Source organism: Thermosynechococcus sp. TG215, assembly GCF_031583455.1.
In the GTDB taxonomy this organism is placed as follows: Bacteria; Cyanobacteriota; Cyanobacteriia; order Thermosynechococcales; family Thermosynechococcaceae; genus Thermosynechococcus.
The window spans coordinates 2442452-2668121 of sequence record NZ_CP134178.1 but is presented as its reverse complement, the minus strand read 5'-3'; the positions used below and the strand labels follow the sequence as shown (position 1 = coordinate 2668121).

General features: G+C 53.9%; 216 protein-coding genes, 2 tRNA genes and 2 pseudogenes (1 of these 220 only partly in view). 110 read left to right on the top strand and 110 right to left on the bottom strand.

Annotated features, from left to right (window positions below; translation table 11 throughout):
- Window positions 1–179: 179 nt before the first annotated feature.
- From rpmH to RHJ02_RS13005, 5 genes and pseudogenes are all read left to right on the top strand, one after another.
- Window positions 180–317, top strand: coding sequence for a 50S ribosomal protein L34 (rpmH, locus tag RHJ02_RS13025; protein ID WP_099799755.1), 138 nt, complete (start codon window positions 180–182; stop codon window positions 315–317).
- Window positions 317–586: pseudogene (gene rnpA / locus RHJ02_RS13020) on the top strand (ribonuclease P protein component); the annotation flags it as partial. The gene rpmH and the pseudogene rnpA, both read left to right, overlap by 1 nt.
- A gap of 72 nt (window positions 587–658) precedes the next feature.
- Window positions 659–1054: a PH domain-containing protein gene (locus RHJ02_RS13015; RefSeq protein ID WP_225901724.1), complete on the top strand. Its 396-nt coding sequence runs from the start codon at window positions 659–661 to the stop codon at window positions 1052–1054.
- 47 nt (window positions 1055–1101) lie between these two features.
- Complete coding sequence (gene yidC / locus RHJ02_RS13010; protein ID WP_206200527.1) at window positions 1102–2307, top strand: membrane protein insertase YidC; 1206 nt, start codon at window positions 1102–1104, stop codon at window positions 2305–2307.
- 8 nt (window positions 2308–2315) lie between these two features.
- A complete protein-coding gene (locus RHJ02_RS13005; RefSeq protein ID WP_310800304.1) occupies window positions 2316–2852 on the top strand; it encodes a R3H domain-containing nucleic acid-binding protein in 537 nt (178 codons plus the stop codon).
- Here the strand turns inward: RHJ02_RS13005 and RHJ02_RS13000 are convergent.
- Entirely contained in the window at window positions 2799–3683 is an 885-nt protein-coding gene (locus RHJ02_RS13000; protein WP_302678506.1) for a glutaminase, read from the bottom strand. The two genes, RHJ02_RS13005 and RHJ02_RS13000, sit on opposite strands and share 54 nt — an antisense overlap.
- A gap of 8 nt (window positions 3684–3691) precedes the next feature.
- Window positions 3692–5680, bottom strand: a complete 1989-nt coding sequence (locus RHJ02_RS12995) for an Rne/Rng family ribonuclease (protein ID WP_302678505.1) — start codon at window positions 5678–5680, stop codon at window positions 3692–3694.
- A gap of 532 nt (window positions 5681–6212) precedes the next feature.
- Between RHJ02_RS12995 and hpnH the strand changes: the two genes are divergently transcribed.
- On the top strand, window positions 6213–7223 hold the full coding sequence (gene hpnH / locus RHJ02_RS12990) for an adenosyl-hopene transferase HpnH (RefSeq protein ID WP_206200523.1): 1011 nt from the start codon (window positions 6213–6215) through the stop codon (window positions 7221–7223).
- Here hpnH and RHJ02_RS12985 read toward each other — a convergent pair.
- The 4 genes from RHJ02_RS12985 to rph form a co-directional block, all read right to left on the bottom strand.
- Window positions 7220–8530, bottom strand: a complete 1311-nt coding sequence (locus RHJ02_RS12985) for an ABC transporter substrate-binding protein (RefSeq protein ID WP_310800303.1) — start codon at window positions 8528–8530, stop codon at window positions 7220–7222. The genes hpnH and RHJ02_RS12985 overlap by 4 nt on opposite strands.
- Window positions 8463–9992, bottom strand: a complete 1530-nt coding sequence (locus tag RHJ02_RS12980; RefSeq protein ID WP_310800302.1) for a YifB family Mg chelatase-like AAA ATPase — start codon at window positions 9990–9992, stop codon at window positions 8463–8465. The genes RHJ02_RS12985 and RHJ02_RS12980 overlap by 68 nt, the downstream gene beginning before the upstream one ends.
- 172 nt (window positions 9993–10164) lie before the next feature.
- Window positions 10165–10776, bottom strand: coding sequence for a hypothetical protein (locus RHJ02_RS12975; protein ID WP_206200520.1), 612 nt, complete (start codon window positions 10774–10776; stop codon window positions 10165–10167).
- Window positions 10769–11497 carry a ribonuclease PH gene (rph, locus tag RHJ02_RS12970; RefSeq protein WP_206200519.1) on the bottom strand — a complete coding sequence of 243 codons (729 nt, stop codon included), beginning with the start codon at window positions 11495–11497 and terminating at the stop codon, window positions 10769–10771. The genes RHJ02_RS12975 and rph overlap by 8 nt, the downstream gene beginning before the upstream one ends.
- 177 nt (window positions 11498–11674) lie before the next feature.
- Here rph and RHJ02_RS12965 point away from each other — a divergent pair, with 177 nt between their 5' ends.
- The 3 genes from RHJ02_RS12965 to RHJ02_RS12955 are packed head-to-tail and all read left to right on the top strand — an operon-like array spanning window position 11675 to window position 13091.
- Entirely contained in the window at window positions 11675–12013 is a 339-nt protein-coding gene (locus tag RHJ02_RS12965) for a P-II family nitrogen regulator (protein ID WP_206200518.1), read from the top strand.
- A gap of 6 nt (window positions 12014–12019) precedes the next feature.
- Entirely contained in the window at window positions 12020–12880 is an 861-nt protein-coding gene (locus tag RHJ02_RS12960) for a shikimate dehydrogenase (protein WP_206200517.1), read from the top strand.
- A gap of 1 nt (window position 12881) precedes the next feature.
- Window positions 12882–13091: a hypothetical protein gene (locus RHJ02_RS12955; RefSeq protein WP_206200516.1), complete on the top strand. Its 210-nt coding sequence runs from the start codon at window positions 12882–12884 to the stop codon at window positions 13089–13091.
- Here RHJ02_RS12955 and RHJ02_RS12950 read toward each other — a convergent pair.
- Genes RHJ02_RS12950 through queG form a run of 3 tightly spaced genes read right to left on the bottom strand, consistent with a single transcriptional unit; the run spans window position 13057 to window position 15747 of the window.
- Window positions 13057–13827 (bottom strand): winged helix-turn-helix domain-containing protein, encoded by a 771-nt coding sequence (locus tag RHJ02_RS12950; protein ID WP_206200515.1) that lies wholly within the window; start codon window positions 13825–13827, stop codon window positions 13057–13059. The genes RHJ02_RS12955 and RHJ02_RS12950 overlap by 35 nt on opposite strands.
- Window positions 13828–13882: 55 nt before the next feature.
- Entirely contained in the window at window positions 13883–14782 is a 900-nt protein-coding gene (locus tag RHJ02_RS12945) for a vitamin K epoxide reductase family protein (protein ID WP_225901597.1), read from the bottom strand.
- 20 nt (window positions 14783–14802) lie between these two features.
- Window positions 14803–15747 carry a tRNA epoxyqueuosine(34) reductase QueG gene (gene queG, locus RHJ02_RS12940; protein ID WP_206200513.1) on the bottom strand — a complete coding sequence of 315 codons (945 nt, stop codon included), beginning with the start codon at window positions 15745–15747 and terminating at the stop codon, window positions 14803–14805.
- Between the two features lie 78 nt (window positions 15748–15825).
- Here queG and purE point away from each other — a divergent pair, with 78 nt between their 5' ends.
- On the top strand, window positions 15826–16347 hold the full coding sequence (gene purE, locus RHJ02_RS12935) for a 5-(carboxyamino)imidazole ribonucleotide mutase (protein ID WP_206200512.1): 522 nt from the start codon (window positions 15826–15828) through the stop codon (window positions 16345–16347).
- On the opposite strand, the gene RHJ02_RS12930 is transcribed toward purE, so the two are convergent.
- Window positions 16322–17029 carry a hypothetical protein gene (locus tag RHJ02_RS12930; protein WP_302678502.1) on the bottom strand — a complete coding sequence of 236 codons (708 nt, stop codon included), beginning with the start codon at window positions 17027–17029 and terminating at the stop codon, window positions 16322–16324. The genes purE and RHJ02_RS12930 overlap by 26 nt on opposite strands.
- Window positions 17030–17244: 215 nt before the next feature.
- On the opposite strand from RHJ02_RS12930, the gene RHJ02_RS12925 reads away from it, so the two are divergent.
- The 4 genes from RHJ02_RS12925 to RHJ02_RS12910 are packed head-to-tail and all read left to right on the top strand — an operon-like array spanning window position 17245 to window position 23847.
- Window positions 17245–19515: a bifunctional (p)ppGpp synthetase/guanosine-3',5'-bis(diphosphate) 3'-pyrophosphohydrolase gene (locus RHJ02_RS12925; protein ID WP_310800301.1), complete on the top strand. Its 2271-nt coding sequence runs from the start codon at window positions 17245–17247 to the stop codon at window positions 19513–19515.
- Between the two features lie 12 nt (window positions 19516–19527).
- Window positions 19528–21567, top strand: coding sequence for a putative PEP-binding protein (locus tag RHJ02_RS12920; protein ID WP_310800300.1), 2040 nt, complete (start codon window positions 19528–19530; stop codon window positions 21565–21567).
- 34 nt (window positions 21568–21601) lie between these two features.
- Window positions 21602–23668, top strand: coding sequence for a protein kinase domain-containing protein (locus tag RHJ02_RS12915; protein ID WP_310800299.1), 2067 nt, complete (start codon window positions 21602–21604; stop codon window positions 23666–23668).
- Between the two features lie 26 nt (window positions 23669–23694).
- Window positions 23695–23847, top strand: coding sequence for a hypothetical protein (locus RHJ02_RS12910; RefSeq protein WP_302678499.1), 153 nt, complete (start codon window positions 23695–23697; stop codon window positions 23845–23847).
- Here the strand turns inward: RHJ02_RS12910 and RHJ02_RS12905 are convergent.
- Window positions 23844–25994 (bottom strand): HAD-IIB family hydrolase, encoded by a 2151-nt coding sequence (locus RHJ02_RS12905; RefSeq protein ID WP_310800298.1) that lies wholly within the window; start codon window positions 25992–25994, stop codon window positions 23844–23846. The genes RHJ02_RS12910 and RHJ02_RS12905 overlap by 4 nt on opposite strands.
- A 63-nt stretch (window positions 25995–26057) precedes the next feature.
- Here RHJ02_RS12905 and RHJ02_RS12900 point away from each other — a divergent pair, with 63 nt between their 5' ends.
- The 4 genes from RHJ02_RS12900 to glgB all read left to right on the top strand — a co-directional run bounded on the left by RHJ02_RS12900 (window position 26058) and on the right by glgB (window position 30962).
- Window positions 26058–26744 carry an energy-coupling factor ABC transporter ATP-binding protein gene (locus RHJ02_RS12900; protein ID WP_302679172.1) on the top strand — a complete coding sequence of 229 codons (687 nt, stop codon included), beginning with the start codon at window positions 26058–26060 and terminating at the stop codon, window positions 26742–26744.
- 143 nt (window positions 26745–26887) lie between these two features.
- Window positions 26888–27430 carry a hypothetical protein gene (locus RHJ02_RS12895; protein WP_310438666.1) on the top strand — a complete coding sequence of 181 codons (543 nt, stop codon included), beginning with the start codon at window positions 26888–26890 and terminating at the stop codon, window positions 27428–27430.
- A 56-nt stretch (window positions 27431–27486) separates the two neighbouring features.
- The gene (locus tag RHJ02_RS12890; RefSeq protein ID WP_315863485.1) at window positions 27487–28578 is read left to right on the top strand and encodes a quinone-dependent dihydroorotate dehydrogenase; all 1092 of its coding nucleotides are present in this window, start codon (window positions 27487–27489) and stop codon (window positions 28576–28578) included.
- An 83-nt stretch (window positions 28579–28661) separates the two neighbouring features.
- Window positions 28662–30962 carry a 1,4-alpha-glucan branching enzyme gene (gene glgB / locus RHJ02_RS12885; RefSeq protein WP_302676882.1) on the top strand — a complete coding sequence of 767 codons (2301 nt, stop codon included), beginning with the start codon at window positions 28662–28664 and terminating at the stop codon, window positions 30960–30962.
- On the opposite strand, the gene RHJ02_RS12880 is transcribed toward glgB, so the two are convergent.
- The 4 genes from RHJ02_RS12880 to RHJ02_RS12865 form a co-directional block, all read right to left on the bottom strand.
- The gene (locus RHJ02_RS12880; RefSeq protein ID WP_310800297.1) at window positions 30959–32773 is read right to left on the bottom strand and encodes an ABC transporter ATP-binding protein; all 1815 of its coding nucleotides are present in this window, start codon (window positions 32771–32773) and stop codon (window positions 30959–30961) included. The genes glgB and RHJ02_RS12880 overlap by 4 nt on opposite strands.
- A gap of 78 nt (window positions 32774–32851) precedes the next feature.
- A complete protein-coding gene (gndA, locus tag RHJ02_RS12875; protein ID WP_206200502.1) occupies window positions 32852–34294 on the bottom strand; it encodes an NADP-dependent phosphogluconate dehydrogenase in 1443 nt (480 codons plus the stop codon).
- A gap of 82 nt (window positions 34295–34376) precedes the next feature.
- A complete protein-coding gene (locus tag RHJ02_RS12870) occupies window positions 34377–34859 on the bottom strand; it encodes a DUF3828 domain-containing protein (RefSeq protein WP_206200501.1) in 483 nt (160 codons plus the stop codon).
- A 3-nt stretch (window positions 34860–34862) separates the two neighbouring features.
- Complete coding sequence (locus RHJ02_RS12865) at window positions 34863–35831, bottom strand: protochlorophyllide reductase (RefSeq protein ID WP_206200500.1); 969 nt, start codon at window positions 35829–35831, stop codon at window positions 34863–34865.
- 172 nt (window positions 35832–36003) lie between these two features.
- On the opposite strand from RHJ02_RS12865, the gene lipA reads away from it, so the two are divergent.
- On the top strand, window positions 36004–36891 hold the full coding sequence (gene lipA / locus RHJ02_RS12860; protein ID WP_206200499.1) for a lipoyl synthase: 888 nt from the start codon (window positions 36004–36006) through the stop codon (window positions 36889–36891).
- Between the two features lie 12 nt (window positions 36892–36903).
- Here lipA and RHJ02_RS12855 read toward each other — a convergent pair whose 3' ends face one another.
- Window positions 36904–37587, bottom strand: coding sequence for a hypothetical protein (locus tag RHJ02_RS12855; protein WP_310800296.1), 684 nt, complete (start codon window positions 37585–37587; stop codon window positions 36904–36906).
- A 313-nt stretch (window positions 37588–37900) separates the two neighbouring features.
- Here RHJ02_RS12855 and RHJ02_RS12850 point away from each other — a divergent pair, with 313 nt between their 5' ends.
- The gene (locus RHJ02_RS12850; protein WP_310800295.1) at window positions 37901–39721 is read left to right on the top strand and encodes an iron uptake porin; all 1821 of its coding nucleotides are present in this window, start codon (window positions 37901–37903) and stop codon (window positions 39719–39721) included.
- Window positions 39722–39776: 55 nt separating this feature from the next.
- Here RHJ02_RS12850 and RHJ02_RS12845 read toward each other — a convergent pair whose 3' ends face one another.
- From RHJ02_RS12845 to RHJ02_RS12835, 3 genes are read right to left on the bottom strand one after another with little or no spacing between them, the layout of a single operon-like run.
- Window positions 39777–40499 (bottom strand): hypothetical protein, encoded by a 723-nt coding sequence (locus RHJ02_RS12845; protein WP_310800294.1) that lies wholly within the window; start codon window positions 40497–40499, stop codon window positions 39777–39779.
- A 29-nt stretch (window positions 40500–40528) separates the two neighbouring features.
- Window positions 40529–41293: a hypothetical protein gene (locus tag RHJ02_RS12840; protein WP_310800293.1), complete on the bottom strand. Its 765-nt coding sequence runs from the start codon at window positions 41291–41293 to the stop codon at window positions 40529–40531.
- Between the two features lie 29 nt (window positions 41294–41322).
- Window positions 41323–42087 carry a hypothetical protein gene (locus RHJ02_RS12835; RefSeq protein WP_310800292.1) on the bottom strand — a complete coding sequence of 255 codons (765 nt, stop codon included), beginning with the start codon at window positions 42085–42087 and terminating at the stop codon, window positions 41323–41325.
- Window positions 42088–42355: 268 nt separating this feature from the next.
- Between RHJ02_RS12835 and RHJ02_RS12830 the strand changes: the two genes are divergently transcribed.
- From RHJ02_RS12830 to RHJ02_RS12805, 6 genes are all read left to right on the top strand, one after another.
- Window positions 42356–43591: a response regulator gene (locus tag RHJ02_RS12830; protein ID WP_310743142.1), complete on the top strand. Its 1236-nt coding sequence runs from the start codon at window positions 42356–42358 to the stop codon at window positions 43589–43591.
- A 66-nt stretch (window positions 43592–43657) separates the two neighbouring features.
- On the top strand, window positions 43658–44020 hold the full coding sequence (locus RHJ02_RS12825) for a PleD family two-component system response regulator (RefSeq protein WP_206200491.1): 363 nt from the start codon (window positions 43658–43660) through the stop codon (window positions 44018–44020).
- Window positions 44021–44022: 2 nt separating this feature from the next.
- Entirely contained in the window at window positions 44023–44565 is a 543-nt protein-coding gene (locus tag RHJ02_RS12820) for a chemotaxis protein CheW (RefSeq protein ID WP_310800291.1), read from the top strand.
- Between the two features lie 33 nt (window positions 44566–44598).
- Window positions 44599–47421, top strand: coding sequence for a methyl-accepting chemotaxis protein (locus tag RHJ02_RS12815; RefSeq protein ID WP_310800290.1), 2823 nt, complete (start codon window positions 44599–44601; stop codon window positions 47419–47421).
- Window positions 47422–47423: 2 nt separating this feature from the next.
- Window positions 47424–50213: a hybrid sensor histidine kinase/response regulator gene (locus RHJ02_RS12810; RefSeq protein ID WP_310800289.1), complete on the top strand. Its 2790-nt coding sequence runs from the start codon at window positions 47424–47426 to the stop codon at window positions 50211–50213.
- Window positions 50206–50703, top strand: a complete 498-nt coding sequence (locus RHJ02_RS12805; protein ID WP_206200487.1) for a chemotaxis protein CheW — start codon at window positions 50206–50208, stop codon at window positions 50701–50703. The genes RHJ02_RS12810 and RHJ02_RS12805 overlap by 8 nt, the downstream gene beginning before the upstream one ends.
- A 193-nt stretch (window positions 50704–50896) precedes the next feature.
- Here RHJ02_RS12805 and RHJ02_RS12800 read toward each other — a convergent pair whose 3' ends face one another.
- From RHJ02_RS12800 to RHJ02_RS12790, 3 genes are all read right to left on the bottom strand, one after another.
- Window positions 50897–51679, bottom strand: coding sequence for a hypothetical protein (locus tag RHJ02_RS12800; protein ID WP_206200486.1), 783 nt, complete (start codon window positions 51677–51679; stop codon window positions 50897–50899).
- Between the two features lie 3 nt (window positions 51680–51682).
- On the bottom strand, window positions 51683–53029 hold the full coding sequence (locus RHJ02_RS12795) for an AAA family ATPase (protein ID WP_206200485.1): 1347 nt from the start codon (window positions 53027–53029) through the stop codon (window positions 51683–51685).
- A 133-nt stretch (window positions 53030–53162) separates the two neighbouring features.
- The gene (locus RHJ02_RS12790; RefSeq protein WP_310822129.1) at window positions 53163–53669 is read right to left on the bottom strand and encodes an SMI1/KNR4 family protein; all 507 of its coding nucleotides are present in this window, start codon (window positions 53667–53669) and stop codon (window positions 53163–53165) included.
- Window positions 53670–53696: 27 nt separating this feature from the next.
- On the opposite strand from RHJ02_RS12790, the gene RHJ02_RS12785 reads away from it, so the two are divergent.
- The 4 genes from RHJ02_RS12785 (at window position 53697) to RHJ02_RS12770 (ending at window position 56384) form a co-directional block, all read left to right on the top strand.
- A complete protein-coding gene (locus RHJ02_RS12785) occupies window positions 53697–54335 on the top strand; it encodes an HD domain-containing protein (RefSeq protein WP_225901593.1) in 639 nt (212 codons plus the stop codon).
- Between the two features lie 94 nt (window positions 54336–54429).
- Window positions 54430–54633 carry a DUF751 family protein gene (locus RHJ02_RS12780; RefSeq protein ID WP_149821311.1) on the top strand — a complete coding sequence of 68 codons (204 nt, stop codon included), beginning with the start codon at window positions 54430–54432 and terminating at the stop codon, window positions 54631–54633.
- Between the two features lie 9 nt (window positions 54634–54642).
- Window positions 54643–55245 (top strand): DUF3038 domain-containing protein, encoded by a 603-nt coding sequence (locus tag RHJ02_RS12775; protein WP_149821313.1) that lies wholly within the window; start codon window positions 54643–54645, stop codon window positions 55243–55245.
- Window positions 55245–56384 (top strand): DUF4335 domain-containing protein, encoded by a 1140-nt coding sequence (locus tag RHJ02_RS12770; RefSeq protein WP_310744635.1) that lies wholly within the window; start codon window positions 55245–55247, stop codon window positions 56382–56384. The genes RHJ02_RS12775 and RHJ02_RS12770 overlap by 1 nt, the downstream gene beginning before the upstream one ends.
- A gap of 4 nt (window positions 56385–56388) precedes the next feature.
- Here the strand turns inward: RHJ02_RS12770 and RHJ02_RS12765 are convergent, their stop codons facing one another.
- The 7 genes from RHJ02_RS12765 to RHJ02_RS12735 all read right to left on the bottom strand — a co-directional run bounded on the left by RHJ02_RS12765 (window position 56389) and on the right by RHJ02_RS12735 (window position 65767).
- The gene (locus RHJ02_RS12765) at window positions 56389–57807 is read right to left on the bottom strand and encodes a protein kinase domain-containing protein (RefSeq protein ID WP_302678477.1); all 1419 of its coding nucleotides are present in this window, start codon (window positions 57805–57807) and stop codon (window positions 56389–56391) included.
- Between the two features lie 42 nt (window positions 57808–57849).
- The gene (locus tag RHJ02_RS12760; protein ID WP_206200481.1) at window positions 57850–58494 is read right to left on the bottom strand and encodes an FHA domain-containing protein; all 645 of its coding nucleotides are present in this window, start codon (window positions 58492–58494) and stop codon (window positions 57850–57852) included.
- A gap of 174 nt (window positions 58495–58668) precedes the next feature.
- The gene (locus RHJ02_RS12755; protein ID WP_206200480.1) at window positions 58669–59466 is read right to left on the bottom strand and encodes a phosphate ABC transporter ATP-binding protein; all 798 of its coding nucleotides are present in this window, start codon (window positions 59464–59466) and stop codon (window positions 58669–58671) included.
- 58 nt (window positions 59467–59524) lie between these two features.
- Complete coding sequence (locus RHJ02_RS12750; protein ID WP_310743138.1) at window positions 59525–62716, bottom strand: efflux RND transporter permease subunit; 3192 nt, start codon at window positions 62714–62716, stop codon at window positions 59525–59527.
- 91 nt (window positions 62717–62807) lie between these two features.
- Window positions 62808–64142, bottom strand: coding sequence for a GGDEF domain-containing protein (locus RHJ02_RS12745; protein ID WP_206200478.1), 1335 nt, complete (start codon window positions 64140–64142; stop codon window positions 62808–62810).
- Window positions 64143–64145: 3 nt separating this feature from the next.
- Window positions 64146–64976, bottom strand: coding sequence for an alpha/beta fold hydrolase (locus RHJ02_RS12740; protein ID WP_206200477.1), 831 nt, complete (start codon window positions 64974–64976; stop codon window positions 64146–64148).
- 155 nt (window positions 64977–65131) lie between these two features.
- Window positions 65132–65767 (bottom strand): Uma2 family endonuclease, encoded by a 636-nt coding sequence (locus RHJ02_RS12735; RefSeq protein ID WP_310744634.1) that lies wholly within the window; start codon window positions 65765–65767, stop codon window positions 65132–65134.
- Window positions 65768–65912: 145 nt separating this feature from the next.
- Here RHJ02_RS12735 and RHJ02_RS12730 point away from each other — a divergent pair, with 145 nt between their 5' ends.
- From RHJ02_RS12730 to RHJ02_RS12720, 3 genes are all read left to right on the top strand, one after another.
- Window positions 65913–66728, top strand: coding sequence for an FAD-dependent thymidylate synthase (locus tag RHJ02_RS12730; protein WP_302677336.1), 816 nt, complete (start codon window positions 65913–65915; stop codon window positions 66726–66728).
- 64 nt (window positions 66729–66792) lie between these two features.
- Window positions 66793–66927, top strand: coding sequence for a hypothetical protein (locus tag RHJ02_RS12725; RefSeq protein WP_255451743.1), 135 nt, complete (start codon window positions 66793–66795; stop codon window positions 66925–66927).
- Window positions 66928–66959: 32 nt separating this feature from the next.
- Entirely contained in the window at window positions 66960–68582 is a 1623-nt protein-coding gene (locus tag RHJ02_RS12720; protein WP_310800287.1) for an MBL fold metallo-hydrolase, read from the top strand.
- Here the strand turns inward: RHJ02_RS12720 and RHJ02_RS12715 are convergent.
- The 3 genes from RHJ02_RS12715 to RHJ02_RS12705 all read right to left on the bottom strand — a co-directional run bounded on the left by RHJ02_RS12715 (window position 68579) and on the right by RHJ02_RS12705 (window position 72430).
- The gene (locus RHJ02_RS12715) at window positions 68579–69997 is read right to left on the bottom strand and encodes a hypothetical protein (protein WP_206200473.1); all 1419 of its coding nucleotides are present in this window, start codon (window positions 69995–69997) and stop codon (window positions 68579–68581) included. The genes RHJ02_RS12720 and RHJ02_RS12715 overlap by 4 nt on opposite strands.
- 73 nt (window positions 69998–70070) lie before the next feature.
- Entirely contained in the window at window positions 70071–71246 is a 1176-nt protein-coding gene (locus RHJ02_RS12710) for a PP2C family protein-serine/threonine phosphatase (protein WP_206201710.1), read from the bottom strand.
- A 47-nt stretch (window positions 71247–71293) separates the two neighbouring features.
- On the bottom strand, window positions 71294–72430 hold the full coding sequence (locus RHJ02_RS12705) for an ABC transporter permease (RefSeq protein ID WP_302677340.1): 1137 nt from the start codon (window positions 72428–72430) through the stop codon (window positions 71294–71296).
- 421 nt (window positions 72431–72851) lie between these two features.
- Here RHJ02_RS12705 and RHJ02_RS12700 point away from each other — a divergent pair, with 421 nt between their 5' ends.
- From RHJ02_RS12700 to RHJ02_RS12690, 3 genes are read left to right on the top strand one after another with little or no spacing between them, the layout of a single operon-like run.
- On the top strand, window positions 72852–73253 hold the full coding sequence (locus RHJ02_RS12700; RefSeq protein ID WP_302677341.1) for an AbrB family transcriptional regulator: 402 nt from the start codon (window positions 72852–72854) through the stop codon (window positions 73251–73253).
- The gene (locus RHJ02_RS12695) at window positions 73234–73998 is read left to right on the top strand and encodes a pantothenate kinase (RefSeq protein ID WP_206200470.1); all 765 of its coding nucleotides are present in this window, start codon (window positions 73234–73236) and stop codon (window positions 73996–73998) included. Before RHJ02_RS12700 ends, RHJ02_RS12695 begins: the two co-directional genes overlap by 20 nt.
- Window positions 73998–74759 carry a BMC domain-containing protein gene (locus RHJ02_RS12690; protein WP_310800286.1) on the top strand — a complete coding sequence of 254 codons (762 nt, stop codon included), beginning with the start codon at window positions 73998–74000 and terminating at the stop codon, window positions 74757–74759. Before RHJ02_RS12695 ends, RHJ02_RS12690 begins: the two co-directional genes overlap by 1 nt.
- Here RHJ02_RS12690 and RHJ02_RS12685 read toward each other — a convergent pair.
- From RHJ02_RS12685 to RHJ02_RS12675, 3 genes are all read right to left on the bottom strand, one after another.
- Window positions 74693–75970 (bottom strand): NAD(P)/FAD-dependent oxidoreductase, encoded by a 1278-nt coding sequence (locus RHJ02_RS12685; RefSeq protein ID WP_310438640.1) that lies wholly within the window; start codon window positions 75968–75970, stop codon window positions 74693–74695. The two genes, RHJ02_RS12690 and RHJ02_RS12685, sit on opposite strands and share 67 nt — an antisense overlap.
- Window positions 75970–77718, bottom strand: a complete 1749-nt coding sequence (locus RHJ02_RS12680) for a mechanosensitive ion channel family protein (protein WP_310743879.1) — start codon at window positions 77716–77718, stop codon at window positions 75970–75972. Before RHJ02_RS12680 ends, RHJ02_RS12685 begins: the two co-directional genes overlap by 1 nt.
- Window positions 77719–77801: 83 nt before the next feature.
- Window positions 77802–78038 (bottom strand): hypothetical protein, encoded by a 237-nt coding sequence (locus RHJ02_RS12675; protein WP_206200467.1) that lies wholly within the window; start codon window positions 78036–78038, stop codon window positions 77802–77804.
- A 260-nt stretch (window positions 78039–78298) separates the two neighbouring features.
- Here RHJ02_RS12675 and aspS point away from each other — a divergent pair, with 260 nt between their 5' ends.
- Window positions 78299–80104, top strand: a complete 1806-nt coding sequence (gene aspS / locus RHJ02_RS12670) for an aspartate--tRNA ligase (protein WP_206200466.1) — start codon at window positions 78299–78301, stop codon at window positions 80102–80104.
- On the opposite strand, the gene RHJ02_RS12665 is transcribed toward aspS, so the two are convergent.
- The 4 genes from RHJ02_RS12665 to RHJ02_RS12650 are packed head-to-tail and all read right to left on the bottom strand — an operon-like array spanning window position 80101 to window position 83729.
- On the bottom strand, window positions 80101–80523 hold the full coding sequence (locus RHJ02_RS12665; RefSeq protein WP_206200465.1) for a gamma-glutamylcyclotransferase: 423 nt from the start codon (window positions 80521–80523) through the stop codon (window positions 80101–80103). The genes aspS and RHJ02_RS12665 overlap by 4 nt on opposite strands.
- Window positions 80524–80562: 39 nt before the next feature.
- The gene (locus RHJ02_RS12660) at window positions 80563–81204 is read right to left on the bottom strand and encodes a MarC family protein (RefSeq protein ID WP_206200464.1); all 642 of its coding nucleotides are present in this window, start codon (window positions 81202–81204) and stop codon (window positions 80563–80565) included.
- Window positions 81205–81229: 25 nt separating this feature from the next.
- Window positions 81230–81649: a hypothetical protein gene (locus RHJ02_RS12655; RefSeq protein ID WP_206201709.1), complete on the bottom strand. Its 420-nt coding sequence runs from the start codon at window positions 81647–81649 to the stop codon at window positions 81230–81232.
- Window positions 81650–81683: 34 nt separating this feature from the next.
- Window positions 81684–83729, bottom strand: coding sequence for a flavin-dependent dehydrogenase (locus RHJ02_RS12650; protein ID WP_310438638.1), 2046 nt, complete (start codon window positions 83727–83729; stop codon window positions 81684–81686).
- Window positions 83730–83841: 112 nt separating this feature from the next.
- Between RHJ02_RS12650 and RHJ02_RS12645 the strand changes: the two genes are divergently transcribed.
- Window positions 83842–84111: a hypothetical protein gene (locus tag RHJ02_RS12645; RefSeq protein WP_206200462.1), complete on the top strand. Its 270-nt coding sequence runs from the start codon at window positions 83842–83844 to the stop codon at window positions 84109–84111.
- Here the strand turns inward: RHJ02_RS12645 and ruvC are convergent.
- From ruvC to psb29, 4 genes are read right to left on the bottom strand one after another with little or no spacing between them, the layout of a single operon-like run.
- Complete coding sequence (gene ruvC / locus RHJ02_RS12640; RefSeq protein ID WP_206200461.1) at window positions 84061–84540, bottom strand: crossover junction endodeoxyribonuclease RuvC; 480 nt, start codon at window positions 84538–84540, stop codon at window positions 84061–84063. The genes RHJ02_RS12645 and ruvC overlap by 51 nt on opposite strands.
- 5 nt (window positions 84541–84545) lie before the next feature.
- Window positions 84546–85733 (bottom strand): NAD(P)/FAD-dependent oxidoreductase, encoded by a 1188-nt coding sequence (locus RHJ02_RS12635; protein ID WP_310744630.1) that lies wholly within the window; start codon window positions 85731–85733, stop codon window positions 84546–84548.
- A gap of 11 nt (window positions 85734–85744) precedes the next feature.
- Window positions 85745–86491, bottom strand: coding sequence for an HAD family hydrolase (locus tag RHJ02_RS12630; protein WP_206201708.1), 747 nt, complete (start codon window positions 86489–86491; stop codon window positions 85745–85747).
- Window positions 86478–87146 (bottom strand): photosystem II biogenesis protein Psp29, encoded by a 669-nt coding sequence (gene psb29 / locus RHJ02_RS12625; RefSeq protein WP_302677349.1) that lies wholly within the window; start codon window positions 87144–87146, stop codon window positions 86478–86480. The genes RHJ02_RS12630 and psb29 overlap by 14 nt, the downstream gene beginning before the upstream one ends.
- A gap of 71 nt (window positions 87147–87217) precedes the next feature.
- Between psb29 and RHJ02_RS12620 the strand changes: the two genes are divergently transcribed.
- Window positions 87218–87583, top strand: a complete 366-nt coding sequence (locus RHJ02_RS12620) for a DUF309 domain-containing protein (RefSeq protein WP_310800285.1) — start codon at window positions 87218–87220, stop codon at window positions 87581–87583.
- A 13-nt stretch (window positions 87584–87596) separates the two neighbouring features.
- Here RHJ02_RS12620 and RHJ02_RS12615 read toward each other — a convergent pair whose 3' ends face one another.
- The 5 genes from RHJ02_RS12615 to RHJ02_RS12595 all read right to left on the bottom strand — a co-directional run bounded on the left by RHJ02_RS12615 (window position 87597) and on the right by RHJ02_RS12595 (window position 92389).
- Window positions 87597–89402, bottom strand: a complete 1806-nt coding sequence (locus RHJ02_RS12615; RefSeq protein ID WP_310800284.1) for a DNA polymerase III subunit gamma/tau — start codon at window positions 89400–89402, stop codon at window positions 87597–87599.
- Between the two features lie 125 nt (window positions 89403–89527).
- Window positions 89528–89788, bottom strand: a complete 261-nt coding sequence (locus tag RHJ02_RS12610) for a TM2 domain-containing protein (protein ID WP_206200456.1) — start codon at window positions 89786–89788, stop codon at window positions 89528–89530.
- A 130-nt stretch (window positions 89789–89918) separates the two neighbouring features.
- A complete protein-coding gene (gene ndhN / locus RHJ02_RS12605) occupies window positions 89919–90371 on the bottom strand; it encodes a photosynthetic/respiratory NAD(P)H-quinone oxidoreductase subunit N (protein ID WP_149821379.1) in 453 nt (150 codons plus the stop codon).
- A gap of 69 nt (window positions 90372–90440) precedes the next feature.
- On the bottom strand, window positions 90441–91112 hold the full coding sequence (locus RHJ02_RS12600; RefSeq protein WP_206200455.1) for a DUF1614 domain-containing protein: 672 nt from the start codon (window positions 91110–91112) through the stop codon (window positions 90441–90443).
- Between the two features lie 32 nt (window positions 91113–91144).
- The gene (locus RHJ02_RS12595) at window positions 91145–92389 is read right to left on the bottom strand and encodes a protein kinase domain-containing protein (protein ID WP_302678468.1); all 1245 of its coding nucleotides are present in this window, start codon (window positions 92387–92389) and stop codon (window positions 91145–91147) included.
- Between the two features lie 241 nt (window positions 92390–92630).
- On the opposite strand from RHJ02_RS12595, the gene RHJ02_RS12590 reads away from it, so the two are divergent.
- From RHJ02_RS12590 to RHJ02_RS12575, 4 genes are all read left to right on the top strand, one after another.
- Window positions 92631–92703 (top strand) — tRNA-Thr (locus tag RHJ02_RS12590).
- 99 nt (window positions 92704–92802) lie between these two features.
- A complete protein-coding gene (locus tag RHJ02_RS12585; protein WP_206200453.1) occupies window positions 92803–94299 on the top strand; it encodes a serine/threonine-protein kinase in 1497 nt (498 codons plus the stop codon).
- A 10-nt stretch (window positions 94300–94309) separates the two neighbouring features.
- Window positions 94310–95065 (top strand): MBL fold metallo-hydrolase, encoded by a 756-nt coding sequence (locus RHJ02_RS12580; RefSeq protein WP_206200452.1) that lies wholly within the window; start codon window positions 94310–94312, stop codon window positions 95063–95065.
- Between the two features lie 2 nt (window positions 95066–95067).
- A complete protein-coding gene (locus RHJ02_RS12575; protein ID WP_302677354.1) occupies window positions 95068–95559 on the top strand; it encodes a phosphate-starvation-inducible PsiE family protein in 492 nt (163 codons plus the stop codon).
- On the opposite strand, the gene RHJ02_RS12570 is transcribed toward RHJ02_RS12575, so the two are convergent.
- Entirely contained in the window at window positions 95536–96396 is an 861-nt protein-coding gene (locus RHJ02_RS12570) for a prephenate/arogenate dehydrogenase (RefSeq protein ID WP_225901722.1), read from the bottom strand. The genes RHJ02_RS12575 and RHJ02_RS12570 overlap by 24 nt on opposite strands.
- A gap of 128 nt (window positions 96397–96524) precedes the next feature.
- On the opposite strand from RHJ02_RS12570, the gene RHJ02_RS12565 reads away from it, so the two are divergent.
- Window positions 96525–97679: an HhoA/HhoB/HtrA family serine endopeptidase gene (locus RHJ02_RS12565; RefSeq protein ID WP_302678466.1), complete on the top strand. Its 1155-nt coding sequence runs from the start codon at window positions 96525–96527 to the stop codon at window positions 97677–97679.
- 1 nt (window position 97680) lies between these two features.
- Window positions 97681–98943, top strand: coding sequence for a phospholipid carrier-dependent glycosyltransferase (locus RHJ02_RS12560; protein WP_310800283.1), 1263 nt, complete (start codon window positions 97681–97683; stop codon window positions 98941–98943).
- A 2-nt stretch (window positions 98944–98945) separates the two neighbouring features.
- On the opposite strand, the gene RHJ02_RS12555 is transcribed toward RHJ02_RS12560, so the two are convergent.
- From RHJ02_RS12555 to RHJ02_RS12535, 5 genes are all read right to left on the bottom strand, one after another.
- Window positions 98946–99308, bottom strand: a complete 363-nt coding sequence (locus tag RHJ02_RS12555; protein WP_206200447.1) for a response regulator transcription factor — start codon at window positions 99306–99308, stop codon at window positions 98946–98948.
- A 116-nt stretch (window positions 99309–99424) separates the two neighbouring features.
- Entirely contained in the window at window positions 99425–100285 is an 861-nt protein-coding gene (locus RHJ02_RS12550) for an ABC transporter ATP-binding protein (protein WP_310743128.1), read from the bottom strand.
- A gap of 1 nt (window position 100286) precedes the next feature.
- Window positions 100287–101075 carry a cobalt ECF transporter T component CbiQ gene (cbiQ, locus tag RHJ02_RS12545; RefSeq protein ID WP_310743127.1) on the bottom strand — a complete coding sequence of 263 codons (789 nt, stop codon included), beginning with the start codon at window positions 101073–101075 and terminating at the stop codon, window positions 100287–100289.
- A 7-nt stretch (window positions 101076–101082) separates the two neighbouring features.
- The gene (locus RHJ02_RS12540; RefSeq protein WP_206200444.1) at window positions 101083–101388 is read right to left on the bottom strand and encodes an energy-coupling factor ABC transporter substrate-binding protein; all 306 of its coding nucleotides are present in this window, start codon (window positions 101386–101388) and stop codon (window positions 101083–101085) included.
- Window positions 101381–102157 (bottom strand): energy-coupling factor ABC transporter permease, encoded by a 777-nt coding sequence (locus RHJ02_RS12535; protein WP_225901591.1) that lies wholly within the window; start codon window positions 102155–102157, stop codon window positions 101381–101383. The genes RHJ02_RS12540 and RHJ02_RS12535 overlap by 8 nt, the downstream gene beginning before the upstream one ends.
- 237 nt (window positions 102158–102394) lie before the next feature.
- Between RHJ02_RS12535 and RHJ02_RS12530 the strand changes: the two genes are divergently transcribed.
- Together RHJ02_RS12530 and RHJ02_RS12525 are read left to right on the top strand one after the other, a co-directional pair.
- Window positions 102395–102700: a cell division protein SepF gene (locus RHJ02_RS12530; protein WP_149821405.1), complete on the top strand. Its 306-nt coding sequence runs from the start codon at window positions 102395–102397 to the stop codon at window positions 102698–102700.
- A gap of 7 nt (window positions 102701–102707) precedes the next feature.
- Window positions 102708–103094: a hypothetical protein gene (locus tag RHJ02_RS12525; RefSeq protein ID WP_206200443.1), complete on the top strand. Its 387-nt coding sequence runs from the start codon at window positions 102708–102710 to the stop codon at window positions 103092–103094.
- Here the strand turns inward: RHJ02_RS12525 and recF are convergent.
- Genes recF through RHJ02_RS12505 form a run of 4 tightly spaced genes read right to left on the bottom strand, consistent with a single transcriptional unit; the run spans window position 103033 to window position 106588 of the window.
- Complete coding sequence (gene recF / locus RHJ02_RS12520) at window positions 103033–104172, bottom strand: DNA replication/repair protein RecF (RefSeq protein WP_302677360.1); 1140 nt, start codon at window positions 104170–104172, stop codon at window positions 103033–103035. The two genes, RHJ02_RS12525 and recF, sit on opposite strands and share 62 nt — an antisense overlap.
- A gap of 10 nt (window positions 104173–104182) precedes the next feature.
- On the bottom strand, window positions 104183–104671 hold the full coding sequence (locus tag RHJ02_RS12515) for a DUF427 domain-containing protein (RefSeq protein WP_302677361.1): 489 nt from the start codon (window positions 104669–104671) through the stop codon (window positions 104183–104185).
- 47 nt (window positions 104672–104718) lie between these two features.
- Window positions 104719–105372, bottom strand: coding sequence for a response regulator transcription factor (locus RHJ02_RS12510; protein ID WP_302677362.1), 654 nt, complete (start codon window positions 105370–105372; stop codon window positions 104719–104721).
- A gap of 7 nt (window positions 105373–105379) precedes the next feature.
- Window positions 105380–106588, bottom strand: coding sequence for a M20 family metallopeptidase (locus RHJ02_RS12505; RefSeq protein ID WP_302677363.1), 1209 nt, complete (start codon window positions 106586–106588; stop codon window positions 105380–105382).
- 268 nt (window positions 106589–106856) lie between these two features.
- On the opposite strand from RHJ02_RS12505, the gene RHJ02_RS12500 reads away from it, so the two are divergent.
- Window positions 106857–107078, top strand: a complete 222-nt coding sequence (locus RHJ02_RS12500; protein WP_024123956.1) for a DUF4327 family protein — start codon at window positions 106857–106859, stop codon at window positions 107076–107078.
- Window positions 107079–107122: 44 nt separating this feature from the next.
- On the opposite strand, the gene RHJ02_RS12495 is transcribed toward RHJ02_RS12500, so the two are convergent.
- Window positions 107123–107476: a hypothetical protein gene (locus tag RHJ02_RS12495; protein WP_302677364.1), complete on the bottom strand. Its 354-nt coding sequence runs from the start codon at window positions 107474–107476 to the stop codon at window positions 107123–107125.
- Between the two features lie 58 nt (window positions 107477–107534).
- A complete protein-coding gene (locus tag RHJ02_RS12490) occupies window positions 107535–109076 on the bottom strand; it encodes a bifunctional pantoate--beta-alanine ligase/(d)CMP kinase (protein WP_302677365.1) in 1542 nt (513 codons plus the stop codon).
- A gap of 349 nt (window positions 109077–109425) precedes the next feature.
- Between RHJ02_RS12490 and RHJ02_RS12485 the strand changes: the two genes are divergently transcribed.
- The 4 genes from RHJ02_RS12485 (at window position 109426) to cobO (ending at window position 113562) form a co-directional block, all read left to right on the top strand.
- The gene (locus tag RHJ02_RS12485; protein WP_206200436.1) at window positions 109426–109746 is read left to right on the top strand and encodes a hypothetical protein; all 321 of its coding nucleotides are present in this window, start codon (window positions 109426–109428) and stop codon (window positions 109744–109746) included.
- A 71-nt stretch (window positions 109747–109817) separates the two neighbouring features.
- Complete coding sequence (locus tag RHJ02_RS12480; protein WP_310800282.1) at window positions 109818–111653, top strand: SPFH domain-containing protein; 1836 nt, start codon at window positions 109818–109820, stop codon at window positions 111651–111653.
- 355 nt (window positions 111654–112008) lie between these two features.
- Window positions 112009–112956 carry an RNA polymerase sigma factor, RpoD/SigA family gene (locus RHJ02_RS12475; protein ID WP_302677368.1) on the top strand — a complete coding sequence of 316 codons (948 nt, stop codon included), beginning with the start codon at window positions 112009–112011 and terminating at the stop codon, window positions 112954–112956.
- Window positions 112957–112959: 3 nt separating this feature from the next.
- The gene (cobO, locus tag RHJ02_RS12470) at window positions 112960–113562 is read left to right on the top strand and encodes a cob(I)yrinic acid a,c-diamide adenosyltransferase (protein ID WP_206200433.1); all 603 of its coding nucleotides are present in this window, start codon (window positions 112960–112962) and stop codon (window positions 113560–113562) included.
- Here cobO and RHJ02_RS12465 read toward each other — a convergent pair.
- A complete protein-coding gene (locus tag RHJ02_RS12465; RefSeq protein WP_225901590.1) occupies window positions 113559–114356 on the bottom strand; it encodes a PhzF family phenazine biosynthesis protein in 798 nt (265 codons plus the stop codon). The two genes, cobO and RHJ02_RS12465, sit on opposite strands and share 4 nt — an antisense overlap.
- A gap of 55 nt (window positions 114357–114411) precedes the next feature.
- Here RHJ02_RS12465 and ndk point away from each other — a divergent pair, with 55 nt between their 5' ends.
- Entirely contained in the window at window positions 114412–114864 is a 453-nt protein-coding gene (gene ndk, locus RHJ02_RS12460; RefSeq protein WP_206200431.1) for a nucleoside-diphosphate kinase, read from the top strand.
- On the opposite strand, the gene RHJ02_RS12455 is transcribed toward ndk, so the two are convergent.
- On the bottom strand, window positions 114839–115579 hold the full coding sequence (locus RHJ02_RS12455; protein ID WP_206200430.1) for a TerC family protein: 741 nt from the start codon (window positions 115577–115579) through the stop codon (window positions 114839–114841). The two genes, ndk and RHJ02_RS12455, sit on opposite strands and share 26 nt — an antisense overlap.
- A 389-nt stretch (window positions 115580–115968) precedes the next feature.
- Between RHJ02_RS12455 and RHJ02_RS12450 the strand changes: the two genes are divergently transcribed.
- Window positions 115969–116958: an FkbM family methyltransferase gene (locus tag RHJ02_RS12450; protein ID WP_302678455.1), complete on the top strand. Its 990-nt coding sequence runs from the start codon at window positions 115969–115971 to the stop codon at window positions 116956–116958.
- Here RHJ02_RS12450 and RHJ02_RS12445 read toward each other — a convergent pair.
- Window positions 116955–117842 carry a Sll0314/Alr1548 family TPR repeat-containing protein gene (locus tag RHJ02_RS12445; RefSeq protein ID WP_225901589.1) on the bottom strand — a complete coding sequence of 296 codons (888 nt, stop codon included), beginning with the start codon at window positions 117840–117842 and terminating at the stop codon, window positions 116955–116957. The two genes, RHJ02_RS12450 and RHJ02_RS12445, sit on opposite strands and share 4 nt — an antisense overlap.
- Before the next feature lie 25 nt (window positions 117843–117867).
- On the opposite strand from RHJ02_RS12445, the gene RHJ02_RS12440 reads away from it, so the two are divergent.
- The 6 genes from RHJ02_RS12440 (at window position 117868) to cysW (ending at window position 125901) form a co-directional block, all read left to right on the top strand.
- The gene (locus RHJ02_RS12440) at window positions 117868–118533 is read left to right on the top strand and encodes an ABC transporter ATP-binding protein (protein WP_206200427.1); all 666 of its coding nucleotides are present in this window, start codon (window positions 117868–117870) and stop codon (window positions 118531–118533) included.
- A 128-nt stretch (window positions 118534–118661) separates the two neighbouring features.
- Window positions 118662–122642: a magnesium chelatase subunit H gene (locus tag RHJ02_RS12435; protein ID WP_310800281.1), complete on the top strand. Its 3981-nt coding sequence runs from the start codon at window positions 118662–118664 to the stop codon at window positions 122640–122642.
- Window positions 122643–122765: 123 nt separating this feature from the next.
- Window positions 122766–123092: a hypothetical protein gene (locus tag RHJ02_RS12430; protein WP_190278112.1), complete on the top strand. Its 327-nt coding sequence runs from the start codon at window positions 122766–122768 to the stop codon at window positions 123090–123092.
- Window positions 123093–123207: 115 nt separating this feature from the next.
- A complete protein-coding gene (locus RHJ02_RS12425) occupies window positions 123208–124224 on the top strand; it encodes a sulfate ABC transporter substrate-binding protein (RefSeq protein WP_255521469.1) in 1017 nt (338 codons plus the stop codon).
- A complete protein-coding gene (gene cysT, locus RHJ02_RS12420) occupies window positions 124224–125075 on the top strand; it encodes a sulfate ABC transporter permease subunit CysT (protein WP_206200424.1) in 852 nt (283 codons plus the stop codon). The genes RHJ02_RS12425 and cysT overlap by 1 nt, the downstream gene beginning before the upstream one ends.
- Complete coding sequence (gene cysW / locus RHJ02_RS12415; RefSeq protein WP_302678453.1) at window positions 125062–125901, top strand: sulfate ABC transporter permease subunit CysW; 840 nt, start codon at window positions 125062–125064, stop codon at window positions 125899–125901. The genes cysT and cysW overlap by 14 nt, the downstream gene beginning before the upstream one ends.
- Here cysW and RHJ02_RS12410 read toward each other — a convergent pair.
- Together RHJ02_RS12410 and RHJ02_RS12405 are read right to left on the bottom strand one after the other, a co-directional pair.
- Window positions 125898–127184 (bottom strand): homoserine dehydrogenase, encoded by a 1287-nt coding sequence (locus tag RHJ02_RS12410; RefSeq protein WP_255521468.1) that lies wholly within the window; start codon window positions 127182–127184, stop codon window positions 125898–125900. The genes cysW and RHJ02_RS12410 overlap by 4 nt on opposite strands.
- A 45-nt stretch (window positions 127185–127229) precedes the next feature.
- Entirely contained in the window at window positions 127230–128753 is a 1524-nt protein-coding gene (locus RHJ02_RS12405; protein ID WP_206200422.1) for a bifunctional aminoglycoside phosphotransferase/ATP-binding protein, read from the bottom strand.
- 116 nt (window positions 128754–128869) lie between these two features.
- Here RHJ02_RS12405 and panB point away from each other — a divergent pair, with 116 nt between their 5' ends.
- Complete coding sequence (panB, locus tag RHJ02_RS12400; RefSeq protein WP_206200421.1) at window positions 128870–129655, top strand: 3-methyl-2-oxobutanoate hydroxymethyltransferase; 786 nt, start codon at window positions 128870–128872, stop codon at window positions 129653–129655.
- Window position 129656: 1 nt separating this feature from the next.
- Here panB and RHJ02_RS12395 read toward each other — a convergent pair whose 3' ends face one another.
- Entirely contained in the window at window positions 129657–130598 is a 942-nt protein-coding gene (locus RHJ02_RS12395) for a DnaJ C-terminal domain-containing protein (protein WP_206200420.1), read from the bottom strand.
- 114 nt (window positions 130599–130712) lie between these two features.
- Between RHJ02_RS12395 and RHJ02_RS12390 the strand changes: the two genes are divergently transcribed.
- Window positions 130713–131813: a histidinol-phosphate transaminase gene (locus RHJ02_RS12390; RefSeq protein WP_310800280.1), complete on the top strand. Its 1101-nt coding sequence runs from the start codon at window positions 130713–130715 to the stop codon at window positions 131811–131813.
- On the opposite strand, the gene RHJ02_RS12385 is transcribed toward RHJ02_RS12390, so the two are convergent.
- On the bottom strand, window positions 131814–132128 hold the full coding sequence (locus tag RHJ02_RS12385; RefSeq protein WP_310438619.1) for a pentapeptide repeat-containing protein: 315 nt from the start codon (window positions 132126–132128) through the stop codon (window positions 131814–131816).
- 238 nt (window positions 132129–132366) lie between these two features.
- Between RHJ02_RS12385 and RHJ02_RS12380 the strand changes: the two genes are divergently transcribed.
- Genes RHJ02_RS12380 through RHJ02_RS12370 form a run of 3 tightly spaced genes read left to right on the top strand, consistent with a single transcriptional unit; the run spans window position 132367 to window position 135383 of the window.
- Entirely contained in the window at window positions 132367–133098 is a 732-nt protein-coding gene (locus RHJ02_RS12380; protein ID WP_302678449.1) for a PspA/IM30 family protein, read from the top strand.
- 9 nt (window positions 133099–133107) lie between these two features.
- The gene (locus RHJ02_RS12375) at window positions 133108–134010 is read left to right on the top strand and encodes a CbiQ family ECF transporter T component (protein WP_310800279.1); all 903 of its coding nucleotides are present in this window, start codon (window positions 133108–133110) and stop codon (window positions 134008–134010) included.
- On the top strand, window positions 133908–135383 hold the full coding sequence (locus RHJ02_RS12370) for an anthranilate synthase component I (protein ID WP_399379850.1): 1476 nt from the start codon (window positions 133908–133910) through the stop codon (window positions 135381–135383). Before RHJ02_RS12375 ends, RHJ02_RS12370 begins: the two co-directional genes overlap by 103 nt.
- On the opposite strand, the gene RHJ02_RS12365 is transcribed toward RHJ02_RS12370, so the two are convergent.
- Genes RHJ02_RS12365 through RHJ02_RS12355 form a run of 3 tightly spaced genes read right to left on the bottom strand, consistent with a single transcriptional unit; the run spans window position 135380 to window position 137781 of the window.
- A complete protein-coding gene (locus RHJ02_RS12365; RefSeq protein ID WP_310438617.1) occupies window positions 135380–135856 on the bottom strand; it encodes a DUF3122 domain-containing protein in 477 nt (158 codons plus the stop codon). The genes RHJ02_RS12370 and RHJ02_RS12365 overlap by 4 nt on opposite strands.
- A 12-nt stretch (window positions 135857–135868) precedes the next feature.
- Window positions 135869–136444, bottom strand: a complete 576-nt coding sequence (locus RHJ02_RS12360) for a DUF3365 domain-containing protein (protein ID WP_310743121.1) — start codon at window positions 136442–136444, stop codon at window positions 135869–135871.
- A 38-nt stretch (window positions 136445–136482) separates the two neighbouring features.
- Window positions 136483–137781 carry an FAD-dependent oxidoreductase gene (locus RHJ02_RS12355; protein ID WP_310800277.1) on the bottom strand — a complete coding sequence of 433 codons (1299 nt, stop codon included), beginning with the start codon at window positions 137779–137781 and terminating at the stop codon, window positions 136483–136485.
- Between the two features lie 178 nt (window positions 137782–137959).
- Between RHJ02_RS12355 and RHJ02_RS12350 the strand changes: the two genes are divergently transcribed.
- On the top strand, window positions 137960–138397 hold the full coding sequence (locus tag RHJ02_RS12350; protein ID WP_206200411.1) for a single-stranded DNA-binding protein: 438 nt from the start codon (window positions 137960–137962) through the stop codon (window positions 138395–138397).
- A gap of 530 nt (window positions 138398–138927) precedes the next feature.
- Window positions 138928–139732, top strand: a pseudogene (locus tag RHJ02_RS12345) (IS630 family transposase).
- Here RHJ02_RS12345 and RHJ02_RS12340 read toward each other — a convergent pair.
- Window positions 139685–140071 (bottom strand): HEAT repeat domain-containing protein, encoded by a 387-nt coding sequence (locus RHJ02_RS12340; protein WP_302678443.1) that lies wholly within the window; start codon window positions 140069–140071, stop codon window positions 139685–139687. The pseudogene RHJ02_RS12345 and the gene RHJ02_RS12340 overlap by 48 nt on opposite strands.
- A gap of 63 nt (window positions 140072–140134) precedes the next feature.
- Between RHJ02_RS12340 and RHJ02_RS12335 the strand changes: the two genes are divergently transcribed.
- Window positions 140135–140208, top strand: a tRNA-Asp gene (locus RHJ02_RS12335).
- 19 nt (window positions 140209–140227) lie between these two features.
- Here the strand turns inward: RHJ02_RS12335 and RHJ02_RS12330 are convergent.
- Complete coding sequence (locus RHJ02_RS12330) at window positions 140228–140806, bottom strand: M23 family metallopeptidase (RefSeq protein ID WP_206200409.1); 579 nt, start codon at window positions 140804–140806, stop codon at window positions 140228–140230.
- Between the two features lie 107 nt (window positions 140807–140913).
- On the opposite strand from RHJ02_RS12330, the gene RHJ02_RS12325 reads away from it, so the two are divergent.
- Complete coding sequence (locus RHJ02_RS12325; protein ID WP_149819902.1) at window positions 140914–141177, top strand: DUF3493 domain-containing protein; 264 nt, start codon at window positions 140914–140916, stop codon at window positions 141175–141177.
- On the opposite strand, the gene prmC is transcribed toward RHJ02_RS12325, so the two are convergent.
- Window positions 141174–142049, bottom strand: coding sequence for a peptide chain release factor N(5)-glutamine methyltransferase (prmC, locus tag RHJ02_RS12320; protein ID WP_302678440.1), 876 nt, complete (start codon window positions 142047–142049; stop codon window positions 141174–141176). The two genes, RHJ02_RS12325 and prmC, sit on opposite strands and share 4 nt — an antisense overlap.
- Window positions 142050–142127: 78 nt before the next feature.
- On the opposite strand from prmC, the gene RHJ02_RS12315 reads away from it, so the two are divergent.
- Entirely contained in the window at window positions 142128–142487 is a 360-nt protein-coding gene (locus RHJ02_RS12315) for a hypothetical protein (protein ID WP_206200407.1), read from the top strand.
- Here RHJ02_RS12315 and RHJ02_RS12310 read toward each other — a convergent pair.
- Both RHJ02_RS12310 and RHJ02_RS12305 read right to left on the bottom strand, forming a co-directional pair.
- On the bottom strand, window positions 142477–143391 hold the full coding sequence (locus RHJ02_RS12310; protein WP_310743863.1) for a DMT family transporter: 915 nt from the start codon (window positions 143389–143391) through the stop codon (window positions 142477–142479). The two genes, RHJ02_RS12315 and RHJ02_RS12310, sit on opposite strands and share 11 nt — an antisense overlap.
- Window positions 143378–145177 carry an aspartate kinase gene (locus tag RHJ02_RS12305; protein ID WP_206200405.1) on the bottom strand — a complete coding sequence of 600 codons (1800 nt, stop codon included), beginning with the start codon at window positions 145175–145177 and terminating at the stop codon, window positions 143378–143380. The genes RHJ02_RS12310 and RHJ02_RS12305 overlap by 14 nt, the downstream gene beginning before the upstream one ends.
- 136 nt (window positions 145178–145313) lie before the next feature.
- On the opposite strand from RHJ02_RS12305, the gene ftsH reads away from it, so the two are divergent.
- Genes ftsH through purB form a run of 4 tightly spaced genes read left to right on the top strand, consistent with a single transcriptional unit; the run spans window position 145314 to window position 151869 of the window.
- On the top strand, window positions 145314–147242 hold the full coding sequence (gene ftsH / locus RHJ02_RS12300; RefSeq protein WP_310743119.1) for an ATP-dependent zinc metalloprotease FtsH: 1929 nt from the start codon (window positions 145314–145316) through the stop codon (window positions 147240–147242).
- 14 nt (window positions 147243–147256) lie between these two features.
- Window positions 147257–149401: an ATP-binding protein gene (locus RHJ02_RS12295; protein ID WP_310800276.1), complete on the top strand. Its 2145-nt coding sequence runs from the start codon at window positions 147257–147259 to the stop codon at window positions 149399–149401.
- A gap of 31 nt (window positions 149402–149432) precedes the next feature.
- Window positions 149433–150521 carry an LOG family protein gene (locus tag RHJ02_RS12290; RefSeq protein WP_206200402.1) on the top strand — a complete coding sequence of 363 codons (1089 nt, stop codon included), beginning with the start codon at window positions 149433–149435 and terminating at the stop codon, window positions 150519–150521.
- 52 nt (window positions 150522–150573) lie between these two features.
- Window positions 150574–151869 (top strand): adenylosuccinate lyase, encoded by a 1296-nt coding sequence (purB, locus tag RHJ02_RS12285; protein ID WP_206200401.1) that lies wholly within the window; start codon window positions 150574–150576, stop codon window positions 151867–151869.
- On the opposite strand, the gene pyrE is transcribed toward purB, so the two are convergent.
- Window positions 151866–152435, bottom strand: a complete 570-nt coding sequence (gene pyrE / locus RHJ02_RS12280; protein WP_302677386.1) for an orotate phosphoribosyltransferase — start codon at window positions 152433–152435, stop codon at window positions 151866–151868. The genes purB and pyrE overlap by 4 nt on opposite strands.
- Window positions 152436–152449: 14 nt before the next feature.
- Entirely contained in the window at window positions 152450–153916 is a 1467-nt protein-coding gene (gene cysS, locus RHJ02_RS12275) for a cysteine--tRNA ligase (protein ID WP_310800275.1), read from the bottom strand.
- Window positions 153917–154014: 98 nt separating this feature from the next.
- On the opposite strand from cysS, the gene rpsN reads away from it, so the two are divergent.
- The 3 genes from rpsN (at window position 154015) to RHJ02_RS12260 (ending at window position 156372) form a co-directional block, all read left to right on the top strand.
- The gene (gene rpsN / locus RHJ02_RS12270; protein ID WP_011057663.1) at window positions 154015–154317 is read left to right on the top strand and encodes a 30S ribosomal protein S14; all 303 of its coding nucleotides are present in this window, start codon (window positions 154015–154017) and stop codon (window positions 154315–154317) included.
- Window positions 154318–154360: 43 nt separating this feature from the next.
- Window positions 154361–154648 carry a 4a-hydroxytetrahydrobiopterin dehydratase gene (locus tag RHJ02_RS12265; protein ID WP_206200398.1) on the top strand — a complete coding sequence of 96 codons (288 nt, stop codon included), beginning with the start codon at window positions 154361–154363 and terminating at the stop codon, window positions 154646–154648.
- An 86-nt stretch (window positions 154649–154734) separates the two neighbouring features.
- On the top strand, window positions 154735–156372 hold the full coding sequence (locus RHJ02_RS12260; protein WP_206200397.1) for an acetolactate synthase large subunit: 1638 nt from the start codon (window positions 154735–154737) through the stop codon (window positions 156370–156372).
- On the opposite strand, the gene RHJ02_RS12255 is transcribed toward RHJ02_RS12260, so the two are convergent.
- The 5 genes from RHJ02_RS12255 to RHJ02_RS12235 form a co-directional block, all read right to left on the bottom strand.
- Entirely contained in the window at window positions 156369–158108 is a 1740-nt protein-coding gene (locus tag RHJ02_RS12255) for an FAD-dependent oxidoreductase (RefSeq protein WP_310743117.1), read from the bottom strand. The genes RHJ02_RS12260 and RHJ02_RS12255 overlap by 4 nt on opposite strands.
- Window positions 158105–158752, bottom strand: coding sequence for a signal peptidase I (lepB, locus tag RHJ02_RS12250; protein WP_225901585.1), 648 nt, complete (start codon window positions 158750–158752; stop codon window positions 158105–158107). The genes RHJ02_RS12255 and lepB overlap by 4 nt, the downstream gene beginning before the upstream one ends.
- Before the next feature lie 132 nt (window positions 158753–158884).
- Window positions 158885–159742, bottom strand: coding sequence for a fructosamine kinase family protein (locus tag RHJ02_RS12245; protein ID WP_310743116.1), 858 nt, complete (start codon window positions 159740–159742; stop codon window positions 158885–158887).
- 11 nt (window positions 159743–159753) lie between these two features.
- Window positions 159754–159981, bottom strand: coding sequence for a Calvin cycle protein CP12 (locus tag RHJ02_RS12240; protein WP_011057657.1), 228 nt, complete (start codon window positions 159979–159981; stop codon window positions 159754–159756).
- A gap of 127 nt (window positions 159982–160108) precedes the next feature.
- Window positions 160109–161710 carry an NAD(P)H-quinone oxidoreductase subunit 4 gene (locus RHJ02_RS12235; RefSeq protein ID WP_310744618.1) on the bottom strand — a complete coding sequence of 534 codons (1602 nt, stop codon included), beginning with the start codon at window positions 161708–161710 and terminating at the stop codon, window positions 160109–160111.
- Window positions 161711–162021: 311 nt separating this feature from the next.
- On the opposite strand from RHJ02_RS12235, the gene RHJ02_RS12230 reads away from it, so the two are divergent.
- From RHJ02_RS12230 to RHJ02_RS13170, 9 genes are all read left to right on the top strand, one after another.
- Window positions 162022–162363 carry a cation:proton antiporter subunit C gene (locus RHJ02_RS12230; RefSeq protein WP_149819866.1) on the top strand — a complete coding sequence of 114 codons (342 nt, stop codon included), beginning with the start codon at window positions 162022–162024 and terminating at the stop codon, window positions 162361–162363.
- 9 nt (window positions 162364–162372) lie between these two features.
- Window positions 162373–163797 carry a cation:proton antiporter gene (locus tag RHJ02_RS12225; RefSeq protein ID WP_310800274.1) on the top strand — a complete coding sequence of 475 codons (1425 nt, stop codon included), beginning with the start codon at window positions 162373–162375 and terminating at the stop codon, window positions 163795–163797.
- Window positions 163794–164183: a Na+/H+ antiporter subunit E gene (locus tag RHJ02_RS12220; RefSeq protein ID WP_302678427.1), complete on the top strand. Its 390-nt coding sequence runs from the start codon at window positions 163794–163796 to the stop codon at window positions 164181–164183. Before RHJ02_RS12225 ends, RHJ02_RS12220 begins: the two co-directional genes overlap by 4 nt.
- Window positions 164180–164440, top strand: coding sequence for a hypothetical protein (locus RHJ02_RS12215; RefSeq protein ID WP_181495024.1), 261 nt, complete (start codon window positions 164180–164182; stop codon window positions 164438–164440). Before RHJ02_RS12220 ends, RHJ02_RS12215 begins: the two co-directional genes overlap by 4 nt.
- A 14-nt stretch (window positions 164441–164454) precedes the next feature.
- Window positions 164455–164733, top strand: coding sequence for a monovalent cation/H(+) antiporter subunit G (locus tag RHJ02_RS12210; RefSeq protein ID WP_181496944.1), 279 nt, complete (start codon window positions 164455–164457; stop codon window positions 164731–164733).
- On the top strand, window positions 164726–165256 hold the full coding sequence (locus RHJ02_RS12205) for a DUF4040 domain-containing protein (protein WP_302678426.1): 531 nt from the start codon (window positions 164726–164728) through the stop codon (window positions 165254–165256). Before RHJ02_RS12210 ends, RHJ02_RS12205 begins: the two co-directional genes overlap by 8 nt.
- Entirely contained in the window at window positions 165253–165912 is a 660-nt protein-coding gene (locus RHJ02_RS12200; RefSeq protein WP_302678425.1) for a Na(+)/H(+) antiporter subunit B, read from the top strand. The genes RHJ02_RS12205 and RHJ02_RS12200 overlap by 4 nt, the downstream gene beginning before the upstream one ends.
- Window positions 165825–166415, top strand: coding sequence for a DUF2887 domain-containing protein (locus tag RHJ02_RS12195; protein ID WP_310800273.1), 591 nt, complete (start codon window positions 165825–165827; stop codon window positions 166413–166415). The genes RHJ02_RS12200 and RHJ02_RS12195 overlap by 88 nt, the downstream gene beginning before the upstream one ends.
- Before the next feature lie 160 nt (window positions 166416–166575).
- Entirely contained in the window at window positions 166576–166668 is a 93-nt protein-coding gene (locus RHJ02_RS13170) for an IS630 transposase-related protein (protein WP_399373406.1), read from the top strand.
- A gap of 49 nt (window positions 166669–166717) precedes the next feature.
- Here the strand turns inward: RHJ02_RS13170 and hisH are convergent, their stop codons facing one another.
- Both hisH and RHJ02_RS12185 read right to left on the bottom strand, forming a co-directional pair.
- Window positions 166718–167335, bottom strand: coding sequence for an imidazole glycerol phosphate synthase subunit HisH (hisH, locus tag RHJ02_RS12190; protein WP_399379848.1), 618 nt, complete (start codon window positions 167333–167335; stop codon window positions 166718–166720).
- Between the two features lie 65 nt (window positions 167336–167400).
- A complete protein-coding gene (locus tag RHJ02_RS12185; protein ID WP_302678423.1) occupies window positions 167401–168012 on the bottom strand; it encodes a cation diffusion facilitator family transporter in 612 nt (203 codons plus the stop codon).
- Window positions 168013–168161: 149 nt separating this feature from the next.
- On the opposite strand from RHJ02_RS12185, the gene RHJ02_RS12180 reads away from it, so the two are divergent.
- The 5 genes from RHJ02_RS12180 to fumC all read left to right on the top strand — a co-directional run bounded on the left by RHJ02_RS12180 (window position 168162) and on the right by fumC (window position 180400).
- Entirely contained in the window at window positions 168162–171800 is a 3639-nt protein-coding gene (locus RHJ02_RS12180; RefSeq protein ID WP_302677398.1) for a helicase-related protein, read from the top strand.
- A 143-nt stretch (window positions 171801–171943) separates the two neighbouring features.
- On the top strand, window positions 171944–175195 hold the full coding sequence (locus tag RHJ02_RS12175; RefSeq protein ID WP_310800272.1) for a DUF1156 domain-containing protein: 3252 nt from the start codon (window positions 171944–171946) through the stop codon (window positions 175193–175195).
- Between the two features lie 71 nt (window positions 175196–175266).
- Complete coding sequence (locus RHJ02_RS12170; RefSeq protein ID WP_302677400.1) at window positions 175267–175518, top strand: Uma2 family endonuclease; 252 nt, start codon at window positions 175267–175269, stop codon at window positions 175516–175518.
- Between the two features lie 53 nt (window positions 175519–175571).
- A complete protein-coding gene (locus tag RHJ02_RS12165) occupies window positions 175572–178889 on the top strand; it encodes a Swt1 family HEPN domain-containing protein (RefSeq protein ID WP_302677401.1) in 3318 nt (1105 codons plus the stop codon).
- A gap of 107 nt (window positions 178890–178996) precedes the next feature.
- Window positions 178997–180400, top strand: coding sequence for a class II fumarate hydratase (gene fumC / locus RHJ02_RS12160; protein ID WP_206200384.1), 1404 nt, complete (start codon window positions 178997–178999; stop codon window positions 180398–180400).
- Here fumC and RHJ02_RS12155 read toward each other — a convergent pair.
- The 4 genes from RHJ02_RS12155 to psbB form a co-directional block, all read right to left on the bottom strand.
- On the bottom strand, window positions 180352–181617 hold the full coding sequence (locus tag RHJ02_RS12155; RefSeq protein WP_206200383.1) for a dihydroorotase: 1266 nt from the start codon (window positions 181615–181617) through the stop codon (window positions 180352–180354). The genes fumC and RHJ02_RS12155 overlap by 49 nt on opposite strands.
- 3 nt (window positions 181618–181620) lie before the next feature.
- Window positions 181621–182913 (bottom strand): histidine phosphatase family protein, encoded by a 1293-nt coding sequence (locus tag RHJ02_RS12150; RefSeq protein ID WP_310744614.1) that lies wholly within the window; start codon window positions 182911–182913, stop codon window positions 181621–181623.
- Between the two features lie 260 nt (window positions 182914–183173).
- Window positions 183174–183272, bottom strand: coding sequence for a photosystem II reaction center protein T (locus RHJ02_RS12145; protein ID WP_011057371.1), 99 nt, complete (start codon window positions 183270–183272; stop codon window positions 183174–183176).
- A gap of 19 nt (window positions 183273–183291) precedes the next feature.
- Complete coding sequence (psbB, locus tag RHJ02_RS12140; RefSeq protein ID WP_206200382.1) at window positions 183292–184824, bottom strand: photosystem II chlorophyll-binding protein CP47; 1533 nt, start codon at window positions 184822–184824, stop codon at window positions 183292–183294.
- Window positions 184825–185013: 189 nt separating this feature from the next.
- On the opposite strand from psbB, the gene RHJ02_RS12135 reads away from it, so the two are divergent.
- Window positions 185014–185340 carry a 2Fe-2S iron-sulfur cluster-binding protein gene (locus RHJ02_RS12135; protein ID WP_302677405.1) on the top strand — a complete coding sequence of 109 codons (327 nt, stop codon included), beginning with the start codon at window positions 185014–185016 and terminating at the stop codon, window positions 185338–185340.
- A 28-nt stretch (window positions 185341–185368) separates the two neighbouring features.
- Here RHJ02_RS12135 and RHJ02_RS12130 read toward each other — a convergent pair whose 3' ends face one another.
- Genes RHJ02_RS12130 through RHJ02_RS12120 form a run of 3 tightly spaced genes read right to left on the bottom strand, consistent with a single transcriptional unit; the run spans window position 185369 to window position 187986 of the window.
- Window positions 185369–186496 carry a DUF4350 domain-containing protein gene (locus tag RHJ02_RS12130; protein ID WP_310800271.1) on the bottom strand — a complete coding sequence of 376 codons (1128 nt, stop codon included), beginning with the start codon at window positions 186494–186496 and terminating at the stop codon, window positions 185369–185371.
- Window positions 186493–187116, bottom strand: a complete 624-nt coding sequence (locus RHJ02_RS12125; RefSeq protein ID WP_310743108.1) for a DUF4129 domain-containing protein — start codon at window positions 187114–187116, stop codon at window positions 186493–186495. The genes RHJ02_RS12130 and RHJ02_RS12125 overlap by 4 nt, the downstream gene beginning before the upstream one ends.
- 15 nt (window positions 187117–187131) lie before the next feature.
- On the bottom strand, window positions 187132–187986 hold the full coding sequence (locus RHJ02_RS12120) for a universal stress protein (RefSeq protein WP_310743107.1): 855 nt from the start codon (window positions 187984–187986) through the stop codon (window positions 187132–187134).
- Between the two features lie 278 nt (window positions 187987–188264).
- On the opposite strand from RHJ02_RS12120, the gene RHJ02_RS12115 reads away from it, so the two are divergent.
- From RHJ02_RS12115 to RHJ02_RS12105, 3 genes are read left to right on the top strand one after another with little or no spacing between them, the layout of a single operon-like run.
- Complete coding sequence (locus RHJ02_RS12115) at window positions 188265–188786, top strand: photosystem I assembly protein Ycf3 (protein ID WP_149819824.1); 522 nt, start codon at window positions 188265–188267, stop codon at window positions 188784–188786.
- A 10-nt stretch (window positions 188787–188796) separates the two neighbouring features.
- Complete coding sequence (gene gatC, locus RHJ02_RS12110) at window positions 188797–189090, top strand: Asp-tRNA(Asn)/Glu-tRNA(Gln) amidotransferase subunit GatC (RefSeq protein ID WP_206200377.1); 294 nt, start codon at window positions 188797–188799, stop codon at window positions 189088–189090.
- Between the two features lie 11 nt (window positions 189091–189101).
- Complete coding sequence (locus RHJ02_RS12105) at window positions 189102–189572, top strand: hypothetical protein (RefSeq protein ID WP_206200376.1); 471 nt, start codon at window positions 189102–189104, stop codon at window positions 189570–189572.
- Window positions 189573–189575: 3 nt separating this feature from the next.
- On the opposite strand, the gene RHJ02_RS12100 is transcribed toward RHJ02_RS12105, so the two are convergent.
- The gene (locus RHJ02_RS12100) at window positions 189576–190535 is read right to left on the bottom strand and encodes an ARPP-1 family domain-containing protein (protein WP_206200375.1); all 960 of its coding nucleotides are present in this window, start codon (window positions 190533–190535) and stop codon (window positions 189576–189578) included.
- A 162-nt stretch (window positions 190536–190697) separates the two neighbouring features.
- Between RHJ02_RS12100 and RHJ02_RS12095 the strand changes: the two genes are divergently transcribed.
- A complete protein-coding gene (locus tag RHJ02_RS12095; protein ID WP_206200374.1) occupies window positions 190698–191297 on the top strand; it encodes a hypothetical protein in 600 nt (199 codons plus the stop codon).
- Here RHJ02_RS12095 and folP read toward each other — a convergent pair.
- The 3 genes from folP to RHJ02_RS12080 are packed head-to-tail and all read right to left on the bottom strand — an operon-like array spanning window position 191294 to window position 195082.
- On the bottom strand, window positions 191294–192136 hold the full coding sequence (folP, locus tag RHJ02_RS12090) for a dihydropteroate synthase (protein ID WP_206200373.1): 843 nt from the start codon (window positions 192134–192136) through the stop codon (window positions 191294–191296). The genes RHJ02_RS12095 and folP overlap by 4 nt on opposite strands.
- Window positions 192133–193566: an MFS transporter gene (locus RHJ02_RS12085; protein ID WP_310744609.1), complete on the bottom strand. Its 1434-nt coding sequence runs from the start codon at window positions 193564–193566 to the stop codon at window positions 192133–192135. Before RHJ02_RS12085 ends, folP begins: the two co-directional genes overlap by 4 nt.
- A gap of 37 nt (window positions 193567–193603) precedes the next feature.
- The gene (locus RHJ02_RS12080; RefSeq protein ID WP_206200372.1) at window positions 193604–195082 is read right to left on the bottom strand and encodes a phosphoglucomutase/phosphomannomutase family protein; all 1479 of its coding nucleotides are present in this window, start codon (window positions 195080–195082) and stop codon (window positions 193604–193606) included.
- A gap of 192 nt (window positions 195083–195274) precedes the next feature.
- Between RHJ02_RS12080 and RHJ02_RS12075 the strand changes: the two genes are divergently transcribed.
- The 5 genes from RHJ02_RS12075 to cofG all read left to right on the top strand — a co-directional run bounded on the left by RHJ02_RS12075 (window position 195275) and on the right by cofG (window position 198689).
- Window positions 195275–195877: a superoxide dismutase gene (locus RHJ02_RS12075; protein ID WP_149819807.1), complete on the top strand. Its 603-nt coding sequence runs from the start codon at window positions 195275–195277 to the stop codon at window positions 195875–195877.
- 203 nt (window positions 195878–196080) lie between these two features.
- Window positions 196081–197073 carry a CHAD domain-containing protein gene (locus tag RHJ02_RS12070; RefSeq protein ID WP_206200371.1) on the top strand — a complete coding sequence of 331 codons (993 nt, stop codon included), beginning with the start codon at window positions 196081–196083 and terminating at the stop codon, window positions 197071–197073.
- A 119-nt stretch (window positions 197074–197192) separates the two neighbouring features.
- Window positions 197193–197438 carry a ferredoxin-thioredoxin reductase variable chain gene (locus RHJ02_RS12065; protein ID WP_206200370.1) on the top strand — a complete coding sequence of 82 codons (246 nt, stop codon included), beginning with the start codon at window positions 197193–197195 and terminating at the stop codon, window positions 197436–197438.
- Window positions 197439–197449: 11 nt separating this feature from the next.
- Entirely contained in the window at window positions 197450–197683 is a 234-nt protein-coding gene (locus tag RHJ02_RS12060; protein ID WP_310800270.1) for a hypothetical protein, read from the top strand.
- 58 nt (window positions 197684–197741) lie between these two features.
- Window positions 197742–198689, top strand: a complete 948-nt coding sequence (gene cofG, locus RHJ02_RS12055) for a 7,8-didemethyl-8-hydroxy-5-deazariboflavin synthase subunit CofG (protein WP_206200369.1) — start codon at window positions 197742–197744, stop codon at window positions 198687–198689.
- Here cofG and rsmI read toward each other — a convergent pair.
- Genes rsmI through RHJ02_RS12040 form a run of 3 tightly spaced genes read right to left on the bottom strand, consistent with a single transcriptional unit; the run spans window position 198670 to window position 200621 of the window.
- Window positions 198670–199515, bottom strand: coding sequence for a 16S rRNA (cytidine(1402)-2'-O)-methyltransferase (gene rsmI, locus RHJ02_RS12050; RefSeq protein WP_206200368.1), 846 nt, complete (start codon window positions 199513–199515; stop codon window positions 198670–198672). The two genes, cofG and rsmI, sit on opposite strands and share 20 nt — an antisense overlap.
- Complete coding sequence (cbiT, locus tag RHJ02_RS12045; RefSeq protein ID WP_310800269.1) at window positions 199515–200117, bottom strand: precorrin-6Y C5,15-methyltransferase subunit CbiT; 603 nt, start codon at window positions 200115–200117, stop codon at window positions 199515–199517. The genes rsmI and cbiT overlap by 1 nt, the downstream gene beginning before the upstream one ends.
- Window positions 200118–200135: 18 nt before the next feature.
- Complete coding sequence (locus RHJ02_RS12040) at window positions 200136–200621, bottom strand: RNA-binding protein (RefSeq protein WP_206200366.1); 486 nt, start codon at window positions 200619–200621, stop codon at window positions 200136–200138.
- Between the two features lie 347 nt (window positions 200622–200968).
- Here RHJ02_RS12040 and bchI point away from each other — a divergent pair, with 347 nt between their 5' ends.
- A complete protein-coding gene (gene bchI / locus RHJ02_RS12035) occupies window positions 200969–202030 on the top strand; it encodes a magnesium chelatase ATPase subunit I (protein ID WP_206200365.1) in 1062 nt (353 codons plus the stop codon).
- A 13-nt stretch (window positions 202031–202043) separates the two neighbouring features.
- Here bchI and RHJ02_RS12030 read toward each other — a convergent pair whose 3' ends face one another.
- Window positions 202044–203561, bottom strand: a complete 1518-nt coding sequence (locus RHJ02_RS12030; RefSeq protein ID WP_310800268.1) for a hypothetical protein — start codon at window positions 203559–203561, stop codon at window positions 202044–202046.
- Between the two features lie 28 nt (window positions 203562–203589).
- Window positions 203590–204438, bottom strand: coding sequence for a ribosome biogenesis GTPase YlqF (gene ylqF, locus RHJ02_RS12025; RefSeq protein WP_302678406.1), 849 nt, complete (start codon window positions 204436–204438; stop codon window positions 203590–203592).
- Between the two features lie 413 nt (window positions 204439–204851).
- On the opposite strand from ylqF, the gene RHJ02_RS12020 reads away from it, so the two are divergent.
- From RHJ02_RS12020 to RHJ02_RS12010, 3 genes are read left to right on the top strand one after another with little or no spacing between them, the layout of a single operon-like run.
- Window positions 204852–206279 (top strand): form I ribulose bisphosphate carboxylase large subunit, encoded by a 1428-nt coding sequence (locus tag RHJ02_RS12020; protein WP_149819787.1) that lies wholly within the window; start codon window positions 204852–204854, stop codon window positions 206277–206279.
- A 53-nt stretch (window positions 206280–206332) separates the two neighbouring features.
- Complete coding sequence (rcbX, locus tag RHJ02_RS12015) at window positions 206333–206713, top strand: RuBisCO chaperone RbcX (RefSeq protein WP_206200362.1); 381 nt, start codon at window positions 206333–206335, stop codon at window positions 206711–206713.
- 30 nt (window positions 206714–206743) lie between these two features.
- Window positions 206744–207100, top strand: a complete 357-nt coding sequence (locus RHJ02_RS12010; protein WP_206200361.1) for a ribulose bisphosphate carboxylase small subunit — start codon at window positions 206744–206746, stop codon at window positions 207098–207100.
- A 133-nt stretch (window positions 207101–207233) separates the two neighbouring features.
- Here the strand turns inward: RHJ02_RS12010 and RHJ02_RS12005 are convergent, their stop codons facing one another.
- From RHJ02_RS12005 to RHJ02_RS11990, 4 genes are all read right to left on the bottom strand, one after another.
- Complete coding sequence (locus tag RHJ02_RS12005; protein WP_310800267.1) at window positions 207234–209963, bottom strand: valine--tRNA ligase; 2730 nt, start codon at window positions 209961–209963, stop codon at window positions 207234–207236.
- 25 nt (window positions 209964–209988) lie between these two features.
- Window positions 209989–210726 carry a 3-oxoacyl-[acyl-carrier-protein] reductase gene (fabG, locus tag RHJ02_RS12000; RefSeq protein WP_206200359.1) on the bottom strand — a complete coding sequence of 246 codons (738 nt, stop codon included), beginning with the start codon at window positions 210724–210726 and terminating at the stop codon, window positions 209989–209991.
- Between the two features lie 129 nt (window positions 210727–210855).
- Window positions 210856–211797, bottom strand: a complete 942-nt coding sequence (locus RHJ02_RS11995) for an Rpn family recombination-promoting nuclease/putative transposase (RefSeq protein WP_310800266.1) — start codon at window positions 211795–211797, stop codon at window positions 210856–210858.
- A gap of 3 nt (window positions 211798–211800) precedes the next feature.
- Entirely contained in the window at window positions 211801–212718 is a 918-nt protein-coding gene (locus RHJ02_RS11990; protein ID WP_310800264.1) for an Rpn family recombination-promoting nuclease/putative transposase, read from the bottom strand.
- A gap of 132 nt (window positions 212719–212850) precedes the next feature.
- Here RHJ02_RS11990 and RHJ02_RS11985 point away from each other — a divergent pair, with 132 nt between their 5' ends.
- The gene (locus RHJ02_RS11985; RefSeq protein WP_011057339.1) at window positions 212851–213171 is read left to right on the top strand and encodes an MgPME-cyclase complex family protein; all 321 of its coding nucleotides are present in this window, start codon (window positions 212851–212853) and stop codon (window positions 213169–213171) included.
- On the opposite strand, the gene RHJ02_RS11980 is transcribed toward RHJ02_RS11985, so the two are convergent.
- Window positions 213168–216659: an AAA-like domain-containing protein gene (locus RHJ02_RS11980; protein ID WP_310800263.1), complete on the bottom strand. Its 3492-nt coding sequence runs from the start codon at window positions 216657–216659 to the stop codon at window positions 213168–213170. The two genes, RHJ02_RS11985 and RHJ02_RS11980, sit on opposite strands and share 4 nt — an antisense overlap.
- A gap of 10 nt (window positions 216660–216669) precedes the next feature.
- On the bottom strand, window positions 216670–217476 hold the full coding sequence (locus RHJ02_RS11975; RefSeq protein WP_302677431.1) for a helix-turn-helix domain-containing protein: 807 nt from the start codon (window positions 217474–217476) through the stop codon (window positions 216670–216672).
- Between the two features lie 140 nt (window positions 217477–217616).
- Between RHJ02_RS11975 and purC the strand changes: the two genes are divergently transcribed.
- A complete protein-coding gene (purC, locus tag RHJ02_RS11970) occupies window positions 217617–218348 on the top strand; it encodes a phosphoribosylaminoimidazolesuccinocarboxamide synthase (RefSeq protein WP_302677432.1) in 732 nt (243 codons plus the stop codon).
- A 13-nt stretch (window positions 218349–218361) separates the two neighbouring features.
- Entirely contained in the window at window positions 218362–219345 is a 984-nt protein-coding gene (locus tag RHJ02_RS11965; RefSeq protein ID WP_206200352.1) for a glucokinase, read from the top strand.
- A 3-nt stretch (window positions 219346–219348) separates the two neighbouring features.
- Here the strand turns inward: RHJ02_RS11965 and RHJ02_RS11960 are convergent, their stop codons facing one another.
- The gene (locus RHJ02_RS11960; protein ID WP_310453637.1) at window positions 219349–220284 is read right to left on the bottom strand and encodes a DUF1517 domain-containing protein; all 936 of its coding nucleotides are present in this window, start codon (window positions 220282–220284) and stop codon (window positions 219349–219351) included.
- Window positions 220285–220535: 251 nt separating this feature from the next.
- On the opposite strand from RHJ02_RS11960, the gene RHJ02_RS11955 reads away from it, so the two are divergent.
- Complete coding sequence (locus RHJ02_RS11955; protein WP_310800262.1) at window positions 220536–221003, top strand: DUF4079 domain-containing protein; 468 nt, start codon at window positions 220536–220538, stop codon at window positions 221001–221003.
- Window positions 221004–221270: 267 nt separating this feature from the next.
- Complete coding sequence (locus RHJ02_RS11950) at window positions 221271–222341, top strand: ABC transporter ATP-binding protein (RefSeq protein ID WP_206200349.1); 1071 nt, start codon at window positions 221271–221273, stop codon at window positions 222339–222341.
- Here RHJ02_RS11950 and RHJ02_RS11945 read toward each other — a convergent pair.
- The 3 genes from RHJ02_RS11945 to RHJ02_RS11935 form a co-directional block, all read right to left on the bottom strand.
- A complete protein-coding gene (locus RHJ02_RS11945) occupies window positions 222338–224572 on the bottom strand; it encodes a transglycosylase domain-containing protein (protein ID WP_310800261.1) in 2235 nt (744 codons plus the stop codon). The two genes, RHJ02_RS11950 and RHJ02_RS11945, sit on opposite strands and share 4 nt — an antisense overlap.
- Before the next feature lie 54 nt (window positions 224573–224626).
- Window positions 224627–224989: a single-stranded DNA-binding protein gene (locus RHJ02_RS11940; protein ID WP_206200347.1), complete on the bottom strand. Its 363-nt coding sequence runs from the start codon at window positions 224987–224989 to the stop codon at window positions 224627–224629.
- 133 nt (window positions 224990–225122) lie between these two features.
- On the bottom strand, window positions 225123–225670 hold the 3' portion of the coding sequence (locus tag RHJ02_RS11935) for an ABC transporter permease (RefSeq protein ID WP_302677438.1). The gene runs 460 nt beyond the window's last position; the window shows 548 of its 1008 coding nt (coding positions 461–1008); the start codon falls outside the window, past its right edge; the stop codon is at window positions 225123–225125.

The window sequence follows — 225670 nt, the reverse complement described above, 5'->3', positions numbered from 1 at the left end:
GCAAACCTCGTCCGTAGAATGTGAGCAATGATAGGCAACACGACCAAGACGGCAATAGCCTTGCAGGGCTACCGCTGCCTCACGGGAAGTGATACGATTGTAGATCGCTCTAACGACTGACTAGGGCGTGCCCCTTGGGGCAGTATTTTTTCTGATTAACCATCATAACTGCAACAGCCATGACGCAACGTACACTGGGCGGTACTGTCCGCAAACGTAAACGCACCTCTGGGTTCCGCGCGCGCATGCGCACCAAATCGGGTCAGAACGTCATTAAGGCACGGCGGCGTAAAGGACGGGCACGGCTTGCAGTCTAGTGCTCCCTCGTCAACATCGCCTGCGCGATCGCCATGATTTTGACCGCGTCTATCAACACAAAACCGCCCACCACGGCAAACTGGCCGTTCTTTGGCTGGCGCCCCAAGCCGTCAAGGCAGCACCACGGCTGGGCATTGTGGTCAGCAAAAAGGTGAGTAAGCGAGCCGTCGATCGCAACCGTTTGAAACGGCAATGGCGACGGGTGATCGGCTCACTCTTACTGCAGATAGCCGCAGGGTGGGATATGATTGTGGTAGTGCGTCAGGCGGCACTGCAAGTGAGTGACGAGGACTGTCGCGCTGAATTGACGCAGTTAATGGCCAAAGCAGGGGTACTGACGATGCCGGGAATTTCCGAAGACGTTTTCTACGAAGGCGGTCCCCATTGGGGTGACTTGGTGATCAACTTACTGTTGGGGCTAACGGTGATTTGTCTGCCCCTTACCGTTGGTGCCATTGTCCGTGCCCTCTGGCTGCGCTACCGCATTACCAATCGGCGGATTACGGTGATAGGCGGCTGGATGGGGCGCGATCGCTCCGATGTCATTTATAGCGAAATCACCAAAGTCGTCACCGTTCCTCGCGGCTGGGGCGCCTACGGTGATATGGTCGTCACCCTCAAAGATGGTAGCCGCTTAGAAATGCGCGCTGTCCCCCGCTTCCGTGAAATTTATGACTATATTTCTGCCAAATTGAGTCCCGCTGCCAAAAGTGTCAGTGGCGCGATTGGTTCTTAAGACCTAAGATAGTTCTGTTAACTGTTCACCCTTAATTGCAGGATTCCATGGATTTTGGTATCGGTTTCCTCTCCAACAATGTCATGCTGCCAATCCTTGACTTTTTCTATGGGATTGTGCCCAGCTATGGCCTTGCGATTGTGGCGCTGACACTGGTGGTGCGCTTTGCCGTCTATCCCCTCAGTGCGGGATCCATTCGCAATATGCGGCGCATGAAAGTTGTGCAGCCGATCATGCAAAAACGGATGCAGGAAATCCAACAGAAATACAAGGATAATCCTGCCGAACAGCAAAAGGCAATGGCAGAGGTGTACAAGGAGTTTGGTAATCCCTTGGCGGGGTGTTTCCCCCTGCTGTTGCAGTTGCCGATTCTCTTTGCTCTCTTTGCCACGCTCCGCGGATCACCCTTTGCTGATGTGAATTACCAGCTCAACCTGCAAATTGTTCCCCCTGATCAAACTGTCTTAGCCCAGCCCTTTGCCACTAAGCCGCAAAATATCTACGTTGATGAGGGCATTCATTTCCCCATTCAGGCGGTGGTTCCCAGCGGTACCAAGATTCCAGTGGGTCAAACGGTGGATCTCCAATTCCAAACCAAGGAGGGGAAACCCTTTAGTGAACTGGCCGCCGCCTATCCCAATAGTCACCTGCAACCCAAGTGGCAAATTATTCGCGGTCAAGAGCGGGCAACCATTGACAGTGAGGGGCATCTGCAAGCCCTGCAACCCGGTGATGTAACGGTTCAGGGAACGATTCCGGGGATTGCGGCGGATAAAGGTTTCCTCTTTATCTCTGCCCTTGGCCATGTGGGTGTCATTGATCAAGGGGAACTCTTCATCACGCTGCCCGATGGCACACGCCAGTTTAATTGGGGCGCGATCCACTGGGATATCCTGATCATGATCCTTGGCTTTGGTGTCAGTCTCTACGTCAACCAGTTGCTCTCTGGCCAAGGCAGCAGCAATAACCCGCAGCAGCAAACTGTGAATCAATTGACGCCGATTATCTTCTCTGGGATGTTCCTCTTTTTCCCACTGCCGGCCGGGGTGCTGCTCTATATGCTAATCGCCAACATCTTCCAGACGGTGCAAACCTTTATTCTCCAACAGGAGCCGCTGCCAGAGAACCTGCAAAAACTCGTGGAGGAGCAGGAACGGGCTGAAGCGATTAAAAATCGGGCTGCTCTCCCCTTTGAGGGCAAGGGGGTTAAAAGTGCCAAGGCCACTAAAGCCAAGCGTCATCCATCAAGTTGAGGGGAGGCATGACCGCTGATCCAATTGCTGCGGGGTGTGCGTGGCTGGAACAGGTGCTTGCTCTAGCAGGCTTTAAGACAACCGTTTCTGTGGTGGAGTCCCCTTTGGCAAGTGTGGTGCCGGGGCACTGGCTAGAGATCGATCGCCAGTCCCTGAGTGCTGCGCAAATTGAATCCCTGCTGGCCAACAATGCCAAAGCTCTCGATGCGTTGCAATATCTGCTCAATGCCACGTTGAATTTGGGGCGATCGCGGGAGGAGCAAACGGCTTTTACCTTGGAATTGGCGGGCTATCGCCGCGCCCGTTATCGCCAGTTGCAGGAGATTGCCCATCAGGTGGCTGCCCAAGTCCTCGACACCGGTAAACCCGTTGAAATTCGCTCCCTATCTGCAGCAGAGCGGCGTGTTGTTCACAGTCTCATCAAGGTAGAGAGCGATCGCCTTGAAACCTTTAGTTATGGAGAGGAACCGGATCGCCGCTTGGTGGTGCAGTTAGCCCAAGGGACTGAGGCCGAGGTGGCGGCTGATGCGCTGGAGCAGGTATAGACCCAAAATCGAGTTGCCACTGCGATCGAGGGGTGGACTGTAGCAGGCGATCGCCCCCTGTCGCGGCACAATGGCCAAAATCACACCACTCACACCCGATTTCACGGGCAAGCCAATTTCTAGGGCATAGCGGGGGGAGTCCTCGTAGAGGCCACAGGTGAGCATGAGCACATTCACCTGCTGACGATGGCGATCGCTCACCTTGTCATGGGGCAGTGCCAACAGGAGACCCAAGCGCGCCACTTCCTCAATCGTTCCTTGGAAACAGCACACCTGATTGTAGATCTCAAGGGCAACCCCGGCATCGGCAATGCGTCCAGACTCCACTAAACAGTGGGCAAGGGTGCGATTTTGCCAGTTGGGATGGCGATAAACGGCTGCTAACACCTCCTGATCCACCTGCAACTGCGTACCCGCACACTCATTGAGCCAAGTCTGAAAGACCGCAACACCGCCAACATCAGCCAATTGGCTAGCAAGGGCGATCGCTCCACTATTAATCATGGGATTGCGCGGCCACCCCTGATCAAGGGTTAACTGCAACACAGAGTTATAGGGGTAATCTGAGGGGCGCTGTCCCACCCACGTCCACACCTGCTCCTGCCACAGCGTCAAGGCATACAGCAGCAAGAAGGGCTTAATTGCGCTCATTAAGGGAAAGCGCAAATTGGAACGCCCAAGGGTAAACTGGTGCTTTGGGGTAACAAGGGCAAAGGCAAAAGCTTCAGACCCCACCCGCGGTAGCCGTTGAAGGGGTTCCCCCTGAGGAAGTTCTGCCGATGCAGCCTTGAGCCACTCTTGGATGAGGGCAGGGTCTAGATCCCCCAACATTGCTGAGCCTAAGTATTGGCATCGAGGGAGAGCTGCTCGCTAGTGGTGACCCGTCGCCGCCGCCGCCGACCTGCGGGCACGGAGGCCTCTGGGGTGGATGCTTCCCCGCCGGATTCAGACTCGGTCGTGACTTCTGGCTCACTGGTATTGAGCAGCGCAGTGGCTGGAATCGGCTCGACATTAATCGTGCTAACCACAGGGGCGGGCGGCTCATCAGCAGTCTCTGGGATATCCTCAGGCATTCCCTCACTAACGGGTCGTGCAGTTTTCTGGGGCAGGGGTAGGGGGTCTTGGCCGGGGCGTGCCACCATCACAATCGTTCCCCGCGGATTCTTCACCTCCTCAGAGTGCAACACAAGGGGTGAAATTCCCATTTCCGCATAGACCGCCTGCTCTTGATCCGTCATTGTTACGGTAATCACTTCCGCTGGTTCAGAGCGGCTAGGACGGGCAGGGCGCAGCGGACGGCTCTCCACTTTGACCACTGGCGGCGGCGCCGTTTCTGTAGGCGTGGTAATCACCTTGCGACCATTGCCATTTTCAGAGGCACGACGAGGACTGCGAGGGGTTGGTGGATGACTACTGCGGGAAGCACGCGGGCGAATACCCCCTACCGCTTGATAGTCAGGGTGGTTAATGAGTTGGGTCTCTAGACTGCTACTGGCAAAGCCATTGGGTTCAGTGCGGGATTCTAAACTGCGGCGTGGCTCCGGTGGACGCGGCATGGGCGATCGCTCGACAATTTCGCCGGGGCTATCCTCCGGTTCACCGGGTAAATGCACCAAGTGACCCAAGCCACCGCAGGCACTACAGGGACGGCCAAAAAGTTCATAGATATTTTGCCCTTGACGTTTGCGGGTCAGTTCCACCAGCCCCAGTTCTGAGAGTTGAGCAATTTGGGGGCGAGCTTTATCAGCACGCAGGGCTTTACTAAAGTGCTCCAGCAGTTGCAACTGGTCGCGGCGGGAATCCATGTCAATAAAATCCACAATGATCACGCCAGCAATATTGCGCAGTCGCAGTTGGCGAGCAATCTCCGTAGCCGCTTCGCAGTTCGTCCACAGCACTGTTTCCCGCGAGGTGGCTGAACTAGTGAATGAACCAGAGTTCACATCAATGACCGTCAGTGCCTCTGTTGGTTGAATGATGATATAGCCACCGGAGGGCAAATCCACACGGGGTTTCAGGGCTTCACGGATGGCAGCATTCACCCGAAAGTAATCCAAAATGGGAATGGGTTCTTGGTGATAGTCAATGAGAACCCCCACCGGCTTATTGACATTCCAGTTTTTCAGGTGCTGTTTGACCCGTTTGACCCCATCCGGAGTATCCACCACAATGCGGTTGACATCACTGCTATAGACATCCCGCAACACTTTTTGGATAAAGTCATCATCGCGCCCCAGAAGCTGGGGAGGACGGCTGGAGGCCGCCTGCTGTTGGATCGTTTCCCACTGCCGTTGCAGGAGTTCCAGATCCTCAAGTATGGCCTCTTCGGAGACACCCTCAGCCTCTGTACGCACCAGTAGCCCCATGCCAGCGGGTTTGACCAAAATGCCCAGGGCACGTAGCCGATGCCGTTCCGCCTCATTGGTAATCCGTCGCGATAGATTCACCCCCCGACCATAGGGCATCAGCACGAGATAGCGCCCAGGCAACGAAATATTTCCCGTCAGCCGTGGCCCCTTGGTGCCCGTGGGTTCCTTCATGACCTGAACCAGCACTTTTTGCTGCGGTGCGAGCAATTCCGTGATTGCCCCAGCCGTTCGCTTCAGGCGCAATGGGCCAAGGTCAGTGACATGGATAAAGCCATTACGGGAGGCATCCCCCAAGTTGACAAAGGCAGCATCAATGCCCGGTAGGACATTTTCAACCACCCCAAGGTAGATGTCCCCCACCTGATGGGTGCCCGTGGCCACGATTAATTCTTGAATTTGATCTTCGGCAAAGACCGCCGCTAGCCGATGTTCCTCGGCAATAATAATTTGCTTAGGCATTCATTATCCTTAGAATTTCTTAACAAAATAAACGTCAGCATGAATGGGCTAAAGGCATCTAGCACAGTGTTGAGCCACTCTTGCCCCTGTAAGGGACGCGTGCAAGTTTGGCTTTAAGATGGTTGGGAAAAGGGTTCCTGTAGAGGTGGGTTGGCATTGGAACGCGGAACGCAACTCTGGTGATACCTAAAAAGCTCTGCACGACTTGCAGAAGGAAAAGATGTCACCCCATGCCAGCCTTGATGAAAGTCTATGCTTAACCTTTGGTCTCTTAGGCTATGGAGGTTAAGCAAAAGGGATTTTTCTACAGTACCTCTAATGGTCTCTGATTATAGGTATCTCTGTCAAGATTGGCTAGGGGATTTTGCAAAAATTTTCACTGTCGCTGCCGCTAGCCTCTTGAGCACGAGCATAGTGTGCCACTTTGCAAACCTGATAGGACACTTTGGCGATCGCCCACAAAGCTGCTACAACTATAAACATCTATTAAGCGTCTTGGCTAGAAAATTAGCCACATTGAGGAGAATTGCCCATGGGAGTCCACATCAAGCAGGCAGTGGAAGTCGCGACCTATATCATCTCACAACGCCTACAGGGCAAAAAGCGCTTTCCCCTCACCTTGATGCTTGAGCCTCTCTTTCGCTGTAATCTCGCCTGTTCGGGCTGCGGTAAAATTCAGCATCCCCTTGAAGTCCTGCGCAAATATCTCACCCCAGAGGAATGCTTCCGCGCCGTTGAAGAATGTGGTGCACCGATTGTTGCCATTCCCGGTGGGGAACCCCTGCTGCACCCGCAAATTGATGAAATTGTCAGTGGCTTGGTGGCACGGCGGAAGTTTGTTTATCTGTGCACCAACGGTATTCTTCTAGAGGAAAATCTCCACAAATTCAAGCCCTCCCCCTACTTTAGCTTCAGCGTTCACCTCGATGGTCTGCGGGAGTGGCACGACAAATGCGTGGATCGCAAAGGGGTCTTTGATATTGCGGTGAAAGCGATTAAAGCGGCTAAAGCCAAGGGCTTCCGTGTCACCACCAATACGACAATTTTTGAAGGGGTGGATCCTAAGGAAATGCAGGAGTTCTTTGACTTTGTCAGTTCCCTAGGGGTGGATGGCATGATGATCTCGCCGGGCTATGCCTATGAGTGGGCACCGGATCAGGAGCACTTCCTCAAACGGGAGCAAACCCGTGCCCTCTTCCGCGAAATTCTCGCCCCTTACCGCGCGGGTCAGAAGAAATGGAACTTTAACCACAATCCCCTCTTCCTTGATTTCTTGGTCGGTGAAAAGGACTATGAGTGTACCCCTTGGGGAATGCCCAGCTATAGCGTCTTGGGTTGGCAAAAACCCTGCTATCTCCTCAATGAGGGGCATTACAAAACTTGGAAGGAACTGATTGAAAATACCGATTGGGAGAAGTATGGCCACAAAAGTGGCAATCCCAAGTGCCGTGACTGCATGGTGCACTGTGGTTATGAGGCCACCGCTGCCATGGATGCCTTTAACCCAGCCAATATGGTCAAGGCGGCGGGTAGTCTCTTTTAACGCGGGCGCATCAGTTGCCAACGTTGCTCTGCGGTTTCCACTGCGGTTTTCGGGGTTGATTTGCCAAGGAGAACGCTTTCGATCGCTCGTCCAAGGGTTTGGGAAAAGCGGGTATAACCACGGAAGTTGGGACGTGCCTGAGCAGCGGCCATCTGATCTAGAAAAACACGAAGCGCAGGTTGCTGTGCCACAAAGGCCTGATAGCGATCGTTGGTACGCACCCGTTCATTCACGGGCAAATACCCTGTGCCCAAAGCCCACTCCGTCTGAAATTCTTCACTGAGAACGTAGTCCAAAAAGGCTAGAGCAGCCTCTTCCCGTTGCGGTGTTGAGCGAAAGACAAAGAGATTTTCGCCCCCCAGTGCAGTTGCGGCGGTTTTGAGGGCGGGCATGGGTAGAACGCCAAAATCCACCCCCGACTGTTGGAGTTGCGCCAACGTCCAAGGCCCTGTCATTTGCATCGCCACCTCGCCACGAATCAATTGATCCAGTTCATAACCACGTTCCGGGGCAGAGAGTGTCGCTAAGCCTTCTTGTCGCAGGCGTTGCCAAAACTCAAGAGCCGCGATCGCGGGGGGTGTGTCAATGTGGGCGCTTTCTGGTGTGTCTCCGAGACTGCCACCCGCACTCCAAAAGAAGGGCAACCAAGTAAAGACGGCAAATTCCCCTTGGCCAAGGGCAAGGAGTAGTGGGGTGATGCCCTGTGCCTTTAGGGTTTGGCTGACCTGCTCTAATTCCTGCCATGTGCTGGGCAGTGTTTTCACGCCGGCGGCAGCCAATAAACTGGGACGATAAAAAATTCCAAGGTTGTTGGTGGCAAAGGGAATAGACCAGTAATGGTTGCCGTAGCGCATTGTTGGTATCAGGGCAGGACTAACTTGATCGCGGTAGGGGGAGGCTTGCCACCAGTCATCAAGGGGACGCAGGGCACCCAGATCAACAAATTGACCCGTGATCGTGGGGTTATACCAGAGCAGATCCGGTGCGGCATTGCCCACCACTGCGGCCAGAATTTTCGGTAACTGCTGGTCGGGTTGGCCAACGTAGAGAGCTTGGACATGAATCTGGGGATGGCGGGCGTTGAAGCGATCCACAAGACGCTGGAGGACCACGCGGTTGGCGGGTGGGTTGACCCCATGCCAAAACACGAGTTCAATCGGCTTCGCAGATTGGGTCGCCGTTGTACAGCCGATGAGCAGTAGGGCTAAGCAACCCAGCAGCAGCGCAAACCAGCCGTGTCTATTGCAGGCGATCGAGCATGCGGTATTGAATGGCTTCGGCCACGTGAGCAGCGGCAATCGTTTCACAGTCGGCCAGATCAGCAATGGTACGGGCTACTTTTAGGATACGGTCTGTGGCGCGTGCCGAGAGCCCCAGTTGGGCGATCGCCCTTTCTAGGAGCTTGGTGGAAGGCTCATCCAAACGACACCACTGGCGCAGATGGCGACTTTGCATTTGGGCGTTGCAGTGGAGAGTGGGTTCTTGAGCAAATCGCTGTTGGGCGCGTTGGCGTGCCGCCAAGACCCGCTGCCGTACCGTGGCTGAATCTTCCCCTAGGGTTTGGCGGGTCATTTCCTCGGGCTTGAGGCGGCTGACACTCACTTGCAGATCAATGCGATCCAGCAGGGGGCCAGAGAGCTTTGCCCAATACTGTTCTCGCTGGCGCGGCGAGCAGGTACAGGGTTGCACTGGATCGCCATAGTAGCCACAGGGGCAGGGATTGGTGCTGGCCACGAGGGTAAATTGCGCCGGGAACACCACGGATTGGCGGGTGCGGGCAATGGTGACTTGGCCATCTTCAAGGGGCTGCCGCAAAAACTCCAACACATCCCGCTTGAATTCCGTTAATTCATCAAGAAAGAGCACCCCCCGATGGGCAAGGGAGATTTCCCCCGGACGCGGATAACTGCCACCGCCCACAAGGGCAGGGCCAGAGGCAGAATGGTGCGGACTCCGAAAAGGGGGTTCTTGGAGCAATTGGCCGCGTTCTTTGAGCAGTCCAGCCACGGAGTGAATTTTGGTGACTTCAAGGGCTTCCTCAAAGGTCAAGGGCGGCAAGATGGTGGGTAACCGCCGTGCCAACATTGTTTTGCCACTGCCCGGTGGCCCGACAAAGATGAGATTGTGCCCACCCGCAGCCGCAATTTCGAGGGCACGCCGCGCTTGATACTGCCCCTTCACGTCCTTAAGGTCAAGACCAGAGCGGGCAGAGGGTGGAGCATGCAAACTTAGGGAATTGGCTGCTGGCGATCGCGAGTTGGGGTCATTCAAAAAGGCTGCGACTTCGGCGAGGGTGTGGCAACCATAGACCTTTAGCCCCTGCACCACCGCTGCTTCAGTGACATTGGCCATGGGCACCACGAGACCGGTCATGCCTTGGGCTTGCGCCGCAATGGCGATCGCCAGTACCCCTGCCACGGGTTGCAAGGTGCCATCGAGGGACACTTCGCCGAGAAAGAGATGATCGCCGAGTAAATCCGTTGCAACCTGTCCTGAAGCGGCTAGGATGCCAATGCTAATCGGGAGATCAAAGCTGGGGCCTTCCTTACGTAAATCGGCGGGGGTGAGATTAACGACAATGCGCCGCATTGGGAAGCTAAAACCGGCATTGCGAATCGCCGCCTTAACGCGCTCCCGTGCCTCTTGCACACCCGCATCGGGCAGACCCACCACCACAATCCCCGGTAAGCCGCCAGAAACATCTACTTCGACGCCGACGGGAATCGCGTCAATTCCTAGAACGGCAGCACTCCAAACCCGTGCCAGCATAGCCTCAAAATCAGAAAGAGCACCGACGACTGGCCGTGTTTCGTCTCGGTGCCCTTAACTGGTTCGCTCCTCACACACTTAATGACCTTAGCAGATGTATCGCTAATTTGTCACCATTGCATAGGATTTTTCATGAAGTTTATTTGCAAAACCCCAATTTCTGTGTCCAGTCTTAGCGCAAAGTGCCTAAGGTATGCCGCCAAGCCAACTCTTTGTTGATAATTTCGAGCGATCGCCGTTCAGTTCCACTGAACAGTGGCGTAATGGTTTCCAGAATTTGCCCCAACAAGGGTGCGGCATAGTTCCCCGTTGAGCGTAACAAATGGGCATAGTAGCGAAACTGGGCTTGACCTTGGGCACTGCGATGAAAGGCCAACACCTCAGCAGTGGTCAATTGCCACACGGGCGTATTCACAGGCACCACAAGGGTGGGCATCCCCTGCTGGCCATAGAGGCGATCCTCAGTAGTCACCAAATGACCAATGAGGGCAATCCACAGCAGTGTACGGGTTTCACTGACCAAATCGGGACTGAGAAAGGTGTCGGCATTGGTGGTGAGGCGCGGGCTGATCTGATGGAACTGGGGATTCAACAGTTGAGAGTTGTAAATGACCCCGACTGCCCAGTGGCGCTGCTCATCCTCGAGCTTGACAAAGCGACCAAAGCCATAGTCTTCTGGGGCGGGGGGGTGGGGCACATCCAAGCGATCCACCAGTTGCGCCACATAATCGCAGTGGGAGTTGGACTTGACGATGTGTCCGAGGTAAATGGCCTGCTCACTCATGGCTTGCCGCTAGGACCTGCTGTTGAATCTCAATGAGTTCTTGAATCCCTTGGCTGGCGACATCGAGAAGGCGATCGAGGGTTGGCCGATCAAAGGAACCGATCTCTGCTGTACCTTGAACCTCAATGAACTGACCATTGGCCGTCATCACGACATTGAAATCGACACTGGCTGCCACATCCTCAGCGTAGCTCAAATCCAAATAGGGGTCGCCATCAATCAGCCCCACAGAGACTGCCGCCACCTGATGACATAGGGGAGATTCGCTAAGTACCCCTTCCTGAAGTAAGGTACTCAGGGCATCCACAAGGGCAATGTAGCCCCCTGTAATCGCCAGCGATCGCGTGCCGGCATCGGCTTGGAGCACATCCGCATCCACAATGAGCGTGCGCTCCCCCAGTAAGGATAAGTCCAAAGCAGAGCGTAAGCTACGACCAATCAGGCGTTGAATTTCTTGGGTGCGCCCAGAGAGTTTGAGAAATTCTCGCTCTTGCCGTGGCCGCGTTGCACTGGGTAGCATGCGGTACTCTGCGGTGAGCCAGCCTTGGCCTGTGCCTTCTAAAAACTTGGGTACGCCTTCCTTGAGACTAACAGTGCACAACACTTGAGTTTGCCCCGCTTGGGCGAGCACTGAACCTAAGGCAAATTGGGTGAAATGCCGCTGAAACTGGTGCGATCGCAATTCCTGTGGTTGACGGCCATCGGGTCGCTGCCACCCCATGCTTGACTCCCTCTCAATTACCTTCCCTATTAGAGCTTATTTTCTGGAGCCAGCGCGAGACCTTGCCATTGGGCGATCGCCCGAGGATTGGAGATAATGTAGTTATTGCTACACGCTATACTCTTTTGCCAATGCTAAATAAAGATTAGCCCGTTGCCATAAAGAAGGAGTTTGACATTGAAAAAGGTAGAAGCCATTATTCGTCCCTTCAAACTGGATGAAGTCAAGATCGCCCTTGTCAATGCGGGCATTGTCGGCATGACCGTCTCCGAAGTACGCGGCTTTGGGCGGCAAAAGGGGCAAACCGAGCGCTACCGCGGCTCCGAATACACAGTAGAATTTTTACAAAAGTTAAAAATTGAGATTGTCGTTGAAGACAGTCAAGTGGATATGGTCGTGGCGAAAATTATTGAGGCTGCCCGCACGGGGGAAATTGGCGACGGCAAAATTTTTGTGACGCCCGTTGAGCAGGTCATTCGCATCCGCACCAGCGAAAAAGATCACGAGGCGGTTTAGGAGCGGATGCCGAAGATCTCTGGCCACACCCAGCTTCTGGGGGTGATTGGCGACCCGATTGCCCACACCCTCTCACCGGCAATGCACAATGCCGCGTTGGAGCATTTGGGTCTGGACTATGTCTATGTGCCCTTTTGGGTGAAGCCGCAGCAGTTGGGGGTGGCGATCGCTGGCCTCGATGCCCTGAATGTCGTTGGCTTTAATGTCACCCTTCCCCACAAAGAAACCATCCTTCCCTATTTGGCGGATGTCAGCGACCTCGCACAGCAGGTGGGGGCAGTCAACACCGTCTATCGCAGTGAAAAGGGATGGGTGGGTACCAATACCGATGTGCATGGCTTCTTGGCACCACTGCGGCAACAGTCCTACCCGTGGTCGGAGATTGCTGTTTTAGTCTTGGGCTATGGGGGTGCCGCGCGAGCCGTGGTCACTGCCTGTTATGACTTGGGCTGTCGGCAGATCTATATCAGTGGTCGCCAAGGGGAACGGCTAGAGGCCTTTGTTGCCAGTTGGCCACAGATCACGCTCCATCCCCTTTTATGGTCAGAGCGGGTCAGTTGTTTGGAGAAAGTCAGCCTTGTGGTCAATACCACCCCCATTGGCATGAGTCCCCATACTGGCACCACCCCCCTCACAGCCGAGGACTTGGCACGATTGCCCACCACCGCCATTGTCTATGACCTCATCTACAAACCTCGCCCCACCCTTCTTTTGCAATTAGCGATGGCACGGGGACTGCAAACCTTCGACGGCCTTGCCATGCTTCTCCATCAGGGAGCCGCAGCCTTGGAGTACTGGATTGGCCAACCCGCCCCCACTGCCATCATGGCCACTGCCCTTGAAAGTGCCCTAGGGATGGAGAAATAACATGACACCTTGGCTGTCAGAACTAAGGTGGTTATCGGCGGTTTTGCTGGTGTCGCTCTTCATGGCCCTAGGCATTAAATTTATTGCCCCCCTCTATCCCTTGCCGCCAAATTTGGGGCTAATTACTTTACTGCTCCTTTTACCGGCAGCTTTGATGGGGATTGTTTTACTGAGTCTCAACCAAAACGATAACCAAAACCGCGCACCGTAAGAATGTATTGGGGATGACTGGGATCGGTTTCAATTTTCTCCCGCAGCCAGCGGATGTGGACATCAACCGTTTTGCTATCGCCAATAAAGTCATGCCCCCACACTTGATCGAGTAACTGCTCCCGTGGCCAAACGCGGCGAGGGTGACGCATAAACAGTTCAAGCAGTTTATATTCTTTGGGGGAGAGATTGATCTCCTTGCCCCGCAGGGTTACGCGGCATTCTTGGGAATAGAGGCAGAGATCGCGAAAGCGCAGCACCGTTGGCACTGTAGCCTGTTGAATTTGCGTCCGCCGCAATAGGGCACGACAGCGCGCCAGCATCTCCCGCATGCCAAAGGGCTTGGCCAAGTAGTCATCGGCACCAATTTCAAGGCCAACCACTCGATCAATTTCACTGCCTTTGGCACTGATCATGAGAATGGGAACTGTACAGCCTTCACGGCGAATTAAGCGGCATAGGTCTAATCCATTGATGCCCGGCAGCATGACATCTAGGATGATCAAATGCACCTCTGCCTTTTCAGGATTAGTATCCGTCAAGAGATAGGTATTAATGAGATTGAGAGCCTCATAACCATCACTGGCCACAAGGGTATGGTAGCCTTCCTCCTGCAAAGCAAGGACAAGGGTTTCCCGAATCAGGTCTTCATCTTCAACCACTAAGATGTTGGCAAGGGCAGGTGGTGTGGCAAAAGGAGCCTTGGCGGGTTCGGCGGCTGTATCAATAGAAAGCATAAAAAACCTGCGTAGTGCCCGGTTGGCTTCATTCTATCACTGCGGTTCCTTGCCCCTATTGGTTCTTGAAGTTCATCGGGCCTGTGTATTGACTCAGCCGACTGAGTTCACTGAGCGATCGCGTGCCGGAGTAAAGCTGATCGTTGATTTCCCATGTGGGATAGCCCTGAATTCCCTTGGCACGGCAGCGTTCCACTTGGGGATTGGCACCATTGGGGTCACATTCAACATAGTTGAGTTCCCGTACTGCCTGCTTACCAAAGAGTTCCTTTTGATCGTGGCAGTGGCTACACCAATAGGCACCATACATAACCGCTCCCACTTGGGTGAGATGGCGAGCGAGGGCCATTTCCGCCGCACCTGAGGTATTGACGATGGGGATGCCAGGACCCTCAGGGTTGGCCATGCGGGCATTATAGATGCCAAAGACGGCCACCAGCGTAATCACAGCAGTAATCACGCCATTGAAAAAGAGTTGGCCGCGATCGCTCCATTCACGACCAATAATCGTCAAGATTAAAAATGTAAAGCTAAAGACGGCTGAGGCAATGCAATAGGGACAAGTGGCCTTAATCTCTGTAACCAAGATATACATGAGGTAACTGCTGAAGCTGGCCATGGCCGTTGCCCCCAGAAAGAGCAAAAGCCAAGTGGTGTTTTCAGCATTGCGGCGGAGTTCTTTTTGCTGCGGCTGGTTCAACAACAGGGGCAGGGCCGCCAACGACAGCATCCCCGTGTAGGCGACAAAGCCAATGAGGGAGAGGGGAATACCAAACACGGTTGCCCAAGGACTATTGAGGACAATGTCACAGCCATCGGTGGGACAAGTGACCTCTTGATTGGTCAGCTTGGCGATCGTCAGGTAGGCGGTCACCACCATGCCAGCGAGGGCAACCCCGCCAATCAACCACCGTGACCAACGATGAATCCAAGGGGTGGAGCGTCGTCGAACCATAGGTGAGCCTCCGCATTGAATCATTTTTCATCATACCGATTGGCAGACAGCACCGCTTGGGCATTGCGGCGCCATTGGGCGGGTTTAATTCGCCGTAGGGCAGAACCACGGGTGAGTTCATCCCATGCTGCATCGCTGAGGGTGGCGAGTTCCTCTAGAGAAGTCTTCAAGAGGGGCGATCGCGGGGCAAAGTCGGCCACATCCGTGGGTTGAGCAAAGCGTTGATTCCAAGGACACACTTCCTGGCAAATGTCACAGCCGGCAACCCAGCCTTCTAAATGAGCAGCAATGGCGGGGGGAATTTCCGGGGCACGGCTTTCGATCGTGTGGTAGGCAATGCAGCGGTTGGCATCCACCACATAGGGTTCAACAATGGCGCCGGTGGGACAGGCGGCCAAGCAACGGGTACAGGTGCCGCAGTGATTAGTGTGGGGGCGATCGCCCGTCAACTCCAACGTGGTGATTAACTCTCCCAAGAAAATCCACGAGCCATACTGCCGCGAAATCACATTACTGTGCTTGCCAATCCAGCCAATTCCCGCCTGCTCCGCCCACACTTTGTCCTGTACCGGGCCTGTATCCACATACCAACGGTAGTCCATTTCAGGTACCTGAGCCTGCAGCCATTGCCCTAGGGCTTGCAAGCGTTTTCCCAAAACCCGATGGTAATCCCGCCCCCACGCATAGCGGGCAATTTTCACCTTAGGGGGTGGCTCTGGATCAGGCTGATAGTAATTGAGGGCAACGGAAATCACCGATCGCGCTCCCGTCAGGACGGCTTGAATCTCCTGTCGCCGCGGGTTGGCCATCCACGCCATCTCCCCTTGGAAGCCTTGGGCTAACCAGCGTTGTAGGGCAGCCACCCCAGAAGGATGGTCATGGGTATAGGCGCGCAAATCCACAATCCCCACCCGATGGAACCCCAACTGATGGGCAAATTGCTTAATCGCAGCAGCAGTAATCATAGAGAAATAATATCTCGCTCCTGTGAAAAGGGCTGTAGGATGAGGTTGCACCGTTTGCTGAGGGAGTAGGAAAGAGGGATGTCAGAGATGCCGCTGGTTGCCATTGTCATGGGCAGTGATTCGGATTTGCCAACCCTGCAGGGGGCGATCGCCATCTGTGAACGCTTTGGCATTCCCCATGAAGTGGCGATTCTCTCGGCTCACCGCACGCCCCTTGCCATGGTCGAGTTTGCCCAAAATGCCCATCAGCGGGGTCTGAAAGTCATTATTGCGGGTGCCGGTGGCGCTGCCCACTTGCCCGGCATGATTGCTGCCTTAACTCCCCTACCCGTGATTGGCGTACCCGTACCGAGCCGACACTTACAGGGGCTGGACTCCCTCTACTCCATTGTGCAGATGCCGGCTGGGATTCCCGTGGCGACGGTTGCCATTGGCAATGCCCAAAATGCAGGCCTATTGGCCGTCCAACTATTGGCCAGTCATGATCCAAAGCTGCTGGAGCAAGTGATGGCCTATCGTCAAGAGTTGGCCGCGACGGTGACCGCCAAGAATCAAAAACTGCAAACCCTAGGGGCTAGCGCTTATCTGCAACAGCAGTAATCTCTGATTCAGGTTCTAGGGACGAACCCGAGAGTCTTGCCTTTTGCAGATCCTGTCGAAAGAGGGGGAGAATACGGCGACATTGATCCACAAAACTCACTAACCATGTTTCCAACTGCTGCTGTTGAGTTGGGTTCACAAGAGTCTTCCCAGTTCCTAACGACCCGTGGTAGGTGATGTAGCCATCATCGGTAACAACAAAATCAGCAAACCAACTACTAGAAGGGCGGCAGGCTCGCCAGTAATTCGCGACGATGACTTTGCCAAGGTATTTTTGGGCTAATTCACTGACGCGGTTCAAGTGATCGAGGGCTTGAGCCACCGTTAAAGACGGCTGCTCTTTGACAGGGATGACTGGCTCCCTAGGCGCAGCTTGAGGGCTCTCAGAGGGGCAGTCCATACCTAAAATCCGCCATAGTTTTTCCTCAAGGCTTTTGAATTGCATCTGTCGGTGAGACCCCTCATTCCCCTCGTTGCTGAGGGAGCGGTGGAGGCGCACAATCATCTCTACAGCTGCTAATTCTGAGGGGGCAAGGGATTCTAGGCGATTTAGAATATCGTTCTCGCGATCGCCCCCAAGGGACGCTTCGCGATCGCCCGCTGCTTTCTCTAAACTTTGACCGGCGAGGGCAAAAATATCGCTTCCTTGATTGAGTAAACGCAGAATGTAGTGCCGTGTCATTGGTGTGAGTGAGACCCCCACGATACGCTTCCCCCTTGCTGATTAAAGTCCTTAATTTTTATGTTAAAGGAGATCAAAATTGAACAATCCCTAGCTGTAAAACTTGAGAGGGTTTAGGAACGTCTTTACGATCAGGATTCGCGCGATAGGCATGAAATTGAACTAAAATATACGTACTCGAATCCACTGTGCTGCTCTCCCGATCGCCTGCTGCTATGAACGCTTTTGCACCTAGCTTGCCGACTGATATTGAATTACCCGATTGGTTAGCGACGTGCCTGCGAAATCCAGAGCCTGAGAATGGGGATGATTTAGTCTGTCGAGCGTTTCAATTTGCCTACGACCTACACCAAGGACAGCGGCGGGCGTCTGGGGAACCCTACATTGCCCATCCTGTGGCAGTGGCAAGTATTCTGCGAGATTTAGGCGGGGGGCCTGCTCTTTTGGCGGCGGGGTTTCTCCACGATGTGATTGAGGATACCGCTGTTACGGCAGAGGAGCTAGAAGCCAATTTTGGTGCCGAGGTGCGGCGACTGGTGGAGGGGGTCACTAAGCTCTCGAAGTTTAACTTCTCCAGTAAGACGGAGCGGCAAGCGGAAAGTTTCCGACGCATGTTTTTGGCGATGGCGCAAGATATTCGGGTCATCGTTGTCAAGCTGGCCGATCGCCTGCACAATATGCGCACCCTAGAGTATCTACCGGAAGATCGCCGCCGTGCCATTGCCCAAGAAACCCGTGATGTCTTTGCCCCCTTGGCCAATCGCTTGGGGATTTGGCGGATCAAGTGGGAGCTAGAGGATTTAGCCTTTAAGTATTTAGAGCCAGAAGCCTACCGCCGCATTCAGGAACTGGTGGCGGAAAAACGCGCTAATCGCGAGGCACAACTGCAGCAGGCGATTCAAATTCTCTATGACCGCTTATCGGGAATGGGCTTTGGATACTTAGAAATTAGTGGCCGTCCCAAACACCTCTACAGCATCTATCAAAAAATGATGCGGCAGCAAAAAGAATTCCATGAAATCTATGATGTGGCGGGCATTCGCATTCTGGTGGCCACAAAGGATGAGTGCTATCGTGCCCTTGCCGTCGTCCATGACTGTTTCCTTTCCGTGCCAGGGCGGTTCAAGGACTACATCAGCTTGCCCAAACCCAACCAGTATCAATCACTGCACACGGTGGTTATTGGTCTTGGGGGGCGCCCCTTGGAGGTGCAAATTCGCACATTGGCGATGCACCATGTCTCTGAGTATGGGATTGCCGCCCACTGGAAGTATAAAGAAACAGGTCATTCCTTGCCGCAACAGTGGAGTGCTCGCGATCAAAAATTCACTTGGCTACGGCAACTGCTGGATTGGCAAAATGACCTCAAGGATGCCCAAGAATATCTCGATAGCATTCGCGATGATCTCTTTGATAAGGAGGTCTACGTCTTTACGCCCCAAGGGGATGTCCTTGCCCTGCAACAGGGGGCGACGCCCCTCGACTTTGCCTACCATATTCACACCGATGTCGGGAATCACTGTGCTGGGGCACGGGTGAATGGTCGGATGGTGCCCTTGGATACACCACTGCGCAATGGCGACATAGTTGAGATCATCACCCAGAAAACTGCCCACCCCAGTTTGGACTGGTTGAACTTTGTTAAAACCACAACGGCACGCAATCGTATTCGGCAGTGGTACAAGCGATCGCGCCGCGATGAAAACCTGCAGCGGGGACGGGAATTACTGGAGAAGGAACTGGGCAAAGCGGGTCTAGAAGCCCTTCTGAAGTCACCGCAGATGCAACAGGTAGCAGAGCGCAGCAACTACCAAAGTGTCGATGATTTAGTGGCCGCCTTGGGCTATGGCGAAATTACGTTGAATCTGGTGGTGAATCGGCTGCGGGCAATTACCCTAGCGCGTCCAGAGACAACCCCACCGGAACTGCCTTCAGAATCTGCCCCTGTTAACCGTGTACCCGCCGCCACGAAACCCAGTGATTCCCCGATTCTTGGGGTGGAGGGCTTGGTTTATCACATTGCTGGCTGCTGTTGTCCTGTGCCCGATGAACCGATTATTGGCGTGGTGACGCTGGGGAGTCGGGGTATTTCAATTCATCGTCAGGGCTGTAGCAACCTAGAGTCGGTGTCGAGCGATCGCCTGATTCCCGTGAGTTGGAACACAAAAGTCAATCAACGCCGTCCCCAAACCTACCCTGTGGATGTGCAAATTGAGGTGATTGATCGCGTTGGTATTCTTAAGGATATTTTGACCCGTTTAACTGATAATCAAATTAATGTGCGACGAGCCAATGTCCACACAGATCCGGGACGCACGGCGATTATTGATTTGTGTATTGATATTGTGAATGCAAAGCAGTTGGATCATCTCTTGGCGCAAATTAGAAAAATCACTGATGTCCTCAACATTCGTCGCCGTCAGCAAACGGACAGTGAGTTCTCCCTAGGTCGGATCGTCCGCTCCCAGACCCCCAAGGACGATTAAGGAAACGCATTTGTGACATCACTCCTTCTGGAACCCCTACAACAGTACCCAGCGGAAGCCCTTTCCCCAACATTGGTTGCCCTGCAAGAGGCGCAAAAAATCTTGCCACCGCCTCATCCTGTCTGGCTGATTTCCACCAATGTCTGGCAACAGTTACGCTCTGGCGTCATTCCCCTGTGGCACGCGGCCTGCGATCGCTGGCAAGAGGTGCCCCCCAATGCGGCGGATTTCAAGGCACTGGCACTGAGGATGACCCATGAATTAACCCCTTTGGATGTGGGGGAGTTAGAAACAATTTTTGCTGCTTGTCATCACTTTTGGCAACAACAGGGGGGAGAACGTCATCTTGTTCTCACCACCTATCTTTGGCAGGAAGCGGTGGACTTACCTTGGGGGCTAGGCCGTGGAACCGTGTTACATCATCCCAGTTTACCCCTGGGTCATCAGGCGATCGAAGCGGCCTTTGCTGCCCTTGTCCAAGCCAAGAATCTCTATACCTATTGGCAGCAGGGATGGGATTTTTGTCACCTCAAAGTGGCGATTTTGCTTTACCCCTTGAGTACCATTGTTGCCTCAGGCTGGTGGACAGGGAGTGATCCAAGGTTGCCGGCGATCGCCAGCGGTGTGACGCTCCCCCATCACGGCATTCCTTTGCCCCCAAAGGGAATTGAGCTGACGCCCGCAGAGGAACAATACTTGCAGCAGGCCTGTCGCGGGTCGGCGTCCCATCTCTGGGTTTGGCATCGCAGTCAGACACAGGTTTGGTGGGGACAGTGTTTAGCAGAACCTCTGCCGCTGGTGCCCTTGCCGCAGGCCGTGGAGCGCACCCTCATAGCTGAAGGGCTATCCGCTGCGCCGGGGCAGGCGATCGCCCCTGCCCTTGTGGTTACAGACCCCTGTGCTCCTACGGCTGTTGCTGGGCAGATCTTGGTGAGCAAAAGTATTCCACCCCACTGGTTGCCCCTCGTGAGTGCTGCGGTTGGTGTGATTTGTGAGCAGGGGGGCTTAACCAGTCATGGTGCCATTCTGGCGCGGGAATTGGGACGGCCAGCGGTGGTCGGTGTGGTAAATGCGACTCAGCAGATTAGTTCAGGAATGACGCTGTTTCTCGATGGTCATCGGGGGTCTATCTATCAACTGCCCCCAGAGCCATTGCCCGTGGTGGCGACCCCCTCGCCGCAAACGCCCTCACTCCCAACGGTCAAGCGGTTGCCGTTGCCGGTCATGGTAAATGTCAGTCAAGTCAGTGCCCTGCGGTTATTGCGATCGCTCCCCTGTGATGGCATTGGTCTATTGCGCTCAGAGTTGATGTTGTTGGCCTTTTTGGATCATCGCCATCCCTGTCATTGGTTGGAGCAGGGGGACGCTGAGCAGTTGCGCGATCGCTGGGTGCAGCACCTCTGTGAATTTATGCGGGCGATCGCCCCCCGTCCCCTCTTTTATCGCACATTGGATTTACGGCCAGCCGACTATCGCCAACTCTTGGGGGGACATCAGTTTGAACCGGCAACGGATTGGGGGCTGCGGGGAGTGAGTCGCTATCGCCATTGTCCAGAGCTGTTTCATTTGGAACTGTCAGCGCTGGCGATCGCCCACCGCTTAGAAGCCTGCCCGCTGCGTATTATTCTTCCCTTTGTCCGCAGTGTCAGTGAGGTGGTCTATTGTCAAAAGGCTCTTGCCCAGCATGGTCTGACAGCCAAGGCGGGTGTGGAACTGTGGGTAATGGCGGAGGTGCCGGCCATTTTATTTTTACTGTCTGATCTGGCCAACCTTGGCGTTGCTGGCATTACGATTGGCACCAATGATCTAACCCAACTGCTGTTGGGCATTGATCGCGAAACAACACTACCGGAATTAAATGAAGACCATCCTGCCGTTAGGGGGGCGATCGCCCAATTGATTCAACAGGCCAAAGCCCATCACCTAGGATGCCATCTGTGTGGCGAAGCCCCCACTCGCTATCCCCATTGGCTGCCGTGGTTAATTGATTTGGGGATTGACGGCATTTCTGTGAGTCCTGAGGTTGTCACCCAAGTGTTGGATCAGTTTTAATCGTGAATAAAGTGGTGCTTCTTGATGCAAAATCATGCTTATCTACTGCACCCGCCCCCAGTGTTCCCATCCCCACAATGACCTGCCTGAACTAGAGGGGGATGTCTTGGTGGATACCATTAGCCAAAAGTACTGCGCCAACTGCGGCATGCCCTTGATTTTGCGGGGGCGCTATGTTGCCCAACAGCTGTTGGGACAGGGGGGCTTTGGTATTACTTACCTAGGGCGAGATTTGGATACGCCCGCCAAGCGCCAATGTGTGATTAAACAGCTCCAAGTTGAAACCTCAAATCCAGACCTCTTGCAAAAAGCAGAAAATTTATTCAAGCGAGAAGCGCGACTCCTAGAAACGTTGGGGGAACATCCCCAAATTCCTACCCTATTTGCCTTCTTTCAGGAGCGGGTGAGCAGCAGCACAGGCAAAGCAGAACAACACTATTTTTATCTGGTTCAAGAATTTATTGATGGCGATACGCTTGAGTGTGAACTTGCCTATCGCGGTTATTTGAGTGAAGAGGAAGTTCGTGAGGTCTTAAAGGATCTCCTACCTGTTTTGCAGTACATCCACGATCAAGGGGCTATTCATCGAGACATTAAGCCAGCAAACATCATTCGCCAATCGGCAAAGAACAGTAAATTTCCGGGGCAGCGTCGCCTTTACCTCATTGACTTTGGTGCAGTCAAGGAGATTTCCCGTGTTACCGAAGTTGCGAAGGGGCATACAAAAATTTATACAGCGCATTATGCCGCACCAGAACAAGTTAGAGGTGAGCAGGTTTTTCCGAGTTCCGATCTGTACGCCCTAGCAGTGACCTGTATTGTCTTACTCACGGGCAAAGATCCCAAGGAATTGTTTGATAACTACCATCACACTTGGAATTGGCAAAAGTATGTCCAAATCACACCAACGTTTCGCGATGTTTTGGCAAAGATGCTGGCCGTTGCACCCAGCGATCGCTATCAATCCGCCAAGGAAGTCGAAGCTGCCCTAGCGGATGCAGAGACAGAAACAAAAAAAACGTTAGAGATGCAGGCGCTAGAAACACCACTGATTACTAAACTGGTTACTGAGGAGTCTCCACCACCTCGCTTAGCGCCGTCGGTCAACTGGCTGCTTGAGAAGTACAACAGTGGTTTGCAGAGTGATTGGTTAGAGCTGCAAAACTATGGAACACTGGTGCGTCCTTCAGGTTCTCAAAGCGAGGGTGCCATTTTTACTGAGTGTCCTGCTCATCCCAGCTATTTAGTGATCACAGATGTCAATCAACAGTCTTGGCTTGTTCCCTTGCATAGGGGAGACTTCGATGCTTACTTATTTCGGCGAACGTTACCCCAGCACCCCAGTGAAAAGTCAGGGCAATTGCTGAGGCCAGCACGGGTTGAACGGCAGGATCAACATTGGCGGATGATTGAGGCAGGCAGTATTGTCCATGAACCGGTTGTCACACCCCCACCCCTCTCTACCACGCCTACAGGACAACCCTTCTCTGGGACTCAATCAGTACCCACAGCTCAGTCATCATTCGCACCGTGGTTCATCCTCGGCTCACTTGTGATTGCCTTTGGGAGTATGTTTGCAGCGATGGCTGTAATTTTGCTGTCGAACCGCCTAGAACCCCGCCCTCCCTCGCTAGCCAATTCCCCTACTGAAGTCGCAGAAACTCCTGACCAATCGCCCCCTATTGAATCTCCGTTGCCAACCCCAGAAACTGTTTCTACGCCCCCACCCCCTGCAAGTGCTAGCGAACGCGTCCTGCTTGACCCGGAGCTGCTCCCTGATCCCAGCCTTTTTGTTGAAAATTACTATGCTCTGATTAACGCCGGCAATTACGAGGCAGCGTGGCATCAATTGACCAGCTCTTTCCAAAATGATGCCTCAGCACACCCCAACGGCTATGGTTCATACATCGATTGGTGGACTAAAGTGCAGTACGTTGATGTTTATAGTACTGAAGTTGTCGGTTTAACTTCAGATAGAGCCGTTGTTGATGCAAATCTTCACTACATAATGAACTCTGGTCAAGATTTTTATCAAACGCTACGCTTTACTTTAGTCAATGTTGGTGGCGAATGGCTAATTCAAGGAACCCAAGCTCTCTAGCGTGCTAGCGGGGGAGTCACTGGCTGATGCAGGATGGCACGGAGTTCAACTTGGCACTGCAGAGCAATCCCAAACTCAATCCCACGCGACAACCGACAGTGGAGGCACTGGCTCAGATTCTTGCCGATTACCGCGCCAAGGGCATTTCTAGTTTGACGTTATCGCAGGCTTTTCGTTAGAAGCCATAGTGTTCAATCGCTTCGAGAATCCCTTGGGCATAGTGACCTTGGGCAAAGTAAATATGGGGGCGATCGCGCAACTTTTCCAATTCCGGACTGTGATTGCCCACAACAACAGCAAGGGTATTCCCCGTCAGCATTTGCTCGTCATTGCCAGAGTCCCCAGCCACCAACAGTTTTTGCAGCGGATAGCCCCACTTGAGGGCAAGATAGCGCAGGGCATCGCCTTTAGAGGCACGCAGGGGCAAAATATCCAAGAACTGATTGTGGGAGAAAATTGGCCGACAATGGAGTTTCTGCTGCCGTAGCAAACGTAACACCGGTGTAATGCTGGGGAGAACCGTGGTATCCACGTTGTAGCTAATTTTGTGGGAGCGTTGATTTTCTGGGGGTTGCAGCGTCAGGCCTGCCACATCGGCGAGGGTGTCTCTCACCCGTTGGGGTTCCCAGCGATAGCTAATGTGCTGCTGCCAACTGGTGTCGGGAACCAAGTGAGGGCCATAGTGAATTTCACTGCCCACGGACGTAATTAAAACATCGGGAATCGGCACGCCCCATTCATGGAGGACCTCTAGGGTAATTTCGAGATGACGCCCCGTTGCCACCCCAAAGCCCATTTCAGGACGGCGTTGCAGAAGTGTTAAGAGTCGCTCAAGGGCAGGGCGATCGCCAATCAAGGTATTGTCAATATCACTAATCAACAGGCGTTCGAGGGTGAGCAGGCGGTTCCGTGTCAGCGTCGTTGGCAGTTTATTACTCTGGTACTGAGCCGGTTGGCGTTGCACACTCAACACGGGCAAGACTGATTTTTCCGCCAGTTGAGCAAGGGCGTGCAGATACATCTCCACATGACTGCGCCAAGAGTAGTGGGCTTGTACCCCCTTCAGGCCATTGTCTGCCCAAGTCTGCCACTGGCTATCACTTTGAAAGGCTTGATGCAAGGCACTGCGAATGGCTTCTAGATCAAGGGCATCAAAGAGCAACCCATTGCGACAGTGGCGGAGAATCTCCTGCGGCCCGCCATCCGCTGTCGCCAAAATCGGTAATCCACAGGCAGCCGCTTCAATGAGCGTCAAGCCAAAGGGTTCAGTGAGGGCAGGATTGATAAAGACCCCCCGTTGCTGCGCGGCTAAACGGTAAAGATCGGGGACTTCATCACTGGTGTGGGTTTTCGGATAGGCGACTTTGCCATAGAGGTCATAGCGATCGACCAGCAAAAAGAGTTCGGTCAACACTTGGCGAGGGCTGGCCTCCATCTTGCTAATATCGGTGCGATTGCCGAGTACTAAGACCAGATTCGCTCGCTCCTGTAAAAAGGGATCAGTGCCATAGACGTTGAGCAACGCAGCCACGTTCTTGCGCGGTACTGGCCGGGAGAGGCAAAAGATAAAGGGCTTTTCCGGTTCCACTAAAAAGCGACGCAATTCCTTGCGAAAGGGTAAATCGGCAGGGACAGGCCCTGGATAGAAACGGCGGGTATCTACCCCCGGCGGAATAACGGCCATCCGTGCCGGATCGTATTGATCGTAGAGGCGATACTGCTCTTCGACCTCCTGATGGGTACTGGCAATAATGAGTGCGGCACTGGCAAGGGTTTGCTCCTCGGCTTCAATGCGAGTCGTAAAGTGAAACTGCTCCTCAATGGCATCGGGCTTACTACCCTGGGCAAGGAGTCGCTGTCGCTTGACCCGGCCGAGGGAATGCCCAGTGTGAACAAGGGGAACCCCCAACCAACCGGCAACACGGCAGCCCACATAACCGGCATCGGCATAGTGACTGTGGATCACATCGGGCATGCGGCCACTTTGGCGGAGATGGCGCAACAGTTCATCGGCAAATACGTCTAAATAGGGCCAAAGCACTTCCTTGCGCAAATAGCGGCGAGGACCACAGGCTAGGCGGACAATGCGGGCGCGATCGCCAATTCGCTCAATGGGCTGGGCATAGTCGGGGCTGACCTTGGCATCGGGAATCAGACGAGTGACCAAATCCACCTGCGCCACCCGGGGATGGGCTGCAAGGGTTTTTGCCAGTTCGACCACATAGCGGGTTTGTCCTCCCGTATCGGCATCTCGTCCTAGTTCAAGGCGATCGCCCCGAATCAAACCATGAATACTGATGAGGACAATGTATAATCCATCTTGCATAGCCGCTCCCTTACTTGGTGCACGACAACCCAATTGGGGGTCATCCTCACCCTACCGAAAAACATGAGCATTGTCCAAAAACCCATGGCGGCAATCCCCCCAGCAATTCATCTCAAAGAGGTCTCCTTTGGCTGGTCGCCAGAGGTTTTAGTGCTGGATCGGGTGTCCCTAGAAATCCCGCGGGGGCAACTATGGATGCTCCTCGGCCGCAATGGCAGTGGTAAGTCAACACTGGTGCGTATTTTGGGAGGTCTCTTGCAGCCCCAAAGCGGTGAAGTCTATGTGGAGCAACCCCTTGGCTTTGTCTTCCAGAACCCCGATCACCAACTGGTGATGCCCAGTGTCGGTGCGGATATTGCCTTTAGTCTCAATGGTGAATCCCTCAACTATTGGCAGGTGCGCGAGCGCGTCAGTGCCGCCCTACAAGCTGTGAATTTACAGGGGCTAGAACGCCGTCCCATCTATGCCCTCAGTGGCGGCCAAAAACAGCGGGTAGCCATTGCCGGGGCGATCGCTCGCCATTGTCGGGTGCTATTGCTCGATGAACCCACGGCACTCCTTGACCCCGATAGCCAGCGGGAACTCCTAGGCTACGTGCGCCAACTGGTCAACAGCCAAGGGATCACCGCACTGTGGGTCACCCACCGTCTCGATGAACTGGCGCAAGCGGACGGTGCCATTGTTCTGGATCGTGGCAAAGTGATTGGCCAAGGGGCACCCAGCGACATGATGCCTCTGCTGCACGCTTGAAAAGCCAACCATTCCTGCACCGAAAGGAATCTCTCAAACCGCTGGCACTCCTCTTGGGCTGCTATGATCAAGGACTAGAGATATAGAATGCTTGCATACGAATTCACCTGTAGGATTGAATTATTGCATTAGGAGCGATCGCCATGACTGAAACGCCTCAAACCCCACCCCCCGAAGAACCCACGGCCAAAGCTAGCCGTCCCGCCCGTCGCAGCACCCCGCCCGCCAAAGAAAATAGCGGTCAAATGGTTTCCCTTGCCGAAAAAACCGCTCTTGCCCCCGCAGGCACAACCACAGCCAGCGACATCGTGGTATGGCAAACCTTTAATAGTGCCGGCTTGCGTCCCATTGAAGCCAGTCCCGTGCAAGTGGTGCACATGATCAAAGATGCCGGCGAGCGTCCGGTGCTCAGCAGTGGCCTGCAAATCTACGACAGCATCAACTCCGCCGGTATTCGCCCCATCGTGGCCACCAATTTCCGCGTGGTTGAAACCCTGAACATCATGGGGGTGCGCCCCGTGGCAGCGGATGACTTTGAAATTGTCGAAACAGTGAATTGGATGGGCATTCGTCCGATTACCACCAGTGGGCTGCACATTGCTGAAACCTATTATTCCGCTGGGGAACGGCCTGTGGCTTCTAATATCATTGATGATTCACCCGTCCTCATGGGCTATCTGGACTAGGGTCATAGTGTTGATCATTCAACCCTTTAGGTGGGGGAATGGCAGTCTGAATGGCCATTGATCCTTATCGGCACCTGCTGCGGCCACTTCTTTTTTCTGGGTTGCAGGCGGATCCAGAATTTCTGCACCAGCAGTTTATCTCCCTCTGTGGGTGGCTTAATCAGGATCGTGCCCTGAGCACTTGGCTGCGGCAGCAACTTCAGCAACGCTATGCCCTTGCAGATCCCCGTTTAGAGCGGCAAATGTGGGGACTACGCTTTCCCAATCCCATTGGTTTGGCGGCAGGGTTTGATAAGAATGGTGTCGCCCGCAGTGTCTGGTCGGCCTTTGGCTTTGGCTTTGCGGAGTTGGGCACCGTCACTTGGCAGCCACAACCGGGAAATCCGCGTCCGCGCCTCTTTCGCCTAACAGCCGATCGCGCGGCGATTAATCGCATGGGGTTTAATAATGCCGGCGCAGAGGCCATGGCCGCCCTTTTGGAGCGATCGCCCCCGCCAACGATTCCCATCGGTATCAATTTGGGCAAGTCAAAAATCACCCCTTTGGAAGCTGCAAAAGAGGATTACTTAGCCAGTTTTCGCCGCCTGTATCCCCTTGGCGATTATTTCGTGATTAATGTGAGTTCTCCCAACACACCGGGGTTACGGGATCTGCAAGCCAAGGAACAACTAGAACCCATTTTGGAGACGCTACAAACCGCCAATCACCCCCGCAAGCCCCTGCTTCTGAAAATTGCCCCCGATTTGAGTTGGGAGCAGATTGCGGCAATTCTTGATCTGATTCAAACCTATGAACTCGCCGGCATTGTGGCCACCAATACCACAGTGGCACGGGAGGGGCTAAAAACCCAGATGATTCCGCAGACGGGGCGATCGCCGGCGGACGAGGCGGGAGGTCTCAGTGGTGCCCCTTTGCGCGATCGCGCTACCGCCGTGATTCGCTTTATCCACAAAGAGACCCAAGGCACTCTGCCGATTATTGGGGTGGGGGGGATTTTCACGCCAGAGGATGTAATCGAAAAACTAGCAGCCGGTGCAACACTGGTGCAACTCTACACCGGTTGGATTTACCAAGGACCGAGCCTATTGCGAGAGCTACTCCAAGGACTCTTAGCCCACGCCACCGATCAAGAGAAGCCAGAGAAATAGCGTCTGTGCCCTTGTCAAGGGGAGCATTCTAACTGTTAACTTTTCTATAGTATTGTCTCTATATTTTACGAAAGTATAAAAATATGACCGTTTCGCCCGAACAGATTGACCGCATTGTTTCCAACCAGCACCACGATCCCTTTGAAATTTTGGGATGTCACCAGATCAGTGAGAATGGCCAATCCATGTGGGCGGTACGCGCCTATTTACCCAATGCCGAACGGGTGAGTGTCCTCTGTCCAGAGCAGCGGCAAGAATATCCGATGACGCCAGTGCACCACCCCCACTTTTTTGAATGCCGCATTCCTCTGCCGGAACTGAATAATTATCAACTGAAAATTTATGAAAATGGCCACGAGCGGGTGATCTACGATCCCTATGCCTTCCGCTCCTCAAAGCTGACGGATTTTGATATTCATCTCTTTGCCGAGGGCAATCACCACCGCATCTATGAAAAACTCGGGGCACACCTGCTCACAGTCGATGGCGTTGCAGGGGTGTATTTTGCCGTCTGGGCACCCAATGCCCGCAATGTCTCTGTCATTGGCAACTTTAACCACTGGGATGGCCGCAAACACCAAATGGCACGGCGCGGCAATGGCATCTGGGAACTCTTTATCCCCGGCTTGGGTGTGGGCGAGCACTATAAGTACGAAATTAAGAACCAAGACGGCCACATCTACGAAAAATCAGATCCCTACGGCTTTTACCAAGAACCGCGTCCCAAGACCGCCTCTATTGTCACCGACCTCAACAGCTACGAATGGGGCGATAACGACTGGCTAGAAAAACGGCGCCACACCGACCCCCTGACGCAGCCGATTTCCGTCTTTGAGGTGCATTTAGGATCGTGGCTCCACGCCTCAATGGAAGACCCCCCTATTGGTGCTGATGGCCAACCCCAAGAACCCGTACAGGTGGCAGAACTCAAGCCCTGGGCACGCTTTCTCACCTATCGCGAATTGGCGGCCAAACTCATTCCCTACGTCAAGGAATTGGGCTACACCCACATTGAACTCTTGCCCGTTGCTGAGCATCCCTTCGATGGCTCTTGGGGTTATCAAGTCACTGGCTACTACGCCCCCACCTCTCGCCATGGCAGTCCCCAGGACTTTATGTATTTCGTGGATCAGTGCCACCAAAACGGTATTGGTGTGATTGTGGATTGGGTACCGGGGCACTTTCCCAAGGATGGCCACGGCCTCGCCTTCTTTGATGGCACCCACCTCTACGAACACGCGGATCCGCGCAAGGGCGAACACAAGGAATGGGGCACCCTTGTCTTTAACTATGGTCGCCACGAAGTGCGCAATTTTCTGGTGGCCAATGCTCTCTTTTGGTTTGACAAGTACCACATTGATGGTATTCGCGTGGATGCCGTGGCCTCGATGCTCTATCTTGACTATGCCCGCAAGGAGGGTGAGTGGGTACCCAATGAATACGGCGGACGGGAAAATTTAGAGGCGGCCAACTTCCTGCGCCAAGTCAACCATGTGATCTTTAGCTACTTTCCGGGAATTCTCTCGATCGCGGAGGAGTCAACGGCCTGGCCGATGGTCTCTTGGCCAACCTACATGGGGGGATTGGGCTTCAACCTGAAGTGGAATATGGGTTGGATGCACGATATTCTGGACTACTTCAGCATGGATCCGTGGTTCCGCCAGTTCCACCAAAACAATGTCACCTTCAGTATGTGGTATCACCACAGCGAGAACTTCATGCTGGCGCTCTCCCATGATGAGGTGGTGCACGGCAAGAGTCACATCATTGGCAAAATGCCGGGCGATCGCTGGCAGAAATTCGCCAATCTGCGCTGTTTATTTGCCTACATGTTCACTCACCCCGGCAAGAAAACAATGTTCATGGGGATGGAGTTTGCCCAATGGAGCGAGTGGAATGTCTGGAGCGATTTAGAGTGGCACCTGCTGCAATACGAACCCCACCAGCAAACCAAACGCTTCTTTGAGGATCTCAATCGCCTCTACCGTTCACAACCTGCCCTCTACACCCAAGATTTCAAACAGGAGGGCTTTGAGTGGATTGACTGTAGCGATAACCGCCATAGCGTTGTGTCCTTTATCCGCTGGGATAAGGACTACCAAGATTTTGTGGTTGTCGTCTGTAACTTTACACCACAGCCCCACAGCCACTACCGCATTGGCGTGCCGGAGCATGGCTTCTATAGTGAATTGTTTAACAGTGATGCCCGCGAGTATGGCGGTAGCAACATGGGTAACTTGGGCGGTAAATGGGCGGATGAGTGGCCTTACCACAACCGCCGCTACTCCCTTGATCTCTGCTTGCCCCCCTTGGCAGTGCTGATCTTGAAACTGGATCGCGAGAAAACAGCCGCTGAGCGGGCACGCTATAACCTCACACCCTAACCTTCAGGGAGGAGCTGGCCGGCTTGGACTTGCCAGAGGCCGTAATAGACGCCCTGCTGCGCCAAGAGTGCTTCGTGTGTCCCCTGTTCAACAATGTCGCCCTGCTCTAGAACGTAAATGCAGTCGGCGTGGCGAATCGTCGAGAGGCGGTGGGCAATGGCAATGGTGGTGCGATGGGCGGTAATGTGGGCTAGCGATCGCTGGATGGCGGCTTCGGTTTCGTTATCCACGGCGGAGGTGGCTTCATCGAGCACTAGAATCGGTGGATCTTTGAGCAGGGCGCGGGCGATCGCCAGCCGCTGCCGCTGACCGCCGGAGAGTTTTTGCCCCCGTTCGCCGACCACCGTGTCGTAACCTTGGGGCAGTTGCTCGATAAAGTCATGGGCTTCCGCCAATTTTGCAGCATGCACAACGTCTGCTAGGGTGGCCTGGGGGCTGCCATAGGCAATGTTCTCAAAGACGGTGCCATGGAAGAGAAAGACATCCTGACTCACCCAACCAATGGCACGGCGCAAGTCCCGCAGCCGATACTCGCGAATATCCACCCCATCAATGAGAATGCGCCCTTCTTGCACCTCATAGAACCGCAGTAACAATTTCACAAGGGTACTTTTGCCGGATCCCGTGGAGCCGACAATGGCGATCGTCTGACCTGCAGGCACGTGCAAGCTGACATTTTTTAGCACCGGCGCCCGACCCGCGTAGGCAAAGCTAACGCATTCAAAGCGCACCTCTCCTTTGACATGGCGCGGATCAAGGGGGCGATCGCCCGTACAAATCGCGATCGGCGTTTCCAGCAAATTCAGCACCCGTTGCGTTGAGGCCATGGCTCGCTGATACTGATCCAGTGTTTCCCCCAAACGGGTCAAGGGCCAGAGCAACCGTTGAATCAGATAGACCATCGTGCTGTAGGCGCCCACATCCAAGCGCCCCTGAAAAGCGGCAAAGCCACCCAGCACCAACGTTCCCGTAAAGCCAAAGAGGATCACAAAGCGAATCAGGGGAATATAGGCAGCACTGAGGCGAATGGCGCGGCGATTACTCTGTTGGTAGGCTTCACTATCCCAGCGCAGGCGCTCCAATTCGTAAGCCTCGGCAGTAAAGCTCTTGATCGTTTGAATACCTGAGATATTGTTAGCCAAGCGTTCGTTGAGGCGTCCCGCCTTTTCCCGCACATCGGCATAACGAGGGGCGAGTCGCCGCTGAAAGATGACGGATCCCCAGAGAATAAAGGGCATCGGCAGCATCCCCCAGATCGCCACATTGGGCGCCAAATAAAAGAAAATCCCACCAATCACTAAGACGGTGGTTGTGACTTGCAACACCTCGTTGGCACCGCCATCCAAAAAGCGCTCTAGTTGGTTAATGTCATCATTGAGAATCGAGAGCAACACCCCACTGCTGCGTTCTTCAAAAAACGCCAAATCCATCTCTTGGACATGGGCATAGGTCTCAAGGCGCAGGTCGTGTTGAATCTGCTGGGCTAGGTTGCGCCAACTGCGGGCATAGGCATACTCAAAGAGGGATTCCAAGCTCCAGATCACAAATGATAGGCCGGCCAAGGCCAACAGTTGCTGCTCAAAGGTCACCAGCCCCCAGCGGGCGAAGAGGGAATCCTGCTGCTTCACCACCAGATCCACAGCAATCCCAATCAGAACGGGGGGAGCGAGATCAAAAATTTTATTGAGGATAGAGTAGAGGGAGGCAAGCCCCACTTGGCGTTGGTAGCGTTGGCTGTGGTGCAGCAGTCGTAAAAACGGATGCAAGGCTTCTTGGCCTCCCCAAAGTGCAGGATGATCGCGGGCAAGCAAATCACTCGCCTAATTCTTAAGATAAGCTAAAGAATTGCCCCCTTGGGGAACAACGCCTCCAACGCTACTGCCTACCTCTTAAATGGATGCTTTTCCTGCCTCCTGAATCGGTACCCACTCCGTATGGAAGGTTCCCGGTTTATCGATCCGCTCGTAGGTATGGGCACCAAAGAAATCCCGCTGTGCTTGGGTGAGATTTTGCGGCAGGCGATCGCGCCGATAGCTATCGAAGTACTCCAAGGACGCGCCAAAGGCGGGCACAGCAATCCCAGCACGGGTCGCCTCCACCAACACCTCCCGCCACGCCGCCTGTTTATCGAGGATGGTTTGCCGAAACTCCGGCGCCAGCAGCAGATTGGCCAGTTGGGGATTTTCGCTGTAGGCCTGCTTGATCTTATTCAAGAAGCCAGCGCGAATAATGCAGCCCCCTTTCCAGATGCGGGCAATCTCGCCAAGGTTTAGTTGATTATCAAAGAGTTCTTGGGAGCCTTTGGCAATCAGCGCCATCCCTTGGGCATAGGAGCAAATCTTTGAGCAGTAGAGGGCATCGCGAATTTTGTCAATGAATTCTTGCCTATTGCCGCTAAAGTGAGCCGCAGGGCCGGGGAGGACTTGGGCAGCCGCCATCCGTTCGGCTTTGATGGAGGACATGATGCGGGCATTCACGGCAGCGGTAATCGTTGGAATGGCCACCCCCATTTCAAGGGCACTTTCCACCGTCCAGCGACCGGTTCCCTTTTGACCTGCCGCATCCACAATCACATCCACAAGGGGCAAATGGGTTTCTGGGTCAATATAGGTGAAAATCTGGCTAGTAATTTCAATCAAAAATGAGTTGAGTTCGGGGGTCTCATTCCAACTTTTGAAAACCTCATGAAGTTGCTGGTGATTGAGGCCAAGGAGGTTTTTCAGCAGGTCATAGGCCTCGGCAATGAGTTGCATATCGCCATACTCAATACCGTTGTGCACCATCTTGACAAAGTGCCCCGATCCCCCCGGCCCAATGTAGGTGACACAGGGGCCATCATCCACTTGCGCTGCAATTTTGGTGAGAATGGGTTCGAGGGCTTGATAGGCCTCCCGACTGCCACCGGGCATGAGACTCGGACCATTGAGGGCACCTTCTTCACCGCCACTGACGCCCATGCCAAAGAAGCACAGCCCTACTGCCTCCATTTCAGCAACGCGGCGTTCGGTATCCGTGTAGAGGGAGTTGCCCCCATCAATGAGAATGTCGCCCGGTTCAAGGAGTGGCTTGAGTTGCTGGATCAGGTCATCCACGGGTTTGCCGGCTTTGACCATCGCCAAAATGCGGCGGGGACGCGACAGCGACGCCACAAATTCCTCAAGACGATAGGTGGCCTTGAAGCGACGGCCGGCGGCTCGTTCGGCCATGAAAGCTTCAGTGCGGGCGGGGGTGCGATTATAAACCGCCACGGAGAATCCATTTCGCTCCACATTGAGGGCAAGGTTTTCCCCCATGACAGCGAGGCCAATGACGCCAAAATCTTGCTGTGACATACATCCGTCCTGCAATGGCAAGGATCACTTCCACCATAGCGGCAAGCTCAGCCAGAGGAATGGAAGAAGACGTTAAGGTTCACTAGCGGTTGATGTCCCGCAGCAGACAGCGCAGGTTGTCCCACGTGCTCAGGTAGATCAGGTTATCAATTTGCCAGCGATCGCCCCCTTGGCGCAGGAGTACTTTTATCGGCACAGGCGTTCCCGATCGCCCCCGTAGACCTACCATAACCTCAATATCCACTTCCGCCACTTGGGGATGATTGGGCGATCGCCGCACGTTGCGCACTTTCACCCCTTGAGTACTCACTTGGGTAAAGGAAAAGGGATCAAAGTCTAGCCAAGCGCCATCCCGTGGCTGTTTGCGAAAGGCTTGCATCAACTGCTGGTATAGATCGGGCGTAAACGCTGCTCGCTGCTGAGAGAACCGTTGGCGGCCTTGATCTTGGTTTCGCACCCACCACTGATAAAATTGGCTCACCACTGTTTCTGGTGCTGAGCTGGCGATCGCCCCCGTCTCGATGACAAGGGCAAGACTAACGCCGAGGGGCAACCACCACTGCATCGGCTAGGCCAAACCCACCAGTTTTTCGCTCAACTCCCACAGGCGGCGCGCTTTTTGCTCATCACTGCCCTCTGCCGAGAGTTCTTGGACAAAGGCTTTGCGGCCCTCTTTTTGGCGGTTACCCCAACTCCAGTGCACCCCCGACTGGCAAAACTCTGGGTCGGCCACCACCATTGCGACGCGCTCACCCGCTAGTTCTTGACTGACATAGCCCCCCGTGATGTTTTTCTGGAAGAGGGGGAAGAGCTTCTGGAAGAGGGGAAAGTGGTTGCGAAAGAGGGGGGTGTCCGCCACACAGCCCGGATACAAGGAGCTAAAGACAATCCCCGTCGAATCATGGAAGCGGCGATGTAGTTCCCGCACCGTGAGCATATTGCAGAGCTTGCTGTCTTTATAGGCCTTGCCCGACTTGAAGGGCTTGCCGTTAATCATGGCGATGGGTTTCTTGAAGCCCTTCTCAAAGCCTTCGAGGTTACCCAAATCGGGGGGAGCAGGAATGGGAATTTTGCCGCCGAGTTCTTTGCGGTTGGCCGTCACCGTGCCGAGAATCACCAAGCGCTTATCGCTTTCGGGAGACTTCTTCAAATCATCGAGGAGGAGGTTGGCCAAAAGAAAGTGCCCCAAATGGTTGGTGGCCACACTGATTTCATAGCCATCCACACTGTAGATCGGTTCCTTGAGCAGGGGATAATAGACAGCGGCATTGCAGACAAGGGCACGCAAGGGGCGATTCAATGCCCGAAATGACTCCACAAAGCCGCGCACACTGGCCAACGAGGACAAGTCCAAATGCAAAATCGTGTAGGCCTGCGGCGGAATCTGCAAGTCTTTGGCGGCTTGCTCTGCTTTTTCAAGATTGCGGCAGGCCATAACAACGTGCCAGCCCCGATTAGCTAAGGCTTTGGTGGCATACAATCCGACTCCAGAGGATGCACCCGTAATAATGACCGTTGGGCGTGGCTGATCACTCATAGGTTCTGTGGCATACCTGCGGTAACGTCGCTATTGATCCTGCCATAGAAGCGATCGCCCCCTAGGCGCACCCCTAGGGATCATTTACAGTTACTTAATAAATAGACTCGATAGTTAATCAAGTTTTGTATCTAGCTCGCCTCTCCCCTATTTTCAGGATTAACCCGACTCTATGACTATCTCCCAACCCCTGCCGCCGTGGCTGCGCAAACCCCTTGGCAAAGCCAGTGAGATCTCCACCGTGCAACGCCTCGTGCGCCACTATGGCATCCACACCATCTGTGAAGAGGGGCGCTGTCCCAATCGCGGTGAATGCTATGCCCAAAAAACCGCCACTTTTTTACTCTTAGGCGCCACCTGTACCCGTGCCTGCGCTTTTTGCCAAGTGGAGAAAGGCCACGCTCCTGCTGCCGTTGATCCAGAGGAACCAGCAAAAATTGCGGCTGCTGTGGCTACCTTGGGATTGCGCTATGTAGTTTTAACCTCTGTGGCTCGCGATGACCTAGCCGATCAGGGGGCGGGTCAATTTGTTGCGACCATGCACGCGATTCGCCAACGCTGTCCCGGCACGGAAATTGAAGTCCTCACCCCCGACTTTCGTATGGATCGGGGACGCTTGAGCCAACGGAACTGCATTGCCCAAATTGTGGCGGCACAGCCTGCCTGCTACAACCACAACCTCGAAACTGTACGCCGCTTGCAAGGCCCGGTGCGACGGGGTGCCACCTATGAGAGTTCACTGCGGGTCTTGACCACGGTTAAGGAACTGAATCCCCACCTTCCCACCAAGTCGGGCTTGATGTTGGGCTTGGGAGAAACCGAAGCAGAGGTGATTCAAACTCTAAAAGATTTGCGAGCCGTGGGGTGCGATCGCCTGACCTTGGGACAATACCTGCCCCCCTCGTTGAGTCATTTGCCTGTGGTCAAGTATTGGACACCTGAAGAATTTAACACCTTGGGCAAGATTGCCCGCGAACTCGGCTTTTCCCACGTGCGATCGGGGCCTCTTGTACGTAGCTCCTACCATGCAGCAGATGCCGCGCCAACCCAAGAAGCGTGATGGGTACTTCATTCAATCAGGAAAGTATTTGCCCCTTGTGGTGACCATTGCCGCACCGCGATCGCGAATCAACGCCTTGGCTGCCCGCTCAACGCGATAGCCAAAAAACAGAGGGCGAATTTCCTCAGTCGCTTCCACTTGAGCCACCAGATTCAAAAACCGCTCCACCTCAGATTCGGTGATATTGCTTTTGACTTCCCCCAACACTAGAATCGGCTCTCCATGAACTTGACCCCGGATGACCAAGTCAAACTCATCACTGCCGTTGCGTAGGGGTAGGGCATCCCGCTCACAAAATTCGATTTCCATGCCCCAGCGATGTTCTAGGATTTCGGGCACCACTTCCAGAGCAAGGTCTTCTAGGGACCCACCGAGAGCTTCACTGAGGCCGCCCACTTGGCGTGCAAGTTGTTTGACGGCTCGTTCAGTGCGCTTTTGCGCTTCAGCCAGTTCTGCAACAGCAACAGCTAGCTGATCCACTCGTTCTTCAGTGCGTTTTTGAGCTTGGGCGAGTTCTTCAACTTGCTCTTCAGTGCGTTTTTGGGCTTGAGCTAATTCGCCTACGATGGACTTCAGCTCATTGAAGTCTCTTGCTTTCACCAAATCGTTGTAGGCTTCATGGATGACTTCTGCAAGCAGATGCGCTTGTTCGGGAGGAAACGCCGCCCGCAGCTTTTCTTCAAGGACAGAGGTCATTGCATCTATGAAGTCTTGGCTGTACTTTCTATTGTACCGACCAAGCAGAACTTCTCTGGTTGCCACCCCCTCTATCAGAAAGGCTCCTTGTGTGCAGCTCGTACCACGCCAGCCAGACGGATGAAATTCCAGTGTCAACAAATCAAAACAAAGTATTTGACAAATCAAAGGGGAAGCACTTAGAATCTATCAGAACTTGCATAATCGGCTTGCAACACATTTAAGCCATATTGTGTAAGCTAAGTACTAGGGGACAGCAGAATGAATTGATCGCTCTGCCGAACCCAGACGCTCGTGAGTGAGGAGTAACATCGTGAAAAAGACGTACCTGTTAGCAGGTAGCTTGAGCCTACTGGGTGTGGTCGCAGGGGCTAACATTGCTACCGCGAATGAACCCGCCAACTTCGAAAACCTAATTGCTGCTGAACCACAAAATCTCCAAGTTTCTGAAGCACTGCCTGCCCCCAACACCATTGCAGACGCTTCGAGCACGATTACCTCTGTCAATCAGCTTCTGGCCAACGAAGAATCCATGGGGCAGGTGACCTCTGTCTCGCAACTGTCTGACGTGCGTCCCACCGACTGGGCCTACCAAGCCCTCGCCTCCTTGGTTGAAAAGTATGGCTGTATCGCGGGGTATCCTGATGGCACCTTCCGTGGCAACCGTGCCGCCACCCGTTATGAAATGGCAGCAGCATTGAACGCCTGCCTCGATGTGATTAGCGATCGCTTTGCCACCAAAGAAGACCTCGCCACTCTTCAGAGACTCATGGATGAGTTCGCTGCTGAACTCGCCACCCTGCGCGGTCGCGTGGACAACCTCGAAGCCCGCACCGCTGCCCTTGAAGCCACCCAGTTCTCGACAACGACCAAGCTCACGGGTACGGCGGTGATGTCGGTGCAGTACGGTGGTCGCCAAAGTAGTAATAGCATTTTGGGCTCCGTGCGTCCTGGTCCCGATCCTGCCAACCCAGGTAACAATATTCCTCTTGGCGGCGGTAACTTTATTTCACTCGCCTCCGGACGTCCAAATCCGACAGTTATTTCTGCCGTTCTGCTGAACCTGAATACCAGCTTTACCGGCACTGACTTGCTGCAAACCACCCTGTCTACGGGCAATGGCGGTCGCGATGCCATTAGCACCTATGGTCTGGGTTTGCAAATAAACTCGACCCTCGGAGCTGGCAATACATTTAATAATGCACTGGGGCCGCTTCCCTACTTTAGCCCCAGCCAGTACTACTGGTCGAACTTTGGTCCGAATGTGGAGCTATACCGCCTAGCCTATACGTTTAAGCCCACCCAAGATATCACCATTACTGCAGGGACACGGTTCTATCCGAGCGACATCATTGACACCAATAGCTGGGCGAACTCTCCTACCAGTGACTTTGGCACTTACTTCTTCCTCAATAACCCCTTCATTGTGCCCTACGCCATGAACTACCTAGGGGGTGCAGGGGTTGCTATCCAGTGGAACCCCAATGAAGGTCCTTTTACTGTGCGGGCATTGTATCTTGCGGCAGAGCCAGGACGAGCTAATTCTGGCATTGCCCCTCCAAGTCCGGGGGGTGGGTTTGCGGGTGATCCCTACCAAGCTTCCTTGGAGTTGGAGTATGCCAACACCTTTGGCAATGGTCGCAACAGTTATGCGGTGAAGCTTCAAGGTACCTACTCCAAAACCTATGGCATTGAGGCGCAAGCGGGGGGCATCAACTTTGAGCTCAATCTGGGTCGCTTGGGCATCTTTGGCCGTGCAGGGGTAGCAGGGATTCCCAATGGCTACTTCCCCAATGTTTCGCCCCTACCGTTTTCTATTTTTGGTGCCCCTGCCGCTGGCATGATGGCCTATAACTTTATGGCGGGTATTGGCTACAAAGACTTGCTGGTGCCAGGTTCAGTACTGGCGGCAGCGGCGGGTGCGCCGTTTATCAACAGTGCACCTAGTTTTGCTTTCATTAACAATGCCAATCAGGTCAACATTGAGGCCTTTTACAAATTCCCCATCAGTGACAACATCAGCATCACGCCTATCTTCACAGCGATTATCAACCCCAACAATACCAATGGGGGTGGGGTTATTTCTGGTCAGCCGATTCTGCAAGGCGTGATTCGGACTACGTTCACGTTCTAGAGCGGGTGAATTTGCCCTCACCCTAGATCCCTCTCCCCTGTGGAGGGGGATTTTTTTACGGGAAGTATTTACCGCGGGTGGTGACCATTACCGCGTCGCGATCGCGAATCAACGCCTTGGCTGCACGCTCAACGCGATAGCCAAAGAAGAGGGGGCGAACCTCCTCGGGCGCTGCCACTTGAGCCACTAGATTCAAAAACCGCTCCACCTCTGATTCGGTGATGTTACTTTTCACTTCCCCGAGTACCAAGATTGGTCGCCCTGCCACCTGACCCCGAATCACTAAATCAAATTCATACTCCCCATTGCGCAGGGGGAGGGTGTCGCGGTCACAGAACTCAATTTCCATGCCCCAGCGATATTCCAGAATCTCAGGCACCACCTCAAGGGCGAGGTCTTCCAGCGACCCACCCAAGGCTTCACTAAGGCCACCCACTTGGCGTGCAAGTTGTTTCACTGCTCTCTCGGTGCGCTCTTGGGCTGCCGCCAGTTGATCCACTCGTTCTTCGGTGCGCTTCTGAGCTGCCGCCAGTTCTTCGAGCCGTTCTTCCGTCCGCTTCTGCGCTTGAGCGAGTTCTGCAACAGTGACAGTCAGTTGATCCACCCGTTCTTCCGTGCGCTTCTGGGCTTGCGCCAGATCCGCGACAATCGCCTTTAGTTCGTTGAAGTCTTTGGCCTTCACCAAGTCGTCATAGGCCTCACGGATCACTTCCGCCAGTAGGTGCGCCTGTTCTGGCGAGAACGCTGCCCGTAGTTTTTCTTCGAGTGCAGAGGTCATTGCTAGTGTTGATTAGCCATATTCCCATTCTAGGGAAAGTACTTGCCGCGGGTGGTGACCATTACCGCGTTGCGATCGCGAATCAACGCCTTGGCTGCACGCTCAACGCGATAGCCAAAGAAGAGGGGGCGAACCTCCTCGGGCGCTGCCACCTGAGCCACAAGATTCAAAAATCGCTCTACCTCTGATTCGGTGATGTTGCTTTTTACTTCCCCGAGTACCAAGATTGGTCGCCCTGCCACCTGACCCCGAATCACTAAATCAAATTCATACTCCCCATTGCGCAGGGGGAGGGTGTCGCGGTCACAGAACTCAATTTCCATGCCCCAGCGATATTCCAGAATCTCGGACACCACCTCAAGGGCGAGGTCTTCCAGCGACCCACCCAAGGCTTCACTAAGGCCACCCACTTGGCGTGCGAGTTGTTTGACCGCTCTCTCGGTGCGCTCTTGGGCTGCGGCCAGTTGATCCATTCGTTCTTCGGTGCGCTTCTGGGCTTGTGCCAGTTCGGCAACGGTAACAGTCAGTTGATCCACCCGTTCTTCGGTGCGCTTCTGGGCTGCCGCGAGTTCTTCAACTCGTTCTTCAGTCCGCTTCTGAGCTGCCGCGAGTTCTTCGAGCCGTTCTTCCGTGCGCTTCTGGGCTTGCGCCAGATCCGCGACAATCGCCTTTAGTTCGTTAAAGTCTTTGGCCTTCACCAAGTCGTCATAGGCCTCACGGATCACTTCCGCCAGTAGGTGCGCTTGTTCTGGTGAGAATGCCGTCCGTAGCTTTTCTTCAAGTGCAGAGATCATTGCTAGTGTTGATTAGCCATATTCCCATTCTAGGGAAAGTACTTGCCGCGGGTGGTGACCATTACCGCGTCGCGATCGCGAATCAACGCTTTAGCTGCACGCTCAAGGCGATAGCCAAAAAAGAGGGGACGAATCTCCTCGGGCGCTTCCACTTGAGCCACTAGATTCAAAAACCGCTCCACCTCTGATTCGGTGATGTTACTTTTCACTTCCCCGAGTACCAAGATTGGTCGCCCTGCCACCTGACCCCGAATCACTAAATCAAATTCATACTCCCCATTGCGCAGGGGGAGGGTGTCGCGGTCACAGAACTCAATTTCCATGCCCCAGCGATATTCCAGAATCTCTGGCACCACCTCAAGGGCAAGGTCTTCCAGCGACCCACCCAAGGCTTCACTAAGTCCACCCACTTGGCGTGCGAGTTGTTTCACTGCTCTCTCGGTGCGCTCTTGGGCTGCCGCCAGTTGATCCACTCGTTCTTCGGTGCGCTTCTGGGCTTGTGCCAGTTCGGCAACGGTAACGGTCAGTTGATCCACCCGTTCTTCCGTCCGCTTCTGGGCTGCCGCGAGTTCTTCAACTCGTTCCTCAGTCCGCTTCTGAGCTGCCGCGAGTTCTTCGAGCCGTTCTTCCGTCCGCTTCTGGGCTTGAGCCAGATCGGCCACAATTACTTTCAGTTCATTGAAGTCTTTGGCCTTCACCAAGTCGTCATAGGCCTCACGAATTACTTCCGCCAGTAGGTGCGCCTGTTCTGGTGAGAATGCCGTCCGTAGTTTTTCTTCAAGTGTAGAGGTCATTGGTAACAGTCGCAAAAAAGCAGAGGCATCGTCATTTTTTAGAAAAGGGGTGTAGTCTACTATCCTTTGTGAAGGTCATTAACTTTTCTGAAGTTTTCTTTCATTTTTTCGCCGATACCGCTTAATATAATCAACACACCAGTATTCTGAAGCACATCTCTCACTTTAAGGAGAGGAAAACATCTCAATTGGTTTTATTGTCAAATATCGCTGGTTGCTGCCGGAGTAGGACGAAACTTCGGTGGGGGTAGCAGCTCGGAGGCTAAATATGATGACATCAGATCGCGGTTTTAGTGGCGGGGGAACACCACAGTTTACAGAAACGCTTCAGCCGGAACGATTACTCCAGCAACTCAGCACTTCAGGAGGCACAGGTTGCTTCAGGGTGAGCGTTCAAGGGCAGCAGTGGTTTCTCTACTTTGATCAGGGAAGTATTGTCTATGCTACCCACACGATTGAACCGGGCGATCGCTTTGAGCGCCATTTGCGGCAACTGAGCTGGGACGTCTCCGCCTTGGATCGCGAGTTACGTGTCCAAGTCCGACAGCAATGGGAACAGGCCAACACCCCCACCCCGATCTATGAATATGAGAGTCTGCGCTGGTTGCTTACTCAAGACATCATTACCCCAGAGCACTTTAGCCATCTAGTCGAGGGGCTAATCGTTGAAGTCCTAGAGTCGTTTTTATATCTCAAGAGCGGTCACCATCAACTTGTGCCCTATGTTGAAGTGCCAATTGTCAGCCGCTTTGACGCCACCCGACTGATTCAGCAGTGCAAATCCCGAATTCAGCAGTGGCTCAGCCTTGGCCACAAAATTGTCTCGCCTTTTCAGCGCCCCTACTTCTTTAGTGGTGCGCAAGTCAATTTAACCCCAGAGCAGCAGCAACGCTTGGGGTCGATGTTGCGGGGGTTTAGCTTCCGCCACTTGGCCGTGCTCATGAACCAAAATGAAATTGCCTTGGTGCGTAGCCTCTTACCCTTGATTGATAAAGGAGCCGTAGTCGTTCGTGAGCCGCAACATCCCTTTGATTTGCTGCCCAGTTTTGATGCCAGTTTGTGGCAGGAAACCACGCCTACCGTTACAGAGGAGAGTGGCGATTTGGGCAGTGGCTTTTTTACCTCAAAAGTGCCAAACCGTACCTATCGGATCATCTGCATTGACGATAGTCCGACCATGCTCAATGAAATTAAGCGGTTTTTGGCGGATGATGCCTTTGAAGTCATTGCCCTCAATGATTCTGTAAAAGCCCTGATGGAGGTGATGCGCCTCAATCCAGATCTGATCCTGCTGGACGTGGGGATGCCCAACATTGATGGTTATAAGTTTTGTAAAGTCATTCGCAACCATGAACGCTTTAAGTCAGTGCCGATCATTATGGTCACGGGTAACACGGGTCTCGTTGACCGCGCTAAAGCCCGCCTCGTGGGAGCGACGGACTATATGACCAAGCCCTTTACCCAAGCGGAACTCTTAAAAATGGTGTTTCAGTACTTGACGTAGTACAGGCAACCTGTGGGCAGTATATTGACAGTAATCGATTATTTGAATTGACATTTGGGAGATGACATGACGACGGTTTTAGTGGTGGAAGATACCCCCTCGGAAATGGCACTGATTACCTCGCTTCTTCAGGAATCGGGCTATACCGTCATTGCAGCCACCGACGCCAAGGAGGCTCTAGAAAAAGTCACGCAGTACAAGCCCGATGTGGTGGTGACGGATGTGGTGATGCCAGGGATGAGCGGCTTTGAACTTTGCCGCAGTCTCAAGAAAAATCCGGAAACAGAAAAGCTCCCCATTGTTGTCTGCACGTCGAAAAACCAAGAGCTAGACCGCCTTTGGGCAATGAAGCAGGGGGCAGATGCCTATGTCACGAAGCCCTTCAGCCGTGAGGATCTCCTGCGGGCACTGAAGTCGGTGGTGGTGTAGCGATGCTTGGGGCAGCACCTTGGTTGAATCATGGTGAAGGGCGGGGCGATTCCCCAAAGGGTACGCTACGCGATCGCCCCCAAGGGGCGCCCTATTTGCGTTTGGTTATCCACGACCAATTAACGGCATTGCTGCCGATGACTGAGATTCAGCAGGTGTTGGTGATCCCACCGCAACAGCTCACGGTGATTCCTAATATGGCCGCAGTGGTGATGGGACTGCTGAACTTTCGTAACCGCATTGTTTGGGTGCTGGATTTAGCCCACTTGCTCAACTTGGAGCCACTGGGTGCGGATATTTCGGTGTTGACGATCGCGTTGCTGCACACCCCCAAGGGATACCTAGGATTGGCGCTCAAGGAGGTACAGGGGATCGTCCGTCTTCCCGAGGGAGCCATTCAATCGCCTGTGGGTACAGTGAGCGCGGCGCTGGTTCCCTACCTCAAGGGCTGCTGTCGCTTAGGAGAGGAGTTGTTCTTTATCCTTGATGGGGCAGCGATCGCCGAAAGGTCTTGCTCAAGTGTTCTTGCTGTTGATGTCGGATAGCCCTGCTGTTAATGCTGTTAGGATGTGCCAACAATGACCACTGCCAAACCCTCCCTTGATATTCCCCCTCTACCACCGTCGGTATTGAACTACCAACTCCCTCCCCTAGAGGAGAAAAAAGCAACCACCAACGGCAAATCCCCTGAACAACCCTTGCCGCCTCCTTCGCCACGGCGCAGGGGTTGGGGTCTTCGTCCAAAATTCATTACCCATGCTGTTGTCTTGGCTACACTGCCCATGGTGGGGGTGGGCTTCGTGGCCAATCAACTGGTACGGCAACAGTTCATAGAGCAGGTTATCTCACTCGAACAACAGGAGGTAGGGGATGCCGCAAGGGCGCTGAATGAGTATCTGCAAGACCGGCAAGGGGATGCACGGCTTATCAGTCTGTTCTTAAACAGGCACTATACTGCAGAACTTCAGCAGCGGAATCGCCGCAAGCTGGAAGGGGTTTTGAATGAGTTTGTTGAGAACTCTGCTCGTTTCGACAGTGCCGCCATCATTGCCAACGATGGCCAAGGGACTGTCATTGCCCAATCTGCAGCAGGCAACCAGCTAGCCAACAACATTCTCCAAAATCACGAGTACTTTAAGCTGGCAATCCAAACTCGGGGCTTGGTTTTAACGCTTGAGCCTACGCTGTCGCTGCCTGCCCCTAGCCGTCCTTTCGGGCTGTTTCTGGCAATGCCCCTGATCAATCCCCAAAACCAGCAAATCACGGCAGTGCTGCGGTTACGGGTACCCAAAAGTAGCCTTAAAGAGGCCTTGCGAGACTATCAGCATAACCAATATGAAAATTTTTACCTGATAGGGTCGCAGGGAAAAATCGTGGCTGCCTCTATCCCAGAGTTGCAGCGCCGACCCTTGGCGGAAGTCTTTCCCCAACTCAGTCAACAGTGGGAAACCAACCTCGCAGTGGGCACGCTGGTTGAACAACGCCGCTCTGATGGCAAGTTTCAGTTTGCTAGCTACGCCCGTGCTAACCACCCGTTTACCGCGGTTGTCCTAGATACGGATCGCGATTATGCGCTCAGACCGCTGCGAAACCTCACTTGGACCCTCCTGTTAGGGGTGGGGGTCACGGCCATTGTGGTGGCAGCAATTGCCATCTATGCCAGCGATCGCGAGATTCAACCCCTGCTGCGAGCCACCAAGGCGGTGAGCAAAATTGGCGAAGGGGATCTCCAAACCCGTCTGCCTGTGGAGGGGGATGATGAACTGGCAACCCTCAACCGCACGATTAACCAGATGGCTGAACGGCTAGAACAGTCCCTCACTGAAGCCCAACAGGCGGCTCAGCGGGCACAACAATTGCGCGATAGTATTTTCCATTTAACCCAGCAGAGCGATCGCCAGCAAATTCTCGATAATCTGGTCAATGAGGGGCGCCATCTTTTGGGGTGCGATCGCGTGATCTTCTATGAATTTGATGAGAACTATGTCGGCAAAGTCGTTGCCGAGTCTGTAGCCGTCGGCTGGCCCCAAGCCCTCGAACAGGTGATTGACGATCCCTGCTTCCGTCAAAATTGGGTTGATGCCTACACCAAAGGACGCGTGCAAGCCACAGCAGACATTCTCAATGCGGGTCTGACAGACTGCCACCTCAAACAACTTGCTCCGTTGAAGGTGCGAGCCAACTTAGTCGTTCCCGTGTTGGTGGAGAAAAAATTGGCGGCGCTTTTAATTGCCCACCAGTGCAGTGAGCCGCGTCAGTGGCAGCAGCCCGAAATTGATGCTTTCCTCCAGTTGGCCAACCAAGCCGGACTGGTGCTTGAGCGCAGCAAATTTCTGGAGCAGACCACCGCTGCCCAAAAAGAGGCCGAACGCCTTGCCCAAGAGCAACAGCAGCGTACGGAACGCATTCAAATGCAGTTGATTAACCTGCTCACCGAAGTCGAGGCAGCCTCCCAAGGGGATCTGACGGTACGGGCCGACATCACCGCCGATGAAATTGGTACCGTTGCTGACATCTTCAACTCCCTCATTGAGAGTCTGCGGGATGTGGTGGTGCAAGTGAAAGCCACCACGGAAAAAGTGAACACCGCCCTCTTGGCGGATGAGACAGCCATGACTGAGCTGGCGGAAGAATCGCTGCGGCAAGCCAAGAAAGTGAAGCGGATGCTAGATGCCGTTGAAGCCATGTCCAGCTCGATTGAATCCGTGGCCAATAGTGCCAACGAGGCGGCAGCAGTGGCGCGCAAAGCCTCAGAGCGAGCGGTCATCAGTGGTGAAACGATGGATGCCACCGTTGATAGCATTCTCTACCTGCGGGAAACCGTGGCCGAAACCGCCAAAAAGGTGAAACGCTTGGGCGAATCCTCGCAACAGATTTCCAAGGTGATTTCGCTGATTAACCAGATTGCCCTACAAACCAACCTCTTGGCCATCAATGCCAGTATTGAGGCGGCTCGTGCCGGTGAAGAAGGCCGCGGCTTTGCTGTGGTTGCCGAAGAGGTGGGTGAACTGGCGGCGCGATCGGCAGCGGCAACTCGCGAAATTGAGCACATCGTAGAAACAATTCAGCAGGAAACCCATGAGGTGGTGAGTGCCATGGAAACAGGTACCGCTCAGGTGGTTGAAGGCACCCGCCTTGTGGAGGTAACCAAGCAGAATCTCCAAGAAATTGTGCAGGTGTCGCAGCACATTGACGAGTTGGTGCAGTCCATTTCCCAAGCTACTGTCTCCCAAGCCCGCACCGCCAATACGGTGAACACGTTGATGCGCGATTTTGCCAAGGTCTCAGAGGGGATGTCGGCCACATCCAAAGAGATTTCTGAGTCGCTGCAAGCCACCGTGGACATGGCCCAAGAACTCCAAAACTCCGTCAACATCTTTAAGGTGACTGCTGAGGGATAACCATGCCCGAACCCGGCGTTGAGGAAACGATTCGTCTCCAGTTCCTCGAGGAGGCTCAGGACTACCTGCAAACGATTGAAGCAGGGATACTGGAACTCTCCCACCAGCCGGGGATGATTGATGCTGTACTGCGGGCGGCTCACTCCATTAAAGGGGGGGCAGCGATGATGGGCTTTATGTCCCTCAGTGAACTGGCGCATCGCCTTGAGGATTTCTTCAAGGTCTTGAAATCGCGCCCCTGCGACGATGTCGAGGTGCAACACCTCCTGCTCAAAGCAGTGGATCAACTGCAAGCAGTTATTACCCTCCATCGCCAAGGCGTGAACCCCAATGAGGGCTGGTGGCGCACCCAAGTCGAGCCACTTTTGAATGAGTTGCACGGACGCTTGGGCGATCCCACGGCGGAGGATGATTTGACGCTCCTCAGTGGCAATGATGGCCAGCAGATGCGGGTGGTTCTCTTTGAAACCGAGGTGGAAGCCTGCCTACAACGCTTGGAAACTGTTCTGGACACCCCCGGCCAACCCTGCCTCAGAGAGGAGCTGGCGATCGCCGCCCAAGAACTGGAAGGCCTCGGACAAATGCTCGAACTGCCTCAATTTGCTGAGTTTTGTGCCTCCGTCAGTGCCTATCTGGAGCAACCCAACTGTGATGTCAGCGCAGCGGCTGCCCACATTGTGCAGCAATGGCGACGCTGTCAAGCCCTTGTGATCACTGGTCAACTTGACGCTCTGCCCACGCGCTTGGAAATCCCGGAAACCGATGACGAAGAGGAGGACGAGGATCAAACCATTATTGATTTACCGCTGGCCAACCTCAATCAAGAATTAGGGGTCGAGGACTTTGCCAGTGCTGAAGTGGAGACCTTCTCCTTAGGTGATTTATTGTCCCCCCCACCCACCCCTACAGCAGCCCCTTCCCCTGCGCCAGAGGCTGAGACCACCCCAGTAACTCCCCAGCCCCAAGAAGCCAAGGAAATGACCGTGCGGGTGCCGGGGCATCAGTTGGATCAACTGAGTGATCTGATGGGGGAATTGCTCATTGAGTGTAATGGTCTGGATTTACAACGGGAACGCCTCCATGATCTGCTAGTGGGTCTCAAGCAAAAAGTGCGTGCCCTTGAGCGTGCCAACTTTCGTCTGCGCACAGAGTATGACCGTGTCAGTGCCCCCCATCACTTTAATCCCCAAAATCAGCATGGCTTCGATGTTCTCGAGTTCGATCGCTATACCGATGTGCATCTGCTCTCCCAAGAGGTGATGGAAACCATTGTCCAAGTGCAGGAAATCACCAGCGATTTGGAATTGAGCCTAGAGGACACCGAACGCACTGGCCGTGATCTCAACCGCACCGCCAAGCAACTTCAAGCTCGGTTTACCCAAGTGCGGATGCGCCCCTTTGCGGATCTGGCCAACCGCTATCCTCGCCTAATCCGCGAATTGAGTCGCGAGCATGGTAAAAATGTCAACTTAGAGATTGAGGGCAGCCACGTTCTCATTGACCGCACGGTGTTGAGTGTGTTGGCGGATCCCCTCTTGCACCTTGTCCGCAATGCCTTTGATCACGGAATAGAACCCGCAGAGGAACGCCAAGCCCTTGGTAAGCCCACAGCGGGAACCATTACCCTAAAGGCGGCCTATCGCGGCAACCAAACCGTTATTACTGTGGCGGATGATGGCCGAGGCCTAAATCCAGAGAAAATTCGGCAAACGGCACGGCGATTGGGCTTAGCCCGCGACTGGTTGGAAACCGCGAGCGATCGCGACCTTTGGCAACTGATTTTTGAGCCGGGCTTTTCAACGGCCTCACAGGTGACCAGCCTCTCCGGGCGCGGTGTTGGCATGGATGTAGTGCGCACCAATCTGCGGCAAATTCGTGGGGACATCCAGATCCACAGTACCCCCGGCCAAGGCACGCGATTTATAATTACAATTCCCTACACCCTCTCAGTGGTACGGGTGCTCTTGGTGGAGGCCACTGGCATGCTCTTGGCGGTACCCACCGAAGAAATCGAGGAAATGGTGCTGGGCGATCGCTACCCGCCCATCGAAACCCTTGGCTCAACCCTAATTGACTGGGAAGGCTATCTCATTCCTGTAATTGACCTCACCCAGATTTTCCACTTTCAGCGCCCCTATCGTCCCGTGGAAATGGAGGGCGCACCGGCGATTAACGAACCAACCCTGATGATTGTCAGTCAAGGGGATAGTGCCCTTGCCCTGCGGGTCGATCGCTATTGGAGCGAGCAGGAAGTCACCATTCGCCAAGTCGAAGGCGAATTAGCCCTGCCCAAGGGTTTTAGTGGCTGCACAATTTTAGGGAATGGCCGCATTGTCCCCCTACTCGATCCCCTTGCCCTCTTTAATTGGGCAGAACAAGAGAGTTCTCATGCCCCTGTGGCTAGCCCCGTTGCCCCTAGCCAAGACACCGTCCTTGTGGTTGATGATTCAGTAAACGTGCGGCGTTTTCTCGCCAGTACCCTCGAAAAAGCCGGCTATCGGGTTGAGCAGGCCAAAGATGGTCAGGAAGCCATTGATAAACTCCAAGGGGGGCTACACGTCAACGCTGTTATCTGCGACATTGAAATGCCCCGCCTCGATGGCTTTGGCGTCCTCACTCAAATTCGCCGCATTCCCCAGTGCCAAAACACCCCCGTCATGATGCTCACCTCCCGCACGGGTCAAAAACATCGCCAGCTTGCAGAACGTCTAGGGGCAGCTGCCTACTTTAGCAAACCCTTCCGCGAAAGTGACCTCTTGGCCACCCTTGATCAGTTGATCCGCCATGCTTAAAAGCCGCCGTCGCCGCCAAAGCCAACCCGTTGTTTTAGAGCAGTTCCTGACCTTTATCGTGCGTCAAGAGCAGTTTGCCGTGCCCATGGCACAGGCCTATCGGGTCATTCCTTTACCACCTATTCATGGCGATCCCCACCAGCGGGGGATTGGCCTTGTCACCTATGAAAATCACGAAATTCTAGTCATTGATATTGGCCGCTGTCTCTTTGATGATCCCCTCTCAACCTCAGAAACCCAGAAGCTAAAATTTTTGCTCATTCTCCAGCCCCGCTTAGCAGGGGAATGGCTTGGCCTGCCCCTCATAGAACCCCCCGTGATTGAGCGCATTCCACGGGATGCCATTCATCCTATTCCCAGTAACTATCTCCACTGGGGGAGTATTCACAACGTCAGTTCCCTCATGGTCAGTAGTCAAGAAGATCAGGAGCTACCCCCGATCTTTATCGTTGATATTGAGCAGGTTCTGCACACCCTAAAAACGCGATAACCTGCCTGCATTTCTAGATGGAGGCGCACCAGCCATGAGTACGCTGTATGAAACCGACTTTTATAGCTATTCCAATAGAGAATGAGATATCATCCAGCACAATACTTGCGAATCACTTCATCAATCGAACAGTTTGACCCTGCATGCCTCCGCGGGTTATCCAATAACTACAAGGGCTGTATTGCAGAAAGCTCTACCCAAATGAGATGCTAACTTCATCCCAACGGCCTGATAGTGCGATTGCCTTCAGTTCATCAATAGACTTAAATTTTCTACCCTGTTTAATTTCTTGAATAATTTTTTCAGCTTCTTTAAGCTCTAACCTCGGAACACTCTTGGCAAGATTCTTAGCGCTTTTATAGGAGTTGATGCGCACAGATTTTTGTTTTTGTGGATTGGGATTAGTCTTTGTCTCTTTAGAGATATCCTGCTGCAATTCACTAAATTTTCTTTTCAGATCATCCAATTCTTGGAAAATTTTTTCTAGAAAATTTACAATAGCCTTATTTTGGTCATTTAAGCTCTTCTGTAACTCAGAAAATAATTTCATAGCTAATTGGGAATCTTGATCAACTAAGTTACTTCTCTCTGATTTTTGTGAATAAGAGCCATCATCTTTAGAATTTATTTGCAAGATAGATTTGCATCTTTCTTGGAAGGTTAGAACTTCTTCATCTTCAAGCTCAATTCTTGATGCCCATAATTGATGGATACCCAATTCACGGGCAAATTCAACTATCTCCTTGCCGAAGACCACTTCATACGCTGTCTCACCTTCTGGTGTAGTGACTGGACGAATAATGAGGGGGATGAGGTTGGTTTTATATTTGTCTAAGTCTTCACGGATCAGTTGTGGTGAAGCAGAGAATAAGTCTTTGGGATAGGTCTCTGGGATTGTCAGATAATCAATATGAATCTGACCCTGATGTGTCTGATGTAAGCCGAGGTGCTTTGAGATGCGATTGGAGTGACTCATACTCTATGATGCCTGAGTAAAAAGATAGCGAGCTAAATTTTCAAATGAAGTCGTTAAATCATCAATCGATTCTTTACCTGATCGATCTAATTCTTCATAAAATTTTCTACTAAATATCGGTTGCTGAGACTCTGTGGCTCGCAACATCACAACTCGGTGTGCAATCCATGTTGATTCGGGTAGAATTTGCACGGTCTGTCTTCCATTGGCTGCTTTTTCAAGAATAGTCGACAACTTCTCTTTCATCTCATAGTTAGCTGCCGATGTTGTACGATTATACATACTCACAGCGATTCCAAGGGGTCGAGGCGGAGTTTCCATGGCATCCCTCATGGCCTCAAGGCGGGCTAGAACGTACTCTATTGCCCGTATAGGGTAGGGAGCAAATTGCGTCGGTATGAGTACCCCATCAGATGCCATCAAAGCAATGGCATTGACTTTACCAAAGGCGGGTGGTGGATCAATCAGCACAATGTCATAGCCATGATTTTTGAGTTTTCGTTGTAATACCCGATCAATATCAATCGTGCTGATGAGTGCGGGTTCCTTGTCAGCTAGGCGAATGTGGGCGGGAACAATGTCAAGGTGTAGGTTGCCCCAAGCTCTTTGATAGACCACATCTTCTAGGCCAACCTTTGGCTCTAGCAATAGGTCAGCAATATCCTTCTTGCCTTGCTCTTCTACATCTTTGAGGGGGTTAATGCCGACGCCAATGGTTAAGTTGGACTGTGGGTCAATATCAATCAAGAGAACTCGCTTACCCATCGTGGCAAAGGCAGCACCAAGATTGAGGGTTAGCGTTGTTTTGCCAACGCCCCCCTTGTGATTAAAGACGGTAATGATCATGGGTGACTCCTGAGAAGCAGTTGAGGAGATAGAAAAACTCTTTGCAAGTGCCTTTTCAAAATAATGATAGACTTTGAGCCTTTGCTGGGTTAAGGCAGTCACTAGAGCAGCGGCTGCAGAGCGGTGTAAAATTTTAGTCAGTTTCTGAATGGTTTGTTTATCGAGGATCCCTGAAGCACATGTCACCGGCTGAAGTGGTTCTCTAAGGGGATTTTGATACAAAAGGTGATATTCTCGGCCATTGGTGAGTAACCCAAAAACAGCCTGCGCTGCTTCCATGTAGTACCTCAATTGCTGGCCACCCGTCAGCCGGGACTGCACTGGGGTTTTCACCTCAATGATCAGATAGTTCAGGGGGCGATCGCCCGCCATCGGTAAGGTCACCAAAAAATCAGGGTAGCCCTTTCCAATTCGAGGTTTGGCTTGATACTCAGAAGACTGATAGCCCCACTGCTTGAGCAACGGTAGGATAATTTTCTGTTCCGTATTTGCTTCATTGCCCATGGGAAGCCGCTATGCAGGGAGCGCGCTCAGAGGCACATCTAACAAAATTATCCTTGACAACAATAAGCAATTCAATTTGTTAACAAATCTTTATAATATGATCTAAATATGACAAGTGCATGGTGATTCTCCCTTAAGCCAAGCGTGCCAGCCAGTCTGGCATTTCCCACTCCAGTATATTTTTGGGGGTTTGAAGCATGACTTCTTCATACTCTGGATTGAATTGATAGTCACCTGCGATCAACTGCTGAGCATCGTGACTGAGTAACTCTTCAAAGGAATTAGCAAGAACTTCATAGCTACAGTTTTCGTCACAAACCTCGATCATCTGCCCGATCGTCCCTGTGGGCGCGGGGTCAAGGTCAATGTATCGCAGAATGTCACCATTCATACAAGTAATTGGAATCCAGTGGGGATAATAAATCAACGGTTTCACCGCCCCTTTGATAAAAATAACTTGGGAAGCCACCCGACTCTTCCAAAAGGAAATGCTAAAGAAATCAGGGTCTTGGCAACTGCGGCCAATGTCTTGATCGAGTTCGTATTGCTGCCAAAGACACTCAAAACTCTGAAAACTGGTACAGAAGAGAATCGCATCCCCTTCATGTACGCCACATTTCAGAAAAGAGCTGTTGCACAATAGCAATAGATGCTTGAGGTGAAGCAGATGCCCTCTCTACGTTATCTCGATGCTTTGGAGTATGCCGCTGTTCTGCATCGTGAACAAACGCGCAAGGGATCAAATGTGCCCTATATTTCCCACTTAGTCGCAGTATCAATGATCGCCCTTGAGTATGGTGCCGATGAGGATGTGGCGATCGCCAGCTTGCTCCATGATGCTGTTGAAGATCAAGGGGGACTGCTGACCCTAGAGGCTATTCGTGAGCGTTATGGCGATCGCGTTGCTGCAATTGTCCGCGCCTGTTCTGATTCAGTGGCCAATACCCTAGAAGGAGATGCAAAATTGCCTTGGGCAACTCGCAAACTAGCCTATATCAAACACATCCAACAGGGCACCACTGCCGATCGCGACACTCAACTGGTCTCCGCCAGTGATAAATTGCACAACCTACTGTGCATTCTTAGAGACTATGGCAACATTGGTGGTGATGTTTGGGCACGTTTTCAGGCGGGTCGAGAGGGGGTTCTTTGGTACTACCGCGAGTTGATTGCTGCCTTTGAGGGTGCTCATCTTATTCCTCTAGGCCTGTTAGAGCAGTTGCAACACACCTACCAAGAACTGACCCGTGCCGTTGTGAGTCGGGAGGGCTTTGTGCTGCCGTCTAGTTATGTGCCTATGGTATAGGCCAAGGGTGGTGCTTCCCTAGAGTCTCCGCAGGAGTAGTATCATGAAAGCAATTTCAAGCCCACTGGCGTCACCAAGTTAGGAGCATCAATCAATGGATGGCTTTTGGGAAAATGTCCTGCGCTACCAACGGTATTTTGTTACGGTTCTATTGGGCGTAGTGTGGAATGTCGTTGAGCCATTGGTGCCTCTTTTGAAGCGTCCGCTGAGCGCGATCGCCCTTATTGGCCTCATGGTGGGACTCCTCACATTTGTGGCATTGACGTTACGCGCAATGTTGGGTTTAACCGCTGCATAAGGTGGCACGATGACCTCTTCCCTGCCCATCAAGGCACAAATTGACCTGATTTTGCTGAGTCTCGAAGCCTTGGCTCATGTGGGTTCGGCAGAGGTACTAGCATTGGCAGAAGCCATGGGGTTTGAGGCCTATTTGCCCGATCGCGTGGGGTTATGGCGACTGCGGCAATCAAGTCCCCTGCGGCGAGGTCGTAATGGGCGACGCAAATTGGATGTGGATGAAGCCCGTGCCTTGGCCTTGATCTGCACCCGCTTAGCGCAGCAACACCAGCAAACCATCCGCACCGCCATTGAACGCTGGCAACAGCAGACGAGTCAAGGTCGCCCGCCCCACTTAGAACCCATTCTCGGGGATTACATTGACCGCTTCACCAATTTGTATCAAGAGCGAATGGCCGACAACAGCAGCGATGGTCGTGAATTGGCACAACTGGCCTTAGATTTACTCGTGGATTTGCTCTTTTACAGTACGCCCCAAGGGGCACGTCGCCTTTGGATCACCCTGCTAGAACGCACTACTCCCGCGCCCCCCTCACTATCGTTGGTGGAACCTGAACCAATACCTGCACCAGCTCCTGAATTGCCCACCCTGTTTCCCCATTCCGATGTCTAATGAGTACCACCCTCAGCTACTCTCAACCCACCTGCCAATTGGATGTTGCTGCTGAATTTTTGCCCTTCAGTCAGAAGCTGCGCCGTGCGCCGGTGCGATCGCTCCACTTTACACTGGCTGTCGGAGAAAAACTCTGCTTTGAGGGCAACGATCGCCAGCTCTATCAACTCAAAACGCTGGTCAACGAGTATATTGAGGCTTTCCTGAGTCATCACCAAACACCGACAGAAGTAACCGCAGAGGGCTTTGTCCTGCGATCGCGATCGCCCCTCGAACATGAACTCCATCTACCCGATGGGCGGGTAATTCTTCTGCAACTGACAGAACTATACGATTTGGTGACGGTTCTTGATGACTGGTCTGCCGTGATGGAGCCGTTGCCGGAACTGGTGGAGCGCGCCCAATCAACTGTTGCTCAAATCCCAATCTGGGTCAAAAGTGCAGCGGTGGCCGTGGGTGTGGTTGCTGCCTTCACCCTTGTTACCCAACGCTGGCTCATCCCTCCCGCTTCAATGGTCGTCACTTCCTCTGAGGCCACCCGTGAGGAACCTAACTTGCCTCCCCTAGCGATGCCATCCCCTTTGCCAGAATTGCCAGAACCTGCGGAAACCCCACAACTGGCTCCCCTACCTAGCCCGCCGCCAGCTGCCCCTGAAACATCTACCCTTGTGCCGCTGCCCTCACCGCCAGAAATGCCGCCCCCAGCGATCGTGCCACCCCCGCCCCCTGTTGCCCAAGAGGCACCTCCCCCGCAACCCCCTGATCAAAATAACGTGGTGGTGCAAGTTCCCGCTGGCCGCGCGCCCGCCGGTATTGAACCTGCCCCAATGATCACCCCTCCAGCCGAAACCACCCCCGTCCCTGCAACCACCCTGCGGGAGGTGAAAACCTATTTTCAAGACCGTTGGCGCCCACCGGCTAGTTTAGACACGAGTTTGGAATACCGCATTGTGCTCAACCCCGATGGCACCCTTGCTCAAGCGCTGCCCCTCAATGGTGCAGCCGTTCGCTTTATTGATCGCACGCCCATTCCACTGCGGGAAAGTCCTCTAGCGAGTCCCTTGGGGGGCGATCGCCCGATTTTACTGCGGTTAGTGTTGATGCCCTCTGGAAGCGTGCAAGTGTTTGGTGAAAATTGATGTTCTATGAGGCACTTGAAGAGACGGCGGGGGTAATCGTCGCAATTTCCTGCAAGCGTTTCTTGACTTCGGCGGCGTTGGGATAGCGTTCCCGAGGATCAGGATGGGTCAAGCAGTTAATTAAATCCACCATCAGTGGATCCAAATGGGGAATGTCCTCGGCATAGAGACGATATTCACGGGTGCCCCAGCGGAAATAGGTTTCTGGTTCATAGCCCGTGAGCAAGTACACCATCGTTGCCCCCAAGGCAAATAGATCGGAAGCGGGTTCGGGTTTTCCCTCCTGCTGTTCTGGCGCCGAATAGCCCACTGTCCCAATAAATGTCCCTGAGTCAGAGGTTAAGACGGATGCTTTGCCCCAGCCCACAAGCACGAGTTCTGTTGTTTCCCGTTTAACGTAGGGATGAATGAGATTGGAGGGACGAATGTGTAAATGCAACACAGGGGGGGCTTGCTGGTGCAGCACCTCAAGCAATTCACACACAGGAATCAGCCAACGACTGACCTCAATCACGTTCATTGGCCCTTGATCCTGAATCCGCTGTTTTAGGGATTGGCCATAGATCATTTCTGAGACCAAGTAGGAATCGCTGCCGCACTGAAAGGCCTCCCAAAACTGGGGTAAGACCGGATGCTCGATTTTGCACAATTGCCGCGCTTGGCGCTGAAAGGCACGGATTTCGTTGCGTGACGCCGCAAGACTATGTCCCTTAATCACCGCCGTTAAGCCACTGCGCCAGCCCAAATAAATGTTGCTTTGACCAAGGGCACGAATAATCTGGTAGTTGCCGAGGGTTTTCCAGACGCGCAGAGGCACACCGCAGTCAATGCAAAAAACATCGTTCTCTTGGGCATGGTTGTGCTGGCAATCGGGGGGAGCACGCCACTCGCTGAGTAAATGAACCGGTAGTTGGCCTGTCACCGCAAACTCAGCCTCTTCCTCCGCTTGGGCGGTGGCACTGCTACTACTGGTGGTGGGGGTGCTTTCTTCAGCACGGGAGGTGGGTTCGGCGGCTGTACCGATGGCTTCTTCTTCCCCTGAATAGGTGCCCTTCTCAACATCCACCAAGCGACCTTCGGGCACCGTTTCCATGCGGACATTGGGAGTGGTGGGACGCTGATCAGAACCGAGGCGAATTTGAATATTGGGTCCAGAGCGAGCCAAACGCAGGATGCCACCATCCATCAAGGTTGCCTGTTGAATACGTTTGCCATCCAAATAGGTGCCGTTGGTGCCAAGATTGACCACTTCCCATTGCAAGCCATTACGACGGAGTTCCACATGGTGACGCGACACCACCGCGCTATAGAGCACGACGTGATTATCGACTGCTCGGCCAATACGGATGACATTTTCATTCTCAAAGGTCCAGCTTTGGACTGGGGTGGCTTGAACGGGATGGAGTAATGTCAATGTAATCACGTTGTCTAACCGCCTCTTCGTACCTGAATACACTCTAAAGAACTAGGAGATGCGTTCATAGATAAAAGTGACTAAATCTCCCTTGCCTAAGGCAATGCGATCGCCCGATTGCAGGCGGTGACGATTGCCCGGATAAAGGGGAGTATTGTTAATGTAAGTTCCATTAGCACTTCCCACATCTTCAATATAGTGGGCATTCCCCTCAATCCGCAGATCTGCGTGGATACGGGAGACAATTTCTGAGTTGGGAAAGCCAGCCACATCAATATCGGGGGGAATCCGATCATTGGGCTTGCCAATATGAATGACGGGACGCCCTGTGGGAATTTGCAGTTCTGTGCGAGTTTGCACATGAATCAGCTTGGCTTCAATGGTGGCAATCTCAACCGAGAAGACATGGGCCGGTGGTGGGGGCGGCGGGGGTAGCGTTGTCAGGCGGCCTTGATGGGCAACGGCTTCCACGGTTGGTGCAGCACTGGCTGTGTGTTGCATTACCTCTGGCATTGGGGGTGCACTGACGGCAAGGCGACGCAGATTGAAACCACACTGGCCACAAAAACTAGCGTCTGGTTGAACTGGGGCACCGCAATTTGGACAAGGAGTCATACTGGGCATGGGCGAAAAGCACACTTCACATTGAACAGCACCAACGGGATTGGGATGGAAACACTCGGAACAGATCATCATAGAAATGATGTCCTATGCCACTGCCGATCCAACCAACCTAAGATTAAGGTACCCATCGTTTCTCTCTACTTCCCAGAGTAAAGCTAAAAAAGCTAGCTGCCTCTATATTTAGGTTAGCTTTTACACCCCAATTCTATACGGGTTCATTGCCAAACTGCTGCTCAGTGAGAATGATTAGAAACGACCACTGACATAATCGCAGGTTAAGGGATGCTGTGGCCTTTGAAAAAGTAAGCGCGTGGGAGCGTACTCAATCAGTTGACCCACTGTCTGTCCCTGAGGATTGGTTTGCAGGGCTAAAAAGGCTGTCCAGTCGGAAATCCGCGCTGCTTGTCGTAGGTGATGGGTTGCCATGATCAGGGTGTAGGTTTGTTTGAGGTGGCACAGACACTCCTCCATGCGGCGGGTCGCAGTAGTATCAAGCCCTCTGCAGGGGTCATCCAGTAACAGAATCTCCGGTTGCAGGGCGATCGCCCGCGCCAGACAAAGGCGTTGTTGCTGCTCTAGGGATAGCTCTAGTGCCGGCTCGCCCAAATGATTCTTCAGAGTTTGCCACAGATTCACCTGTTCCAAGGAAGATTGCACAAGGGCATCGAGATCCCCTTGATAGCCATGCACCCGAGCACCAAAGGCGACATTTTCATAGATTGATGTTGGAAAGAGACTCGGTCTGCTGAAAATCATCGGCATACGACAGCGCAGTTGCAACGCATTCCACTCCTTGAGGGCGTGCTGCCGATAGTGAATTTCGCCAGTCACATGGAGATGCGGAAAAAGTTCAATCAAGCGGTTCAAACAGCTTAACAGTAGGCTCTTGCCAGACCCAGAGGCACCGATCAAGGTCACCAGTTGGCGCGGCTGAATCGTGAGGCTGACATTGCTGAGCAGCGGTTGATTGCGGTAAAACACGCTCAGTTGGCGTACCTCAAGGAGAGTATGTTGGCCAACGGCAAGCGGGTCAACAGCAGTCATCGGCAGGACTTGGGCAGAGGCGTCACTACCACTCTAAACAGTAATGTTGGCCTACAGCTTAGCGTTCCTGAAGCTCCTCAGGGGAGGGACTCGTGGGGGGAACGACTGGTGCTGGTAATGGCTCAGGAAGACTGCGCTGGGCGATACGCTCAAAGCCGTGCAGAATCACATAAAAACAGGGAATAAGAAAGAGGGTGAGCAGTGTTGCCACAGCCAAGCCAGAAAACACAACAATGCCAAGGGGCTGCAAAAATTCTGAGCCTTCACCTAGCCCTAATGCCAAGGGGAACATCCCCACCACCGTTGTAATCGTGGTCATCATAATCGGGCGCAGACGGGCAGGGGCAGCTTTGCGAATGGCTTGGCTACGGCTACAGCCCTCCTGTCGGTAAATCTCATTCGCCAACTCCACCATGATGATGGCATTGTTGACGACAATCCCCACAAGCAAAATGGCACCGACAATGACCGTGGCGCCAATGGCCGTCCGTGTCAGGTACAAGCCCCAAATGCCACCGGCCAAGGCCAAGGGAATGGTAAACATAATCACTAGGGGGTCAAGCAGCGAATTGTACTGTACCGCCATGACCACAAACACGAGAAAGGCCGCCAAACTACCCAAGACCACTAAGGCCTGTTGCAATTGCTGATTGGCTTGAGCCGCCGTACTTGGCATTAGGGACACCCCCGGCGGAAACTCCAGATCGTTGAGAATGTCATTCACTTGGGCAAGGGCAGCACTGAGACTGGCACCTTCAACAAGATTGCCCGCTAGCATAAAGACCTGCTGCTGGTTAATGCGGCGGATTTCACCGGGGGCTTGACTGGGTTCGATGCGAGCGACATCCCCAAGGCGGAGGGGACGGTTATTGGCGGTAAAAAGGGGAATCGTTGTCAGGTCAGCGGGCGTTTGAATGCTTTCACTGTCCAGTTGGACACGAATATCCACTAGGCGATCGCCCCGTTGCAGGCGGGTGGGCACAAACCCCTCCAAGGCGGTTTGAATCGTCTGGCCAAGGTTGAGGGTATTCAGCCCCAGTTCACTGACGCGCTCCCAATCCGGCAGAATTGCAATTTCTGGCTGGCGAGGATCTACATCGGGACGAAAGCGCACCAATGTGGCCTTTTCATCAAGGACTTGGAGGACTTGGCGACCAAAGCGGTTGAGGGTCTGCTCATCACTGCCCCGCAGCATCACATCCACATCGGCACCGCGTACAGGTGAGTTGGTGAGAATAATGCCGCGCACTTGGCCGGGACTCAAGCGCAGCCGCACCCCCACGAGGTTAAGTTGATCAAGGGCTTTTGTTGCTTCTGTAATGTAGCGATCCACATTCACCCCACGCCGTAGAATGATGTTGCTATTAGCTCGCAGCGGATTGGCAATTGTATTCGTGCCAAAGAGGGCACCCCCCGTTGTGGTAAAGACGGCCTCTGTGCCCGGTTGTGCCATCAGCACCTGATCCACTGCCGCCATGACCCGCCGACTGGTGGGCAGGGGGGTTCCCGGTGGAAAAATGGCCATGAGGTTGACTTGACCCGTATTAATGCGCGGCAGCAGTTCTTGGGGAAGTTGCTGAGCCAAAAGCCAACTGCCTCCCCCTAGAAGGGCGATCGCCAGCCCCACCACCAGCCAGCGTGCCCGTAGCACCTGCCCCAAGGCCCATTCATAGCGCCCCGTCAGCCAGAGGAACTTTTCATTAAAAAGGCGAATAAACGCGACCTGCCGTAGGCGATTTTGCACCGGCACCCCCAAAAGGCGGGAGGCCAAGGCCGGCACGACCGTGAGTGCCACCAGCAGCGATGCGGCAACCGCAAAACTAATCGTTAGAATCAACTCATTAAAGAGCAGCGCAATCAAGCCCCCCAGCAACAAAAAGGGCAAAATAGCGACCAAGTTAGTGAGGGTAGAGGCCAAAAGCGCTGATTCGATGCCTTGGCTACGCCGTTTTACCTCCTCAAGGTACTGTTCTTGGCTCATGGGGTGGGGGTCAATATCCGCCAAGGTTTCCAACATCACAATGGCGTTATCCACAACGATGCCAACCCCAAGGGCGAGTCCACCCAAGCTAAACACATTGAGGGAGAAGTTAAATAGCCCCATCAGCAACATCGCGGCCATCGTTGACAGGGGAATGGCCAGCAAAATAATCAGGGTTTGCCGCACCGAGCCAAGGAACAGCAGTACCGCGATCGCCGCCAACAGGGTTCCCGTCAGGCCTGCCGTGATCACATTGTTCAGGGAGTTGCGGATATAAACCGACTCATCAAGGACAGGAATGATCTGCGCATCGCGGGGCACGAGATTGGCTGCCTGTAACTCGGCTAAACGGCGCTTGATACCATCAGCCACTTCCACCGTATTGGCTTCCGGCTGCTTAAGAATACTGACTTTGACGGCAGGTTGGCCATTGAGGGTCACAAATACCCGTTGCTCGGCACTGCCATCTATGACTTGCGCTACATCCCGCAGATAGACTCGCTGACCATTGGCACCCGTCAGCATCACCTCCTCAATTTCACTGGCATTACGAAACCGTCCCACTGTACGGGTTAGGGGTTCTGCCGTTTGGCCGCGAATGCGTCCCCCTGAGACATCTTGGTTGCGATCGCTCAAAGCAGTTAAAACTTGATTTAGCCCCACCCCCGTGGCCTGCAATCGATCCAGATCCACAAGAATTCGCACTTCTTCGGTTGTCCCCCCAGAGACATCGACTCCCGCCACGCCGGGGACAACACTCAGCTCTCGATCCAAATCTTCGTCAGCAAAGACCCGTAACTCACGGCCACTGAGGGTTGCTGAGGTTAGGGCAAACTCATAGACCGGCAATTGCGACGGATCAAACTTAAAGAGGCGCGGCGACTCAATAATATCCGGCAACCTACTGCGGGCACGGTTAAAAGCAGCAGTGGCTTCATTTAAGGCTTGATCGACATCGCCACCGGGTTCAAAAAATAAATCAATACTGACTTGACCTTCGCGGGTTTGCGAATAGACCTGCACCACCCCCTCCGTGCGACTCAGGGCTTCCTCAAGGGGCTTGGTCACCTCCTCAACAGCAACACTAGGTACCACGCCCGGAATATCCAGCCGTACCCCAATGCGCGGGTACGTAATCGCCGGCAACAAATCCACTTGCAGCCGCATGAGAATAAAGACCGCCAACACAATGACAGTCAGGGTCAGCATCAGGGTGCCGATGTGGCGGGTCACCGCCAAGCCGCTAAAACTAAACCGTGGGGAGGTCATGCAAGTTTAACTGGTGTACAAGTCATCCTTTAGACACCGCTACTCTAACAAATCGTTTCTGAGCTTTCATCCCAGTCAGTGGGGTAAAGTGTCATGCCCAAACCCAGCGATCGCGCCCCCCATGTTTCGCCTTATACAAGGCTTGATCCGCGCGAGGAATCGAGTTACTGAGCACCTGTTCACCGGGTCGAAAAAGCGTGCCACCCAAACTAATGGTTGCAGTCAAAAACTGCTGATCCCCTAGTTCAATTGGTTGGCTTCTCACCACAGCGCAAAGTTCCTCGGCAACGGATTTAGCATGGTCTTCATTGGTGGCAAAAAACAACAGCACAAATTCTTCGCCTCCCCAGCGAACCAAAATACTATCTTTACAGGCCTCTATCACCTGCTTTGTCCTTGCCGCCAATGTGCGCAGAACCACATCGCCCTGATCATGCCCATAGGTATCGTTGATGCGCTTAAAGTGATCAATGTCGAAAATCATGACGATTAGCAGCGCGTCCCCTGTCGCTGCTTGGGACTGATAAGCCTCAACCCGACTCAAGAGAAAGCGGCGATTAAACGCCCCAGTCAAGGGATCCAACCAAGCCAAGGCCAAAAGTGCTTGCTCTCGCTGGCGCATATCACTGATGTCAGAAACGATCCACACACGCCCTAGCCGACTGTCGCCTCGCACGGGGTGGGTATCAATGAGGAAGGTTTTCTCGCCCATCAGACACTCCCCCTTTGCACTAAAGTTGGCATCGGCACTCAGCCCTTGAAAAATTCTGGTTAACTCATCGCGGTTATCGCATCTCTGGCGTGCTTGTTTCATGTGCTCGGCAACAATCTGAACCGGATGGCTTCCGGCTGGCAGTTGCAACCATTGACTGGCATAGGCATTAACCATCGCTGTAGAGCCATCCCCCTTGATCAAAACCAAGCCCAGCGGCACGGTGTCGAAAATATCTTGGAATTGCACTTCAAAGATGAAGCTGTTTTGCCGTTGGCGATGATGAGCCAACAGTTGCCGGTAAAGAGCTGCAATGTAGCCTTTTTGTTCTGCGAGTTGGCACAGCAGCCCCTCTACGGGATTCACCAATAGCAACCCTTGCCGCCACTGCTCTGGCTCACCGCAGGGAATATAAACGATTCGCTCAACCTTATCCAAAAGGCAGAAAAAGATAGAAGGCAGTTTTAGAAAAGGCGTGATATCAATGACAGCCTCCTCAACCAAATCTGGCCACGGAGCAATAATTTCGACGTTGGGAAATCGGCTGGTGCTGGTTGTGGTGATAATCTCTGCCCGATTGCCATGTTCATCGACTGTTAAGGCTAAGACAAGCTCAGACTGCGACCAATTAGCAACTAGATGACAAAATGCTGTAATGGCATCGGGAGTAGGGAGAAGTTGGCGGGCGAGGTGTTCGTGCAAACTTTTGAGCATGCCCTAATCAGAATGGATTATATATTTTTTGAGTAAAGAGCCAACGGCCTCAGGATGAGTCATGTGGGGAAGATGGCCTCGCGCGTCGATCCAATCAAGTGTACTATTTGGCAGTTTCCCCTGCAGCCACAGTGCCACAGGTTGGGGAACCACAAAGTCGTCACGATTGAAAATGAGGTGCACGGGTTGAAAGACTTTGCCCACAAACGCCCTTGTATCAGAATCAAAAATGACCTGAAGTGTGCGCAATGCAACACTTGGCTGCAATCGAAAGAGGGTTTTTGAAAAATCAGCTAGCCGGTGATCCTCGGTCAGGCCAAACATCAGGGGAGCAAAACCCGCAGCCCATGTTTGGTAGTTGGTGACCATGGCGTCATAAATGGCCTGTAGGTCTTCGGGGGTGAGGGTACCGGGATAATTCTCATCTTTGAGATAGCAAGGGGAGGGGTTGAGCCAGATATGTCGTCGAAACAAGTCAGGTCTGGCGATCGCGGCAATTGCGCCAATCATGCAACTGACGGAATGACCAACATATATGCAGGATTGGACACCAAGGCTATCTAGTAATTCAATGAGATCGTCAGCATAACCATACAAATGACTGTGTCTTTGCAGGTCGTAGCGGCGCAACGTGTCTTCGTCGGAGCCACAGCCTGCAAGATCATAGCGAATATAGGTGAAGCCCTCAGGGAAGAAAGGCATTAGGTAATCCCAAGCGCTTTTATCGGTACCAAAACCGTGTCCTAGAACAACGGGAACTGTCCCCCACTGGTCAATCTGGACGTATGGCTTGAGAGACTCGGGAAGACCAGCAACTTGATGCGTGATTTGCATAAACGTTTCGCACTACTCAGCCAATTAATTAAGTTTTTTTAATTTTCAGTGGATAAATTGAGTTCGAAACTTGAAGGGCAATGCTAGAAAAAACATAGCACCTAGATGATCTTACAAAACTCCATTCACCTGAGAAAGAAATCTTTAACAATTTGCTATTGACCGGCGAACCGTTGCCGCAACCGTCGCAGCGCAGCCCCTGTGCCTTGGGTTGCCGCCTCTTCGAGGACAGCACTCATCAACGCTACTAAGTTAATGTCTGGAAAATAGCGGCTTTTGGATCGAGGGACATAGGTCTGGCCATCGAGAGCATAAATGCTCAAGCCCGTTGACGTAAAAAGCCACACTTCAGGAACACGATAAAGAAGGTAGTCCTCAGCCGCCGTATAGGTGGTGACATCAATTTCAATCACCAAGTCGGGTGGCGGATCGGTTTGCCAATCAATACGGTCTTTGCCGACGGCTGCCGTCCAGTTGTCAATATAGAAGCAATAGTCAGGCTCAATGCCACCCATCTCAGGAATCTCCATGGTGATCGGCGTAAAGGCTTCGTAATTGCGCTCCTCACTATCCAGCAAAATTTTGACAACATCGGCAACGATATTCGCTTCGCGGCCATGACGGGGTAAGGGACTCATGAGCAAAATTTCCCCCCGACGAAACTTGATGCGGGGAATCGAACCATCGCCACGGCTGTTGCGGAGGCAACAGTAATCTTGCCACGTACCGGGCATGCGTAGGACACTGCCGGGGGGAAGAATAATTTTGGCTGGAGAAACAACCGCATACATGGCAAGGTATATCCACAACAGGTCTAGTTCCACTGTGCCACAGCATCAAGGTTGACGCGCTTTGCGGTTGCGAATCGCGCGGACAGTGTTCCCCTTGCACTAGCCTAGAAAAGGCAGAGATTCAAGAGATTCAGACGAGACAAAGATGCAAGACGGGCGTGTGATTGCCGATTCAATTTCGCCAGCAGGGGTGCGCTTGGTGACGCTGCAACTGACGTACCCGCGTTTTATCCATAGTGAACTGCTCACCCATCGCGTGTTTTCCCGTAATTCCGCTAGTTCGCGAGCGGTGCCTGTGGCCAAAATGATGGAGCAAGTCGAACACAACCCGGTCATTCCTTACCATTGGGGAAAAAACCAGCGGGGGATGCAGGCGCGCCAAGAAAGTGAACATAAGGAGGCTGCCAAGGAAATTTGGCTGAAAACCCGCCTCGCGGTTCTTGAGGGGGCACGCCAACTCCATGAACTAGGCATTCACAAGCAGGTGGTGAACCGCATGCTGGAGCCGTGGCTGTGGATGCAAACGGTGGTGAGTAGCACGGAGTGGGATAATTTTTTGCGCCTGCGCAACCACCCCGATGCCCAGCCCGAAATGCAAGCCTTGGCTAAGCTGATTCAGCATTTGCTGGAAACCCATGAACCGACACCTGTGGCGGTGGGGGATTGGCACCTTCCCTATATCGATCCCAGTGAGCGCGAGCAATATAGCCTTGAGGAGTGTAAGTACATGTCCGTGGCTCGCTGTGCACGGGTGTCCTACTATCTGCGGGATGGCCAACGCAGTGACCCCGCCTCTGATCTGGCGCTTTATCAACGCTTGGCGGGGGCAGAACCGAAGCACCTGTCGCCCCTAGAACACGTGGCAGAATGCATGGGCGATCGCCAGCCCTATGCCAATTTTGTGGGTTGGCGGCAGTTGCGTTACTTTGAGGAGAGAAAATCAGCACATGCCCCCCAATGATCCACGATACACTGAGTAGCAGAAGACACCATTGACTGAGTTGACAAGAGCGAGGAGTGCAGCCATGGACGTTGCTATTAACGTGAAACCCATTCTACTGGCCATTACGCCGGTGTTTATTGTGCTGTGTTTGGTCTTTGGCACCCGCAATGGCTTCTACGACACCGATAACTACCACGGCAACGGTTCTGCTCACTAAAGCTAACCAAGGAGGGTGACTGTTCGTCATTCATGATCGAGTGCCTCAACTATGGGGTGGGTCACGCAGATGAGGGGGTGTGCATTGGCTTAGGAATTGGCACCTATCGGATTTTGCTGGACTGTGGTGTGCCGTCCCTTGATGTTTTGCCCCTTGATGAAATTGAACAGCATCCCTTTGACTTGGTGCTCTGTAGCCATGCCCACGCGGATCATGCCCAGAGTCTATTGGCACTCCATCGCCGTTTTCCCCATATTCCCATCTATGCCAGTGAGGTCACGACCCAGCTTTTGCCCCTCAATTGGCCGCATGAAACGGTTCCCCCTTTCTGTCGTGCTTTGCCTTGGCGATCGCCCGTTGAGTTTGGGGATGGCCTGACCGCCGAACTCTTTCCTGCAGGGCATTTACCGGGGGCTGCTGTTTTTGCCCTCACCTACCAAGACCCCAACCCAGAGCAACCGCCCCTGAGCGTGGTCTATACTGGGGATTTTTTCCTGTCCCATACTCGCTTTACGGAAGGACTACCCCTTGCGGATCTGCGAGGATTGCAGCCGGATGTGCTGATCATTGAGGCCAGCTTGGGCACCGCGCGTCATCCCCACCGCCGTCAACAGGAAAACCAACTGGCAGAACGCATCCGCACGGCGGTTGATCAAGGCTACAATGTCCTACTGCCGCTGCCGCCCCTCGGTACCGCTCAAGAAATTCTCATCCTACTGCGCAGTCATCATCTTTTTACGGGACAGCCGATTCAAATTTGGGTCACGCCAGCGATCGCTCGCGGCTGTGATGCCTACCTCACGGTGTTGCCCCATTTACCCACGGCCATTCAAAATTTTGCCCAACACCAGTCCCTCTTTTGGGATCAGCGGGTCAAACCCCAAGTGCAGCCCTTAAGCGATTTGGCGCAAATTCGAGGCGCAGCCCCCACCATTGTCCTTGTGGAGGAGGATCAAGACCTGCGTCCCTACCTAGCTCAGGGGAAACGGCCTTGGCTGGTACTCTATCCACGTCTGCGCTATGGTCAGCCTTTTCGGGGCGGTGATCCTACCTTAGCCAGCTTGCCCAATGTAGAGGTGGATACGTTTTTACTTTCCCTCCATGCCGATGGCCCTGCAACGACGCAACTGATTCACAATATTCGCCCGCAGCATGTGGTGCTTATCCACGGCGACCCCAACTACCTTGCCGATTTAGCCAGCCTGAATGAATTGAGCAACCGCTACCATCTGCACACCCCCACCAGTGGCTCAACGATTCAATTTCCCATTGGCCAACTGACGCTTTCGACGCCGAGTTCGTTGGTGCAACTGGCCTATGAGGGGGAGGTGAGTGAGTGGAACGATGAAGCGATGATTCGCCTACCCGCTTCTATTACCACAGATCCACGCTGGCGACGGTTGGCGGATACGGGCTTTGTCCTTGCCTCATGGCAGGGGGAGCAATTACTGATTCGCGGTATGACCCCCAAGGAAGTGCTGGGTGGGGCATCGACCCCGATCGCCCCCGATCAGGAGAGCTGTTTTAATTGCCAGTTTTATCGGGGTCAGCGCTGCTGGAATGAGGCTTCTGCGCTCTACAACTTCAAAGTGGCACCAGAGGGCTATTGTCCAGCCTTTGAGCGGGCAGAAACACAACCCGAACCCGAAAGCTAGGCCCCTTGGAGCTGCCGCCGCAGGGTGACCGTCGGACTTTCCGCGCCTGTTTTGGGGTCAATAGCGATCGCCATCAGGGCAATGGAACGCACACTCGCGGGCACGTCAATGTGAAGGACGGTTTGCCAGTAGTCCCCATAGCGATAAAAATCAAACTCCACGAGCCAGCGGGGGCCAGCAATTAACTCTCCTGTTTCGCCATTGGTGATCCACACCTTCACAGAGCAACCCCGTTGTGTTGCCGGCAAATTCACCTTGAGGTGCAGCGGCGATACCAGTGGCTCCGGTGACAGCAGGAGCTGGGGGGGGGTCAATAGATAGGGACTCTCAGGATTTGTGGATACTGGCGGTGTGGGTTCAACGGGGGGCGCTAATTCCGCTAACTGTTGCAATCGCGACCAAAATCGCTCTTGGCGATCAATGGGCAAATCCCGAGGCGGCGGTACGGTAACGGCAGATAGGGGCTGGCAAAAGCTAGGCAAATCCACGACAACAGGGGCTTTTACAGGCTTCAGTTGGGGCGGTAGGGAAAAGCCGCTCACTGGCACAGGTTCGAGAGTCCTATCCCCTAAGATGGGCAACTGCGGGCCAGCGGGTGTTTCGCTCTTAGATGGGGCGGGTTGGCGGGGCGCAGAGACGGCAGGAATCTCCGGTGCCGGTAACACCGTGACCATAAAGGCTTGCACTTGGCGAAGATCGCTGTGCTCTAGGGGTTGGTTGGGCAGGAGGCGGGCTTCCCCCACCATGACTGGATAATCGGCCAAGGGGGTGAGTGTACAATGAAACCCCCATTTCCCCTCGCGGGCGATCGCGGGCACTGAGTGCTCCTGCACCACATCGCGCGTGACGGGATTGCGCAAACGAATCACCACCGTACCGGGAACGGCAACTGTGCCCTCTAAAACCAGCGTTTCATCGGCAAAGATCGTATAGGCACTTTGGGGCAGCTCAATGAGCGTCGTGGGCAGCTCAGCAGGGGAGGGTGCTTGCGGCTTAGGGGGGTCGGCAGCTTTCACTGGTTGCTCTGGAACCGCAGGCAAGGTTTCTGGTGCCGGCAAATCCCACTCTTCGCTTTGGGCAAGGACATCAAGGGCGATCGCAAACACCTCTGCATCCAGCACCCCGTCTTGGGCCACACGGCATTGAAATTCCCAACGCCCCGCCTGCAAATACGTAAAGGGCAGAATACCCATGAGTCCTGTGGAGCTGCTGCGGTGGGTGCGGCGTTGGTAGCGCTGCTTGGGCACCCCCTGATCATCGTAAAGATGGGTAATTTGCACTTCCACCGAGGTTTCGGCAACCGGACAGCGCGCCATCAAGCGGTAACTGCCCTCCAAAACTTCCGCCGAGGGTGGTTCTAGGGGCAACCAAGCGCGATCGCCCTCCTTTTGCAGTAAAAACTCCCATCCGCCCATAGCTCATTTTCACTCTCCCACTGCTTAGGATATTGCACAGAAAAGGCCACATTATGCAATCTCAGATGCAAAGTTAAGCCGATGGAAAGGCCACTTGCACCAATGAAACATCATCACTGCCAAAGGCATCGGGCGCTGCATGGCTCTGCACTTGGGCAATCAACTGGGGCAGCGCCGGCACAGGGTCTTGGGTGTGGGCAGCAATGAGCAACTCCCTAAAGGCTTCGAGACCCCAAACCCGATTGTCGGTTGTTTCAAACTCATAGATGCCGTCACTAAAGAGGTAGAGAACTGCCGAAGGGGGGACTTCAATCGTGGCTTGGCTAAAGACCATGTCAGCAAACATGCCAATGGGAATGCCCGGTGTCTTGAGGAGAGTCGCTCGCCAGCCATCAGCCTCAGGGGTGAGGAGCAGTGCCGGCGGGTGTCCACCACTGGCATAGGTCAACTGCCGTGTTTGGCGATCGTACACGCCGTACCAAATCGTGAAATACTTCTCGTGCTGATCCGTCATTTGAAAGCCATTGTTGAGGGCTTCGAGGACTTGGGCAGGGTGCCGATAGTCAAATGTGCCGCTCGTTTGCTCTCGCGTGGTGCTGCGCAGGAGGTTCAAGACGGAGACCGAAGGCAGAGCCGCCCCCAAGCCATGGCCGGAAACATCGAGAATGTAGAGCACTAAATAGCGATCGCCCACCCCAAAAAAGTCAAAGCAATCGCCGCCCAACTGACTCGACGGCAAAAAGTAGTAGTTAATTTTGCAGGGGGCTTCTTGGGGAGCCGGTAGGAGCGATCGCACATAATCCGCAGCCTCGTGCAGTTCCGCCTCTAGGAGTTGTTTCTGCTTGAGCAGATCTTGGTTAAGTTGATAAAGGCGCAGACCCGCCTGAATCCGTGCCCGCAGTTCATTGGGGTCAATGGGCTTGGATAAGAATTCATCCGCACCAGCATCTAAGCCCTGAATGCGATCCTCCAGTTCCCCCTTGGCGGTCAGCAGCACAAAAAAACTGCGGGAGAGTTCCTGATCCTGCTTGATTTGACGGCACACCTCTAGGCCGTCCAGTTCGGGCATCATCCAGTCGCAGATGATCAGGGCGGGTTTCTCAGCGGTGGCGATCGCGATTCCCTCGCGGCCATGGCTAGCAACCGAGACCTGGTAGCCCAGATCCTTTAGGGTTTTGCGCAGCAGCAGTCGGCTAGTAGGGTCATCATCAATGACGAGAATTCGATAGGGCTGGCGATCGCCGCTCATAGCTTCAGCCTGCAAAATCTCCCCCTAGTGTATCCCAAGGCTCTTGGCTATTTTGGGGTTTGCCTCGGATCAAGGGCATCCCGCAGGCCATCGCCAACAATGTTGAAACACAGCACCGTCAGTACAATCAGTGTGGCGGGTGCCCAGACTAACCATGGCTGCAACACTAAGATTGAGGCATTCGTTGCCAACGAGAGCATATTGCCCCAAGAGGGATCCGGCTGCTGAATTCCTAGACCAATGAGACTGAGTACCGATTCCGCCACAATAAAGCTGGGAATCGAGAGCGTTGCGGCAATCATCACGTAGGTTGCTGTCTGGGGAATAATGTGCCGCACAATAATATAGAGCGATCGCCCCCCCATTACCTGCGCCGCTTGGACAAAGGCCATTTCTTTGATCCCCAGAACCTGACCGCGAATCACCCGTGCTAGCCCCGCCCAACTCACAAAGGATGTGATTACGGTAATTAGCAAAAATCGCTCACCACTACTGAGTCCCGTGGGGAGTACTGCCGCCAAAGCCACCAGCAGATAGATGGTCGGCAGCGTCATCAGCACCTCAACGCCCCGCATCAAAACGGCATCGAGCCAGCCGCCAAAGTAGCCAGAAATTGCCCCCACCAGAATGCCAATCGGGAAGGCGATCGCCACCCCCACTAGGCCAATACTGAGGCTAATGCGGGCACCAAAGAGCAGCCGACTGAACTGATCGCGTCCTTGGTCATCCGTGCCCAACAGATTCAGATAGCCCTTACCCACCGTGCCAAAGAGATGGCGATCGCTGGGGAACCCGGCAAAGATCGTACGTGGTTCAATTTGTGGATTGGTGAGACTCCAGCGAGTCGGTAGGGGCAGGGTAATTTCCAAGAAGCGATAGGGGCTGCCCTTGACAAAGAGGCGAATCGGCGACGGTTCCTGCCAGTCTACAATCAGAGGACGTTCCCCTGTTTCCAAGTTCACAGGCCCCAAGCGGGTGGGATAGACATGGGGGCCAAGCCACTGACCGTTGGGGGTGCGCCAGTAAATGCGGGTAGGGGGCAGCAGCGCACCCTCCACTTGAAAGGTATAGGGACTGTAGGGAGCAATAAAATCCGCGGCGATCGCCAGCAGGTACAACGTCAGCAACACCCCCAAACTGACCATCACTAAGGGGTTGCGCCGCAACGCTTGCCAAGGGGTCATTCGTCACTCATCCGCTAGGGTACAGCCACTATACAGCCTTTTTGCTATCCTAGGGCTGCTCTGACAGACTCAATGCCGACATGTCTTCCCTCTTTTTAGAGAGGCATGATGCTATAGATAAATTTGACTCAAAAATCAATAAGTGATAAATAAAACTTAACAAACTAACATCAAATTCCTTTTCTTGTTAAATAGATTCGGTATCACTATATGATTATACTGATTGCTTCAAACTAACATATTGTTAAAAAAATACTTTGTGTTTCAAATAAAGTGGTAACTTGATTAAATCTAATGATTTCTAGTCAGATCATTCTCGCAGGCTCCCTTTTTCTCTCTAGTGCGGGTACCTGTTGATTAAAGAACAATTGAGTTGCTTTATTCATTTGAATAGTGTTCTGACAGAGGAAATATAGAGCGAATGGAAAAACCAAAGCCCCTAACTGGTAAAGCGCTCTTGCAGCGATTAAGTGAACTGGGTTCTGCATCCCGTAAAGAAGCCGCAAAGCTCTGTGGCTACTATCGCGTCACAAAATCTGGTGAGGTGCGTGTTAACTTAGGGAAATTTTACGAAGCGGTACTCGCTGCCGGCGGACTAGAAGTCCAGTCATCAGAAAAAGACGTCAATGGTCAATCAGGACGGGGGCGATCGCCCTCCTATCGAGTGAAGGTGCACCAAAATGGCCAGATTGTCATTGGTGCTGCCTATACCAAAGCCATGAACCTAAAGCCGGGGGATACCTTCAAAATTAAGCGGGGGTATAAACATATTCATCTCTATCTCATCGATCCAGAAGAAGTGGATGGCGCCCCCACAGAGTAATCAATGGTTTGCCCTAATGATTGGCAATAGTCGGCAGCACTGGGCTCTCTTTACGGGTGAACACCTCAGCCGCACTTGGCACCTCACCCCTGAGGAATTTGCCTTTAATCCTGCCCAAAACTATCCCAACCTCCCCTGCTGGGGTGCGAGTGTTGGTGCTGTGTCCTTGCACCAAGTCTATCCGACGGCGATCGCCCTCACCCTCGAGGATATTCCCATTCCTCGGATGTACCCCAGCCTAGGGATTGACCGTGCCCTTGCCCTCTGGGGAGCGCTTCAGGTTTATGGGGCACCAGTGTGTGTGGTGGATGCGGGAACTGCATTAACGCTGACCCTAGCCAACGATCGCGCTGAATTTGCGGGCGGTGTGATTCTCCCGGGTGTTGGGTTAATGGCACGAGCACTGGCGGACTATACGGCGGCGTTACCCTATGTGACGCTTCCCCCCGAACCACCCCCCCGTTGGGGAACCACTACTACCACAGCGATTGAAAGCGGTCTTTACTACGGTACTGCCGCCATGTTGCACGCCTATCTGGGCGCCTTTTTTCAGGCGTTTCCCCAAGGTACGGTGATTGTGACCGGGGGCGATCGCCCCTTTCTCAGTGAACTGTTAAAGACATTTTTAGATGCCGATCGCTGGCATGAAGATGATCATCTGGTTTTTTGGGGGATCCGCGCCCTCCGCAACCCAACCGTTAAGATAGAAATGCACCCGATGAACAGGATTGACGACTTCCGCTAATGGAGCGACGGGATGACTTTACGGATTTAGCCTTGGGACTGGTTTCAGCCCAGAGCTTTCCGGCGATAGTGGGCATTGCCGATCACATGCTCAAATCCGCCGATGTCCTCCTAGTGGGCTATGAAAAAATTGGCAGTGGCCACTGTAGCGCGATCGTGCGCGGGCGAATTGCCGATGTGCGTCTAGCTGTGGAAGAGGGCGCTGAGCGGGCACAGCAGTTTGGTCAAGAACTCAGTACCTTAGTCATTCCCCGGCCTGACCCCAACCTAGAGAAAATTCTTCCGATTGGCAGTCTCCTCGCCCAGATTGCCTCTAAAAGTCGCGGCCATCGCCTCAGTAGCCACGCGGTTGGCCTATTGGAAACGCGAGGATTTCCAGCCATGGTGGGGGCAGCGGATGCCATGCTCAAGGCGGCAGATGTGATCCTAACGGCCTACGAAACCATTGGCGCCGGTCTATGTACGGCCATTATTCGCGGCACGGCCTCCAATACCGCGATCGCCCTTGAGGCCGGGATGGCAGAAGCCGATCGCATTGGTGAACTCCATGCAGTGATGTTGGTACCCCGTCCCCTTGAGGATTTGGATCAATCGTTGCCCTTGGCACCGGCTCTCCAGCGAGAACTCCAGCCCCTGCGGCTACCGCTGACGCTCAAGCAAAAAGAAACCGAACCCCTTGCCCTCCAAGGCGCGGCTCAAGAGAGTGTGGCCGTGGAAGCGCCTGCCGAAACGGTGCCCGTCGAACCCTCTGCCAATCCCTGACCGGCAATCCAGCCCGTTGTCCACGCACTTTGCAGGTTAAAGCCCCCCGTCACGCCATCAATATCGAGAACTTCGCCCGCAAAGAATAGCCCCTCACAGCAGCGGCTGGCCATGGTCTTAAAGTCCACTTCCTTGAGAGCCACCCCACCACAGGTGACAAACTCCTCTTTGAAGGCGCCCTTGCCAGCGATCGCGAAGGTACCTCGGTGCAAGGCCTCCGCCAGAGCCAGCAGTTGTTTTTTACTGAGGTGTGCCCAAGTTTGCTCAGCCGGAATCCCCACGCTGGTTGTCCAGTAGCTCCAGAGGCGGCGCGGCAGCGGAAAGGGACAATGGCTAGCGATCGCTCGCTTCGGGGTATGGCTACGACAGGCTGCCAACTCCCCTTGAATCTGCGGCAGTGACAGATGGGGGAGCCAATTCACCACCAAGGTGCCGCGATAGTTCTGCGCCGCTAAGGCACGCGCCCCCCATGCCGAGAGTTTCAAGACCACAGGGCCACTCAAGCCCCAATGGGTAACGAGAATAGCACCGGTTTGGGTTAAGGGCGGCTGCTGCAACAGTTTGAGGGTTGCTTCCACGGGTTCGACACTGAGGCCTGAGCGCTCCTGCAAGAGCGGGTCATCAATGTGAAACGTAAACAGCGAAGGGACGGGGGGAATAATGGTGTGTCCCAATTGTGCCGCCAAGCGATAGCCTTGGGAACTACTGCCGGTGGCCAGAAGGACGCGATCGCCCACAAGGGGTTGAGGCTGCTGAGCAACCGTGACTTGAAACTCATTGCCGACTTTCACCATCTCCTTCACCGCTGCGCGGGTACGGAGGCGAATGCCCAGAGCCGTTGCTTCTCGCACCAGACAGTCAATAATGGTTTCTGAGTCATCACTGACGGGAAAGACTCGCCCATCGGCTTCGGTTTTCAACTTCACCCCCCGCGCCTCAAACCAAGCGATCGTGTCTTGGGGTTGGAAGCGACTAAAGGCACCCCGCAAGGCCTTGCCACCACGGGGATAGTGCTGCACCAATAGCGCTGGATCAAAACAGTGGTGGGTGACATTGCAGCGACCACCACCAGAGATGCGGACTTTGCTCAGCAGCGTTGCCCCAGCTTCTAAAATCGTGACGAGATTGCGAGAATTAGCCGTCGCACAGGCGATCGCTCCAAAAAATCCAGCGGCACCACCGCCGATGACTAAAATGCGCTGACCTGCCATCAAGATTCCAAAGGAGAAGGATAGGTATGTTCATCGTTGTCGTTTTTGCCGTTGCGATCGCGCGCCAAATGCAGCTGTTGATGCAGCCGACCCACGGCAATCCCCTCTGTGGCCATCAGGTTGAGCACCCGCCGCCGAAACTCCCGCCCCACGACCCATTGTTGTCCTGGCTGGGTTTTAATCCAAATGCGCACGAGTAAGCCACTGGCGGTAATCTGATCAATTCCTAGAACTTCTGGCCGCTCCAGCATCTTCAGTTGCCACTCCGGTTCTTCGTAAAAGTGGATACTCAAGTCATTCAGCAACGACAACAGGCGATCGGGATTGGTTTCAATATCCACCCACAGTTCGAGATTAACCCGTGACCAAGTGCGGGTCAGGTTGGCTACCTTGGTAATCGTACTATTGGGAATTGTAATCAGCTGACCCTCGGCATTGCGCAACTGAGTAATGCGCAAATTGAGATTTTCCACTAAGCCGGAGTAGGGTTCAATTTCCACCACATCGCCAATGCCGTACTGATCCTCCCAGACAATGAGCAGACCATTGATAATGTCCTTCACCAAGTTCTGTGACCCTAGGGAAATGGCCAAGGCTAAAAAGCCCCCCACAGCGAGAATGGAGGAAACAGGTACCCCTAAGGAACCCAAGATAACCACTAGTCGAATCAAATAAATGACAACGGTCTTAAAGCCGCGCATCACTTCCACAGTGGTACTAATCCGCAGGGTTTTACGCTGGGTATCAGCAAACTTGAGCAGATTATTTTGCTCCCAGAAAACACGAATGCGATCAAAGGCCAAGTCAGCAAATTGATTCAGCAGCCCCGTGCCAAACCAGACCACCATCCACAGAATCGGCAAGCCATAGACTTGGGAACTCAGCCAGCGGGTCATGGGGAAGAGGCGTAGAATTGCCGCTAGGCCGAGTAGCCACAAAGCCACTTGTCCCCACAACAGTAGATACCGAACGAGACTAATGAGCTTGATGCGCTGCTTGAGAAAAAAGTGGTGCCGCAGATGGGGCAGAAGCGGCAAAACCCACTCCGGTTCCGTCGTTTGAGTGGTCACTGTGTCCAGTTGCCCTTGTAGATGCTTGCGTTGGCGGATCAAGAAGCGTTGCACAATTAAAATGACGAAACTACCTGCACCCACCTTGATAAAGATCAAGACAGCCTCCTGAATTTGCGACATCAGGGCTGTGTCGGTGCGTTCCTGAATCGCTCGGTTCATCTGCTGTTGCAAAATGTCTCGCCACTGCTGGGCAAGGGTTTCAGGGGGCAGTTGATGGTAGTCGCTGTCGGCCTCTGTCACCGTCAGGAGGCGAGTGGTGCGTTCCGCTTGGCCAATGCGGGCACTGATCACCAACACATTATTGAGGCGAGCCACACCAATGTTTACAAGTTCGGGCGATCGCCGTCGCTGGCGGATAGCACTATGGAGGACGCGCCGTAGATTTGACTCAATGAGTTCAGCGCGCACTTCAACGGGAATGGCCTCACTGGGATGAGTGCGATCGCGCACCGTCGGCGCAGCAATGGTAAAAAGGGTGCTGCCATCGAAGCGAACATCGGCAATTTCCAGCTCACCAATGCGGGTAACACCGGGAGGTGGGGGGGTGACTGCGGTTTGACTGATGCCGGGTACGGCGAGCTGAGCCACACTTGGCCAAGGAGAGAGAATGGCTAGCAAGAAGGTCACAAGGGCGATCGCTCCCCACCGCCATAATCGCTGATACCCGTTGATCATTCGCACGTACTGATATTCTGCACGGCAACACGAACTAGGACTATCCTCTCACCTTTTGAAGGCTGAACTCAGTTCACGGTTCCCTAGGGGCAGTCGACCCTAGCTTGCAGCACCTGCTCCCTTGCCACATCGCGGATTAACGAGAGACGCGAGGAAATGTAGCGTTCCAGATGATAGCGCTGGTTATGCTCTAAAGGATAAACGTCACTAAACTGCGTCACCAGCCACCCCTGTAGGGCGTGATCATCCATACTCAACAATCGTCCCACCTGTACTTGCTCAACAAAGTGCCAGAACTGCCGGAGGAGAGAGGGGGTCATACTTGCCCTCCTTTTAAGGTTTTCTTTAGATTTTACCTATCTACTACCATACGTTGCCCCTCGGAAATTGGGGCGCAATCTGCTGAAGCTGCAACTAAAGTTAGGGAATCCACATGAAGTCCTGCAAACTTCTGTTGCGATTTCTAAAGTGCAGCCCTCCTGCAAACCTGTGATTCTTTGGGGATGCTCCGCTAACGGTAGGGCGGTGAACCGCTAAAATAGTAAGGCTTTACCAACATACTCACAAATCATTGGGGTCTATGCGCACACACTACTGTGGCGATGTTCGGCTAACGGATGTCGGAACAACCGTCACCCTCTACGGTTGGGTGGATCGGCGGCGTGATCATGGCGGCGTGATCTTTATTGATTTGCGCGATCGCTCCGGCATTGTCCAAATTGTCAGTGATCCCCAGCGCACTCCCGACTCCTATGCTCAAGCCGATCGCCTGCGCAGTGAGTATGTGGTAAAAATTGTTGGCCGTGTCAGCAAGCGCCCTGCGGATTCGGTGAACCCAAAATTGGCCACGGGGGACATTGAGATCTACGCCGATCACATTGATGTCCTCAATACGGTGCGCCAGCAACTGCCCTTTGCCATCTCCAGCACCGAGAATGAGCCAGTGCGGGAAGAGGTGCGGCTGCGCTACCGCTATCTTGATCTACGGCGGGAACGGATGGCACGGAATTTGCAGTTACGCCATCGCGTTGTCCAAGCCATGCGGCGCTTCCTCGAGGATGAGGCGGGCTTTATTGAGGTGGAAACTCCTATTCTCACCCGCTCGACGCCGGAGGGGGCTCGCGATTATCTAGTGCCCAGTCGCGTGAATCCGGGAGAATGGTTTGCCCTCCCTCAATCGCCGCAATTGTTCAAGCAGTTGTTGATGGTGGCGGGGTGCGATCGCTATTACCAGATTGCTCGCTGCTTTCGCGATGAGGACTTAAGGGCCGATCGCCAGCCAGAATTTACGCAACTGGACATGGAAATGAGCTTCATGGATCAGGATGAAATTATTGATCTCAACGAAGCACTCATCTGCCACATTTTCAAAACCGTGAAGGGCATTGATCTGCCGCGCCCCTTTCCCCGCCTGAGTTACCAAGAGGCCATGGATCGCTATGGCACCGATAAGCCCGATACCCGCTATGGCCTTGAACTGGTGGATGTCTCCGATATTCTGAAAGACTCTGGTTTCAAAGTTTTTAGTGGCGCGATCGCCCAAGGGGGCGTGGTGAAAATTTTGCCGATTCCCAATGGTAACGACCGCATCTCGAACGTGCGCATTAAACCCGGCGGCGATCTCTTCCAAGAGGCCACCACTGCCGGCGCCAAGGGGCTGGCTTATATCCGCGTTCGCGACAACGGCGAGATTGACACCATTGGTGCCATCAAGGATAACCTCTCCCCAGAGCAGAAAGCCACGCTCTTAGAGCGCACGGGTGCCGAGCCGGGGCATCTCCTCCTGTTTGGGGCAGGGGATACGGCAACGGTGAATAAAACCCTTGATCGCCTGCGCCAGACCATTGCCCGTGAATTTGACCTCATTGATCCGACGGCAACCCATCTGCTGTGGGTGGTGGATTTCCCCATGTTTGAGTGGAATGCCGAAGAAAAGCGCCTTGAGGCCTTGCACCATCCCTTTACGGCACCCCATCCCGCCGACCTTGAGGATCTCAAAACTGCCCGTGCCCAAGCCTACGATCTGATCTTCAATGGCTACGAAGTGGGCGGCGGCAGTCTGCGCATTTATCAACCGGAATTGCAGCGGCAAGTTTTTGAAACCATCGGCCTTGATGAGACGGCTGCCCAAGAAAAATTTGGCTTCCTTCTCGAGGCCTTTGAATTTGGTACCCCTCCCCACGGGGGTATTGCCTATGGCCTAGATCGCTTAGTCATGCTCCTTGCCGGCGAAGACTCCATTCGCGACACCATTGCTTTCCCGAAAACCCAACAGGCGCGTTGCCTTCTTACCGGTGCCCCCAGCAGTGTTGAGCCACAGCAACTCAAGGAACTCCATGTGGCTTCCGCCAAGCCCGCAAAAACCACTGCTAAAACCCAAGTCTAGGCACGTAGGTCTGTTGGCCGATTCCACACCCCCTCTAGCAGCCATTCGCCGTTGACATCCCGCACCCGCTCAGTGCTCATCATATAAGCCCATGCTGTGCCCAAAGGTTGATGATTCAAGTCATACACTGGCACCTGTTGGCGATGGTAGGCATTTACTTCGGGAGCCAAGTTCGGATGGTAGCCTTCAAAGGCATCCAGCCGCGCCAATACGCTGGGAGGTGGATCATGAAAGATCAGTAACTCCCCCTGCACCCAACCTTCCTCAGCCGTCAGACCGGGATACCCCATCGGTAGGTGATAAAGGCGACCTCTCACCAGCGCTGATTGATGGGCACTCAGCCAAGGCCGACAGAGGATTTCATGGGGTTGATAGCCGGGTTTAAGGGTGCCATAGACAAAAAGGCGCAATAGGGTCATGTTGAAAATCAATTAGGTTCATGCCATCAAGGGCTTAGTTTAGCGACTTTCACATAGCTTTGTCCTCATCAATTCCAGACTGCCATCGGCGATAAACTGCACAGCGATCGCCAGAATCAGGAATCCGAGAATACGGGTTAATGCACCGACACCCGTTTTGCCCCACTTTTGCATCACAGATTCACCTAACAAAAGACAAAGATAAACTACGCCACTAAACAATCCAATTCCCAATAGACAACCGAGGTACTCTTCCCAAATTTGGCAGCGTGTTGATAACGTCATCGTCACCCCGATCGCCCCTGGGCCACTAATCAACGGAACCGCCATGGGTGTCAATGCAATATCGTCTTTATCAATGGCTTCGGCGTGCTCCTGAAGCGTTAAGCGCTGATGCGAAGTGACCATTTGCCAAGCGGTGTGAGCGACAATTAAGCCCCCAGCAATGCGCACCACTGCTAAGGAAATCCCAAAAAAGCCAAGGATAAACTTACCCACGAGAAAGAAGGTGACTAAAACCGCGAAAACGTTCACGGCCGTTTCTTTGGCTTTCTGCCGACGGTATTTGAGGGGATGTCTAGCTGTTAGGGCACAAAAGACAGGCACTGCACCAATGGGGTCTGCAATTGGAAACAATGCAGCCAAGGTTCCCACCAGAAAGGAGACGGTTGGATGTAGCATTGCCGAAGAGTTGCTGCCCTACAAGTTAAGTATTTAAGACCGCAAGGATTTTTTGACTAATCGAGCGCAGTTGCTGTTGGAGGTCTTCGCTGGGCAGATTGTTACCACTGAATACGCCAGCACCAATACTACTGAACCGCCACTGCTCACTCATATAGCTAAACCCCACGATGTCTAGACCAATGGCACGGCGCTGGGGAGAGTCTGGATCGCAATAGAGGCGAATTTGCAGAAGCAAACTGCGGGCTTGCCAGCGGCGACTCCAGCCCGGTAGGTGAAAACCAATGTCAATTGAATCGGGATCCACTAGGTTGCGGGTATGGGGGTCATCGGCCCAAGGGTGCAGGTCTGCCCGCAGATCCGCATTGCACTGCTTAAAGAGGTGGACGATCGCCCCCAATTTGCTGGCCATCTGCACGGTCACTGCCTGCTCTGCTGCATTCACCGTCATTCTCTCCGCAACACCTTTGTTCCCAAGGTTAGCGAGGGGAAACCGCTTGATCAACTCTAGGGGTTGGCAGCGGTGCCAAAGGACGCTCAAGGCGGGGTTGCCCCACGGAGTAGCTCAGGGCATAGCTTTGCACCAAGAGCCAAAACCAAAGTTGTGGTGCCATGGGTTCTAGCCACGGTTGACAACGGCGCACCAAGGGGGGCAGCCAAAAGCCAAAGAGGGCATGGTACAGGGCATCCAAGCTAAAACTGAGGTAGCTTTGCAGCCAGCGCAGCAGATCCCCAACCCCCACCATTTCGTAGATCCACCAAAGGAGGCCGGGGTTTTGCCAAGCAGCTCGCAGTGCCATACGGTTAAAGGGGAGCCAACCCGCACGGTCTTTGATAAAGCGATCGGCCAATTCGGGGGATTCCTGGGCGAGGATGCCAAAAAAGGTGTTCAACGTGGCATTGACGCGCTCTGGGGGCAGGGGGCGATCGCTGGGCACCATCATTCCCCGTGAAAAGAGCCATGTCACCGCTGTATTGCTCTGATAAGCGCGAATTTGGTTGAGGAATTGCTTTTGCACAAGGTCATGACGCAGGGCGGTGTCCAGTAGATCCGTCAAGCGGGGCAGGTTGCGCACCAGGGAGCCAAAACCAGTAAACACCAAGGGAGACTGGAGTGAGGCGGCATCGCCAATGGCCAAGACGCGATCAAAGGCCACCGCGCGATCGCCCCGGTGGTGGCTAAAGTAGCCGGGGATGTAACCAAAGGTGGGTTTGACCCAAGTGAGTTGATCGAGATCGCAGCGGCGGTACTCCGGCAGGATGGTAAAAAAGTCCTCGTACAGTTCCAGCAAAGAGCCGGGAAACTCTGGCTGGATGTGGTGGTAGTGAAAGAGATAAATGGTGCGCTCTTCCCCCGCTCCCGGAAACAGTTCCCAAATGAGTTGCCGTCCCCGCGAAATATCGCCGTGGCTAAAGAGAACATCGCCATAGTTGCCATCCCAAACCTCTGGGACAATGCCCTTGACGATCGCCCCCACCGTCGGACAGACGCTATCATAGGCACGACCGCCGTTCAGTTGACGGGCAATGGGGGAGGCGGTGCCCATCGCATCAATGAGGACACGGGCGATCGCCTGTCGCTGTTCTTGGGTTTGGCGGTGCTGGGTTTGCAGAACCACACCATTGGGATGAATCGTGGCTGTCTCAAATTCTGTCCAATCCCAAATCTCACCCCCCGCTTGGCGCAGTTTCTCACCGCACAGATGCAGGAATTTGGCCGAGTCAAGGGCAATATTGAGAACCGTCGGGGTGTGCAGTACGGGTGCCCGACAATGGGGAGGACTAGTGGCATCAAAGAACTTGTTAAAGCCATCGCGGTACTCGCGGGCAATCAGGCTCTCAAACTCCGCAGTCGTAAACAAGCCCAAATCAATCAGACTCTGAAATTCCATGCGGGAGATATTCCACTCCCGATTCATGCGGCCAAAGGGCAACCGCTCGATCACCAGAACCCGATAGCCCAACCGCGCCATCACCGCTGCGTGGATCACCCCCAAGGCACCCCCCACATAAACTAGGTCATAGCGAGGGGGATCACAGGGTGTCGTTGCAGTGTGCAAAACAGGAACCGGGGGCGTGGGCTGTTGTACCCCTTGGCGCCAGCGTTGCTCCCACCAATAAACCCGCTCTAAATCCGCCTCACCTTGGGGCATGTGTTGGAAGTATTTCACGGTCAGCGGATAGCGATCGGCCAAAGCTTCAAAAATTGTCTTGCCAGCCGGCCAAGGGGGAAGCGCCTCAGGTTGCAGTGGAAAGGCCAAACGCAAATGCTGTTGAAGGTGTTGGAGACAGGCACGCTCCTGGGGGAAAGGCCGCTTTCCCCAGCGCATCACCTTGAGGTATGTGGTTCGCTGCAAGCTCCACAGGAAAATGGCCAGTTCCGTGGGCGCCTCAGGAACCTGCCAGCAACCCCCGGTCGGTTTTGGCGCAATGGTGCCAATGCGCGGCTCAAAGGTGTGGTGCAGCCAGTGAATCACCGCTGCGGTATCGGGAGTGGGCACCTCAAGGTATAACAGTTCTTGCATTTTGTTTCAAAAGTCCGCTAAGGAGCTTGACAACGGCACGATTTGGCGTAAACTTCACTGTACTAAACAGTTTAAGAGAGTTTACGGTTTCTCAGAATTACCCTGTTGCCCTATGCATTATCCCATTCCAAGGAGTCTCGAAGAAATAGCAGCCCTCAGCCAGCAGCCTGTCAGTGAAGAGGTGGTGGCGGCAGCGATCGCCGGCGTGATTACGATTTGCCGTGCCGAAGGCCACAGTTTGGCACAGGTGCAGGAATGGGTACTCGCCGAGGATGATCTGCTAGATCGCAAAACCCGCCAATGGCTCAGTGAAGCGGTGGCAATGGCTTGGTCAAGTGTCGAGGCAGGGGCAGTGACGACTGGCCGTGAGGGCGATCGCTAGGGCATCGGCAGCGTCATCGGGCTTGGGCAGCGTGCTGAGATTGAGTTCCCGTTGCACCGCCTGTTGAACGTCTATTTTCGCGGCATTGCCATAGCCGGTGAGGGCTTGCTTCACTTGGGGAGGGGTGAATTCCATTAGGGGACAGTGCAGTTGACTCAGGACTAAAAGAATCACGCCCCGCGCTTGAGCAACCACAATCGTATGGCTCATTTTGTAGAAAAAGAGGCGCTCCAAAGCCACTAAATCTGGTTGGAGGGCAGGAATTAACGTGTGCAGATCGCTGTAGAGACTCTGGAGGCGATCGCCCGCGGGCATATCCGCAGGAGTGGTAATCACACCAAAATCACACACTTGGCAGGTGTTGTTCTGCACCTCAATACAGCCATAGCCAAGGGTAGCAAGGCCGGGGTCTAGGCCAAGGATGCGCACACGTTCTAGTTCACGGTGCCGGTCAACAGATCCAAAATTGGTTTCGCCATCCAGTTCAGCCCCACCTTCAGTTGATGTTCAAAGGTGGGCATGCGGTAGAGGTAGGCCAGTCGCCGTGCCAAGTAAGCCAGAGGGCCATCGAGGGTCAGTCCTAGCCCTGCCAAGGCGGCGCGATCAGTTCCGAGGGTGAGCATCTCACCGAGATGGGAATAACGACAGGGCAGTAGCGGGCGATCGCTCAGACTGGCCCAAAGATTCCAAGCCGCATAATCCGCCTGTTGAAAAGCCGCCTGTGCCGTATGGGGAATCGGTTGTCCCTGTTCATCTACCGCATCCGCGGCATCCCCAAGGCCAAAAATCTCTGGATGATCAACGACTTGCAATGTGGGCATCACCTGCAGGCGCCCCGTGGAGGTTTTGGGCAAATCAAGGGCAGCAATCACCGGCGAAACCGCTGTACCCACCGTCCACAAGACAATATCAACGGGCAACTCATCCACGCGGTCTTTGTATTGCAGGGAAATCTGATCCGCAGTGACAGCAACCGGGGTTGTTTCCAAATCAATCCAAACCCCCCGCTCTTCAAGGGTACGCAGAGCTGCCTTGCGATTAAATTCTGGAGAAGACTTGAGAATCTCGGTGTTGCGATCCACCAAACGAATGCGCCCGCGGCTACCTAAGCGCTCTGCCAACTTACAGGCCAATTCCACGCCACTGGGACCAGCACCGACCACCACCACGCGGATGCGATCGCGATCGGAGCGCTCCCGCCGTTGCAACGCTTCTTCGAGACGGTAGGCATCACTGAGAATTCGGAAGGTCAAGGCATACTCTGCGACACCGGGAATGCTGTTTTTAGGGGTTTCCCCTCCCAAGGCGAGAACCAGTTTGTCGTAGGTGAGCGGGGTGCCCTCAGTCAAGTGCACCGTTTTTTCCTTGAGATCCACAGCGCTCACGGTTCCCTGATGAAAGACGACCGGGGTCTCCTTGAGCAACTCAACAAAGGGCGGGGCAATTTCCCACGCCTGTAGCTCCCCTGTAATTAATTCGTAAAGGAGGGGAGTAAAGACAAAGCGATCGCTCTGATCCACAAGGGTGATCTCTGGAGGCGCAGACCAAGGAAATTGAGCAAGGCGGAGGGCGGTATAAAGGCCGCCAAACCCACCACCTAGAATACAAATTTGGCTTGTCACCGCTGATTCCGTTATGACGCTTTCCCACTCAGTATAACTTGCGCCTCTGAGAGGTCAGCAATTTGTGGCACTGCTCGGGTCTCCTTGATACTTGGATCTGGCAAGAGCGGGCGATCGCGCCGCAGCCAAATCGCTTGCAGACCAGCACCTTGGGCACCGAGGACATCATCCTCCCAACTGTCACCAATGTGCCAAACCTGAGAGGTCGCATAGGGGGTCACCGCCCGCTCAAAGATCAGCCGATTCGGTTTCGCCGCCCCCACCTCACTGGAAATCCACACCTCCTTGAAAAACGGCGCTAACCCCAAGGCCTCGAGGACACCATACAAACGGCTATCAAAATTGGACACCACCCTCAGGGGAATATCCTGCGTTTGCCAATTCTTCAAAGCAGGCAAGACATCCTCATACAGAGACCAAGGTTCAGCCGTGGCATAGTAGGCAAAGACTGGAGCAAAAAACGTCTCAAAATCAGCAAATTGATCCAAGACGCCCGCGCGGCGAAATGTGTCTGCCGCAACCCCTTGCCACCACCGCAATTCTGCCTCTGCCCGTTGTGAAGCCTCAAGATCAGGGAAAGCGCAGGGCGGGGTAGCCCTAAAGGCCTTAAAGAAGGCCACATCTAATGCGGCTGAATCAACCTGAACCCCGACTTCAGCAGCAAAGCGACCATAAACGGTACCCACGGATTCCCGTAGGCCAAAGAGGGTGCCGACCGCATCGAGGGTAATGAGTTGGGGCGGATCAGGCCGGTGCATCGGAACTAGCATCTACAGCGGGTGGGGGAGAGGTCTCCTGAGCACGACGCTTGCGTTCTTGCTCCACAAGTTCTTTCATCAGACTGCGAGCCTGATTGATTTTGTCGAGGTTGCTGCGGTAGAGTTCAAGATCCCGCTTGACTTTCTCGATCGGCAGCTTAATGACGGGAGCCAGTTGATCCAGTGTCTCGTTGAGATTCGTTGTCAGATCCCCCGCCAGCTCCTCAAGGAAGGCATACAGTCCTACCGCATGGAGGCGGCTATATTTGCCCTCGTGGTTGAGGCTGTTGAGGGGGGCACTGGGTTGACCCCTGTTGAGTTCATCGAGGATTTGACTCAAGGGGCGGCCTTGGTACTGTTGCCAACTGGCGGCATCCGCCTGCAGCTGTTGCGGGTTCATTTCCTCAGCGCCGCAGAGGGCATGAAAAATACTGGCGCGATCGCCCTCAGGCTGATACCCCTCCATAAACTGGTCAAAGGCGGTCACGACCCCAAGGGCAAATAGGGGAGAGTAGCGAAAATCTACATTGACGCGCAGCAGGTGGATTTCGACCAGCAGTTCTTCAATAAAGCGACGGTAGATCGAGTGAATCGGTCGCGTGTGAGCTGCATAAAAGGCGCGTTTGGTATCAGAGACAGTTCGAGGATTTTGCACAAGCTCTGCCGATATTCGTTAAAAAATGTCATGATTCTTTACTATTATCGCCCATTGCGCTTTCCCAATCAATGATGCGTCCTGAGCTTGCCCTAGCCATCACTCAATTCAACAGCGGCGAATTCTATGCCTGCCATGACACCCTCGAAGCCATCTGGTTAGAGGCCAGTGAACCTGAGCGCACGTTTTACCAAGGTCTGCTACAAATTGCCGTGGCCTGCTATCACCTGAGTCGGGGTAACCAGCGGGGGGCGATTTTGCTGTTGGGGGAAGGGCGGCGTCGTCTAGAGCAGTGTGATCCGAACTTTTGCGGCCTAGATTTGACAGCCTTTTTGACGGCAGTGGCGGCGTTACAGGCGCAGCTTCAGATCCCCCTTGACTCGGAGCCAAAAATTCAGTTGCATCTTGCTGTTGCGCAATCCCTCGATCAAGCCTAGACCCCGACAGCCCTTAAAACTCAAGCTCATCCTCCTCAGAGGCTTCAGCAATTGGGGTGTCTGGACTTTCTCCCTCATCGGGTAAGCGAATAACCACCCCGTTAAAGAATCGTGCGAGTTTTTCGGCAGATTCACGCACAGGATCCGGGGCAGTGGTGAGAGGGGGCGGGGGTGGAGTAGAGGTTGGTTCTATGGGGGGTGGCGGTGGCTCTTCCCGTGGCTGAAAGGGAACGACGACAGCGGAGTGCGGCGGCTCCTTGGCTTTTGGCGCAGGCGTGGTTTTGTGGGGTAGGGGGGCAATCTCAAAGGCGACTTTGATGCGGCGGCCTAGAACTTGGGCAAAGGCGGCTTCAATTTTGGCTTGGTTATTCTTTGTCAGATTTAACAAAGTTTGATTAACAATGCCGATGTGCACCTCGCGATCGCTCATTTGTCGCAGGTGACCATGCTGCGAGAGCAGAGCATAGGTGCTCATTTGCATCTGCTGCAAGACCTGTAGTGCCTGTTCCCACACAGGTTCGGTATGATCTGCCCGCGGTTCAGGGGTTGGCTTGGGTTCAGGAGCTGGAGCAACCGTGTCTTTCGTGTCTTTAATTTGAATATGTTTGACTGGTGACTCTGACTCCTTGGGGGGTGCCGCAATCGCTGGGAGGTCAGGCTGAGGGGGCGAGACAATCGTGAGCTTCGGAATGGCAGTAGGCGCTACATTGGGCACACTGGATTGGGGTGCCGTTTCCGTCATCAACCCCAGAATGCTAATTTCCAGCCAGAGACGGGGTTGACTGCTCTGTTTGATTTGGCTTTCACAGGTGCGCAGATGTTGTTGGGCATGCAGAATCTCCTCAACGGACCATCCCTCAGCAACGGCAATCAAAGCCTGCCAAGTTTCTGCTGTCAGGGCTACCAAGTCCTGCCGTTCAGGGACGGTTTTCGCCAAGAGCAAATCACGGTAGAGACTGGCCAGATTTTGCAGAATTGTCAGCGGATCGCGACCCCGTTCTAGTAATTGGCGGGTGTGCTCAAGAACCGCCACCGCATCCCGACGGGCGATCGCCCCCAGCAATTGCCGCAGATCCTGTTCTGGTACTGCCCCAGCCAGTTGCCATACATGTTCTACGGTGATCCGTTCAGGATATAAGCTCAACTGATCCAGCAAGCTTTCAGCATCCCGCAGTCCCCCTTGGGACAATTGCGCCACCAGGGTCAAGGCCTGCGGCTCAATGTCAATTTGCTCCTTATCGGCAATGTGCTGAAGGTGGGCAACCATCTCCCCTAGGGGAATCCGCCGAAAATCAAACCGCTGACAGCGGGAAATAATTGTTGGCAAGACTCGCTGCGGATCTGTGGTGGCAAGGACAAAGACCACATGGGGCGGCGGCTCCTCTAGGGTTTTGAGGAGGGCATTGAAGGCCGACACACTGAGCATGTGGCATTCGTCAATCACATAAACTTTGTAGCGACACTGTACTGGGGCAAATTGTGCCTTCTCAATCAGTTCGCGGATATTGTCCACCCCCGTGTGGCTGGCAGCATCAATTTCAATCACATCTAAGCTGTTGCCGTTGGCCACCTGACGGCAGACTTCACACTGGCCACAGGGATCGGGGGTAGGCTTGGCACTCCTCAGGCAGTTGAGGGACTTAGCCAAAATACGGGCACTAGAGGTTTTACCCGTGCCGCGAGGACCACAAAAAAGATAGGCAGGGGCAATGCGCTCCTTGAGTAGGGCTTGGGTAAGCGTGGTGGCGATCGCCCCTTGACCCACTAGATCTGCAAAGCGTTGGGGACGATATTTGTGATGCAGGGGTTCGTAGGTCACTGCTGGGCTGCAATGGATATGCCAGAAGACGCTGATGGGTAAATGCCACGCATGTTATTCTAACAGGCCAACGATGGCCATAGGCTGACCCCCTGATGCGCCTGCGATGGAACCAGCCCTAGGATCTAAAACCAGCCTTTTTTGTTAGCAATGTATGTTCTGTGAAATTCTTGATCACTTTTGGTCAGGTAAATAATGCCCTCAATGAGGCCAATAATGGCTATGACAGGGGCAAGCAGGCCACAGGTCAAAAGACTCACCAGTAGCATGATCAAGCCCTCCGTGTTGTAGCCGAGAACAAACTTGTGAATGCCCAAGGCACCCAAGAGAATACCGCAAATGCCGGCTGCAGTTTTTTTCCCTGAAATATCGGAATTCGAGGTCATTGTCCCTTCCCCAATGGTTATTTTTGATACAGCGCGATCGCGCTCTCTTGACCTATATCCTTCAGGGTTTCAGGGGAACCGTCAAGGGGTGAGTAGGCAGTTTATTGATTGACGCAAGACGTGTCTGGTCTTAAGCGGCAGCGACCCAATCAGCAAGGGGTTCCCAGCGCACAGTGCGATCGCCCCCCACTTCCACCACCACTTTGAACTTCGGTAGGGTCTGGGTTAACTGTGCCAAGTAGGCAAATTCCTGCCTTGAGAGCCGCTTGCCATCAATCAGCCAAAGCACCAGTCCCTTGGCATTGGGGGGCAGGTTTTCCAAGTGGTAGGTCACTAGGGGGGGCTGGAAATAAACGCGAATGTCTTCCTTGCCCGTGTGAGCCGGACGAATCCCGTGCGCTTGGGTCAGGTAGGCTGCTAAATCCCCCAAACCCGGTGCGCTCATGTGCAAGGTGGTATAGCCCTTGGAACGCAGTCGCCGTTGATAACGACCCTCAAAACCACCCTCCGGGGGAACAAAGAGTGCCAATGCCCCAGCGGATTCTAAATCCTTGACAAATTGATAGCCAGCCAGCAGACCCATAGATCCTTTCTCACAGGTTTTAGCATTCCATCCAGCACTTTATCATGGTCATTCCTACTACGGGTATGCCTAAGTTAATAGCAGGGCAAATAGCCCACATAAGGCAATACCATCAAAAACACCCGCACCACCAATACTCAGCACTCCCGCCGACATCCGCTCAATTTCCCGTAGGTGGAGTAAATCTGCACCAATCAGGGTTCCCAGCACACCTCCGGCAAAGGCAATGGGTGCCGCCGCCACGCCCCCAGAAATCAAAATGGCTGTCATTGCTGCTGTTAGGGGCGCGACCAAGGCATTCATTTGAATACCAATCCCCGGTACCACCTGAGCAGAGTAGTAACTGACAGCGGCCACAATTGCCGTCACCAAGAGAATTGCCAAGGGACTGACGCGGGTAAATTGATAGAGGGCTAGCACCGTCGGGATCAAGCCGCCCCCCACATTCAGTGCCACAATCGTCTTTTGCTCAATTTTGCGCAGGGGAATGCCCCAAAACCGACTGAGCCAGAGTTCTTCAAAGTCGGGAACAATGGCCACCGTAGAAACCCGCTCATAGAGGGGGATATTAATCGTGCTGCCGAGAATCACAAGCAGCAGTAAGACCGAAGCAGCAGTAGGTGAAAAGCCCAACTTGGCAACGGCCACTTGTACAGCATCGAGGGCGATCGCTAGCCAAAGGAAAGGCAGCGACAGTAACAGCAGCACAAAAAGTAGAGCAGTAACAGGCAGATAAATCATAGAAACGCAAAATGACCTTAAAAACTTGGGACTCAAACGTGGGAGGACGCCTGGGACACTGCCGCCAGAGCCTCCCTCAGCGCTTTGGCCAAAGCAATCGCGGAAGGATAGCGATCGGGCAACAGAGGAGCCGTAGCGCGGTGCAACACCTGTTTCAAGGGGTCGGGAATCTCGGGGCGATCCGAAACATCAAGGCGATGAAAGCCATCACAGTGGTGATAGAAACGAATCGGACTATCCCCCAACAGCAAAAAGGCTAGGGTTGCGCCTACTGCAAATAGATCCGACTGAATGGTGGGTTGACCCATCATCTGTTCCGGAGCACTGTAGCCCTCCACGGCAATGCGGGTGCCACCGGGGGAATGCCCCAGTTCTTTGACCGCCCCAAAGTCAATCAAAACAATTTGGTTATCGCGCGATCGCACCAGTAGGTTACTGGGTTTGAGATCCCGATGAATCACGGGTGGATCCTGATTGTGCAGATAGTCCAAGACACCGCAGGTTTGAATCATCCACTGCACCGCCTGAGGAATCGGCACCGTGCCATTGCGCAGTACCCAGCGCTCTAGGTCAATGCCATGAATGAGTTCCATCACCAAATAGCTTTTACCATCTTCCACAAAAAAGTCATAAAAGCGGGGAATCCCTGCATGGTCAAGGAGCTGTAAGATGCGAGCTTCCCGTTCAAAGAGTTCCTGTGCCTTTTCATTGTCCTCCATATCAGACCGCAGTTCTTTGAGAACCCACACCTCCGGTACCTTGCCAGTCCATCCCCCGGAGGGTTGCGCTTCACAGGCCAAGTAGGTTGTGCCAATGCCGCCATGCCCTAAAAGGCGCAGGATGTGATAGTTGCGTACGGTGCGCTGCACATTGAGGGGTTGACCACAGTGAATGCAAAACAGATTCCCCGGCATATTACCGGCATGGGTACACTCACTGAGGGTGGGCGCACTGCGGCGAAAGGTTTGCTCATGGAATTCAAGAATTGGGCCTGTGGGGCCTAGCTGAATGAGACTGCCACTGGCAAGTTTGCTCTCATCAACAAGGCGACCATCAACAAACGTCCCGATCGCCCCCAAACTTTTGAGATACCAACGTCCGAGATTTTCTGGATCCCGATAGCAACACAGTTCAGCGTGATAGCGACTAATGAGAATATCATTGAGAATCACATCGTTATCTGCGGCACGACCAATACGGATGGTCGTTTTAATCGGGAAACGCCATGTTTTGACCGGGGTGCGTTTCCAAGGATCTAACAGGTGCAGAATAATCACGGGTGTGGAACTGCCACAGCAAACTCATCGAGATTTAGCCTATTTTCCTACACTTTGCCGATGTCTGCAGTGTTTTGCAATAAATCATAAACAGCTCAAGATGCCAAGGCTAACTGTTCTAACTGAGCATGCAGCCTTATTTTAGACTGTCTATCTGGCTTGGCAGTGCGCAATTGTTTATGAAAGAGACTATAGTCTCGGATTTCTCACTACTGCCAAAGCGTAGTACACTAGGGGTAGTGCTGGTGTAGCTCAGTTGGTAGAGCAACTGACTTGTAATCAGTAGGTCGTCGGTTCGAGTCCGACCATCAGCTTTACTCAGTGTTCGCCCAAAAAGTATTGGGTCTTTGGCTTAGCCTTGCCTGCCATGACGGCACTATGATGATCAAGGAAACGATCTTGCCACCCTTGCCATGCTTGTCTATTGCACCCGTCCCCACTGTCGTTGTCCCCAAAACGATGTTCCAGACTTAGACAACCCCAACAAACGCTACAGTCGCGTGGCGGAGCGATTTTGTACGGCCTGTGGGATGCCCTTGATTCTACGGGGACGATACGTTGCAGAGCGGGTTCTGGGTCAGGGGGGGTTTGGGGCGGCCTATCTAGCACGGGATTTGGATACCCCTGGTCGGCGTGAGTGTGTGATTAAGCAATTTCGTCCCAACGTGTCCGATCCCCAGAGTCGGCAAAAAGCTCAGGAACTCTTTGAGCGAGAGGGTGAAGTTCTCGACCAACTGGGGCAGCATGCGCAGATTCCTGATTTACTAGCATTTTTTGCTGAAGAAGTCCCCAGTGTGGATGGACAAGGGGTAGAGCAGTATTTCTACTTGGTACAGGAATATATTGACGGCGAAACCCTCGAGGATGAACTGGCTCAAAAGGGATGCTTTAGTGAGGAAGAGGTGCGGCAGGTGCTGCGGGAACTCCTACCCGTGTTGCAGTACGTCCATGACCACGGCTCGATCCACCGTGATATTAAGCTCTCAAATATTATGCGCCAGCACCCCAGCAAGACAAAGTTTCCCGGCCAAGGGCGGCTCTATCTGCTGGATTTTGGTGCGGTGAAGCAGATTTCCCAAGCGGGGGGACAACAAGGACACTTTACGGGTATTTATACCCAATACTATGCGCCACCGGAACAAGCACGGGGGGAACGGGTCTATCCCAGTTCAGATCTCTATGCCTTAGCAGTGACTTGTATCATATTGCTGACCGGCAAAGATCCCAGTGAGCTATTCGACGCTTATAACAACCGCTGGCATTGGCATTCCTATGCCCAAGTCAGTCCACAACTGCAAGCCATTCTCGATCGCATGCTACAACCGGCGCCTAGCGATCGCTACCAATCAGCGGCAGAGGTCTTAGCGGACTTAAATGCTTACTCTACCCCCGCCCCACCACCGCCTCCACTGCCACAACCAGTAACAGTAGCACCCCCTTCCCCGCCACCCGTAGTGTCACAACCGGCACCCCCTCCTTCACCTGGACCGGTGATGCCACCGACCAGCACACCACGTCCGAAAGCAAAACCGCCCCGCCAGCCTGCGCCTCCCTTACCGGCATTGAAAATTCTCATTGGTGCTGGCTTTACGGGCTTTGAAATGACGGCCTTGGGGTTGATGATTTTTAGTTTGATGACCGCTTGGCAGTTGCCTGTTGGTGTGAGTGCGGGGTTGATTGGTGCTCTATTTGCCTTTTTGGTGTTTTTGCAGTACAAACGCTGGATTGAACACTGGGAGCAGTTGATCATTGCAGTCATTTCAGGGGCAGTTCTTTTTTTTGTCCCCCTCTTGCAAGCAGGCCTAGGGGGTGTGACAGCGCTGCTCATTTGTGGTTTAGTGGGGTTGGGTTGCATGGTTATGGGCAACATTTTTTTGCTAATTTACAATATCTTGGCGCGATTACTGTAGGAGCGGGGCAATGCAGTTAACGTGGTTGGAGAGCAATACTTGGTTGTGGAAGTTAGGTCATACGCGGATTTTGGTTGATCCGTGGTTTGTGGGGGCACTGACTTTTGGCAACACGCCTTGGCTGTTTCAGGCGGAGCGATCGCGCCCCTGCCCCATGCCAAGCGATGGGGATGTCATTTTGCTTTCCCAAGGGCTACCAGATCACTGCCATGAACCTACCCTCCGCACCTGCGATCGCGCCCTACCGGTCATTGCCTCCCCCAGTGCTGCCAAAGTTGCCCAAGGCCTTGGCTTTGAAACAGTGATTGCCCTTAGCCCCCACCAAACCTACACGTACCGCGATCTCACAATCCAAGCCACCAAGGGCGCCAGTATCGGCCCTCGTCAACAGGAAAATGGTTACATTGTGCGCTGGGGCACTCAAAGTCTCTACTATGAACCCCACGGCTGTCATGATTCGTGGCTGCGCACCTACGGCAAGGTGGATGTGGTGATTACGCCGCTGTTGGATGTCTGTTTACCCATGGTGGGTGCGATTCTCAAGGGGGGCAAAACGGCATTGGAATTGGGACAATGGCTTCAGCCCAAGGTGATGATCACCACTGCTGGCAATGGTACCCTCCGTCTTCAGGGATGGCTACCGCGACTGCTCTCGGTCAAAGGCACCCTTGAGGAACTGCAAGTGGCGTTTCAGCGGCTAGGCCTCAACACTCGTTTGGTGGAACCAGTAGCCTACACTCCCCTTGTTCTTCTGGCTGAGGTCTAGGGATGCGATGCTGGCTACGGCCTTTGATTCTCTTTTGGCAAGAGGTAATTCTTCTACTTCAGGACAATCAGCGGTTTTTGCAGTTGCTCAGTCAGATTGAGGGGATCGCGACTCGGGTGCTGGCGATCGGGATGCTGCTGGTGGTCATCGTCGCCATTATTGATTTGGGGCGGATTTTGACCGTGGAGCTATTCTCACCCCCCTTGGGACAGTTTAGCCTTGAACTGGTGAAAATCTTTGGCCTCTTTCTCAATGTGCTTGTGGCTCTGGAGATTCTTGAAAATATCACCGCCTACCTGAAAACCCACGTCTCGTCGCAAATCGTTGAGCTAGTAATTGTCACGTCTCTAATTGCCATTGCCCGCAAAATTATCATTCTGGATATTGGCCAACCGGAAACGGTGGCAAAGCTCTTGGGGCTGGCGATCGCCATCTTGGCCTTGTCTGCCAGTTACTGGATTGTGCGTCGTTTAAACTACCGGCGGCGTCCCTGAGGGATAGACCTGCTCGCGGTAGGCTTGCGCCTGTTCTAGGGTGGTTTGCAGCCGCTCCCAGTCCTCCTGCTCCACTTGGCGAATCAGATCATCAAGGGTGGCACGGTAGTGGATCAGGCAGTGGCGCAACGCCGCGCGGTTATATTCCGCCATCATCCGTCCCAACTCTGGATTGCCGCCGCCAACACGGCTGGTATCGCGAAAGCCGGAGCTAGCCAACTGCTGGGCAAGCTTCCGAATCGGCTCATTGGCTTCTTGGGCATTCGCAAGAATCAGTGCTGCACTCACGAGGACGGGAAGGTGGGAAATCCAAGCAACAGCGCGATCGTGATCCGAGGGGGTGGCATAGAGTAGCTTGGCGCCGAGATCATTGACCACACCAGCCACACAGTCAATGGCCGCACTGTCAGTGTAGAGGGTTGGGGTGAGAACATAGGGGGCATTGTCAAAGAGATGGGCTTGCGCCGCTTCAATGCCGGATTCTGCGGTACCGGCCATCGGGTGCCCACCGACATAGCGAGGCCAGAGTTTTTCGAGGGCGGGGACAATTTCTCCCTTGACGGATCCCACGTCTGTCAGCACTGTTTCTGGACTGAGGTAGGGGGTAATATCCAAGGCGACACTGAGAATGCTGCCAATGGGGGGACAGAGAAACACCAGATCAAGGGCACGCAAAATTTCTGGCTCCGTACTGCCCCAGTCAATGGCACCCTTGGCGATCGCCCGCTCACAGGTTTCAGGACGCCGACTCAGCCCAACCACATAGTGCCCCTTTGCCCGCAGATCAATGCCCAGTGAACCACCAATGAGTCCCAGCCCGACAATGCCAATCCGCAGCATAGTGCCCCTAAACTTGAATACCTTTACGATTGTGACATTGATTCTTGTTCTGAGGGACATTCCCCTCCTATGCAGATTTGTGCTTTGGATTCACAGCCAGAGGGGGGGCTTCGATACAATCAGAAATGACTCTGTTGCGCTTTAGGCCACCAATGATGAAACGCCTTGCCCATTTGCTTCAGCAGACCCTCAAATGCTGCCTTGGCCTTGCTCTTGTTTGGTGCCTCAGTAGCGGTACACCGGTGTGGGCAGCAGCAGCTCACCATAGTTTTGTGGCAGCCGCAGTGGAGCGGGTTGGCGATGCGGTTGTTCGCATTGATACCGAACGCACGATTGTGCGCCCAGCGGATCCCCTCTTGAGTGATCCCTTCTTTCGCCAATTTTTCCCCGGTTTAGCCTTGCCCCCCCAAGAGGATCGGCTGCGGGGTCAGGGGTCGGGGTTCATCATTGATCCCAGTGGCATTGTCATGACCAACGCCCATGTGGTGAGTCAAGCAGATACGGTGACGGTGCGCCTCAAGGATGGCCGGGTCTTTGAGGGAGAAGTGCGCGGCGTGGATGAGGTATCTGATCTAGCGATTGTCAAACTCAAAGGGGTCACCGAACCCCTACCCACTGCGCCCCTCGGCAATTCCAGTGACGTGAAAGTGGGGGATTGGGCGATCGCCGTCGGGAATCCCCTTGGCCTTGATAACACCGTCACATTGGGCATTGTCAGTACACTCCACCGTTCCAGCGCCCAAGTGGGTATCCCCGATAAGCGCCTTGATTTTATTCAAACGGACGCGGCCATCAACCCCGGCAATTCTGGGGGGCCTTTGCTCAATGAAGAGGGGGAAGTGATTGGCATTAACACTGCCATTCGTGCCGATGCCATGGGGATTGGCTTCGCGATTCCAATTAATAAGGCCAAAGCCCTGCAAGAGCGCCTGATTCGCGGTGAAAAAATTCAACACGCCTACATTGGCATTCAAATGACCACCTTCACGCCAGCAATGGCCAAGGAAAACAATGCTAATCCCAACTCACCAGTGATTCTGCCAGAGGTCAATGGCGTTCTTGTCCTGCAAGTGTTGCCCAATACACCGGCCGCAAAAGCTGGTCTGCGCTGGGGGGATGTGATTACAGCCGTGGATGGGGAACCGATTACCAGTGCCGATCAGTTGCAGGGGATTGTTGATAGTGCCGCTGTGGGGCAAGTTCTCAACCTGACCGTTCAACGGGGCGATCGCAGCCAACGGATTGCGGTGCGGACAGCGGAGTTGCAGGGAGCGGCTTAGGATGCCCTTGGGGCTACTGCTGCTGTGGCTCTTTGCCCTTGCCACCCGCTTTTGGGGGCTGACTCGCTTTCCCACACTGGTATTTGATGAGGTCTATTTTGCCCGCTTTGGCCGCAACTATCTCGCCGGGGTTCCTTTCTTTGATGCCCATCCGCCTTTGGGAAAATACCTGATTGCCCTGAGCATCTGGCTGGGGGGCGGCTTTCACCCTTGGGGCTATCGCTGGTTGAATGCCCTGATGGGATCACTGATTCCCATAGCAGTGGCGGTGTTGGCCTATCTCCTGACGCGGCGATCGCGAGTGGCACTGCTATCGGGACTCTTTGTTGCCCTCGATGGCCTCTTTTTGGTGGAGTCTCGCTATGCTCTCATCAATATCTCCCTTGTGCTTTTGGGTGTGGTGGCACAGATTCTCTGGCTGTGGGGGTTGCGCTACCAAGGAAGTGCGCGATCGCTCTGGCTGATGGCCGCAGGCATTGCCTTTGGCGCCTGTGGGGCAGTGAAGTGGAGTGGCTTGGGATTCCTGTTGGGGGTAGGGCTTTTCTGGCTTCTCCAGCAGAGGTTACCGCTGCCTGCTGAATGGAAGACCACTTACCAGTGGTGGCAGATGTGCCTGCTACTCCCCGTTGTCGCCTTTGTGGTTTATACCCTGCTCTGGCTACCCCATCTCCAGTTTCATCCCCACCAGAGCCTACTTGACCTCCATCGCCAAATGTTTAACTTTCACCGCAGTGTGGCCAGTACTGCCCATCCCTACTGTTCGCCGTGGTGGTCTTGGCCGCTCCTGCTGCGCCCCATGAGCTACTTTTTTCAGCGGGTGCAAACCCTCAGTGAATTCGTGCCCGTCATTGGCCCGCCCCTACCACCGGCAGATACCCAATGGGTTTATGCCGTCTATGCCCTCTTTAATCCCCCTCTTCTGTGGCTGGGGACCTTGGCCACGTTGGCTCTTATCCCCCTTAGATTGACGACAACCGCAGGCCGTTTTGTGCTCTTAAACTATGCTGCCAATCTCTTGCCCTGGGCACTGGTGAGCCGCTGTGTCTTTATCTATCACTACCTCCCCGCTGCCCTCTATAGCTTTATGGCCTTGGCCTTGCTCTGGGAAGCCAGCCACGATTGGGGAGCTTGGGCACGCTGGGCAGGCATTGCCGTCCTAGGGGTGGTTGTTGGGGGCTTCCTCTACTGGCTCCCCCTGTATTTAGGACTACCCCTGACGCCCCAAGACTTTTTGAGGCGGATGTGGTTGCCGTCTTGGATTTAGGACTATCCTAGGAGTTGTTTAACAGTGGCAATGAGTTCTGCAGGATCAAAGGGTTTGGTGATGTAGGCATCCACCCCCTGCTTTTTACCCCAGTGAATATCAAACTCTTCGCTTTTGGTGGTGCACATGATCACGGGCACACTTTGGCAAGCCGCTTCACCCTTAATCCAGCGGCACAGTTCGTAACCATTCATGCGCGGCATCACCACATCCAGAATCACCAAATCAGGACATTGAGCCTTGATCTTTTCTTGGGCTTCGATACCATCCTCAGCCTCAACAACGTCATAGTTCTGCTCTTTCATCAGCTGAACAATCATTGCCCGCAGGGTGGGGCTGTCATCAACAACCATAATTGTGGCCATAAAGGTTCTGCCTGATGCCGCAAATAATACGCTGGTAATTAGTGAACAGTTGGATATTCTACCCATCGCCTAGCTTATCATTTTCACCGGAGTCCTGAACATCGGCACCTTGGTCTTTAGGGGCGATCGCTCCTTTGGAATTCCTGAAAGAGAGCAGCCAATTCTTGACTCAAGGCTAAGGGGGTGCGGGGCAAGGGTCGCTGGCGACGCCAAAAGGGCGGAAATTGTTGCCACAGGTGCAGTAGGGTAGGCGTTCCCAATTCAGGGGCAAGGGTCGGCCACTGCCCAAAGACATGGGAAGCGCGATCGCTCACGGTGACCTGACCATTGACCAGCACCATAATCCAGTCGGCCCAGCCATAGGCAAAATCAAGATCATGGGTGGCAATCATAATCGTGGTTCCCTGCTGGTGAATGTTCTCTAGGGCCTGCTCCAGTTGCTGCCGCTGCTGATAGTCGAGATAGGTGGTGGGTTCATCGAGCAGTAATAGCGTCGGTGCTAAGGCCATTACTCCAGCCAGTGCCACCCGCCGTTTTTGCCCCAAACTCAAATGATGCAGGGGGCGATCGGCAAGCTCCACTAAATCAAAGTCCTCTAGGGTTTGGTACAAACGCGCTTCGATTTCGGCGCTGGGTAGGTCTAAGTTGTACAGCCCATAGGAGATATCCTCCGCCACGGTGGCTGCCACCAGTTGCTGTTCGGGGTCTTGAAAGGCCAAGCCAATGCGTTGACGCCACTGCCGCAGTCGCTCTGGTTGATGGACGAGCCGTTGCCCTTGCCAGTAAATTTCACCGCGATCGCGCCGATAGAGGGCCGCTGTCAGATAAAAGAGCGTTGATTTGCCTGAGCCATTCAGCCCCAAAAGGGCAACTTTCTGTCCCGCCTCTAGGGTAAAGGAGCAGTTTTGCAGCACGGGGGTAGTGGTATTGGGATAGCGAAAGCCAACCTGATGAAATTCCAGTAGCGGCACAGACATCTCAGGTGATTGCATTCAGCAGAATGAGGGCACCGCCACCAATGACGATTTCAAGGCCATACCGTTGCGAATAGGCATAGGACTGGGGACGCAATACCCGAAACTGCCCCTGAAAGCCCCGACTGAGCAGGGCAAGGTTCACCTGTTCATAGCGGTACAGAGACTGCTGCAGGAGTTGAGCCGCCAACAGGCTCACACTAACGAGCCAGCGCGATCGCCGTTGATAGCCGCCCCGTGCCCGCTGCGCCAATTGCAGCGTGAAAGCGGTTTCTAAGAGGGTGAAGATATAGCGGTACATCAACATCAGAATATCGAGGATGAAATGGGGAACCCGCCAGCGCTCGGCCACACTCAACAGGGCTGGAAAGGGGGTCGTCAATAAAATCAATAGTAAACAGGTGCTGGCAACCATTGTCCGCAGTCCTAGGGTTAAGCCTTGGTGCAATTTCTCGGCACTGATAAAGAACGACCAGCCCATTAGGGAGATGTCACTGAGAACCACTTGCCCCGAAGCCCGTAAAGTCTCCGTCGGGATGATTTGCACCACTAACCCTGGCAAACTCACCAGCCAAAACGCAGCAACTGTGGCTATGAGGGTGAAATAAACCCGCCACGGAATGCGGGCATAGCCGAGAATCCAAAGGCTCAGCCACAGCCAAAGCAAACTCTGGACAAGGGGGCGAGCAAAAAACGTCAATAACAGGCTGGCGATCGCAAAAATCAACTTTTGTTCAGGGTGCAAATGCCGCAGACCATTGGTATAGGCATAGGTATCGAGGTGATGGTGCATTGACTGCTCAGGACTGTTGCGATTTTGAGGCAGCGGTTGCCCTTTGGCGATGGCGTTCGCGGTACTGACCCAAGATAAACCCCATGACCCCCGCCCCCAGAGCTGCTTGCACAGCAAACAGCAGGGATTCAATCTCACCACTGGGCGGTTCAAACAATGGCTCTGCCCAAGGTTCAAAGTCTGGTGCCACCTCGCTGATTAACGCTTCGGCTTGGGCATCGGCACCTTCAAAGTCACCCTTAACCAGCAGTAAGGGAAGTGTACTTAAAAGAATTGCGCCGCCCAATAGGAAGGCCACTGTTTTTTTATTCATTGGATTCCCCTCCAGGCAAGAGTTTTAAGGTTTGCAATTCGGCTGTGCAATACGTGGTCAACCAGTTCCACACCAACACCGTGAGTAACCCTTCACTGATCGCCAAGGGAATCTGCGTCACAGCAAACAGCGCCGCAAACTTGGCAAAAGCCGTCGCCACCCCACCCATACTATCGGGAAAGGCCAATGCCAATTGTAAAGAAGTCACCGAGTAGGTGGCCAAGTTACTGATCAGAGCAGCACTAAAAATCGCGATCGCTGGCTTAGCCGTGGCACGGGACATCCCCCAATAGGTCAACCCAGCCAACCAAGGTCCCACCACCGCCATCGAAAAGCCATTAGCGCCTAGGGTGGTCAGGCCGCCATGGGCAAGGAGCAGGGCTTGAAAGAGCAGCACCAATGTCCCCAGCACGGCCATCAGCGGTGGCCGAAAGAGAACGGCTCCCAAGGCAATCCCCATCGGATGGGAAGAGCTACCCGTAACGGAAGGAATCTTCAACGAGGAGAGGACAAAGGCATAGGCACCGGCTAAGGCAATCAGCAGGGTTGACTCTGGTTGCTGTTGAATCTGTTGTCGCAGTGCCCATAGTCCCCATGCCAAAAAGGGTAAAAAAACCAGCCACCAGCCCACTGCCCAGCCAAGGGGCAAAAACCCCTCGCTAATGTGCATCGCCAAGGCGGGGTGAGGACTCGCGACCACGAGATACGCGCTCAGAAGGGCGATCGCCCCAAGGGAGCCATATCGCTTCGCTTGGCTACGTTTGATCATTGAGATAGTCCTAAACCTAAGTGCGCCTATTCTAGTGCGCAACCAGTAACTTGCCTATGCCCAGTGGGGGCTGCAACCGATATTAGAAAGAGCTATGCCTGCTCAAAAATTCACGCAGTGCCAAGACTGTAAGGCTGGAATTTGCATAAATTTTGATGTAGTCGGTATAACAGGATGCAGTCTAATGTCATTATTGAATCGTAGGTACTGTTGCTATGTTCCCAGGGGGGAGTTGTCATGAGTGAACTGACTGCCTTTGGTCATTCCTTGAGTAGTGGCTATGAAGTAGTGGTGATCAAGCCGCAGTCCCTCAGTGATACGACCCTGATCGTTCAAGCGCTGCGGGCTGACAAGGCAGTGATTCTCAACCTAGAGCACCTCGATGTCACCGAGGCACAGCGCATTTCTGATTTTGCCGCTGGTAGCACCTATGCCATCAATGGCCATCAATCGCGCCTTGGGGATGGGGTCTTTCTCTTTACGCCCAACGTGATTAATATCCAAGAATCCACAGCAGCACCGACACCCGCTGGACTGGCCTAAGCCGTTCATGAATCCTGCAGATCTGCTCACCGTCAGTGAGTGTCAAGAGATTGATCAACTGCTCTTACCGGCCGCAGATCGCTTTGCTATTCGAGTGGCGGTGTATGCCCAGCGCTATTTGCGAGCTAAGACTGAGGGAAACCCCCTCGAAGACCTGACGGAAGCCCAAGTCTATGAACTTGTTGCTGCCGATCCCCAGTTGCAAGCGGAGGAGCAGCGCCAAGGGGGGTTTATGACATGGTATGGCCAAATTTTAATCAGTGCCCTCAAGCAACTGCGGCAAATTGCTGCAAGGGAGGGGGTGCCCATTGCTGAGCTAACCGTTTCCCAGATTAGTCACTGGTTTCAGCAGCAGTGTCAGGCACGCTTGCGATCGTCCCCGCCGTCACCTTAAGAATTTGTGCTTGTTGCCGCCAAGGGGTGGCAAAGGGGGCAAGGTGGGTGGTGGTAATCAGCGTTTGGTAGCGATCGCCCATCACCTCTAATAAAATTCCCTGCCGCTGCAAATCCAATTCGGCGAGGACATCATCCAACAACAAAAGGGGAGTGTCGCCCACCACACTTTCCACAAGAGCCAGTTCCGCCAGTTTCAACGCCAATACCAGCGTGCGCTGCTGCCCTTGGGAAGCAAATTGACGGGCACTTTGCTCATTGAGGCACAAGCCCACATCATCACGGTGCGGTCCCACCAGACTGGTTTTTTGCAGCAGTTCAATAGTGCGGCGAGCGGCCAAGGCCTCATTAAAGGCAGCCACAATCACTTCAGAAGTGCCATCCCCAAGGGGCACATGGCTCTCATAAGTCAAGGTGAGTGTCTCGCGATCGCCACTCAACACGCGATGCCAATCCTGTGCCAAGGGAGCCAAGCGTTCAATGAGGCGCTGTCGGCGGCGGATAATGCGAGTGCCATTGATCACCAATTGCTGATTCCATGCCTGCCAGAGGGTTTCATCCCATCCTTGGCTGCCGGCCTGTTTGAGGAGAGCATTTCGTTGGCGCAGGGCTTTTTGGTAGGTTTGCAGCAGTTGGCTATAGAGGGGTTCCAATTGCACCAAAATCCGATCCAACCAGTTGCGGCGAATGGCCGGTGTGCCCCGCACCAGTTCCAAATCCAAGCAGGAAAATTCCACCGCATTGAGTTGCCCCAGAAATTCCGCCGTGCGCTTAACGGTACAGCCATTCACCCGTAGGACACGGCCTGCGAGGGGGCGCAAACTCACCGCCAGATCAAGGGGGACGCCTTGGCGCTCTAGGGTGGCTTCAATTTGGGCACTCTCTTGTCCCTGCTGAATAAGGTCGCGATCGCGATGGGTGCGATGGGATTGCAGTGTGGCCAGCCACTCCACAGCCTCTAGCAAATTGGACTTGCCTTGGGCATTGTCCCCAACGACGATGGTTTTTGGCGCAGCAAACGTCACCGATTGCTCGCTGTAGTTGCGAAAGTGGCGCAGATGGAGTGATTTGAGAAACACTTAGCAGCCCTTACCAGCCCCAAGTCCCCGGTGCCCCCTTAAACGGGCCGACAATGTCCGGAGTAATCCAGCCGCCATAGAAGCCCCCCGGTTGCGGAATCACCACCACACCATCCACGGTGCATTCATCCATCAAAGCAGCATAGAAGGCAATGTAGTTGCAGATTGGCGCAAAAGCAGGGGTAGGTTTGGGATAGTACCAGGCTGCATTATCCGCTTGGCGATCGCCCACCTTGACATGGTAGTAGGCGCCTTGTCCTTTCCACTCGCAAAAGGTTTGCCGTACTGAGGGCACCAGATACTGCGCCTGTACATCCTCTGGCGGAAAGTAATACACTGGGGGATGACTGGTTTCTAGTACCCGCTGTCCCCGCTGGGTGTCGGCAATCACCACACCATTAAAGACCACCCGCAGGTGTTTTGAGGTGGGTTCAACACGGGGCGGACGGGGATAGTCCCAAACCGATTCTTGGCCGGAGGCAGGGGGAATCCGTTGCATCGGGTTTCAGTTCCTCAACACTCTTCCTTGACGGTAACAGCTATGGCTCAAGCTTGGGAACTGGTTTGTCGCTCCACCAAGCCCTGTTCAATGGCCAGTCGCACCAGCTCAGCTCGATTGTGAACCGCTGTTTTTTGAAAGAGGCTACTGACGTGCTTTTCAATCGTTCGGGCGCTCAAGTGCAGGCGATCGCCAATCTGGGCATTGGAGAGTCCTGCCACGAGTAACCCTAGCACTTCCTTTTCCCGTTGAGTGAGATCAACGCTGAGGGTTCGTGTTTTCGGCGCCGCAAAGGGTTGCTGTCGTTGCTGCCACTCCATTTGTACCAGTTGTGCCCGATCCAACAGGTTACGCACCACCGCTGCCAACTCATTGAGGTCAAAGGGCTTGGAGAGATAGACATCGCCCCCGGTGCGATAGGCGCGAATCCGCTCTTCTAGTTCTGTGCGTGCGGTGAGGTAAATTACTGGTAGTAAGCGCAATGAGGGATGCTGGCGCACCTGCCGCACCAACTCATAGCCATTCATGTTGGGCATGGCAATGTCCGTAATCAGCAGATGGGGCTGATAGCGGTGGATCATTTCGAGGGCCTGGGCACCATCTCCCGCCGTCAGACAACAGTACCCTTCGGATTCCAAAAAGTGACTCACCGACAGGCGGATGCCGGGATCATCATCGGCAATGAGTACCGTGAGGGACATAGGAAATTTAGGTCTCCACTAGACCACAGTATTTCTCCACACAGCGGACAAACAGCTCAACCCCAATACTTAAAACAGTTTCGTCAAAGTCAAAGCGGGGATGATGGTGGGGAAAATCTAACCCCAGTGTGCCATTGGCTGACCCCAAAAAGAAGTAGCAACCCGGAACCGCTTGCAGGAAAAATGACATATCTTCCGCCGCCATGGTTTGACAGTGGGACGTGACCCCAGCCGGCACCTCAACCACCGATTCAGCAACAGAGCGCACTAATTTCGCCATCTTGGCATCGTTGACGGTGGGGGGATACATCCGCTCATAGCGAAAGTCATAGGTGGCGCCATGACTCTGACAGATACCCGCAATCACCTGTTCAATGCGCTGGGGTAGCCAGTCCCCCAACTCTGGCTTAAAGTATCGCACTGTTCCCCGAAAGGTCGCGGTATCGGCAATCACGTTCTTGGCGGTGCCCGCATGTACTGCCCCCACGGAAATCACCGCTGTCTCTAGGGGATCCACGTTGCGCGAGACGATAGTGTGCAAGGCCGTAATGATCTGGGCAACAACGAGAACCGTATCCACCGTAAATTGGGGTAAAGCGGCGTGTCCCCCCTTGCCGTGTACTTCACACTCAAAGAATTCCGCTGCCGCCATCAACGGCCCACTACGCACCCCCACCGTACCAACGGGCAGAAAGTTCCAGAGGTGCAGGCCAATAATGCCATCCACTTTCGGGGCATCGAGAACTCCCGCTTCAATCATGGGTTTAGCCCCACCGGGGCCTTCTTCCGCTGGTTGAAAGATGATTTTGACCGTACCAGCAAAATCGCGGTGCTCAGCAAGGTATTTCGCAGTCCCAAGGGCGATCGCTGTGTGACCATCGTGCCCGCAGGCGTGCATTTTCCCCTCATGGAGAGAGCGGTAGGGCTTATCGTTTTCCTCCTGCACTGGCAGCGCATCCATATCGGCGCGAATCGCCAGCACTGGCCCCGGTCGCGCTCCTGGAATCACGGCCACAATTCCCGTTTCCGCAATACCCGTGCGATGCTGAATGCCCCATTGCCGTAGTTTCTCACTGACAAAGGCCGCCGTCAGGTGTTCTTGAAAGCCCAATTCTGGTCGTTGGTGCAAATAGCGTCGCCACTGCACAAGTTCGGTTTGGAGGGCAGCCACCTCTGGACGCAGTTGGCAGCTCAATTGGGGAAGATGGAAAGCCATGGGGCAGTCTTTAGATTTTGTTTAGCATTGCCTTTCTCTAGGATAAACGATGCTCTGGGGCAGTGACAGTCAATGTAACCTCAAGAACAGGTGACGCGCCACTCGCTTCCACCAGTAGTAGGATTTTTTGGTCAGAACCCCCTGACTTAGGAAACATTTGTTATTATGACAGGTAGCTCCCTAGGGCAAAAGTTAAAATAGTTCAGTATTGGATATTACACTTTGCCAATTCTGAATCCTAGGGTCTCTTCAGCCAAACGAGGATGTTATGGTTCAATCCCTTCAATACTCCATCGAACTCGTCAAAGATGAAGCACGACGACTGGTGGCCAAAGGTGTGGTGAGTCGGCAGCAGCCCATTTACACTCTCTGCCAGTTTGTGCCCGTTCGGGAGTGGCCCCTCATTGAGGCAGAGCTAGAGCGCTGTGATTTTATGCTGCGCGATCGCATTGGCGACCTCATTGGCCGTGAGTGCTGGGACAACGACTAAAGAGCCATCATTCAGGGCACCGACTTCCCAATAATGCGCAAATCCTAGGACGTGGGTGCCTGCGAATCCTGCTGTAGGTCTTGGCGAATGGCGCGCAGCGTTTCGAGAAGCGTTTGAATATCTGCGGCTAAGTCAGCACTCTCGCGAGGAGCAGGCTCAGGGGTCGAAGAGGATTGCTGCTGTTGGGCAATGAAGGCTTGAATCAGTTCCCGTGCTTGCGCTTCGGTGAGGCGGCCTTTCTCAGCACAGACGGTGGCCAATTGGCGGGCATCCACCCGCAGTTGCGTCAGGTATTCTTGGCGCTTGGCCTCATCCTGTAGGGATTCAATGGCAGCAGCCGCCGCTCCAATACCGGTGTAGTAGAGTTGTTGTACAAGATCGAGGGGATTGCGATCCATAGAAATGTGCTCGGCGTGAACTCTCCTCTGCTACTGTACGGGAAATCTCCCTTGCTCATCAAGGTTGAGGAAAGCGACTGCGGTAGAGATGGACAATTTTACTCACCACCTCATCGATCCCCAAGTTGTCCGTACAGACTTCTATGGCATCGGCAGCTTTGCGAAAAGGGGCGTAGGTGCGTTGCTGATCCGCTGTGTCGCGAGCGGTAATCTGAGCGAGCAATTCCTCGTAGGAGAGGTCGCATTGTCCTTGTTGTTGTAACTCCTGCCAGCGGCGCTGGGCACGCTCTTCGGGCGAGGCCGTTAGGAAAATTTTCAAGCCTGCCTCGGGAAAGACATGGGTACCAATATCACGACCTTCGGCAGCAATGCCCCCATTGGCTCCGATCGCCCGCTGTTGTTGTACCATGAGTCGTCGCACACCCCGCAGGGCGGCAATTTGGGACACTCGCTGCGTCACCTCTAGGGAACGAATCGCTTGGCTGACCTCGCAATCGTTGATCCACACCCGTGTGGGTTGAGGGGGATCGCTGCTCTCAAGACGCAACTGACAATGGGCGATCGCCTCTACGACGGCTGGCTCATCCCTGAGATCAATGTTATTGTCCAAGCACCACCAAGTTACCGCTCGATACATGGCACCGGTGTCAAGGTACTGCAACCCTAGGGCTTGAGCCGCCAGTCGCGTCACGGTTGACTTCCCCGCGCCGGCAGGGCCATCCACAGCCAGAATCGGCAGGCGGCGATCCAATAGGCAATTGTCAATGAGGCGCGTTTGCCCCACCCAACCCGCGATCGCCAATAGCCCCACGGTCTCAATGCGTTCCAAGGGCACTAGGGTCTGGGGATGCACCAATTCGGCATAGTCGAGGCGCAACTGGGGAAACTGGCGCAGATGGTGGTGCACCTGCTCTAATAGCTGCTTAGCTTCAAAGCAGCCCTGACGGAAGGCGGTGGTGGCTACCTCTAGGCTCTGACTTAGGGCTAAGGCGGTGGCGCGATCGCCTGCACTGAGGTATTGATTACGGGAACTGAGGGCAAGGCCATCGGCATCGCGGACAATGGGGCAGCCAATGATCTCCACGTCCAGATTCAAATCCGCCACACAGCGGCGAATAATTGCTAACTGCTGGGCATCCTTTTGGCCAAAATAGGCGCGATCGGGCTGCACCAAGTGCAAGAGCTTCAGCACAATTGTTGCTACCCCGCGAAAATGGCCGGGGCGCGATCGCCCACAGAGGCGTTCCGTTAACTCCCTTGGTGGCTCAACTACCGTGAGACTCTCCATCCCCGCTGGATACAGTTCAGCCACACTGGGCACAAAGAGCAGATCCACCCCTAACTGCTGACAAAGCGCCGTATCCGCCTCAAGGGCACGGGGATAGCGCTCCAAATCCTCTTGGGGGCCAAACTGAAGCGGGTTGACAAAAATACTGACAACGACCACATCACACTCTTGCCGTGCCCGCTGGATCAAGGCGGCATGCCCCCCATGCAGTGCCCCCATTGTCGGCACAAAACCAAGGGTGGTTGCGGGAGGTAATGTGCCAAGGGCAGCCTGTAAACCCGCCGTGGTGGTCAAACGGTAAAACTTACCCATAGAGTGCTTCGGGGGCGATCGGTGCAGTTTTGATACAATCTGTCATATTACAGCCCTTTTCACACCGAGAGAAGACACGCCAGCTTCTGAAAGCCACGATCAGAGAGGCGGGTTTGGTGGATCCCAATGTTAGAAAAGGGCTGTCCAATGCCCGTGCCCGCTTTTTCTAACCAAAGTTTGTACATTTGTTGCAAGGGCTTTAATCTTGGGGGCAGGTTTTCTAAAATTCAGGTACCTTCGTTTCTCTGTACTTGCCAACCCTGTCACGCAACCTCCGTTTTACTCCCCCTGAGCCAAAAGCTTATTTTTTAACTGGAACTGTTCAGCATACGCCGCGAGGATAGCCCCTATGGCCAATGAACTACAAAACAGCTTACAAAAATACCGTTTCGTCTGCACCCTCACCTTCGGAGATATTTATGGCCAAGTCATTGTTTGGCTGATTGTGATCTTTATTGGTTTGGCCGCATCCCTCACCCTCTACAACAATCCCGTGCAGGCGTTTCTGGTCGGGGGGCTAATTTTGGTCTTAACCTTGCCCTTTTTGCTCTTTGCCTTTGTCACGACACTGCTCAACCATATTGAAATGCGACCTGTGACAGTCACAGAGAAGAAAAAGCGCAAAGATGCCGCCGTGGCCTCAACCACTGAAGTGGCTCCAGCGAATTAAAGAACCCTTAAAAATAGCGGGCGATCGCCCCCAAAATGCCACACTGAAATTAACGCTGAGGGGGCAGTTCTATGCTTTACTGGCTGACATTTTTGCAGGCATTACCGACACTAGAATTGCCAGCACCTCCCCGCACCCAAACCAAAGCCACAGTACTGGTGGAGTCTCCCCCCATTGTCATGGGTAATCTGGGTGGGCTGCTCTTTTTTCCCGGTGTGATTGCCGGCATTGTGATTTTACTGCTCCTGAGCATTTGGGCTTACACGCGCGTCTATGTCATTACCCCCAACAACGAAGCCTTTGTGCGCACGGGGGGGATTTTTGTTAAGAAAAAAACAGTCATTCTCAATGGTGGCTGCATTGCCCTGCCGGGGTTCCATGAGTTGACACGGGTACCGCTGCGGGAAATCTCCATTGACGTAGAGCGAACGGGCAAATTGGCGGTGCGTACCCAAGATTATCTGCGGGCTGATATGCGGGTCACCTTTTATGTCTGCATCAATGCCACCGAAGAGGATGTCCTCACTGCCGCCGCTCGCCTTTCCCAAAATAACCGCATTACCCCCGAAGACATCAAGAATGCCCTTGAAAAACGGGCGGACGATGCCATTCGCGCAGCTGCAAAACACAAGTCCTTGGCTGAAATTGACTCCGACAAACTAGGGTTTGCCCAAGAGGTACTCAACCTGATGCAGCAGGATCTGCAAAAAGTTGGACTCACCCTCAACAACATTGCCATCTCAGAAGTCCAAGAGAGTGACACCTACGACGAAAACAACTTTTTTGATGCTCAGGGGGTGCGGCTGCGCACAGAAACGATTCAACGCTCGATTCAACAAAAGCGGGAAGTCGAACTCTCAACCCGGGTCGCGATCGAACAAAAGGAACTGGATGCCCAAAAACGCTCCCTGCAAATTGAAGAGGAAAAAGAAGCGGCACTGTTAAGCCAACGCCTGAAGGTGGAAGCCCTAAAAGCGCAGCGGGAAAGGGAAATTGAGGAGGCCAAAGCAGCAGAGGCAGCCGCGATTCAGCGGGCAAAGTTGCTCCAAGCCCAAGCGGTTGAGGAAGAAGAAATCCGCAAAAGACTTGCCATCCAACAGAAGGAAATCGAGGCCAGCATTGAACTGGAGGAAAAAAATAAACTCCTGAAGGTAACGCAAGCCCAGCAACAGCAGGAGGCAGAAATCGCCGAGATCAGTCGCCAGCAGCAGGTGGAGGCCAACCGTTTGCAAGCACAGGTGGCCATTGCGGAGTCCGAGCGTCAAGCGCGTCTTGCCCAAGAGGATGTGGCGATCGCCGTTGCCACCAAGAAAAAAGAAAGTCTGATTGCCGAAGCCGAGCGGGCACGGGCAGAATCTGCGGTCACCACCGCCATCGAAGTGGAAAAAGCCAATCGCCAGAAAAACCTAGCGATTATTGCCGCAGAGCGGGAAGCGGCTGAAAAACGGGTGCTAGAGCAAAACGTTGTGGAAATTGATGCCTTTCGGCGGCGGCGGCAAGCGGAAATTGCCCAACAGGCAGCGGAACTGGAGGCGGAAGCGATTCGCACCCTTGCGGCGGCCAACCGTGATAAAGCCCTTGCTGAAGCTGAAGGGATGGAGGCCATGCTCGCGGCCAAAAATGTGATTAGCAAGGCTAACTTGACAGCTCAAGTGATTACAGCCCTCTGGCCAGAACTGGCACCGCAACTGCCACAAGTTCTCCAAGCCCTTGCCCCGCAACCGGGGGTGATTGGCGATGCCAAAATTTATACCTTTGCCAACGGGGGCACCCCTGCTGATCTCAATAAACTGCTCCTATCCACCAGCGGGCTAGCCCTGATCAATGCCCTTTTTGAGGAGGGGAAACTGGGGCAGTTGTTAGCACAAATTAAATCCCTACTCCAAGAAAATACGTCTCATTCCTAAGACGCGACTGCATACCCCTAGCCGCAAGAATGGATAACTCTTCAGTAGGTCTGAGGCGTGAACCAAAGATTTATTAACTCCATCTATATTTTCAAAATTCATAGAGATTTTTCAATGGGGTAAATATAAAAAAAAGATTAAGAACCACCAAAGGTCGGTGTTAGTATTCCGATGAACAGATTTAGAAATGTTAAGATTCTTAATATATGTAACGTATCTACGAAAACGCTGTTAAAGCACCGTTGGCTTGGCCGCGATCTTTAGCAGGGGCGATCGCCCATCCTATAGAGAAAACGATATTCCTAGGCCTTGGACGAATCACTGCTGTCAACCTTGAGAACGAGCGATAGGGACTATGGATACTTCAAAAGATTTAGTGCGCACTTACCTACGGGAGATTGGCCGTGTGCCATTGCTCACCCACGAACAGGAAGTGATCTACGGCAAACAGGTGCAGCAGCTTACCGCCATGAACGAGATTCGCGAAAAGCTCGCGGCAGAACTCAACCGTGAACCTACCCGTGCTGAATGGGCCGCCGCCGCCAACATGAGTGAAGCAGAATTAGAGACAATTATCGAAAATGGCGAGCGCGCCAAACGCAAAATGGTGGAGGCCAACCTGCGGCTGGTGGTTTCGGTTGCCAAAAAGTACATCAAGCGCAATGTGGATCTGCTTGATCTAATCCAAGAGGGCACAATCGGGATGCAGCGGGGGGTAGAAAAATTTGACCCCACCAAGGGGTATCGTTTCTCCACCTATGCCTACTGGTGGATTCGCCAAGCCATTACACGGGCGATCGCTGAAAAGGGGCGCACGATCCGTCTGCCCATCCACATCACTGAAAAGCTGAACAAAATCAAAAAAGCCCAGCGACAACTGTCCCAACGCCTCGGTCGCGCTGCCACGATTAATGAACTGGCGGCAGAACTGGAATTAACCCCTGCCCAAGTGCGGGAATATCTCGAACGGGCGCGACAACCCCTCTCCCTTGATGTCCGTGTCGGCGATAATCAGGATACGGAGTTGGGGGAATTGCTCGAGGATCCGTCCATTTCACCGGAGGAGTTTGCCGCTCAATCCTCGTTGCGCAGTGACCTTGAACGGCTGATGGCGGATCTGACCCCGCAGCAACGCCATGTGCTCTCCCTACGCTTTGGTCTAGAAAACGGCCAGCCCCTCACCCTTGCCAAAGTGGGCGAACTGCTCAACATTAGTCGCGAGCGGGTGCGGCAAATTGAGCGGGAGGCCCTCAGCAAACTCCGCAAACGCCGCGGCGATATTCACGAGTACCTTGCCAGCTAGCCCATGCTCACTGACGAACAGCACCGCCAAAAAATGCAGCAGCGCAAAGCCGTGCAGGCGCAACGCCTCGCGGAGCGCACCCGTGAAAAAGGTCTCATTATTGTCCATACGGGCAACGGCAAGGGCAAAACCACAGCAGCCTTGGGCATGGTGCTGCGTTCCTTGGGGCATGGCTATCGCGTGGCAATTATTCAATTTATCAAGGGGGCGTGGGAGCCAGCGGAAAAAGCGGTTCTTAGCCATTGGTCAGACCAACTGGCCTTCCATGCGATGGGGGAGGGCTTTACATGGGAAACCCAAGACCGCCAGCGGGATATCGCCTGTGCCCAAGCGGCTTGGGAGCTGGGTCTGAGCTACATCACCAACCCCGAGTACCGCTTGGTACTGCTCGATGAAATTAATGTCGCCCTCCAGCTGGACTACTTAACTGTGGCACAGGTGCTCGAGGGACTTGCCCGCAAGCCAGAAATGACCCATGTGATTCTCACCGGACGCGGTGCTCCCCCAGCCCTGATTGACGCCGCAGATCTGGTGACGGAAATGACCCTTGTCAAGCATCCCTTTCGCGAACAGGGCGTTAAAGCCCAGCCGGGGATTGAATTCTAAAGCAGGAGTTCGCCAGCGAAAATCGTAACCGCCTGACCCAATAGCCGCAGGCGATCGCCCCTGTGGGGGTGAATTTTAATCACGCCCCCCCGCGCTGAGGCTTGATAGGCCAATAACTTGTCCTTCCCCAGTTTTGCTCGCCAGTAGGGATACAAGCTACAGTGCGCCGAGCCAGTGACCGGATCCTCAGGGATGCCCAGTTGGGGGGCAAAAAAACGGGAGACGATGTCATATTCCGCGCCATTGGCCTGGGCGGTCACAATCAATCCTCGGCAAGGCAGGCGGGCAATTTGGTCAAAATCGGGTTTCAACTGGGCTACAGCACTGGCATCGACCAGATCCACCAGCAGATCGCTGCCCGCTTGCCCCATAAATATGGGTGGTGTCCCGAGCGCTGCAATGATTGAGGCTTGCACCTGCTGATCCGCAAGGGGCATTACGGGCTGCTGCGGAAAATCAAGGGCGATCCAATCCCCAAGGCGCTGGGCACACAGGAGACCGCTGCGGGTGTGAAATTCTAGATCCCCTACCACCCCTTGATGCTGCCAGAGGACATGGGCTGTTGCGAGGGTGGCATGACCACAGAGATCCACTTCTGCCACAGGGGTAAACCAGCGCAGGTGAAAGCCACTGGCCAGCGGTACGACAAAAGCCGTTTCTGAAAGATTCATTTCGCGGGCGATCGCCGCCAAGGTTGCATCCTCAAAAAACGTCCCTAGGACACATACGGCCGCCGGGTTACCCCGAAAGGGTTCTTGGGTAAAGGCATCAACTTGGTACAGTGGTAGCGGCATCCGACCCCCGAAAACCGTAAAATCAATCCTGTAGATCGAGCAGAGGACAGACTGCGTGGAACGGACATTTCTAGCCATTAAGCCCGATGGCGTTCAGCGTGGGCTAGTGGGGACGATTATCCAACGATTTGAACAAAAAGGCTACACACTGGTCGGCCTCAAACTGATGCGGGTCAGCCGCGAATTGGCAGAGCAGCACTACGGCGAACACAAAGATAAGCCCTTCTTTCCGGGGCTAGTGAATTTCATTACCTCTGGACCGGTGGTGGCCATGGTCTGGGAAGGCCGGGGGGTGATTGCCAATGCCCGCAAACTGATTGGTGCCACTAATCCCCTCAATGCGGAGCCAGGAACGCTCCGGGGCGATTTTGCTGTAGATGTGGGACGGAATGTAATTCACGGCTCCGACAGTCCCGAAAATGCCGAGCGGGAAATCAATCTCTGGTTCCAGACGCAGGAACTGGTGCCTTGGGAGCCGGCCTTCACCTCTTGGGTGTATGAGATGTAGGTTCATGGGTTGACTTGGGAAGGGTTGGGGGGGTGTCTGGCTCCTCCACCTCCCGCTTGGAAAAGCCCCACGTAAAGCAAAGGGCAATCAGGCTAATCATCACCCAGTCCGAGGGTACCAGTTGGGGATTAATCACGCGAATGAGCAGCCGCAGACCCACCAGCATCACTGTGAAATAGCCCGCATCCTCAAGTCGAGGAAATTCTTTTAGCCAGCGGATAAATAGCTCCGCCATAAAGCGCAGCATAATCACGCCAATCGTGCCGCCGAGTAATACCAGCCAACGCTCATCCGACAGGGCGATCGCCGTTGTCACGCTATCGAGGGAAAAGGCCAAATCCGCTAAGGCCAATAGGGGGACTGCCTGCCAAAAAGAACGAATCACCCGCTCGTGTTCATGTTCTGGCTCGGTCGTAAAGAAAAAGTACTTTGCCGATAACCACAGCAGATAGAGTGCCCCCGCCAACTCAAACTGCCAGAACCGCAAGACCCAAGTCGCTGTGAAAATCAGGCCAATGCGAAAAACGTAAGAAATGGCCAGTCCCAGATTGAGTGCCCGCCGTTGTGCATCTAAGTCTTCGATGCCTCGTACCAAGGCCGCTAGGGCGATCGCATTGTCCGCTGAGAGAACCGCTTCGAGTGCCAACAACACCACAAGTAACAACAGGGTATCCAGTCCCCAGTTGGGCGAGAGTTCCAATAGTTCATCAATCATCGGGTGAGGGAAGTTCTCCAGATTTTTGGCTGCTTATATTTATCGTCGCACAGGAGCGGTACAGCCCTTTTCCCAAAGATGGAACACCCTCAAACCCAGACGTAGGCGCAACCAAAAATGCTAGTGACCTGACCGTTGGGCTGACGGTAGGCCTTACGCACATCCAGTCAGCGGACAAGCGATTCCCCTTTGGTTCTGGTGTGCATAGTCCTGCATCCTGTCGCATTTTCACCGTTAACCTATCACGAGGACTGAAATCTTGGGGAGCCAAGGGGGTGAACATTCTTGGATCGCTCGCTTTACCAAGGTGGCGATGATTGAGCAAAAGACAGTCTTCGCTGGGGCACAATTCAGAATTGTCGTTGACGTTGCAGGAATTCTACGTTGCTATGGGACTCGTTAACAATACGCTAAAAGCGGCAGGCAAGCTCGATCCGCTTTCTTTAACGCTGTGCATCGTTGGCTCTCGCAAAATCTATCATGAGGATGATTATGCCCAATCTCCATGGCATATCTTTGCCCCCAATCTCAGAATTTATGGTTTTGATGCGGATGCCGACGCCTGTGATCAGGCCAATACCGCCTTAGCCGCCCAAGGAATTACGTGGTTTGAGCGTCACTATCCGCTGACGTTGGGCAAAGAGGTGGGAGAATCAACCCTTTACATTACCAACGCCATTCATTGCAGTTCTTTATATCCACCAAATTTGAGCTACACATCGCGATTTCAAGGATTTAATCCTGGCTTGGATGTAGCGGCAAGTGTTCAGGTGGAAACAACCACCCTTGACGCATTTGCCCAAGCTGAAGGCCTTGAGAGCGTAGATGTCCTGCAAGTGGATGTCCAAGGTGCAGATCTAGATGTGTTGCAAGGCGGTGAGCGGCTTCTGGCAGCCAGTACTTTAGCAATCATAGTTGAAGTTGAGTTTTCGGAGGTTTACAGAGGGCAACCCCTCTTTGGGGATATTGATGCATATTTGCGCGCTCAAGGCTTTGTGCTCTTTGACCTACTCACCAATGATGGTTGGTGCCGATTACCGCGCTACGTTTCCCCATTTCACTCCCAACGGCGAGGGGGTCAACTGCTATGGGCCGATGCAATTTACCTGCGGGATTTGCTCAATGAGAGTCAACAGCAGCAAAACCAGCACCTACAGAGCCCTAGCCACTTGCTAAAACTGGCGGCAATTGCTGATGCACTGGACTTTCCTGATTATGCGCTGGAAGTTTTAACGCAACTGACGCTTCGCTATGGCAAAATCCCTCAGTGGAACTGCCGCAAAGAAATTTGCGCTATTTTGGAACAGGTTCAGCCCCTGCTCGGCACAGATATTGCCAAGCTGCCAATTTCAAAGCTGCTGTCTGAGCCAACAACCTAGCCTTGGGGCAAAAGGCGACGGCTAAACTGCTGAATTTCCTCGCGAATCCCTCGCGGCAATTGGCTCTGTTTGGCTAGGGCTTGCTGGAAATATTGCTGTGCCTGCGATCGGTTGCCACTGGCGGCCAAAATTTGCGCTTTCAGATAAAGGAGTTCTGGATTGTTGGGGGCAACTGCCAAGGCTTGATCAACCGCGTTTAAGGCTTGCGGCCATTGCTTGCGATCGCGATAGGCCAAGGCCAAGCCGCGGTAACTCAAGTAATTGGGAGCGGCGTAGGTTTGCAGGGTTTGAATGGCCCGATCCATGCTGACAAAGCCCACATTACTGGCAATACCCCACTCCATAAAGCCACGAACAAGATTCAATTCCGGATCGCGAGGATTGACAGCTTCGGCTCGCCCCACATGATCGAGAACCCGCTGTACCCGCAACAGAGCGGCAGGGGCACCAGCCACAGGCCCCGATCCGGCATCGGAAATTTCATAGCCGGCCATCAGGAAATGCCCCACGGCTTGATAGAGATTTCCCCTCAGGCGATCGCGGCTCGTGAGGGCTTGGGCAGCGCGCAGGGTCTCCTCAGCGTAGCGTTTGTACCCTGCCCAATCCTCATTGAGATAGGCAATGGCAGCAGCCAAGGTCAGGGTTAGGGGTTCTTGGCGATCGCGCTCCAAGGCCGCCGGCAGTAACTCTTTACCTTTGACATAGTTGCCATCGCGAAAGAGGGCAACAAAGACAGCTTCCGTTTGATCGGAAATGGGTCGTGCTTGAGCGCCCGTACGGAAAGGATCCCCAGCAAGGGCAGCGGTACTCAGTACCCAGGGGGCGATCGCTCCACTAAGATAGAGAGCAAAGCGTTGCCACAGGCGCAGTTGACGTGTTTGCACGGTCGTTACCTCCGGAGTCTGCATCTTGTTTTCGGTTCACCATCTCAGCTACCACCCCGCCGCCACCCCTCAGCCCATTTTGCGGGACATTAATTTAGACTTGGGTATGGCTGAACTGGGATTAATTATCGGACCCAGTGGATCCGGCAAAACCACCCTACTAGAGATTTTAGCGGGCTTGGCCACCCCCAGTCGGGGAATCATTCGATGGCAGGATCAGGTTCTCACACCCGATCATTTACAACAGTTGGCCGGATTGGTCTTTCAGTTCCCAGATCGCTACTTCTGTGGCAGTACTATTCTCGAAGAGCTACGCTTTGGCCACCCAGAAATTCCCTACGAAAACTTTTACCGCGCCCTTGCCGATGTGGGTCTCGATCATTTGCCTTTGCACACCCGCCCCGAATCCTTGAGTGGTGGTCAGCAGCGTCGTCTCGCGCTTGCTGTGCAACTAGTGCGCCAACCCTACCTGCTCTTGCTCGATGAACCGACGGCAGGTCTGGATTGGTCAATGCGCCGCCAATTGGTACAGGTGCTGCGCCGCCTCAAGGAACACTGGAGCCTGCTTGTGGTCACCCATGAGGCCACTGAATTGCGAGAGATTAGCGATCGCACGTGGCGATTGGAAAACGGTTGTCTAGTGCCCTTGATTTCCCAGCGATCCAGTCCTGTAATAAGTTTTAATACTTAGGTAGCAATACTTTGCAATTTGTTACCACAGAACCGCAAAGTCGCTTGCCAGCTTGATTTTCTGCTACAACCACAAAAGGTATATCCCCCTTGGGGTTTGGTCTCGATCGTTACAAGGAGTTTGAACGCATGTTCACCCACGTCAAGTCCACGATTCGGCATATCGCGCCAGCGGCGTTAAATGGGCGATCGCTGTTGCGAGTGGTGTATGTGGTACTTGAAGCCCAATACCAGAGCGCGCTGTCGGCAGCGGTTCGCAGCATTAACGATACCCATCCACAGGTGGCCATTGAAATCAGTGGCTATCTCCTTGAGGAACTGCGCAATCCCGAAAACTATGCCGCCTTCTGTGAGGACGTGGCGCGGGCAAATGTGTTTATCGCCTCCCTGATTTTCATTGAGGACTTAGCGGATAAGGTGGTCGAGGCGGTTCAGCCCTATCGCGATCGCTTGGATGTAGCGGTTGTCTTCCCCTCGCTGCCCCAAGTGATGCGCCTCAACAAAATGGGCAGCTTTTCCTTGGCTCAGATTGGCCAATCCAAGAGCGTCATTGCCAACTTCATGAAAAAGCGCAAGGAGAAGTCAGGTGCCGGCTTCCAAGATGCCATGCTCAAACTCCTGCGAACCCTGCCCCAAGTGCTGAAGTACCTCCCCATTGACAAGGCTCAGGATGCCCGCAACTTCATGCTCAGCTTCCAGTATTGGCTGGGCGGGTCGCCAGAGAACCTAGAAAACTTCCTCCTCATGCTGGCCGATCGCTACGTCTTCAAAGGTCAGCCAAACAGCAACCTCAGCTACCAAGAACCGGTCACCTACCCCGACACCGGTATTTGGCACCCCCTTGCACCGCAAATGTTTGAGGATCTTAAGGAGTACCTCAACTGGTTCAACAGTCGCCGCGATATTGGCGCTGATCTCAAAGACCCTCTCGTGCCCACCATTGGCCTGCTGTTGCAGCGTACCCACCTTGTCACCGGTGATGACGCTCACTATGTCGCCATTGTGCAAGAGTTTGAATCCCAAGGGGCGCGGGTGATTCCCGTCTTCTCTGGTGGGCTGGACTTTTCGACGCCCCTAGAAAAATTTTTCTACGATCCCGTCAACCCTGAGAAACCCATTGTTGATACCGTTGTCTCTCTCACGGGATTCGCCCTTGTGGGGGGGCCTGCCAAGCAGGATCATCCCAAAGCTGTGGCGGCACTGAAAAAACTCAACCGTCCCTACATGGTGGCACTGCCCTTGGTGTTTCAAACCACTGAGGAATGGGAAGACAGCGATCTGGGGCTGCACCCGATTCAAGTGGCGCTGCAAATTGCTCTACCGGAACTGGATGGTGCCATTGAGCCAATTATTCTTTCCGGTCGCGATGGCATGACCGGTAAGGCGATCGCCCTCCAAGACCGCGTCGAAACGATCGTACAGCGGGCACTGAAGTGGGCCAATCTGCGCCGCAAACCCAAGGTGCAAAAGAAAGTCGCCATCACCATCTTTAGCTTCCCGCCGGATAAAGGCAATGTTGGCACCGCCGCCTACTTGGATGTCTTTGGCTCCATCTACAAAGTCATGGAAGCCCTGAAAAACAACGGCTATGACGTGCAGGACATGCCCGAGAGTGCCGAAGCCCTGATGCAGGAAATTCTCCACGATGCCCGTGCCCAAGTGGGGAGTCCTGAACTCAACATTGCCTACCGCATGAGCGTGCCGGAATACGAGCGCCTCACCCCCTACGCCAAGCGCCTTGAAGAAAACTGGGGCAAACCGCCAGGGCACCTGAACAGTGACGGCCAAAACCTGCTCATCTACGGCAAAGCCTACGGCAACGTCTTTATTGGCGTGCAGCCCACCTTTGGCTACGAAGGGGATCCCATGCGGCTGCTCTTTTCTCGCTCTGCCAGTCCCCACCACGGCTTTGCTGCCTATTACACCTTCCTCAACCACATTTGGCAGGCGGATGCAGTGCTCCACTTTGGCACCCACGGTTCTTTGGAGTTCATGCCGGGCAAACAGATGGGCATGTCTGGGGATTGCTACCCCGATAATCTCATTGGCTGTATTCCCAACCTCTACTACTACGCTGCCAATAACCCCTCCGAAGCCACCATTGCCAAACGCCGCAGCTATGCCAACACGATTAGTTACCTCACGCCCCCCGCGGAAAATGCCGGCCTCTACAAAGGGCTGCGGGAACTCAGCGATCTCATTGGTTCCTACCAAACCCTGAAAGATAGCGGTCGGGGGGTTCAGATTGTCAACACGATCATGGACAAGTGCCGCCTAGTCAATCTCGATCAGGATGTGGCTCTCCCCGCTAAGGACGCGGCAGATCTCACTGCCGAGGAGCGCGATACCCTCGTGGGCAAGGTCTATATCAAGCTGATGGAAATTGAAAGCCGCCTCCTGCCCTGTGGCCTGCACGTAATTGGCAAACCGCCGACAACGGAAGAAGCAGTGGCTACCTTGGTCAATATTGCCAGCTTGGATCGCTCTGAGGACGGCATTAAGAGCTTGCCCAGGCTCATTGCCGAGAGTCTAGGGCGGGACATTGATGAGATTTATCAAAATAGCGATCGCGGGGTACTGGCGGATGTTGAACTGCTGCGCCAGATTAACGAGGCGACCCGTGCTGCCGTCAGTGCCCTCGTCCAAGCCCAAGCCGATGCCGAGGGTCGTGTGTCGCGGGTCTCGAAGCTGAACTTCTTTAACATGGGGCGCAAAGAGCCGTGGATTGAATCCCTCCATGGTGCAGGCTATACCCAAGTGGATGCCGCTGCCCTCAAGCCCCTGATGGAATACCTCGAATTCTGTTTACAGCAGATTGTGGCCGACAATGAACTGGGGGCACTGCTGCAAGCCCTTGAAGGCGAGTACATTCTCCCCGGCCCCGGTGGCGATCCAATTCGCAATCCTGAGGTCTTGCCAACGGGCAAAAATATCCACGCCTTGGATCCCCAAGCCATTCCCACTGCCGCTGCTGTGCAGTCTGCCAAAGTTGTGGTCGATCGCCTTCTAGCGCGGCAAAAAGCGGAAAACAACAACCAATGGCCAGAAACCATCGCCATGGTGCTCTGGGGCACAGATAATATCAAAACCTATGGCGAGTCCCTTGCTCAAGTGCTCTGGCTAGTGGGGGCACGTCCTTTACCCGATTCCTTGGGACGGGTCAACAAAGTGGAACTCATCCCCCTAGAAGAGCTGGGGCGGCCACGCATTGATGTTGTCGTCAACTGTTCTGGGGTCTTCCGCGATCTCTTTATCAACCAGATGGCGCTCATTGACCGTGCCATCAAGATGGCTGCCGAAGCCGATGAACCCCTTGAGCTAAACTTTATCCGCAAGCACGCCCTGCAACAGGCTTCAGAATTGGGGATTGACCTGCGCCAAGCGGCCACACGGGTCTTCACCAATGCCTCCGGTTCCTACGCGGCGAATGTCAACCTAGCGGTGGAAAATAGCTCTTGGGAGCAGGAGTCGGAACTTCAGGATATGTATCTCTCCCGTAAGTCCTTTGCCTTCTCGGCAGATTCTCCGGGGACGATGCAGCAGGCGCGGGATTTGTTTGAAACCGCCCTCAAAACCGTGGATGTAACCTTCCAGAATCTCGACTCCTCAGAAATTAGCCTCACCGATGTCAGCCACTACTTTGACTCAGATCCGACCAAGCTGGTGGCGGCACTGCGCAGCGATGGCAAGCAACCCAAGGCCTATATTGCCGATACCACCACAGCCAATGCCCAAGTGCGGACGCTCTCGGAAACCGTTCGCCTCGACAGCCGAACCAAGCTCCTGAATCCCAAGTGGTATGAAGGGATGCTCTCCCACGGCTACGAAGGGGTGCGCGAGATCTCGAAGCGACTAGTCAACACAATGGGCTGGTCGGCCACCGCAGGAGCTGTGGATAACTGGGTTTATGAGGAGGCGAATGCCACGTTTATTCTCGATGAGCAGATGCGGCAGCGGCTTCTGAATACCAACCCCCACTCCTTCCGCAAAATGGTGAGCACCTTCCTCGAACTTCACGGACGCGGCTATTGGCAGACCAGTGAAGCCAATCTGGAACTGCTGCGGCAACTCTATCAAGAGGTCGAGGACAAGATTGAGGGCGTTGAGTAAACAACGTGAATAGCATGGGGGAAGCTCTTCCCCCTTTTTATTTGGACGCCGATGTGATCGGAACCCACCCTGCTCCTTAAGCGTCAGACCCCGCAGTACGTTTTTTCTGTGGAGGAGTTGACGATGTTGAAGACACTTCAAGTCGTTGGCCTATCGTCCTTGACTGGTTTGGCGGTTCTTTCCTTTGTGGATACCGCCGCGGCTCAACTGAATGTCAACGTGAATCTTGGTGGTTCCCGTCAGCCGGTGTATGTGGTGCCCAGTCCCTCTAGCCAACCCGTCTATGTGGTGCCTACCCCTCAAACACAACCCGTGTATGTGGTACAGCCAAGAGTGGTTAGTGTTCCGCCAGCCTCCCCGCGATCGCGCCATCACCGCAAAAAGCCCCATCGCAATCAACCGCAGTATGTGATTCCCGCGAATCCGAGTGGGGTGCTGATCACGTTTTAAGAATTCCAGTCAGAATCGCCGCCCCTTCTGCTAAGATGGATTACACATCAGTATTCCGACCGATTTATCGTAGATTGATGGCAGAATGGTCAATTGGCGGCGTTTTAGGGTTTGGTTGAGCTTGTTCTTACTAGCGGTAGGTCTCAGTGGTCTCACCGCTGCTTGTCAATTTCAGGCCACTCTGCCCGATGGTCGCCCTGCTCAGGTGAATCTAACGCTTTCTTCGTTCTCGGTCACTAAAAAAGCGCACGAGGCTATTATGCCCCTGTTTGCTGCTCAATGGGAACAGGAACATCAACAAAAAGTGCGCTTCCGAACGAGTTATGGTCCCTCGGGCAGTCAGTCACGGGCGGTGATTGATGGCCTAGAAGCCGATATTGTCCACTTGTCCCTTGCTTTAGATGTCGATCGCATTGCCAAAGCAGGGTTAATTCGCCCCGATTGGGCTAGCCAAGCCCCCCACAACAGCATTGTCACCACTTCTGTCGGTGCCCTGATTACCCGTGACGGCAACCCGAAAAATCTGCAAACATGGCAGGATCTCACCCGTGAGGGGGTGACATTTGTGACTGCCGATCCCAAAACCTCTGGCGCGGCTCGCTGGAACTTCCTTGCGCTGTGGGGATCGGTCACGGAAACAGGGGGAACGTTTGATCAGGCGCGGCAGTTTGTGACTGAAGCCTTTCGCCATGTGGCTGCTCTCCCCCGCGATAGTCGTGAAGCCACTGATGCCTTTTTGAAACAGGGACAGGGGGATGCCCTGATCAACTATGAAAATGAAGTGATCTTGGCTCGCCAAAAGGGCAAGACCCTTTCCTATATCCTTCCTCCTGTGAATATCCTGATTGAAAACCCGATCGCCCTTGTGGATCAATACGTGGATAAACATGGCACACGGGAGGTAGCACAGGCCTATATTGACTTTCTCTATACTCCCCAAGCTCAGGAGATCTTTGCCCAATATGGTTTTCGACCCGTGGATGCCACCGTCCTTGCCGCTCATCAGCAGACGTTTCCACCCGTGCCCACCCTCTTTACCGTGGCAGATTTAGGGGGCTGGGAGAAGGTGCAAGCCCAATTTTTCGCTAATGGCGCCCTGTTTGATCAAATTCAGCAGGAGAATCAAGCCTGATGACCGCTACCCACCCCATTTCGCCGTCACTCTCTCCTCAGAAACAGCGCTGGCAGTTTCCTTGGGTTTGGAGAATCACGGTCTTTTACTTACTCGTGATGCTGGCTGTACCCATTGCTGCCCTCTTGAGCCGTGCCAGTAGTGCTGGGCCACTGCATTTTTGGCAGGTGGCAACGCGGGCGATCGCCCTGTCGGCCTATGAAGTCACGTTTGTGACTGCCCTCATCGCAGCGCTGATCAATGGCGTCTTTGGTACCCTGATTGCTTGGGTGCTGGTGCGCTATTCCTTTCCGGGGAAGCGCTTCTTTGATGCTGTCGTGGATCTACCTTTTGCATTGCCAACGGCGGTGGCGGGTCTCACCCTCGCAACGGTCTATAGCGAAAATGGCTGGATTGGTAGCTTACTAGCGCCCTTCGGAATCAGAATTGCCTTCAGCCGCTGGGGGGTGGCGGTGGCGATGCTCTTTATTTCCTTACCCTTCGTGATTCGCACGGTGCAGCCCGTCCTCACCGAAATGGAAAAGGATGTGGAGGAGGCAGCATGGTCGCTGGGTGCTACTCATGGGCAGACCTTTTGGCGAGTGATTTTGCCACCTTTGATGCCCGCTATTCTCACAGGCGTTGCCCTAGGCTTCTCACGGGCAGTGGGGGAATTTGGCTCAATTGTGATTATTTCCTCCAACACTCCTTTTCGGGACTTGATTGCCTCAGTGCTGGTGTTTCAGAGCTTAGAGCAGTATGACTATGAGGCAGCAACCATTATTGGTACGGTGATGCTCTTGGTATCCCTAGCGATTTTATTTCTGATTAATCTGCTGCAAGCGTGGGGGCGGCGCTATGCGGAGCGTTAAACCCTCGCCCACCCAAGAAAAGCCATGGCTACATGCCCTTTTGATTGTTATTGCCATCGCCTACTTAGCCCTTGTGCTTTTGCTGCCGGCGGCCAATGTCCTTTTCCAAGCCTTTCACAAGGGAGTCATGCCCTTTCTGGAAAATTTGCTGGAGCCGGATTTTCTGCATGCGGTGTGGCTGACCTTTGCCCTTGCCTTGGTGGTGGTGCCCTTAAACACGATCTTTGGTCTCTGTGCCGCTTGGGCGATCGCCCGCCATCGCTTTGTGGGACGCACCCTTTTACTGAGCATTATTGACCTACCTTTTTCCATCTCCCCCGTTGTTGCCGGACTGATGCTGGTACTGGTCTATGGCCGCAATGGCTGGTTCGGGGGCTGGCTGCAAGCTTTAGATATTCGCGTTATTTTCTCTTTTCCGGGGATGGTGCTGGCAACAGCCTTTGTGAGTTTGCCCTTTGTGGCGCGAGAAGTCATCCCTGTCCTAGAAGAAATCGGCACCGAGCAGGAGGAAGCCGCAAAAACCCTAGGCGCCAATGAGTGGCAAACCTTTTGGCGAGTCACCCTGCCCAATATCCGCTGGGGGCTGCTCTATGGGGTCTTGTTGACCAATGCGCGAGCGATGGGGGAGTTTGGCGCTGTGGCAGTGGTCTCTGGCAATGTGGCGGGTCTGACGCAAACCCTGCCCCTCTTTGTGGAGGATGCCTACAAAAACTACAATACGGAGTCCGCCTATGCGGCAGCGGTGATCCTTGGCTTGCTAGCGCTTGTGACGCTCGTGGTTAAGGAAATTTTGGAGCGGAAAACAGGGATCAAGCCCAATCCCTAGGAGGTGCCGAGGACGCGCAAAATCGAGGGCACGGCTTCAATATCGGTCATTTGGGCAATCTCGGCCATAGCTTGACGAAACTCCCCTTCGCGCACATGGTGGGTGACAATCACAATTTCTGCCAGTTCATTGTGGCTGCCAATTTGCACAAGGGATTCCAAGCTAACATTGTGGTTGCCAAAACAGGTACCCAGTTTCCCTAGGACTCCCGGATGATCTTGGGCATGGACACGGGCATAGAAACGACTATCCACCTCCGCCATCGGTAGCAGCGGCATAAACTGATCGTGCTGGCAGGTGAGCAAGGGATGGCTGGCACGTCCTTGGGGGAGAAGGGCGGCAATGTTGATTAAATCCGCCACGACGGCACTGGCGGTTGCCCCTGCACCGGCACCGGGACCATAGAACATTACCTGTCCCAAAGGCTCTGCCTCTAGGAGAATGGCATTAAAGACGCCATTGACGCCGGCAAGGGGGTGCTCAAGGGGCACGAGCGTCGGATGAACGCGCACCTCTAGGGGCTGGCCACTGAGCTGGCGGGCGATCGCCAGCAGTTTAATGCGAAATCCGAGTTTTTCCGCATAGGCAATATCTACCGCCGTGATCCCACGAATGCCCTCGCAATACACTTCCTCGCGGCGAATCCGCCCCCCAAAGGCAAGGCTGGCCAGAATGGCAATTTTATCCGCGGCATCCCATCCCTCAATGTCAGCACTGGGATCGGCTTCGGCATACCCTAGGCGTTGGGCATCGGCAAGGATGGGGGCAAAATCCCCCTGTTCCTGCTGCATGCGGGTCAGGATGTAGTTGGTGGTGCCATTGAGAATGCCGCTGACACTGTGGATACGATTGGCACCTAGGCTCTGTTTCAGGGCTTGAATGACAGGAATGCCACCGGCCACGGCCGCTTCGAGCATCACATAGACCCCTTGGGCATTGGCGGCATCAAAAATTTCAGCACCATGACGGGCAATGACGGCCTTGTTGGCGGTGACAATGTGCTTGCCGTGGGCAATGGCTTTGAGGATGAGCGATCGCGCCGGTTCAATGCCGCCGAGGACTTCCACCACAATGTCAATCTCAGGATGAGTCACAATGCGTTCTAAGTCAGTGGTCAGGAGCTTGGGATCAAGGGCAACAGCACGGGGCTTATGGATATCCCGTACCCCCACTTGGGCGATCGCCAGTTCCTTGATCAGCGGGTGGCGCCCCGCTGGATCCGCCAAAATTTGCGCCACACCGCCACCAACAGTGCCCAACCCTAGTAAACCAATGTGATACATCAGACCCGTCCTATTGCACTGTTCCTATTATCAGTCGCGCTCGTCCTAGTCACACACATGGCGAACGTAGGGTTCCTCCTCAGGCAAAAAGGATTCAAAACTCGCCACTTGGGCAGCAATGAGATCGGGCGTGGCCTCGGCAATATCCCCTTGGCGATCGCTCAGACGACGGCGCAGTTCCTCAGGCGGTGCATTACAGAAGTGAATCTCCAAGGGCACCTGCAATTTCTCAGCTAAAGCAATCACGGGTTGGCGCAGCGCCACGCGATCGTACTTGGCATCCAAAATCACCGTTTGTCCTTGACGCAGCAACAATTCTGCATAGGCCAAGAGCTGATTATAGGTTTTTTGGGTCATGGCCTCAGAATAGAGATCGACCTGCGGGAAATCACTGCTGCGGCGGTCAAGGGGGATGCCCGCCAAGTGCTTACGCACGGCATCGGAGCGGATTTGAATGGCTTGCTCGGCTTGGGCGAGACCCCGTCCCCGTGTACTTTTGCCTGCCCCAGAGAGACCGCACATGACATAGAGCTTGGCTTGACGTGGTTGGGTGTAGCGATAGGCCGCCTCATAGTAGGCCGCAGCCGTGGCTTGAATCTGTGCCTTTTCGGCCTCGCTAATGGCGGGATCGTTGAGGGCCAAGGCGTTCACATTGCCGCGAATATAGGCTCTGATGCAAAGGTAAAGGGGCAACAGCACCGCCCCAGCGTAGTCCCCACTCCACTCCAAGTAGGTATTGAGGAAGAGATTGGCCAAGTCCCCGCGACCCCGAAACTCTAGATCCATCAGCAAAAAGGCGGCGTCATAGATGCCATCAATATTGCGAAATTCTTCGTTGAACTCAATGCAGTCGAAAATTTGCACCCTGCCGTTGTACAGGCAGATATTGTTCAGGTGCAGATCCCCATGGCATTCGCGGATTTTGCCTGCGGCTTGCCGCTGCACCAACCACTCCTGATGCCGCGTCAAAAAGTCATCGGTAAAAGCCTGAATCGCCGCGTACTGTTCTGGGGATTGACAGCGACCGACAAACTGAGCCGCCAAGGCATGGCAATTGTTAATCACTTGGGCGATCGCCCGCGGGGAACCAAATTCACTAATGTGGGGATCTGTGGCAGCGGCGCGGTGGAAATGAGCCAGTTCTTTACCGAGGGATTCAATCAGGTGGGGGGTGACTTGGTTGGCTGCAAAGAGGTGCGAAAACAGTTGCGACTGATCAAATTGCCGCATTTGCACGGCATAGTCAATCACCTCAGCTCCCGCAGGTAAGTCTTGGGGATCCGCCACAAAATAGCGATCGCCTACCGCCACAATGGGCACCACCGCCAAGTAGAGATCTGACGCCAAACGGCGATTCAGCCGTAACTCTTCCCGACAGTAAAATAGCCGCTTTTCTAGGGTTGTAAAGTTCAAAAAGCCAAAATCCGCCGGCTTTTTCACCTTATAGGCATAGTCCCCCGTCAGAAATACGTAGGAAATATGCGTTTGCAGCAATTGAATGGGAGAGGTCACTGCATGGGGGTACGCAGCAGGGGTTAATAGGGCTTCGACAAAGGCAGGCAAAGACATGCGTATTGTGGCTAACATCGCGCCCCAATCATATCACTAGACTCTATGCCTGTGGCTAAATTGACGTTTTGAGCGTTCCTTTAGAGGATGGGGATACGAAGCTCGTGGATTTGACTATGGTGCGTCGCCCCGTAACCTTACCCCAACTCCAGCAAAAAAAACAGCAGGGAGAGCCGATTACCATGCTCACAGCTTGGGATTATCTGTGGGCGCGGCTATTGGATGCGGCGGGGGTGGATGTGATCCTTGTCGGGGATTCCCTTGGTATGGTTGCCCTTGGCTATCAAACCACGTTGCCGGTGACCCTTGATCAGATGATTCACCATGCGCAGGCGGTGCGGCGGGGCGTCAGCCACAGTTTCCTCGTGTGTGACCTGCCCTTTTTGAGCTACCACGAAAGCCCCGAACAGGCCCTGCGCTCAGCGGGGCGTTTAGTCAAAGAAGCAGACGTCCAAGCAGTGAAAATGGAAGGTGCCTCTCCGGTGGTGCAGGCAGCAACGCGGCGCTTAGTGGAGGCCGGCATCCCGGTGCTGGGTCATGTGGGTCTGTTGCCGCAGCGGGTGCATCAGTTGGGGGGATGGCGACAACAGGGGAAGACGCCACAGGGGGCAGAAGCAATTCTCGCAGATGCCCTTGCTCTGGCCGAAGCAGGAGCCTTTGCCGTGATTTTGGAGCATATTCCTGCGGATTTGGCACAGCAGATTACTGCCAAGCTGGAAATTCCCACGATTGGAATTGGCGCCGGCCCCTACTGTAATGGTCAGGTGTTGGTGACGGCAGATGTTTTGGGCTTGAGTCCACAGGTGCCCCCCTTTGCTAAGGTGTATGCCGACTTGGGCACTCAGGCGATCGCTGCCCTTAAGAGCTACTGCCAAGCTGTAAAATCGCGGCAATTTCCCTAACTTAGAGCGGCCAATGGGCACGGGGGTTAAAGGTGCGCAGCGATCGCAACTTTTCGTAGAGTTCTTTTTCTTGGGCACTCAGGGATTTGGGGGGCACAATTTGCACCTTGGCCAAGAGATCGCCAGTAATGCCGCTACTACTGCGCCACCCTTTGCCCCGCAACCGCAGCGATTGCCCAGATCGCGTACCAGGGGGCACATTCAAAACCACAGTCCCAGAGGGCGTCGGTACCGTGACTTGAGCACCCAAGGCAGCTTCATCCGGCGTGATTGGCAAATCAATCACCAATTGATCCTCTTCAAAGCGGAAGAGGGGATGGGGCGCCACCTGTACCGCGAGATATAAATCCCCTCGCTGTTGGGTGTAGGGGTTATATTGACCTTTCCCCCGCAGTCGTAACTTCGTTCCTGGTTTAATGCCAGCGGGAATCGTCACAGTCACCTGTTCATTGCCAATCTTGAAGGTTTTTTGGCACCCCTCAAAGGCCTCTTGGAAACTAATTTGTACCTCTAAATCAATATCGGTGCTCCCAAATGGCGATGAATCAAAGCCAGCGCTGCTCCAAGTGCGGGTACGCCCTGTGGTGGTGCCAGTGGCAAATCGCCCCAGCAACTCGTTGATAAAGTCTTCAAAGCTGCTAAACTGACTAAAGTCAGCGCCAAAGTCACCAATATTGACATTAAAGCCACCAGCACCCGCCGCACTGGCCTGTTGCCAATACTGACCAAATTGATCGTATTTGCGTCGCTTTTCCGGATCTGAGAGCACTTCGTGGGCTTCGTTAATTTCCTTGAAACGAGCTTCTGCCTCTTTGTCCCCCGGATTTAAGTCGGGGTGATACTTGCGCGCGAGGCGGCGAAAGGCTTGCCGAATTTCGGCATCCGTGGCATTTTTGCTGACCCCGAGGATTTGGTAGTAATCTTTGAAGTCGGTACGCGCCATAGGAACATTCGCCTCTACGTAATCAAAAGATGAAGATTTAGTGTCAGGGCTAGCAGCAAATTAAGGCAAAAAGCTCAGTGCTATTATAGTTGAATCCCTTTATACCGTCTTGGCATGGCGACGTTTCTTCGTCCAGAACTGAGCAACCTCCGCGCCTACTCCACCCCCAGCAGTGACTCCCTACCCCTAGAACTGGATTACCTCGATACCAATGAGTTTCCGTGGGATTTGCCCATTGCCCTTAAGGAGGCGTTAGCTCAACAGTATGTCAGCACCCTCGCCAGTCATCGCTATCCCGACAGTCATCATTGGCCGCTGCGGCAGGCGATCGCTCGCTATGTCAGTGAACACAGCCCAACGGAGATCTCCCCACACCAAATTGCGGTTGGCAACGGCTCCGATGAGCTAATTCGCTCGATTTTACTGGCCACTGCGATCGGGGGCTACGGTTCTATCCTAGTGGCAGAACCGACATTTTCCATATACGGGATCCTCGCCCAAACCCTAGGGATTCCCGTCCAGCGATCGCCCCGCGATCCTGACACCTTTGCCGTGCAAATTGCTGAAGCCAATACCCTCATTGCCCAAGCGGCTCCCCCCGTGCGCGTTCTCTTTATGCTGCAACCCAACTCCCCAACAGGGAACCCCCTAACCGCAGCGGAGGTGGACTGGCTACAGCAGCTTCCTGAGGACATTTTAGTGGTGATTGATGAGGCCTATTTTGAATTTTCGGGCAAGACACTGGTGGGGGACTTGGCAGCGCATCCCAACTGGTTGATTCTGCGTACGTTTTCCAAGGCCTTTCGACTCGCCGCCCATCGGGTGGGCTACGCCATTGGCAATGCCGAGGTGATTGCGGTTTTAGAAAAGGTTCGTCTGCCCTATAACCTGCCTACGTTTTCTCAAGTGGCGGCGCAAGTTGCCCTTGACCATCGGCCGGCGTTGCTGGCAGAGATTCCCACGGTGCTAGCGGAGCGGGAGCGCCTCTATGAACGGCTTCAGGGTTGCCCCCAACTGCGGGTATGGCCGAGTGTGGCCAATTTCCTCTTTTTCCGCTTGCAGGAACCGCAATACACCCAGCCCCTGTGTGATGCCTTGCGGCGTCAGGGGACTCTTGTACGGGCGATCGCTAGCGGCATTCGGGTCACCATTGGCACACCAGCGGAGATGGAGCGCTTTTGGCAACGGCTGCAAGCTTTTTTGCACCAGCTTTAGCTAATCGGACAAGCGGCCATTGGGCAGGACTGTTCCCCGCAGGGTTGCCGTGGCTAAAGACGTGTAGGTCAGTGTGGCACCCCGCAGGTTGGCGCGACTCAGGTTGGCTTGGCGCAATTGCACAGCCGTCAGTTCAGCATTGATCAGCTTAACTTCAATCAGCTTGGCATTGGTCAAATCCACGTTGGTCAGTGTGGCATTGCTTAAATCCGAGCCACTGAGATCGGCCCCTGCCAAATTCACATCTTCTAGGTTGACACCGCGCAAATCCAATCGCCGAAAGTCACGCCGCCCTTTGGCATAGTCTGCCAGCATTTGATCAGCTCTATTTTGATTAATGATGGCTGGGGCGTAGCGACTGAGAAAACCGTGTTTATCAAAGGCGTCTGAAGGTCGCCCCGAAGAAGCAGACATCACTAAAGTAGGATCAGGATTCTGATGATTTTACTATAGCTTAAGCCTAGGGCAGCGACCGTTTTTGGAACTCGTGGCCAAAGGGTCTAAGGAAAGTGGCATACTGCTATAGATAAGGAACCAATAGGGAGATAACGCTGTGGGACTGTTTGATCGCGTCAGCCGTGTGGTTCGCAGTTGGCTCAATGCGCTGGTGGGTGCTGCTGAAGATCCCGAAAAAATCCTTGAGCAGACCATGATTGAAATGCAGGACAATCTGGTGACCCTGCGGCAAGCCGTCGCCCAAGCGATCGCCTCCCAAAAGCGGTTAGAGCAACAGTTCAACCAACATCAACAGCAGGCGGCTGAGTGGGAGCGCCGTGCCAAAATTGCCCTGCAACATGGGGATGAGCAACTAGCGCTTGAGGCCTTGAGTCGCAAAAAAACAGCACTGAATGCAGCCATGGCTCTCAAAGGGCAATTGGAGCAGTCCGTGACCCAAGTGGAAGCCCTCAAAAAACAAATGCAGCAGCTTGAAAGCAAAATCGCGGAAGCGAAAACCCGCAAAGAAATGCTGGTGGCACGGGCACGGGCAGCCAAGGCCTCAGAGCAACTGCAACAAACCTTTAGCAGCCTCAACACCAATGCCCCCATGGCCGCCTTTGAGCGCATGGAGGAACGGGTTCAGGAAATGGAGGCTCGCTCCCAAGCCGTGGCTGAACTCAATAGCGATACCCTCGAAGCCAAGTTTGCCGCCCTCGAAGCCGGCAGTGTGGATGACGATTTGGCACGGCTGAAGGCAGAATTGGCCAACCCGCAACTGTCACCCAGCAGCACCCCTGCCTACGATCCAGAGTTGGAAGCCCTGCGGCGGGAACTGAAGAAGAACTAGTTATTTTCCATGGATCTCCTGCGATCGCTCCCTTTGGGGCTATACCTTGAACAACCGGTGACTTGGCTGCACCGCCTTGATCCGCGGGTTAAGTTGGCATGGTTGATGACGTTTCTGTTGGCACCTATTTTGGCGGATGTCAGTTGGCGGTTGGGGCTAGTGGTCAGTTTAATTCTCCTGACCCTCCTAGGGGGGATTCCCGCACGGGTGTGGCGGCGGCAACTGCTGTGGCTCCTCTTGGTGGGGAGTTTAATTCTAGTCATCACGGCTTTGATGCCGGATGGGATGGCGGTCACCTATCAACCCCGCCGTCCTTTGGAAGCCACCGCTCCGCCCACGAGTTACAGTTATATCCTGTGGCAGTTTCGTGCCCAAGTGGGTCAGTTTCCAATTCATCTGCAAGTCTCCCAGCGATCGCTGGATTTGGGGTTACGACTGAGTACCCTCCTGTTTACGCTCCTTTACAGTACGCATCTGTTTTTGCTGACCACTGCCCCAGAAGAAGTCACCGCTGGCTTGGAAAATCTGATGCAGCCCCTGAAACCCTTTAAGCTGCCGGTGGCGGAAATTGCCCTGACTTTGACGCTGTCGCTGCGGTTTATTCCCTTGGTCTTAGAAGAGGTGCAAAACCTGAGCCGCTCAGTGCGGACGCGTGCTATCAATTGGCGACTGGTGGGCATTAAGGGCAGCATCAAGTTGTGGCTCACCTTAGCAGTACGGCTGTTGGACAATTTACTCCTGCGGGCAGAACAGGTGGCCTGTGCGATGCAGGTGCGGGGCTTTCAAGAACCGGGAACCTACGATAATCCCTGGCACCATCTGCGACTGCAGCGGCGAGATTGGTTGGCTCTGGGGGGCATGGGGTTATTTTGGTTGGTTCGTTTGGGTTGGTTGGGGGTGACACACCATTGATGTTCCCCTGTCAGCCGTGGCTATGGTGCTGTTTGCCGCTGCGGCGTCGCACGGGTCGCGCTATTTTTCAGCAATTGTTTTTGACTGAGCCAATTGCCGTTTTACTGGAAAGCCCAGCCCAAGCCCCGACTCCCCAAGCGCGCTACTCCATTTGTGCGGGGTCACCACGGCGCGATCGCCAGTGGCCACTCTCCTTGGGTCAAGTCCTGCCGACGCTACACAGCTTTCCCCAATGTGAAGCGGTTCCTGAAGCGGTGCGCCATCTGCCCTTTACTGGTGGCTGGTTGGGATGGCTGGGGTATGAGTTGGCGTGGGAAATTGAAGCCCTGCCGCCTCTGAAGCCTGATCCTCTCCCTTTTCCAGTGGCCTTTTGGTATGAACCCCAAGCCTTCGCGGTTTTAGATCATCAAGAAGATCTCCTCTATCTAGCAGCTTCCACCGAGGCAGAGTTAACCCTTCTCCAACAGAGCCTAGAGCAAACGTCCCCTGCCCTTCATCTGCCCCTACCCGATCGCCCCGGCAGCATTGAACTAGCCGCTGGCTGGCAACCCGATACCTACCAAGCAGCGGTGCGGCAGATTCTCCGCCATATTCGTGCCGGGGATATTTTTCAGGCCAATCTGTCGGCCCGCTTTTGCCATTACGGGCGCGTTGATCCTTGGCAACAATACCTGCGGCTGCAGCAGATTAACCCGTCTCCCTTTGCCAGTTTTTGGCAGACCCCTTGGGGCTACATTGTCAGTTGCTCACCGGAACGCTTGGTGCAAGTGCAGGGAGATAGGGTGCAAACCCGACCCATTGCTGGTACCCGTCCGCGCGGCCAAACCCCAGCGGGCGATCGCGCCTACGCCGAGGAACTCCTCAGCAATACCAAGGAACAGGCAGAACACATGATGCTCGTGGATTTAGAGCGCAATGACTTGGGGCGAGTGTGCCAGTGGGGCAGTGTGGTGGTGGATGAACTCCTAACGCTGGAGTACTACAGCCATGTGATTCACTTGGTGAGCAATGTTCGCGGCACGTTGCAGCCGGGGCTGTCTCCTGTGGATGTGATCCGTGCCCTCTTTCCCGGTGGCACGATTACCGGCTGTCCCAAGGTACGCTGCATGGCGATTTTGGCCGATTTGGAACCCTTTCCCCGCAATTTGTTCTACGGTTCCTGTGGCTACTGGGATCAGCGGGGGCATTTGGACTTGAATATCCTCATCCGTACTCTTTTGGTGGCGGGCGATCGCCAGACGACTTGGGGGCAAGTGGGCGCCGGTATTGTGGCCGACAGTGATCCAGAGCGGGAATGGCAAGAATCCCTGAGCAAAGCCCAAGCCCTACTCCTTGCCCTTGGGACACCTACGCCCATCAGCCCCCGTTCCTAGACTCCCTCCATCAGAGCGTGCCATTCAATTACCACAGCCGCAGGCACAGCAATCTCAATCCCCTGCTCCTCTAGGGGCGGACGCAGTACCAAGGGTTCACTCTGGGGCAAGCGCGGTACAAGGGGCAACAGGTCAAACTGTCCCACATTGGCAACGGAGTCTGCCTTGGGAAAGTCATCTACGGCTGTGAGGGTTTGACCGCTCGATGTGATCAGCACCAAGGGATCGAGATGGCGAAAGTGGTACTGCTCGGGAAACCCCACCAAGCGTAATTGCAACTGGTCACGACGGGAAAAGAGAATCACCTGCCACGTGAAGCCACGATTATCGCGCAACTGATGCCGCGACTGCACCACCACTTGATTGGGAGCCTCTTCAATGGTGCGAATCATGGCAGGGCTACTGGGGGACACCGCTAGCCACAGGAGAATGACGAGCAGGATCACAAGTAACCAACCCTGCCAACGTTTCATTGAAGTTCCTCCCTAGGGTGAGGTTTGGAGTGCCTGTTGAATTTGCGGAATCGTCACAGCGTACATGCCCCGCAGATCACCAACACGGAAGCCATAGGCGCGATCGCTGGGATATTTTTCTTGAATAAAGGCAGGCCGCCGATTTTTCGCCCCATGACAGGCAAGGCAACTGGCTTGGACATCAATGCGACGGAAGTAGTGCACCCCTTCAGCATCCGTTTGCCAAAAGGCTTGGAGTTGACGATTGTTATCAAAGCGATTGAGGGCTTGCACTTCCAGCGCTGTGCGCGGGGCATGGTTGGGGTTGCGGTACTTGAGGGCTACCTGACGCAGTTGCCAGCCATTGGCAGCAGCAATTTCCTTCGCTTTCTTGCCCACGGGGGCACAAACAGCCTTAAAGGTGTCAAGGGTGGGTTCCGTGGGACTTCCTTCTAAAGTAGAGGCAAGGCCAATGCGCATTTGATCCAACTGTTCAATGGCGGTTACGGCTTTCCCCAGTTCATCGGGATTCACACTGGCCAATGTGACTGAGGAACTGTTGAGCCATAGACAAACCATCAACAGACCCATGAGAAAGAGGCGCGCCATAAAAATTACTCCTTGTCAGTGTTGTTAACGGTTGCATATCAAACTTTTGCGAACGGTTGCTGCTTGGAAACTAGGGGGGGTTGAAGGGGACGCACAAGGGAAAGGCCAAAGAAGAGCCGCAGTCCCCACTGTTCAAACCAAGGAACACTTAGCCCCCATCGCATTTTCAGCAGGAAGTAGCGCTCAAAGACAGCCTTGACCCAACTCACCCACAATCCTTGAATGGCGTAGGCCAAGCGGCGCTTCTGCCCGAGGGTCTCAGGAATCACAGGAGCGGCAATATAGGCAATACCCGTGTCACCAAAGTCGGCAAAACAGAGGGCATCGAGGGTCGGCACTACAGGGTCAGCGGCTAATTCCCCAAGGGCAACGGCAATGTTGTGGCTGGCGGCGATCGCCATCTCCTCGGTCATTTGACCCGTCTTGGGCAAGCCCATAGGCACAGGGGTGACTTCTATCGGCGGCAGGTGAACACTAATACCGACCCCATAGATTTCAGGATAGTCGGGGTGCTGAAGGGTGGGCAGCAGGGGCAAAAATCCCTTTTCATTGCCAAGACCCGAGGCACGCACAAAGGCTGGCCCGCGAAAAGGTGGCAAAATCATGCTGTAGCCAAAGGGGATTACCCGTCCATCCCGCAACAAAATCCGATGCGGCTCAATGGCCGTGATCTCGGCATTCGTGATGGTTTCAATGCCCCGCTGTGCAATCAGGTCTAGGGTGAGTTGATCACTGTTGGCCAAGCCACCAATCCCCAGATGGCCAATGTAGGGTTCAGGGGTAATGAATGTAATCTTGACGCGATCGCGCAACCGATGACGCCGCAGGGCATACTCCGCCAAAAACAGAAATTCATAGGCAGGCCCAAAGCAACTGGCTCCTGGCGCCGCACCCACAACTAAGTCCTTGGGGTCTTTGAGGAATGCTTGCCATGCTCGATGGGCGGCAACTGCGTGGGCGGGGGTACACACGGAATGACTGTGAACGCCAAGGCCGGGAATCAAATCGAGGGCGAGTTCTGCCCCTGTGGCAATCACTAAATAGTCGTAGTCAAGGGTTTGCTCAGGCAAATAGACTTTCTTAGCTTTAGGGTCAATCTGCTGAACTTTGCCTTGCACCCATTGCAACCCATGGCGACGGCTCACGATCCCTAGGGGCACTTGCAGGCGTTCGAGGGAATGGTGTCCGAGGGCAACTGCCACTAGTCCTGGAATAAATGTAAAGCGATCCACATCGGAGACCAACACCACTTGATGGCGATCGCCCAAACGATGCCGCAATTCGTAGGCTGTGGGCAATCCGCCAATGCCCGCCCCAAGGACAACCACCCGTGCCATGACCGTGTCCTCTGTAAGTTTATTTAATTAACTATATGGTAGTATAAGAAGATACAATTGGCTACAGCCGTCTGTGCTAGGGAGAACCCCAGCGTCGCGCTGTATTGATCCTGTGGCCTTGTCGCGGCAGCCGTTGGGACTATACTGGAAAGAACACGACCTGTTGGAAGCTCATCGGATGAATAGTTGCGTCCTCTTTGCAGAAGTGATTCAAGCGCCAGAACTGCGCTACACCCAAGAAAATCAGATGGCGGTGGCCACAATGGTGGTGCAGTTTGCTAGCCTGCGCAGTGAAGAGCCACCCATGAGTTTGCGAACAGTGGCGTGGGGCAATTTGGGGCAAAAAATGCAGGCAGAATGCAAAGTGGGCGATCGCCTGATCTTAGAAGGTCGGCTAAAAATGGACACCATTGACCGCCCCGAAGGTTTCAAAGAAAAACGCGCCGAGTTGGTGGTAAGCCGCTTCTACACCGTTGAGGGCAATATTGTGGATCATCCGGCACAGCCGGCAACCACCCCCATGGCCACACCCGCAGCCACTGCACCTGTCACACCGAAGGTGGCACCCCCACCCCCCGAACCCGAAGATATTAACCTAGATGAGGTACCCTTCTAGGGATTGCAGTTTTTAAGATGAACAGATCCTCTCACCCCATCTGAAATTCCGCCCTGTATTCTCTCTACTACAGTCAAAACATTTACCCTCTCTTACAGTACCGTCGGGCATCAGAACAACAAATGCTTCAACCCATGAGCTATGCATACCCTCATGATAGGGCCATGCAGCCGGAGCGTAACCAGAGATGACCTTTGCAACTGTCGGACAGGCATCAAAAATTCGCCTTGCATAGCTAGCACGTAGTCGAGGACTATTGCTAAGGTCTCGGACTTTTGCGTCTATAAGCTTACTGCGTCCGCCGTATAAAGCAATCCATGCATCCACATTACGACTTAGAAAAGGTGTGTCTACTAGTGGATACTCATCTCTAACCCTTCCCTGAGCGGGGATGCCTAGTCGCTCGTATATATCTATTTCGAAAGGGAGTGAGATATTTTCAAGAGGGATAGGCTATACTCAAAGCGTCATGAATGTTACTCAAGAATATGAGCTATAGCTTGGACTGACGAGAGCGGGTTGTCTCCTACATCCAGCAAGGTGGCAAAATCAGTGAAGCAACTCAAATCTTTCAGGGCAGTCGCGCCACCATCCATCGCTGGCTGAAGCGAGACGACTTAGCGCCCACGGTTGTCCCCCGTCGTCCTTGGAAACTGGATTGGGCGGCCTTAGCAGCGGATGTTGCTGCCCATCCCGATGACCGTTTAATCGACCGTGCCCAGCGATTTGGCGTCCAAGTTTCCACCATTAGTTATGCCCTCGCCCAGATGGGCATCACTCGAAAGAAAACAGATACGTTACCAAGAAAGGTGTGAGGCAGAGCGACAAGCGTATCAACAGCAGCTCAACACATGGGTAGAGAGCCATGGGGAGGAAACAGGGGTGTCTATCGATGAGACGGGGTTTGACTCTTGGGTGGAGTGTGAGTATGGGTGGTCAGCGCGAGGCGAACGAATTTATGGAGAGCGAGCGGGGAAGCGTCAGAAAAGAGAGAGTTGAGTCGCAGGACGGTATAGATACCAGAAAGACTTCATCGCCCCAATGCTGTTTTGCGGATACTTGAATGCGTTAGGGTTTGTGAGCTGGCTGAGTCAGTACTGTTTGCCGGCGTTAAAGAGACCGTCGTTGTTGATGATGGATAATGCACCGATTCATCCAAAAGGGGCGATTCAGGCAGTGGTGAAAGCGGCGGGTCACGAGGTGTTATTTTTACCGAAATCCTCTCCTGATTTGAATGTGATTGAGCACAACTTTAGTGCGTTGAAGCGAGCGCGGATGTATGCAGGGTCAAACAGTTCGATTGATGAGGTGATTCGCAAGTATTGTGCTGGATGATGTCTCATTCTTGATTAGAATTGCTATAAACTGCAACAGCCAATCATCGGTACTGTGGTAGGCCGTTTCTAAATCTTCAAGGGCAAAGGGAACTTGTAGGGCAGCCATCGCATCCGCTGCGGCAGCACGGACATCCGTTTCGCTGTCATGGAGCAGGCGATCGCGCAACAGGTCATGGGCTTGATTGAGATTGACGTGCCCAAGGCTGGCAATTTGACTCACCGCAGTGTAGCGGACACGGGAATTTTCATCTTGGCTGAGGGGTTGAATGAGCCGAAAGGCATCGTTGGGGTCAAGGCTACGCAGTTGATTGATGCCCCGCAGGCGATCGCCCAGCAAGGCAAATTTAACCAGTTGACAAAGCCATGATTTTCCTGATAGTCTAAAAATCGCTCAAAAATTGGGACTGTAGTTCAATCGGTTAGAGCACCGCCCTGTCACGGCGGAAGTTGCGGGTTCGAGCCCCGTCAGTCCCGTTAGTTTTTAATCAGAAAGTTATCGTTGGGCCTGGCTACCATACATGGCCTGTAGAACCACGGCAGGGTTGACCAATTGCCCTCGGTGGCGGAGCGTCCAGTGAAGGTGAGGTCCGGTGGTGCGGCCTGTCATGCCCACTCGACCAATACGTGCCCCCGTGGGTACCCGCTGCCCCTCTAGGATGAAAATGCCACCGGCGCGATCGACCATGGCTCGTCCTTGGGGGGTCTGCTCAACCCGCCCCATCATGTGGCAGTAAACGTGTTCCCAAGCCCCCGATTGAATTCGTACCAGTGTGCCACAGGCGGTGTGATCGGAAACTTCAATCACCTGCCCGACCCACCAATTACGGATATAGCTCCCTTGAGGAGCAGCAAAATCAAGGCCATTGTGAAATTCGGTCGTGGGTTCCCCCGTGGGCGATCGCCGGTAGCCAAAGGGAGAGGTATAGCCTTGGAAATTTTCCACAGGAAAGGAAGCATCGCTCCAGCGGAGTGTCCCTGCACCAGTATTTTGGGAGGGTTGACTGAGTTGGGGAATTGCAACCGTGCTACCCAAGGCGATCGCCAGGGCTACACTGATTCGCTGCCAATGCATATCAAACTCCTCACATCTCTTTTGGCCTACGGCCTTAGACCGTTATTGATGCACACCGTTCCCCATTGTAGGGACGTAGGATATTTTCAGGTGATGGGAAAATCAAAATGGCTACTCACAAACCCCAGCAACCGGCTGAAGTGACTCAATCAACTCTGCGCGATCGCCTGCGAGCCGAGGCAGCCGCTCCCTATCGGGGACTACGGCGCGTTTTCTATGCCGTTTTTGCCGCTTCCGGCCTCATGGGTGCCTTTATCCTTGGCCTCAAGGGATTGGCGGGCACTGCTGGTAACGATTTGGTGTGGAATCTGGCATTACAAATCGGAGTGGTTGCCCTGATGGTTGCCCTCTGGCGCTGGGATCGCGGCTAAACTGCTTGAGCGAGCAAAAAGCGATCGTGGCCACTGAGATCCCGAAGAATTTCCACTCGTTCATAGGCTTGGCTGGCCATTGCTAGCGCTGCCACAGCTTCCCCTTGGGTTGCCATCAATTCGATAAAGAGCCAGCCTTGGGGCTGAAGATACTCTGGTGCCGTCTCAACAATCTGACGAATTGCCTGCAAGCCATCCGCACCACCATCGAGGGCAAGGGGGGGTTCATGGTACTGCACCTCAGGTTGGAGAGTGGCCACTAGGCGGGTGGGAATATAGGGAGGATTACTGACAATGCCCTGCACCTGCCCTTGCAGATGGGTAAGGGGGGCAAACCAACTGCCAACATAGCAACGCACGCGATCGCCCAAAGCGTACTTTTGAATATTGACTTGCGCGACCTCTAGGGCCTCAGGGCTACAATCTACGGCATGCACCAGCGCCGCCGCAAATAACCGCGCCAAGCCAATAGCGATCGCCCCACTCCCCGTACCCAAATCCAGCCAATGCCCCTGTTGTTGCCAAGGGGGTACCGTTACTGCCACCACTTCTAGGAGTTCCTCTGTTTCTGGCCGAGGAATCAACACACTGGGGGTGACAACTAATTCCAGATCGTGCCAGTGAACCGTACCAATGAGATATTGCAGGGGAACCCGCTCCTGCCAGCGGCGTTGCCAACGCTCTTGGAGTTCTGCAAGGGGCAGTTTTAGAGGAATCTCGGGCGGAAATCGGCGCAGGGTGATGTCAAGGGGACTCAACTGTGTGAAGGCACTGAGAAATTGTTTTAACTCCCGTAGGCCACTCTCGCGCTCAGGGGCTGGAATGATCGCCTGTGCCCAGTGCCACCATGCTTGGAGTGCCTCGCTACTCACGAATATATCTTGACCCTTGTTTTCTGAGGATACTCGTATCAAAATAGCCCTAGAATTTCTAACTGTGCCTTATCCACTGTGGCAGATTTTCAGGAACAGCTTCAACGTCTGCAAGAGCAACTGCAACGGGCGCAGGCGCGAGCAAATGAACTGCCGTCACTGGTTCCTGAACCGCCCCCACCGCCTGTAGATCCCGAAGCCCCGGAATGGGCGGACGAACGGGCACGGATTGAGGCCCGCGTGCGCAGTGAAACCTCTGTTGCCGAACTTCAGGCACAACTGATTGAAGCCCTCTTGGACAATGAACGGCTACGGCGTGCCCTAGAGGAGGAACGGCAAAATCATGCCCGTACCCGTGAGGGACTCATTACCGCCTTGGGGGATGCTTTGGATACCCTCAAACAGCGGCGGCGATCGCCGAACCCCCCTAGGGACTAGGCCACAGTGCTACACTTAAACCCACCAGCACCAGACTGCCCCCCGTCATCACTGCCGTTGTCGGCACCTCACCAAAGAGCAGCAGGGCAAAGAGACTCGCAGCAATCGGTTCTGCCAACACCAGAAGAGTTACCCATGTAGGGGAAAGCCAACGCACCCCCCAATTGAGACTGGTGTGCCCCACCAACTGGGGGATCAAAGCCAGCAGGAGAATCGCACCATAGAGCTTCAGCGGCCAACCTCCGTAAGTCAGACCCAGCAGTGGCGGCAGGGGCAAGAGAACCAAGGCAGCAGTGGCATAGGCCACAAGGGCGTAGTGGTGAATCGCCAGACCCGCCTTTTGAGCCGCTTGACCACAGATAAAGTAGGCACTGACCGCCCACGCCGCCGCGATCGCCAGCGCATTTCCGAGTAGGGGGTTCCTTGCCACAGCACTCGTCGGTTCTGCCGTCCCAATTAGGGCGCTGCCGCCAAGGGCGATCGCCATGCCCACCCAAGCACGGGGTTGAAGGGTTTGTCGCTGCCAAAGGTACCCGACGAGCGCCGACCAGATGGGCGTTGTGGTCACCAATGTGGTTGAGGCTGCCACCGAGGTGTAGTGCAGTGAGGTGAACCAGAGGCTAAAGTGCGCCGCAAGGGCAACCCCAGCCGCCAGTGCCCAACGCAGATTTTGGCGAGTCAGGTCTAGCCACGGCCACGTGTAAAGTTGCGGGGTCAAAAAGAGAGCAGCCAAACTGAGGCGACCACTGGCCAAGAAAATGCTCAACCCCACGGTCATGCCTAGGGAATCGGTGGCTAAATCAGCAACACCCCAGCGCACCAGCACAGCAGCTGTAGAAACCGCCAACACGCCCACGCCGAGGACAAGGGCAATTTGCCAATAGGGCGGTCTATTTACCGACATCGGGAATGACGACGGGAGCCTCACCATCTAAACCAAAGGCTGTATGCACCGCCCGCAGCGCCCGCACCCCCTCCGATTCTGCCACCACACAACTCACGCGAATTTCCGAGGTAGCAATCATTTGAATGTTGATGTTTTCACGGGCAAGGGCCGCAAACATTTGGGCAGCAATCCCCGGACGGTGGATCATCCCCACACCAACAATGCTCACTTTGGCGATCGCCGTATCTATGAGGATGTCGCCGTAGCCCAATTGGCTCTGAACCCCCTTGAGTAGTTCCGTGGCTCGCTCGGCATCGGCAGAGGCCACCGTAAAGGCAATATCGCGGGTCATCACACCCCCGAGGGAGCGCGATCGCTGGGATTGGATAATCATATCCACGCTAATGGCGGCATCCGCAAGGGTCTGGAAAATTGCCGCCGCCATACCGGGGCGATCGGGCACATCGCGAATCGCAATCCGCGCCTGCTTGGGATCAAGGGCAACGCCCCGCACCGCTGGGGCATCGGGGGTTTCTTGGGGGACAGTGGTGGCGGCTTCCACATCAAAGGTTTGGGAGAGAACAGCGATCGCTCGACCTGCATCCGCTGCGGCCACTGTACAACTGACATTCACTTCAGAGGTGGAAATCATTTGTAGGTTAATGCCCGCTGCCGCCAAGGCCGAAAACATCTGAGCGGCCACCCCCGGTCGGCCAATCATCCCGGCACCGGTGATACTCACCTTGGCAATGTCGGCATCCACGAGCACATCCGTCTCTTCAACCCGTGGATTCAAGCGGGGATAAAAGGCCACAGCAACAGCCTCGGCTTGTTTAAGAACGCGCTTTTGCACGGTGAAGGCAATGTCGTTCGTCTGACCTTCGTGAATGGATTGGATAATTAAATCCACATCAAGATTTTGCCGTGCCAGTTCGCCAAAAAGCTGTGCCGCAACGCCGGGGCGATCGGCCACCCGCAGTAGTGCCACCTTCGCCTGATCCGTATCCAGCGCCACCCCATCCACAGGTTTGCCCAGTTCAAGATTTTCCACGGGACGCGGCGGCCGCGATGGTGCAATGACACGGGTACCGGGATCATCCGTCCAACTGGAGCGCACCACCAAATCCACGCCATAGTTGCGGGCAATCTCCACGGCGCGGGGGTGCAAGACCTTTGCCCCTAGGCTCGCCAACTCCAGCATTTCATCGCAGGTAATCTCACTCATGAGTTGGGCATTGGGCACCAGTCGCGGATCCGTGGTCAAAATGCCGGGGACATCGGTGTAAATTTCGCAGCAATCCGCCCGCAGCGCCGCCGCCAAGGCCACAGCCGAGGTATCCGAGCCACCCCGCCCAAGGGTGGTGACTTCAAAATCCGCAGCAGCAGTAATCCCCTGAAAGCCGGCCACAACCACCACTTGTCCTTCTTTGAGGTGCCGTTCGAGGCGCTGGGTTTCAATGTGGAGAATGCGGGCACGGGTGTGGGCCGGTTCGGTGACAATGCCCACTTGGGCACCGGTGAGGGAGATGGCGGGTTCCCCCAAGGCATGGAGCGCCATCGTCAACAGGGCGATCGAGACCTGCTCCCCCGTGGAAAGCAGCATATCCATTTCCCGCTGACTGGGGCGATCGCTAATGGCATAGGCCAGTTGCACCAAGCTATCCGTGGTTTTGCCCATGGCCGAGACCACCACCACTACCTGATGTCCCGCTGCCACAGTTGCCTTGACTCTGCGGGCTACCGCTTGAATGCGCTCGACACTACCGACGGACGTACCGCCATACTTTTGTACAATCAGTCCCATGGGCGTTCTAAAGAGAATGCTGTCCTATTTTATATTTAGGGCGGTGATTCTTGGCTGTGGCTGATCCAGGGCGCTAGGGAACTAAAAAATCGCTGTTAAACTGGAAATTAGAACTGAATTTCGGAAACGGGTGCCGATGAAATACGCTCAACGCCTTTCCCAACGGCTGAGTCAACTGGCTTTGGTCGTGGGTCTCTCGTTAGCTCCCACTCACATTGGTTTAGCGCAATCGAGCAATAACAACACCGTTTCCTACAGTCAATTCCTCAATGCCCTCAAGGCGGGTGAAGTCAGCTCCGTCGAACTCTATCAGGAACAGGGGCTAGCCAAGTTTCGCCGTAAAGATCAACCCGAACAATCTCCCCCCCAGGAGGTACGGCTCTTTGATCGCAATCCTGAACTTGTAGAACTGCTGCGCCAAGTGAGTACCCGCTATGACACGACGGTGCGGGTGGTGCCCTCTAGCAGTGATGGGGCAGTGGTTGGCGTCATTTCTAACTTGATGCTGGGCTTCTTTCTGCTGATTTTATTCCTGATGATTTTGCGGCGGGCGAGTAATGCCCCCGGCGGCCCTGGGCAGATTCTCAACTTTGGTAAATCCCGCGCCCGCTTTCAAATGGAGGCACAAACGGGGGTGACCTTTGGCGATGTGGCTGGGATTGAAGAGGCCAAAGAAGAGCTGCAGGAAGTTGTGACCTTTCTCAAGAATTCAGAGAAATTTACCTCCATTGGTGCCCGTATTCCCAAGGGGGTGCTGCTAGTTGGGCCACCAGGAACCGGAAAAACGCTCCTTGCCAAGGCGATCGCCGGTGAAGCCGGGGTTCCCTTCTTTTCCATTTCTGGTTCTGAATTTGTGGAAATGTTTGTGGGCGTCGGTGCCTCCCGTGTGCGGGATCTCTTCAGAAAGGCTAAAGAAAACGCCCCTTGTCTGGTGTTTATTGATGAAATTGATGCCGTCGGTCGCCAACGGGGTGCCGGCATTGGCGGTGGCAATGATGAGCGCGAGCAAACCCTCAATCAACTCCTGACGGAAATGGATGGCTTTGAGGGGAATACGGGCATTATTGTGATTGCGGCAACGAACCGCCCCGATGTTTTGGATGCTGCCCTCCTGCGTCCGGGTCGCTTTGACCGCCAAATTACCGTGGATTTGCCCAGCTACAAGGGACGCCTGCAAATTCTCCAAGTCCATGCGCGGCACAAGAAAATTGCTCCCGAGGTGTCCCTAGAGGCGATCGCCCGCCGTACCCCCGGCTTTTCGGGTGCCGAACTGGCCAACCTCCTCAATGAAGCCGCAATTCTTACTGCTCGGCGTCGCAAACCGGCCATTACCAATGCCGAAATTGACGATGCCATTGATCGCGTGACGATTGGCATGACGCTCACTCCCCTCCTCGACAGCAAGAAAAAGTGGCTGATTGCCTACCACGAAGTGGGTCATGCTCTACTGATGACGCTCTTGAAACATGCGGATCCCCTCAATAAAGTGACCATTATTCCCCGGTCTGGGGGCGTTGGCGGCTTTGCCCAGCAAATCTTTGATGAAGAGCGGGTGGATAGTGGCCTCTATACCCGCGCATGGCTCCTCGACGAGATCACCATTCTATTGGGGGGGCGCGCTGCCGAAGTGGAAATCTTTGGCGATGCTGAAGTCACCGTGGGTGCCAGTAGCGACTTGCGAGCAGTGGCCAATCTGGCGCGGGAAATGGTGACCCGTTACGGCATGTCGGACTTGGGACACTTAGCCCTTGAAACGCCGGGCAACGAGGTCTTTCTGGGTCGAGATCTCATGCCGCGCGCTGAATATTCTGAAGCTGTGGCCGTGCAAATTGACCACCAAGTGCGCGAGATTGTTATGCACTGCTACGAGATTGCCCGCAAACTGATCCGCGAGCATCGGGTGGCCATTGATAAGCTGGTGGAGCTGCTCCTTGAGAAAGAAACCATTGACGGTGATGAGTTCCGTGCCTTGGTGCGCCAATATACTACCCTACCTGTCAAAGAACCCACTTGGAAGGTGACAGCGACACCAGTATCCTTTCGTCAGGGTGCCCAGCCGTCCTAGGCAAGGAGGCAACGGTGAGCCACGAGCGGCAGGCAGTCCGCCACCTGTTAGTCCTCGAAGACAGTGAGGGGCGGCGACCTATTTTGCTAGAGGCAGCCACTTATTCCATCGGTCGCGATCCAACGAATTCAATTGTCCTGCACTCCAAGATGGTGTCACGGCAGCACGCTATTCTCCTACGGGTGACCAGTCCTGAAACCAATAGCCATCTTTTTCGCCTCATTGATGGTGATTTGCAGGGCAAGCGCAGTACGAATGGCACTCTGGTCAATGGCCAGCGGATTGTTGCCCATGATTTGCGTGGCGGTGACATGATTGTGTTTGGCGGCGATGTGCGTGCCCGCTACTTGACCTTGACGAACATGACGGATACGGAGTTTCAGGATTTTTGCCGCAGTACCGATGTCTTAGGATTTCTCTCCAAAAGCACCAATCCCTTTGCAACACTTGTCCCCCTCAGTGAAGGTAATATCGAGAATTTTAGTGAAGCGGCCTTAGTGCGCTTGGCCTCCTATCCGGAGCTGACGCCCAACCCAATTTTGGAAGTGGATTTAGAGGGGAGGGTGACGTATCTCAATCCAGCGGCAGTGATACAGTTTCGAGATCTACAGCAACAGAAGTTGACTCATCCTCTATTGCTGGGATTGCCGGAACTCGCACGCTACATGAAGCAAACCCAAGAAAAAGTGCATGTGCGGGAGGTGGAGTACCAAGGGCGCATCTACGAGCAATCCATTCACTACATCTATGAAAGTGAGCTGATCCGCAGCTATGTCATGGATGTCACCGATCGCAAGCGAGCCGAGGAACAACTGCGCAACCAAGCCCGCCGTGAGGCCATCATTAACCGCATCATTCAAGCCATGCGTACCACTATGGTGGCAGCGGAAGTTCTGCAAATTACCGCTGATTTACTCCTAGAAGCCTTGGGATCGACCCTCTGCCTGATTACGCAAACCCATGCGCCCAATAGCCCTACCTATGCCAGCCGTCCTCAATTTGTCAGCTTACCCAACCACTTGATTGCTCTCAACCAGCAGGCGATCGCCCTCTTTGAACCCGCCCTCAGCAAGGGTGAACAGGTGGTCTTGGCGGCGAGTTGTACGGATTTACCGCAGCCGCTGCAAACAGATCTCAGAACCTTCAACGTCAACGCTTTGGTAATCACCCCGCTGATTTACCTCGGCCAACTCCTCGGGCAAATTACGCTCCTCGATTGGGAGTGGGAACCCAGTGAGGCAACGTCCGTTTTGGCGAGCGATCGCCAGCTTTGGCAACAAACCCTGCCCAAGTCTTGGACACCAGAAGATTTAAGCCTCGTCAAAACCATTGCCGATCAGTGTGCCCTCGCCATTCACCAAGCGCAGCTTTACCAACAGGTACAAGAACTCAATGCGGATTTGGAGCGCCAAGTGCGCGCCCGTACTGCCGAACTGGAACAGAAAATGCAGGAGCTAGAGCGGCTCAATGCCATTAAGGATGATTTCTTGAGCACCGTTTCCCACGAGTTGCGTACCCCCATGGCCAATATGAAAATGGCCATCTATATGCTGAAGCAATTTGCCACCGACGATCGCCAGAAACGCTACCTCGACATTCTCGCCAATGAGTGCAACCGCGAAACGGAATTGATCAATGATTTGCTGGATCTGCAACGCCTAGAGGCAGGGCGCAGCCAGATTCAACAGGAGGTGATTGATCTCGACAGTTGGCTGCCCTCGGTGCTCGAACCCTTCCGCAACCGCATGCAACAGCGGCAGCAATCCCTTGAGATTTTGCGCCCCGCCACGTTGCCGCCCCTCCTCTCCAACCGCCATGCCTTAGCCCGCATCTTGGCAGAGTTACTCAACAATGCCTGTAAGTACAGCCCTGCTGGCGCACAGATTGTTGTCCGTTTTGATCCAATCGGGGGCGATCGCCTGCAAATTCAAGTGAGTAATCCCTCAGAGATTCCTAGTGAGGAGCTACCGCGCATCTTTGAAAAGTTTTATCGCATTCCCAATGCCGATCCGTGGCAACAGGGGGGAACGGGTTTAGGCCTTGCCCTCACCCAAAAACTCGTGGAGCAATTGCAGGGTGAAATTAGCGCCGACAGTGAAGCGGGCATTACCACCTTTACCCTCAGCCTACCCACTGCATCAGGTGATCCCGCTGCCTGATAAAATAGGGTGCTAACGTTCTTAGGGTGCCATGACCCTTTCGCGAGTCGCTTTAAGTAGCCTACAGCAAGACCTTGAACAGTTAATTCGTCGCTTGGATAGGGTGCCCCACGGCGACGTGATTTACCAAGCCCTGCAACTTTTTCTGGATATTGCTGATGAGGAACTGGAACGACTAGATTGGAAGATTCTGCGTTCCTGCCTGCGGGATATGCACCAAGCCCTGCGGGTCTTTGCCCCCTATCGCCATACCCGCAAAATTTCGATCTTTGGATCGGCACGCACTCCCTCCACGGCGCCTGTCTATGAAATGGCGGTGGCCTTTGCCCAAGCGGCGAGTGCCACGGGGTTTATGATTATCACCGGTGCCGGGGGTGGCATCATGGAGGCTGGCAACAAAGGGGCAGGCTCCAATAAGTCCTTTGGCCTGAACATTGAACTCCCCTTTGAGCAGGGGGCTAACCCCTATATTGAAGGGGATCCGCGTCTGATTCACTTCAAGTACTTCTTTACGCGCAAGCTCTTTTTGCTCAAGGAAACCGATGCCATTGCTGTATTTCCTGGTGGCTTTGGCACCCAAGATGAAGCCTTTGAATGCTTGACTCTCTGTCAAACGGGCAAAGCCCCCCCTAAACCCTTGGTCTTGATGGACATTCCCGGTGGTACCTACTGGCAACATTGGGATCGATTTATTCGTGAAGAACTGGCAGCCAAGGGACTAATTAACCGTGAAGATCAGGAACTCTACCGCATCTGCACCAGTGTTGAGGAGGGGTTGGCTTACCTCAGTGGCTTTTATCGTGTCTATCACTCTAGCCGCTATGTGGGCGATCGCTTGGTGCTGCGGTTGAACCAAGACATTAGTGATGCCGCCTTGGCAGAACTCAATCGCGATTTTCAAGACATCCTCGTGTCGGGGCAGATTGAACGCGCTGAACCGTTGCCTCGGGAAGTGGAAGACGAGCAACCCATTAACCGTCCTGCCTTGACCCACACGCTCCACCTGCCGCGATTGATCCTGCACTTTAACCAGCGGGACTACAGCCGTCTTTACCAACTCATCTATCGCCTCAATGGCTTTGCCACGGCGGAAACTGTGTACCATCCCGAACGCAAATAGGCGATCGCCCCCAGATGACCGTTTTTGATCACCCTTAGAGATACATACGCCCATGATCGAACGCTATACCCTTGCCCCAATGGGGAATCTCTGGACGGATGCCTACAAATTAAAAACATGGCTGGATGTTGAGATTGCGGTCTGCGAAGCCCAAGCGGAACTGGGACATATTCCTGCTGACGCCGTTGCTGAAATCAAAGCCAAGGCCAAGTTTGACCCCCAACGGGTGCTGGAAATTGAGGCAGAGGTAAAGCACGATGTCATTGCCTTCCTCACCAATGTCAACGAACATGTTGGCGATGCCGGCCGCTATATTCACCTTGGCTTGACCAGTTCCGATGTCCTCGACACCGGTTTAGCCCTGCAATTGGTGGCCAGTCTAACGCTGATTCAAGAGCAGTTGGAGCAGCTCATTCAGGCAGTGCGCCACCGTGCCCAAGAACATCGCTATACGGTGATGGTGGGACGCAGTCATGGGATTCATGCCGAACCCATTACCTTTGGGTTCAAACTCGCGGGTTGGCTGGCGGAATTGCTGCGCCATCGCGATCGCCTGTGCCAATTGCAGCGCACCGTGGCCGTAGGCAAAATTTCGGGGGCAGTGGGCACCTATGCCAATGTGGATCCGCGGGTGGAGGCGATCGCCTGCCAAAAACTCGGTCTCCAACCCGATACCGCTTCAACACAGGTGATTTCCCGCGATCGCCATGCCGACTATGCCCAAACCCTTGCCCTCTTGGGAGCCAGCCTCGAGCGCTTTGCTGTTGAGATTCGCAATCTTCAGCGCACCGATGTCCTTGAAGTCGAGGAATTCTTCTCGAAGGGACAAAAAGGCTCCTCTGCGATGCCCCACAAACGCAATCCCATTCGTTCCGAACGACTGACCGGTCTAGCGCGGGTGCTGCGGGGGAATGCTTTGGCTGCCCTTGAAAATGTTGCCCTCTGGCATGAGCGGGATATTTCCCACAGTGCGGTGGAACGGGTGATTTTGCCCGATAGCTCGATTCTCAGCCACTTTATGCTGGTGGAAATGACTGACTTGGTGCAGACGCTGCAGGTCTATCCCGAAAATATGCGCCGCAATATGAACTGCTACGGCGGTGTCATCTTTAGTCAGCGGGTGCTCTTGGCGCTGGTGGAGAAGGGGCTGAGTCGCGAAGCTGCCTATGCCTTGGTGCAAAAACATGCCCATGCCGCGTGGAATCAACCCAACGGTGACTTTGCTGCCAACCTCAAAGGGGATCCAGAGATTCAGCGCTACCTGACACCAGAGGAACTCGAGGCCTGCTTTAACCCTGAACATCACCTCAAGTACCTCGAGGAAATTTACCAGCGGTTGGGAATTTAGACCGCATTGAGGTAGGCTTCGAGGTCGCTAATCCGAAAGAGCGATCGCAGGGGTATTCCTTGAGCGGCAAAGGCAGCTTCCCCGCCCGCTTGGCGATCGACAATGGCCAGAACCTCATTGACCACATAGCCTGCCTCTTGGAGCCGCAGCACCGCCTTGAGGGCAGACCCCCCCGTCGTGATCACATCCTCAAGCACCGTGACCACCGCCCCTTGGGGCAAGGGGGGACCTTCAATAAAGCTCATCGTGCCGTGGCCTTTGGCTTCCTTGCGCACAATCAGCGCTGCCCGATCCTGCCCGTGCACATTGGAGAGCACGCTCACTGCCACCACCAAGGGATCCGCCCCAAGGGTGAGACCCGCCACCGCCACCGCTTCAGGGGCTAACTGCGCCAAGAAGAGCCGCCCCACAAGGTAAGCGCCCCGCGCTGATAGGGTCACAGGTTTGCAGTTGATGTAGTAGTGGCTTTTTTGGCCAGAGGAAAGGATAAACTCGCCGGCACGGTAGGCATCGCGGCACAGCAGCGCCAAGAGTTCCTGACGCAGGTCAGCAAGGGAATCGTGCATAGTGTTCTCCACAGTTAGGGGGTTGAGCCAGCGGGCACGCGAAACCAATGGGTGGTGCCGTCCTTTTGATCCACGAGTTTGACCCCTTGAGCCAAAAGGAGATCCCGCAGGCGATCGCTCTCCGCATAGTTCTTGGCTTGGCGGGCAGCGGTGCGAGCAGCAATTAACTCTCGAATCTCCTCATCGGTTAGGCCAACCGTTGACGCAGCTTGTGCCTCTGCTTTTGCCTCTAGACCCAAAACCTGAGCAAGAGTGACTAGGGTGTGCCAGTCGCGGCTGATTTCAGCGGGCGATCGCCCCCAGTCTCCCCCGTGGAGATAGCGATGCTGCTCACGATTCAGGACTTTGGCCAGTTCAAAAATGACCGCTAGAGCTGCTGCGGTGTTCAAGTCCTCATCCATAGCTTGACAAAAGGCTTGGGTACTGGGGTGAGCTTTGACCCCCTCTGGATGAATGACGGGCAGGGAGAGCTGCCGATTGAGCTGTAGCGCCTCCTTCAGGGTTTGCCAGCCCTTGGCAGCGGCGGTCAGTGCCTCTGGCGTAAAGTCCAAGGGTTTGCGGTACTGAGCCTGCAAAACCAACAGGCGCAAGGCCATGGCATCCACCCCCTGAGCCAGCAGATCACGAATGGTTGTGAAATTCCCCAAGGACTTGGACATTTTCTCAGTGTTGACGGTAACAAAACCGTTGTGGAGCCAAAATCGGGCTAGGGGCTGTTGCGTCACCGCCTCCGATTGGGCAATTTCATTCTCGTGGTGGGGGAAAATTAAATCCATGCCACCGCAATGAATATCCACCGTTGCCCCAAAGGCCTGTCGCACCATTGCCGAGCATTCAATGTGCCAGCCGGGGCGCCCTTTACCCCAAGGGGCTTCCCACGGGTCATAAACAGCCATTTCCTCCGGCTTTGCGGCTTTCCAGAGGGCAAAATCAAGGGGATGGCGTTTGCGCTGCTCCTCCTCTTCCTCAATGCGGCCACTGGCACCGGCCATGAGTTGCTCAAGCTGGCGCCCGGAGAGCTTGCCATAGCTGGGAAATTGTGCCACGGCATAGTAAACATCCCCGCCGGCCACGTAGGCATAGCCGCGATCCAGTAGCCCTTGAATGAGGTGAATAATTTCTGGAATCACCTCTGTCGCGCGGGGATAAGCAGTGGCAGGTAGGATATTCAAGGCCGCCATGTCCTCGTGGTAGGCGGCAATGTAGCGATCGCTCACTGTGGCCATCGTCTCGCCGTTTTCATGGGCGCGGCGCAAAATCTTGTCATCAATATCGGTAAAATTTTGCACATAGTGCACCACGTAGCCCAAGAACGTGAGATAGCGGCGCAGCACATCCCAAGCCACATAGGAACGGGCGTGCCCCAAATGGCAGTAGTCATACACCGTGACACCACAGGCATAGATCGTCACCCGCTCTGGGTGCAGGGGCGAGAAGGGTTCAAGGCGGCGAGACAGTGTGTTGTACAGATGTAAGGGCACAGAAACACCCCGCAAGGATCAACAGTTGCAGCAGCAAATCGCTCTTTGATAGGATATAGGATACCAAATTCATCATTATCGAGGACAAACACACCCCCATGGCCAAAAAAAGCATGATCGAACGGGAAAAAAAGCGGCAACGGCTTGTTGCTAAATACGCCAGCAAACGCCAAGAACTCAAGGCTCAACTGGCCAGCGCCGAAACCCAAGAAGAGATCATGAGCATCCATCGTCAACTGCAACGGTTGCCCCGCAATAGTGCCCCTTCGCGGCTACGGAATCGCTGCTGGTTGACAGGTCGTCCTCGTGGTTATTATCGTGATTTTGGCCTCTGCCGCAATGCCCTGCGGGAAATGGCTCACCAAGGGTTGCTGCCGGGGGTGGTCAAGTCCAGTTGGTAAATTGCCTCTGCTACCCTAGAGCTAATAGGGTTGAGGCACAACCATGGCAGAGCGACTCTCTCCAGCCGATATTGAGGCACAACTAGCAAACCTAGCGGGCTGGAAATTGGCGGGCGATCGCCTTGAGCAAACATTTGTTTTCAAGGATTTTCTTGGCTCCATTGCCTTTGTCAATCGTCTGGTAGATCCCGCTGAGCAGGCCGGACATCACCCTGATTTATCCATTTCTTGGAATCGGGTGACGGTCTGCCTTACGACGCATGATGCCGGCGGCATTACCCAAAAGGACATTGATCTGGCCAAGGTGATCTCCGATCTGGCCGCGGCATAACTTTCGTCAGCATTTGCCAATATTTAAGGATTGGGCGAAAAAGACAGAACTACGATAGGGAGTAGTGCCCGCGATCGCCCATCCTTATGAACACCGCCGAATTACTCGTGAAATGCCTTGAAAATGAAGGCGTAGAATACATTTTTGGTCTGCCGGGGGAAGAAAATCTTGATGTCCTGCAAGCGCTGCGGCGCTCCCCCATTCAATTTATCACCACCCGCCATGAACAAGGGGCGGCCTTTATGGCCGATGTCTATGGTCGTCTCACCGGCAAAGCGGGGGTATGTCTTTCTACTCTCGGTCCCGGTGCTACGAATTTAATGACCGGTGTTGCCGATGCTAACCTCGATGGTGCTCCTCTTGTGGCCATTACAGGGCAGGTAGGCACCGATCGCATGCACATCGAGTCCCACCAATATCTGGACTTGGTGGCCATGTTTAGCCCGGTAACCAAATGGAATGCCCAGATTGTCCGCCCCAGCATTACGCCAGAAATTGTCCGCAAGGCCTTTAAGATTGCCCAGAATGAAAAGCCAGGGGCGGTTCACATTGATGTGCCCGAAAACATTGCCGCCATGGAAGCTGAGGGCTATCCCCTCAAGCCTAGCCCGCCCGAAAAAACCTATGCCTCGTTCCAGAGCATTCTCAAGGCCGCTGAACTGATCAATGCTGCTGAGAACCCCCTGATCTTAGTGGGGAATGGCGCTATTCGTGCCCACGCTGCCGCTGCCCTCACCCATTTTGCCGAAAAGCTGAATATCCCCGTGGCCAATACCTTCATGGGTAAAGGGGTCATTCCCTATCAGCACTCCCTTGCCCTGTGGACGGTGGGACTCCAGCAGCGGGATTACATTAGCTGCGGCTTTGATCATGCTGACTTAGTGATTGCCGTTGGCTATGACTTGATTGAGTATTCCCCGAAAAGCTGGAACCCCGATGGCCGCTTGCCCATTATCCATATTGCGGCCACCCATGCCGAAATTGACAGCAGCTATATTCCTGTGATTGAGGTGGTGGGAGATATTTCTGATTCCCTCTATGAAATTCTCAAGCGGGCCGATCGCCAAGATAAGCCCACCCCCTATGCCGTGCAACTGCGCCAAGACATTGTGGCTGACTACTGCCAATATGCCCAAGATGAGAGTTTTCCCGTCAAGCCGCAAAAGCTCATCTACGACCTGCGTCAAGTCATGGGGCCAGAGGATATCGTCATTTCTGATGTGGGTGCCCACAAGATGTGGATTGCCCGTCACTACCATTGCGATCGCCCCAATACCTGCCTGATTTCCAATGGCTTTGCCGCAATGGGGATTGCCGTACCAGGGGCAATAGCGGCGAAATTAGTCTATCCGCAGCGGCATGTGGTGGCAGTCACCGGCGATGGCGGCTTCATGATGAATTGCCAAGAACTGGAAACCGCGCTGCGCATAGGAACCAACTTTACAACCATCGTCTTTAATGACGGCGGCTATGGCCTCATCGAGTGGAAGCAGCAGCGCTACTTTGGTGAATCTGCCTATGTCCACTTTGGTAACCCCGACTTTGTCAAGTTGGCCGAGAGCATGGGACTCAAGGGGTATCGCATTGAAGCCACCGCTGATTTTATCCCAACGTTGAAAACTGCCCTTGCGCAGTCTGTGCCCAGCATTATTGATGTCCCCGTGGACTACAGTGAGAATCTGCGTTTTAATCAACGCCTTGGGGAGCTAAGCTGCGAAACTTAGGCCACGCACGCCACCCGAATCCAAGGGGCGTAGGGGTTCATAAACCCCGTTACTGTGATTCGCTGCCCACTTTGATAGGTTTGCAGTTGCTCGTTGACGGTGGGGTGGAGTGTTACCAAAGGCCAAGACCACTGATCCGTGCGGAGTTGATACGCCTGTTCCCCTAGTTTCACAAATTCGCCGCTAACCGTTTGCATGCCGGCGCTCACGATCATGGGTGTCGGTTGGGCGATCGCCACCGTCGGCGGTAGGGGAACTGTGGGATCAAATGTATTGAGTGTCTGGAGTTGCCAAGCTTCCCATTCGGGATGTTGCGGCGGCAGGTTAAAGAAGGGAAAGATTGCCTGTCGGCACTCCTGAATCAGGGGCTTCAGATCAAGGGTGCCCACCAGTTGGTGCAGCGATTTCCCTTGGCGAATGGCTGTGGCGGCTAGCCACCCTGCCCCCTGTCCAATGCCCATTACCAGCGGTTGCAAGCGAGTGGCACCATTGGCAATATGGGTTACCGAGATATTTTTCTCTGCCACTAGAAAGCCCTCTACCGTCTGGGGAATCAACGACGTATAGGGAATCACGAAGGGCGTCCCCGTCCAACGACCGCCCCAACGAATGGACTTAGGGACAAGGGGGAGTTCCATCCCCGGATAGTGGTGATCGTTCGGATAGTTGCCGATGGCAATGCCCGTGTAGTGACCTTGGGCATCAACGGGCGGTGGCGCAGTGGGGAGAATATCCTGCTCGTGAATTGTGGTGACACCCATCAGGCGCCGACTTTCGCGGTAATAGGGATGGAGGGCATAGGCTCCCCCCCCTAGCTGTCTGGGGAATTGGGGAAAGGTATCCTCCGCTAAACCATAGCGGCGACCCAACTGTTGCTGCACATAACGGGCAAAATCCTGGGCGTGCCAGCGTGCCTCTTGACAAAAGGCCTGTCGCTCTTGGGCAGAGCCAATCAGCCGTTCCAGACCCACCCCATAGTCATTCCCCTGCTGCGGCCAGTTGAGCATAAAGCGGTTTCCCGGCAGGCGGCCATAGTTGAGAAAGTGCAGCGGGTCATAGCCTGCCCAAGCACCGTTAAACTTGTGCTCATCCCAAAGGGGAGAAGGGGGAATCTCTGGGGCAGTGGCACCCTCACCGTAGTCCTGTAAAACGACAATCCATGTGGGGGCTTGAACGGGATAGGTTTGAGTCAAGGCTGTGGGTGCTGGGGGGGCTGAGGGTTCTTGGGTGTCTGCCTGCCACTCCCACCCCCAGCGATGGGGAATTTCCCCCAAGGCAAGGAGATCCCCGAGTTCTGTGGCGTCAATCGTGATTTGGGCATGGAGGGTGAGGGTGGTCAATTCCACCCCGAGGACGCGATCGCCTTGGCGCAAAACCGCTTGGGGAAGTTCACCGACAAGCCACGTCAGGTTGGGGGTTGCCTTGACCCACTCGGCAAAAAGATCAGCGGCGACCTTGGGCTCAAAGGTAAAGAAACTCACCCAAGCATGATCTAGTCCCCCCACTTGGCGTTGGGCGATCGCCCGCAGAAACTCACCCCACAGCCCGGTTTGCCACGCCATGAGTTCATTGCCATCGGGCGCCGCCACCCCAGCACTGGTGAGCATGCCCCCTAGCCACGGCGTTTCACTGACCAGCACCGTTTGCGCTCCCATACGAGCCGCCGTTAAAGCAGCAGCTACCCCCCCTGTGCCACCACCCACAACGAGTACCTCGGTGCGCAGGGTTTGCCTCACTGTTGCGGTTCCTTGGGATCGGTAATCAACCCCCAACGATCGGGGGGCCAAAAGCGAATCGCCGCACGACCAATAATGTAATTGCGCGGTACCACGCCCCAGCAGCGGCCATCAAAGCTGTTATTGCGGTTATCCCCCAAGACCAAGTAGCTGTTGGCAGGAATCACCTGCGGTTGAGCCAGATAGGGCTGAATACCGGCACAGGTATCGACGGAGGTCAATGTCGAGGGAGCTAGATAGGGTTCGGGTAGGGGTTGATTGTTGATATAGACGCGCCCTTGGCGGAGTTCCACGCGATCCCCAGGCAAGCCCACCACCCGCTTGATAAAGGCATCACGAAAGCCTGCCTGTTGCAAGGCCGGAGTTGGATTGAAAACAATAATGTCGCCGCGATGAGGGGCATGGAAATAGTAGCTGATCTTTTCAATAATCAGGCGATCGTTAATCAGCAGGGTTTCTTCCATCGAGCCGGTGGGGATATAGCGCGCTTCTGCTACAAAGGTACGAATACCAAAAGCCAAGAGAGCAGCCAGCCCCAAGGTTTTGGCCATCTCCAGCCACCAAGGTTCTGTCGTCTTTTCGGCCTTGGCTGTCACTGATTCAGGGGTAGAAGCATTTGTGGGTGGCAGTTTGCCATCGGACATAGGAAGGAATCTCGCAAACACTCAAAAATTGAAGCCATGCACTCCACGATACTACAGGGATGTGAGGCGAGGGAGCACTGTTTGATTTTAGAGTGCTTTGGCAAATGTTCTGTTCCACAGGGCAGCTTGTAGTTAAAGGATCTGCTCAATCATGTACTGGGCTTGAGTCCCATAACTGCCGCCAAAGAGATTGAAGTGATTGAGGATGTGGTACAGGTTGTAGATGGTTTTCCGTTGCCTATAGCCAGCCGCTAAGGGATAGGTGGCGTTGTAGCCCTCATAAAAGGCCGCAGGAAAGCCACCAAAGAGTTCACTCATGGCCAAGTCCACCTCGCGATCGCCATAGTAACTGGCGGGGTCGAAAATGACGGGTTCCCCCGTACGACAAAAGGCAGCATTTCCCGACCAGAGATCGCCGTGCACTAGGGTAGGGGTTGGCTCATGGTTCAGGAGTTCTGGAATGGCTGCTAGGAGCTGCTCCGCCTTGGGAAAGTGTCCACCCCGACGGCGAGCCAGATCAAACTGATAACGCAGGCGAGCATCGCGGAAAAACTCCCCCCAGTTGTCTGACCAAGGGTTGATTTGAGGAGTGGCACCAATGGTGTTATTCTCCGACCAGCCATAGCGATCGCCAGTGCCCTTGAGGTGCAACTGTGCCAGCTCTACCCCCATTTGCCACCAATCTCCGGCACTGGTGAGGGGCAAGTATTCCAACACTAAAAAACTCGCGTCCTCAACCACTCCCCATAGCAGGGGAAGGGGAACGCGAATCGCTTGAACCTTGGCGATCGCCCGCAGGGCATTGGCTTCGGCAGCAAACATGGCCTGCCGTTCAGGGCGATTGAATTTAACAAAGAGGGTTTGCTCAGGATGTTGCCACACATAGGTGGTGTTGATACTGCCGCCCCCTACCGCAAGGGCTTTACCCCCATGGAGCCGCTGACCCGTCGCTGCGGCAAATTGATCCCACAACTGTTGCCAGCGACCCACACCCTCAACCCTTAGTCGTCGTAAATGCGGCACTCAGCAGCATCAGGGTTGTCATCACAGTACTGCTGGAAGGAGGTTTTGTGATCTTGCTGCTCAGCGCGTTGGTGGGCAGCTTCCGCTTGCAGTTCCTCAAGGGCATCCCAAGCGGCGGCACACTGTCCAGAGGTTGCCCCTTCGGTATCACAGATTTTGTGGGCTTCCTCGCGGGCTTGTTCAATTTGTTTCTCGAGATTACTCATAGAGCCTTTATTGAATCACCGTATTCAGTTTATGCAATCTGCCCAAGGGCAGGAATGCCGTTACTCCACTCTAGCAATGAATGCCCTGAACTGCCAGTTGGAGACGGTGCATCCCCACTTCTCACCCCTAGAGGGTACTGTCGGCAACGGTTGCTTCACTAACTAGGCTGGGGGCGGATTGGGTCAGTTGGGCATAGAGGGGCAGATGGTGCTGCGCTACCGCCGGCAGAGCCGCATGGACATGGCTAGCGATCGCTGTCGTGGTCACATCGTAGGTTTGGGTGGCTAGCTTGGGATACATCCCCACGGCAATAATCGGCACCAACAGGGACAGGGCAATGAAGGTTTCACGGGGATTGATGTCCAACAGCAGTTTGTCAAACATATCGCCCGCTTGTTTGCCCGTAAAGACACGGCGCACCATCGAGAGCAGATAGACGGGCGTAATAATCACCCCAACAGCGGCAAGGAAAATCACCCCCACTTTGAAGGTCGTGGAGTAGGCATCACTGTTGGTCAAGCCCAAAAAGACCGTCAGTTCACTGACAAAACCACTCATACCGGGCAGCGCCAGCGAAGCCATAGAGCCGGCAGTAAAGAGGGCAAAGGTTTTCGGCATGGATTGGGCAATCCCGCTCATTTTTGCCATGGCCAATGTGTGGGTGCGATCGTAGGTCACCCCGGCCAAGAAGAAGAGAACAGCCGCAATCAAACCGTGGGAAAGCATTTGCAGCATCGCCCCATTGAGACCAATGCCATTGAGGGCACCAATGCCCAGCAGCACAAAGCCCATGTGGGAAATCGAGGAGTAGGCCAGCCGCCGCTTCAGGTTTTCTTGGCCAAAAGCAGTCAGGGCACCATAGACAATATTCACGACCCCAAGGGCAATCAGAACAGGGGCAAAGTAGATGTGGGCATCCGGCAACATTTGCAGGTTGAAGCGAATCAGGCCATAGCCCCCCATTTTCAAGAGCACGCCTGCCAGCACCATTGACACGGGCGCCGAGGCTTCACCATGGGCATCGGGTAACCAAGTGTGTAGCGGGAAAATCGGCAGCTTGACACCAAAGGCAATCAGGAAACCACCATAGGCCAGCAGTTCCAGCGCCAAGGGATAGTCCTTGAGACCCAAGGCCGCCATGCTGAGCGTAAAGTCACCCCCATAGAAGGCCATCCCTAGGCCAGCAATGAGGATAAAGAGGGAACCAACGGCAGTGTAGAGGATGAATTTTGTAGCGGCGTATTGGCGTTTGGCTCCCCCCCAGATGGAAATGAGTAGATAGACGGGCACCAGTTCCAATTCCCAAATCAGGAAGAAGAGGATGAGGTCTTGGGCGGCAAAGACGCCAATTTGGGCACTGTAGAGCGCCAGCATCAGGAAATAAAATAAACGCGGCTTCTGCTTTACTTGCCAAGCCGCAAAGATTGCCACTGTGTTGACCAGACCCGTCAGCAACATCAGGGGGACGGCAAGGCCATCAACCGCTAGGGACCAGTTCAGGCCGATTTGCGGCAGCCAAGGCACGGTTTCCACCATTTGGATCTGGGCGGATTGGACATCGTAGTGCTGCCAGAAAACCATTGCCGAGAGGCCAAATTCGAGGAGGGCGATCGCTAGGGCATACCAGCGGACTGTCTTCCCCTCACGGTCGGGCAATACGGGAATGAAAAAGGCTGCCACTAAAGGCAGCAGTGTTAGTACAGTCAGCCAAGGAAATTGGACATTCATCAGACAACCCCCCAAGGGACGAGTCCAGTACTCTGTTCAAGTATCTGAATAAGAATATATACCTATTTACCAAATGTTGCAAATTGTTAAGCATTTTTCTAAATTATAAAGTTTGTGACACTACTATTGACAAAAATCTATTCTATAAAGAATTAATATTGATCTGAATAAAGTTAAGATGGGGGTTGACGGGCTTAAGGTTCCTCACCGTTGGTTGCGGCGGTGCAGTTTTATAGCAACAGGCAAGGTGTAACGGCAAAGCAGAATGTTACAGTTTGTTCTAAATACCAGAGTGTCTGGGGTGGGGTCTCATGATTTTCTTGGAAGCCAGTGTTTTTGTCACTATCCTCGTCGGGTTTCTAGCAACGATCGTCAAGAAAAACCTGCTAATGAAGATTGTGACGATGGATGTCATGAGCACCGGCGTAGTGGCTTTGTTTGTGGTCATTGCCACCCACAGTGGTCTGGTCACGCCCATTGCCCGTGGCGGAGCCTTTGATGCTGCCTATGCCGACCCCGTACCCCAAGCCGTGATTTTAACCGCGATCGTGATTGGCCTTTCGATTCAAACGCTGATGCTGGTGGCAGCAATGAAGCTAGCGCGGGATAACCCGACGTTGGAAACCCCAGAAATTGATCAAAAGTACCTGTAGGGAGCGGCAATGACGGCGCTGGCGATCGCTTGGATTTTGTTGCCCTTTGTGGCGGGTTTAACGCTTTACTTATTGCCCTCCTTAGCGCGGGGTCTGCCGCTGGCGATCGCCCTTGTTTCCCTCTGTGTCGGCTTAGGCATCACCATTAACCAAGTCAACACTGCGTTTGTCCTACTCGATAGCTTTGGCATTTCCCTGAGCATTGACCCCCTCAGTGGCTACTTTATTGTCACCAATGCCCTCGTCATTTTGGCAGCACTGTTACATACGTGGCAGGAGGGTTATAAAGCGTTCTTCTATGTGCTGCTGTGTCTGCTCCACGGCTGTGCCAACACCGTCTTTATTTCAGCGGATTTCCTCAGTCTCTACGTCAATATTGAGGTGCTGGGGATTGTTGTCTTTTTGTTGATTGCCTATCCCCGTAGCGATCGCCCCCTCTGGATTGGCCTACGCTACCTGATGGTGAGCAACGTGGCCATGCTCTTTTATCTAATGGGGGTGGCGCTCGTCTATCAGACAAACCATACCTTTGCCTTTAGTGCCCTGATGCAGGCACCGCCAGAGGCTGTGGCGCTGATTTTGATGGCATTGTTGGCCAAGGGCGCCATTTTCATTAGTGGGCTTTGGTTGCCCCAAACTAACGTCGTTGCTGCTCCCATTGTTGCTGCTCTCCTAGCCGGCATTGTCGAAAATGCTGGGGTGTTTAGCCTTGCTCGCGTCAGTCTGCTCCATAGCAACATTGCCGATATTGTGCAGCTGTTTGCCCTCGCCTCGATCTTTTTTGGCTCAATATTTGCCTTGGTGGCCGATGATGTACGACGGATGCTCAGCTTTAGTACCCTTGGCCACCTGGGATGGGTGATCATTGCCCCACCGGCAGCGGGTTTGTATGCTCTGATGCACGGCTTAGCCAAGGCCAGTCTTTTTTTGAGTGTGGGGGAACTGTGCCACTATCGTCTTAGTGAATTGCGCCAAGAGGGTCTGCCGCGCCCAGTGGCGATCGCCCTGATTATTGCCGGTTATGGCATTATCGGTGTGCCCTTCCTTGCTGGATTCCCCGCTAAGGCCTTGACCCTGAGTTACCTTGATCCGTGGCAGCAGGGACTGCTCTATGGTGCTGGCTTTTTGACCGCCACAATTTACAGCAAATTCCTCTTTTTGCCCCGCTATCCTAGCAAGACCCCTATGGGCTATAGTGCCGCCACAATGGTGCTCTTGGGTGGGCTATTTCTGGCCAATGCCGGCTACATGGAAGCCTACAGTAGTGGCATGAGTTTGTTACGCGCCTTTTTGCCGCCCTTGGTGGGGTGTGGCCTAGTGGCTTTGGGGGTCTCCCGCTGGGAATCCGCTTGGCGAGGGGCTTGGGAGCGCCTAGAGCATCTTCTAGGGGTGATGCTGTTACTCTTACTTGGCTTGGTGGGGTTAGCGCTATGAATTATTTGAACTTTGCCCTGCGCCTGACGATTTGGCTGCTGCTGACGGCGGACTTTGGCTTGGTCAATCTGGCGATTGGGATTTTGGTTTCGCTCCTGCTGCCCCAAGGGCGAGGGGGGGTGGCAACACTGCGGCAGTGGCTGAGTACCCTAGGAAAAGTGGCGATGGCTGTTCCCCGTGCCTACTTTGAGACAATTGAAATGATGGTGCGTCCCCATCGCCATGAGGCGATCGTCCGTGAACCCGTTGATCCTACCCGTGCCCCCGGTCTGATTTTTCTGGATATTTTTACGATTACCTTCACCCCCAAGACGATCGTGCTGCACTACGACGAGGAGGGCTGGTTTGAAGTGCATCAACTAGTGGAGCGCAGACCCGAAAAATGACCGCCTTTTTAGTCATCATGCTGTTGATTCTGGGCATTCCCCTCTATGCTGCTTGGAAGGGGGAGCACATCTGGTCGAAGATGTTGGCCTTTGCCAGTATTGCCACAAAGGCAGCCATTATGATCTTGCTGGTGTCGGTGCAGCGGGATGATTGGATGATTGGCATTGTGGGGGTGATCATCCTTAGTGTGGGCAATGGTGCCCTGATGCTCTTGGCGCAGATTCTGCGGCGACTACGGGATGTCGCCAATCTTTAGGGAGGGGGTCAGTGATTTTACAGTGGATCAGTTATGCCTGTATTAGTTTTGGTCTCTTTCTTTGGCTGTGGGGAACATGGCCGCTGGTGGGTCGGCGATCGCCCCTCTATAAACTGCATTTTTTGTCAGTCTCCGATACCTTAGGTTCGATGGCGATCATGATCGGGGTGTTACTGCGCATTCCCCGCGAATGGCCGCTTCTGGTCTTGGCGTTGATCTCCCTCGCCCTCTGGAACACCATTCTGGGCTACGTTTTGGCCTACTGCTCCCAAGGGGAGGACACTGATGGATAGCTGGCTCATTGCTGTCACTGCACTCTTGCCTCTAACAGCTCTGATGCTGGTGTTTCAGGAGAATCCCTACCACGCCCTTGTCATTCGTGGCATTATTGGTGCGGTGGCGGCCCTGCTCTATGCCATTCTCGGCGCTGCCGATGTGGCGCTGACCGAAGCCCTTGTGGGAACAATGCTCTCAATTATGCTCTACGCCGTTGCAGTACGCTCTTCCTTGGTGCTGCGATTGGGCATCTTAGCTTCGGCACTCTCCAGCGATAGCTTGGATCACTTACTGGCAGCCATTCGTGAAGCCGTTGCTCCCTATCATTTGCGTGTTGAATTAATCATTTATCCCACCTTTGAGCAACTTAAAATAGCGCTCCGCGATCGCGAGATTCATGCCCTATGTGCTGAAGAAACCACTCAATTATTAACGATGACCCGTGTAGCACGCCTTTACACCATCCTCAAGCCCCAGCTCACCAATCTCACAGAACTCGTGTATTACCCCTTGCCCAGTGAAGAGGAGTCAGCGACATGATTTGGCTCTATGGCATTGCGGCAGTGCTGCTGCTGGTGAAAATGCTGATGATCCCCACCCTACCTGCGGTACCAACGCTTCCCATTGTCGAAACCCTTGTTAACCAGAGTGGCATTCCCAATGCCGTTACGGCTGTGATTTTGCGCAATCGCCTGTACGACACCATTTTTGAAGTGGTGGTATTCACTCTTGCCATCATGGGGGCACAGTATCTACTCAGCAATGAAAAACCCCTTGGCCACGTTAGCCGCTTTAATGATCAGCCCTCGATTGTTTTGGCAAGATTTGGCGCCACCATTTGCTCCCTTGTGTGTATTGAGTTGGCCTTGCGGGGGCACCTGAGTCCGGGGGGTGGATTTGCGGCTGGCGTTGCTGGCGGGACGGCGATCGGGCTTGTGGCCATTACCTCAGCTCCAGAATGGCTAGAAAGCATCTATCGTCGCTTCCATGCCGCCAGATGGGAAAAAATCTCCGTGATTGTTTTCATTCTCTGCGGTGCCAGCCTGTTGATGGGGGTGGCCTTGCCGGCGGGTCAGTTTGGCACGCTCCTCAGTGGTGGCTGGATTCCTTGGCTGAATATCCTCATTGCCCTGAAAGTGGCTTTGGGGTCGTGGGCGGCAGTGCTGACATTTATTCGCTATCGCGGCCTGCTTTAATCCATGCTCCCGTGATATATTCCCTAGCCCATGCGCCGCGACTCCCTCTTTTACCAACTTTTGCTCAACTGCCTCAGACGCTCTTTGAGCTGCTTGGAATTGACTATCCTAGGGGCTACCGCTTTGACTCCGTTGAACTCAAGCAAACCGCCTTCCGCATTGACGGTGTCTTTGTCCCCCCTGATCCCTCAGGAGTGGTCTATTTTTGTGAAGTCCAGTTTCAAAGAGATAATACCTTCTACGAACGCTTCTTTGCTGAAGTCTTTCTCTATTTGCGTCTGTATCGCCAGACCTTCTCTGATGGGCAAGCCGTGGTCATTTATCCCAATCGATTACTTGCGCAGCGGAGTCAGACAGAAACAGACCTGAAGCAGCAAGCCATAATAGAGTTAATCATAACAACTGTCCTGTACAAGTTCACCACACTAAGTCGCGAGGAGGTGCTGCGGATGCTGGGGTTTACGACTGAAGAGCTGAAGCGGACGCGGTTTTATCAGGACTGACCTTGGGGAAGTGTCTGATTGGCTTGATTTCTATGCTTAGCCCATGCCCCCTGACTCCCTTATGAGCTATAGCTCGGACTTACGAGAGCGGGTTGTCTCCTAATATCAAGCAAGGCGGCAAAATCAGTGAAGCGACTCAAAGCATCCCGATGACCGTTTAATCGATCGTGCCCAGCGATTTGGGGTACAAGTTTCCACCGTTGGTTACACCCTCAATCAGATGGGCATCACCCGAAAAAAACAGATGCGCTAGCAAGAACGGTGTGATGAGGTGATTCGCAATTATTGGACTGGATAATATCTCATTCTTGATTAAAATGGCTATACTGGTGTTTGACGAGAGTGACAAAGTTGCGCAGTAGTTGCAGGCCGATCTTGCCCGACTTTTCGGGGTGAAATTGACAAGCAAAGACATTGGTGCGGGCGATCGCGGCTGTGACAGTTTGCTGACCATGACGGACGGTGGCGGCCACTAACTCTGGATCCTCAGGGGCGACAAAGTAGGAGTGAACAAAATACACCCAAGGGGTTGGCGGTAAATTCTGCCAGAGGGGACAGGCGGGTTGCGTCAAGGTCAGTTGGTTCCAGCCCATGTGGGGGATGGGGAGACCGGGTTCAGATTGAAAGCGTTTGACTTTCCCCGCAAAAATACCAAGGCCGGGTTCCCTGCCTTCTTCGCTGCACTCAAACAAAACTTGCAGACCCAGACAAATCCCCAAAAAGGGCATCCCCTGCTGAATCACCCGCTGAATGACAGGCACCAGTTCCCGCTCGTGGAGATGGGTCATGGCGGGGTCAAAGGCACCGACACCGGGGAGAACCACAGCATCCGCAGCACAAATGTCACTGGCGCGATCGCTCACTAAGGGTGTTGCCCCCACCACATCAAGGGCTTTACTCACGGAATGCAGGTTGCCCATATCGTAGTCAATAATGGCGATCGCGGGTGTGCTCACAGAAAGCCTCTCCCAAAGGGTAACCCTACCTATTCTACAGGGGTACTCATCCCTGCTTGCCTTGCATCCCGAATAATGCGAATCCCGCCCCAAAGCACAAGGCTGGCGATGCCAAACCCCACAATCAAATCAGGATAAGGAGACTGAAAAACGACCACTAGCGCCCCTGCTCCAATCACGCTGACATTGGCAATGACATCGTTTTGGGTAAAAATCCAGCTCGCCCGCATATGCACCTCCCCCCGCCGATGTTGGGCAATTAGATACAGACAGCAAGTATTGGCTACTAGCCCAAGGAGGGCGATCGCCATCATCCAATCTGCCTCTGGGGCACTACCGCTGACAAAGCGACGGATCACATCCAGCAAAATTAGGGCGGCTAGCGTTATTTGAAACAGGCCACTTAGACTTGCTGCACGGGTTTTCTGCTTGAGCGATCGCCCCACGGCATAGAGGGAGAGGCCATAGACGAGAGCATCGGCCAGCATATCAAGAGAATCAGCAATCAAGGCAGTGGACTGGGCAAGGACGCCAGTAATCACCTCCACAAAAAACATGAGCACGTTGATCAGCAGCACAATTCGCAGGGTTTTGCGCTCCGCCGCATTTCTTGCTTCGATGTGGCAACCACAATCGGACATGGGCTATTCCCAAACGTATCTAAATATCATGGCTGAAGTAGCTATAGGGTTGCTAGACCTCGAATAGCACAATTGTTTGGTTAATGAATGCTGTAAATTAGCTAATAATAATAAGTAATATTAGAACCTCTTAGCCTGCCGCATCACTTATGGCAAAGCTTGAAGACCTGACCCACGGTACAGCAGTCAAAGGCCTTCTTCCGAATCAAATTGTCACAGTGATTGACGCAACGTGGTATGGAAGTGACGTCGTTGAATTGACTTATAAAGATTTCAATGGACAGCCTCACACAGAACTGCTGTTTCGCGATCGCGAGCCAGCCTTGGAGATTGTTAGTGCAGCTCGCCGCTGGAGTTTTGACGGGGACGGGGCATTATTGCGGTTAGTGTCTGAAGCTCATCGCATTCGACTAGCACACTTATTTGATCCGTTGCTAGCGGTGCATACCTCATTGGTAGAACCTTTACCCCATCAAATTACAGCGGTGTACGGCCAGATGCTGCCGCGTCAACCGTTGCGCTTTCTCCTAGCGGATGATCCGGGGGCAGGCAAAACCATTATGGCAGGGTTGCTGATTCGAGAATTGCTGATGCGGGGGGATTTACAGCGATGCCTGATTGTTTGCCCCGGCAGTTTGACAATACAATGGCAGGAGGAGTTGTCCCAAAAGTTTCACCTGCCCTTTGAGATACTCACCAATGACCGCATCGAAGCGGCGCGTACCGGGAATGTCTTTACAGAAATCCCCCTGCTGATTGCTCGCTTGGACAAGCTCAGCCGCGATGAAAATCTGCAACTCAAGCTCAAACAAAGCGATTGGGACTTAATTGTTGTTGATGAAGCGCATAAACTTTCTGCCTCCTTCTTTAGCGACGAGGTTAAAGAAACCAAGCGTTATCGATTAGGTAAGCTACTATCTACCCTAGCGCGTCATTTTTTGCTGATGACGGCAACACCCCACAATGGCAGAGAAGAAGATTTTCAGTTATTTCTGGCACTCCTAGATGGCGATCGCTTTGAAGGACGCTTTCGCGACGGTGTACACACTTGTGATGCTTCCGATTTAATGCGGCGAGTCGTCAAAGAAGATTTAGTCAAATTTGATGGCAGGCTCTTATTTCCAGAACGCTTAGCACACACCGTAAAGTATCTTCTGTCTGATCTGGAAGCAAAGCTTTACCAGCAAGTGACGGATTACGTCAGGACAGAATTCAACCGCGCAGACGCCTTAGGGAGCGATCGCCGTAAAGGAACTGTGGGTTTTGCCTTGACGATTTTGCAACGCCGCCTTGCCTCCTCGCCCCAAGCAATTTACGAATCCCTGCGTCGCCGGCGGGAAAGACTAGAGACACGACTGCGGGAAGAAAAACTTCGTCGACGAGCAGACAGAACAAGGAACTCTTCTCAGCCCCTTTTCCCTGATTCTCTGAGTTGGTCAAATGATTTAGATAAGGAACTGCAGGATTTACCTGCCGAAGAACGGGAACAATGGGAAGAAGAACTCGTTGATCAAGCAACCGCTGCTCAAACCATCACTGAACTGGAGGCAGAAATTCAGCAACTGCGTCAACTAGAAGAACTGGCATTACAGGTGTGGCGCAGTGGTCAAGACCGCAAGTGGGAGGAATTATCCAAACTCCTACAAAACCAGAAGGAAATGTTTGATGCGGGTGGTCATCGGCGCAAGTTAGTCATTTTTACCGAGCATCGGGACACATTGAACTATCTGGTTGACAAAATCAGCAATTTGTTGGGTTCTAAGGAAGCTGTCGTTGCCATTCACGGCGCCATGGGTCGCGAAGAACGTAAAAAAGCTGAAGAAGCCTTTAAGCAGGATGTAGCAGTACAGATTTTGGTTGCGACCGATGCGGCCGGAGAAGGGATTAACCTACAGCGGGCACATTTGATGATCAACTATGACTTGCCTTGGAACCCTAATCGCTTGGAGCAACGGTTCGGGCGTATCCACCGCATTGGTCAAACCGAAGTGTGTCATTTGTGGAATTTGGTTGCTGAGGAGACTCGTGAAGGGGATGTGTATTTAGCCCTACTGAAAAAGCTAGAAATTCAGCACCAAGCACTAGGGGGCAAGGTTTTTGATGTTTTGGGCAAGGCGATCGCCGGTAAAGAGTTGCAGGAGTTAATGATCGAGGCCATTCGCTACGGCGAGAAGCCACAGGTGAGGGCGAAATTAGAAAGGATTATTGACAATCGCTTGGATATTAACCAGCTACGAAAACTGCTAGAGGAACGGGCACTAGCTCGTGATTGCATGGACATCAGTCAAGTCCAACAGATTCGCCAAGAAATGGAACGGGCTGAAGCTCGCAAACTGCAACCTCACTATATTGCTGCTTTTTTCCTAGAGGCATTTCGGCGCCTAGGGGGTAGCATTCGCCAGCGCGAACCAAATCGCTATGAGATTACCCATGTGCCAGCGCTCATTCGCGATCGCGACCGTCTCATTGGCATGGGTGCAGCGATTCCAAAACGGTATGAGAGGGTTTGCTTTGAAAAAAGCTTGATGAGTGTTTGCGGTAAACCCTTGGCAGAATTGATTTCCCCTAGTCACCCTTTACTGAGTGCCACTATTGACTTGATTCTGGAACAGCACCGGCATATTTTGCGCCAAGGGGCCATTCTGGTGGACGAAAATGATCCCAGTGAAGAGATCAGAGTTTTAGTCTATTTAGAACATGCCATCCAAGATGGCCGCATTGGGCAAGATGGTCAACGACGAGTCGTCTCGCGGCGGATGCAGTATGTGGAGATGCGGGCCAGAAGAAGTGAGGATATAGAAGAGGGAAGAAGTGAGCAACAAAGCTACCATTTATCTCTCTCTCCTCGAAACGCAGGTTATGCACCTTACCTTGACTATCGCCCCTTGGCTGAAACGGAAAAACCTCTATTAGCGCCGCTGCTGGCTCAACTGCCCACTGGCGACGAGATTGAAAAGACTGCGACGAGCTATGCCGCTTGCCATCTTGTGCCTGAGCATCTCCAAGAGATCCGCCAACAAAAGGAAAAACTGATTGACAAGACGATCAGAGCAGTCAAAGATCGCCTCACCAAAGAGATTAACTACTGGGATCATCGGGCGGCAGAGTTGCATTTACAGGAGCAAGCAGGCAAAACCAATGCCAAGCTCAACTCTGTGAAAGCCCAACAACGAGCCGACGAGTTGTCTGCACGTCTGCAAAAGCGTCTAGCAGAGTTGGATCAGGAACGCCGATTATCCCCCCTGCCACCTGTGGTTGTGGCTGCGGTGCTAGTGGTGCCCATTGGGCTGTTGCAGCGGTTAGAGGGAAAACGAGAATCGACAGCCGCTATCTTTGCTAAGGAAACTAGGCGGGTAGAGCGAGCGGCAATTGCAGCCGTCATAGCGATGGAGCGATCGCTGGGGTATGAACCGCGAGATGTGAGTGATCACAAGTGCGGCTATGACATTGAATCCGTGGTACTGGGCACGGGGCAGTTACGGTTTATCGAAGTCAAAGGTCGGGTTGAAGGTGCTGAAACAGTTACCGTTACTAAAAACGAAATTCTGACGGCGCTGAACAAGCCCGATAGCTACATTTTGGCATTGGTGCAGGTGCCAGTGAGCCGCAATTTCCCTGAAGGAGATGCTTTTGCCCTACGTGAAGCGAGTGGAGAGTATCAAGTTGCGGAAAAAAACTGTGTGGTGCGCTATGTTCGTCAGCCCTTTCAACGAGAACCAGATTTTGCCGCTAGTAGCGTCAACTACAGTTGGAAGGAACTATGGAATCAAGGCAGTGAGCCAAGGTGAGGTATGGTTATGATGATTATTACCTGAAATAGCTTAAAATGTTGGCAAGAAACAAGGTTCTCAAGGCATTGCGCCAGTGGGTACGAGAACAAGTAACAGTGTCTTGAACTCAAACCATCAAATATTAAGATAATTTGCAAGTGATGACCTACCGCAAAAAACTCATTGAAGTTGCCCTGCCCCTAGAAGCCATCAACCTCGAATCGGCCCGTGAAAAATCCATCCGCCATGGCCATCCTTCCACGCTGCATTTGTGGTGGGCGCGGCGACCCTTAGCAACCTGTCGCGCTGTCCTATGGGCATCGTTGGTGGATGATCCTTCGAGTTGGCCAGACAAGTTCCCCACCGAAGAGGAGCAACAGCGGGAACGGCAGCGGTTGTTTGATATTTTGGCTCGGATTGAGGTGGTGCGGGATCGGAAAGGCAATGCAAAACAGGTGGTGCGGGGCTTGGTGTCTTGGGATGATGTCAATGATCCGAACTCTGGGGTGCTAGAGGCAGCGCAGCGCGAGATTGCCCGCTGCTTGGCGTGGGATAGAGGGGAAGAGCCGCCAACCGATCCCAAAGCGGTGCGGGAATACATTGCCCAGTATGCGCCACCAGTGTATGACCCCTTTGCCGGTGGCGGGTCGATTCCCTTGGAGGCGCAGCGGTTGGGGCTGGAAGCCCATGCCAGTGATTTGAATCCCGTAGCGGTGTTGATCAATAAGGCATTGATTGAGATTCCGCCGAAGTTCAAGGATCAAGCGCCGGTGAATCCGGTGGATTGCCCTCACCCCCCAACCGCCTCTCCCAGAGGGCGAGGAAGAGAAAGGGCAGGCTTAAATCGCTGGTATGGAGCACAGGGACTCGCGGCGGATGTGCGCTATTACGGAGAATGGATGCGAGATGAGGCGTTTAAGCGGATTGGGCATCTGTACCCGAAGGTTGCCCTCACCCCCCAACCCCCTCTCCCAGAGGGCGAGGAGGAGCTAGAGAAGTGGGAAATTTCTGTTCTGCCTCACCCCCCAACCCCTTCACCCCCCAGCCCCCTCTCCCCAAAAGAGCGAGTGGGAGAATCAGAACCCTCTCCCTCTGGGAAAGGGCAGGGTGAGGGAAAAGCAACGGTGATTGCGTGGCTATGGGCAAGAACGGTCAAATGCCCGAACCCGGCCTGTGGCTGCCAGATGCCGTTGGTACGGAGTTTTCAGCTTTCGACCAAGAAGGGGAAAGAGGCTTGGGTGGAGCCGGTAATTGATCACCCTCATCCCCTAGCCCCTTCTCCCATCAAGGGTGAGGGGACTCAAATCCGGTTTGTGGTGAAGTCGGGCAAAGGCAGAGCACCAGAGGGAACGGTAGACCGCAAAGGGGCACGCTGCATCGCCTGCGGAACGCCCGTACCGTTGGAGTATGTGCGATCGGAGGGCAGAGCCGGACGCATGGGACAGCAATTGATGGCCATTGTTGCTGAGGGACAAAATGGACGGGTGTATCTCGCACCCACCCCAGAACAGGAAGCCATTGCTAATTCGGCGCAACCCACTTGGAAACCAGATACGGATTTACCTAAGGAAGCGCTAGGGTTCCGCGTCCAAAATTACGGCATGACCAAACATGCCGATCTGTTCACCCCGCGTCAACTGGTGGCGCTGACCACCTTCAGCGATTTGGTGGGGGAAGCACGGGAAAAGGCGACTCAGGATGCCATTGCCGCTGGGCTACCGGATGATGATGTGCCCTTGAATGAGGGCGGAACCGGCGCAAGGGCTTATGGAGAGGCGATCGCCACTTATTTGGCGTTTGCGATCGATAAGGTCTGTGATTACAACAATAATATTTGTACTTGGCATATCGGTCGAGATGCTATAGGTCACTTATTTACAAGACAAGCAATTCCTATGGCTTGGGATTTTTGTGAGGCAAACCCTTTGAGCGATTCTTCGGGGAACTTTAATGGTGCTGTTGAATGGGTTTCTAAGGTAGTTGAAAAAGCCTCCCCAACTTCTCGATCACAAGTCACTCAACATGACGCAACTGCTCCCCATCCCCACGACACCACCCCCAAACTCATCTCCACCGATCCACCCTATTACGACAACATTGGGTATGCAGATTTGTCAGATTTCTTTTATGTGTGGTTACGGCGTTCTCTTCAATTTATATACCCAAATCTCTTTGGTACATTATTAACCCCTAAAGCCCAAGAATTGGTTGCGGATAACTTCCGTCATGGCACCAAACAAAAAGCAAAGGAATTTTTTGAAGAAGGATTCGGCAAAACCTTTGAGCGTCTCAATAAAGTTGTTCACTCAGACTATCCATTAACGGTTTACTACGCCTTCAAGCAAGAAGAAGACCCCTCACCTCCCGAACCCCCCTCCCCAAATGGGCATTCGCGAAGCGTTGCCGAAAGAAATGGGGGAGAAGAAGATCCGGTTCCCCTCTCTCGCTCTAGGAGAGGGGCTAGGGGTGAGGGCAGCAGAGCTTCAACCGGTTGGGAAACCATGCTAGAAGGCTTAATCAAAGCTGGCTTTAGTATCGATGGTACTTGGCCCATGCGAAGTGAACTGAGTAACCGCATGGTCGCATCTGGCACTAACGCCCTCGCCTCCTCGATCGTCCTTGTTTGCCGTCCTCGCCCTGCGGATGCCCCCAAAATCACCCGTCGCCAATTCCTCAGCGAACTCAAACGCGAACTTCCCAGAGCCCTCAAAACCCTGCAGCAGGGCAACATCGCCCCGGTAGACTTTGCCCAAGCCAGCATTGGCCCCGGCATGGCTGTCTTCTCCCGATATGCCGCCGTTCTGGAAAACGATGGCACTCCCATGCGCGTGCGCACTGCCCTGGAACTGATCAACCAAACCCTCGACGAATACCTCACCGAGCAAGAGGGCGAATTCGACAGCGACACCCGCTGGGCTCTCATCTGGTTCGAGCAACACGAATTCAATGAAGGGCCATACGGCGATGCCGAAACCCTCAGCAAAGCCAAAAATACCACCGTCCAAGGCATGGTCAATGGGGGCATCCTCGAAGCCAAGGGCGGCAAAGTGCGTTTGTTGACAAGAGAGGAAATCGCAAAGAGGAACGGGAAACGCCAAAAGAGAAAGGAGAAAAGAGAAGAGAGGAATGAACCGTCCACCTCGCTCCTCACTTCTCCCCTATGGTTGATCACCCAACTGCTGATCCATGCTTTGGATAAACAAGGGGAAACTGGCGCTGCCGAACTCCTCGCTCAACTGGGCGATCGCGCCATTTTTGCCCGCGATTTGGCCTATCGGTTGTATAGCCTGTGCGATCGCAAGAGGTGGAGCCAAGAGGCTCTCGCTTACAACAGCCTTGTGAGTTCTTGGCCAGAAATGACCCGTCTAGCTGCCACGATGCAAGCATCTACGCAGATTAACCTACAATTTTAGGCCTATTGTAGGCGTAATAAACTGCACACCAACTCCTTAATGATTGAATGATTAATGATTAAAGTAACCCCATGATTGCCCTGAACCTACGCCCCACTCTTCAACTCACCGACAACCTTGCTTTTCTCCAAGCCAAAATGCAGGAGTATATAGATAATGGTGCTCATGGTGCTCAGCTGGGTTGGTTAATTGCTCCCGAAACCCGACAAGTTTATTGCTATCAACCCCAACAAGCCGTAGAAGTTTTAGAACATCCATCTTGCCTTTCAGGAGAACCTCTGTTACGCCACTTCGTGATGGATTTAACCCTGATTTGGGATTAGCTATCATAGTCTTACAGCTCTTGCTTGATCAGCCCTCTTGCCATAATCACACGATGAGCATTAGTAACTACGAACGAGTGGGACGCTCCCTAAATTTGCTTCTCGATGGGCTTTACCCCTTTGTGGAACGGGAAATGAAAGCCAGCTATGGCGATCGCTGGTTGCAAGAGGCTGCTCAATGCCTACCTGAGTATAACCAATACAACAATCCTGCAGAGGTCCTGCAGCAAGATGTATCTGCCCTGCTGATCGTCATTTGGGAACGGTGGAATGAAGTCTTCAAAACGATCTTAGGAAGGGCAGAGCGGACACTGGTCAGTGAGTTACGCGAAACTCGTAACAAGTGGGCACATACCAACACTTTTTCGACCGATGATGCCTACCGCGCCCTCGATAGCGTCAACCGCCTGCTCAGCGCTATTTCCGCTCCTCAAGCTGCCGAAGTTGATAAACAAAAGCAAGAATTATTGCGCATTCGCTTTGAGGAGCAAGCCCGCAATATCACCCGCCGCACCACCACCACACCGACGGAAGGGCAACCTATGGCCGGACTCAAGCCTTGGCGGGAAATTGCTACCCCCCATCCTGATGTTGCCTCCGGTCGCTTTCAACAAGCCGAATTTGCTGCCGACCTCTGGCAGGTCTATCTGGATGAAGGCTCTGACGAGTACCGCAATCCCAGCGAATTTTATCGCCGCACCTACATCACCGAAGGACTGAAACAACTGCTGGCCAACGCTCTACGACGGCTCAGCGGTCAGGGCGGCGATCCGGTGATTGAGCTGCAAACCAACTTTGGCGGTGGCAAAACCCACGCCATGCTGGCTCTGTACCATCTGTGTCATGCAAGATCAAGTGCTGACTTGCCGGGGATGGAGCCGATCTTCCAAGAAGTAGGGCTGACGACACCGCCTCAAAATGTCAGTGTGGCAGTTTTAGTGGGCAATAAACTTCAGCCCAGCGGCATTGTCCCCTATAGACCCGAACACCAGCGCCAAAATCGCCCTTTGATTAAAACCCTTTGGGGCGAGCTGGCTTGGCAATTGGGTGGAGCCGAAGGCTATGAACTGGTGCGGCCAGCCGATGAAACCTCCACCAATCCGGGTGATGCTCTCAAGGTGCTGTTCAATCGCTTTTCCCCCTGTCTAATTTTGATTGATGAATGGGTGTCCTATGCGCGGCAACTGCATGAGCACAGTGATCTGGCCGGAGGGAGCTTTGATACCCAGTTTACCTTTGCCCAAACGCTGAGTGAATCGGCTAAGAATGCCAAAGATACCCTCTTGGTGGTCAGTATCCCCTCTTCAGATATTGAGATTGGGGGCGATCGCGGGAAAGAAGCCCTAGAGAGACTGAAAAATGCCATTGGTCGGGTGGAATCTCCTTGGCGGCCGGCAAGTGCCGAAGAAAGCTTTGAAATTGTCCGCCGCCGTCTGTTTCAGCCCATCACTGACCCCAATTTGTTTGTGCAGCGGGATGCGGTTGTCAAAGCCTTTATGGACATGTACCGCCACCAAAGCCAAGAGTTTCCTAGCGAGTGCAAAGAACCTGACTACGAGCGTCGCCTAAAAGCGGCCTACCCGATTCATCCGGAACTGTTTGACCGCTTGTATGCCGACTGGTCCACGCTCGATAAATTTCAACGCACCCGCGGCGTACTCCGCCTAATGGCCAAGGTGATTCATTGCCTGTGGGCACGAGAAGACCGCAGTTTGATGATCCTGCCTGCCCATGTGCCAATGGATGATCAGCAGGTTCAGGCGGAACTGACTCGCTATCTTGAAGACAATTGGCTACCTGTCATTGACAAAGATGTGGATGGTGCCAATTCCCTACCATTGACCCTCGATCGCCAAAACTCCAACCTAGGGCGCTACTCCGCCTGCCGCCGTGTTGCTCGCACCATCTACATGGGATCTGCCCCCACCCTGCGTGCTGCCAACCGAGGCATTGACGATCGCCGCATTAAGCTGGGCTGTGTGCAACCCGGTGAAACCCCTGCTACCTTTGGCGATGCCTTACGCTATTTGACGGATCGTGCCACCTACCTCTACGTGGACGAAAGCAAACGCTACTGGATTTCCACACAACCTAACGTTAACCGCACTGCCCAAGAACGGGCAGAACAAATCCTCAGCGATCGCGACCCCGTTTGGGCAGAGGTCATCCGACGGCTCAAAAACAATCAAAATCGCGGCGAATTCAGCGCCGTCCATGTTGCTCCCGACTCCACGGCGGATATTCCCGACGACTGTACTCAAGGGGTTCGGCTGGTGGTTCTGCATCCCCAACATGCCCACAGCAAAGGCAATCCTGACAGCCCTGCCCGCCAATGGGTGGAAGATGCCCTCAACCACAGGGGGAACAGTCCCCGTTACTACAAGAATACCCTGCTTTTTTTGGCAGCCGATAAAACCAAACTGGAAAACTTAGAACGCAACACTGCCCAATACCTAGCGTGGAAGGGAATCGTCGATGAAAAGGAAATTCTCAACTTAGATACCTTCCAGACCAAACAGGCAGAGACGAAGCTGAAACAGTTTGATAACGATGTTACGACTCTCCTCAACGAGACCTATCAGTGGCTTCTCGTGCCTCAACAACCTGATCCCCAGGGCAAAATTGAGTGGAGAGAAACCCGACTACAAGGGCAGGCTTCCCCCATTGTGCAAGCCAGCGACAAAGCCGTGCATGAAGGGGATCTATTACCGAATTACTCCGCCACTAATCTGCGACTTGAAGCACTTGATAAATATCTCTGGCGGCAAAGCGACCACATTGATCTCAAACAGACATGGGAATGTTTGACACGGTATCTCTATCTGCCGCGTTTGAAAAATCAAGAGGTTTTGTTAAAAGCAGTGCGCAGCGGTGTGGCCTCAACGGTGTGGGCAGATAACTTTGCCTATGCTGAAGGCGTTGATGACCAGACAGGCAAGTATCTCGGTCTGCAAGTGGGAACAGGCATTAACCCTAGCATTAGTCCCCAAAGCCTGCTAGTAAAGCCAGAAGTTGCTCAAGAACAGCTCAATAGAGAGAGGAGAGAGAATCCAGAAGAGAGAAAAGAGACTGCAGATGGTAGCTCAGTTTCCTTCACGCCTCACGCCGCACCGCTCACTCCGCCATCCTCTACCCCTATCCTCCGCAGATTTTATGGCAATGTGGAGCTTGATCCAAAGCGGCTGAACCGAGATGTGGCTACGATCGCCAGCGAAGTGGTTCAACACCTGATTGCATTGGATGGTACCGTTAAAGTTACCCTAGAAATCGAAGCTGAGATTCCTAGAGGGATTCCAGAAGAGGTTGTGCGTACCGTCATGGAGAATTGCAAAACACTCAAATTTAAGAATCAATCCTTTGAGCAGAGTTAACAGGGGAGCGCGCTGGAGGCAAGGTAGGGTTTAACGGCTGCAACTGTTGCTCCTGCTGCAATGATGCAATGATGAGAGATGGGTTTTCCCCCTCGGTATGACGAATCATGACAATTGCAACTCGCCTAGAATACGACTCCCTCGGTGCCATTGAGGTACCAGCGGACTGCTACTGGGGTGCCCAGACGGCGCGCTCCCTAAAGTATTTTCCCATCAGTCACGAGCGCATGCCCCTCGAGGTTATTCATGCCATGGCACGGCTGAAAAAGGCAGCCGCGATCGCCAACCGCGATTTCGGGGTTTTAGCTGCCGATAAAGCGGCATGGATTATGCAAGCAGCCGATGAAGTCATTGAAGGGCGCTGGGATGATCAGTTTCCCCTCTCCATCTGGCAGACGGGTAGTGGTACCCAAACCAATATGAATGTAAATGAGGTGATTGCTAACCGTGCCATTGAACTGGCGGGGGGGGTGAAGGGGAGCAAAACGCCAATTCATCCCAATGACCATGTGAACTGTAGCCAGTCTTCTAATGACACCTTTCCGGCGGCGATGCATATTGCCACAGTGATTGAGCTGCAGGAGCGACTGCTGCCGATGGTGCGGCACTTACTGGCCGTATTGCAGGAAAAGGTCACCACTTTTGCCGACATTATTAAAATTGGCCGCACCCACTTGATGGATGCCGTGCCTCTCACCCTTGGCCAAGAATTCTCGGGTTACGCCAGTCAAATTGCAGCCTGTCAAGCCCATATTGAGTACGCACTCCAGCATCTGTATCCCCTCGCCATTGGCGGTACGGCCGTGGGGACGGGTTTGAATGCCCCCGCCGGTTTTGGCGATCGCGTGGCGGCAGAATTAGCCCAAATGACGGGGTATCCCTTCTGCAAAGCCGAGAACCCCTTTGCTGCCTTGGCCGCCCATGATCCCTTGGTGATGCTCAGTGGTGCCCTGAAAACCTTGGCCGCAGCAATGATGAAAATGGCCAACGACATTCGCTGGCTGGCTTCAGGCCCCCGTTGTGGTCTAGGAGAACTGATCTTACCTGCTAATGAGCCGGGGTCGTCGATTATGCCGGGTAAGGTCAACCCCACCCAATGTGAAGCCCTAACGATGGTCTGTGTGCAAGTGATGGGCAACGACGCCGCAGTGGGCATCGCGGGCAGTCAAGGAAATTTTGAACTCAATGTTTATAAGCCCCTGATCATTCACAATGTGCTGCGTTCCATTGAACTGCTGAGTGATGCCGGTCAAGCCTTTACTGAGTTTTGTCTAATCGGCCTTGAACCCAATCGGGAGCAAATTCAGCGCCATTTGCAGCGATCGCTCATGTTGGTGACGGCTTTGAACCCCCACATCGGCTATGACAAGGCAGCAGCCGTCGCGAAAAAGGCCTACAGCGAAGGTAAAACCCTGAAGGAAGCGGCGGTGGAATTGGGGTATCTTACGGCTGAGGAATTTGATCAGTGGGTGCGGCCAGAGTTGATGCTGGGTGAAAAGGGCACTAATTGACCCCGCAGGGAGTGCTGCCAAAAGGGCGTATTGCGAGCGCGCGATCGCAGGCTTTGGTGCGTCACTGTCCAAGTCACCGTCGGATCAAAGAGCACAAAATTGCGACTGTGCAGTTCGAGACGGGGTGGCTCAATGCTCAAAATCCGCGCCGGTGCCGTACTGAGGGCATGCCACAGGTCAAGGGCACTCAAGTATTCCTTGGCAACCAGTTCCTGCCAGAGGGCGGGTAGGGCTAATTCGAGGCCAATGGCACCGGGGAGTGCCTCGGCAAAGGAAACCATTTTTTCTTCATAGAGCAAGGGGGTGTGGTCAATGGCGATCGCCTCAATAACCCCCGTTTTGAGTCCTTCGATCAGGGCTTGGCGATCGCTGGCCGTTCCTAGGGGCGGGTCAAGGCGCAGATGCGGATCGTAACTGGCTAAATCCTCAACCGTAAAGAGCAAATGTAACCACGACACACTGGCACTGACCTGTTCAGGTTTGTCCTTAGCAAGAATCTCGACACTGCGAGCGGTTGACAGGCGCATGAGATGAATTGGGGTTGAGACGGTGCGTGCCAATTCCAAAATCGCCAATAGGGGAATGGTTTCACAGCAGACCAGTTGCTCCACCAATCCGAGACGAGTGGCTACCCCACTTTGCCGCGCCACCCCATTGGCGGCCAAGGCCGGATCAAAAGGCCAAAGGGCAACGGGTTTGCCTAGGGGCTGGACATAGGTGAGTGCCCGCTGCACCAAAGGCCAATGGGTCAACCCCCGATCATCACAAAAGCCAACTACCCCACTGGCGGCCAGTTCCGCTAAATCCGTTAGCGCCATTCCCCTACATCCTTGGGTGAGTGCGCCCCAAGCCCGGACCTGTGACCAAGCGGTGGTTGGTATCTGCCGTTGTAATCCTTGCCAAAGGGCAGGATCATCAATCACGGGGTTTGTGGTTGGTAAGAGGGTTAAATGCTGCACCCCACCGGCAGCAGCAGCGGCCAAGAGTGTCTCAAGGGTTTCTCGCGCCTCATAACCCGGCTGACCACTGTGGCTATAGAGATCTACCAAGGGGGGAGCCAACACCCATTCTGAGGCATCAATGATTTCGGCGTCAGCAGGTACCTCTTGGGGGGCGATCGCCACCAATTGATCCGCCGCCAGCAGCACATCGGCGCGATAATCTTGGCGGTTGACCGGATCCAGCAGCCGCACCTGTTGCAACAGTCGCCACACCATCGCCTACAAGGCTCCCGCCGCCGTCCGATCCAGCACGCCCCCCAAATGGGTGGTGATATTCACTGCCTGCAATCGCGGCAGACCGCCCTTGAGGGGATAGTCAATTACCGTGACGCTGCCATTGCCCTGCTTAAAGAGCCAGAAGTTTTCAATGCCTAGGCCAACAATGTGGCAGAGCAAGACCTTATTAGTGGCATCATGAGCCACAACCAAAACATTGTGGGGGGTGGGAGCATTGGTTTTCCAGCGCTTCAGCCACTCTTCCCATGCCTTAACCACGCGATCGCGCACCTGTTCGAGGTTTTCCCCATTGGGCATTTGCACCAGAGCCGGGGTGGTACGCCAGCGTTCCAGTTCCCCCGGATAGGCCGCCGCCACCTCCGGTTCAAACTTGCCCTCCCAATCCCCGTGGCTAATCTCCGCAAGGGCTGGTTCTAGCTCTAGCTCGACATCAGGGTGATACTGCAAAATCGCCAAGGCCGTATCCTTGGGCCGCCGTAGGGGACTACTCAAGGCATGGTGAAAGGGCACCTCCTTGAGGAACTCGGCCACCGCCGCCGCTTGGGCACGGCCATTTTCATTCAGGGGCACATCAATTTGCCCTTGGAAGCGTCCCTCGCGATTCCAGTCCGTTTCACCATGGCGTACCAGAAAGATGCGCAGCGTTTGCTCCTTGAAACGGGGTTGCGGAAAAGGATCATTGAGATGGCTCGTGAGATTGAGGGCTTCTAGTTGTGCGGGTTGCCGCAAGCCATTGCTGAAATTGAGGACACTAATGCCGCCATTGGCCTGCTGGAGCCGTAAATAGCCCTTGACCCCCAAGCCGAGACCCGTGCAAATCAGGGCACGATTCATACCGCTGTGGCCGACAATGACAATCGTTTCATTTTCGTGAGCCGTCAGCAGCGCTTCCAAAACCATGCCCGCGCGATCGTAGAGATCCAATAGCGGAAAAAACTCCTGGGTTTGGCCACTCTCCGTGGTGATTTTCATCATCAAGGTTTCTGGGGCTTCCTGCCAGCGGCGATAGTCCTCGGGAAACCGTGCCTTCACTTCGGCAAAGGGCAGATCTTCCCAAGCGGGCAGCGCAATCTCTTTGAGTAAATCAAGGGAATGGGGTGGCTTGAGTTGCGGGTCTTGGAGCTGAGCATGGATGCCCTCTGCGGTTTCCTTTGCCCGTTTCAGGGGACTGGTGTAAATCTTGCGGATGGGAATGCCCCGCAGGGCCAGACCCACTTGGGCTGCCATCCAACCACCGCGTTCCGTGAGCGAAGAAGCATCACTGTGACCTTGCACCCGCTCTTGGACATTAAACGTGCTTTCACCGTGGCGGACAATGATGACTCGGGTACTCAGAGGTTTCTCCTTAACAATTCACAGACAACAAACTTGGCCATCCCACCGTGCCATAAAGACTGTACCAGAAACCGTGGCTTCAAGAGCAAAAGATTCAGGAATCGGCAGGCATCATCTCTTGAGCATCACATAAAAATCAAAAAACCGACCGCAGGGGCGATCGGCAAGTATTGAAGACCTATTCGCTCATGAATCAGAGACTACTTCTTAGTGATCCGAGGAGGCTCACGGAAGAAGATAGCAAAGAAGAACAGCGCGATAATGCAGGCAAAGATGAAAACGTAGGTGATGGTTTCCATAGTAGTCCCCTAGGAATGACTAGACAGCTTCTTTGCGACGAGTGGTGACATCGCCCACCTTTTGGTAGAAGCCCCATTCCACTTGCTCCGGCGACAGGTCTGGATCAATCCCAGAGAAGACATCGCGGAACAGCGTGCGGGCACCATGCCAAATGTGACCAAAGAAGAAGAGCAAGGCAAACACCGCATGGCCGAAGGTAAACCAGCCACGGGGACTGGTGCGGAAAATCCCGTCGGAGTTGAGGGTTTCCTTATCGAATTCAAAGATCTCACCGAAGATAGCTTTACGGGCATAGCTCTTGACGGTGGGTGGATCGGTGAAGGTTTGGCCGTTCAATTCACCACCGTAGAAGCTGACGGTCACGCCTTGTTGCTCAAAGCTATACTTCGACTCGGCACGCCGGAAGGGAATGTCGGCTTTGACAACGCCATTCTTATCGGTGAGGATGACGGGGAAGCTTTCAAAGAAGGCAGGCATGCGACGGACAAAGAGTTCTTCACCCTCTTTGTTGCGGAAGACGGCATGGCCTTTCCAAGCTTGGGCAATGCCATCCCCTTTGTTCATCGGGCCAGTACGGAAGAGACCACCTTTGGCGGGGTTGTTGCCAATGTAATCGTAGAAGGCCAGTTTCTCTGGAATGGCTGACCAAGCCTCTTCAAGGGTGGCGCCACTGGCGAGGGAGGCCTGCACACGGCGGTTAATTTCCTGTTGGAAGTAGCCACTGTCCCACTGATAGCGCGTCGGCCCAAAGAGTTCAATGGGCGTGGTGGCACTGCCATACCACATCGTGCCGGCAACAACAAAGGCAGCAAAGAAGACGGCAGCAATACTGCTGGAGAGTACCGTTTCAATATTCCCCATGCGCAGAGCTTTGTACAGCCGTTGGGGTGGACGTACCAGCAGGTGGAATAAACCAGCAATAATACCGACAATGCCTGCGGCGATATGGTGAGCAACCACACCACCGGGGTTGTAGGGATTAAAGCCATCGGGTCCCCATTCGGGTGCCACAGGCTGGACACTGCCCGTCAAGCCATAGGGGTCAGAGACCCACATCCCAGGACCAAAGAGACCGGTCAGGTGAAAAGCACCAAAGCTAAAGCAGAGTAAACCGGCAAGGAACAGGTGAATGCCAAACATTTTCGGCAAGTCGAGGGCAGGCTCACCGGTGCGAGGATCGCGGAAGAGTTCCAAATCCCAATAGACCCAGTGCCAGCAGGCCGCCAAGAACAACAGACCTGACAGGACGATGTGAGCGAGGGCAACCCCCTCAAAGCTCCAAAAACCAGGGTCAATCCCTGTTTCGCCAGTAATACTCCAACCGCTCCAAGACCCCGTGACCCCCAACCGTGCCATGAAGGGCAAGACAAACATTCCCTGCCGCCACATTGGGTTGAGAACGGGATCACTGGGATCAAAAATAGCTAGCTCATAAAGAGCCATCGACCCTGCCCAACCGGCGACCAATGCCGTGTGCATCAGGTGGGCGGCAATCAACCGTCCTGGATCGTTGATCAGGACAGTGTGGACTCGGTACCAGGGTAGTCCCATTGACTACGCTCCTCCTATACAAAAATTTAGCGTTTGCATGAACAAATTTTATTAAGCAGCCGGATCACGGTAACAACCGCTTCCCTACTAAGAGTTTAACGGCCAATTTACCCGTAACTTCAGCTACGGTTGGGCAGTTTTTCTGCCAAAATGAGAATGTATTAAGAATGGTAACTAGCGTCGGTTCCTATGGCAAGCAAAGCTGAATTTGTGGGCACAAATATTAAGTTTGTTAACGAAAACAAAGAAGTGATTGCTGCCGACGGCGCGAATCTGCGCTTAAAAGCAATGGAAGCGGGGGTTGACCTCTATACCCTCAAGGGCAAGCTCTTTAATTGTGGGGGCTATGGCCAGTGTGGCACCTGTATTGTTGAGATCGTCGAGGGTATGGAAAACCTCTCCCCCCGCACACCAGTGGAAGAACGCAAGCTCCGCCGTAAGCCAGAGAATTATCGCTTGGCTTGCCAAACCCTTGTCTATGGGCCGGTGGGTGTGAAGACGAAGCCCAAAAGCTAGGTGAGGCTTGCTGATGGGGTCAATTAGACTAGTCAACCGTTTGCAGAGCCTGCACAACACTGGTGGCCTGCTCTAGCCACCTGAGTAACTGAGAATCGTCGAGGCTGTTGGTCACACTGAAGAGATCTTGCAGGAGTTCGGGCGATCGCCCGGTGGTGCGTTGCCAAGCTTGTAGGAGTTCAGCATCCTTGGGCAGATCGGCAGCAGTGGTTGCAAGGCCTAATTGGTTTGCCAGATCATAGCGGAGACGATCCTGAAGCTGTTTTAGAACAAACGTCCGCTGCTGTGCCCGTTGCAAAACGCCCGCGAGGGCTTCAATGTAGGCGGCACTATTACTGGAGACGGGTTCTTTCTCCAATAAGGGTGGGCCAAAACGTTGACTTTGCTGCCATAGCAAAAAGAGAACCAAGAGGGCAAGTTGCAACCCCACCGCCAACCAAGGGGTACGACTGAAGTAGTCGAAGAGGGTTTGAGGCACTGTCTCCCTGACCACATCCTCTGGGGAGCGTTGGCGATAGCCGTGGAGCCATTCATCAAAGTAAATCGTTGCCCCCGGCGTAACCACGTTCTGCAAAATCTCGGCCACAACGGCAAAGTTCGCAAGGGGGGGGTCACCGCCATAGACATTGGCCACCAGCCAAGGATAGACCCCAAGGATTCGTTGTCCATGGTTCTGGGGACTAGTGGCTTGCCTGAGATAGACAATTGAACCATGATCATCCTTGAGCAGGGGGCGATCGCCCCGCTGACGGGGGACGCGGCGGCGCGTTTCAATCAACACCTTGCCCTGAGGAGTGGAGAGGCGCTGTACAAAGGGGGCTGCGGTGGGTTCCCCATGCCAGTAAAAGCGCACCAGCGTATTGCCCTGAGCCAGCCACTCCAAAAGAGGCGGTGACCAGCCAATGGGACGACTACTTATTTGAATGAAAACGTGCCCCTCACCCTTGAGGTTGGCATAGTCCCGCTGCCAACGCGCCACTTGGAACCCCTGCTGCTCCAGATAGGCATAAAATTTCTGCGTGCCCCAAGGGGAGGGATCAAAGGAGGAGCCAGCGCGGCTACTGGGCGCCACCGCCAAAATCAGGAGACCAACCACCAACAGCACAAGGACAGCGAAGCCGAGGAAAAACCACTGGCGACGGTTGATCGCCATCATTGCTGGCGCTCCCGCAGGAAGGGTTCCACCTCAAAATAGGCAGCTTGACAGGTGGCTAGGGTTTGGGCATCCACCGCTTCGGCGCCATAGTAACTGCGACTGTGAACTTGAAAGAGGTGCTGAATACTCCGCCGCACGGCTGGCGATCGCTCCCCCAGTTGAAAGAGTCGCTCCAATTCCCGTAGATAGTCGCCATTGGTGCAGTGGGGCTGTAGCCGTAGCCAGCCCGCCTCCTGCAGCCGATAGAGCAAGGCCATGTAGAGGGCACGGCAGGCCCCTCGGTAGTCTCTCGCCAATTGTAGGCTTTGGGCCAGTTCTAACCATTCCCGTACGGGTCTGGGGCGCTCCTCAAGGGTAGAAGCCAGTGTTGCTGAGGAGGATCGCGATCGCCGCTGCCACCATCGCCACAGGCTGCGCCCTAGGAAATAGAGGGCGAGTCCAAGGCCAACGAGCAAGACCCCTTGCAAGAACCAGCGTAGCCATGCCTCTAAGGAGGGGGAGTCCTGCCAAAATGGCTCCGTTTGCTGGCGAAAGAGTTGGAGAAAGCTGTACTCAAGGGCTTCACCCAATTGTCGCCACTGGCGATCGCCCTGCCAGCGCAGATCATCGAAAAAGGTCACCGTCGCCAGACCAGACTACGCCTCCGATTGTCGCACAAAGAGCACGGGGCACTCGGCATAGACCCGCACATAGTCAGAAAGGGAGGTGCCCAAAAGGCGATCCAAGTCGGGTAAACTGCGAGCGATGGACGGACGCCGATCCGGGGAACCCAGAACGAGGAGATCGGCATTGGTATCAGCAGCAATGCGGCAGATTTCTTCACCGGGCTTGCCAGTGGTTAGCACACACTGGTATTCCACACCCCGCTGCTTGGCCACCGTTGCGGCTTCCGAGAGAATCGGATCTTTTTCAGCAGCCGTGCTAGGGGTATCAGCATGACCCTTGAGGTCGGGATTGACGTGGGCAAGAATGAGTTTGCCCCCCTTGACCCCCTCTATTAGGCGCACGGCTAAGTCCAAGGAGGCCTTGGCTGCAGCAGAATTATTGAGCGCTACCATGATGCGGTTGATTTTCTTCACAAAGAGGTCATCGCGCACCAGCAACATCGGTCGGGAAGACAGTTGAAACACATACTGGCTGACAGAGTTTTCGAGAATGGATTGCAGGCGCTTGAGTCCCCGCGATCCCATGATGATTAAGTCGGCATTGATTTCATCGGCCACGTGCAACACGGTATCTTTGGGATCCCCCTCCCGCAGCATGGTATTGACACTAATGACGGGGTCAAGATGCAGTCGGGCAACGGCTTCCGCTAGGAGTTTGGCACCCGCTTGACGTTGTTCGGCCATCTCCTCGGCAGTAATTTTCGGTGGAATCACGTGCAAAACAGTGACGGCAGCGCGTTGAATCGCTGGCAACTCCATCAGCGACTTGAGCATTTGTTCGGATTGTCCAGTTCCTGAGTCTGCCAATAGAATATTTTCAATCATAAATCTCAAACTCCCAACATCTGGTGAGCATCAGGGCACGGATGGCCACTACAGCCCTTTTCCCAAGGATGGCACACGCTGAAAACAGTCAAAACTGCTGGAGGATAGGATGCTCTCCTCATTCGTACACGCCACATCTCAAGAAAAGGGCTGTATGACGATCTTAGGTCTGGGTTAGGGGCTTCTTGGTGGAACGCTACAAATCTTAGGCATTGGCTAGGGGGCGCTCTTGGGAGTGCTTTTGATACACTAAGCAAGAGGCCGTTCAAGGAAGCCCTATGCCGCGATCGCAACGGAACGACAATTTTATTGACAAAACCTTTACGGTCATGGCTGACCTCATTCTCAAGGTCTTGCCCACCAGTTCGCAGTCAAAAACCGCCTTTGCCTATTACCGCGATGGCATGTCTGCCCAAGCGGACGGGGAATATGCTGAGGCGCTGGAGAACTACCAAGCAGCCCTAGAACTAGAGGAAGACCCCAACGATCGCAGCTACATTCTCTACAACATTGGCCTGATCCACGCCAGTAACGGCGATCATGAAAAAGCCCTAGAGTATTATCACCAAGCCCTTGAACTCAATCCCCGCATGCCCCAAGCCCTCAATAATATTGCGGTGATCTACCACTACTTGGGCACACAGGCAGAGGAGCAACAGCGCTCCGAGGAGGCTGAACAACTCTTCGATCGCGCCGCAGACTACTGGAAACGGGCGATTCAACTGGCGCCCAATAACTATATCGAGGCGCAAAACTGGCTGAAGACCACGGGTCGCTCCAGCATGGATGTTTATTTCTAAGGGATTACCCATGGCAACAAAAGTTATTACCACAGAGGATGTGCGCAAGGTGGCTCACTTGGCTCGCCTCGCCCTTGAGGAAAGCGAAATTGAAGCCCTCACCCAGCAATTGGATCGCATTCTCGACTATGTGAATCAACTCAGGGAACTGGATGTCACGGATATTCCACCGACGACCCGTGCGATTGAAGTCAGTAATGTAACCCGTCCCGACGTGTTGGAGCCTTGGCCAAATCGGGAGGACTTGCTGGCGATCGCCCCGGATCGCGAGGATGACTTTTTCCGTGTGCCCAAAATTATGTAAGGCATCAGGCTGTGCGGCGGCGTCAATCCCACCATTTACAACTGGACTTATTTCCCTTCCTGTCGATCTTGGCCTGCACCATTGGCACGCTGATCCTGTTAGTGGTGGTCATCAGTGCCAGCAGCCTTGGGCGAGAACGTACCAATGTGCAAATTTTGGCACGGGAAAATGCCCAAAATGACGGGCGTACCCCCCGCTATCTAGAGTGCCGTCGCGAGGGGGTGATCATTCATCCGCGAAAGGTGCTTGTGCGGGCAGCAGATCTGGCCAAACCGACCTCGCCACTGGCCATTTTGTTGGCCAATCTCCGCCGTCAGCGCGATCGCGAGTACATTATTATTGCCGTGCGCCCCGATGGCTTTGACTGCTTTGAGGAGGTGCGCTACCAAGCAGAACGGGCGGGGGTGGCTCTCGGCTACGAACCCTTCAATGCGGAATGGGAGTTGTGTGTGCCGGCACCGGGGCGCAGCAATTGTCCCTAGGACTTAAATTTCCCAACCTGACCGCCGGCGTTTGGACTGGGTGATCTCGGTGGGAAAGGCGCTCAAGTGCACCACCCGCTCCTTGGCCACAAGGGCACTACCAATGACTTCGGGATGGGTAAGCCGCACATCCGTGCCTTCGGCCAAGGCCTCAAAGGTTTCAGTTGTTGCGGCAGCCACTGTGTTCAAAAAAGCCTTGGCATCGGCAGTGGTGACTTCTGAACCGTGAGAAAGAGAGGGTTTCAGGGCTTCAAGGCCGTAGCTGCGGCTGAATTTGGGGAGCAGTTTGCCAAAGGTAGCAGGGAAGTCAAAGAGTTCCAAGCCCAAAATTTGACCGTGCACGACGAAAAGCGCACCAATCTGCTGGGCGATCGCCCGAAATGCTTGGACGTACTCATCGAGGGAGTGGGCTTCTTTTTCATAAACATCAGCGAGGGCATCGGTGGCGGACTTGCAAGCAAAGAAAAGCAGATGGTCATCGACATCCGCCCAGATTTCCCCCTGATCAGCAAGGCGGCTTCCCCTGCGTTTCAACGACTCTGTAACATAGCGGAGTTTCTTGGCGCGCCCTGTGGCATGGTAGGCGCGATCAGCAGCGGCAAACTCACGGCAGCGGTAGTGCCAGCGACCCCGTTCAACACAGGAAACGGGAATTTTCAGATCAGTGTGGGCGGGCACCAGTACTGTGAGGTTAAGAATACGGTTTTGCTTGGCACCGACGAGTTCTTCCCCATCCACAAGCAGTACCGAGCGATCGCTCCAGTTATGGCACAGGAGTTCAGGCACATGCCCCCCTTCAGACACCTCGGTAATCTTCAGCAGGTTTTGGTTCATTGCTTCCGTTAGCGTCCAATAGTCGGGTTCTGCCACAATCGGGCGCAGCAGGGGAAACAGCGTCATGCCACCAAAGGTTTGGGGGGTGCCAATTTCAACGGTTTGTAGGAGTTCTTGGAGAAGATTCATGGGATCACCTCGCAAGGGTATACATCTGGTTATCCATTGCTGTTGTTAGGGATATGCATCCACCCAGAAAATTTGCGATCGCCCCGCCAGACCATCCTAATTAACAGGTGCCTTTGTCCTTAGAAATCGCTTATGCTCAGGGTGAATTCTTGAGAGGTTCCAATGCTCCCAGTCGCGATCGCCTCCCTACTCTTTGGTTTTGCCACCAATATGGATAACTTTAGCGTGGCCGTTAGCTATGGTCTGCGCCGCTATCGTATGAGTTGGCTGGGGAATGCTCTGATTGCGGCTCTTTCGGGTAGCAGTACCTTTTTGGCCATGGGGTTGGGTGGGTGGGTGCAGCAGTATGTGCCGTTGATTTGGACACAGCGGCTTGGCAGTGGCTTACTAATAGTCATGGGGGCATCGGCACTGGGAGGAGTCTGGCTCAACTTGAATCATCCCTCTAAAACCACAAAGCCGAACTTATTACCAATTCTTGACTATGCCTATGACTTCACGCTCTACCAGTCGCTGCTGTTGGGTTTAGCATTGACCCTGACGAACTTTGCTACAGGGGTAGCTGCGGGTTTGGCACAGTTACCGATCGCTAGTGCTGTGATAGCGAGTACAGTAACCAGTTGGGTCTGCATTGGTAGTGGCTTTTGGTTGGGGCAGCAACTCCGCGAACAAACCCCCTTGCGCTTTGGCCCTTATTTAGAGGGCTTGGCGAGTCTTTTTCTCATAGCGGTGGGTGTCCTCAAGTGGCTTGAGTCTCCCTAGGGCGATCGCCAGAGCACATCGGCCATCCGACACACCTGCACCATGGCCGCCACATCATGGACACGCACCATCTCGACCCCTTGGGCAATGGCATGACAGCAGACCGCTGCAGTACCCCAAACCCGGTCTTTAGGATTGGGCAGGTTCAGCACGTCACCAATAAAGCGTTTGCGCGATGGCCCCAGCAGGAGAGGATAGCCAAGGCTGTGAAATTGTCGCAGTTCTCGTAAAAGGGTGAGATTCTGGGGCGTGGTTTTGGCAAAGCCAATACCGGGATCAATCATCAGATGCTCGGGGGGAATGCCGCTGGCAACTGCCCGCTGCGTTTGTTCCTGAAAATAGCGAAGCAAATCACCAATCAAATCCCCGTAGTCTGTTAATTGCTGCATGGTGGCTGGCGTTCCCCGCCGATGCATGAGGATATAGGGCACCCCCAATGCCGCTACCGTGGCAAACATTTCCGGATCCGCCTGCCCGCCGGAGACATCGTTGACAATATTCGCCCCTGCCTCAACCGCTGCGCGCGCCACCACCGCATGGGTGGTATCAATGGAAATGGGAATCTGCGACTGCTGACGGATGCCCTCAATCACGGGCAACACCCGCGCTAACTCAGCACTAATGGGCACTTCACTGGCGCCCGGACGGGTGGACTCACCGCCGATATCAATGACATCAACCCCTGCCGCCACCATCTCAAAGGCATGGGCAACGGCACTGGCGGGATTAAAAAAGTCACCGCCATCGCTAAAACTGTCAGGGGTGATATTTAAGATCCCCATGATGTAGGTGCGCTCCCCCCAAACAAAAGCGCGATCGCCCACGTACCAGCCCTTCATGCACTAGCCTCTCCTTGCCGTTTAGCGTGCAGCTTTAAGAGAATCTCTTGGTGTACCGCTTGCGTAATCGGATAGAGGTAGGCCAAAACCATGCCAATAATGAGAAAAAAAGTCGGCAAAGGTCCAATGGCAATGCGGATTGCCAACAGTGCCGAGGGGGGCTGAACGGGGCGCGGTTCACCGGCAACGCTGGAGAGGTAGCCTGCCCACTGCAAGGCCTGACCGACGAGAAATAACCCCAAGGCAAGACCAATTTTTTGCAGTAGCACCATAAAGGCATAGAAGATCCCCTCCCGCCGCTGGCCACTGTTGAGTTCATCGAGATCAATCACATCGGGAATCATTGACCAAGGGACAAGGTAGGCCGTTGAAACCCCAAACCCCGCCAGAATCGCGCAGATATAGACCAGCGTTGTTTGTCCCGGCTGCAATAAAAACAAGCCAGCTTGGGCAATCATCCACAGTGCCATGCCCATGTAATAGACCGCCTTCTTGCCAATACGCCGACTCACGGCACTCCAAACAAAAAGCATGATCATCGCCGTCGATTGCACCGCCAGCGCCACTTGCGTATATTCAGCGGGGGACATTTGCAACCAATCGCCAATAAAAAAGGGAATCAGTGAGGCAGTAATTTGCACCGCCAGCCAAGAACAGAGGTAAATGCCCATCACGAATAGGAAGGGCCGATTGCTAAAGACCAACCGCAGTTGCGTCTTCAAGGGTAAAGGGCTTTGGCCACTGCTGGGGGTATGCCGTTCAAACTCGCGCACCCGTCCCCGTGTGCCCCAGACACACCAATAGATGGGCAGCACAGATAATACAGCGGCAATGCCCCCCAGGACAATGTACTGAGTTTTGGGTTCCTGAATGACTTGGAAGAGAATTTGCGCCAATAGGAGTGAGCCAATACTGCCGCCAATGGAAAAGGCAAAGCGAAAACTATTCAGACTAGTACGTTCGTTGTAGTCTTCTGTTAGTTCTGGTGTTAGGGCGCTGTAGGGTAGGTTGACTGCGGTGTAAAACGTGTTAAAGAGGAGACCCATGAGAACGTAGTAGCCAAAGAGCAACCCTTGATCCGTCGTTGGTACCCACCAGTTCAAGAAAAAGCAAATGCCAAAGGGAAGGGCTGCTAGGATCATCCAGATGTGGCGGCGTCCCCACTTGCCCACAGGGGTGCGATCGCTGAGGTAGCCGATGATCGGATCATTGATGGCATCCCAGATTTTGCCAATCATCAACACACTGCCTGCCAAGCCCGCATTGAGGCCAGCCACATTGGTCAAGAACACCATCAGGAAAAACACCTGTAAATTGGCAGTGATGGCGGTTCCGAGATCACCGGCGCCAAAGGCAAGTTTTGTCCATAGGGAAAGGGGCGAACGGGCACCGGTGGCAGGGGAATTTGGGCTGGATGGGTCTAGTGGCATGATGCGTTGTCCATTACGATTGTTTTTTTTTTAACGATTAGCCAGCCACTGCAACTGCCCATTGACTTGCCCATTCTAAAATGCGCTGCACTTCTTCAGGCGTTTTCCCTTGGCAGTAGAGGCGTAGCAGGGGTTCGGTGCCGCTAAAGCGAATCAGTAACCAACCGCCATCAGCTAGATGAAACTTGTAGCCGTCAATGCTCTCCCAGTGGCTCACGGGGCTATCCAAAATCTGGGTGAAGGGATGCGCTGCTAGGATTGCTTCTAGTTGTTGTCGCTGCGCTAAGGACGCGAGGGTGAGATCAACGCGATCGTAGGCACTGTAAAAGTTCGTCGTTGCCTGCAACTGTTGATAGTATTCCCCTACGCTCAAGCCAGATGTCACTAGGGCTTGTAGTAGGTACAGTGCTGAGAGTAAGGCATCTCGCTCAGGAAGATGATGGCCATAGCCGATTCCCCCCGATTCTTCACCACCTAAGAGGACAGCTTCCCCTGCCAGCATGCGATCGCCAATGTACTTAAAGCCAATGGGCGTTTCAATCACCGCTAAACCATGGTGGGCGGCCACTCGCGCCACCAGATCAGAACTGCTAATGGATTTGATCACAGCCCCTCGGTAGCTACTGTGTTGTGCCAGATGATCAATCAAGATGGGAATAATTTCTTGGGCAGTGTACAGCACCCCCTCGCCATCAATGACTGCTAGGCGATCGGCATCACCATCAAAGACGAAACACACTGTTGGGGTGGCACTGTGTTGTTGCCGCAGGTACTCTTGGGTTGCGGTTAAATAACGGCCAATGGGTTCAGGAGCACCTCCCCCAAAGAGGGGATCGCGATCGCGCCGAAACTCTGGTATCGCTAAATCCAACAAGCGCTCTAGCCCTCCTGCGGCCACCCCATGCATAACATCGGCACAGATCCGCAGCTTACCGCTGGCGATCGCCTCACGAATGGGTCTTGGATCAACATGAGTGCGCAAGGCCGCACAATAGCTGGGCCACGGATCAAAGGCTTGATAGTCTGTTTTGGCCTCACCCACGGGTGGCGGCTCTCCCTGAGCTAACTGCGCTTCAATGGCTTGGGTGACGGTCGTGGGTACGGAGCCACCAAAGGCGCCCTTCACCTTGAGTCCTGCATAGATGGCGGGATTGTGACTTGCCGTCATTACCAAGCCGCCAATGGCTCCCTCGGCTTTGACAGCCCAACTAAAGGCGGGGGTTGGCGCCGCACAATTTGAAAGCCACACCTCATAGCCTTGGCTCGCCAGTAATTGGGCAACGGCTGCGGCAAACTGTTCCGCTAAAAACCGGCGATCGTAGCCCACAATGATCCGAGGCGTTGTGCCCTTGCCATAGGTTTGATGGAGCACTGCCGCTGCTGCCTTGGCTGCCCGCAGCAAACGGTTAAAAGTAAACTCAGCGCCAATGATGCCGCGCCAGCCATCGGTACCAAAGCGAATCGGGGCATCCTCAGGAATCAAAACCTGATCGAGGCGAAGGACAGAAGCAACCATAGAACCCAAGACCCAAGAACCCCTCTGAACATATCATGCTGCGAGACAGCTCTTTTCTGAAGCGGAAAGGAGGATGATATAATTATTGCGAATTGTTAATTAGGCGATGGGCACTGCTGCTAGGTGCCTTTTGGCGATGACTGATCTCTAGTAGCCTAAACCTGCATCACCTTTAGAGAGGTATTGAGCACTATGGCATTTGTACAAGAACCCCTTCCCTTTGATCCGGGTGCCCTTGAACCCTATGGGATGTCTGCGAAAACCTTTGAATTTCACTATGGCAAGCACCATAAAGCCTACGTGGACAACCTCAATAAACTGACTCAAGATACGGAACTCGCTGACAAATCCCTTGAAGATGTCATTCGCATGACCTATGGCGATGCTGCCAAGGTGGGCATCTTCAACAATGCGGCTCAAGTGTGGAATCACACCTTCTTCTGGAATAGCCTCAAGCCCGGTGGCGGTGGCGCTCCTACGGGTGATGTGGCCGCCCGGATCAACAGTGCCTTTGGTAGCTACGATGAGTTCAAGTCCCAGTTCAAAAATGCAGCGGCGACCCAATTTGGTAGCGGCTGGGCATGGTTGGTGCTCGAAGCGGGTACGCTGAAAGTGACCAAAACCCCCAATGCCGAAAACCCCTTGGTTCACGGTCAAGTGCCCCTCCTGACGATTGATGTTTGGGAGCACGCCTACTATCTCGACTACCAAAACCGCCGTCCAGACTTCATTGATAACTTCCTCAACCAACTGGTGAACTGGGACTTTGTTGCTAAAAATCTAGCGGCTGCCTAAGTTTCCCAATTTTTTGTTCCGCTCTTACTGAACTACTTCACTGATTTCACTGATCCCCGTTCTGATCGAGCGGGGCTTTTTTTGCTGAGCCATGATTCGGCCACAACTATGGTTAAGTTAAAATTAAGATAAAAGTAACCTTGGTTAATAAACGTTAATTTAATAGTGGTATTCCTTTAGGCGTTGAGCAGGGAGGGGGTCTTATGGAAACCCTAGGGCATATCGCGTACGCCGCTTTTGAAAAGTACTACCGCAAAATTAGCAAACACGAGCCGGGGGTGATTCGCGATCGCGATGTTGAGGCAATTCACCAGATGCGGGTAGGTTTGCGCCGCCTGCGAACGGCTCTGGAAGTGTTTTGTAATACCGTACGTTTGCCCAAGGGAGTCTCCATTCAACGGGTGCGGGCGATCGCCGGCAGTCTCAGTCCCGTACGGGATTTGGATGTGATGATGCTGGCGCTCAAGGAGCAGTATTACCCTCACCTACCTCGCCCTGAGCAACAACAACTGGCAAAACTGATCAAAAAACTCGAAAAGCAACGGACAGAACTGCTACAAAAAGCCCTTCAATTGCTGCGCAGCGATCGCTATCGCAAATTGCAACAGGGGCTAGAAGAATGGCTAGCTGCCCCTCAATATCGTGAGATTGCTAACTTACCCACAGAACTGATTGCCCCAGATATTTTGTTGCCCTTGGTGTGTCAACTGTTGCTGCATCCGGGGTGGCAAGTGGCCATTGAATGGCAGGGCGATCGCCCCCTTTTCCTTGCGGTGAGTAACCCGCCCCAGTGGCTGCAAACAGCGGGTGAAGATCTCCACGATCTACGCAAGCAAACCAAGCGGGTACGCTACCAAATGGAACTCTTTAGCAGTGTCTATGGAGACACCTTCACTGAACAGGTAGATGCCTTTGCTCAGTTGCAAGAACTCTTAGGCACACTTCACGATGGCGTTGTCCTCCATGACTTTTTCCGTACCCAACTTGGACTCAATCTTCGCCAAGCCTCTCCTTGCCTCGCAGAAATGATTGCCCTTGAGCAAACACGCCAGTGGCAAACTTGGCGCTCCGTCCAGCAGGAATACCTCAGCCCCGAAAAACGCCATCAAGTGCGCTCTCTACTCCTCATGCCACCAATGACAATAAGCGCCAATGGCAACTCCCTCGGTCATCCGATGATCTCCTCTGCCAACTGACAGAGGTCGGGCGGCAATGGTAACAATTGATGTTCAATTGTCCTAGGGCGATCGTCCTTGCCGATCCGTATGCGACGATAAAAATAAAACCCTTGCCGATCCAGGAGAACAACAAGCAAATGAGCGTTGTAGAGCAACCAACCCTAAGTGTAGGCCTGCGGGTACGCGTTAAGACCCCTACCATCGTCTATCACCATCCCGATCACCGTAACGAACCCTTTGACATTCAGGGCATGGAAGGGGAGATTTTCGCCATTCTCAGCGACTGGCAGGGCCGTCCCATTAGTCCCAACTACCCGATTCAGGTGCGGTTTAGTCCCAAGTTCATTGCTCATTTGCACCCCGACGAGCTGGAAGTGATTTAGGTACGCTCTATATGCCTCCCCGTTGGCCCCGTAAGCCCGATCGCCGTGATCCGAGCTATCGCCGTTTGGACGATCGCATGAATTTTGCGGTTCATGTTGCCCTTTTTGCTGCTTTTAACTCTGGTGGCTGGTTTTGGCATCAGGTGCAACCCACTGCTGTACCTTTTATGCCAACGCTGACCCTTGGGTGGTTGGCATTGCTGGCGGCCCATGGCTTCTATATTTTCGCGATCGCCCGTTATTGAGAAATTATCTCCTTGAACGCAGTGGTGCTGAGATAAGAGCACTTTTTCGTGAGTCTCCATGAGCGATCGCACCATCACCTATAGTCCAGCTTTTACTCTTGTACCGACGTACGAGTGTTTTAATCGCTGTACCTACTGCAACTTCCGTCAGGATATTGGCACGAGTGGTTGGTTGAGTTTAGAGGCGGCGGCTCAACAGTTGGCAGGGCTTGACCCCCAACAGGTGCGAGAAATTTTGATTCTCAGTGGCGAAGTTGCCCCCAACAGTCCCCAGCGTTCCCAATGGTTAGAGCGTCTCTATGATCTAGCCGCCTTAGCCTTGGATCAGGGATTTCTGCCCCATACCAATGCGGGTCCCCTCAATCGAGCAGAAATGGCCGCTCTCAAGGCGGTGAATGTCTCGATGGGACTGATGCTAGAGCAATTAACACCGAAGTTGTTGCAAAGCGTCCATCGCCATGCCCCTAGCAAGGATCCGCAACTGCGTTTACACCAACTGGAACAGGGCGGGGAACTGGGTATTCCCTTCACTACGGGCTTGCTCTTGGGCATTGGTGAAGAGCCGCAGGATTGGGCAGAAACGCTCACGGCCATTGCTGAGTGTCATCGGCGGTGGGGACATATTCAGGAGGTGATTTTGCAGCCCCACAGTCCCGGCCAGCAACAGGAAGCAGCGTTGCCCCCCTTTGATCTGAGGCAATTACCGAACGTGGTACACTGGGCGCGATCGCTCTTGCCTGAAGACATCACGATTCAAATTCCTGCGAATCTCGTCACAGATCCAGAGGTCTTTCGGGCGTGCCTAAACGCGGGCGCTCGCGATTTGGGGGGCATCGTTCCCTTGGATCATGTCAATCCCGACTATCCCCATACCGATGTGACAGCCCTAAGGGAACAATTACAGGCGTGGGGATGGGAATTAGTGCCACGACTCCCCGTCTATCCCCAGTTTGTGGATGGGTTGCCGCCGCCATTGAGGGGGAAAGTCAAGGGGATGCCTGTTTGAGCTGGAGTCCCAGTTGATAGATGTCGCGCCGCGAAAGCCCTGTGAGATCTGCCAGTTGACGGCTGGCTTGGGTAAGGGAAAGGCCTTGGCTAAGAAGTGTCGCTAATTCGTCCGCGAGATGATGGGGATTCACGGCCACAGAGTGTTCAGGGGCACCGCCTAAAACCAGTGTGTATTCGCCACGGGGGGGATGCTCCTGTAGATAAGTGCAGGCAGTGCCGAGGGTTCCCCGCCAAAATTCTTCGTGGCGCTTCGTGAGTTCGCGGGCGAGGACGAGGGGGCGATCGCTCCCCAAGATTTGACGTAACTCTGTTACCGTTTGCAGCAAGCGATGGGGGGCTTCGTAGAGAAGAATTGTGCGCGTTTCCTGTTTCAGTGCTGCTAATCGCTGCTGGCGATCGCGCCCCTTAGTCGGCAAAAACCCTTCAAAACAAAAGCGATTCATCGGTAATCCTGCGGCCATTAAGGCTGTTAAGGCAGCATTCGCGCCGGGAATCGGTGTGACCGGAATGGCTGCGGCAATACAGGCCGTGATCAGTTCATAACCGGGATCCGACACCCCCGGTAACCCTGCATCGCTAACCAAGGCAATCTGTTGACCCGCCTCTAGGCGCTGAAGCAGTTGGGGCACGCGCTGTTGGGTATTGTGCTCATGGAGACTGATTTGGGGTGTGGTAATGCCAAAATGCTGTAACAGGCGGCCGGTGTGGCGTGTATCCTCCGCAGCAATGAGATCCACTGCCTTGAGAATGCGCAGGGCACGAGCGCTTATATCCTCAAGATTGCCAATGGGGGTACCCACCACCCACAGTTGCCCGCTGCCCATTAGGAAATTTTCTCGCCACTGAGAATAAAGATCGGTTCCACTGCTGCAAAAATTTGGTGGCCGCCCCGCGTTTCTAGGCGATTGATGACCGATTGCACCACCTCTAGGCTGCGGGCTTGGACTGTCGCGAACCCTTCAGAGAGGGCATAGAGATTTTCTAAACTGCTGGCGATCGCCACCAAGCGACCACCGGGCGCAAGATACTCCCACGCTTGCAGCAAAACTTCCTTAATCGGGCGCCCCCCCTCGAGACAAATGCGCTGCGGGGTGCGACGTAACTGGGGAAAGCAATCTGGAGCCGAACCAGCAACAATTTGCACATTTTTGACGCCAAAGCGATTGCAATTGCGTTGGATCAGATCAACGACTTCCTCATCCCGTTCAATGGCAATCACCTGTCCCCGCTTCGCCAAGCGTGCTGCCTCAACAGCGATCGTACCCGTGCCCGCGCCCACATCCCAAAGACAAGAGTCCGGCTCAAGCCGCAAATAGGAAAGCATCAATAATCGCGTTTCCCGTTGGGTGAGGGGAATACCTGGTAAGCGCTCAAAGAGATCATCGGGGATACCCGGGGTCACAAATGGCCAGGGATCCACCGTCATAGAAACTGCCTAAAACCTTTAAGCGTTGCTGCTTTGGGCGAGGAGCCGTTCCTTAAGCTGTGCTAAGGCATCTGCCCAGCGGGGATCCGGTTGAGCCGCCTCGGTATCCATGGAGCTATATTCAGCCGGCGCCGAATTGGCTGGGGTACGCCGCCCATTGTTTTTATTATTTTTGCGATTATTGCGGTTGCTGGGAGTGGGTTTTTCGGCCACTGTTTCTTCTTTTTCCTTATTTTCCTTAGCTTCAGATTTGGGCTTCTCGTTGGCTTTCTCAATCTTGAGGGGATTGTCCTTAAAGGTGTAGCCGTTGAGTTTCTCAATCACCTGATCCGCCACTTCCTCGGATTCAACGGTGACAAAGCCGAAACCGCGGCACTTACCAGTCTTGCGATCGGTAATTAGTTTGGTGGTGCCCACTTCGCCCACTTCTTGGTTAAATAGGGCTTCTAGCTCTTCGCGGCTCAGTTCACGCGGCAGATTGCCCACATATAAACGCACGGACATAAAGAAACCTCCCTTCGGCAGCTTAAAAACAACACGATTCAAAAATGGACAGTCGGGCGTGAGAAACCGCTCGCAACTGAGGTCTACGTCCCCCAAGGGTACGCAAAGCCCCTGCCTTGATTAGTGGTGTAAAATAACTGGATGGGTTCACAGCGATTGTTGCTAATTGAGAACCTGCATGGACGTAATGGAGCAAAAGCAATGAGAGCGCCTAGCTCCTTAATTGTTCCTACTTAGGGTATCACAGTTCCTCCACCTAGGGCTAGGATTTTGCGGAAAAATTTTGCTGTGGCAGCGCAAGCCCAATGTGGCACAATAATCAATGCTGTTTTTGCGATGTGATGCCTGTGACTGCGACTGCTGTCCCTCGTCGGCCTGTTTTTCCCTTTACGGCAATTGTCGGTCAGGACGAAATGAAACTGTCATTGTTGCTCAATGTCATTGACCCCAAAATTGGTGGGGTGATGATTATGGGCGATCGCGGCACGGGCAAATCAACCACCATTCGCGCCCTCGCGGATCTGCTGCCGGAAATTGAGGTGGTGGCCGATGATCCCTTTAATAGTCACCCCAGCGATCCAGATTTGATGAGTGACGCTGTCAAGGTGGCGGTGGCGGCGGGTGAACCCCTTCACACCATTAAGAAAAAAGTGCCGATGGTGGATCTGCCCTTGGGGGCAACCGAGGATCGGGTTTGCGGCACCATTGATATTGAAAAAGCCCTAGCGGAGGGGGTGAAAGCGTTTGAACCGGGTCTTTTGGCGAGGGCTAACCGCGGCATTCTCTATGTGGATGAGGTGAACCTGCTCGACGACCATTTGGTGGATGTGCTGCTGGATGCCGCTGCCTCCGGCTGGAATACCGTTGAGCGCGAAGGTATTTCAATTCGTCACCCAGCACGGTTTGTCTTAGTTGGCTCTGGTAACCCCGAAGAAGGGGAACTGCGACCGCAACTGCTGGATCGCTTTGGCATGCACGCCGAGATTCGCACCGTTAAGGATGCCACCCTGCGGGTAGAAATTGTTGAGCAGCGATCGCAATTTGATCAAAACCCCGAAGCCTTTTTGGCCAAATACCAAGCTCAACAGGAAGCGCTGCAAGCCAAGCTGGTTGCTGCCCAAGCCCTCTTGCCGAGTGTCACAATTGACTACGAACTGCGGGTGAAAATTTCCCAAGTCTGTGCCGAGCTAGATGTGGATGGCCTGCGGGGAGACATTGTCACCAACCGCGCTGCCAAGGCCTTGGCCGCCTTTGAGGGACGCACGGATGTTACCGTCGAGGATATTTCACGAGTGATTGTCCTGTGTCTGCGGCACCGTCTGCGCAAGGATCCCCTTGAGTCAATTGACTCCGGCTACAAGGTGGGCAAAGTCTTCCAAGAGGTCTTTGGCGTGGAGATTGCTGCTTAGGCTGGGATTGGGATTACTTCAGTTGCTCTAGTCCCCACTCGTAGAGCGATCGCGCCACCCCTTTTTCTGGCATTTGTTCTTGATTGAGAACTTGGCAAAGGACATTTAACAGCCCTTGATGAATTTCTGCTGGGGATGTCTCTGGGGAAACACCGGCCAACTGAGTCAACTCTTTACGGCCGATCGCTCGATTGCGGTGAACAACGCCATTGCGATATTCATTGACCGTCCCCAGCTTTTTAACAAGGTCATCAGCGGGCGATCGCTGCTCCGCTTTTGCCCAGGCTCGCCACAGCACCCCCAATGTCGGATCACGATAGTTGCCCTCCTGCAAAAATTCCTCACCTAAGTGCCCCTGAGTGCGCCAATCTTCCTGTTCGCATCGCCAAAACAGGAGCCGTTCAAGCATCTGGGCAAATTGCATAAAGGCGAGGGTATAGTTCGCCTGCTGCAAGCTCAGATCAATCAATAGCTCAAATTCCCAAATTTTCAAGAACTTGCTGGTGGCCGTTTCACTATTGGGACAACGATTGACCGTCGCCTCGCGCCACTGCTGCCGTTGAGCTTTGTGAGTCACTGCTTTCGTAGGCTTTTGATCCAGCCAGCGTTCCCCCTGAATTCCCTTGAGAAAATCTTGAATACTCCAGTTTGTTGCTAAGGCAAGGCGATCGGCCAACTGATAGAGCGCTTCATGGCGATCGCGATGGGCTTCAAGGAGTACCTTTGCGGCAGCAAAGTCGCCCCGTTTCCATGCTGTGGCAATCCGCTGGCGTTCCAGTGGCCAAAAGACCTCACCTAAAGACACCTCTTCAAGAGATTCAGCACTGCGAGCAGACTGATTGCTTGGATCAAAGAACGGTTTTGGCTCTGTCGGGATAATTTTCCTAACGGGATACTGACGCATGAGAACTGCCGCAATCATGTTCAAAGCATCTGCCATTTGAGGGACAGACCCCTTTGTTTGAATTTGCAACTGCCAATTGCCAGCCGCGTTCTCTGGCAGACGCTTAATATATTGCTCTAACTGCTTTTCCGTGAAGTCCCACAGGGCTTGCCTCTGATTCACATCAACCGGGCAGTTCCAAACCGTGACGTTGAGGTGGGGATAGCGCTGCCGAATCGCCCCTGCCATCAACTGCGCCAACCAGCAAGTATCCATGGCGTAAAATTGCCAGCCGACCGACTCTGGCTGATCTGTTCCCCAGAGAATCACCTCCGCAGGTTCCGTTGGCGTGGCATAGTGTGCTGCCAAGATTTGCTCATCCAGCAGCAAAACCACGGGTGAAAAGTCATTCTTAGCTTGACAATGCCGATAAACGATTTCACTTAAATAGCGCACGTTGTGGCGGTGCTTTGCCTCAGGATCATGAAAACCCCGTTGGATGCCAAATTCCTCGTACAACTCACTCAGGTGAGGTGGCGCATTCCCCTTACGGGCAGGATCACCATCAGCTCCAAAATTGCGCACAATACCGTCTTTGCACCGCCAGCCCACCTGTCGGTTGCCCACAGTAATCATCAGTGTTTTCATGGCACAGCAATTAGAATTGCAGAAATACTTACATATTATCTTGCAAAGGGGGACGCTCAAGGGCGATCGCCCCCAAGTACCCTCGGCGATAGTCTTGCAACAGTTGTCGGGCTGCCCGTTCTAAGTCACCATGGTAGCGGTTAGTGGCGAGATCATGAAGATAGGTTTCACCCGTGTCGGTGACGGCTAGACCATAGCGATCGCTGAGGTGATCGGCGTGTCCCAACTGGTGCAGTAGCTCAACAAGAATTGGTGCCACGCGACAAGGGTCGTAGGCAGCTTCGCCAATGTCATCGCAAATGGCCAGTTTTACCGCCGCCTCTTGATTCTTGAAGTTCATAGGCAACACCCCCGGCGCATCCAAAAGTTCCAAGGTGGGAGACAAACGTACCCAGCGCAGTTGCCGGGTTACCCCCGGCCGAGCGGCACTCTCAACCACCCGCTGCCGCAAAAGGCGATTAATCAGTGCTGACTTGCCCACATTGGGAAACCCCAGAACCACAGCCCGTACGGCTCTTACTTGCATGCCCCGCTGTTGACGGCGTTGATTCATGGCAGTCCCTGCCCGCACCGCCGCCTGTTGGAGTTGGCGAATCCCTTCACCCCGCTGCGCATTGGTGAAAAAGACGGTTTCTCCTTGGGTCTCAAACCATGTCAGCCACTGCTGGCGATCGCGATCGCTAATCCTGTCCATGCCATTGAGCACTAAGAGGCGGTGCTTGCCACTAGCCCACTGACGAATTTGGGGATGGTAACTGGCAAGGGGAATCCGTGCATCCCGCACTTCTAAGATCACATCCACCTGTTTCAGTTGTTCCTTAAGGGCGCGTTCTGCCTTAGCAATGTGGCCGGGATACCATTGAATGATCGGACTCATAGAAATTCCACCCCCTTTTTTGCAAAAACAATAGAGCGATCGCCCCCCATGAACGCCATTCAATTGATTTCAGATAATCCTCAATCGTTTTTGAATAGACAGAGCACTATGGTTGTGCGCCTCTGATTAGAAACCTATAAACAACTCTAAAGATTGATAACCCAAACCTATAGAATAATTAAGAATCTCCAAAGCAAAAGTTATTGCATTGGGTATCAACTAAGCTGATGCTTAAGCATAAGACCTACGACGATATCACAGGCTTGCGGATGGTTGCATCATCTCGCTGAGTTTTGCATTGCTCAATTTTGCCCCATTTTGGGGGAATCGTAGCGTTCACACTACCCATTGCAAAGGTTGCCCGTAGAGATTGCTCTATTCGGCACAGTCACTGTTAAAGAGGAAAAACGTCTATGGCCTATACGCAATCCAAATCCCAGAAAGCTGGGTATCAGGCAGGGGTAAAAGACTACCGCCTGACCTATTACACCCCTGATTACACTCCCAAAGATACCGATATTCTAGCGGCCTTTCGTGTGACCCCGCAGCCGGGCGTGCCCTTTGAGGAAGCTGCCGCCGCCGTTGCCGCAGAATCCTCGACAGGGACATGGACCACCGTGTGGACCGACCTGCTGACCGACTTGGATCGCTACAAAGGTCGCTGCTACGACATCGAACCCCTGCCGGGTGAAGATAATCAGTTCATCGCCTACATTGCCTACCCGCTGGATCTCTTTGAAGAAGGATCCGTCACCAACATGCTGACCTCCATTGTGGGGAACGTGTTTGGTTTCAAAGCCCTCAAAGCGCTGCGTCTAGAAGACCTGCGGATTCCGGTGGCTTACCTGAAAACCTTCCAAGGCCCCCCCCACGGGATTCAAGTGGAGCGCGACAAATTGAATAAATATGGTCGTCCCCTCTTGGGCTGCACGATCAAGCCGAAACTGGGTCTGTCGGCGAAAAACTATGGCCGTGCCGTTTATGAATGTCTGCGCGGTGGTCTGGACTTCACCAAAGATGACGAAAACATCAACTCCCAGCCCTTCCAACGCTGGCGCGATCGCTTCCTCTTCGTTGCCGATGCCATTCACAAAGCCCAGGCCGAAACTGGCGAAATCAAAGGCCACTATCTCAACGTAACCGCTCCCACTTGCGAGGAAATGCTGAAGCGGGCAGAGTTTGCCAAAGAACTGGAAATGCCCATCATCATGCATGACTTCCTGACCGCGGGGTTCACTGCCAACACTACCTTGGCCAAATGGTGCCGTGACAATGGCATGCTACTGCACATTCACCGCGCTATGCACGCTGTGATTGACCGTCAGAAAAACCACGGCATCCACTTCCGGGTCTTGGCCAAGTGCTTGCGGATGTCTGGTGGTGACCACATCCACACCGGTACCGTTGTCGGTAAGCTGGAAGGGGATAAAGCCATCACCCTTGGTTTTATCGATCTGTTGCGGGAAAACTACATTGAGCAGGATCGCTCTCGTGGCATTTACTTCACCCAAGACTGGGCCTCGATGCCAGGAGTGATGGCGGTGGCTTCTGGTGGCATTCACGTCTGGCACATGCCCGCACTGGTGGACATTTTTGGTGATGATTCTGTGCTGCAATTTGGGGGCGGCACACTTGGTCACCCTTGGGGGAATGCACCGGGGGCAACTGCGAACCGGGTCGCCCTTGAAGCCTGCATCCAAGCCCGCAACGAAGGTCGTGACCTGATGCGCGAAGGCAGCGACATCATCCGCGAAGCCGCTCGCTGGAGTCCAGAACTGGCTGCTGCCTGCGAACTCTGGAAAGAAATCAAGTTCGAGTTTGAAGCGCAAGACACGATCTAGGTGGTGCAGTTGGGGTTCAATCGGAGCTACGGCAACGATTTCCCCGTAGGTCTATGGATGTCAAGCACATTGCGAAGCAAACCACCAAAACCCTGATGAGTTATCTCACCTATCAGGCCGTGCGAACCGTGATTGGGCAACTGGCCGAAACCGATCCACCGCGATCGCTCTGGCTACACCAGTTCACGAGTCAAGAAAGTGTCCAAGATGGCGAACGCTACTTGGAAGCCCTCTTTCGCGAACAGCCCGATCTCGGTTTTCGCATCCTCACGGTACGTGAACATCTCGCGGAAATGGTGGCGGACTATCTACCAGAAATGTTACGTGCGGGCATCCAGCAGGCCAACTTGCAACAACGCTGTCAACAACTGGAGCGGATGACCCAAGTGTCGGAAGCCAATGTTGAGAGCAGCCATCCAGAAACTCCTGAATAATTTGTTGACTGTGAACCAATTGAGGAACCTATGAAAACACTGCCCAAAGAGCGTCGTTACGAAACTTTCTCCTACCTGCCTCCCCTCAGTGATGCCCAAATTATGCGGCAAATCCAGTACGCGATTGATCAGGGTTACCACCCCTGCGTAGAGTTCAACGAAACCTCTGATGCTGAGATTCACTACTGGACGATGTGGAAGCTGCCCCTGTTTAACTGCACCAATGCCCAAGAGGTGCTCAACGAGGTGCAGCAGTGCCGCTCGGAGTATCCTAACTGCTTTATCCGGGTGGTGGCCTTTGACAATATCAAGCAGTGCCAAGTGATGGGCTTTATTGTCTACAAGCCCAATCAGGCCAACAGCGGCTACGGCGGCTATCGCTATTGAGGCTGAGATTTTCTCAGTCCATTTTAGGGGGGGAAACACCCCCCTATTTTTTATTGCACGTTAATGAGGCGAGCGATCACACAAGTAGGCTTCAACTGCTTGCGGTGCTGTTTTCTACTGATCAGGGTTGGGTTTAGGCATCGGCACTTAGCGACTGGAGTCGGCGCTGAATAATCGCGAGTTGCTGTTGGGCAGCGGTCAGTTGCGCCTGAGCCGTAGCCACCACCTCTGGTTGGGCTTTGTTAACAAAATTGGGGTTGTTGAGGCGAGCCGTTAAAGATTGAATGTCTTTGGTCAGGCGATCGCCCTCCTGCTGGAGTTTGGCCACCAAGGCCGCCACATCCACGACCCCCGCTAGGGGAATGAGCACCTCGCTTTTGCCAACCACACCACTAAACACCTGCTGCGGAATTTGCAGGCCGGTGCCAATGGTTAGCGACTCAAGGCGCGCTAGGTGTTGAATATCTGCCGCCCCAGCCTCAAAGATCGGTGCTTCCTCAGCACTGGCCTCAATCAAGGCCGTAATATACAATCCCGGCTTAATCCCTGCCTCTGCCCGCAGATTGCGCAGGGTGCGGATGGTTTCAATCAAAAGGCTAAATTGGGCTTCAAGGTCAGGGTCAATGGCGCGGCGATTCACTTTCGGGTAGGGTTGTACCGCTAAAACTTCACTGTCTCCCACCTGATGCAGCGTGTGCCAAATTTCCTCGGTGATGTGGGGCATGAAAGGATGGAGCAGCTTCAGGATACCATCGAGAACCGTGGCTAGCACCTGTTGCGCCGTGCGCTTAGCTTTGGCGTTTTCCCCTTGCAAACGGGGTTTCACCAGTTCAATGTACCAGTCGCAAAAATCCCCCCAGATGAATTCGTAGAGTCCCTTAGCCGCCTCCCCAAGGCCATAGCTTTCAATGCGTTCGCGGGTGGTTTGAATGGCCGTGTGGTAGCGACTGAGAATCCAGCGATCGCTGGCCGCCAAGTCCCGCCGCTGTGGTGTCCCCAACTGGCTGGGGGTTTGTCCCTCTAGATTCAGCAACACAAAGCGAGAGGCATTCCAGAGCTTGTTGGCAAAGTTGCGAGCCGCCTCGACGGTTGCCGATTCATCGGTTTTGCGGTTGTAGGCCAAGCGAATATCCTGACCGGCGCCCACCACTTCCTTGACCAAGCTATAGCGCAGCGCATCAGTACCGTATTTTTCAATTAAGATCAGCGGGTCAATGCCATTGTTGGCAGACTTGGACATTTTCTTGTTGTTTTCATCCCGCACCAAGCCGTGGATATAGACATCGCGGAAGGGGATTTTACCCGTGAAGTACTGCCCCATCATAGTCATCCGCGCCACCCAGAAAAAGATGATGTCAAACCCGGTCACAAGGGTGGTGTTGGGGTAATAGCAGCGATAGTCTGGCGTATCATCGGGCCAGCCGAGGGTAGAAAAGGGCCATAGACCAGAGGAAAACCACGTATCCAGTACGTCCTGATCCTGCTGGAGCTGAATCTCCTTGCCAAATTGGGCGATCGCCTTGGCGCGGGCAGCGGCCTCATCCATGGCCACCACAAAGGGCGTGTCATCGCGCACTTCGCCTTCGGTTTCACTGACCACATACCAAGCGGGAATTTGATGCCCCCACCACAGTTGCCGTGAAATACACCAATCCCGTAAGTTCACCAGCCAATCGCGATAGACCTTTGCCCAGCGATCGGGGATAAAGCGGGGGGAGTGCTTTTTATCCAGTGCCTTGAGGGTAGCATCCGCGAGGGGACGAATTTTCACAAACCATTGAGTAGAGAGGAGCGGTTCAATGGGGACTTTGCCGCGATCGCTATAGGGAACGGTGTGTTTATAGTCCTCCACCCGTACCAAAAAGCCCTCTGCCTCTAGGCGAGCCACCACCTGTTTACGCGCCACAAAGCGATCCAGACCTGCAAACTCGCCAGCATTCTCATTGAGGGTGCCATCCTTATTCATCAGGTTAATCATGGGTAGGTGATGGCGTTGCCCCATGACAAAATCATTGGGATCGTGGGCTGGGGTGACTTTCACACAGCCGGTGCCAAAGGTCGGATCTACTAAGGGATCGCCAATAATGGGAATTTCCCGATTCATCAGGGGAAGCCGCAGCGTTTTGCCAATCAAATGGCGATAGCGATCGTCCTCAGGGTGAACCGCCACCGCTGTATCTCCCAGCATCGTTTCTGGCCGGGTCGTCGCCACCTCCAAATATCCTGAGCCATCCGTCAGCGGATAGCGAAAATGCCAGAGATGCCCCTGTACTTCACGGTTTTCCACTTCTAAATCCGAGACTGCCGATTGACTGGCGGGGCACCAGTTCACCAAATACTTACCGCGATAGATCAGCCCTGCTTCATAGAGGCGATTAAAGGCGGTCAGCACCGCCCGCGACAACCCCTCGTCCATGGTGAAGCGTTCGCGCGACCAATCCACCGACAGTCCCAAGCGACGAATTTGGCCGACAATCGTATTGCCCGATGACTCCTTCCACGCCCAAGCCCGCTGCAGATAGGCCTCTCGTCCCAAGGCAAAGCGGTTGGTGCCCTCCGCGTGCAACTGTTGATCCAAAATCGTGCTAACAGCAATACTGGCATGGTCTGTCCCCGGCAGCCAGAGGACGTTGCGACCAATCATGCGGTGATAGCGAATCAGCACATCAATCAGGGCGTGCTCAAAGGCGTGACCCATGTGCAAACTGCCGGTGACATTCGGAGGCGGAATGACAATGCAATAGGGCTTGCCAGGGTGGTTGGGATCGGCGTGAAAGACACCACTGCTTTCCCAAAGCTGTTGCCATTTGGCCTCGGTTTGCTTGGGATCGTATTGACTGGGGAGGGTAATCGCGTCGGTCATGGGTTGCTGCACTACTCCAAGGCGCCTAGGCCATCACCATACCACCATCCACATTGAAGACTTGCCCCGTAATGTAGGCGGCTGCCGGATCCAAGGCCAAAAAGCGCACCATCCCTGCCACCTCTGTGGGTTCGCCATACCGCCCTAGGGGAATGAATTTAAGAATGTCCTCTGCCTTGAGTCCAGCGGTCATCTCAGTGGCAATAAAACCGGGGGCAACGGCATTCACGGTAATGCCCCGACTGGCGAGTTCTTTGGCCACAGTTTTGCTAAACCCAATCACGCCTGCTTTGGCAGCACTGTAGTTGGCTTGGCCAGGGTTGCCCATTTGCCCGGCTACCGAAGCAATGTTGATAATTCGTCCCCGCTTTTGCTTGAGCATCAGTTTACTCACCGCACGGGTACACAGGAAGACCCCCGTCAGGTTCAGGTTAATCACCGCCTGCCAATCCTCGAGGCTCATGCGCAGCAGCAGCGTGTCGCGGGTAATGCCGGCATTGTTGACCAGCACATCGACGCGGCCATAGGTGTCCACCGTTTTGGCCACAAGGGTATCGACCTGCTCAGGGATAGATACATCGGCAGCAATCGCGATCGCTGTTCCCCCTTGCTGTTCAATCATTTGCACCACTTCAAGGGCAGCTTCAGCAGAACGGGCGTAGTTGACAACTACAGTGGCTCCTTCTTTCGCCAGTTCGAGGGCGATCGCCCGACCAATTCCCCGTGAGGCACCAGTGACAATGGCAACGGCTGCTTCGCTCAAATCAGTTCTCTCCTAAGGGCAAAAATGCTGCACGTATGGATAGTCCATCACAAATTTTAACAGCCGATGTTACCCCTCTTGGGTCTAGGGCATGTCAACCCAAATAGATCAACACGCGAGGCAGTATTCTTAGGCGGAGCGATCGAGCCAATCAGACACTGCCTCTAGGTCAGTGAAGTCTAGAAGTGCTTCTGCCAACGCTTCGATTTGATCGGCAGAGAGCTGACGAATCCGTTCTTCAAGGTCATTGGGCACACTGCCAAACCGCCGCCTTAACTGCCGCAGGACAACGGCTGCTTCTCCTTGCTGTAGTCCTTGTTGCAATCCTTGTTGCAATCCCTGCTGTAGTCCTTGCTGTAGTCCTTGCTGTAGTCCTTGCTGTAGTCCTTGTTGTAATCCTTGCTGTAATCCATCCTCTCGTGCCTCAGCATAAACCTCTTGATAAAATCGCGTCCGCTTTAGTTCTTCAGTGGTAAACCCCAGCATGCGCAGCACCTCCTCGCGACTCAGCTTGGTGAACTTGTAGAGCACAATGGTTGTGATTAACTCCATTATGACTTCTGGCCTTGGCACTGCCTCTGTGCGAGTGCGCTCTGCCAGCAACCGTGCTGCTGTCGGCATTTCTGCTTCGGGTAACACGGTGAGCTGCATCAGGGCTAGGCTCAATGGCAACGCCTCAAGTGAACCGAGTTCATTCAAATAGACCCGACGCAGGCGATCGCTATTCACTAACAATTGATACGGCTCAAAACACTCTTGTTCAGCTTGGCGATTGGGATAAATAACCACCGCTTGCCAATCAGAGAAGGTTTGGCGATACAGACGCAAGTAGAGAAAGATTTCAGCAAAGAATCGTTCGTAGAAGGTAGTGTCCCGCTGAAACTGCACTTCACAAAAATAGACTATTCCCGAGGGGTCAGGGGGCACGAAGACGCCATCAATGCGAAAGGCGGTTTGCTTCAACTCGACTGAGTCAAAACGATACCCCTGAGGGGTGTCTATGCCCAAAAGGTCAAAGAGGGTTTGGGGCAGCTGGGCAAACAGTTGGTAAAAGAGGGAGTCGCGGTGCATGGGCTAGGAAGAGCGATTTAGCCACGCAAACACTTCCTCTAGGTCAGTGAAGTCTAGAAGTGCTTCTGCCAACGCTTCGATTTGATCGGGAGAGAGCTGACGAATCCGTTCTTCAAGGTCATTGGGCACACTACCAAACCGCCGCCTTAACTGCCGTAGGACAACGGCTGCTTCTCCTTGCTGCAATCCTTCTTGCCGTCCTTCTTCTCGTCCCTCTTGTCGCCCCTCTTGTCGCCCCTCTTGTCGCCCCTCTTGTCGCCCTTCCTCTCGTGCCTCAGCATACACTTCTTGATAAAATCGCGTCCGCTTTAGTTCTTCAGTGGTAAACCCCAGCATGCGCAGTACCTCCTCGCGACTCAGCTTGGTGAACTTGTAGAGCACAATGGTTGTGATTAACTCCATTATGGCTTCTGGCCTTGGCACTGCCTCTGTGCGAGTGCGCTCTGCCAGCAACCGTGCTGCTGTCGGCATTTCTGCTTCGGGTAACACGGTGAGCTGCATCAGGGCTAGGCTCAATGGCAACGCCTCAAGTGAACCGAGTTCATTCAAATAGACCCGACGCAGGCGATCGCTATTCACTAACAATTGATACGGCTCAAAACACTCTTGTTCTGCTTGGCGATTGGGATAAATAACCACCGCTTGCCAATCAGAGAAGGTTTGACGATACAGCCGCAGATAGAGAAAGATTTCCGCAAAGAATCGTTCGTAGAAGGTGTTGTCCCGCTGAAACTGCACTTCACAAAAATAGACTATTCCCGAGGGGTCGGGGGGCACGAAGACGCCATCAATGCGAAAGGCCGTTTGCTTGAGTTCCACGGATTCAAAACGATACCCCTGCGGTGTGTCTCTGCCCAAGAGGTCAAAGAGGGTTTGGGGCAGCTGGGCAAACAGTTGGTAAAAGAGGGAGTCGCGGTGCATGGGCTAGGAAGAGCGATCGCTCCGACCAGAAACCTCAGAAAACTTCAGAACTAGAGTGTTATGGAGGCAGGGGTTCCCCCTATGCTAAGCTGAGGACTGTATAGAATATGTTGTGGTTTTGCATAGATCCCTATGGCGACGTACTATTACATTCTCGCAAGCAAAAAGTTTTTGACTGAGGAAGAACCCCTTGAGGAAGTGTTTCGCGAGCGACAGCGTCACTATCGGGAGCAAGGCAAAGAGATTGATTTTTGGCTGGTGCCCGAGCCGGCGTTTTTAGAGCAGCCCCAGTTTGCTGAACAGAAGGCGCGTTGTCCACAGCCCGCCGCAGCCATTATCTCCACCAACCAGCAATTTATTCAGTGGCTGAAGCTGCGCTTGGAGTATGTGCTGATGGGGCAATTCACCAGCGAGGAGGTTCCGAATCCCCTTGCTTCCCTTGCAAGCGTTTAGGGACAGGCTTGAGCAACATCGGGATTTTGTTGACGGTAGTCCTTGAGCCAGTCACAGGCGCTGGTTAATAACTGTCCTAGGGTGGCCAGCGGGCTAATCAAGACCTCGTCATCCTCGGTACCAATCGCCACATAAAGTTCGTCTTGGCCACTCACATCAACGCTGTAGGGAATGGCAGAAATACGATCAATCAGTGTAATGAGCTGGCCTCTTTGGTTCCAAACCCGCACACTGCGATCGGGGGAGGCGGTGGCAATCATTTCACCATCGGGGCTAAGACCGAGACTGACAATACTGCGCTGGTGAGCACGAAACACACGGGGGTTGCTGGGGGCATTCTTGCCGTGAATTGACCACAAATAGACGGAGCCACTTTCGCCAGCCGCCGCTAGAAATTGGCCGTTGGCACTAAATTCAAGACTGGCCAGCCATCCTGCATCAGGGTTCAGGCGATAGGCAAGGCGATCGCCCTCAAAATTCCAGACCTCAATTGTGCCCGCAGACCCCGTACTCGCCAGCAGGGGGAGTGTCGGATGGAAGCTGAGGCTCCAAATTTCCCCTTCACTTTTGCGCTTTTGAATGTTCTCTGGCCGCTGGAGGTCAACAAGATAAATGGTGCCTTTTTCATCGCCTGCGGCTAAGTACCGTCGTTGGGGATCTATGGACACGGTGTAGAGGGTAGCCTCGATGGGCAGTTGCCAGATTTGCTGGGAGCGATCCGCAAGGTTCCAGATCACTAATTTTCCCCCTTTGGTGGCGATCGCCACCTGTTGGCCGCTGGGACTAAAGAGCACTTGGTTGATGCCTTGAGGATCGAGAACTGGGGTTGTGGCAAGGAGCGTGCCATCCCGTTGCCAGTACTTGACGCGACCATCTTTGCCCCCCGTGACCACTGTGGCTGCTTGGGGATCTAAGGCCACTGTCCAAATACTTTCTTGATCGGCAAACCAGTGTTCCGTGCGGTGATGATCGAGGTACCACAGCGTCATTTGCCCCCCGCGATCGCTACTGAGGAGCACTGACCCCGTTGGATTAAAGCTGACGGTATTGATCAGGCGTTCATGACTCCCCAACTCAGCAATCAGTTCACCCGTTGGCTGCCACAGACGCATCGTGTTATCTGTGCTCAGGGTCAATAGACGATAGCCCACAGGAGACGTACCCACAAAATACACTGGGGCTGCACTGACACGCCATTGATTGATTTGTTGCCCCTTGGTGTTCCAAAGGCGGAGGGTGCCATCTTTGCCTACCGTCGCCAGTTGGCCATTGCTGAGATAGGTCAAACTGGTTTGGGGAACGGGAAGATCGGCTTGGACTTGCCATGCTTGGAGCAGTTCCCCCTGACGAGACCAAACCCGAATCCAGCCTTCTTCATCGGCAGTGGCCAAGCGATCGCCCCTGATGGCATAACTCAAGCTATTGATACTCTGGCTAGGGGTGGGAATAGTGGCCAGTAATTCCCCTTCAAGGCTCCAACGCAGCATATCCCCTGTAGTTGTGGTGGCCGCCAACTCCTGCCCCTCTGGACTAAAGCGAAAGTTATTGATCGGTAAGGCAGGCAAACGCCGTTCAAAGATAAGTTTTTGCAGTTCGACACGCCACAGGGAAATTTCGCCCTTATTATTGAGCAGACCCACGCGATCGCCCCTAGGGCTGATCCGTGCCAGTTTGACATTGCCAATCTCCAAAGACTGGGCACTCAGTCGCTCGCCGTTCACTCGCCAAAATTCGACAACGCCGCTTTCACTAATGCTGAACTGCTGACCATCAGCCGTCAAAAAGGCCGCCATCAGGGGGGTATTGTCACTCTGCCATTGGTTGCGGGCTTGAATGTGATCGAGGAGAAAATTAAGCACAAAGAGGGGGCGCGTCGTAGGGTATTGACTCAGGGGGCGATCGCCCACCAGTCGTTTTAAGTGGCGTCCTGCCTCAATACCTGCTAAAAGGGCGGGTAACTCTTGGGCTTGAAACTGTTCCAGAAGATCATTACTGGTTTGCTCAAGGGCTAGACTTTCTTGGGAGGCTTGTAGATCTGCATAGGTTTTTGCCAAAATTGCCGCTACCCCCAGAGAAATCACAGAAACAATACCAAGAGCCATGAGGGCGCGGCGGGTCAGACGACTGGCTTTTTGGCGAGCTGCCTCGAGAATGCGGTTGGCAGCACTGATCGTCTCCTTTTCTTGGCGCTCGAGCAGTAACGTGTCTTGAATCGCTTTCTGGTTGGCCTCCTGACTGGCAGAAAGATACTGATAATCCAGATCACTGAGGCTTTTGCCACTGGCCCAGATCAACGCTTCCTCAAGGGCTTGTCCCCGCAGGAGACGGGAGCTATCACTGCCCCCAGAGCGCAGCCATGCTTGGAACTCCTCACTGTAGGGGCGCAGTTGTGCCAACTGTTGCTCAACCCACTGGGCATCAAAAACTTGGGCATAGATGGGGTTAAACACCTGCAATTTGCCTTGGCGCTGGCACACCAATCCCGTTAGAGCGAGGGCTCGCTGCTCACTACTGCCATCAAGGGGAATACCCCCCGTTTCTAAAACCCGCTGATAGAGACCCAAGAGACGACCGATGCGCTGTTCATCGGCCAGCAAGCGATTGCGAATGGTCTTGAGGTGTTCGGGTTCATCTTGCCGCTCCCAATCCTGAAGGATATGCTCTTGGACAAACTGGGCTAACTCATGGGAGAGGGTTGACGCCGGCATAAATGACCCGTGGTGTTGCAGCAGGCGACAGAGTTTTTGGGTCAAGAAGGGTTGGCCACCCGTCCAATTGAGAATTTCCGCCAAGAGTTGATCGGGGTTGTCGCTAAGATGGGCAATGCCCTTGAGTAGGGGGGTGGCTTCCGCAAGGGTAAATCCCTGTAAATCAATGGCACAACCAATGTTAAAGGGGGTGCGTTGCTTATCTTGAATCAGTTGATCGGGGGTGGCCACGCCAAAGAGAGCAAAGGTTAAGCGCTGATATTCGGGATAATCTGCCCGTTGGTTGTAACAAGCGCGGATCCAAGCAAAAAAATCATCGGTGGAAAAGGGCAGACTCAACAAACTATCAATTTCATCAATAAAAATGACAAGGGGTTCACGGGTGTGGGCAAGCAGCACTGTTTCTACGAAATCACTGAGGCGCTGAATGGGTGACACCAGCTGGCGATCGCGCCACCAAGCGCGCAAGGAGACCACATCAGTTAACTGAAATCCCTGAATGAGGGCACCCACAAAGCTGGCATACCACTGCTCGGGTTGAATATTTTGGCTGCCAATTTTGGTAATGTCGAGGGCAGCACAGCGGTACCCCATTGTGATCAATTGCTGTGTTACTTGCACCCGCAAGCTGGATTTGCCCATTTGCCGCGAATTGAGAATATAGCAAAACTCACCAGCGGTCAGGGCAGCCAACAGATCCGCATCCGCTTGCCGTCGGACATAGACTGCCGATGTGGTCGGTAAACTGCCCCCCACTTGATAGGTGGTTGCTGCATCCATTGAGGGTGACCTAGTTGGAAACGGTACGCTCCGGTGCTGTTGACGTGGTTGCCCTCTCTGAAGTGGCCTGACTAGCAAGAAATTCTTTTTCTGTCACTTCTCCCAGTTGCCCCATCGGTTGGGACGGACCATTATTGACACTCACCTTGACAGCGCCAGCATTCCCCGTGCGGACAATTAAACGCTCCTTGGCTTGCCAACTGCGCTCTGTTCCCGACTCCAAAATACCAGCATAGACAACTCGACCATCGGCTTCCACCTCGAGCCACGAGGCATCGGAGAGGGACAACTTGACCTCAACCGTTTCAGGGGTCGTGGGGCTGGGCGTCGGTGTTGCCGCTGCTGTGGGGGTGGGTGTGGGACTGGGGGACGCGGTAGGGGTCGGTGCGGGGGCTAAATCGGTGATGCTTTGGGCTTGAGGACGAAAGAGATAGGCCAACCCAGCCACTGCTGCTGCCACGAGGGCAAAGTACATTAGGTAGAGGTGAATTGGGCGCAACTGCCAACCTATATCGCCCCTGGGAAGACTGGGTTTATCGGGGCGCTCCACAGGGTCAGCCACTGTTGGAAAATTGGCGGCAATACTTTTGCCATCAAGGCCAAGGGCATCGGCAAAACGGCGAATAAATCCTTGGGTATAGACGGGTTCGGGCAACTCCTCAAGGTTGGCATTTTCAATGGCTGCAAGGATTGACTGGCGCACCAACGTTTTGGCGGCCACCTCCTCAAGACTTAGACCCACTTCCCCTCGCTTTTCGCGGAGGAAGGCACCAATTTCTGCCAGTTTTTCTGCCTGTTGATTACTGAAGTGAGGCATCGCTATCTATCTCCTGCCGTCAGTCTATGCCAATTTGCCGAAGAGGGGTTTAGCCATTGGGATTATCCTATAGCAAGCTGCTGTGGATTGGGGGACTGCCTTTGCTAGGCTAGATCTGGCTTTTAGACGCACCTCTTTTTATGACTCAGTTCTCTCCCTTGTACGAAGGCAAGGCAAAGATTATTTATGCCACAGCGGATCCAGACATCTTGCTGGCGGAGTTCAAGGATGAGGCCACCGCCTTTAATGCCCAGAAGCGTGGCTCGATCCAAAACAAGGGAGTGATGAACTGCGCGATCGCCAGCCATTTGTTTCAGTATCTGGCGGCTCAGGGCATCCCCAACCATTTTATTGCTCAAGTGGCGCCAAACAAGATGCACATTCGGCGAGTAGAGATTATTCCCCTTGAGGTGGTGGTGCGCAATCGGGCAGCGGGAAGCCTTTGTCGGCAGACGGGATTGCCCTTGGGATTAGAACTCAATCCCCCCTTGGTGGAGTTTTACCTCAAGAATGATGATCTTGGTGACCCGCTCCTTACAGGCGATCGCCTGCGCCTATTGCAGATTGCTACAGATGAGGAAGTTGCAACGATCAAGGAAATGGCCTTGGCCGTCAATACCCATCTCAGTCGCTTTTTTGCGGAGTGTGGCATTACCTTGGTGGACTTTAAGCTGGAGTTTGGCCGCAGTCCGACGGGGGAGATTCTTTTAGCGGATGAAATTAGTCCCGACAGTTGCCGCCTCTGGAATCAAGATGAAAGTGATCCTAAAAAGCGCATTCTCGATAAAGATCGTTTTCGCCAAGATTTGGGCGCCATTGAGGATGCCTACGCCCTCGTGATGCAGCGAGTGTTAGCCCATAGCGTGAGTTAGCAAGGGGTGGGCAATGACCGTTGTACTTGGCGCCGATGTGGGTGGCACAAAAACTCTCATCGAGTTATGGGATGTGGTGGGCAGTGATTGGCATTTGCTTCACAGGGCGAAATACGCCAGCCGCGATTTCCCTGACTTGACAACTCTTTTGCAAACGTTCCTCAAGGAGAGTCCTGCCCATCCACAGCGGGCTTGTCTGGGGATTCCGGGGCCTGTGATTGACCAAGTGGCTCAGGTCACCAATTTGGGCTGGCGGGTCAGTGGTGCCGAATTAGAAACGGCATTGCAGATCCCTTGCGTGACGCTGCTGAATGATTTTGCAGCCGTAGCCTATGGTGCATTAGTATTACCGCCGACGGATTTTGTTGTCCTTCAGGAGCGGCCGCGGCGTCCCCAAGCGCCTATTGCCCTATTGGGAGCGGGTACTGGCTTGGGGGAAGCACTGATGATTTGGCAGGGCGATCGCTACCAAGTGATGCCCCTAGAGGGTGGCCACACCGACTTTCCACCCCGCAATGAACAGGAAATGGGTCTATTGCGCTATTTGTGGCAAACCTACGAGCGAGTTTCTGTGGAACGGGTGGTTTCTGGCGCGGGGCTAGTGGCAATTTACGAGTATCTCAAGAGTGTCCACTTTGCTCCCGAATCAGCAGTGGTTGCAGCAGCCATGGCAGAGGTGGAGGATCGCGCCGCCGTGATCAGTCAATACGGCCTTGAGGGGGATCCTCTGTGTGCAGAAGCCTTACGGATGTTTGTGGATGCCTATGGGGCAGAGGCTGGCAACCTTGCCCTGAAAAGTTTGCCCTTGGGGGGGGTGCTGATTGCCGGAGGGATTGCCCCCAAAATTCTGCCGAAAATGACCGATGGCACGTTTCGCCAAGGGTTTGTGAGTAAGGGACGATTTCGCCCCCTGATGGAGCAGTTGTACGTTGCAGTGATTACGAATCCAGAGGTGGGATTGCGGGGCGCGGTACATTTAGCCGCTCAGGGGGCCTAGGGGTTAGAGGTGCTTCAGTTGTGGATAGGCCATTAGCAACTCATCGGCAGTGAGGGTGTCACCAATCGCTTGGGGTTGCCAGAGCAATTCGACCGCCAGTAGGCGATCGCTACCAATGCCTCCCAACTGTTGCAGCGCTTGCCGTAGCTCTAGGTCATTATTGACTGCGGGCAGTTTCAAGCGACCCGTGGCAGCCACCACCAAAGTTACAACAATATATTCACCCACATCATTGCTGACAATGGGGGCGATCGCTGTTTGCTTAATGTCACGGCGGTAGTTGGAGAGGGTTTCAGCGCTCAGCTTACTGCGCTCCGCAAGTGCCAGTTGGTTAAAGGCGGTTTCTGCTTGCAACAGCTTGGTTTCTTGGCTACTGGCATGGGCATAGACCCAGTATTGGGGATGGCGCAGCAGGGCAAGGGTTGCCTCTTGAAGCACTTTGGTCAGACCTTCGGGCGTTGCGGTATCGGCAGTGAGGGCTAGTTGATTGAGTTCCTCTTGGAGTTCGCGAGCTTGGGCGAGGAGTCCCACCTGCAGCGTATGTAGCGAGACCACGGGGTTGTCTTGGTAGATTTCTGACTCATCACTGCTATTGCGGAAGTTGCGGAAGGTGGAGATCAAGATATTGGCCAGCACACCAATCATAATGATCGTGAATAGGCCGCCAAAGCCACCGCCAAAACCAAAGAAGGGAATCAGGAAGGGAAAGCCAAAACCACCGCCATAGACTGGAACGGGCTGAGCATAGCCGCCGTAATCACTGCGGGGGGCACCGTAGGAACGGGTGGGCGCCGGACGACTAAAGGAGCCACCCCCGACACGTCCACCACTGCGGGCGGCCCATGCGGCACCACTATCAAGGATAAGATGGGCAATCAATACCCCCACTGCCACAATGGCGGTGACAGATTTGAGACGTTGCCAAAAAGTTTTCATCATAAATCGTGTTCCCAAGGATTGACACACCGAAGGAGAGGTCCTGCTCTCAGTCTAACGTTTTGTCATCTTTAGAACAGATGGGTAAACCCTACAGCCCTTTTCGCGGGGATGGAACACGCTGGCAGCAGTCAAAATTACGGAAGCCTCGCGCCCCCTTGGTGTAGGCCATATTTTAGAAAAGGGCTGTATTACGATATGAAAAGCAAACTTTCGATGAATGCTTTGCCTGCCGAGTTCTGTTCACGAAAACAATGATTGAAATTCCTGAGCCTCTTAAGCCGGTGATTACCTTTGCCCACCCGGTGCTGATGTGGATTCTTTTTGCGCTCACACTTTATGCCATGTATTTAGGGATTCAAACCCGTCGCCTGCGCTCCCTCAGTGGCGAGAAAAAGAAAGCGCTGATCCAAGCCAAGGTGAACGTCAAACACCACCAAGTTGGCGCCATCTTACTCGCCCTAATGGTGATGGGCACGATTGGCGGTATGGCTGTGACCTATATCAATAATGGCAAGCTCTTTGTCGGGCCCCACTTGATTGTGGGTCTGACCATGACGGCTCTGATTGCCCTTTCCGCTAGCTTAGTTCCCTTTATGCAAAAGGGCAGTGAGACGGCTCGAGCCCTGCACATGACCCTCAACCTGTTTCTGGTGATCCTCTTTGGTTGGCAGGCGGTGACGGGTCTGCAAATTGTGCAACGCATTCTCAATGCTAGTTAGATGCGGATGGCAACCTAGGCAGCGAGTGTAGCAATTGCAAAATCTCTGCAACAAGCGAGGACTTTTGTGCCAGAATATGAGGAGCACTAATTACAGCCCTTTTCACAGGGATGAATATGCTTAGCACTGCGAAAGCACGTGTGGGTCAGCATTTCACTTACCTGACGTACCCGATATTTCAGAAAAGGGCTGTACTGCAAATAATTCCTAATGCAGTGGGTGCTCCTTCGCTTTACTGATTGCAGACAGTTCGCTTTCTGGGTGATCATGACCACACTTCCCCTGATGCCAACGCTTCAAACAGCCGTCCAAGTTGAGCACTTACATAAATCCTTTGGCCGCTTTGCTGCGATTCGCGATGTCAGCCTCTGGGTTCAGGAGGGGGAAATTCTGGGTCTATTAGGACCCTCAGGCTGTGGCAAGACAACCTTACTGCGCTTAATTGCGGGTCTGGACACGCCCGATGCCGGGGAAATTAGGGTAGGCGATCGCTGTGTGGCCGCGGCCAATGTCTTTGTGCCCCCTGAGCAACGGTCTTTGGGCATGGTCTTTCAGGACTTTGCCCTGTTTCCCCATTTGACAGTGGCGGAGAATATTGCCTTTGGTTTGCAACAACAAGGCCTGAGCAAGCAGCAAATTCAGGAGCGGGTGGCAGCAGTTTTGGCTCTAGTGCAGCTGGCGGATCTGAAAAAGCGCTATCCCCATGAATTGTCGGGTGGCCAACAGCAACGAGTTGCCTTGGCGCGGGCGATCGCCCCCCAACCAGCGGTGATTCTTCTGGATGAACCCCTGAGTAATCTGGATGCCCAAGTGCGGCTGCAACTGCGGGAAGAGTTACGCCGAATTCTCAAGGGCACAGGGACAACGGCAATTTTTGTGACCCATGATCAGGAGGAAGCCCTGAGTCTGTCGGATCGCTTAGCCGTTATGGGCAAAGGAAAAATTGAACAGGTGGGCACACCGGAGGAGATTTATTGCTGCCCGGCCTCGCGATTTGTGGCTGGGTTTATTAGCCAAGCCAACTTTTTGCCCGCCTGTGCTGAAGGTTCTCAAGTGCTCACGGATGTTGGCGTGTTTCCCCTGCCGGAAGCACTCCCCAAGCGGGAAGGGGAGGTGATGATTCGGGAAGAGGATGTGCAATTGCAGCCAGACACTGCGGCAACCAGCTGCTTTGTGATTCGCGATCGCCAGTTCCTTGGTCGCGAGTATCGCTACTGCATTCAACTGCCCTCCGGTCAAGATTTCCATGCCCGCCAGCCCCTTGCTGTGAATTTACCCGTTGGTACCCCTGTGAAAGTGGCCGCGCAAGCGGTGCGTTTCTTTCCCAAGGAACTCTAATTTAGGGCACGCCCCATATATTCGCCCCAAAGAGCAGCAGCCAACCCACTACTGCCTTGGCTGGGACTATTATCATCATTGCCCAGCCAAATTCCGGTGAGAACATCGGCAGTGGGCACATAGCCAATAAACCAAAGATCGCGACCATCATTGGTAGTGCCGGTTTTGCCAGCGACTGGACGACCAATGGCAGCGGCACGACCCGTTCCCCGGCTGACAACAGCTGCCAGCAAATGCGTCATTTCATTGGCGATCGCTGGATCGAGCACCCGTTGAGGCCTTTCATCACTCGCGGCATAGATCAGGCGACAGGTCTGCCAGTCGTTTGTACTTTTACAATCACCGCCATCGCGCACCGAAACAATGGCATGGGGGGGAATGCGCTGTCCTTCATTGGCGATTACGGCAAAGGCACCACTCATTTCAAGGAGGGTCGTCTCACTTTGACCGAGAACAAGGCCGGGCACCGCTTGCAGAGGCGTCGTAATCCCCATTGCTCTGGCCAATCGAATGGTGGCCTCCAAACCAACGGCTTGGGCAAGACGTAAAGCAATCGGATTTTCCGAAAGGGCTAAGGCGGTGGCTAAATCCATGGCACCACCCCCCCCACGGCAGCCCTCGAACTGTTGCCCCTGCCAGAAGACGGGCGCGCAGGAAAAGGTTTCACCAGCCCTATGGCCTTGCAGGAGGGCTTCGGTATAGACAAACACCTTGAATGTGGAGCCCGGTTGACGCAGGGCAAGGGTGGCACGGTTAAACTGGCTTTTTTGGTAATCCACGCCACCCACGAGGGCAAGAATCAGACCATCCCTCGGCCGCAGGGTAATCAGTCCCCCCTGATGAACCCCATAGGCGCTGCCAGTGCTGGTGATAAAATTGCGCAGACTGGTTTCGGCCAGTTCTTGCCAGCGGGGGTCTAGGCCTGTCTCCACAATCAGGTTGCCCTCTTGGGCGAGTTCATCGCCAAGGAGTTGAGCCAGTTCTTGATAGACATGGTCGGTGTAGTAGGGAAAGCGCTGGGTGCTGAGCCATTCTCGCGCCTTTGGGCTAATTTCAATGCGGGAGCGACGGGCGCGATCGCCCTCTTCTTTGCTGATGTAGCCCTGCTGCACCATGCGCAAAATGACCCGATTGCGATAATCCACCGCCGCATCGTAGTCGCGCACCGGGTTAAAGCGGTTCGGTGCCGGCAGAATCCCCACTAGGGTGGCGGCCTCATTGAGTGTCAAGTCTTTGGCAGGCTTATCAAAGTAGAATTGCGCCGCATCCTCAAAGCCACGATTGCCCATACCCAGATAGACACGGTTGAGGTAGGCCAAGAGCAACTCATCTTTGCTGTAGAAAAATTCCAACTTGAGGGCAACCGCCATTTCGCGCCACTTGCGGCCGAGGCTCTCATCCATCCCCACATGGGAACGAAAGAGTGTACGTGCCAACTGCTGGGATAGGGTACTTGCTCCTTCGCGTGTTTGGCGGGTTAATAGGTTGGTAACTACCGCTCGCGCCATGCCCAGAGGATCAACACCAAAGTGCCAGTAGTAGCGCACATCCTCAGAGGCCAAGACCCCATGGACTAAGTAAGGGGAAAACTCATTGAGCCGTTTGAGTTCGCGGTGGGGGCGATCTTCGACTGGATTGATCAGTTCCCCTTGGCGATCAAGGAGAATAATCGGGCCTTGCTCAAGGGGTGGCAGGGGACGCACCGCCACTTTGTTGGCTTCCACACTCAGCAAGCCAATCCCAAGGGCACTGATGCCCATAATTCCCCAAATGCTGTAGGTGAGAACCGCAACCCATAGCGGGGGCGGATTGTGGAAGTGGAGGGTAACGGCGCCTTTCACCTCCGGTGGTCCAAGGGTGATCACATCGCCATGGTGTAGCTCAGCCGTTTGCAGTCGCTTACGTTGGCGATAGAGGCCATTGGTGGAGTCCAAATCCTGAATTTGAAAGACCCCTGTGGGGGTGAGGCGTTTGAGGCGGGCATGGGTGCCACTGACAATTTCGGCATCGACAATAATATCGGCGCGGCTCTGACTGCGGCCAAGAATGTAGCGATCGCCCACCAAGGGAAAGACTTGGCGTTGACCTTTGAACTCCACCCATAGTTCGGGCGTGCGGGCATTTTCCCGCAGGGAGACCTGTTGCCAATCAAAGCGAGAGTGTACCGTCTGTACCGCTTGGGTGACGGTTTGAGTCATGGACTGCCAAAGATCGCGGGCAGGATTGGGCATGGCAGCAGCTATAGGGACAATGATATTGGACGCACTGGCAACCTAATTGTATCCCTACATTTCTGGCACATAGCCCGCTGGCACGGCACTGGGATCCGTATCCCGCTTGGAACTGAGAATATCCATTCGGTCAACTAAAATGACCGGCGAGGAGCGATCGGCCCCCGTGTTGCGGTCTTGCCAGCGATCGAACTTGAGACTGCCCTTGATACCCAACAGCGTTCCTTTGCGCACATAATCAGCAGCCACCTGAGCGGTTTTTCCCCAAATTTCCAAGTTAAACCAATCGGGCTGATCCTCCTTGGTGGGGCGATTCACGGCTAAGGTCAGCCGACACTTCACACTCCCCGACTCAAAATAGCGAACGTCGGGATCACTGCCGACACGACCCACTAGATGAACCACGTTTAGACCCATGGCTGACTAGCCTCAAACTGCTCTTTGCCCCATTGTACATGGTTCCATTGGTGCTACTGCCTCAAAGCCCAGCCAGCGCCTTGCTCAGCTGTTGCCTCTCTATAGATTTTTGTAAAAATTGGGTTCTGCGGGGTTACCGAATGCGGGGATCAGCCCATTTCAGGAGTAAATCTGCAAGGAGGTTGCCAATAATCAGCATCACTGCCCCCATCATCAGGCTGGCCATGACCACGTAAATATCTTGGGCAGTTACCGCCTGTAAAATTAAGCGCCCCAGACCCGGCCAGTTAAAGAAAAACTCGGCAATAAAAGCACCACTGAGGAGGCTGGCAAATTCAAAACCCAACAGGGTAATGAGGGGGTTCACCGCATTGCGTAGGGCATGGACGTAGATCACCCGCGATTCTGGGAGTCCCTTGGCTCGTGCCGTTTGAATGTAGTTTTGCCGCAGCACATCTAGTAAATTACCCCGCATCAACCGTTGTAAACCCGCAAAACTGCTGAGGGTGAGGGCGATAGTCGGTAAAATCAGGTGCCAAGCAATATCCAGAACTTTGCCCCACCAAGGGAGGTCGTCGTAAAACAAACTGGTCATGCCCCCTACGGGAAACAAAGGCGTACTTTGCGCCAGAAACAGGAGCAACAGAGCCGTAATAAAACTGGGAAAGCCTTGGCCAATGT

What these genes read in the sequence shown, in the direction of transcription:
- rpmH (WP_099799755.1), top strand. Translation starts at nt 180, where the DNA reads ATGACGCAACGTACACTGGGCGGTACTGTCCGCAAACGTAAACGCACC.
- RHJ02_RS13015 (WP_225901724.1), top strand. Translation starts at nt 659, where the DNA reads ATGCCGGGAATTTCCGAAGACGTTTTCTACGAAGGCGGTCCCCATTGG.
- yidC (WP_206200527.1), top strand. Translation starts at nt 1,102, where the DNA reads ATGGATTTTGGTATCGGTTTCCTCTCCAACAATGTCATGCTGCCAATC.
- RHJ02_RS13005 (WP_310800304.1), top strand. Translation starts at nt 2,316, where the DNA reads ATGACCGCTGATCCAATTGCTGCGGGGTGTGCGTGGCTGGAACAGGTG.
- RHJ02_RS13000 (WP_302678506.1), bottom strand. Translation starts at nt 3,683, where the DNA reads ATGTTGGGGGATCTAGACCCTGCCCTCATCCAAGAGTGGCTCAAGGCT.
- RHJ02_RS12995 (WP_302678505.1), bottom strand. Translation starts at nt 5,680, where the DNA reads ATGCCTAAGCAAATTATTATTGCCGAGGAACATCGGCTAGCGGCGGTC.
- hpnH (WP_206200523.1), top strand. Translation starts at nt 6,213, where the DNA reads ATGGGAGTCCACATCAAGCAGGCAGTGGAAGTCGCGACCTATATCATC.
- RHJ02_RS12980 (WP_310800302.1), bottom strand. Translation starts at nt 9,992, where the DNA reads ATGCTGGCACGGGTTTGGAGTGCTGCCGTTCTAGGAATTGACGCGATT.
- RHJ02_RS12975 (WP_206200520.1), bottom strand. Translation starts at nt 10,776, where the DNA reads ATGAGTGAGCAGGCCATTTACCTCGGACACATCGTCAAGTCCAACTCC.
- rph (WP_206200519.1), bottom strand. Translation starts at nt 11,497, where the DNA reads ATGGGGTGGCAGCGACCCGATGGCCGTCAACCACAGGAATTGCGATCG.
- RHJ02_RS12960 (WP_206200517.1), top strand. Translation starts at nt 12,020, where the DNA reads ATGCCGAAGATCTCTGGCCACACCCAGCTTCTGGGGGTGATTGGCGAC.
- RHJ02_RS12955 (WP_206200516.1), top strand. Translation starts at nt 12,882, where the DNA reads ATGACACCTTGGCTGTCAGAACTAAGGTGGTTATCGGCGGTTTTGCTG.
- RHJ02_RS12950 (WP_206200515.1), bottom strand. Translation starts at nt 13,827, where the DNA reads ATGCTTTCTATTGATACAGCCGCCGAACCCGCCAAGGCTCCTTTTGCC.
- RHJ02_RS12945 (WP_225901597.1), bottom strand. Translation starts at nt 14,782, where the DNA reads ATGGTTCGACGACGCTCCACCCCTTGGATTCATCGTTGGTCACGGTGG.
- queG (WP_206200513.1), bottom strand. Translation starts at nt 15,747, where the DNA reads ATGATTACTGCTGCTGCGATTAAGCAATTTGCCCATCAGTTGGGGTTC.
- purE (WP_206200512.1), top strand. Translation starts at nt 15,826, where the DNA reads ATGTCAGAGATGCCGCTGGTTGCCATTGTCATGGGCAGTGATTCGGAT.
- RHJ02_RS12930 (WP_302678502.1), bottom strand. Translation starts at nt 17,029, where the DNA reads ATGACACGGCACTACATTCTGCGTTTACTCAATCAAGGAAGCGATATT.
- RHJ02_RS12925 (WP_310800301.1), top strand. Translation starts at nt 17,245, where the DNA reads ATGAACGCTTTTGCACCTAGCTTGCCGACTGATATTGAATTACCCGAT.
- RHJ02_RS12915 (WP_310800299.1), top strand. Translation starts at nt 21,602, where the DNA reads ATGCTTATCTACTGCACCCGCCCCCAGTGTTCCCATCCCCACAATGAC.
- RHJ02_RS12910 (WP_302678499.1), top strand. Translation starts at nt 23,695, where the DNA reads ATGCAGGATGGCACGGAGTTCAACTTGGCACTGCAGAGCAATCCCAAA.
- RHJ02_RS12905 (WP_310800298.1), bottom strand. Translation starts at nt 25,994, where the DNA reads ATGCAAGATGGATTATACATTGTCCTCATCAGTATTCATGGTTTGATT.
- RHJ02_RS12900 (WP_302679172.1), top strand. Translation starts at nt 26,058, where the DNA reads ATGAGCATTGTCCAAAAACCCATGGCGGCAATCCCCCCAGCAATTCAT.
- RHJ02_RS12895 (WP_310438666.1), top strand. Translation starts at nt 26,888, where the DNA reads ATGACTGAAACGCCTCAAACCCCACCCCCCGAAGAACCCACGGCCAAA.
- glgB (WP_302676882.1), top strand. Translation starts at nt 28,662, where the DNA reads ATGACCGTTTCGCCCGAACAGATTGACCGCATTGTTTCCAACCAGCAC.
- gndA (WP_206200502.1), bottom strand. Translation starts at nt 34,294, where the DNA reads ATGTCACAGCAAGATTTTGGCGTCATTGGCCTCGCTGTCATGGGGGAA.
- RHJ02_RS12870 (WP_206200501.1), bottom strand. Translation starts at nt 34,859, where the DNA reads ATGCAGTGGTGGTTGCCCCTCGGCGTTAGTCTTGCCCTTGTCATCGAG.
- RHJ02_RS12865 (WP_206200500.1), bottom strand. Translation starts at nt 35,831, where the DNA reads ATGAGTGATCAGCCACGCCCAACGGTCATTATTACGGGTGCATCCTCT.
- lipA (WP_206200499.1), top strand. Translation starts at nt 36,004, where the DNA reads ATGACTATCTCCCAACCCCTGCCGCCGTGGCTGCGCAAACCCCTTGGC.
- RHJ02_RS12855 (WP_310800296.1), bottom strand. Translation starts at nt 37,587, where the DNA reads ATGACCTCTGTCCTTGAAGAAAAGCTGCGGGCGGCGTTTCCTCCCGAA.
- RHJ02_RS12845 (WP_310800294.1), bottom strand. Translation starts at nt 40,499, where the DNA reads ATGACCTCTGCACTCGAAGAAAAACTACGGGCAGCGTTCTCGCCAGAA.
- RHJ02_RS12840 (WP_310800293.1), bottom strand. Translation starts at nt 41,293, where the DNA reads ATGATCTCTGCACTTGAAGAAAAGCTACGGACGGCATTCTCACCAGAA.
- RHJ02_RS12835 (WP_310800292.1), bottom strand. Translation starts at nt 42,087, where the DNA reads ATGACCTCTACACTTGAAGAAAAACTACGGACGGCATTCTCACCAGAA.
- RHJ02_RS12830 (WP_310743142.1), top strand. Translation starts at nt 42,356, where the DNA reads ATGATGACATCAGATCGCGGTTTTAGTGGCGGGGGAACACCACAGTTT.
- RHJ02_RS12825 (WP_206200491.1), top strand. Translation starts at nt 43,658, where the DNA reads ATGACGACGGTTTTAGTGGTGGAAGATACCCCCTCGGAAATGGCACTG.
- RHJ02_RS12820 (WP_310800291.1), top strand. Translation starts at nt 44,023, where the DNA reads ATGCTTGGGGCAGCACCTTGGTTGAATCATGGTGAAGGGCGGGGCGAT.
- RHJ02_RS12815 (WP_310800290.1), top strand. Translation starts at nt 44,599, where the DNA reads ATGACCACTGCCAAACCCTCCCTTGATATTCCCCCTCTACCACCGTCG.
- RHJ02_RS12810 (WP_310800289.1), top strand. Translation starts at nt 47,424, where the DNA reads ATGCCCGAACCCGGCGTTGAGGAAACGATTCGTCTCCAGTTCCTCGAG.
- RHJ02_RS12805 (WP_206200487.1), top strand. Translation starts at nt 50,206, where the DNA reads ATGCTTAAAAGCCGCCGTCGCCGCCAAAGCCAACCCGTTGTTTTAGAG.
- RHJ02_RS12800 (WP_206200486.1), bottom strand. Translation starts at nt 51,679, where the DNA reads ATGAGTCACTCCAATCGCATCTCAAAGCACCTCGGCTTACATCAGACA.
- RHJ02_RS12795 (WP_206200485.1), bottom strand. Translation starts at nt 53,029, where the DNA reads ATGGGCAATGAAGCAAATACGGAACAGAAAATTATCCTACCGTTGCTC.
- RHJ02_RS12785 (WP_225901593.1), top strand. Translation starts at nt 53,697, where the DNA reads ATGCCCTCTCTACGTTATCTCGATGCTTTGGAGTATGCCGCTGTTCTG.
- RHJ02_RS12780 (WP_149821311.1), top strand. Translation starts at nt 54,430, where the DNA reads ATGGATGGCTTTTGGGAAAATGTCCTGCGCTACCAACGGTATTTTGTT.
- RHJ02_RS12775 (WP_149821313.1), top strand. Translation starts at nt 54,643, where the DNA reads ATGACCTCTTCCCTGCCCATCAAGGCACAAATTGACCTGATTTTGCTG.
- RHJ02_RS12770 (WP_310744635.1), top strand. Translation starts at nt 55,245, where the DNA reads ATGAGTACCACCCTCAGCTACTCTCAACCCACCTGCCAATTGGATGTT.
- RHJ02_RS12760 (WP_206200481.1), bottom strand. Translation starts at nt 58,494, where the DNA reads ATGATGATCTGTTCCGAGTGTTTCCATCCCAATCCCGTTGGTGCTGTT.
- RHJ02_RS12755 (WP_206200480.1), bottom strand. Translation starts at nt 59,466, where the DNA reads ATGACTGCTGTTGACCCGCTTGCCGTTGGCCAACATACTCTCCTTGAG.
- RHJ02_RS12750 (WP_310743138.1), bottom strand. Translation starts at nt 62,716, where the DNA reads ATGACCTCCCCACGGTTTAGTTTTAGCGGCTTGGCGGTGACCCGCCAC.
- RHJ02_RS12745 (WP_206200478.1), bottom strand. Translation starts at nt 64,142, where the DNA reads ATGCTCAAAAGTTTGCACGAACACCTCGCCCGCCAACTTCTCCCTACT.
- RHJ02_RS12740 (WP_206200477.1), bottom strand. Translation starts at nt 64,976, where the DNA reads ATGCAAATCACGCATCAAGTTGCTGGTCTTCCCGAGTCTCTCAAGCCA.
- RHJ02_RS12735 (WP_310744634.1), bottom strand. Translation starts at nt 65,767, where the DNA reads ATGTATGCGGTTGTTTCTCCAGCCAAAATTATTCTTCCCCCCGGCAGT.
- RHJ02_RS12730 (WP_302677336.1), top strand. Translation starts at nt 65,913, where the DNA reads ATGCAAGACGGGCGTGTGATTGCCGATTCAATTTCGCCAGCAGGGGTG.
- RHJ02_RS12725 (WP_255451743.1), top strand. Translation starts at nt 66,793, where the DNA reads ATGGACGTTGCTATTAACGTGAAACCCATTCTACTGGCCATTACGCCG.
- RHJ02_RS12720 (WP_310800287.1), top strand. Translation starts at nt 66,960, where the DNA reads ATGATCGAGTGCCTCAACTATGGGGTGGGTCACGCAGATGAGGGGGTG.
- RHJ02_RS12715 (WP_206200473.1), bottom strand. Translation starts at nt 69,997, where the DNA reads ATGGGCGGATGGGAGTTTTTACTGCAAAAGGAGGGCGATCGCGCTTGG.
- RHJ02_RS12710 (WP_206201710.1), bottom strand. Translation starts at nt 71,246, where the DNA reads ATGAGCGGCGATCGCCAGCCCTATCGAATTCTCGTCATTGATGATGAC.
- RHJ02_RS12705 (WP_302677340.1), bottom strand. Translation starts at nt 72,430, where the DNA reads ATGACCCCTTGGCAAGCGTTGCGGCGCAACCCCTTAGTGATGGTCAGT.
- RHJ02_RS12700 (WP_302677341.1), top strand. Translation starts at nt 72,852, where the DNA reads ATGGAAAAACCAAAGCCCCTAACTGGTAAAGCGCTCTTGCAGCGATTA.
- RHJ02_RS12695 (WP_206200470.1), top strand. Translation starts at nt 73,234, where the DNA reads ATGGCGCCCCCACAGAGTAATCAATGGTTTGCCCTAATGATTGGCAAT.
- RHJ02_RS12690 (WP_310800286.1), top strand. Translation starts at nt 73,998, where the DNA reads ATGGAGCGACGGGATGACTTTACGGATTTAGCCTTGGGACTGGTTTCA.
- RHJ02_RS12685 (WP_310438640.1), bottom strand. Translation starts at nt 75,970, where the DNA reads ATGGCAGGTCAGCGCATTTTAGTCATCGGCGGTGGTGCCGCTGGATTT.
- RHJ02_RS12680 (WP_310743879.1), bottom strand. Translation starts at nt 77,718, where the DNA reads ATGATCAACGGGTATCAGCGATTATGGCGGTGGGGAGCGATCGCCCTT.
- RHJ02_RS12675 (WP_206200467.1), bottom strand. Translation starts at nt 78,038, where the DNA reads ATGACCCCCTCTCTCCTCCGGCAGTTCTGGCACTTTGTTGAGCAAGTA.
- aspS (WP_206200466.1), top strand. Translation starts at nt 78,299, where the DNA reads ATGCGCACACACTACTGTGGCGATGTTCGGCTAACGGATGTCGGAACA.
- RHJ02_RS12665 (WP_206200465.1), bottom strand. Translation starts at nt 80,523, where the DNA reads ATGACCCTATTGCGCCTTTTTGTCTATGGCACCCTTAAACCCGGCTAT.
- RHJ02_RS12660 (WP_206200464.1), bottom strand. Translation starts at nt 81,204, where the DNA reads ATGCTACATCCAACCGTCTCCTTTCTGGTGGGAACCTTGGCTGCATTG.
- RHJ02_RS12650 (WP_310438638.1), bottom strand. Translation starts at nt 83,729, where the DNA reads ATGCAAGAACTGTTATACCTTGAGGTGCCCACTCCCGATACCGCAGCG.
- RHJ02_RS12645 (WP_206200462.1), top strand. Translation starts at nt 83,842, where the DNA reads ATGCATTATCCCATTCCAAGGAGTCTCGAAGAAATAGCAGCCCTCAGC.
- RHJ02_RS12630 (WP_206201708.1), bottom strand. Translation starts at nt 86,491, where the DNA reads ATGCACCGGCCTGATCCGCCCCAACTCATTACCCTCGATGCGGTCGGC.
- RHJ02_RS12620 (WP_310800285.1), top strand. Translation starts at nt 87,218, where the DNA reads ATGATGCGTCCTGAGCTTGCCCTAGCCATCACTCAATTCAACAGCGGC.
- RHJ02_RS12610 (WP_206200456.1), bottom strand. Translation starts at nt 89,788, where the DNA reads ATGACCTCGAATTCCGATATTTCAGGGAAAAAAACTGCAGCCGGCATT.
- ndhN (WP_149821379.1), bottom strand. Translation starts at nt 90,371, where the DNA reads ATGGGTCTGCTGGCTGGCTATCAATTTGTCAAGGATTTAGAATCCGCT.
- RHJ02_RS12600 (WP_206200455.1), bottom strand. Translation starts at nt 91,112, where the DNA reads ATGATTTATCTGCCTGTTACTGCTCTACTTTTTGTGCTGCTGTTACTG.
- RHJ02_RS12585 (WP_206200453.1), top strand. Translation starts at nt 92,803, where the DNA reads ATGCTTGTCTATTGCACCCGTCCCCACTGTCGTTGTCCCCAAAACGAT.
- RHJ02_RS12580 (WP_206200452.1), top strand. Translation starts at nt 94,310, where the DNA reads ATGCAGTTAACGTGGTTGGAGAGCAATACTTGGTTGTGGAAGTTAGGT.
- RHJ02_RS12575 (WP_302677354.1), top strand. Translation starts at nt 95,068, where the DNA reads ATGCGATGCTGGCTACGGCCTTTGATTCTCTTTTGGCAAGAGGTAATT.
- RHJ02_RS12565 (WP_302678466.1), top strand. Translation starts at nt 96,525, where the DNA reads ATGACTCTGTTGCGCTTTAGGCCACCAATGATGAAACGCCTTGCCCAT.
- RHJ02_RS12560 (WP_310800283.1), top strand. Translation starts at nt 97,681, where the DNA reads ATGCCCTTGGGGCTACTGCTGCTGTGGCTCTTTGCCCTTGCCACCCGC.
- RHJ02_RS12555 (WP_206200447.1), bottom strand. Translation starts at nt 99,308, where the DNA reads ATGGCCACAATTATGGTTGTTGATGACAGCCCCACCCTGCGGGCAATG.
- RHJ02_RS12550 (WP_310743128.1), bottom strand. Translation starts at nt 100,285, where the DNA reads ATGTCTGTGCCGCTACTGGAATTTCATCAGGTTGGCTTTCGCTATCCC.
- cbiQ (WP_310743127.1), bottom strand. Translation starts at nt 101,075, where the DNA reads ATGCACCATCACCTCGATACCTATGCCTATACCAATGGTCTGCGGCAT.
- RHJ02_RS12540 (WP_206200444.1), bottom strand. Translation starts at nt 101,388, where the DNA reads ATGAATAAAAAAACAGTGGCCTTCCTATTGGGCGGCGCAATTCTTTTA.
- RHJ02_RS12535 (WP_225901591.1), bottom strand. Translation starts at nt 102,157, where the DNA reads ATGATCAAACGTAGCCAAGCGAAGCGATATGGCTCCCTTGGGGCGATC.
- RHJ02_RS12530 (WP_149821405.1), top strand. Translation starts at nt 102,395, where the DNA reads ATGAGTGAACTGACTGCCTTTGGTCATTCCTTGAGTAGTGGCTATGAA.
- RHJ02_RS12525 (WP_206200443.1), top strand. Translation starts at nt 102,708, where the DNA reads ATGAATCCTGCAGATCTGCTCACCGTCAGTGAGTGTCAAGAGATTGAT.
- RHJ02_RS12515 (WP_302677361.1), bottom strand. Translation starts at nt 104,671, where the DNA reads ATGCAACGGATTCCCCCTGCCTCCGGCCAAGAATCGGTTTGGGACTAT.
- RHJ02_RS12510 (WP_302677362.1), bottom strand. Translation starts at nt 105,372, where the DNA reads ATGTCCCTCACGGTACTCATTGCCGATGATGATCCCGGCATCCGCCTG.
- RHJ02_RS12505 (WP_302677363.1), bottom strand. Translation starts at nt 106,588, where the DNA reads ATGGCTTTCCATCTTCCCCAATTGAGCTGCCAACTGCGTCCAGAGGTG.
- RHJ02_RS12500 (WP_024123956.1), top strand. Translation starts at nt 106,857, where the DNA reads ATGGTTCAATCCCTTCAATACTCCATCGAACTCGTCAAAGATGAAGCA.
- RHJ02_RS12495 (WP_302677364.1), bottom strand. Translation starts at nt 107,476, where the DNA reads ATGGATCGCAATCCCCTCGATCTTGTACAACAACTCTACTACACCGGT.
- RHJ02_RS12490 (WP_302677365.1), bottom strand. Translation starts at nt 109,076, where the DNA reads ATGGGTAAGTTTTACCGTTTGACCACCACGGCGGGTTTACAGGCTGCC.
- RHJ02_RS12485 (WP_206200436.1), top strand. Translation starts at nt 109,426, where the DNA reads ATGGCCAATGAACTACAAAACAGCTTACAAAAATACCGTTTCGTCTGC.
- RHJ02_RS12480 (WP_310800282.1), top strand. Translation starts at nt 109,818, where the DNA reads ATGCTTTACTGGCTGACATTTTTGCAGGCATTACCGACACTAGAATTG.
- RHJ02_RS12475 (WP_302677368.1), top strand. Translation starts at nt 112,009, where the DNA reads ATGGATACTTCAAAAGATTTAGTGCGCACTTACCTACGGGAGATTGGC.
- cobO (WP_206200433.1), top strand. Translation starts at nt 112,960, where the DNA reads ATGCTCACTGACGAACAGCACCGCCAAAAAATGCAGCAGCGCAAAGCC.
- RHJ02_RS12465 (WP_225901590.1), bottom strand. Translation starts at nt 114,356, where the DNA reads ATGCCGCTACCACTGTACCAAGTTGATGCCTTTACCCAAGAACCCTTT.
- RHJ02_RS12455 (WP_206200430.1), bottom strand. Translation starts at nt 115,579, where the DNA reads ATGATTGATGAACTATTGGAACTCTCGCCCAACTGGGGACTGGATACC.
- RHJ02_RS12450 (WP_302678455.1), top strand. Translation starts at nt 115,969, where the DNA reads ATGGGACTCGTTAACAATACGCTAAAAGCGGCAGGCAAGCTCGATCCG.
- RHJ02_RS12435 (WP_310800281.1), top strand. Translation starts at nt 118,662, where the DNA reads ATGTTCACCCACGTCAAGTCCACGATTCGGCATATCGCGCCAGCGGCG.
- RHJ02_RS12430 (WP_190278112.1), top strand. Translation starts at nt 122,766, where the DNA reads ATGTTGAAGACACTTCAAGTCGTTGGCCTATCGTCCTTGACTGGTTTG.
- cysT (WP_206200424.1), top strand. Translation starts at nt 124,224, where the DNA reads ATGACCGCTACCCACCCCATTTCGCCGTCACTCTCTCCTCAGAAACAG.
- cysW (WP_302678453.1), top strand. Translation starts at nt 125,062, where the DNA reads ATGCGGAGCGTTAAACCCTCGCCCACCCAAGAAAAGCCATGGCTACAT.
- RHJ02_RS12410 (WP_255521468.1), bottom strand. Translation starts at nt 127,184, where the DNA reads ATGTATCACATTGGTTTACTAGGGTTGGGCACTGTTGGTGGCGGTGTG.
- RHJ02_RS12405 (WP_206200422.1), bottom strand. Translation starts at nt 128,753, where the DNA reads ATGTCTTTGCCTGCCTTTGTCGAAGCCCTATTAACCCCTGCTGCGTAC.
- panB (WP_206200421.1), top strand. Translation starts at nt 128,870, where the DNA reads ATGGTGCGTCGCCCCGTAACCTTACCCCAACTCCAGCAAAAAAAACAG.
- RHJ02_RS12395 (WP_206200420.1), bottom strand. Translation starts at nt 130,598, where the DNA reads ATGGCGCGTACCGACTTCAAAGATTACTACCAAATCCTCGGGGTCAGC.
- RHJ02_RS12390 (WP_310800280.1), top strand. Translation starts at nt 130,713, where the DNA reads ATGGCGACGTTTCTTCGTCCAGAACTGAGCAACCTCCGCGCCTACTCC.
- RHJ02_RS12385 (WP_310438619.1), bottom strand. Translation starts at nt 132,128, where the DNA reads ATGCTGGCAGACTATGCCAAAGGGCGGCGTGACTTTCGGCGATTGGAT.
- RHJ02_RS12375 (WP_310800279.1), top strand. Translation starts at nt 133,108, where the DNA reads ATGGATCTCCTGCGATCGCTCCCTTTGGGGCTATACCTTGAACAACCG.
- RHJ02_RS12365 (WP_310438617.1), bottom strand. Translation starts at nt 135,856, where the DNA reads ATGAAACGTTGGCAGGGTTGGTTACTTGTGATCCTGCTCGTCATTCTC.
- RHJ02_RS12360 (WP_310743121.1), bottom strand. Translation starts at nt 136,444, where the DNA reads ATGGCGCGCCTCTTTCTCATGGGTCTGTTGATGGTTTGTCTATGGCTC.
- RHJ02_RS12355 (WP_310800277.1), bottom strand. Translation starts at nt 137,781, where the DNA reads ATGGCACGGGTGGTTGTCCTTGGGGCGGGCATTGGCGGATTGCCCACA.
- RHJ02_RS12350 (WP_206200411.1), top strand. Translation starts at nt 137,960, where the DNA reads ATGAATAGTTGCGTCCTCTTTGCAGAAGTGATTCAAGCGCCAGAACTG.
- RHJ02_RS12330 (WP_206200409.1), bottom strand. Translation starts at nt 140,806, where the DNA reads ATGCATTGGCAGCGAATCAGTGTAGCCCTGGCGATCGCCTTGGGTAGC.
- RHJ02_RS12325 (WP_149819902.1), top strand. Translation starts at nt 140,914, where the DNA reads ATGGCTACTCACAAACCCCAGCAACCGGCTGAAGTGACTCAATCAACT.
- RHJ02_RS12310 (WP_310743863.1), bottom strand. Translation starts at nt 143,391, where the DNA reads ATGTCGGTAAATAGACCGCCCTATTGGCAAATTGCCCTTGTCCTCGGC.
- RHJ02_RS12305 (WP_206200405.1), bottom strand. Translation starts at nt 145,177, where the DNA reads ATGGGACTGATTGTACAAAAGTATGGCGGTACGTCCGTCGGTAGTGTC.
- ftsH (WP_310743119.1), top strand. Translation starts at nt 145,314, where the DNA reads ATGAAATACGCTCAACGCCTTTCCCAACGGCTGAGTCAACTGGCTTTG.
- RHJ02_RS12290 (WP_206200402.1), top strand. Translation starts at nt 149,433, where the DNA reads ATGACCCTTTCGCGAGTCGCTTTAAGTAGCCTACAGCAAGACCTTGAA.
- purB (WP_206200401.1), top strand. Translation starts at nt 150,574, where the DNA reads ATGATCGAACGCTATACCCTTGCCCCAATGGGGAATCTCTGGACGGAT.
- pyrE (WP_302677386.1), bottom strand. Translation starts at nt 152,435, where the DNA reads ATGCACGATTCCCTTGCTGACCTGCGTCAGGAACTCTTGGCGCTGCTG.
- rpsN (WP_011057663.1), top strand. Translation starts at nt 154,015, where the DNA reads ATGGCCAAAAAAAGCATGATCGAACGGGAAAAAAAGCGGCAACGGCTT.
- RHJ02_RS12265 (WP_206200398.1), top strand. Translation starts at nt 154,361, where the DNA reads ATGGCAGAGCGACTCTCTCCAGCCGATATTGAGGCACAACTAGCAAAC.
- RHJ02_RS12260 (WP_206200397.1), top strand. Translation starts at nt 154,735, where the DNA reads ATGAACACCGCCGAATTACTCGTGAAATGCCTTGAAAATGAAGGCGTA.
- lepB (WP_225901585.1), bottom strand. Translation starts at nt 158,752, where the DNA reads ATGTCCGATGGCAAACTGCCACCCACAAATGCTTCTACCCCTGAATCA.
- RHJ02_RS12240 (WP_011057657.1), bottom strand. Translation starts at nt 159,981, where the DNA reads ATGAGTAATCTCGAGAAACAAATTGAACAAGCCCGCGAGGAAGCCCAC.
- RHJ02_RS12235 (WP_310744618.1), bottom strand. Translation starts at nt 161,710, where the DNA reads ATGAATGTCCAATTTCCTTGGCTGACTGTACTAACACTGCTGCCTTTA.
- RHJ02_RS12230 (WP_149819866.1), top strand. Translation starts at nt 162,022, where the DNA reads ATGATTTTCTTGGAAGCCAGTGTTTTTGTCACTATCCTCGTCGGGTTT.
- RHJ02_RS12225 (WP_310800274.1), top strand. Translation starts at nt 162,373, where the DNA reads ATGACGGCGCTGGCGATCGCTTGGATTTTGTTGCCCTTTGTGGCGGGT.
- RHJ02_RS12220 (WP_302678427.1), top strand. Translation starts at nt 163,794, where the DNA reads ATGAATTATTTGAACTTTGCCCTGCGCCTGACGATTTGGCTGCTGCTG.
- RHJ02_RS12215 (WP_181495024.1), top strand. Translation starts at nt 164,180, where the DNA reads ATGACCGCCTTTTTAGTCATCATGCTGTTGATTCTGGGCATTCCCCTC.
- RHJ02_RS12205 (WP_302678426.1), top strand. Translation starts at nt 164,726, where the DNA reads ATGGATAGCTGGCTCATTGCTGTCACTGCACTCTTGCCTCTAACAGCT.
- RHJ02_RS12200 (WP_302678425.1), top strand. Translation starts at nt 165,253, where the DNA reads ATGATTTGGCTCTATGGCATTGCGGCAGTGCTGCTGCTGGTGAAAATG.
- hisH (WP_399379848.1), bottom strand. Translation starts at nt 167,335, where the DNA reads ATGGGCAACCTGCATTCCGTGAGTAAAGCCCTTGATGTGGTGGGGGCA.
- RHJ02_RS12185 (WP_302678423.1), bottom strand. Translation starts at nt 168,012, where the DNA reads ATGTCCGATTGTGGTTGCCACATCGAAGCAAGAAATGCGGCGGAGCGC.
- RHJ02_RS12180 (WP_302677398.1), top strand. Translation starts at nt 168,162, where the DNA reads ATGGCAAAGCTTGAAGACCTGACCCACGGTACAGCAGTCAAAGGCCTT.
- RHJ02_RS12175 (WP_310800272.1), top strand. Translation starts at nt 171,944, where the DNA reads ATGACCTACCGCAAAAAACTCATTGAAGTTGCCCTGCCCCTAGAAGCC.
- RHJ02_RS12170 (WP_302677400.1), top strand. Translation starts at nt 175,267, where the DNA reads ATGATTGCCCTGAACCTACGCCCCACTCTTCAACTCACCGACAACCTT.
- RHJ02_RS12165 (WP_302677401.1), top strand. Translation starts at nt 175,572, where the DNA reads ATGAGCATTAGTAACTACGAACGAGTGGGACGCTCCCTAAATTTGCTT.
- fumC (WP_206200384.1), top strand. Translation starts at nt 178,997, where the DNA reads ATGACAATTGCAACTCGCCTAGAATACGACTCCCTCGGTGCCATTGAG.
- RHJ02_RS12155 (WP_206200383.1), bottom strand. Translation starts at nt 181,617, where the DNA reads ATGGTGTGGCGACTGTTGCAACAGGTGCGGCTGCTGGATCCGGTCAAC.
- RHJ02_RS12145 (WP_011057371.1), bottom strand. Translation starts at nt 183,272, where the DNA reads ATGGAAACCATCACCTACGTTTTCATCTTTGCCTGCATTATCGCGCTG.
- psbB (WP_206200382.1), bottom strand. Translation starts at nt 184,824, where the DNA reads ATGGGACTACCCTGGTACCGAGTCCACACTGTCCTGATCAACGATCCA.
- RHJ02_RS12135 (WP_302677405.1), top strand. Translation starts at nt 185,014, where the DNA reads ATGGCAAGCAAAGCTGAATTTGTGGGCACAAATATTAAGTTTGTTAAC.
- RHJ02_RS12130 (WP_310800271.1), bottom strand. Translation starts at nt 186,496, where the DNA reads ATGATGGCGATCAACCGTCGCCAGTGGTTTTTCCTCGGCTTCGCTGTC.
- RHJ02_RS12120 (WP_310743107.1), bottom strand. Translation starts at nt 187,986, where the DNA reads ATGATTGAAAATATTCTATTGGCAGACTCAGGAACTGGACAATCCGAA.
- RHJ02_RS12115 (WP_149819824.1), top strand. Translation starts at nt 188,265, where the DNA reads ATGCCGCGATCGCAACGGAACGACAATTTTATTGACAAAACCTTTACG.
- gatC (WP_206200377.1), top strand. Translation starts at nt 188,797, where the DNA reads ATGGCAACAAAAGTTATTACCACAGAGGATGTGCGCAAGGTGGCTCAC.
- RHJ02_RS12100 (WP_206200375.1), bottom strand. Translation starts at nt 190,535, where the DNA reads ATGAATCTTCTCCAAGAACTCCTACAAACCGTTGAAATTGGCACCCCC.
- RHJ02_RS12095 (WP_206200374.1), top strand. Translation starts at nt 190,698, where the DNA reads ATGCTCCCAGTCGCGATCGCCTCCCTACTCTTTGGTTTTGCCACCAAT.
- folP (WP_206200373.1), bottom strand. Translation starts at nt 192,136, where the DNA reads ATGAAGGGCTGGTACGTGGGCGATCGCGCTTTTGTTTGGGGGGAGCGC.
- RHJ02_RS12085 (WP_310744609.1), bottom strand. Translation starts at nt 193,566, where the DNA reads ATGCCACTAGACCCATCCAGCCCAAATTCCCCTGCCACCGGTGCCCGT.
- RHJ02_RS12080 (WP_206200372.1), bottom strand. Translation starts at nt 195,082, where the DNA reads ATGGTTGCTTCTGTCCTTCGCCTCGATCAGGTTTTGATTCCTGAGGAT.
- RHJ02_RS12075 (WP_149819807.1), top strand. Translation starts at nt 195,275, where the DNA reads ATGGCATTTGTACAAGAACCCCTTCCCTTTGATCCGGGTGCCCTTGAA.
- RHJ02_RS12070 (WP_206200371.1), top strand. Translation starts at nt 196,081, where the DNA reads ATGGAAACCCTAGGGCATATCGCGTACGCCGCTTTTGAAAAGTACTAC.
- RHJ02_RS12065 (WP_206200370.1), top strand. Translation starts at nt 197,193, where the DNA reads ATGAGCGTTGTAGAGCAACCAACCCTAAGTGTAGGCCTGCGGGTACGC.
- RHJ02_RS12060 (WP_310800270.1), top strand. Translation starts at nt 197,450, where the DNA reads ATGCCTCCCCGTTGGCCCCGTAAGCCCGATCGCCGTGATCCGAGCTAT.
- cofG (WP_206200369.1), top strand. Translation starts at nt 197,742, where the DNA reads ATGAGCGATCGCACCATCACCTATAGTCCAGCTTTTACTCTTGTACCG.
- rsmI (WP_206200368.1), bottom strand. Translation starts at nt 199,515, where the DNA reads ATGGGCAGCGGGCAACTGTGGGTGGTGGGTACCCCCATTGGCAATCTT.
- cbiT (WP_310800269.1), bottom strand. Translation starts at nt 200,117, where the DNA reads ATGACGGTGGATCCCTGGCCATTTGTGACCCCGGGTATCCCCGATGAT.
- RHJ02_RS12040 (WP_206200366.1), bottom strand. Translation starts at nt 200,621, where the DNA reads ATGTCCGTGCGTTTATATGTGGGCAATCTGCCGCGTGAACTGAGCCGC.
- RHJ02_RS12030 (WP_310800268.1), bottom strand. Translation starts at nt 203,561, where the DNA reads ATGAAAACACTGATGATTACTGTGGGCAACCGACAGGTGGGCTGGCGG.
- ylqF (WP_302678406.1), bottom strand. Translation starts at nt 204,438, where the DNA reads ATGAGTCCGATCATTCAATGGTATCCCGGCCACATTGCTAAGGCAGAA.
- RHJ02_RS12020 (WP_149819787.1), top strand. Translation starts at nt 204,852, where the DNA reads ATGGCCTATACGCAATCCAAATCCCAGAAAGCTGGGTATCAGGCAGGG.
- rcbX (WP_206200362.1), top strand. Translation starts at nt 206,333, where the DNA reads ATGGATGTCAAGCACATTGCGAAGCAAACCACCAAAACCCTGATGAGT.
- RHJ02_RS12010 (WP_206200361.1), top strand. Translation starts at nt 206,744, where the DNA reads ATGAAAACACTGCCCAAAGAGCGTCGTTACGAAACTTTCTCCTACCTG.
- RHJ02_RS12005 (WP_310800267.1), bottom strand. Translation starts at nt 209,963, where the DNA reads ATGACCGACGCGATTACCCTCCCCAGTCAATACGATCCCAAGCAAACC.
- RHJ02_RS11995 (WP_310800266.1), bottom strand. Translation starts at nt 211,797, where the DNA reads ATGCACCGCGACTCCCTCTTTTACCAACTGTTTGCCCAGCTGCCCCAA.
- RHJ02_RS11990 (WP_310800264.1), bottom strand. Translation starts at nt 212,718, where the DNA reads ATGCACCGCGACTCCCTCTTTTACCAACTGTTTGCCCAGCTGCCCCAA.
- RHJ02_RS11985 (WP_011057339.1), top strand. Translation starts at nt 212,851, where the DNA reads ATGGCGACGTACTATTACATTCTCGCAAGCAAAAAGTTTTTGACTGAG.
- RHJ02_RS11980 (WP_310800263.1), bottom strand. Translation starts at nt 216,659, where the DNA reads ATGGATGCAGCAACCACCTATCAAGTGGGGGGCAGTTTACCGACCACA.
- RHJ02_RS11975 (WP_302677431.1), bottom strand. Translation starts at nt 217,476, where the DNA reads ATGCCTCACTTCAGTAATCAACAGGCAGAAAAACTGGCAGAAATTGGT.
- purC (WP_302677432.1), top strand. Translation starts at nt 217,617, where the DNA reads ATGACTCAGTTCTCTCCCTTGTACGAAGGCAAGGCAAAGATTATTTAT.
- RHJ02_RS11965 (WP_206200352.1), top strand. Translation starts at nt 218,362, where the DNA reads ATGACCGTTGTACTTGGCGCCGATGTGGGTGGCACAAAAACTCTCATC.
- RHJ02_RS11960 (WP_310453637.1), bottom strand. Translation starts at nt 220,284, where the DNA reads ATGATGAAAACTTTTTGGCAACGTCTCAAATCTGTCACCGCCATTGTG.
- RHJ02_RS11955 (WP_310800262.1), top strand. Translation starts at nt 220,536, where the DNA reads ATGATTGAAATTCCTGAGCCTCTTAAGCCGGTGATTACCTTTGCCCAC.
- RHJ02_RS11950 (WP_206200349.1), top strand. Translation starts at nt 221,271, where the DNA reads ATGACCACACTTCCCCTGATGCCAACGCTTCAAACAGCCGTCCAAGTT.
- RHJ02_RS11945 (WP_310800261.1), bottom strand. Translation starts at nt 224,572, where the DNA reads ATGCCCAATCCTGCCCGCGATCTTTGGCAGTCCATGACTCAAACCGTC.
- RHJ02_RS11940 (WP_206200347.1), bottom strand. Translation starts at nt 224,989, where the DNA reads ATGGGTCTAAACGTGGTTCATCTAGTGGGTCGTGTCGGCAGTGATCCC.